This window comes from Sphingobium sp. RS1 (assembly GCF_056156825.1).
On sequence record NZ_JBLZXE010000003.1, the window covers coordinates 348530 to 579215 of the forward strand.

192 protein-coding genes (1 of these 192 only partly in view) are annotated in these 230686 nt (G+C 63.1%); 103 read left to right on the plus strand and 89 right to left on the minus strand.

Annotated elements, in window-relative coordinates; translation table 11 throughout:
- Positions 1–384, plus strand: the final stretch of a protein-coding gene (locus tag ACNHGR_RS21585) for a Vgb family protein (RefSeq protein WP_475288831.1). It extends 534 nt beyond the left edge of the window; the window shows 384 of its 918 coding nt (coding positions 535–918); the start codon falls outside the window, past its left edge; its stop codon occupies positions 382–384.
- Between the two features lie 144 nt (positions 385–528).
- Here the strand turns inward: ACNHGR_RS21585 and ACNHGR_RS21590 are convergent, their stop codons facing one another.
- The 5 genes from ACNHGR_RS21590 to ACNHGR_RS21610 all read right to left on the minus strand — a co-directional run bounded on the left by ACNHGR_RS21590 (position 529) and on the right by ACNHGR_RS21610 (position 4924).
- The gene (locus ACNHGR_RS21590) at positions 529–861 is read right to left on the minus strand and encodes a UrcA family protein (RefSeq protein ID WP_475288833.1); all 333 of its coding nucleotides are present in this window, start codon (positions 859–861) and stop codon (positions 529–531) included.
- 124 nt (positions 862–985) lie between these two features.
- Complete coding sequence (locus tag ACNHGR_RS21595; protein WP_184272830.1) at positions 986–1348, minus strand: hypothetical protein; 363 nt, start codon at positions 1346–1348, stop codon at positions 986–988.
- Positions 1349–1364: 16 nt separating this feature from the next.
- A complete protein-coding gene (locus ACNHGR_RS21600; RefSeq protein WP_475289489.1) occupies positions 1365–2942 on the minus strand; it encodes a tetratricopeptide repeat-containing sulfotransferase family protein in 1578 nt (525 codons plus the stop codon).
- Positions 2942–3898 carry a sterol desaturase family protein gene (locus ACNHGR_RS21605; protein WP_184272835.1) on the minus strand — a complete coding sequence of 319 codons (957 nt, stop codon included), beginning with the start codon at positions 3896–3898 and terminating at the stop codon, positions 2942–2944. Before ACNHGR_RS21605 ends, ACNHGR_RS21600 begins: the two co-directional genes overlap by 1 nt.
- An 87-nt stretch (positions 3899–3985) precedes the next feature.
- Positions 3986–4924 (minus strand): LysR family transcriptional regulator, encoded by a 939-nt coding sequence (locus ACNHGR_RS21610; protein WP_184272840.1) that lies wholly within the window; start codon positions 4922–4924, stop codon positions 3986–3988.
- Positions 4925–5064: 140 nt separating this feature from the next.
- Between ACNHGR_RS21610 and ACNHGR_RS21615 the strand changes: the two genes are divergently transcribed.
- Positions 5065–6072, plus strand: a complete 1008-nt coding sequence (locus tag ACNHGR_RS21615; RefSeq protein ID WP_475288835.1) for an isopenicillin N synthase family dioxygenase — start codon at positions 5065–5067, stop codon at positions 6070–6072.
- On the opposite strand, the gene ACNHGR_RS21620 is transcribed toward ACNHGR_RS21615, so the two are convergent.
- From ACNHGR_RS21620 to ACNHGR_RS21665, 10 genes are all read right to left on the minus strand, one after another.
- Positions 6067–6705 carry a hypothetical protein gene (locus ACNHGR_RS21620; protein ID WP_475288837.1) on the minus strand — a complete coding sequence of 213 codons (639 nt, stop codon included), beginning with the start codon at positions 6703–6705 and terminating at the stop codon, positions 6067–6069. The two genes, ACNHGR_RS21615 and ACNHGR_RS21620, sit on opposite strands and share 6 nt — an antisense overlap.
- The gene (locus tag ACNHGR_RS21625; RefSeq protein ID WP_184272846.1) at positions 6702–7685 is read right to left on the minus strand and encodes a sterol desaturase family protein; all 984 of its coding nucleotides are present in this window, start codon (positions 7683–7685) and stop codon (positions 6702–6704) included. Before ACNHGR_RS21625 ends, ACNHGR_RS21620 begins: the two co-directional genes overlap by 4 nt.
- Positions 7686–7891: 206 nt before the next feature.
- Positions 7892–8590: a YoaK family protein gene (locus ACNHGR_RS21630; RefSeq protein WP_475288838.1), complete on the minus strand. Its 699-nt coding sequence runs from the start codon at positions 8588–8590 to the stop codon at positions 7892–7894.
- A gap of 18 nt (positions 8591–8608) precedes the next feature.
- Positions 8609–9985 carry an alginate export family protein gene (locus ACNHGR_RS21635; RefSeq protein ID WP_475288839.1) on the minus strand — a complete coding sequence of 459 codons (1377 nt, stop codon included), beginning with the start codon at positions 9983–9985 and terminating at the stop codon, positions 8609–8611.
- Positions 9978–10406, minus strand: coding sequence for a DoxX family protein (locus ACNHGR_RS21640; protein ID WP_475288841.1), 429 nt, complete (start codon positions 10404–10406; stop codon positions 9978–9980). The genes ACNHGR_RS21635 and ACNHGR_RS21640 overlap by 8 nt, the downstream gene beginning before the upstream one ends.
- Before the next feature lies 1 nt (position 10407).
- On the minus strand, positions 10408–11307 hold the full coding sequence (locus ACNHGR_RS21645; RefSeq protein WP_475288842.1) for a glyoxalase: 900 nt from the start codon (positions 11305–11307) through the stop codon (positions 10408–10410).
- A 146-nt stretch (positions 11308–11453) separates the two neighbouring features.
- The gene (locus ACNHGR_RS21650) at positions 11454–13298 is read right to left on the minus strand and encodes an amidohydrolase (protein WP_475289490.1); all 1845 of its coding nucleotides are present in this window, start codon (positions 13296–13298) and stop codon (positions 11454–11456) included.
- A gap of 80 nt (positions 13299–13378) precedes the next feature.
- Positions 13379–13627, minus strand: coding sequence for a XapX domain-containing protein (locus tag ACNHGR_RS21655; RefSeq protein WP_475288843.1), 249 nt, complete (start codon positions 13625–13627; stop codon positions 13379–13381).
- A gap of 22 nt (positions 13628–13649) precedes the next feature.
- On the minus strand, positions 13650–14486 hold the full coding sequence (locus ACNHGR_RS21660) for an alpha/beta fold hydrolase (RefSeq protein WP_475288844.1): 837 nt from the start codon (positions 14484–14486) through the stop codon (positions 13650–13652).
- Between the two features lie 84 nt (positions 14487–14570).
- Positions 14571–15230: a hydrolase gene (locus tag ACNHGR_RS21665; protein ID WP_475288846.1), complete on the minus strand. Its 660-nt coding sequence runs from the start codon at positions 15228–15230 to the stop codon at positions 14571–14573.
- A 435-nt stretch (positions 15231–15665) separates the two neighbouring features.
- Here ACNHGR_RS21665 and ACNHGR_RS21670 point away from each other — a divergent pair, with 435 nt between their 5' ends.
- The 18 genes from ACNHGR_RS21670 to ACNHGR_RS21755 all read left to right on the plus strand — a co-directional run bounded on the left by ACNHGR_RS21670 (position 15666) and on the right by ACNHGR_RS21755 (position 42504).
- Positions 15666–15932, plus strand: a complete 267-nt coding sequence (locus tag ACNHGR_RS21670) for a hypothetical protein (RefSeq protein ID WP_184272863.1) — start codon at positions 15666–15668, stop codon at positions 15930–15932.
- A 44-nt stretch (positions 15933–15976) separates the two neighbouring features.
- Complete coding sequence (locus tag ACNHGR_RS21675) at positions 15977–16711, plus strand: EF-hand domain-containing protein (RefSeq protein WP_475288847.1); 735 nt, start codon at positions 15977–15979, stop codon at positions 16709–16711.
- A 15-nt stretch (positions 16712–16726) separates the two neighbouring features.
- Positions 16727–19474 (plus strand): TonB-dependent receptor, encoded by a 2748-nt coding sequence (locus ACNHGR_RS21680; RefSeq protein WP_475288849.1) that lies wholly within the window; start codon positions 16727–16729, stop codon positions 19472–19474.
- 75 nt (positions 19475–19549) lie between these two features.
- Positions 19550–20587, plus strand: a complete 1038-nt coding sequence (pyrC, locus tag ACNHGR_RS21685; protein ID WP_475288850.1) for a dihydroorotase — start codon at positions 19550–19552, stop codon at positions 20585–20587.
- A gap of 448 nt (positions 20588–21035) precedes the next feature.
- On the plus strand, positions 21036–21407 hold the full coding sequence (locus ACNHGR_RS21690; protein ID WP_475288852.1) for a c-type cytochrome: 372 nt from the start codon (positions 21036–21038) through the stop codon (positions 21405–21407).
- 41 nt (positions 21408–21448) lie between these two features.
- Positions 21449–22366 carry a hydroxypyruvate isomerase family protein gene (locus tag ACNHGR_RS21695; protein WP_475288854.1) on the plus strand — a complete coding sequence of 306 codons (918 nt, stop codon included), beginning with the start codon at positions 21449–21451 and terminating at the stop codon, positions 22364–22366.
- An 18-nt stretch (positions 22367–22384) separates the two neighbouring features.
- Entirely contained in the window at positions 22385–23221 is an 837-nt protein-coding gene (locus ACNHGR_RS21700; protein WP_475288856.1) for a 3-keto-disaccharide hydrolase, read from the plus strand.
- Positions 23218–23778, plus strand: coding sequence for a gluconate 2-dehydrogenase subunit 3 family protein (locus ACNHGR_RS21705; protein ID WP_475288857.1), 561 nt, complete (start codon positions 23218–23220; stop codon positions 23776–23778). Before ACNHGR_RS21700 ends, ACNHGR_RS21705 begins: the two co-directional genes overlap by 4 nt.
- The gene (locus ACNHGR_RS21710; RefSeq protein ID WP_475288859.1) at positions 23775–24620 is read left to right on the plus strand and encodes a sugar phosphate isomerase/epimerase family protein; all 846 of its coding nucleotides are present in this window, start codon (positions 23775–23777) and stop codon (positions 24618–24620) included. The genes ACNHGR_RS21705 and ACNHGR_RS21710 overlap by 4 nt, the downstream gene beginning before the upstream one ends.
- A 25-nt stretch (positions 24621–24645) precedes the next feature.
- On the plus strand, positions 24646–26328 hold the full coding sequence (locus tag ACNHGR_RS21715; protein ID WP_475288861.1) for a GMC oxidoreductase: 1683 nt from the start codon (positions 24646–24648) through the stop codon (positions 26326–26328).
- Between the two features lie 66 nt (positions 26329–26394).
- Positions 26395–27444, plus strand: coding sequence for a LacI family DNA-binding transcriptional regulator (locus tag ACNHGR_RS21720; protein ID WP_475288863.1), 1050 nt, complete (start codon positions 26395–26397; stop codon positions 27442–27444).
- A 372-nt stretch (positions 27445–27816) separates the two neighbouring features.
- The gene (locus ACNHGR_RS21725; protein WP_475288864.1) at positions 27817–30123 is read left to right on the plus strand and encodes a GH92 family glycosyl hydrolase; all 2307 of its coding nucleotides are present in this window, start codon (positions 27817–27819) and stop codon (positions 30121–30123) included.
- Between the two features lie 2 nt (positions 30124–30125).
- Entirely contained in the window at positions 30126–32054 is a 1929-nt protein-coding gene (locus ACNHGR_RS21730; RefSeq protein WP_475288866.1) for a glycoside hydrolase family 2 protein, read from the plus strand.
- Positions 32055–32234: 180 nt separating this feature from the next.
- Positions 32235–35216 (plus strand): TonB-dependent receptor, encoded by a 2982-nt coding sequence (locus ACNHGR_RS21735; RefSeq protein WP_475288868.1) that lies wholly within the window; start codon positions 32235–32237, stop codon positions 35214–35216.
- A 63-nt stretch (positions 35217–35279) separates the two neighbouring features.
- Positions 35280–36347, plus strand: a complete 1068-nt coding sequence (locus ACNHGR_RS21740) for a glycoside hydrolase family 43 protein (protein WP_475288870.1) — start codon at positions 35280–35282, stop codon at positions 36345–36347.
- 12 nt (positions 36348–36359) lie between these two features.
- A complete protein-coding gene (locus ACNHGR_RS21745) occupies positions 36360–38687 on the plus strand; it encodes a GH92 family glycosyl hydrolase (RefSeq protein ID WP_475289491.1) in 2328 nt (775 codons plus the stop codon).
- Positions 38688–38711: 24 nt separating this feature from the next.
- Positions 38712–40157: a glycoside hydrolase family 125 protein gene (locus tag ACNHGR_RS21750; RefSeq protein ID WP_475288872.1), complete on the plus strand. Its 1446-nt coding sequence runs from the start codon at positions 38712–38714 to the stop codon at positions 40155–40157.
- A gap of 19 nt (positions 40158–40176) precedes the next feature.
- Complete coding sequence (locus ACNHGR_RS21755) at positions 40177–42504, plus strand: GH92 family glycosyl hydrolase (RefSeq protein WP_475288873.1); 2328 nt, start codon at positions 40177–40179, stop codon at positions 42502–42504.
- A gap of 4 nt (positions 42505–42508) precedes the next feature.
- Here the strand turns inward: ACNHGR_RS21755 and ACNHGR_RS21760 are convergent, their stop codons facing one another.
- Together ACNHGR_RS21760 and ACNHGR_RS21765 are read right to left on the minus strand one after the other, a co-directional pair.
- The gene (locus ACNHGR_RS21760; RefSeq protein WP_184272908.1) at positions 42509–43723 is read right to left on the minus strand and encodes an ROK family transcriptional regulator; all 1215 of its coding nucleotides are present in this window, start codon (positions 43721–43723) and stop codon (positions 42509–42511) included.
- 48 nt (positions 43724–43771) lie between these two features.
- Positions 43772–45133, minus strand: coding sequence for a sugar porter family MFS transporter (locus ACNHGR_RS21765; RefSeq protein ID WP_475288875.1), 1362 nt, complete (start codon positions 45131–45133; stop codon positions 43772–43774).
- A gap of 207 nt (positions 45134–45340) precedes the next feature.
- On the opposite strand from ACNHGR_RS21765, the gene ACNHGR_RS21770 reads away from it, so the two are divergent.
- The gene (locus ACNHGR_RS21770; RefSeq protein ID WP_475288877.1) at positions 45341–46264 is read left to right on the plus strand and encodes an ROK family protein; all 924 of its coding nucleotides are present in this window, start codon (positions 45341–45343) and stop codon (positions 46262–46264) included.
- Positions 46261–47079 carry a class I mannose-6-phosphate isomerase gene (locus tag ACNHGR_RS21775; protein WP_475288879.1) on the plus strand — a complete coding sequence of 273 codons (819 nt, stop codon included), beginning with the start codon at positions 46261–46263 and terminating at the stop codon, positions 47077–47079. The genes ACNHGR_RS21770 and ACNHGR_RS21775 overlap by 4 nt, the downstream gene beginning before the upstream one ends.
- A gap of 77 nt (positions 47080–47156) precedes the next feature.
- On the opposite strand, the gene ACNHGR_RS21780 is transcribed toward ACNHGR_RS21775, so the two are convergent.
- Both ACNHGR_RS21780 and ACNHGR_RS21785 read right to left on the minus strand, forming a co-directional pair.
- Positions 47157–48608, minus strand: coding sequence for an NAD(P)(+) transhydrogenase (Re/Si-specific) subunit beta (locus tag ACNHGR_RS21780; RefSeq protein WP_184272919.1), 1452 nt, complete (start codon positions 48606–48608; stop codon positions 47157–47159).
- A gap of 13 nt (positions 48609–48621) precedes the next feature.
- On the minus strand, positions 48622–50196 hold the full coding sequence (locus ACNHGR_RS21785) for a Re/Si-specific NAD(P)(+) transhydrogenase subunit alpha (RefSeq protein ID WP_475288881.1): 1575 nt from the start codon (positions 50194–50196) through the stop codon (positions 48622–48624).
- A gap of 325 nt (positions 50197–50521) precedes the next feature.
- On the opposite strand from ACNHGR_RS21785, the gene ACNHGR_RS21790 reads away from it, so the two are divergent.
- Together ACNHGR_RS21790 and ACNHGR_RS21795 are read left to right on the plus strand one after the other, a co-directional pair.
- Positions 50522–52897, plus strand: coding sequence for a TonB-dependent receptor plug domain-containing protein (locus tag ACNHGR_RS21790; RefSeq protein WP_475288883.1), 2376 nt, complete (start codon positions 50522–50524; stop codon positions 52895–52897).
- A 38-nt stretch (positions 52898–52935) separates the two neighbouring features.
- Entirely contained in the window at positions 52936–54183 is a 1248-nt protein-coding gene (locus tag ACNHGR_RS21795; protein WP_475288885.1) for an aminotransferase class V-fold PLP-dependent enzyme, read from the plus strand.
- Positions 54184–54192: 9 nt separating this feature from the next.
- Here the strand turns inward: ACNHGR_RS21795 and yaaA are convergent, their stop codons facing one another.
- Positions 54193–54945 (minus strand): peroxide stress protein YaaA, encoded by a 753-nt coding sequence (gene yaaA, locus ACNHGR_RS21800; RefSeq protein ID WP_475288886.1) that lies wholly within the window; start codon positions 54943–54945, stop codon positions 54193–54195.
- Positions 54946–55156: 211 nt separating this feature from the next.
- On the opposite strand from yaaA, the gene ACNHGR_RS21805 reads away from it, so the two are divergent.
- Complete coding sequence (locus ACNHGR_RS21805; protein WP_475288888.1) at positions 55157–56521, plus strand: carboxylesterase/lipase family protein; 1365 nt, start codon at positions 55157–55159, stop codon at positions 56519–56521.
- A gap of 9 nt (positions 56522–56530) precedes the next feature.
- On the opposite strand, the gene ACNHGR_RS21810 is transcribed toward ACNHGR_RS21805, so the two are convergent.
- The 4 genes from ACNHGR_RS21810 to ACNHGR_RS21825 all read right to left on the minus strand — a co-directional run bounded on the left by ACNHGR_RS21810 (position 56531) and on the right by ACNHGR_RS21825 (position 65160).
- On the minus strand, positions 56531–59587 hold the full coding sequence (locus ACNHGR_RS21810) for a discoidin domain-containing protein (RefSeq protein ID WP_475288890.1): 3057 nt from the start codon (positions 59585–59587) through the stop codon (positions 56531–56533).
- Positions 59584–61059 (minus strand): glucoamylase family protein, encoded by a 1476-nt coding sequence (locus ACNHGR_RS21815; RefSeq protein ID WP_475288892.1) that lies wholly within the window; start codon positions 61057–61059, stop codon positions 59584–59586. The genes ACNHGR_RS21810 and ACNHGR_RS21815 overlap by 4 nt, the downstream gene beginning before the upstream one ends.
- A 72-nt stretch (positions 61060–61131) precedes the next feature.
- Positions 61132–64104, minus strand: a complete 2973-nt coding sequence (locus tag ACNHGR_RS21820; RefSeq protein ID WP_475288894.1) for a TonB-dependent receptor — start codon at positions 64102–64104, stop codon at positions 61132–61134.
- Positions 64105–64149: 45 nt separating this feature from the next.
- Positions 64150–65160 (minus strand): LacI family DNA-binding transcriptional regulator, encoded by a 1011-nt coding sequence (locus ACNHGR_RS21825; RefSeq protein WP_475288896.1) that lies wholly within the window; start codon positions 65158–65160, stop codon positions 64150–64152.
- Between the two features lie 146 nt (positions 65161–65306).
- On the opposite strand from ACNHGR_RS21825, the gene ACNHGR_RS21830 reads away from it, so the two are divergent.
- Positions 65307–67604, plus strand: a complete 2298-nt coding sequence (locus ACNHGR_RS21830; RefSeq protein ID WP_475288897.1) for a glycoside hydrolase family 3 N-terminal domain-containing protein — start codon at positions 65307–65309, stop codon at positions 67602–67604.
- Here ACNHGR_RS21830 and ACNHGR_RS21835 read toward each other — a convergent pair.
- Complete coding sequence (locus ACNHGR_RS21835; protein ID WP_475288899.1) at positions 67565–68893, minus strand: MFS transporter; 1329 nt, start codon at positions 68891–68893, stop codon at positions 67565–67567. The genes ACNHGR_RS21830 and ACNHGR_RS21835 overlap by 40 nt on opposite strands.
- A 126-nt stretch (positions 68894–69019) precedes the next feature.
- On the opposite strand from ACNHGR_RS21835, the gene ACNHGR_RS21840 reads away from it, so the two are divergent.
- Positions 69020–70345 (plus strand): MFS transporter, encoded by a 1326-nt coding sequence (locus ACNHGR_RS21840; RefSeq protein WP_475288901.1) that lies wholly within the window; start codon positions 69020–69022, stop codon positions 70343–70345.
- A 13-nt stretch (positions 70346–70358) separates the two neighbouring features.
- Here the strand turns inward: ACNHGR_RS21840 and ACNHGR_RS21845 are convergent, their stop codons facing one another.
- The 3 genes from ACNHGR_RS21845 to ACNHGR_RS21855 are packed head-to-tail and all read right to left on the minus strand — an operon-like array spanning position 70359 to position 72588.
- Entirely contained in the window at positions 70359–71108 is a 750-nt protein-coding gene (locus ACNHGR_RS21845; protein WP_475288903.1) for an SDR family NAD(P)-dependent oxidoreductase, read from the minus strand.
- Between the two features lie 2 nt (positions 71109–71110).
- Complete coding sequence (locus ACNHGR_RS21850) at positions 71111–71647, minus strand: cupin domain-containing protein (protein WP_475288905.1); 537 nt, start codon at positions 71645–71647, stop codon at positions 71111–71113.
- Entirely contained in the window at positions 71644–72588 is a 945-nt protein-coding gene (locus ACNHGR_RS21855) for a fumarylacetoacetate hydrolase family protein (RefSeq protein ID WP_475288907.1), read from the minus strand. Before ACNHGR_RS21855 ends, ACNHGR_RS21850 begins: the two co-directional genes overlap by 4 nt.
- A 259-nt stretch (positions 72589–72847) precedes the next feature.
- Between ACNHGR_RS21855 and ACNHGR_RS21860 the strand changes: the two genes are divergently transcribed.
- Entirely contained in the window at positions 72848–74002 is a 1155-nt protein-coding gene (locus ACNHGR_RS21860; RefSeq protein ID WP_475288909.1) for an alpha/beta hydrolase, read from the plus strand.
- Entirely contained in the window at positions 74002–74409 is a 408-nt protein-coding gene (locus tag ACNHGR_RS21865; protein ID WP_475288911.1) for a VOC family protein, read from the plus strand. The genes ACNHGR_RS21860 and ACNHGR_RS21865 overlap by 1 nt, the downstream gene beginning before the upstream one ends.
- 68 nt (positions 74410–74477) lie before the next feature.
- Here the strand turns inward: ACNHGR_RS21865 and ACNHGR_RS21870 are convergent, their stop codons facing one another.
- Positions 74478–75548, minus strand: a complete 1071-nt coding sequence (locus tag ACNHGR_RS21870) for a VOC family protein (protein WP_475288913.1) — start codon at positions 75546–75548, stop codon at positions 74478–74480.
- Positions 75549–75746: 198 nt separating this feature from the next.
- Here ACNHGR_RS21870 and ACNHGR_RS21875 point away from each other — a divergent pair, with 198 nt between their 5' ends.
- Both ACNHGR_RS21875 and ACNHGR_RS21880 read left to right on the plus strand, forming a co-directional pair.
- Positions 75747–77363 (plus strand): inorganic phosphate transporter, encoded by a 1617-nt coding sequence (locus ACNHGR_RS21875; protein WP_184272966.1) that lies wholly within the window; start codon positions 75747–75749, stop codon positions 77361–77363.
- Positions 77364–77411: 48 nt separating this feature from the next.
- The gene (locus ACNHGR_RS21880; RefSeq protein ID WP_475288914.1) at positions 77412–78395 is read left to right on the plus strand and encodes a transporter; all 984 of its coding nucleotides are present in this window, start codon (positions 77412–77414) and stop codon (positions 78393–78395) included.
- Positions 78396–78416: 21 nt separating this feature from the next.
- Here ACNHGR_RS21880 and ACNHGR_RS21885 read toward each other — a convergent pair whose 3' ends face one another.
- Positions 78417–81209, minus strand: a complete 2793-nt coding sequence (locus ACNHGR_RS21885) for a TonB-dependent receptor plug domain-containing protein (RefSeq protein ID WP_475288916.1) — start codon at positions 81207–81209, stop codon at positions 78417–78419.
- A gap of 168 nt (positions 81210–81377) precedes the next feature.
- Between ACNHGR_RS21885 and ACNHGR_RS21890 the strand changes: the two genes are divergently transcribed.
- Positions 81378–83312: an isoaspartyl peptidase/L-asparaginase gene (locus tag ACNHGR_RS21890; RefSeq protein ID WP_475288917.1), complete on the plus strand. Its 1935-nt coding sequence runs from the start codon at positions 81378–81380 to the stop codon at positions 83310–83312.
- On the plus strand, positions 83312–83758 hold the full coding sequence (locus tag ACNHGR_RS21895) for an Lrp/AsnC family transcriptional regulator (protein WP_475288918.1): 447 nt from the start codon (positions 83312–83314) through the stop codon (positions 83756–83758). The genes ACNHGR_RS21890 and ACNHGR_RS21895 overlap by 1 nt, the downstream gene beginning before the upstream one ends.
- Positions 83759–83777: 19 nt before the next feature.
- Here the strand turns inward: ACNHGR_RS21895 and ppk2 are convergent, their stop codons facing one another.
- The 3 genes from ppk2 to ACNHGR_RS21910 form a co-directional block, all read right to left on the minus strand.
- Entirely contained in the window at positions 83778–84695 is a 918-nt protein-coding gene (ppk2, locus tag ACNHGR_RS21900) for a polyphosphate kinase 2 (RefSeq protein ID WP_475288919.1), read from the minus strand.
- Positions 84696–84765: 70 nt separating this feature from the next.
- The gene (locus ACNHGR_RS21905; protein ID WP_475288920.1) at positions 84766–85506 is read right to left on the minus strand and encodes an antibiotic biosynthesis monooxygenase; all 741 of its coding nucleotides are present in this window, start codon (positions 85504–85506) and stop codon (positions 84766–84768) included.
- A gap of 14 nt (positions 85507–85520) precedes the next feature.
- On the minus strand, positions 85521–86282 hold the full coding sequence (locus tag ACNHGR_RS21910; RefSeq protein WP_475288921.1) for a glucose 1-dehydrogenase: 762 nt from the start codon (positions 86280–86282) through the stop codon (positions 85521–85523).
- Between the two features lie 97 nt (positions 86283–86379).
- On the opposite strand from ACNHGR_RS21910, the gene ACNHGR_RS21915 reads away from it, so the two are divergent.
- The 4 genes from ACNHGR_RS21915 to ACNHGR_RS21930 are packed head-to-tail and all read left to right on the plus strand — an operon-like array spanning position 86380 to position 90669.
- Positions 86380–87174 carry an enoyl-CoA hydratase/isomerase family protein gene (locus ACNHGR_RS21915; RefSeq protein WP_184272987.1) on the plus strand — a complete coding sequence of 265 codons (795 nt, stop codon included), beginning with the start codon at positions 86380–86382 and terminating at the stop codon, positions 87172–87174.
- A 4-nt stretch (positions 87175–87178) separates the two neighbouring features.
- A complete protein-coding gene (locus tag ACNHGR_RS21920; protein ID WP_475288923.1) occupies positions 87179–88696 on the plus strand; it encodes an acyl-CoA synthetase in 1518 nt (505 codons plus the stop codon).
- Positions 88683–89483 carry an enoyl-CoA hydratase/isomerase family protein gene (locus tag ACNHGR_RS21925; protein ID WP_475288924.1) on the plus strand — a complete coding sequence of 267 codons (801 nt, stop codon included), beginning with the start codon at positions 88683–88685 and terminating at the stop codon, positions 89481–89483. The genes ACNHGR_RS21920 and ACNHGR_RS21925 overlap by 14 nt, the downstream gene beginning before the upstream one ends.
- 1 nt (position 89484) lies before the next feature.
- On the plus strand, positions 89485–90669 hold the full coding sequence (locus tag ACNHGR_RS21930; protein WP_475288925.1) for a CaiB/BaiF CoA transferase family protein: 1185 nt from the start codon (positions 89485–89487) through the stop codon (positions 90667–90669).
- On the opposite strand, the gene ACNHGR_RS21935 is transcribed toward ACNHGR_RS21930, so the two are convergent.
- Genes ACNHGR_RS21935 through ACNHGR_RS21960 form a run of 6 tightly spaced genes read right to left on the minus strand, consistent with a single transcriptional unit; the run spans position 90666 to position 96433 of the window.
- A complete protein-coding gene (locus ACNHGR_RS21935; protein ID WP_475288926.1) occupies positions 90666–91838 on the minus strand; it encodes an epoxide hydrolase family protein in 1173 nt (390 codons plus the stop codon). The genes ACNHGR_RS21930 and ACNHGR_RS21935 overlap by 4 nt on opposite strands.
- Entirely contained in the window at positions 91835–93031 is a 1197-nt protein-coding gene (locus ACNHGR_RS21940) for a phosphotransferase family protein (protein ID WP_475288927.1), read from the minus strand. The genes ACNHGR_RS21935 and ACNHGR_RS21940 overlap by 4 nt, the downstream gene beginning before the upstream one ends.
- Positions 93028–93999, minus strand: a complete 972-nt coding sequence (locus ACNHGR_RS21945) for a hypothetical protein (RefSeq protein WP_475288928.1) — start codon at positions 93997–93999, stop codon at positions 93028–93030. Before ACNHGR_RS21945 ends, ACNHGR_RS21940 begins: the two co-directional genes overlap by 4 nt.
- 3 nt (positions 94000–94002) lie before the next feature.
- A complete protein-coding gene (locus tag ACNHGR_RS21950) occupies positions 94003–94836 on the minus strand; it encodes an oxidoreductase (RefSeq protein ID WP_475288930.1) in 834 nt (277 codons plus the stop codon).
- Positions 94833–95288, minus strand: coding sequence for a YybH family protein (locus tag ACNHGR_RS21955; protein ID WP_475288931.1), 456 nt, complete (start codon positions 95286–95288; stop codon positions 94833–94835). The genes ACNHGR_RS21950 and ACNHGR_RS21955 overlap by 4 nt, the downstream gene beginning before the upstream one ends.
- Positions 95285–96433, minus strand: a complete 1149-nt coding sequence (locus tag ACNHGR_RS21960) for a nitronate monooxygenase (RefSeq protein WP_475288933.1) — start codon at positions 96431–96433, stop codon at positions 95285–95287. The genes ACNHGR_RS21955 and ACNHGR_RS21960 overlap by 4 nt, the downstream gene beginning before the upstream one ends.
- A 149-nt stretch (positions 96434–96582) precedes the next feature.
- Between ACNHGR_RS21960 and ACNHGR_RS21965 the strand changes: the two genes are divergently transcribed.
- From ACNHGR_RS21965 to ACNHGR_RS21975, 3 genes are read left to right on the plus strand one after another with little or no spacing between them, the layout of a single operon-like run.
- On the plus strand, positions 96583–97707 hold the full coding sequence (locus tag ACNHGR_RS21965) for an acyl-CoA dehydrogenase family protein (protein ID WP_475288934.1): 1125 nt from the start codon (positions 96583–96585) through the stop codon (positions 97705–97707).
- A complete protein-coding gene (locus ACNHGR_RS21970; RefSeq protein WP_475288935.1) occupies positions 97704–98126 on the plus strand; it encodes a nuclear transport factor 2 family protein in 423 nt (140 codons plus the stop codon). Before ACNHGR_RS21965 ends, ACNHGR_RS21970 begins: the two co-directional genes overlap by 4 nt.
- Complete coding sequence (locus ACNHGR_RS21975) at positions 98123–98893, plus strand: enoyl-CoA hydratase/isomerase family protein (protein WP_475288937.1); 771 nt, start codon at positions 98123–98125, stop codon at positions 98891–98893. Before ACNHGR_RS21970 ends, ACNHGR_RS21975 begins: the two co-directional genes overlap by 4 nt.
- Here the strand turns inward: ACNHGR_RS21975 and ACNHGR_RS21980 are convergent.
- Together ACNHGR_RS21980 and ACNHGR_RS21985 are read right to left on the minus strand one after the other, a co-directional pair.
- On the minus strand, positions 98880–100142 hold the full coding sequence (locus ACNHGR_RS21980; protein ID WP_475288939.1) for an MFS transporter: 1263 nt from the start codon (positions 100140–100142) through the stop codon (positions 98880–98882). The genes ACNHGR_RS21975 and ACNHGR_RS21980 overlap by 14 nt on opposite strands.
- Positions 100143–100145: 3 nt before the next feature.
- Positions 100146–101204, minus strand: coding sequence for an aldo/keto reductase (locus ACNHGR_RS21985; protein WP_475288940.1), 1059 nt, complete (start codon positions 101202–101204; stop codon positions 100146–100148).
- Positions 101205–101519: 315 nt separating this feature from the next.
- On the opposite strand from ACNHGR_RS21985, the gene ACNHGR_RS21990 reads away from it, so the two are divergent.
- The 3 genes from ACNHGR_RS21990 (at position 101520) to ACNHGR_RS22000 (ending at position 105872) form a co-directional block, all read left to right on the plus strand.
- Positions 101520–103877, plus strand: coding sequence for a TonB-dependent receptor (locus tag ACNHGR_RS21990; RefSeq protein ID WP_475288942.1), 2358 nt, complete (start codon positions 101520–101522; stop codon positions 103875–103877).
- Positions 103878–103931: 54 nt separating this feature from the next.
- Complete coding sequence (locus ACNHGR_RS21995; protein ID WP_184273035.1) at positions 103932–104711, plus strand: enoyl-CoA hydratase-related protein; 780 nt, start codon at positions 103932–103934, stop codon at positions 104709–104711.
- A gap of 75 nt (positions 104712–104786) precedes the next feature.
- Positions 104787–105872, plus strand: a complete 1086-nt coding sequence (locus tag ACNHGR_RS22000; RefSeq protein ID WP_475288943.1) for an NADH:flavin oxidoreductase — start codon at positions 104787–104789, stop codon at positions 105870–105872.
- A 32-nt stretch (positions 105873–105904) separates the two neighbouring features.
- On the opposite strand, the gene ACNHGR_RS22005 is transcribed toward ACNHGR_RS22000, so the two are convergent.
- Genes ACNHGR_RS22005 through ACNHGR_RS22015 form a run of 3 tightly spaced genes read right to left on the minus strand, consistent with a single transcriptional unit; the run spans position 105905 to position 108443 of the window.
- Positions 105905–106699 (minus strand): SDR family NAD(P)-dependent oxidoreductase, encoded by a 795-nt coding sequence (locus ACNHGR_RS22005; protein WP_475288944.1) that lies wholly within the window; start codon positions 106697–106699, stop codon positions 105905–105907.
- The gene (locus ACNHGR_RS22010; protein ID WP_475288945.1) at positions 106696–107796 is read right to left on the minus strand and encodes an NAD(P)-dependent alcohol dehydrogenase; all 1101 of its coding nucleotides are present in this window, start codon (positions 107794–107796) and stop codon (positions 106696–106698) included. The genes ACNHGR_RS22005 and ACNHGR_RS22010 overlap by 4 nt, the downstream gene beginning before the upstream one ends.
- A complete protein-coding gene (locus tag ACNHGR_RS22015; RefSeq protein WP_475288947.1) occupies positions 107793–108443 on the minus strand; it encodes a cysteine hydrolase family protein in 651 nt (216 codons plus the stop codon). Before ACNHGR_RS22015 ends, ACNHGR_RS22010 begins: the two co-directional genes overlap by 4 nt.
- A gap of 257 nt (positions 108444–108700) precedes the next feature.
- On the opposite strand from ACNHGR_RS22015, the gene ACNHGR_RS22020 reads away from it, so the two are divergent.
- From ACNHGR_RS22020 to ACNHGR_RS22040, 5 genes are all read left to right on the plus strand, one after another.
- Complete coding sequence (locus tag ACNHGR_RS22020) at positions 108701–110971, plus strand: TonB-dependent receptor (RefSeq protein ID WP_475288949.1); 2271 nt, start codon at positions 108701–108703, stop codon at positions 110969–110971.
- A 17-nt stretch (positions 110972–110988) separates the two neighbouring features.
- Positions 110989–112389: an aldehyde dehydrogenase family protein gene (locus ACNHGR_RS22025; RefSeq protein ID WP_475288951.1), complete on the plus strand. Its 1401-nt coding sequence runs from the start codon at positions 110989–110991 to the stop codon at positions 112387–112389.
- A 19-nt stretch (positions 112390–112408) separates the two neighbouring features.
- The gene (locus ACNHGR_RS22030) at positions 112409–113638 is read left to right on the plus strand and encodes an NAD(P)/FAD-dependent oxidoreductase (protein WP_475288953.1); all 1230 of its coding nucleotides are present in this window, start codon (positions 112409–112411) and stop codon (positions 113636–113638) included.
- Between the two features lie 88 nt (positions 113639–113726).
- The gene (kce, locus tag ACNHGR_RS22035) at positions 113727–114656 is read left to right on the plus strand and encodes a 3,5-dioxohexanoate:acetyl-CoA acetone transferase (protein WP_475288954.1); all 930 of its coding nucleotides are present in this window, start codon (positions 113727–113729) and stop codon (positions 114654–114656) included.
- Positions 114657–114689: 33 nt separating this feature from the next.
- The gene (locus ACNHGR_RS22040) at positions 114690–115808 is read left to right on the plus strand and encodes a CaiB/BaiF CoA transferase family protein (RefSeq protein ID WP_475288956.1); all 1119 of its coding nucleotides are present in this window, start codon (positions 114690–114692) and stop codon (positions 115806–115808) included.
- Positions 115809–115811: 3 nt separating this feature from the next.
- Here ACNHGR_RS22040 and ACNHGR_RS22045 read toward each other — a convergent pair whose 3' ends face one another.
- Positions 115812–116834, minus strand: coding sequence for a LacI family DNA-binding transcriptional regulator (locus ACNHGR_RS22045; RefSeq protein ID WP_475288958.1), 1023 nt, complete (start codon positions 116832–116834; stop codon positions 115812–115814).
- A 172-nt stretch (positions 116835–117006) separates the two neighbouring features.
- Between ACNHGR_RS22045 and ACNHGR_RS22050 the strand changes: the two genes are divergently transcribed.
- Genes ACNHGR_RS22050 through maiA form a run of 4 tightly spaced genes read left to right on the plus strand, consistent with a single transcriptional unit; the run spans position 117007 to position 120132 of the window.
- A complete protein-coding gene (locus tag ACNHGR_RS22050) occupies positions 117007–117306 on the plus strand; it encodes an antibiotic biosynthesis monooxygenase family protein (protein WP_184273067.1) in 300 nt (99 codons plus the stop codon).
- A 15-nt stretch (positions 117307–117321) separates the two neighbouring features.
- Positions 117322–118653 (plus strand): histidinol dehydrogenase, encoded by a 1332-nt coding sequence (gene hisD / locus ACNHGR_RS22055; RefSeq protein ID WP_475288959.1) that lies wholly within the window; start codon positions 117322–117324, stop codon positions 118651–118653.
- A 2-nt stretch (positions 118654–118655) separates the two neighbouring features.
- Complete coding sequence (locus ACNHGR_RS22060; RefSeq protein ID WP_475288961.1) at positions 118656–119423, plus strand: SDR family NAD(P)-dependent oxidoreductase; 768 nt, start codon at positions 118656–118658, stop codon at positions 119421–119423.
- 55 nt (positions 119424–119478) lie between these two features.
- On the plus strand, positions 119479–120132 hold the full coding sequence (gene maiA / locus ACNHGR_RS22065; RefSeq protein WP_475289493.1) for a maleylacetoacetate isomerase: 654 nt from the start codon (positions 119479–119481) through the stop codon (positions 120130–120132).
- On the opposite strand, the gene ACNHGR_RS22070 is transcribed toward maiA, so the two are convergent.
- Entirely contained in the window at positions 120129–122246 is a 2118-nt protein-coding gene (locus tag ACNHGR_RS22070; RefSeq protein WP_475288962.1) for an ATP-binding protein, read from the minus strand. The two genes, maiA and ACNHGR_RS22070, sit on opposite strands and share 4 nt — an antisense overlap.
- Before the next feature lie 226 nt (positions 122247–122472).
- Here ACNHGR_RS22070 and ACNHGR_RS22075 point away from each other — a divergent pair, with 226 nt between their 5' ends.
- The 10 genes from ACNHGR_RS22075 (at position 122473) to ACNHGR_RS22120 (ending at position 136428) form a co-directional block, all read left to right on the plus strand.
- A complete protein-coding gene (locus tag ACNHGR_RS22075) occupies positions 122473–125916 on the plus strand; it encodes a response regulator (protein WP_475288964.1) in 3444 nt (1147 codons plus the stop codon).
- Positions 125901–126740: a CheR family methyltransferase gene (locus ACNHGR_RS22080; RefSeq protein WP_184273079.1), complete on the plus strand. Its 840-nt coding sequence runs from the start codon at positions 125901–125903 to the stop codon at positions 126738–126740. The genes ACNHGR_RS22075 and ACNHGR_RS22080 overlap by 16 nt, the downstream gene beginning before the upstream one ends.
- On the plus strand, positions 126737–127309 hold the full coding sequence (locus ACNHGR_RS22085) for a chemotaxis protein CheB (RefSeq protein ID WP_475288966.1): 573 nt from the start codon (positions 126737–126739) through the stop codon (positions 127307–127309). Before ACNHGR_RS22080 ends, ACNHGR_RS22085 begins: the two co-directional genes overlap by 4 nt.
- On the plus strand, positions 127309–128460 hold the full coding sequence (locus tag ACNHGR_RS22090) for a hybrid sensor histidine kinase/response regulator (protein ID WP_184273085.1): 1152 nt from the start codon (positions 127309–127311) through the stop codon (positions 128458–128460). The genes ACNHGR_RS22085 and ACNHGR_RS22090 overlap by 1 nt, the downstream gene beginning before the upstream one ends.
- Before the next feature lie 106 nt (positions 128461–128566).
- A complete protein-coding gene (locus tag ACNHGR_RS22095) occupies positions 128567–130720 on the plus strand; it encodes a TonB-dependent receptor (protein WP_475288969.1) in 2154 nt (717 codons plus the stop codon).
- Positions 130720–131781, plus strand: a complete 1062-nt coding sequence (locus ACNHGR_RS22100; protein WP_475288971.1) for a PepSY-associated TM helix domain-containing protein — start codon at positions 130720–130722, stop codon at positions 131779–131781. The genes ACNHGR_RS22095 and ACNHGR_RS22100 overlap by 1 nt, the downstream gene beginning before the upstream one ends.
- A 20-nt stretch (positions 131782–131801) precedes the next feature.
- Positions 131802–132704, plus strand: a complete 903-nt coding sequence (locus ACNHGR_RS22105; protein WP_475288972.1) for a LysR family transcriptional regulator — start codon at positions 131802–131804, stop codon at positions 132702–132704.
- Positions 132705–132857: 153 nt separating this feature from the next.
- Positions 132858–134210: an MFS transporter gene (locus ACNHGR_RS22110; protein ID WP_475288974.1), complete on the plus strand. Its 1353-nt coding sequence runs from the start codon at positions 132858–132860 to the stop codon at positions 134208–134210.
- 26 nt (positions 134211–134236) lie between these two features.
- Positions 134237–135130 carry a shikimate dehydrogenase gene (locus ACNHGR_RS22115; RefSeq protein ID WP_475288975.1) on the plus strand — a complete coding sequence of 298 codons (894 nt, stop codon included), beginning with the start codon at positions 134237–134239 and terminating at the stop codon, positions 135128–135130.
- On the plus strand, positions 135127–136428 hold the full coding sequence (locus tag ACNHGR_RS22120) for a carbohydrate porin (protein ID WP_475288977.1): 1302 nt from the start codon (positions 135127–135129) through the stop codon (positions 136426–136428). The genes ACNHGR_RS22115 and ACNHGR_RS22120 overlap by 4 nt, the downstream gene beginning before the upstream one ends.
- A gap of 196 nt (positions 136429–136624) precedes the next feature.
- Here ACNHGR_RS22120 and ACNHGR_RS22125 read toward each other — a convergent pair whose 3' ends face one another.
- Positions 136625–138523 carry a bifunctional sugar phosphate isomerase/epimerase/4-hydroxyphenylpyruvate dioxygenase family protein gene (locus ACNHGR_RS22125; protein ID WP_475288978.1) on the minus strand — a complete coding sequence of 633 codons (1899 nt, stop codon included), beginning with the start codon at positions 138521–138523 and terminating at the stop codon, positions 136625–136627.
- Between the two features lie 94 nt (positions 138524–138617).
- The gene (locus tag ACNHGR_RS22130; RefSeq protein ID WP_475288980.1) at positions 138618–140270 is read right to left on the minus strand and encodes a M28 family metallopeptidase; all 1653 of its coding nucleotides are present in this window, start codon (positions 140268–140270) and stop codon (positions 138618–138620) included.
- 155 nt (positions 140271–140425) lie between these two features.
- Between ACNHGR_RS22130 and ACNHGR_RS22135 the strand changes: the two genes are divergently transcribed.
- Both ACNHGR_RS22135 and ACNHGR_RS22140 read left to right on the plus strand, forming a co-directional pair.
- Positions 140426–141283: an alpha/beta fold hydrolase gene (locus ACNHGR_RS22135; protein WP_475288982.1), complete on the plus strand. Its 858-nt coding sequence runs from the start codon at positions 140426–140428 to the stop codon at positions 141281–141283.
- A gap of 72 nt (positions 141284–141355) precedes the next feature.
- On the plus strand, positions 141356–143608 hold the full coding sequence (locus ACNHGR_RS22140) for a TonB-dependent receptor (protein ID WP_475288984.1): 2253 nt from the start codon (positions 141356–141358) through the stop codon (positions 143606–143608).
- Positions 143609–143629: 21 nt separating this feature from the next.
- Here ACNHGR_RS22140 and ACNHGR_RS22145 read toward each other — a convergent pair whose 3' ends face one another.
- From ACNHGR_RS22145 to ACNHGR_RS22160, 4 genes are read right to left on the minus strand one after another with little or no spacing between them, the layout of a single operon-like run.
- The gene (locus ACNHGR_RS22145; RefSeq protein WP_475288986.1) at positions 143630–144301 is read right to left on the minus strand and encodes a nitroreductase; all 672 of its coding nucleotides are present in this window, start codon (positions 144299–144301) and stop codon (positions 143630–143632) included.
- Entirely contained in the window at positions 144298–144663 is a 366-nt protein-coding gene (locus ACNHGR_RS22150; RefSeq protein ID WP_475288988.1) for an EthD domain-containing protein, read from the minus strand. The genes ACNHGR_RS22145 and ACNHGR_RS22150 overlap by 4 nt, the downstream gene beginning before the upstream one ends.
- The gene (locus tag ACNHGR_RS22155) at positions 144663–145814 is read right to left on the minus strand and encodes an acyl-CoA dehydrogenase family protein (protein ID WP_475288990.1); all 1152 of its coding nucleotides are present in this window, start codon (positions 145812–145814) and stop codon (positions 144663–144665) included. The genes ACNHGR_RS22150 and ACNHGR_RS22155 overlap by 1 nt, the downstream gene beginning before the upstream one ends.
- A gap of 11 nt (positions 145815–145825) precedes the next feature.
- Positions 145826–147007 (minus strand): acyl-CoA dehydrogenase family protein, encoded by a 1182-nt coding sequence (locus ACNHGR_RS22160; protein WP_475288991.1) that lies wholly within the window; start codon positions 147005–147007, stop codon positions 145826–145828.
- Positions 147008–147099: 92 nt separating this feature from the next.
- Here ACNHGR_RS22160 and ACNHGR_RS22165 point away from each other — a divergent pair, with 92 nt between their 5' ends.
- Positions 147100–147723: a glutathione S-transferase family protein gene (locus ACNHGR_RS22165; protein ID WP_475288993.1), complete on the plus strand. Its 624-nt coding sequence runs from the start codon at positions 147100–147102 to the stop codon at positions 147721–147723.
- Between the two features lie 4 nt (positions 147724–147727).
- On the opposite strand, the gene ACNHGR_RS22170 is transcribed toward ACNHGR_RS22165, so the two are convergent.
- From ACNHGR_RS22170 to ACNHGR_RS22190, 5 genes are read right to left on the minus strand one after another with little or no spacing between them, the layout of a single operon-like run.
- On the minus strand, positions 147728–148966 hold the full coding sequence (locus ACNHGR_RS22170; protein WP_475288994.1) for a spinster family MFS transporter: 1239 nt from the start codon (positions 148964–148966) through the stop codon (positions 147728–147730).
- The gene (locus ACNHGR_RS22175; RefSeq protein ID WP_475288996.1) at positions 148966–149820 is read right to left on the minus strand and encodes a MaoC/PaaZ C-terminal domain-containing protein; all 855 of its coding nucleotides are present in this window, start codon (positions 149818–149820) and stop codon (positions 148966–148968) included. Before ACNHGR_RS22175 ends, ACNHGR_RS22170 begins: the two co-directional genes overlap by 1 nt.
- Before the next feature lie 11 nt (positions 149821–149831).
- Entirely contained in the window at positions 149832–150998 is a 1167-nt protein-coding gene (locus ACNHGR_RS22180; protein ID WP_475288998.1) for an acyl-CoA dehydrogenase family protein, read from the minus strand.
- A 13-nt stretch (positions 150999–151011) separates the two neighbouring features.
- Complete coding sequence (locus ACNHGR_RS22185) at positions 151012–152160, minus strand: acyl-CoA dehydrogenase family protein (RefSeq protein WP_475289000.1); 1149 nt, start codon at positions 152158–152160, stop codon at positions 151012–151014.
- A 34-nt stretch (positions 152161–152194) separates the two neighbouring features.
- Complete coding sequence (locus ACNHGR_RS22190) at positions 152195–153436, minus strand: Rv3169 family protein (RefSeq protein ID WP_475289002.1); 1242 nt, start codon at positions 153434–153436, stop codon at positions 152195–152197.
- A 148-nt stretch (positions 153437–153584) separates the two neighbouring features.
- Between ACNHGR_RS22190 and ACNHGR_RS22195 the strand changes: the two genes are divergently transcribed.
- From ACNHGR_RS22195 to ACNHGR_RS22245, 11 genes are all read left to right on the plus strand, one after another.
- On the plus strand, positions 153585–154487 hold the full coding sequence (locus tag ACNHGR_RS22195; protein ID WP_475289004.1) for an SDR family oxidoreductase: 903 nt from the start codon (positions 153585–153587) through the stop codon (positions 154485–154487).
- A gap of 14 nt (positions 154488–154501) precedes the next feature.
- On the plus strand, positions 154502–155422 hold the full coding sequence (locus ACNHGR_RS22200; protein WP_475289006.1) for an NADP-dependent oxidoreductase: 921 nt from the start codon (positions 154502–154504) through the stop codon (positions 155420–155422).
- A gap of 95 nt (positions 155423–155517) precedes the next feature.
- Positions 155518–156849 carry an aromatic ring-hydroxylating oxygenase subunit alpha gene (locus ACNHGR_RS22205; RefSeq protein ID WP_475289008.1) on the plus strand — a complete coding sequence of 444 codons (1332 nt, stop codon included), beginning with the start codon at positions 155518–155520 and terminating at the stop codon, positions 156847–156849.
- 34 nt (positions 156850–156883) lie between these two features.
- Positions 156884–157372, plus strand: a complete 489-nt coding sequence (locus ACNHGR_RS22210) for an aromatic-ring-hydroxylating dioxygenase subunit beta (RefSeq protein ID WP_184273151.1) — start codon at positions 156884–156886, stop codon at positions 157370–157372.
- Positions 157373–157389: 17 nt separating this feature from the next.
- On the plus strand, positions 157390–158301 hold the full coding sequence (locus ACNHGR_RS22215; protein ID WP_475289010.1) for a VOC family protein: 912 nt from the start codon (positions 157390–157392) through the stop codon (positions 158299–158301).
- Between the two features lie 2 nt (positions 158302–158303).
- Positions 158304–159092, plus strand: a complete 789-nt coding sequence (locus tag ACNHGR_RS22220; RefSeq protein ID WP_475289012.1) for an SDR family NAD(P)-dependent oxidoreductase — start codon at positions 158304–158306, stop codon at positions 159090–159092.
- The gene (locus ACNHGR_RS22225) at positions 159080–160093 is read left to right on the plus strand and encodes an amidohydrolase family protein (protein WP_475289014.1); all 1014 of its coding nucleotides are present in this window, start codon (positions 159080–159082) and stop codon (positions 160091–160093) included. Before ACNHGR_RS22220 ends, ACNHGR_RS22225 begins: the two co-directional genes overlap by 13 nt.
- The gene (locus tag ACNHGR_RS22230) at positions 160090–163575 is read left to right on the plus strand and encodes an indolepyruvate ferredoxin oxidoreductase family protein (RefSeq protein WP_475289016.1); all 3486 of its coding nucleotides are present in this window, start codon (positions 160090–160092) and stop codon (positions 163573–163575) included. The genes ACNHGR_RS22225 and ACNHGR_RS22230 overlap by 4 nt, the downstream gene beginning before the upstream one ends.
- Before the next feature lie 135 nt (positions 163576–163710).
- On the plus strand, positions 163711–164553 hold the full coding sequence (locus ACNHGR_RS22235; protein WP_475289018.1) for an SDR family NAD(P)-dependent oxidoreductase: 843 nt from the start codon (positions 163711–163713) through the stop codon (positions 164551–164553).
- Positions 164554–164627: 74 nt separating this feature from the next.
- Entirely contained in the window at positions 164628–165170 is a 543-nt protein-coding gene (locus ACNHGR_RS22240; RefSeq protein ID WP_475289020.1) for an enoyl-CoA hydratase-related protein, read from the plus strand.
- Positions 165171–165395 carry a hypothetical protein gene (locus ACNHGR_RS22245; RefSeq protein WP_475289022.1) on the plus strand — a complete coding sequence of 75 codons (225 nt, stop codon included), beginning with the start codon at positions 165171–165173 and terminating at the stop codon, positions 165393–165395.
- Between the two features lie 145 nt (positions 165396–165540).
- Here ACNHGR_RS22245 and ACNHGR_RS22250 read toward each other — a convergent pair whose 3' ends face one another.
- From ACNHGR_RS22250 to ACNHGR_RS22260, 3 genes are read right to left on the minus strand one after another with little or no spacing between them, the layout of a single operon-like run.
- Entirely contained in the window at positions 165541–166677 is a 1137-nt protein-coding gene (locus ACNHGR_RS22250; protein ID WP_475289024.1) for a thiolase family protein, read from the minus strand.
- Positions 166678–166690: 13 nt separating this feature from the next.
- Positions 166691–167128 (minus strand): Zn-ribbon domain-containing OB-fold protein, encoded by a 438-nt coding sequence (locus tag ACNHGR_RS22255; protein ID WP_475289026.1) that lies wholly within the window; start codon positions 167126–167128, stop codon positions 166691–166693.
- A 33-nt stretch (positions 167129–167161) separates the two neighbouring features.
- The gene (locus tag ACNHGR_RS22260) at positions 167162–168376 is read right to left on the minus strand and encodes an acyl-CoA dehydrogenase family protein (protein ID WP_475289027.1); all 1215 of its coding nucleotides are present in this window, start codon (positions 168374–168376) and stop codon (positions 167162–167164) included.
- A gap of 153 nt (positions 168377–168529) precedes the next feature.
- On the opposite strand from ACNHGR_RS22260, the gene ACNHGR_RS22265 reads away from it, so the two are divergent.
- The 3 genes from ACNHGR_RS22265 to ACNHGR_RS22275 are packed head-to-tail and all read left to right on the plus strand — an operon-like array spanning position 168530 to position 173160.
- Positions 168530–169708, plus strand: a complete 1179-nt coding sequence (locus ACNHGR_RS22265; RefSeq protein WP_475289029.1) for an acyl-CoA dehydrogenase family protein — start codon at positions 168530–168532, stop codon at positions 169706–169708.
- Positions 169709–169724: 16 nt separating this feature from the next.
- Complete coding sequence (locus ACNHGR_RS22270) at positions 169725–171881, plus strand: CoA transferase (RefSeq protein WP_475289031.1); 2157 nt, start codon at positions 169725–169727, stop codon at positions 171879–171881.
- Between the two features lie 37 nt (positions 171882–171918).
- A complete protein-coding gene (locus ACNHGR_RS22275; RefSeq protein WP_184273184.1) occupies positions 171919–173160 on the plus strand; it encodes a cytochrome P450 in 1242 nt (413 codons plus the stop codon).
- A 7-nt stretch (positions 173161–173167) separates the two neighbouring features.
- On the opposite strand, the gene ACNHGR_RS22280 is transcribed toward ACNHGR_RS22275, so the two are convergent.
- Positions 173168–173965: an enoyl-CoA hydratase/isomerase family protein gene (locus ACNHGR_RS22280; protein ID WP_475289033.1), complete on the minus strand. Its 798-nt coding sequence runs from the start codon at positions 173963–173965 to the stop codon at positions 173168–173170.
- A 90-nt stretch (positions 173966–174055) separates the two neighbouring features.
- Here ACNHGR_RS22280 and ACNHGR_RS22285 point away from each other — a divergent pair, with 90 nt between their 5' ends.
- Complete coding sequence (locus tag ACNHGR_RS22285; protein ID WP_184273189.1) at positions 174056–175207, plus strand: acyl-CoA dehydrogenase family protein; 1152 nt, start codon at positions 174056–174058, stop codon at positions 175205–175207.
- A 258-nt stretch (positions 175208–175465) separates the two neighbouring features.
- On the opposite strand, the gene ACNHGR_RS22290 is transcribed toward ACNHGR_RS22285, so the two are convergent.
- A complete protein-coding gene (locus ACNHGR_RS22290) occupies positions 175466–175999 on the minus strand; it encodes a MarR family transcriptional regulator (RefSeq protein WP_184273192.1) in 534 nt (177 codons plus the stop codon).
- A gap of 183 nt (positions 176000–176182) precedes the next feature.
- Complete coding sequence (locus tag ACNHGR_RS22295) at positions 176183–176662, minus strand: MarR family transcriptional regulator (RefSeq protein WP_184273196.1); 480 nt, start codon at positions 176660–176662, stop codon at positions 176183–176185.
- Positions 176663–176833: 171 nt separating this feature from the next.
- Here ACNHGR_RS22295 and ACNHGR_RS22300 point away from each other — a divergent pair, with 171 nt between their 5' ends.
- The 5 genes from ACNHGR_RS22300 to ACNHGR_RS22320 are packed head-to-tail and all read left to right on the plus strand — an operon-like array spanning position 176834 to position 181531.
- On the plus strand, positions 176834–177967 hold the full coding sequence (locus ACNHGR_RS22300; RefSeq protein WP_475289036.1) for an Rv3169 family protein: 1134 nt from the start codon (positions 176834–176836) through the stop codon (positions 177965–177967).
- A gap of 10 nt (positions 177968–177977) precedes the next feature.
- Entirely contained in the window at positions 177978–179030 is a 1053-nt protein-coding gene (locus tag ACNHGR_RS22305) for a phosphotransferase family protein (protein ID WP_475289037.1), read from the plus strand.
- A 16-nt stretch (positions 179031–179046) separates the two neighbouring features.
- Complete coding sequence (locus ACNHGR_RS22310) at positions 179047–179520, plus strand: hypothetical protein (RefSeq protein ID WP_475289038.1); 474 nt, start codon at positions 179047–179049, stop codon at positions 179518–179520.
- Positions 179517–180752: a phosphotransferase family protein gene (locus ACNHGR_RS22315; protein ID WP_475289039.1), complete on the plus strand. Its 1236-nt coding sequence runs from the start codon at positions 179517–179519 to the stop codon at positions 180750–180752. The genes ACNHGR_RS22310 and ACNHGR_RS22315 overlap by 4 nt, the downstream gene beginning before the upstream one ends.
- Positions 180749–181531: an enoyl-CoA hydratase/isomerase family protein gene (locus ACNHGR_RS22320; RefSeq protein WP_475289041.1), complete on the plus strand. Its 783-nt coding sequence runs from the start codon at positions 180749–180751 to the stop codon at positions 181529–181531. Before ACNHGR_RS22315 ends, ACNHGR_RS22320 begins: the two co-directional genes overlap by 4 nt.
- 42 nt (positions 181532–181573) lie before the next feature.
- Here the strand turns inward: ACNHGR_RS22320 and ACNHGR_RS22325 are convergent, their stop codons facing one another.
- Positions 181574–181885: a non-heme iron oxygenase ferredoxin subunit gene (locus tag ACNHGR_RS22325; protein WP_082462936.1), complete on the minus strand. Its 312-nt coding sequence runs from the start codon at positions 181883–181885 to the stop codon at positions 181574–181576.
- Between the two features lie 85 nt (positions 181886–181970).
- Between ACNHGR_RS22325 and ACNHGR_RS22330 the strand changes: the two genes are divergently transcribed.
- Genes ACNHGR_RS22330 through ACNHGR_RS22340 form a run of 3 tightly spaced genes read left to right on the plus strand, consistent with a single transcriptional unit; the run spans position 181971 to position 184862 of the window.
- A complete protein-coding gene (locus ACNHGR_RS22330) occupies positions 181971–183503 on the plus strand; it encodes an AMP-binding protein (protein ID WP_475289043.1) in 1533 nt (510 codons plus the stop codon).
- Between the two features lies 1 nt (position 183504).
- The gene (locus tag ACNHGR_RS22335; protein WP_475289045.1) at positions 183505–183960 is read left to right on the plus strand and encodes a MaoC family dehydratase; all 456 of its coding nucleotides are present in this window, start codon (positions 183505–183507) and stop codon (positions 183958–183960) included.
- Complete coding sequence (locus ACNHGR_RS22340; protein ID WP_475289047.1) at positions 183957–184862, plus strand: HpcH/HpaI aldolase/citrate lyase family protein; 906 nt, start codon at positions 183957–183959, stop codon at positions 184860–184862. The genes ACNHGR_RS22335 and ACNHGR_RS22340 overlap by 4 nt, the downstream gene beginning before the upstream one ends.
- Before the next feature lie 13 nt (positions 184863–184875).
- On the opposite strand, the gene ACNHGR_RS22345 is transcribed toward ACNHGR_RS22340, so the two are convergent.
- From ACNHGR_RS22345 to cysD, 3 genes are all read right to left on the minus strand, one after another.
- Positions 184876–185643: a 3'(2'),5'-bisphosphate nucleotidase CysQ gene (locus ACNHGR_RS22345; RefSeq protein ID WP_475289049.1), complete on the minus strand. Its 768-nt coding sequence runs from the start codon at positions 185641–185643 to the stop codon at positions 184876–184878.
- Positions 185640–187541 (minus strand): sulfate adenylyltransferase subunit CysN, encoded by a 1902-nt coding sequence (gene cysN, locus ACNHGR_RS22350; RefSeq protein WP_475289050.1) that lies wholly within the window; start codon positions 187539–187541, stop codon positions 185640–185642. The genes ACNHGR_RS22345 and cysN overlap by 4 nt, the downstream gene beginning before the upstream one ends.
- A gap of 106 nt (positions 187542–187647) precedes the next feature.
- Complete coding sequence (cysD, locus tag ACNHGR_RS22355; RefSeq protein WP_184273228.1) at positions 187648–188559, minus strand: sulfate adenylyltransferase subunit CysD; 912 nt, start codon at positions 188557–188559, stop codon at positions 187648–187650.
- Between the two features lie 130 nt (positions 188560–188689).
- On the opposite strand from cysD, the gene ACNHGR_RS22360 reads away from it, so the two are divergent.
- Together ACNHGR_RS22360 and ACNHGR_RS22365 are read left to right on the plus strand one after the other, a co-directional pair.
- On the plus strand, positions 188690–189730 hold the full coding sequence (locus tag ACNHGR_RS22360; RefSeq protein WP_475289053.1) for a helix-turn-helix transcriptional regulator: 1041 nt from the start codon (positions 188690–188692) through the stop codon (positions 189728–189730).
- Between the two features lie 366 nt (positions 189731–190096).
- Positions 190097–191215 carry an FAD-dependent monooxygenase gene (locus ACNHGR_RS22365; RefSeq protein WP_475289054.1) on the plus strand — a complete coding sequence of 373 codons (1119 nt, stop codon included), beginning with the start codon at positions 190097–190099 and terminating at the stop codon, positions 191213–191215.
- A 382-nt stretch (positions 191216–191597) separates the two neighbouring features.
- On the opposite strand, the gene ACNHGR_RS22370 is transcribed toward ACNHGR_RS22365, so the two are convergent.
- The 3 genes from ACNHGR_RS22370 to ACNHGR_RS22380 are packed head-to-tail and all read right to left on the minus strand — an operon-like array spanning position 191598 to position 195128.
- Positions 191598–193055: an NAD-dependent succinate-semialdehyde dehydrogenase gene (locus ACNHGR_RS22370; RefSeq protein WP_475289494.1), complete on the minus strand. Its 1458-nt coding sequence runs from the start codon at positions 193053–193055 to the stop codon at positions 191598–191600.
- Positions 193056–193078: 23 nt separating this feature from the next.
- Positions 193079–194089 carry a dihydrodipicolinate synthase family protein gene (locus ACNHGR_RS22375; protein ID WP_475289055.1) on the minus strand — a complete coding sequence of 337 codons (1011 nt, stop codon included), beginning with the start codon at positions 194087–194089 and terminating at the stop codon, positions 193079–193081.
- A 31-nt stretch (positions 194090–194120) separates the two neighbouring features.
- Positions 194121–195128, minus strand: a complete 1008-nt coding sequence (locus ACNHGR_RS22380; protein WP_475289056.1) for an ornithine cyclodeaminase family protein — start codon at positions 195126–195128, stop codon at positions 194121–194123.
- A 144-nt stretch (positions 195129–195272) separates the two neighbouring features.
- Between ACNHGR_RS22380 and ACNHGR_RS22385 the strand changes: the two genes are divergently transcribed.
- Positions 195273–195929 carry a FadR/GntR family transcriptional regulator gene (locus ACNHGR_RS22385; protein WP_475289058.1) on the plus strand — a complete coding sequence of 219 codons (657 nt, stop codon included), beginning with the start codon at positions 195273–195275 and terminating at the stop codon, positions 195927–195929.
- 92 nt (positions 195930–196021) lie between these two features.
- Here the strand turns inward: ACNHGR_RS22385 and ACNHGR_RS22390 are convergent, their stop codons facing one another.
- Genes ACNHGR_RS22390 through ACNHGR_RS22400 form a run of 3 tightly spaced genes read right to left on the minus strand, consistent with a single transcriptional unit; the run spans position 196022 to position 198662 of the window.
- Positions 196022–196228: a hypothetical protein gene (locus ACNHGR_RS22390; RefSeq protein ID WP_184273249.1), complete on the minus strand. Its 207-nt coding sequence runs from the start codon at positions 196226–196228 to the stop codon at positions 196022–196024.
- A 23-nt stretch (positions 196229–196251) separates the two neighbouring features.
- Entirely contained in the window at positions 196252–197838 is a 1587-nt protein-coding gene (locus ACNHGR_RS22395) for a phytoene desaturase family protein (RefSeq protein ID WP_475289060.1), read from the minus strand.
- On the minus strand, positions 197835–198662 hold the full coding sequence (locus ACNHGR_RS22400) for an SDR family NAD(P)-dependent oxidoreductase (protein ID WP_475289062.1): 828 nt from the start codon (positions 198660–198662) through the stop codon (positions 197835–197837). The genes ACNHGR_RS22395 and ACNHGR_RS22400 overlap by 4 nt, the downstream gene beginning before the upstream one ends.
- A 122-nt stretch (positions 198663–198784) precedes the next feature.
- Between ACNHGR_RS22400 and ACNHGR_RS22405 the strand changes: the two genes are divergently transcribed.
- A complete protein-coding gene (locus tag ACNHGR_RS22405) occupies positions 198785–199234 on the plus strand; it encodes a winged helix-turn-helix transcriptional regulator (RefSeq protein ID WP_475289064.1) in 450 nt (149 codons plus the stop codon).
- Positions 199235–199237: 3 nt separating this feature from the next.
- On the opposite strand, the gene ACNHGR_RS22410 is transcribed toward ACNHGR_RS22405, so the two are convergent.
- From ACNHGR_RS22410 to ACNHGR_RS22425, 4 genes are all read right to left on the minus strand, one after another.
- Positions 199238–200239, minus strand: coding sequence for a LysR family transcriptional regulator (locus tag ACNHGR_RS22410; RefSeq protein ID WP_475289066.1), 1002 nt, complete (start codon positions 200237–200239; stop codon positions 199238–199240).
- Positions 200240–200262: 23 nt separating this feature from the next.
- Positions 200263–200475, minus strand: a complete 213-nt coding sequence (locus tag ACNHGR_RS22415) for a hypothetical protein (protein WP_475289068.1) — start codon at positions 200473–200475, stop codon at positions 200263–200265.
- A gap of 92 nt (positions 200476–200567) precedes the next feature.
- Complete coding sequence (locus tag ACNHGR_RS22420; protein ID WP_184273264.1) at positions 200568–201281, minus strand: SDR family oxidoreductase; 714 nt, start codon at positions 201279–201281, stop codon at positions 200568–200570.
- A gap of 566 nt (positions 201282–201847) precedes the next feature.
- A complete protein-coding gene (locus ACNHGR_RS22425) occupies positions 201848–202861 on the minus strand; it encodes a Rieske 2Fe-2S domain-containing protein (RefSeq protein ID WP_475289070.1) in 1014 nt (337 codons plus the stop codon).
- 77 nt (positions 202862–202938) lie between these two features.
- Between ACNHGR_RS22425 and ACNHGR_RS22430 the strand changes: the two genes are divergently transcribed.
- Positions 202939–203955, plus strand: a complete 1017-nt coding sequence (locus ACNHGR_RS22430) for an AraC family transcriptional regulator (protein WP_475289072.1) — start codon at positions 202939–202941, stop codon at positions 203953–203955.
- 49 nt (positions 203956–204004) lie between these two features.
- Here ACNHGR_RS22430 and ACNHGR_RS22435 read toward each other — a convergent pair whose 3' ends face one another.
- The 8 genes from ACNHGR_RS22435 to ACNHGR_RS22470 all read right to left on the minus strand — a co-directional run bounded on the left by ACNHGR_RS22435 (position 204005) and on the right by ACNHGR_RS22470 (position 213821).
- Positions 204005–204694 (minus strand): FCD domain-containing protein, encoded by a 690-nt coding sequence (locus ACNHGR_RS22435; RefSeq protein ID WP_184273273.1) that lies wholly within the window; start codon positions 204692–204694, stop codon positions 204005–204007.
- A complete protein-coding gene (locus ACNHGR_RS22440; protein WP_184273276.1) occupies positions 204691–205458 on the minus strand; it encodes a helix-turn-helix domain-containing protein in 768 nt (255 codons plus the stop codon). The genes ACNHGR_RS22435 and ACNHGR_RS22440 overlap by 4 nt, the downstream gene beginning before the upstream one ends.
- 57 nt (positions 205459–205515) lie before the next feature.
- On the minus strand, positions 205516–206820 hold the full coding sequence (locus ACNHGR_RS22445; protein ID WP_475289074.1) for an MFS transporter: 1305 nt from the start codon (positions 206818–206820) through the stop codon (positions 205516–205518).
- Entirely contained in the window at positions 206820–207758 is a 939-nt protein-coding gene (locus tag ACNHGR_RS22450; protein WP_475289076.1) for an alpha/beta hydrolase, read from the minus strand. The genes ACNHGR_RS22445 and ACNHGR_RS22450 overlap by 1 nt, the downstream gene beginning before the upstream one ends.
- A 104-nt stretch (positions 207759–207862) precedes the next feature.
- The gene (locus ACNHGR_RS22455; protein ID WP_475289078.1) at positions 207863–209266 is read right to left on the minus strand and encodes an FAD-binding oxidoreductase; all 1404 of its coding nucleotides are present in this window, start codon (positions 209264–209266) and stop codon (positions 207863–207865) included.
- A 4-nt stretch (positions 209267–209270) separates the two neighbouring features.
- Positions 209271–211352 carry a TonB-dependent receptor gene (locus ACNHGR_RS22460; RefSeq protein WP_475289079.1) on the minus strand — a complete coding sequence of 694 codons (2082 nt, stop codon included), beginning with the start codon at positions 211350–211352 and terminating at the stop codon, positions 209271–209273.
- 207 nt (positions 211353–211559) lie between these two features.
- Entirely contained in the window at positions 211560–212321 is a 762-nt protein-coding gene (locus tag ACNHGR_RS22465) for an SDR family oxidoreductase (RefSeq protein WP_184273292.1), read from the minus strand.
- Positions 212322–212333: 12 nt separating this feature from the next.
- Positions 212334–213821 (minus strand): carboxylesterase/lipase family protein, encoded by a 1488-nt coding sequence (locus ACNHGR_RS22470; RefSeq protein ID WP_475289081.1) that lies wholly within the window; start codon positions 213819–213821, stop codon positions 212334–212336.
- Positions 213822–214052: 231 nt separating this feature from the next.
- Here ACNHGR_RS22470 and ACNHGR_RS22475 point away from each other — a divergent pair, with 231 nt between their 5' ends.
- Genes ACNHGR_RS22475 through ACNHGR_RS22490 form a run of 4 tightly spaced genes read left to right on the plus strand, consistent with a single transcriptional unit; the run spans position 214053 to position 218252 of the window.
- Entirely contained in the window at positions 214053–216125 is a 2073-nt protein-coding gene (locus tag ACNHGR_RS22475; protein WP_475289083.1) for a TonB-dependent siderophore receptor, read from the plus strand.
- Positions 216122–216430, plus strand: a complete 309-nt coding sequence (locus ACNHGR_RS22480) for a ketohydroxyglutarate aldolase (RefSeq protein WP_475289085.1) — start codon at positions 216122–216124, stop codon at positions 216428–216430. The genes ACNHGR_RS22475 and ACNHGR_RS22480 overlap by 4 nt, the downstream gene beginning before the upstream one ends.
- Positions 216427–217935 (plus strand): PepSY-associated TM helix domain-containing protein, encoded by a 1509-nt coding sequence (locus ACNHGR_RS22485; protein WP_475289087.1) that lies wholly within the window; start codon positions 216427–216429, stop codon positions 217933–217935. The genes ACNHGR_RS22480 and ACNHGR_RS22485 overlap by 4 nt, the downstream gene beginning before the upstream one ends.
- The gene (locus ACNHGR_RS22490; RefSeq protein WP_475289088.1) at positions 217932–218252 is read left to right on the plus strand and encodes a DUF3325 family protein; all 321 of its coding nucleotides are present in this window, start codon (positions 217932–217934) and stop codon (positions 218250–218252) included. Before ACNHGR_RS22485 ends, ACNHGR_RS22490 begins: the two co-directional genes overlap by 4 nt.
- Here ACNHGR_RS22490 and ACNHGR_RS22495 read toward each other — a convergent pair.
- Both ACNHGR_RS22495 and ACNHGR_RS22500 read right to left on the minus strand, forming a co-directional pair.
- Complete coding sequence (locus ACNHGR_RS22495) at positions 218249–219616, minus strand: ATP-binding protein (protein ID WP_475289089.1); 1368 nt, start codon at positions 219614–219616, stop codon at positions 218249–218251. The two genes, ACNHGR_RS22490 and ACNHGR_RS22495, sit on opposite strands and share 4 nt — an antisense overlap.
- Positions 219613–220344 carry a response regulator gene (locus tag ACNHGR_RS22500; RefSeq protein ID WP_475289091.1) on the minus strand — a complete coding sequence of 244 codons (732 nt, stop codon included), beginning with the start codon at positions 220342–220344 and terminating at the stop codon, positions 219613–219615. Before ACNHGR_RS22500 ends, ACNHGR_RS22495 begins: the two co-directional genes overlap by 4 nt.
- Positions 220345–220701: 357 nt before the next feature.
- Here ACNHGR_RS22500 and ACNHGR_RS22505 point away from each other — a divergent pair, with 357 nt between their 5' ends.
- The 3 genes from ACNHGR_RS22505 to ACNHGR_RS22515 are packed head-to-tail and all read left to right on the plus strand — an operon-like array spanning position 220702 to position 226359.
- On the plus strand, positions 220702–221832 hold the full coding sequence (locus ACNHGR_RS22505) for an efflux RND transporter periplasmic adaptor subunit (protein WP_475289093.1): 1131 nt from the start codon (positions 220702–220704) through the stop codon (positions 221830–221832).
- Positions 221833–221842: 10 nt separating this feature from the next.
- The gene (locus ACNHGR_RS22510) at positions 221843–224995 is read left to right on the plus strand and encodes an efflux RND transporter permease subunit (protein ID WP_475289095.1); all 3153 of its coding nucleotides are present in this window, start codon (positions 221843–221845) and stop codon (positions 224993–224995) included.
- Positions 224992–226359, plus strand: a complete 1368-nt coding sequence (locus ACNHGR_RS22515) for an efflux transporter outer membrane subunit (protein ID WP_475289097.1) — start codon at positions 224992–224994, stop codon at positions 226357–226359. The genes ACNHGR_RS22510 and ACNHGR_RS22515 overlap by 4 nt, the downstream gene beginning before the upstream one ends.
- Before the next feature lie 242 nt (positions 226360–226601).
- Here ACNHGR_RS22515 and ACNHGR_RS22520 read toward each other — a convergent pair whose 3' ends face one another.
- Complete coding sequence (locus tag ACNHGR_RS22520) at positions 226602–227282, minus strand: CDP-alcohol phosphatidyltransferase family protein (RefSeq protein WP_184273319.1); 681 nt, start codon at positions 227280–227282, stop codon at positions 226602–226604.
- A 128-nt stretch (positions 227283–227410) separates the two neighbouring features.
- On the opposite strand from ACNHGR_RS22520, the gene ACNHGR_RS22525 reads away from it, so the two are divergent.
- Positions 227411–227668 (plus strand): hypothetical protein, encoded by a 258-nt coding sequence (locus tag ACNHGR_RS22525; protein WP_475289099.1) that lies wholly within the window; start codon positions 227411–227413, stop codon positions 227666–227668.
- Positions 227669–228005: 337 nt separating this feature from the next.
- Here the strand turns inward: ACNHGR_RS22525 and ACNHGR_RS22530 are convergent, their stop codons facing one another.
- Positions 228006–229493: an MFS transporter gene (locus tag ACNHGR_RS22530; protein WP_475289496.1), complete on the minus strand. Its 1488-nt coding sequence runs from the start codon at positions 229491–229493 to the stop codon at positions 228006–228008.
- Positions 229494–230279: 786 nt separating this feature from the next.
- On the opposite strand from ACNHGR_RS22530, the gene ACNHGR_RS22535 reads away from it, so the two are divergent.
- Both ACNHGR_RS22535 and ACNHGR_RS22540 read left to right on the plus strand, forming a co-directional pair.
- A complete protein-coding gene (locus ACNHGR_RS22535) occupies positions 230280–230528 on the plus strand; it encodes a hypothetical protein (protein WP_184273325.1) in 249 nt (82 codons plus the stop codon).
- 22 nt (positions 230529–230550) lie between these two features.
- Positions 230551–230679 (plus strand): hypothetical protein, encoded by a 129-nt coding sequence (locus tag ACNHGR_RS22540; RefSeq protein ID WP_475289101.1) that lies wholly within the window; start codon positions 230551–230553, stop codon positions 230677–230679.
- Positions 230680–230686: the final 7 nt, after the last annotated feature.

The window sequence follows — 230686 nt, forward strand, 5'->3', positions numbered from 1 at the left end:
ACCAACAGCGTCGTCAAGACCACTTCGCTGGGCAAGGAGCCGGGTTTCCTCGCGGCCGGAGAAGGGGCGGTCTGGGTTCAGGAGCAGGGGGACGGCACCGTCGCCCGCATCGATCCGCAAAGCGGCGATGTGACCGGCCGAGTCAAGGTTGGCGAGGTGCTGAAATGGGGTGACATCGACACAGGCGGCGGGCTGGTATGGTTGCGGACCACGGAGGATCAGACTTTCGTAGTAATCGATCCCAAGTCGCTGGCGATCCGCGCGCGCGTGGGGAAAGCGGAGGGCAGTGGCGCGTTGCGCTTTACGGACGCAGGAATCTGGACCTCCGCGCATGACGTGCATACGCTCACATGGTGGCCCGAACCGGCGAAGCTGGCGCTATGACCCGTCCGCAGCCCGCATTCCGGGCTGCGGTCGAGCCGGAATTTAGAGCATGATGCAATTAAATTGAACCGCATCATGCTCTAAAAGTTATTTGTTTTCCGCATTTTGCGAGCCGTCATCTGTTCCAGATGACTTCAAAATGCTCTAGCGAGCGGACGCGAGTTCGACCGGGGAATTGTCCGTTGCACGGGCGATCCGCGCTTCGATCTGGGTACGAATGTCGGCTGCCACGGCGGCACGGCATTCCCGCGCCTTGGCTTCGAGCGCCAGATGCACAGTCGCAACATCGTTGCCGCAAACCGTCCGTGCCACTTGATCCATGCGGATGGCGAGGCGCTGCTGCCCATCTGCCGTTGAAAGGTCCAGTCCCTTGAGGTCGAGGATCGCACTGTCCTGAGCAAAGGGATTGCTGCTGGTGCCAGCCAGGGCAGGCGTCGCGAAAGCGACCGCTGCCACGACCATGAGGCCAATTTTCATCATCTTCTCCTGCACACAAAGACACGCCGCTCTTCGGCAGCTGGCGCCTACATAGAGTGCGAGGATGAAAATTACAATATTCGACGATAAGTTGTTCTATTATTACTTATATATACTCCGGTTATTACCTTGCTCTGACGACCAGCAACGCGAGATCGCTGTTATGGCCCAACAGCCCGATAGGCAGATCGACCTTTTCGAGAATGTCGTCTACTGAAACCATCATCGTGCGCGCGGACGGCGTGGACCAGGCCCGGACGGTGCTGACGGGAACGCGAACACGCCATTTGTTGCGGCCTTCAACCGATACGGCATGACCGTTGATGCGCACCGCAGAGCGGGGATCGGCGCGATGGCCGGAGATCATCAGGCAGCTTTCCGAGCGACAATCGACAAGTCGCGTGCTGGGCGCAGCGGCTGCAACGGCAGGCCCGGCCAGCGATGCGGCCCATGTCACGCTGAGGGCGAATAGACGAAGCCTTGGCATGGGACGCTCGCTCCTTTCAGTCGATGCAGATGCCGGATTGTTCGAAGAAGCGCCGCACCGGTTCCAGAACCGCGCTGTGTCGCTTCCACCGGGCGACCGAGTCGCGGTACATCGGGCGGCGGACCTGTGCAGCGCTGGGGGTAGAAACCGGCGCAGAATTGGTGTGAAACGACAGGCAGTCGTCGGACCAGGGCAGCCCGCAATGAGTCAGCAGCCTTCGCGTTTCGCCTTCCTGATCTGTAACCAGATCTTCATAGCGCAGCTCGATCAGGCGCCCCGGCAAGGCCTCGCGCCACAGGGTCATCAACCGGTCGAACCGGACATAATAAGCAGCGATGTCGAGCAGGTCGTAGCTATAGTCATAATAGCGCGAACCGACGGCGAAGAGATTGCGGAAGTTGCTGAGTACCGTGTCCATGGGGTGACGGCGCAGGCAGACGATCCGCGCCGCGGGCAGAGCCTGCGCGATGAACCCCGCATAATGGAAATTGCCCGGAAATTTGTCGATGAACCGGAGAGCGGGGTCGCGTCGGTGGTGGCTGGCGCGTTGCAGATAGTCCCGGCCTATCGCGCCCATGTCGCTGCCGGCCGCAGTGGCAATCGTTTCAGGGTCCATCACCGTGGGAGTCCGCGTGCCCGCCGCCTTCTTGACCGCGAGCGGCATGGCTTGCAGTTCGCCCGCGCTTTCGACATCGGGATGGGACGAGAGGATGCGGTCCACAAGGGTCGTGCCGGTTCGCGGCATGCCGATGATGAAGATCGGCGCATCCGCGGGCGCCTCGCTCGTCGGTGCGGCTGTCACGCTGGGCCAGTGTGCCTCGATCGCGTCGAACGTCGCTGCGTCGCGCGCGAACTGATAGGGCAGGGTCTGGCGATGTTCGGCATTCGCGGCACAAAGCTGATCCAGCGCTTCGTCCGGCTGGCCTATATCTTCCAATTCCTTCGCCAGCGCGTAGCCGAGCAGCAGCCTGTCGCGCCCGTCCCCCGTCGCCGCGCGGGTCCGGGCGAGGCGCTCGACATGATTATGATCGGGCGACTGCTTACGCAGGCTGGCGAGCAGGTGATGGGCGCGGGCGTCGCCTGGCGCCAGGACGATCAGCGCTTCCAGTGCCGCCTCGGCTTCGTCCGCCCGCCCTAGGAAGTTGAGCGTTACCGCCTGATTGTAGCGATAATTGCCATTCTGCGGGTCGAGCCGCACCGCCGCCGCAAAATGACCAAGCGCGGCGCCATGATCGCCGAGGCGGGCATAGACACATCCCATGGTGTCGCGGCTGAGTGCGTCGGTGGGCAGGGCCTGTTCCGCATCATGCAGTGTCGCGGCAGCGTCGCCGTCCCGCCGGACGAGCGTGAAGAGCTTGGCGAGCTGCGCGCGATATTCCCCCCGCGGATCGAGTGCGACCGCGCGGCCGAGATGCTGGATACCGGCGTGGACTCGGCCGACGCCCGATTCTGCGACGCCGAGCAGAAAATGCCCTTCGGCGTCGCCGGGATTTTCGGCGACCAACGTCGCGCCAAAACGGTGGGTGGCATTCCAATCGCCCCGGGCCAGCGCACCTCGCGCCGCAACGGCCGCCTGTCCGGAGCGGATCGCCATCATGCCGCGGCTGTGCCTCCTACCGCTTCACGGACCGGAATATCCGTCGGCTCGGTTTCGGAAAGCGCTCCGTCCGATCGTCTTTCCGCGCGCCGCGCCTTGATCTTTTCAATTATGGGCACGAACGGGAACATGGTCTGCTCCCGGATCGTCAGCCGCTTGCGGTCGTCCTGGCCCACCAGCACGCCCTCACCTTCGCGATAGGTTCCGAATATGCGATCCAGCAGGATCAGCGAGTTGCCATAGTTGCAGCGGGTACTCTCATAATCGGTCGAATGATGCAGGCTGTGATGCCGGATCGTCGTGAAGAAGAAGGAATACCAGATTGGCGGGTCCGCGCGGACATTGGCGTGAGCGAAGGTTGAAATGACGCCCATGCAATTCAGGGCCGCAAAGATGGCGGTCGTATCGAAGTCGAAAAGCGCAACCACGCTCAGGCTGATCAGGAACAACTCGATCGGGTTGCCGACGGCGCCCTTGGCCGCGTTCAGCTGCGTGATGTGGTGGTGCGGCGCATGGGTCAGCCAGAATGGCATCCAGTTATGCATCAGCCGATGCATCCAATATTGGCCGAATTCGATAAGGAAAAGCACCATCGCGGCCTGCACCAGCCACGGCAGGTGCGTCGCCCATTGGGTAGTCAGGCCGAGCGACGCCTTGGCCGCCATCAGCGGTTCTTCAGCCATTTTTTGCGTGACCCAGCTGATCACCGTGGCGCTGAGGACCGAATAATAGAGGTCTGTGAAGAATTCCTGTCTGTTCATTCGCCAGCCGGCATGGCGTTCATGGACCGCCTCAAGGCACAATATGACAATGACGATGAGCGGGGATGTCACGGTGAGCGCCCAGGGATGGTCGACAAGCGCCTTGGGCCCAAAGGCCCAGAAGGCCAGAACCATCGCGATCATCGCGGGCGGGATCAGGTCGAAACCCCGATCTTTGAGGCTCTTTTGCATGCCGCAACTCCGTTCGGTCCCGGCATAGTGCGGTGCGCTGCATCATTGAGGCAGGCTGATAATCCTGATGAAAGTCATAGATTTTTATTATGACCGACGTTGTGCACGGACGCGTCTTATGACTTCATCCCAGAAAAGCTGCGTCGCGGTATCACGGGACGGTTCCGATCGGGCGAGCAGGAAAATGTCATAGGCCGGTTCAAAATCCGCATAAAGCATGGGCCACAAGCGTCCGCCCGCCACCTCGCTCTCCGCTGCGGCAATCGGCAGAAAGCCGATCCCGACACCCTGGACGATAAGGCGTCGTGCCTCGTTGATATCCTCCGCCAACCCGCTGACCATGGTGCCCAGGCCGTAGCGGCGGCGCAGATGGGTGATCGCCTCGATCTCGTCATCGCCGGTCAGGACGAAGCCCTGATCCTTGAGTTCGCCCAGCCGGCTGATGCGGTGCCCGAAATAGGGGTTGCTGCGAGAACAATAAAGCTGCTGGCTTTCCACGAGCAGCGGTTCGTACATCAGGCTTCGGCGGACGCTGCTGTCATAACCCACGCCGATCTCGACTTCACCCTGTTCCAGCGCGTCCAGCAATTGCCGCCATGGCGAAACGCGGATCTCGATATGGATGGCGGGATTGCGGCGATGAAAGCTCGCGATGGCCTCGTCGAACTCGGGTGACACCAGGCCCGATATAATCTGGATGCGGACGATGCCCTCGACCCGCTTGGTGGCCTGCGCGATGACATGCGGCATCATTCGGGCCGATTCCAGCATGTCTTCGCACAGCGCCATCATCGCCTTGCCAGCGGCCGTCATCTCCACGCCCGTGGCAGTGCGATGGAGCAGGGCGGTCCCGACATGATCCTCCAGCCGCTTAAGCGCTGCGCTGATGCTCGGCTGCTGCCGGTTGAGCCGTCGCGCGGCTGCACCAATGCCGCCCGCGCGGACGATGTCCACGAAGGTTCGCATCAGGTTCCAGTCGACCCGGTTGGCAAATTTCCGGTCAATCAGCGGCGTCCGATCGCTCATGCCATTACTGCCCTCTTTTAAGAGATCGCTGCCCTGAGCACAGGAATAGCGTTGCCCGCCGCCTGCTCATAGACCAAATCGATGGTGATTATAAAATCTCCATGTCTATCGTTATGTCTTTAGCGATCTAGGCTTGCGTGATGACGCAGTCCCATGTCCTGCCCCTGATCGACATATCGATGCTGGCGAGTAGCCAGCTCAATGATCGGCTTTCCGTCGTTCGAGAACTCGACCGGGCCTGCGCCGGAACAGGTTTCCTCTATATCAAAGGCGCGCAACTGGATGGTGCGCTGTTCCGCCTGCTCGTTGCGCGCGCCAAGACCTATTTCGCGCTCGATCCTGTGGCCAAGATGAAGAGCTATATCGGCAATTCCGAGAATCATAGCGGCTATGTCCCGGTGGGCGAGGAGCAATTCGGGACGGGCGTGCCGGACCTCAAGGAAGCGTTCGATGTCAACTGCGACTATATCAGCGCCGAGGGCCGACGCCCGCTGCTGGGCCCGAACCTATGGCCCGAAATGCGGGGCTTCCGGGAGGATGTGCAATCCTATTACCAGCATGTTACAGGCATTGGGCGTCAGTTGTTCCGGGCGTTCGCGCTGGCGCTGGGCCTTGATGAAGATTATTTCGAGGCCCATCTGCGGCACCCGCCGAGCCAGTTGCGGTTGATCCACTATCCCTATGACGCGACGGCCGAGGATCGGCCGGGCATCGGCGCGCATACCGATTATGAATGTTTCACCTTGCTGTTCGCGACCGCCCCCGGGCTCCAGATCGTCAACAAACAGGGGCAGTGGGTCGACGTTCCGGTGGTCGAGGACACGATGATCCTGAACATCGGCGACATGATGGAGATTCTCTCCAACGGCCGCTACGTCGCAACCCGGCATCGCGTGAAGAAGGTCAGGGAAGAACGCTATTCCTTCGCGCTTTTCCATGCCTGCGACTATGATTATATCGTCGCGCCGGTGGTACGCGACGAAGCGCCCCGCTATGCGCCGCTCAAGGGCGGCGAACATCTGTTCAACCAGACCGCGCAAACCTTCACTTATCTGAAGCGCAGGATCGCGCGCGGAGAACTCGTCCTGAACAATGCCCTACCGCTGGGAGCCTTCGGGCCGGAAAGTCGTACGGTCGATTCGCTATGAGCCGGCCAGTTTCTTTCTGAACAGGGATTTGATCAGCCGGTCCTCAAGCACCCGTCCCACCACATAGAGGAAGGCGAATATCCCCGCGAATACGAAGCTGGCGGTGGGCTTGAGCTTCCCTTTATCCTCTTTGGATTTATCATCCTTCTTGGGTTTCTCCGGTGCAGGTGCGCCGAGCGCCTTGTCGATCCAGTGCTGCGGCAGCGCTGCATCCTTCTTCTCGGACTTGTTCGAACCTTCTTTCGCGGGCGGACTGCTGAACTTGCCGACCGCGATGGTCAAACCGGCGAAGCTCAGAAACAGCAATGGCGCCAGAAAGCAGAATAGCAAGGCCCGGCTGGCCAGACGATAGCGCAGGACCGGCCCTGCTGCGCCCCGTTCGATCCGCAGAACGCCGCCATCGAAAATGGACATCTTGTCCTGCGCTGCCTGATCCTTCTTGCGAAAGGTCAGCGTGTCGTGCGTCCGCTCATGACTGGTGCCGGCCTGGCGGAATAGCGGATCGAGTTTGCCGAAGGCCTCGTCGCTCGACTGCCCTGGGGCGAGCGCAAGGCTACCCCCAATATGCCAAATCCAGTCGATAAAGCGCGTGTTCACGGCATGTCCTTGTTGCAAGATCAGCCCTATCGTCATTCGGCCGGCACCGCCGCCGCTGATCGACCATGGCGTTCCTTGATCGTTTTCCAGCCTTCGGTGAAGGGATAGGTCATCTGTTCGCGGATCGACATGCGACGTCCGCCCTCCAGGCCCAGCAGTTCCGCTTCGCCGTCGACGCAAGTGCCGAAGATGCGATCAATGAAGATATAGGTGTTGGAATAATTGCTGCGGGTTGCCTCGAAATCCTGCGAATGATGCACGCTGTGATGTTCGGTGGTGTTGAACAGGAAGCGCCACCAGCGCGGCGTGTTGAAACGCACATTGATATGCTGATAGGTTCCGATCGCCAGGCCGATCGTCCCGGCGAGAAGCGCTGCCCGCGGCAGGAAATCGAAGAAACCGCCGATGCCGAGTCCGATCAGGAACAGCTCTACCGGATTGCCGACAGCGCCCTTGTTGATATTCAGTTGGGTGATGTAGTGATGCACGGAATGGGGTAGCCATAGCGGGTACCAGTTGTGCATCCCGCGATGCATCCAATATTGCCCGAAATCGAAGATAAACGAGATCAGAAACGCTTGGAGCAGCAGCGGCAAACCTGTGAACCATGCGAGCTTGTCCCAATCAAAGCTGTGCTGGATAGCCTCGATGGCGGCGTCGCTCCCGATATAATGTTCGATCAGGTTGAGAATGGTATAGCCCAGGCCGACATAAAAGAGGTCGGTCACCAGTTCTTTCCAGGTCAGTCGCCAGCTCTCATAGCGCGGACTGACCCATTCGAGCGCAAGCAGCAGGATTTTGAAACCGATGCCGATACCGATGGCGGTCGATGCCTTGGCTATCGAGTTGGGGGCATAATACCAGAAGGCGATCAGGGCGAAGAGCGCCGTGGGCTGAAACCAGGTGAAGATGAACTGCTTGATCGGTCCGCCTTCCACGCGGCCGATATTCTCCCACCCGACGGTGATCGGCGCCTCGGCCCCAATCACTCTTTTACCTACGCGTACTCCGTTCATACCCGATCCCCGCAATGCTGCTTCGTCTCCGGGTCTTGTCAGGCGTACCAGGGGACGAGGATGATGTCCGCAGTTCATCGACTTGCTCTCGGGACAGCATCGGCAAGCCGTCGTCACCGCGCCAGACGGCATTATGATATATGTGCCATAGATGCTGCCTATGCCTTTGGGATTGTCAGCGAAGGCGGGGCGTGTAGCGCTGATCCTTATCCATGAGGCAGGGCTGCGGCCGGATGCCGCACGCAGAGCAGGGTACCCACCAGCACGATGATCCCTGAAACAAACAGCGGCAGGGCAAGGCCCATATGCACGACCATCAGCGCGCCGGCGGCTGCCCCTGCAAAGATGGCCATGACCGCTGCGGTCCGTCGGGCGAGGTTGGGATTGGCGCCGCCCGCCATGCTGGAGTCCGCCGCGATGCCGGTGACGGTCAGGGTTAGGACGGTGGTGGTGAGGTCAGGCACCTTCAACTGGCGAATGGTGGCGTTGCGAAAGCCCATGGCAATGGCGGTCAGCGCGATGATCGCGAACAGGCCGGTAGTGGGCTGGAGCGTGGGCACATGTAAGTTCAGGGCCACGAGCGCCGCCATCCACAGCAGGACCGCCTCGATCAGTGCCGCCACGGTCAGCCAGTGTCGTAGCGGGCGCTTGCCAAAACCTTGCCCGACACGGCCGGCGATGAGGGCGCCGACGAAGAATGTGATCAGCGCCACCAGATAGGGTGCGACCTTGAAGCCCGGCGTCCCGGCTGCCGCAAAGCCCAGAAACACGACATTGCCGGTCATGTTGGCGGTAAAGACCTTCCCCAGGCCCAGCACGCTGACGGCATCGACCAGGCCAGTGGTGACCGACAGCAGCAACAGTAGGCCGGGGAGGGGAGAAGAGGGAGAAGGCGACGACGGCATGGCGATGCTCCTGAATATCTAGAATCGGAAATTGGCTTCGAAGCCGGTCATGGCGATGGTTTTGGCCGGACCGGTCTGGCGGATGAAAGCCCCCGGCGCGAAGAGAGACAGCGATGTGGACAGTTCCAGCTCCGGCGTTGCCTGCCAGGCAAGCGTGGCTTCGACTTCCTTGCCGATGAAGCGGGCGCGGCTGTCGCCGGCGGTGCGGATCAGATTGCCGGGGATGTCGTAGACGCCGTCGTTGCGGGTATAGCGCCAATAGGCCATCGCGGCGAGACTGGCGGAAAAGCCGTCGCCCAATGGGGCGCTGAGACGCGGATTGAGGCTGACGATATTGGTCGGGCCAACCGGCGAGAGTTCGCCGAAATATTTGCCCTTGGGAAAAAGCGCGTTGAACGTGCCAAGCCTGTTGTCTTCGTCGTCGCGATCGCCGCTCACGATGTTGAAGCGCAGCGTCGCATCGGGCGACAATGGCAGACCGGAAAGCGTACGGCCGACCTCGGTGCCCAGCGTCCAGGCGGATATGCGCTGGTCGCCATAATGGCCGAACTGCCAGACACCCTCGACATTCCAGTGCCAGTCGCCGCGCATGCCGTGGGCGCGCGCTCCGATGCTGTGGCGTTCCTCCCGCCCGGTCAGCCCGCCAAAATGCGCGGCGCGGTTGCGATAGCCCAGATAATAGATATCCAGTTCCGGCAGCGTCGCATAGGCGCCCCAGAGTTTGCGCGTTTCGGACGTGCGATCGTCGAAACTGGCAGGACCGGGCCGCACCGGGTTTAGCAGGAAAAGGTCAAGCTTGCGCCCCTTGCCCAGCGATACGCTACCGCGCACGCCGTCGAACGCCAGCGGAGTGTTGGGGCCATAGCGCGTACCGATCAGCCTTTCGGTGCCTAGCGAGAGCATCTGCCGTCCACCGCGCAAGGTGACGGGGCCGGCGCCAAGTTCGGCAAAAGCCTGGAGCAGGTCGACCCGACTCTGGTCGATCGGGCTGGTGGATGGCGCAACGCCGACCGCGTAGCTGATGATCGGCTGGACAAAGGCACGGGCATGCAGCCCATCGACCGGCCCGACATGCAGGTCGGCATAGGGCATGGCCCGTGCCCAGAAATAGCTGTCGTTGGGTGCGTCGGCTCCGCCCCAAAGATTGTTGGCGTAATTCTCGTTGCGCAGCCGCAACTCGACGCCAGTGGAAAGCCAGCTATCATCGCCGAGTGGGATATATTTGAACGGGCCAGTCCAATGATGGCCGCGCTTTTCGGCGTCGGCCAGATCCGACCAGTCCTCATCATAGCGCGTGATCGACAGGGTCGGGGCCTGCCAGGCCTCCGTCGTCTGCGCAGCCAGCGGTGGACAGGCGCAGAGCGAGAGGGCGAGGCAGGCGGTTTTCTTAAGCACGACGCTGCGCCTGTTGAGCGACCAGCGCCGTCAGGATGAAGCCGCCGATCAGGCCGAGATGCTCGAAAAAGGCATTGGTGGCCATGAAGCGGGCCTGCCCCGCCGGCATCGTCCAGAAGGCGTTGGCGGTGAAGGCGGCGAGCAGGGTGAAGATGCCCAGCATCCCCGCCCCTAGCCAAACCATGCGGCCGGTCAGGATCACGATCGGCCCGATCAGTTCGATCGCGATGGTGAGCGCCGCCCATAAGGCGGGCGGGTTCATGCCGAAATGCGCCTGCTCGGCAACGGCTGCTTGCCAGTCGGTCAGCTTGACGATGCCGCCCAGCAGATAGGCCCCGACCAGCAGCAGCCGGGCGATGAACCAGGTCGGCCTCCAGTCAAGGATAGCCTCGACAAAGCGGGGATCGCGGACGGGGCGCATCTTACTCTGCCCCCGCGCTGTGCACTTCGGCAATATAGCCGCCGGGAAAGCGCAGGATGGCGCTTTGGCGGCCGGCGACCGTCTTCGGCGCGATCAGCGTTTCGACGCCGGCCGCTTGTGCTTTCACCAAAGTGGCGTTCATGTCGGCCACTTCATAGCCGGTCATGTCGCGGCCATAGGGCCATGGCAGTTGTCCGTCTGAGACGAAGACGGTCATCTTGCCATAACCGCTTTCGATGGCGACGCGGCGGATGGTCTTTCCGGGCTGGCCGATTTCCTCTCCCTTGGCGGTGCGGTCGTCGGAGACGATCTTGCCATGCGCAAAGCCAATCCAGCTCTTGATGAATATGTCGGCGACGTCTGCCGTCAGGTAGATGCGGTTTTCCGGCACGGTGGTGAGAGCGGCATAGTTGGGCTTGGCGGTGTGCCAGTAAAGCTGCATGTTCACGCCGCCGGCCCATTGCACCACCACGTCACGGCCGATCGGATCGGGGAAAGTGGTGATACGGCGCACCGCGCCATGCTTCACGGCGGAGGAGACGGCAGCGTCCATGTCGCTCACCAGATAGCCGGTGCGTTCATCGCCGAAGGGATAGGGGATGGGCGTCTTGAAGCCGAAGACCGAGACGGTGCCGACCGGGGTCAGCGCTAGCTGCGACTTGGTGAGGCTGGGCGTCGGCGTCACCTGAAATTCGCCCTGCTTTGACGTCTTGCCGCCGAAGGTCGCGACGAAGCTGGTGACGAAGGCGTCGAACTGGCCTTCGGGCACATAGACATGGGTGGTGTCATATTGCGGGCCGACCGAATAATCGGCCGTGGTGGCGGTTTTGCCCGTCGCCGGCGCAGCGATCGGGGTGGTTGCGACCATCAGGGTCGCGAGGATCATCGTAAAGCGGGTCATGTCTGTGGCTCCGGTTTGTCAGGGGACAAGACGGGCTTTAGGCAGCACGCATCGCTCGATCGATCCGAATAAAATCGACCGCCATGTTCGAAATAATGGAATAGATGGCAGCCGGCCCCTCCGCATCTGGAGGGGCCGTAACCCAATCAGACGGCCCAACAGCCGCAGCCAAGCGATCCCCAGAAGGTCTGGACGTCGGCCGCCGGCACATCCGCACCCAGTGCAGCGGCATGGTCATGGCCGTGGATGCCGCAGGCGCTGTGGCAGCCGCAGGCGGATGCCAGTTGCGCGCGTGCCTCGCGGGTCTTGTGATAGCCGCCGAAGGTCGCGACCGGCGACCAGTCGGGCATGGGTTTGGGCAGGTCGGGCGCGAGCGAGGCGTAATCGCTTTCACCATGGACCACCTTGCCGCCGAGCAGGGTCAGCACCGAGCGGATATGAACGATCTGATCCTCCGGCACAGAGAAATAATCGGCCGATAGTAGGGCAAGGTCGGCCAGTTGCCCGGTCTTGATCTGGCCCTTCTTGCCGATCTCGTTGGAAAACCAGGTATTTTCATGGGTCCACATCGCCAGCGCCTTTTCCCGGCTGACGCGATTGTCGCCGCGATAGAGGGCGAAGCCGCCGACGGTGCGGCCGGTGACGAGCCAGCTCAAGGACACCCAGGGATTGTAGCTGGCGACACGAGTGGCGTCAGTGCCTGCACCAACCGGAATGCCCGCCGCGATCATGCGGGCAATCGGGGGGGTACGCTCCGCCGCCTTCGCACCATAGCGTTGGACGAAATATTCGCCCTGATAGGCCATACGGTGCTGCACCGCGATGCCACCGCCCAGCGCGGCGATCCGGTCGATATTCCGGTCGCTGATGGTTTCGGCATGGTCGAAGAACCAGTTGATGCCCTGCAAGGTAATATCTCGGTTCACCTTCTCATAGACGTCGAGTGCGCGGCCGATCGTCTCGTCATAGGTGGCGTGCAGACGCCATGGCCATTTATGCTCGGCGAGCAAGCGGATGACCGGCTCCAGATCGCCCTCCATGTTCGGCGCCATGTCTGGCCGCGGCTGGCGGAAATCCTCGAAGTCGGCGGCTGAATAGACCAGCATCTCGCCCGCGCCATTGTGGCGATAGGTATCGTCGCCCTGACCCGGCCTGACCTGCTTCACCCAGCCGGAGAAATCGGCCAGCTCTTCCTTGGGCTTCTGGGTGAAGAGATTGTAGCTGATGCGGACGGTCAGCTGGTCGTCCTGATGCAGCTTCTCGATAATCTCATAATCGTCGGGATAATTCTGGAAGCCGCCGCCCGCGTCGATCACCCCCGTCACGCCCAGCGCGTTGACGTCGCGCATGAAATGGCGGGTGGAATTGAGCTGATATTCCTGCGGCAGCTTCGGTCCCTTGGCCAGCGTCGAATAAAGGATCGTGGCATTGGGCTGCGCCAGCAGCAGGCCGGTCGGGTTTCCGGCGGCGTCGCGGACGATCTCGCCGCCTGGCGGATTGGGCGTGTCCTTGCTATAGCCCACGACGCGCAGCGCCGCCGCGTTCAGCAGCGCACGGTCATAAAGGTGCAGGATGAACACCGGCGTGTCGGGCGCAACGGCGTTCAGCTCAGCGATCGTCGGCAGGCGCTTTTCGGCAAACTGATGCTCGGTAAAGCCGCCGACCACGCGCACCCATTGCGGGGCGGGCGTGCGGGCGACCTGCGCCTTGAGCATATCCATCGCCTCGGCGAGCGTCGGTACGCCGTCCCAGCGCAGCTCCATGTTGAAATTCAGGCCGCCGCGAATGATATGCATATGGCTGTCGATAAGGCCGGGGATCAGGCGACGCCCCTTGGCATCAATGATCGTGGCGCCCGGTGCGGCGGCGCGCACCTCGGCCTCGCTGCCCACGGCCAGGAACTTGCCGTCGCGGATCGCGACCGCTTCCGCCGCGGGATTTCCCCGATCCAGCGTCGTCACCTTGGCATTGACGATGATCGTGTCGGTCATGGGACGTTCCTTGGCATGCGCATAGAGGGGAGAGAGCAGGGCGGCGGTGGCGACTCCCGCCATGGCGTCGCGGCGGGTGATCATGCGTCGTCCTTTCGATTGTCGGGCAGGCTGCCCAATATATGATCGTGGCATTCGTTGCATGCAAAGCGGGTCAGTTCATGGGTATCGGCCCCGCGCTTGGCGAGCGGAATGACCTGTTCGCCGACAAGAATGCCGAGCAGGCCGATCAGGGCGACCACCGGGGGCGCGGGCGAGCGCACCCCTAGCAGCGAATAGACGATCCCGACCAGAAGACCGGCGCCCAGAGAGAGAAGATAGACTTTCATCACCAGCCTCCTGCGCGATGCATCAGTTCTGGATGAAGGCGAGGATGTCGGCGTTCAGCACGTCGGCATTCACCGTCAGCATGCCATGCGAATAGCCTTGATAAATCTTCAGCGTCGCATTGGGCAGGATTTTCGCCTGCAACACGCCGGCATTTTTGTAAGGCACGACCTGATCATCGTCGCCATGCAGCACCAGCGTCGGCACGGTGATGGCGGTCAGGTCGTCGGTCTGGTCGGTTTCGGAAAAAGCCTTGATGCCCTCATAATGGGCCTTGGCGCTGCCCATCATGCCCTGACGCCACCAATTGTCGATGACGGCGGGCTTCACGTCCGCGCCTTCGCGGTTGAAGCCGTAGAAGGGACCGGCGGCGACATCGCGGAAGAATTGCGCCCGATTGGCGGCAAGGCCAGCGCGCAGGCCGTCGAACACATCCATCGGCAGGCCATCGGGGTAGCGTTCGGTCGCCAGCATGATCGGCGGCACGGCGCTGACCAACACGGCCTTGGCGACGCGGCCTTCGGGCAGGCCATAGCGGGCGACATAGGCCGCGACTTCACCGCCGCCGGTCGAATGGCCGATATGGATGGCGTTTTTCAGGTCGAGATGGCGGGCGACGGCAGCGGCATCAGCGGCGTAGTGGGCCATGTCATGGCCTTCGCTCACCTGGGCTGAGCGGCCATGGCCGCGACGATCATGGGCGACGACGCGATAGCCCTTCGAGAGGAAGAACAGCATCTGCGCGTCCCAGTCGTCGGACGAGAGCGGCCAGCCATGATGGAACATGATGGGCTGGGCATCCTTGCTGCCCCAGTCCTTGAAGAAAATGTCGACGCCGTCGTCGGTGGTCACGAAGCTCATGAGGATGATCCTTTTCGGGAGAGGATGAAGAGAGAGGGGCCGGCAACACCGGGGAGGGACTGGGCCGCCGGCCCGGCGCCGGAGTTAGTGGGCGCCCTCGGAAGCGCCGAACATGCTCTTGGCATATTTGATGCCCAGGCCGTATGCGCCGCCAAATTCCTTGGCGATGCCGGTGGTGGACTCGTAGGTTTCGGTGCGCGCCCAGTCGCGTTGCAGTTCGAGCATATATTGGAGCGAGGTCATCGGCTTGGCGCCCAGCTGGATCATGCGCTGGACAGCGCGTTCATGCGCTTCCTCGCTGATGTCGCCACAGGCGTCGGCGATGAAATAGACGTCGAAGCCCTGATCGATCGCGGAGGCGACCGGGCCGACGATGCAGACGCTGGTCCAAAGCCCCGCGAAAATGATCCGCTCCTTGCCGATGCGGTTCACTTCCTCGATCACGGCGGCGTCTTCCCAGGTGTTCATGCTGGTGCGGTCGAGCAGCTTCTGGCCGGGGAAGGCATCGGTGATTTCATCGAACATCGGGCCGGAAAAGCTCTTTTCCGCGACCGTCGTCAGGATGGTGGACACGCCGAAGGACTTGGCGGCGCGGCTGATGAGGGCGGCATTGTTGCGCAGCAATTCAGGCGCGATCGACTTGGTTGCGAAGGCCATCTGCGACTGGAAGTCGATCAGGATCAGCGTGTGGTCGCTCGGCGAAATGAGGGATTTGCCGGGGGTCGGGGTGGCGGTGATCGTCATGGGTCGGCTCCTTGGTTTCGAGCAGGCATCGCTGCTGTAAGGCCAGTGTTAGCCGGTGCGCATGTCTGGAAATATCCAGATAAAACTTATCAATCTATTCTATAAAATAGAAATGGTGCCATAGCTCTGTCGCCCGCGCCCATGGCTCTCCGCCTTTGTAGCAGGCAGATGTGTTCGCGATCATTCGGATGGAAAAAGGCGCGCATATTCCGGTGTCAAACGTCGATGAGAGCGGGCTTGATCGGATCGCGCCGCGTCGCATGCTCAATGCTTCGATCATGCGCTGACGATGGTCCGCCATTTAAATCGAGGTAGTTTGCCATCGGCATCGGGCAGATCTGAAATATTCGTGAAATGGCCAGGCAAAACGAAGCGGCCAGAGGGGCGTGCAGGCAGGGCCGATACGGTCTTGCCAGATCACGGAAAGGCCCTGTCATGACATCTCTTTCGGTAAACATTCTGGTTGCGGCAATGCTGATCGGGATGTCTGGCGGCCCGGCTCTTGCGCAGGCGCAGCATCCTGTCGATGGGAAGCCCTCCGTTCGTCAGACGTCCAGGACTCAACCGAACAAGGCCGATGTGGCGGCGGCGGCCTCGAAGAAGACCAGGCATGAGGCGGCCTGCCGCAGCCATTACAAAAGCTATGACGCCAAGTCGGACAGCTATCTGAACCGGGGCAAGAAAGTGCGTTGCACGCTTTGAAGCGCATAGGTGCCTACGGACATCATTTCAGGACATCATTCGATATGACGCGCAGGACTTTGCTATGGGCGGCAATGCTGTTTTGTTCCACGCCGCTTCTCGCTCAAGGCGGCATGGGCGGCGGCGCTATGGGTGGCGGTATGGGCGGCCCGCCGGGGAGTGGTGATGGCCCGCCCGGTGGTGGTCAGGGTCGGCCGGCCAGGCCACGCGAAATGAAGCCGATCAAACGCACGCAAATGGACAAGGTAGTGACCGCCATGTTCCGGGAGGCGGACAGCAATCGCGATGGTCTGGTCACGATCGACGAGTTGCGACTGGTGGTGCAGGCGCGCCGTGACCAGATCATCCGCACCCGTTTCGCGGCGATCGATGCCGATCATGATGGCGCGATCAGCCTGACCGAATTCCAGGTCTGGCAGGGCAGCATGGGATCGGTCGCCTTGTCCGAAACCGGGGCGCTCGGCGATCAGGGCGGGCCGGTGGCCGAAGCGATCCTGCCACAACTGGGCGACGATGCAGAAGATGCCGTGCTGGCCCGTCTTATCGAGCCGCTGAACGCGACGGTCATTGCGCAAGCCAACAGCAATTATGATGCCGGCCTGTCGCTGGAGGAGCTGCTCGCTTTCCAGCACGGTCGCTTCGATGCGGCAGATGCCGATCATGACGGCCTGTTGTCGGCGGATGAAATGCGCAGCCTGATGCCGCGGCGCGGACCTGGCGGTCCCGCTGGTCCCGGCGGTCCGGGTGGCCCTGGCGGCCCGCCGCCACCCCGCAACTGACGCGATAGCCTCCTCATGCGCTACAGATTTGCGATCCGCCTGCGGGCGGGCAGCATCCTGCTGCTCGCGGGATGCAGCTTGCCTGCTCTCTCCACCTCCGTCCTGGCGCAAACCGCTGCGGCAGATGAGATCGTCGTGACCGGACAGGCTGTACCGGGTGCCGTTATCGGCGATATTCCTGCCGAAAATCAGCTCAGTCGCGCGGATATCGACGCTTATGGAGTCGATACGGTCAGCGAATTGCTGGATGAGATCACCGCTCAGACCAGCAGCAATCAGGGGCGCAGCGATGATGGGCCGGTGGTGCTGGTCAACGGCAAGCGCATATCCGGCGTCAACGAGGTCAATGACCTGCCGACCGAATCGATCCTGCGGCTCGACATCCTGCCGGAGGAGGTGGCCCTCAAATATGGCTATGATGCGCAGCGCAAGGTGGTGAACATCATCCTGCGCCGCCGTTTCCGATCGCAGGTCGCCAATGCGGGAGGCGGGCTGGCGACTGAAGGGCAGGGCGAGAATATCACCGCTTCCGTTGGTTATACCCGCATCCACGACAATGATCGCATCAACGTTACGGCACGGGCCAAGACGGCGGCATCGCTGCTGGAGAGTGAGCGCGACGTGATCGTTGATCCGGACATAGCGAACGACCCGACGGGGCGTGTGCGGGATGACCGCGCCTATCGGACATTGTCGCCATCGACCCGCAGTTACACCCTCAATGCCAGCGTGGCGCACCAGCTGGGCGGGAAAGCCAATCTGTCCTGGAACGGGCGGGTGGACTATGAAAGCAGCGCCGCGCTCAATGGTCTGCCATCGGACAGCCTGACCGAGCAGGATGGGACGATGGTTGATCGCATACTCTCGCTCGACCCGCTGCGGCAGGATAGTCGGACGCTGACGCTCAGCAGTGGTGTCAGTCTGAATATCGACCTGTCGAAGCTGTGGCGCCTGTCGATGATCGGCAGCTACAGCCATAGCGATACGCGCACCGATAGCGATCGCGGCTATGATCTGGACGATGTCCAGGCGGCAATCGACGCAGGCGAAGTCGATGCCTCCGCCATACTCTCGAATTCATTGCTGGGGCGGATGCAGACGCAACAGGCCCGTGCCTTGCAGGATACGGGCAGCGCCAGCCTGCTGGTCAATGGCAAGCTGTTCAAGGTGCCGGCGGGCAATGTCGGGGTTAGCATGCGTCTGAGCGGCGATACTAGCAGCCTGCAATCCTCGTCCAGCCTTGATGGCATAACGTCGCAGCGCACGATCAGTCGGACCAATGGCGGCGCGCAGATCAGCTTCGACCTGCCGATCGCCAGCCGCCGCAACCATTTTCTATCGGCCCTTGGCACATTGACCGCCAATGTGAATGCGTCGGTGACGCAGGTTTCGGATTATGGGACGCTTGGCACGCTGGGCTATGGCCTCAACTGGACGCCGCGTACCGGCATCACCTTCATTGCCGCAATCAACAATGATCGTACCGCGCCCACGCTGGAGCAGCGCAACAGCCCGTCGATCACGACCAGCAATGTGCGCGTCTACGACTATGTGCGCGGGGAAAGCGCAACGGTGACGCAGGTGAGCGGTGGTAACTCTGCTTTGCGGGCGGACGACCGGCGCCAGTTCAAGCTTGGCGTGACGGCAAAGCCCTTTACCAAGGTCAATCTGACTCTGTCGGCCAATTATGCGGACAGCGTGACACGCGATGCGATCATCAGCCTGTCGGGCGTGTCATCCGCGCTGGAGACAGCCTTTCCCGACCGCTACACCCGCGACGAAGATGGCATATTGACGCGGATCGATACCCGATCGGTCAATGTTGCGCGGGAAGAGGTGAAGCAACTGCGCTGGGGCCTCAATTTCACCCAGATATTGCGCAAGCCCAAAAGGCCCGAGCCGCCCGCCGGCATGGTGCCGCCATGGCAGCGGATAGCGCAGAGCGGCGCGCCCGCACAAGGCAGCACCACCGATGGTGACAAGACAGCATCGGACCAGCGCAATCCCGATATTGCCGGGCAAGCGGACGGCGCCGCCGAAGCTGGGCCGGAAGCAGGCGAAGGCGGCGCCGACATATTGGTGAATGGTCGTCGGCAGGATGATGCCGTGCCGATGGGGCCGCCCGGTGGCTTTGACGGACCTGATGGTTTCGGGCCGCCACCTGGACCGCCGCCTGATGGCGCACCTCCAGGTGGAGGACCGGGGGGAGGAGGGACGCCGGGCGGTGGTCCCGGTGGGCCGCGCGGCCCTCTTCCGGGTGGCGGACCGTTTGGCGGTGGCAGCGACAATGGTGCGCGATTGCAACTGTCGCTCTATCATAGCGTCATGCTGCGTGACGCCGTATTGCTGACGGAAGGCGGGCCCTGGGTCGATCTGCTCAACGGCGGCACGCTGGGCGGCAGCCCGCAGGCCCGGCACAAGGTGCAGTTGAGCAGCGGCCTGATCGACAATGGCGTGGGCGTCCGGCTGGACGGCAACTGGAAGAGCGCGTCCCATGTCAGCGGCGATCAGACGACGTCCGGCGGTGACCTGCGCTTTGGGCAGTTGGTGACATTCGACCTGCGCCTGTTCGCCAATCTGGCCAATCGCTTCCGGGGGCAGGATTGGGCGCGTGGCATGCGCGTCAGTTTCAGCATCGGCAATCTGCTGAACCAGCGGCAGAAGGTGACGGATGCGACCGGTGCCACCCCGATCGCCTATCAGCCAGCCTATCTCGATCCGGAGGGGCGCACACTGATGCTGTCGATCAGAAAGATATTCTGATGCCATGAGCGTCGAGCTGGCTCGGTGTTGCAACTTGCCATCGACGGCTCGCGCTCATCCCGCTAGAGCGAGCGCATGACATCACAGATAACGATCCGCCGCCCCGACGACTGGCATGTTCATCTTCGCGACGGCGACATGCTCAAGGCCGTCGTCGGCTATACGGCGCGGCAGTTTGCGCGGGCTATCGTTATGCCGAACCTGACGCCGCCCGTTATCAGCGTGGCCGCTGGACAGGCCTATCGGGATCGTATCCTCAATGCCTTGCCCGCCGGCGCGGATTTCACACCGCTGATGGTCTTCTATCTGACCGATGATGCCGATCCGGAAGAGATTGCGCGTGGGTATGAACAGGGCGTCTTCGCCGCCTGCAAGCTCTACCCCGCCCATGCCACCACCAACTCGGCGCACGGCGTCACCGATATCCGCAAGCTGACATCGGTGCTGGAAACGATGCAGCGGATCGGCATGCCGCTGCTGATCCATGGCGAAGTGACCGACCGCGACGTCGATATCTTCGATCGAGAGGCGGTGTTCATCGAGCGCATTTTGGTGCCTCTGGTGCGGGATTTTCCTGCGCTCAAGATCGTGCTGGAGCATATCACGACGGCGGAAGCCGTGGCGTTCGTCGAAGGCAGCGGGCCGCAGATCGCGGCGACCATTACGCCGCAGCACATCATCATCAATCGCAATGCGATCTTTGACGGCGGCATTCGTCCCCATGCCTATTGCCTGCCCGTCGCCAAACGCGAGACGCACCGTCTGGCAGTTCGCAAGGCGGCCGTGTCGGGTTCGCCTAAATTCTTTCTGGGGACGGATAGCGCCCCACATGCCATCGATCGCAAGGAAGCGGCCTGCGGTTGCGCCGGTATCTTCAACGCGCCCTTCGCGCTGGAAAGCTATGCGCAGGTGTTCGAAGAGGAAGGCGTCCTTGACCGCCTCGAAGGGTTTGCGTCGGAACATGGCCCCCATTTCTATGGCTTGCCCCTGAACGAAGGCGCCGTCACGCTGAGCCGGGAAGAGGTTGGCGTGCCTGAGAAGGTCATGGCGGGAGAGATCAGCCTGGTGCCTTTCCATGCCGGAGAACTGGTGCGCTGGCGTTTCGTCGGTTGACCGTCTGACGCTACCGCGCCAGTACGCACCCTGCGCTTCGGCAGGTAGAGTTTCCAGCCAACGAATAGCGGACCTGGGGCAAATCCCAGGTCGCGCGAGACATATCTCTATCGCTCGGGATCTGGCGATAAAGTGACACAAGCACCGCAAATGCATGCAGAATTGTCACCGTATTTCGCTTTTGCCTTGCCTGCGGGGACCGGTTTGCAACGCATCTTGGGTCGACAAAGAAAAGAGCCGGACACAGAATAATAGAGATCGATCCTGTAGGACAATCCGGCTGCCACATACGCATTGGCGGGCAGCGATCTGCCCGTGCATTTGCCCGCGCCGCTGGAAAGGCTGATGGTGCCCGCCTCCATTCCCCAGAACGGCGACGCGGCGACCCTTGATCTCGTTTGATTTACCGGTAAATATCATGAAACAATAATAAGATGGAGAGTCGAGGATGCGCAGAGTAGCAAGCGCTGGTCTGATGACGATCATGGCCGTTCTGGCGATGGCGACGCCTGTATCGGTGCCTGCGCAAACGGCGCCGGCAGCCTTTGGTGCGTGTCGCGCCTGCCACAATGTCCAGAAGAATGGAAAAAACGGCCTTGGCCCCAACCTATATGGCGTGGCTGGCCGCCCGGCCGCTTCCATGGCCGGATTCACCTATTCCGCCGCGTTGAAGGCATCCAAGCTCCGTTGGGACGATCAGAGCCTGAACGATTTCCTCGCAGCACCCATGAAGAAGGTGCCGGGGACGCGCATGCCGATTGCAACGCCGGACCCGGCCAAGCGGGCTGCGATCATTGCCTATCTCAAAAGCCTGAAATGATTATGGCGCGCCAGGGCCAGTTGTAGAGCGAGGGGCATAGCATGACGATCACCAGACGGACGATGATGGCGGCCGGATTGGCAGCGGCGATGCCGGTGGCCTCCTTGTCGGCTGCGGGTAGGAATAATCGTTCGAACGCGGCCCATTTCTCCCTGCGCTACGCGCCGCACGAAGGCAGTTTCGCAAGCCGGGGCGGCCTTCTGGAACAGATCGCTTATGCTGCCGATCAGGGGTTTCGGGCCTGGGAGGATAATGAAGCGCGCAGTCGCTCCGTCGAACAACAGGAAGCGATGGCCCGCGCATTGGCAAAGCACGACATGACCATGGGTGTTTTCGTTGCCAGCATGCCCAGATGGTCGGATTTTCGTCCGCTGCTGGGGGCCAACGACGATGCGGACAGGGATGCGTTCCTGGCTGATGTTCGCGCTTCGATCGACGTCGCAAAGCGCCTGAACGCGAAGCATATGACTGTCGTCACCGGCTTCATGGATCGTAAGGTGCCGCAGGATATTCAGACGGGGCGGATCATCGACTGCATGCGCCGCGCAGGTGATATCGTCGCGCCGTATGGCCTTACGCTGGTGATGGAGCCGCTCAACACCCGGACCAACCATCCCGGCATCTTCATGCAGTCGATCGCGCAGGGCTATGCTGTCGCACGCGGCGTCAACGGTCCTGGCGTCAAGATATTGGCGGATGTCTATCATGAGCAGATCCAGTCGGGAAATCTGATCCCGACCCTCGATACCTGCTGGGCGGAGATCGCCTATATCCAGTTCGGCGACAATCCCGGCCGCAAGGAACCGGGCACGGGTGAGATCAACTATAGCAATATCGTCCGTTGGCTTCGCGGGCGCGGCTATGGCGGCGTGATCGGTATGGAACATGGCAATTCGCTGGCTGGCCGTGAAGGCGAAGAGCGCCTGATCGCCGCCTATCGCGCCATCGACAAGGCATAAATGAAGGAGAGCGAGAGGATGAAGCGCATTCCTATCGGCATGGCAATGGCGGTCGGCCTGATGGCAGGCACGCTGGTTCATGCGCAGGACAAGCCCGGCAAACCGGGGTTCACGGATACGCCGATGCTGCCGGGCGGCCAATGGCATGTCCATGATCCCGATCGGCCGGCACCCACGGTCGTCATCCCGGCGGTCCAGCCGGGCGGTGCGCCGTCCGACGCGATCATCCTGTTCGACGGCCAATCGCTCGATGCCTGGCGCAGCGAGCGCAAGCCGTGGACGGTGGAAAAGGGCGTGATGACCATCCCGTCGCGCGCGGAAAGCGGCGGCGAAAATGCCCTGATCTCCAAACAGGAATTTGGCGACGTCCAGTTGCATCTGGAATTTCGTTCGCCCAATCCACCGCAGAAAAGCTCGCAGGATCGCGGCAATAGCGGCATCTGGTTCATGCAGCGCTATGAGGTGCAGATCCTCGATGGCTATCAGAACCCGACCTATGCCGACGGCACGGTGGGGTCGGTCTATGCGTGGAAGCCGCCTCTGGTGAACCCGTCGCGCAAGCCCGGCGAATGGCAAAGCTATGATATCGTCTTCGAACGGCCCCGCTTCGCCGCCGATGGCAGCGTTACGCGCCCCGCCTATGTCACCGTGCTGCTGAACGGCGTGCTGGTGCAGAACCATCAGGCGATGCTGGGCACCACCGTCTGGCGCAAGGTCGCCCAATATCAGGCCCATGGCGACAAGGCACCGATCCAGCTTCAGGATCATGACTCGCCGGTATCGTTCCGCAATATCTGGGTCCGGCCACTGCCGGAGGATGCGATCGCACAGGATGAAAAGGGAGCAGGACAATGATGGATCGCAGACAGGCGCTGGCCGGCGTGCTCGCCATGTTCGGCGCGCAGATTTTCGCGCCGCTCGCGCGCGCGGCTGGTATCGCCCCGGCCGGCGTCATCAGTGAGGGCGCACCCAGCGTCCAGGTCTTCACGCCCGACCAGCGCGCGCTGATGACGGCGCTCAGCGAACGCATATTGCCGACGACCGACACGCCTGGCGCCATCACCGCGGGCGTGCCCGCCTATATCGAGAAGCTGCTGGCCGACTGGGCGTTGCCGGAGGATCAGGCGCCGATCCTGTCCGGCCTCGCGGAAATCGACGCGCGTAGCCGGCAGGATTACAAACTGCCCGCCGTCGATGCCAAGCCGGAGCAGCAGGACGCGCTGCTCACGCTGGCGATGAACGACGGCTTCCCCAACGGCATCGGGTTTTTCGAAGCGTTCCGGCAGATGGTCATCACCGGCTATTACACGTCGGAAATCGGCATGACGCAGGAACGCGAATATCTGCCCGTGCCCGGCGAATATAATGGCGCGTTCCCCTATGCTCAGGTCAACAAGGTCTATTCCGCATGATGATGAACCGTCGTTCCCTCCTGCTGGGTGCAGGTGGCCTTGCAGCGCTCGCCGGCCAGAACCTCATCGCGGGCGGCGCACAGGCCGCACAGATTCGCAAGATCGGCCTGCAACTCTATACCGTGCGTGAACTCTTCGCCGCCGATCCGGTCGCCACGCTGGAGCAGGTCGCCAGGGTCGGTTATCGCGAAGTCGAATATGGCGGTGGCGGCTATGACGCGATGGATCACAGGCTGCTGCGCAAGACGATGGATCGCCTCGGCCTGACCAGCCCGTCGCTGCATATCGGCTATGATGCGCTGCTGGACAATTTCGATGCCAGCGTCGCCATGGCGAAGACGCTGGGCGCAGACACGGTGATCCTGCCTTATATGGTGGACAAGCATCGCGAAGCGGCGGCCTGGGACGCGGCGCTGGTCAATATCAATCGTTTCGGCGCGCAGTTGAAGGCGGCCGGTCTTGGCTTCGCCTATCATAATCACGACTTCGAGTTCACCGTGAAGCCCGATGGCGTCAGCCTGTTCGATCGGCTGGTCAAGACCTGCGATCCCGAACTGGTGAAGATCGAACTGGACCTCTACTGGGCGGTCCATGCCGGGGAGGATGTCCAGGCGCTTATCAAGCGCCTTGCCGGTCGCATCTATGCCTATCATGTGAAGGATATGCGTGCCGATCGCAGCATGACGGCCGTGGGGGCGGGGACGATCGACTTTGCCAGCCTGTTCAAGCTGAACGGCATTTCCGGCGTGCGACATTTCTATGTCGAAAACGACCAGTGCCCCGCGCCCTACATCCCGGACATCACCCAAAGCTTCCAGACGCTGCGCACCCTGCGTTTCTGACAATAGCCTCAAGGAGAGGATCATCATGGCTTCGACAGACAGGTTCGATGCGATCGTCATCGGTTCGGGCATCAGCGGTGGCTGGGCCGCCAAGGAATTGACGGAAAAAGGCTTGCGCGTCCTGATGCTGGATCGCGGCCACATGGTCGAGCATGGCGAAGATTATGCCTATGACGGCCGCCCGGCTTATGAAGTTCCGGCGCGCAACATCATGCCGGATGCCCTGCGCGAGAGCGACTATTTCATCGCCAAGCACGGCTATGTTCAGCCGAGCAACCAGGCTTTCTACAATAATGACCGGCTGAATCCCTATGACTATGGCGAGGGCAGCAAATTCTACTGGATTCGTCCTGCGGCGGTCGGCGGCAAATCACTGATCTGGGGACGCTGGAGCTTCCGCTGGAGCGCCGCCGATTTCGAGGCGAACAAGCGCGAGGGGATCGGTGGCGCCTGGCCGATCGGTTATGATGACCTGGTTCCCTGGTATGACTATGTCGAAAAATATATCGGCGTGTCGGGCTCGCGGGAAAATCTGGCCTATCTGCCTGACAGCCAGTTCCAGCCGCCCATGCCGATGAATATCGCGGAAAAATGGATGAAGCAGCGGCTGGAAAGCGAATTTCCCGGTCGAAAGATGATCCATGCGCGCCTGTCCAACATGACCGAGGACAAGCCGGAGCAAGGCCGGACCAAATGCCAGTTGCGCAACCAGTGCGGCAATGGCTGTTCCTTCGGTGCCTATTTCTCGACCCAGGCCGTCACGCTGCCAGCGGCGCGGGCGACCGGACGACTGACGCTGCGGTCCGATGCCGTCGTCACCAGCCTGGACTATGATCCCGCCACCAAGAAAGTGACGGGCGTCCGCTTCATCGACGCCAAGACCGGTCAGGCTGAAACTGTCAGCGCGAAACTGGTCTTCCTCAATGCCTCCACCCTCGGATCGGTGCAGATTCTCATGAACTCGCGCCAGCCTGACGGGACACGCAGCCATTTCGACTCCAGCGGCACGCTGGGCCGCTATGTCATGGACCATATCTTCCGCGTCGGTGTGAAGGGCGACATTCCCGGCATGGATGAATTTATCGAATATGGTCGCCGCCCCGGCGCCATCTATGTCCCGCGCTTCCGCAACAATGACAAGGACGACGGGATCGGCTTCAGGCGCGGCTATGGCTATCAGGGCGGCGCCTATCGCGAGCCGGCAAGGCCGGTGGGCTTTGGTGCGTCGATGAAAGAAAGCATGCGCCGCTATGGCGGCTGGAAATTCCAGATGGGCGCGTTCGGCGAATGCCTGCCTTATGAAGATAATCATGTCGCGCTCAATCCGGACAAGACCGACCGGTTCGGCATACCGCTCATGCGGTTCAACGTTACATTCCGCGAAAATGAGCAGCGGATGATGATCGACGCCCGCGAGCAGGGGGAGAAGATGTTGCGCGCTGCCGGCCTCAAAAATGTCGAGAGCAGCGTGAAGGAACATGTGCCGGGTGACGCCATTCACGAAATGGGCGGCGCGCGCATGGGGGACGATCCGCGTGCATCGGTGCTCAATAAATGGAGCCAGGCGCATGATGCCTCGAACCTGTTCGTCACCGACGGCGCGCAGATGGCATCGATCAGTTGCGTCAACCCGTCGCTGACCTTCATGGCCTTGACGGCGCGGGCCGTGGATCATGCCGTCAAGGGACTGAAGGCCGGCACGGTCTGACCATCATCCTGTCCCTTTCGCCACTATGACGCGATCGGCAAAGCGCTATCGGGGAAAGGAAGGGACATGGATGCGACGGTGAAAAGGAGACGAAGGGGGGTAACCGTCCGCGCCGTGGCGGAACGGGCCGGCGTGTCCGCCATGACTGTATCGAACGTTATCAATGGTGCCGGCCGCGCCAGCGCCGCAACGATCGCGGCGGTGCAGGCAGCGATCGATGAACTGGGCTATGTCCCCAACCTCGCCGCCCGCCGTCTGGCCAAGGCGCGGGCGACGACGATGGGGCTGATATACGACCGACGCACGCCCTTTCTTGACGCGGTGCTGGTCGGTTCGTTGCGGGCGACCAATGCCCATGGGCTGCAACTCATCCTGCGCGATGGCGAGGATGTCGCGCGCGTTGGCGCCGAACGGATCGCGCAGGACCTGGTGCGCAGCGGGGCGGATGCGCTCCTCCTCGTGCCGCCATTTGCCGAACAGTTGAGCGGCTCGGCGGTGCTTGCGTCGCTGGGGGTCCCGCTTGCGGCGATCGCGACCGGCACCGCCATGGCGGATGTCACGACCGTCCGTATCGACAATCAGACGGCGATGTTCTCCATCACTGAACGGGTTATAGCCAACGGCCATCGGCGCATTGCCTATATTGCCGGGCCCGATCCCTACAGCGTCGTTTCCGCGCGTCTGGCGGGTTTTCGCACGGCCCTGCGCCAGCATGGCCTCGACGAGGATGAGCGGTTGATCGTCGAACATGGCGATTTCGACTATATGTCGGGGATTGCGGCTGCGCAGTCGCTCCTGTCGAACCCCGGCCGGCCCACGGCGATCATATGCAGCAGCGACGATCTGGCCGCCGGCGTCATTGCCCAGGCCAACCATCTGGGGCTTTGCCTGCCGCGCGATCTGACGGTGACGGGCTTTGACGATACCTTGCTGGCATCGCGCATTTATCCGCCTCTCACGGTCGTCCGGCAACCGGTGGAAGAGATGGCCTTCCGCGCGACCCAATGCCTCATCGCTGCGCTGGGGAAGGGGGCCGAGAAGATGGTCATCACCGATGAAATGTTCGATCATGTCATCGTGGAGCGCCAATCCGTGACGCGGGCGCCGGATATCTGATCTCACTAAGGCATGAGCATGCTGCGTTAAATGCGACGCAGATCACATGCTCTAAGTTTTTGTTGTCGCATCGTTTTAAGCGGAAAACTGGTTCCCACTTTTCCGCACGATGCTCTGGCAGCAGAGGAACGCCATGCTATCCGTAAACCAGGCGACCGTTCCGAACCAGACTTGATGTCAGGCTCGACCCATGTGCGGTGCCTGCATCTTCACCATATCAACGCGCCGCCTTAATTGACAAAGTAAATTAATTTAATAAATTGCGTGCCATCCGGTTGGGCGGCGCAAGATCGCCCTTGGAGAGGAAAGGGCCGATCAGGCATGGCTTGCACGCATAATGTTTCTCGACCTCGCTGGCCCCGGCCTATGCTCATGGCGGGCCTGCTTGCAACAGTGGCGCAGAGCGCCGGAGCCCAGTTGCCCGTGCAAAAGGGCGTCGATCTCGCCAATCCGCTGGTCGGCACCGCGCCGCTCGACCGACCGGACCTGATCGGCAACGCTCCGCCACCGGGGGAACCGGTCTATTCAGGGCAGACATCGCCGGGCGCGCGCCTGCCTCATGCATCGGTCGAAACCGCGCCGGTGAACAATAATATCGCGCTGACCTACCCCAATGGCGTGCCGACGCCCTATCATTATCCCAATCCCACGATGATCGGCTTCACCGGTGGTGGCGGGCAGACCTATGGCGGCAATGCCGAACCGATCATCATGCCGGTGGTGGGCGACTTTTCGGTGCCGCCCGCCTACACGCAGGCCTATTATGACAAGAAGCGGGAGGTCGCGTCGCCCGGCCGCTATTCGGTCTATCTCGACACATTCAGCACGCAGGTGGACCTGACCGGTACCCGCTGGGCCAGCCTGATGCAGTTCACCTTACCGCAAAGCCAACGGTCGAACATCCTGCTCAACCTGCCCGGTCATGGCGGCACGGTGGAGATTGTGGGCGACCATATGATCCGGGGCGTGTCGAAGGGACGGGAGTCGATCGACGGCCGCTATTTCGTCGCCGAATTTTCGCGGCCCTTCACTACCCATGGCGTCTTCAGCAAGGCGGCGGGCGACGCGACGGGATGGGGCATAGGCGACAAGCATGTTGCGCCGGGCGAACGCAAAATAGATGGTGCCTATGCCGGCGCCTACGTCACCTACGACACGAAGGCGGGGGAAGAGATTCTGGTCCGCATGGCGCACGGCACCAGCTATGAACAGGCGACCCAGCGATTGCGGCAGGAACTGCCCGACTGGGATTTCGCCGCCGTCCATGCCCAGGCGCGGGGCGTCTGGGACAGGCTGCTCGGCCGCGTAAGGGTCAGCGGCGGCACCGAAAAACAGCGCCGCCTATTTTACTCCACCCTGTTCCAGTCCTTCGCCAGCCCCCGCCTGATCGCGCAGAAGGGGGAGAGTTTCACCGACAGCAATGGTAAGGTGCAGGTCGCTACCCATGATCGCTATGGCCCGGTGCCCTTCTGGGATACCGGCCGCAACCAGATCGTCCTGCTGACGCTGATGGAACCCGAAGTCGTCCACGACATCATGCAGTCCGAATACGAAATGGCGCAGGAAAAGGGGTATATGAATACCTCCTTCCACGGCGACAATGCAGTGTTCCTGTATCTGGGCGCATGGAAGCGCGGCGTCGATTTCGACTATGCGGGCGTGTGGAATTATCTGCGGAAAAACGCGACCGATCCCAAGGGACCGCGAGACTATCTGGCCGAATATGACCGCAACGGCTGGATCGCCGACATTGTGCCCGACGGCAATCCCAGCCCTCCCTATGCCGGTGGTAAGGCGGGTGCGGCGACCACGATGGAATATGCGTGGGACGATCATGCGCTGGCCGATTATGCTGGACGGCTGGGACAGGCGGACGACCAGCGCCGCTTCCTGAAACGCGCCGGCAATTACGCCAATGTTTTCGACAAGGGCACCGGCTTCATCCGGGGGCGCACGGCAGACGGCCAATGGATCGCGCCCTTCGACCCGCAGGAACCCTATTATAATTTCATGATGAAGGAAGCGTCGGGATGGTCGACGCTCTGGCTCGCCCCGCATGATGTGAAGGGGTTGATGGCTCTGCTGGGCGGGCGGGACGCGTTCAATGCTAAACTCGATCAGTTCTTTGCCACGCCCTACACGCCAAAGGGTATCTGCCGCGACTGCACCGGCCTGATCGGTCAATATGTCCACGGCAATCAGCCCGACCAGCAGGTGCCCTATTATTATGACTGGTCCGGCCAGCCATGGAAGACGCAGGCGCTGGTCCGTCGAATCCTGACCGACATGTATGGCAGCGACGCCGCCGGTTACGGCTATGCCGGGATGGACGATCAGGGCGCGACCTCCTCCTGGTATGTCATGAGCGCCATGGGCTTCTACCCGGTCGATCCGTCGAGCGACGTCTACATGATCGGCAGTCCGGTGTTCGACCATGTGTCGCTGGAAATGGGTGGCGGCAAAAGGCTGGAGATCAGCGCAAAGAACAACAGCGCCACCAATATCTACATCCAGTCGATGACGCTGAACGGGCGGCCATGGGACAAGCCCTGGTTCCGCCATGCCGACATCAAGGATGGGGCAAAGATCGCCTTCGTAATGGGGCCGAAACCCAATGTGAAATGGGGTAGTGCGCCGTCAGCGACGGCACCGTCCATGTCCGACGACAAGGGGAAATGAGCATGCGCTTTTTCGGCCCGGCCCTGATGGCCCTTTCCGTTGCGGTGGCACCGATCGCCATCGCGCAAAGTGATGCCACTTATACCAGCGACCTTACGACCAGTTGGGGCAGGGCGGTGACGCCCGACAATGTATGGCAAAGCTATCCCCGCCCGCAATTGCAGCGGCGCGAATGGCGCAACCTCAATGGCCTGTGGGACTATGCCATCACCGTGCCGGCGGTCGCCCGGCCGGAAAAGATGGATGGGCAGATATTGGTGCCCTTTCCGGTCGAATCGCGCCTGTCGCGGGTGGCGCGCAAGCTGACGCCCGACCAGCGGCTCTGGTACAAGCGCAGTTTCACCGTGCCCGCCAACTGGGCGGGGCAGCGGATCATGCTGAATTTCGGCGCAGTAGACTATGCGTCGCAGGTGATGGTCAACGGCGCGCCGGTGGGCGGGCATAAAGGTGGCTTCGATGCCTTCGGCTTCGACATCACCGATTATCTGAAACCGGGCGATAACGAACTGATGGTGCAGGTAGCCGATCCCAATTCGGCGGGTACCCAGCCGCGCGGAAAGCAGTCGCTGGACCCCAGCGGCATCTGGTACACGGCCGTCAGCGGCATATGGCAGACGGTGTGGATCGAACCCGTCCCCAAACTCCATATCGCTGATGTCCGCGCCACCGCCGATATCGACCGGGGGGTGTTGGAGGTGGACGTGGCGCTCAGCAACTGGGCCGGCGACACCGACGCCGTGCGCCTGACCGCCAGCAGCGGCGGGAAAGTCATCGCCAGCACGATCCTGCGCGGCAACCGCCACGCCACCCTGCCGATCCCGAACGCCCATCTCTGGTCGCCCGACGATCCGTTCCTTTACGACCTGAAGGCCGAACTTATCACCGTGCGTGATCCTTATGCCGGGCAGCAGGACCGCGACCGGAACGCTTATGACGCCCGCTTCACGCTGGCCGAAACGCAACGCTATGCCGCCGCGCAACCTGACGGCGCGGTGCGCGACAGCGTCGACACCTATTTCGCCATGCGCAAGATTTCGGTGGGGCAGGGACCGGTGCGGGGCCAGCCGGTGCTGCTGCTCAACAACAAGCCGCTTTTCCACAACGGCACGCTGGACCAGGGCTGGTGGCCGGACGGCCTGTTGACCCCACCGTCGGAAGAAGCGATGAAGAGCGATCTCCTCTTCCTCAAGAAAGCGGGCTTCAACATGGTCCGCAAACATATCAAGGTCGAACCGGCGCGCTATTATTACGACGCCGATCGCCTCGGCATGATGATCTGGCAGGACATGCCGTCTGGCGGGGGAGAGGATCAGTTCGTCGCCGGCACCAGTCAGGGGCAGGCGGTCTTCCCATCTTCGACCATGGCCGACCATATCGAGGAACTAACCCGCATGATCGGCAATCTGCGCGCCTTTCCCTCCATCGTGCTGTGGGTCGTCAATAACGAAGGCTGGGGCCAGTTCGACAGCGACACCCTGTCCCGCACGGTCAAGGGGCTCGACCCCAGCCGCCTTGTCGATGCCAACAGCGGCTGGATGGATGTCGCCCCCGGCGTATCGGATGTGTTCGACATCCACACTTATGAGGACAAGCCCAACCTCCCCGCCCGCCATGCCGATCGCGCCATCGTGCTGGGCGAATATGGCGGCGTCGGTCTGCCGGTGAAGGGCCATTTGTGGAAGCCCGGAAAGTCGCTCTGGAGCTATCAGGTGGCGGGCGGCGACGGCGATTATCTGACCCGCTACCGCGTGAAGATGGAGGAGGTGGTGCGGCAGGCGAAGCTGCATGGCCTGTCCGCTGCCGTCTACACGCAGACCAGCGATGTGGAGGATGAAATCAACGGCCTCCTGACCTACGACCGCGCACAGGCCAAGGCCAAGCCCGAGGATCTGGCGAAGATCGCCGCGCCGCTGTGGGATGGCACACCTTGAACGGGACGTCGCTCGACCGTGTCGCTGGCGTGTCTTAATTTAATTGACAAATTGCTTTTTTTAATCTGATATCGGCGATGGGTAGGGTTGATAGTCGGGACCATTCCGGGTCGTCGCCTCTGTCCGTCATAAAAATCGAAAAGGGCGGATACCGCCGCAAACCCTTGGGAGGGTGCTGAAATGACTATTGGATGTGAGGAAAGCCGCCTTGGTTCTGGCCGCGCCCGATTGGCGCGGGCTTTGCTGATTTCGGCCAGCGTCATGGGTGTTGCCACCGCCGCACAGGCGCAGGATGCGGTGCCTCAGCAGCAGCCTGCCGCCGTGCCCCAGGATGGCAGCGATCAGGGCAATACCATCGTCGTCACCGGCTATCGCCAGTCGATCGAACAGAGCCTGCGCCAGAAGCGCGAGGCCAATGCCTTTGTCGACGTCATCACGGCAGAGGATATCGGCAAATTCCCCGACAAGAATGCGGCCGACTCGTTGCAACGCGTGCCGGGCGTCATCATCGAGCGGGACGGCGGTGAGGGTTCGCGCGTCAGCATCCGCGGCCTCAGTTCCGATCTCACCCTCACCCTGCTCAACGGCAATTTCATAGCCTCGGCCGATAGCGGCGATCCGTCGCGTTCGTTCAACTATACCCTGCTGCCTGCGAACATGATCTCCAGTGTCGAAACCTTCAAGTCGCCCGAAGCGCGGCTGGACGAGGGCGGCGTCGGCGGCACCGTCATCCTCAAGACCCGCCGCCCGCTCGATCTGGAACCCTGGACCGGCTTCGTCTCGGCCGAAGGCGTCTATGCCGACGTATCGAAGAAGTTCGAGCCGCAGGTGTCGGGACAGCTTAGCTGGCGCAATGCCGATGAGACGTTCGGCATCCTGGTCGGCGCCACCTATCAGGAACGGCGTAACCGTACATTGTCGGCCGGTACCGAAAGCTGGGCCTGGTGGACCTACGACCGCGCCAATGAGCCGGCCACGGACGTCAATGGCAATCCCTATGCGAACGATAGCGCGATCAGCTACTGGTCGGAGAATACCGGCACCACGACGCAGGATGGCACCCGCTATTCGGGTTATTGGGCACCGCAGGCGGTCAGCCAGTCGATCCAGGATCAGCAGCGCAAGCGTCTGGGCATTCAGGCTACTGCGCAATGGAAGCCCACGGACGAACTGACCCTCACCGCCAATTATTTCCGCTTCCAGATCAAGAACAACTTTACGTCCAACGTGCTGAAGATCCCCGAATGGGGCTATCGCAATTTTTTCACTGGCGGCACGTTCGACGAGAGCGGTACCATCTTGCAGGGGGCGAATTTCGCGGTGCCGGCCGCAGGCACTGGCTGTCTGGCGCAGGCCACACCCTGCACCATGGAAACGCCGCAACTGTCGGGCCAGTATAGCCGCGAAAAGATCACGTCGAACACCTTCGACATCAATGGCGAATATGAACATGACCGGTTCAAGGCCGGCTTCGTCTTCGGCAAGACGCGGGCGACCGGCGGCCCCTCGCTGCGCTTCAGCGTTGCGGCCAAGCCGCGCCTGACCACCGCAACCCAGAATGTCAGCGGCAATCTGGTCAGCGATTGGGCGTTCAAGAACGGCTCGGTCGACATGCAATTCTCCCCCGAACTGCAGCAGAATATCATGAATGGCATTGCCCAGATCGACGTCGGGTCAACTGGCGGCAGTTACACCAACAGCCTGATCGAACAGACCTATGCCCAGGTCGACCTGACCCGTTCCTTCGACGGCTTCATCGACTCCGTGCAGGTCGGCGCCAAATGGCGGGACGGAAAGGTCAATCGCAAGATCGGCCGGGCCGAATGGTATGCCGATGCCGAAAACAAGATCCGTTATCAGGATACGCCGGGCGGCGCCGTGGCGCGTCCGGAATTCTTCTACGACAAGTCGATGGGCAATATCCCGGGCGGCTTCACCGCCAGTTCTTTCCCCGGCATCAATTTCGGCAATTATCTGGACTATCTGAACAGCACCTATGGTGACTCCGTCCGGGTGGAGGAGGACCAGAATCTCTATCGCATCGGGGAAAAAATCTGGGCTGGCTATGCGCAGGTCAATTTCAAGACCGATACGTTGCGCGGCAACCTCGGCCTGCGCGTCGTCAATACCAAGCAGACCGGTCGGTCGACCGATACGCTTTATTATCAGGACGATTATTGCGTGAATGGGCCGGGCGGTCCCTTCTCGCCGCCGCCGCAGGGGGCGGACGGCAATTGCCTCGTCATCCCGCTCGATGATCGCGAACGCCGCGTCTTCAGCGCGGTCGATGAATCGAAGAGCTACACGGATTTCCTGCCCAGCTTCAACATTTCATGGGAAGTCCGCCCCGACCTCGTACTGCGCGGCGCCGTGTCGAAGGTGATTGCGCGACCGGGTTATAATGACCTCGCCGGCGCCCGTTCGCTGACCTTCAACAGCGATGCCTTCGTCTATGACCGTCAGCAGTTCGGTGCGCGGCCCGGCTGGTTCGGCAATGGCGGCAATTTCGACCTGAAGCCTTTCTCCGCCTGGCAATATGACCTTGGCATCGAATGGTATTTCCATCAGGGATCGGTGCTGGGTGCCACCCTGTTCCGCAAGGATGTGTCGGACTTCATCGTGCCGCTGGTGCTGGACCTGACCCAGACCGTCGCGGGCGAGACGGTGGTGGTCCAGCAATATTCGACCCAGGCCAACGGCTCGAAGGCCAAGTCGCAGGGCATCGAGCTTTACGCACAGCATACCCTCCCCTTCGGCCTTGGCGCGCAGGTCAACTTCACCTTCAACGATACCTCTGTCGCGGACATCGCGCTGGATGGTCAGACGGTCGGCACCTCGCCGCTGGTCGGCAGCGCCAAGACGCAGCTCAATGCGTCGGTCTTCTGGGAAACCGACAAGTTCCTGGTCCGCGCCTCCTATAATCGTCGCGGCAAGGTGGTGCGCGGCATCGCATCCGGCCTCAATATCTATGACGACCCCTATGAACAGGTCGACCTCAACGCCTCCTATAATATCAACGACAAACTGTCCCTGACGGCATCGGTCATCAACCTGACCAAATCGGAACAGCGGCAGCATCTTGGCAATGACACGAAAGATCGTTTCTATTCGAACGTCTATGCCGGGCGGCGCGCCTATGTCGGCGTGACCTATAATTTCTGACCGGGTCATGTCGAAGGAGGTGAGTGTCTGCACGCACTCACCTCCCTTTTTGAAGGGAGCACAATGACAGTTGGTCGCACATCAGTCGGTCTGTTGATCGCAGCGATGCTCTTTCCGGCTGCGGCGATCGCCGGCAATCCGGTTCTGCCGGGCTATTATGCCGATCCGGAAATTCGCGCTTTTGACGGGCAATATTGGATATATCCCACCTATTCAGACCATGATGGTGTGCCGGACCTGACCAGCAACTTCACGCCGGAACAGGAACAGGCGCGCAAGGCCAGTTCGATCCGCCCTTCCTATCTTTACCAGACGTTCTTCAATGCCTTCTCCTCACCCGATCTGGTGCATTGGACGAAGCACCGCCATGTGCTCGACGTCGCGAATATTCCCTGGGCCCATAAGGCGATCTGGGCGCCTTCCGTGATCGAGCATGGCGGGCGCTATTATATGTTTTTCAGCGCCAACGATATTCAGAATGACGATGAGACAGGCGGCATTGGCCTTGCGGTCAGCGATGATCCGGGCGGGCCGTTTCGCGACGCGATCGGCAAGCCGCTGATCGACAGATTCCATAATGGCGCGCAACCGATCGACCCCTTCGTCTATCGCGACGAAGATGGTCAGGTCTATCTCTTCTATGGCGGTTGGAAACATTGCAATGTCGTGCGGCTCAGTGCCGACCTGCGCACGGTCGTCCCGTTCGAAGATGGCACATTGTACAAGGAAATCACGCCGCCCGGCTATGTCGAGGGTAGCTTCCTCATCAAGCGCAAAGGCGTCTATTATTTCATGTGGTCCGAGGGCGGATGGACCGGGCCGGACTATAGTGTCGCCTATGCGACCGGTCCGACCGCCACTGGCCCCTTCACTCCGCGCGGCCGGATATTGGCGCAGGATTTCAGGATCGCGCGGGGGGCGGGGCATCATTCCGTGCTCAACATTCCGGGGACGGATGACTGGTTCATCGCCTATCATCGCCGGCCGCTGGGCGATGATGTCGGTGAACATCGGCAGGTCGCGATCGACAGGCTGTTGTTCGACGCGGACGGCAGCATTCGCCCGGTGGTGATGACGAACGACGGCGTGGCACCGCAAAGGCCGCCGCACGCCAGGACAGCAGGGGAGTAATTGGGCGTGACGATGATGCGTGGTACGATGAAGTTGATCCTGGGCGCCTCGCTGCTGGCACTGACGTCGATGGCGAGCGGGCAGGATGTGCCATCCTCCTCCACCGCGCTGGTCGATCTGGCCAATCCGCTGATGGGTACGGATTCCAGCTACGAACTCTCCTATGGCAACACCTATCCGGCGGTCGCCGTGCCATGGGGGATGAATTTCTGGACCCCCGTTACCGGCAAGATGGGCAATGGCTGGGGCTATACCTATGACGAACACAAGATAAACGGCATCAAGCAGACGCACCAGCCGAGCCCCTGGATGGGGGATTATGCAGCCTTTGCGCTGTTTGCGGAAACCGGCACGGTGAAGGTCAGGGAGGAAGAGCGTTCCTCCTGGTACAGCCACAAGGCGGAGGAAAGCCGCGCCTATGGCTACAAGGTCTATCTGGCCGATTATGATGTGACGGCAGAGGTCACGCCGACCAACCGTGCAGCCCAGTTCCGCTTCACTTTCCCGCAGAGCGACCAAGCGCATATCCTGCTGGATGCCTATGCCGGCGGATCGATGGTGACGATCGACGCCGCCAACCGGCGCATCACCGGCTATGTCCGCAACAACAAGGGCGGGGTGCCGGACAATTTCCGTAACTATTTCGTCGCCCAGTTCGACCATGATTTCACCGTCGGGCAGACCTGGGACGACAAGGGCGCGCTGGCTGCAATCGCGCAGCGCGAAGGCGACCATGTCGGCGCGGTCATCAGTTTCCGGACGAAGGCGGGCGAGCAGATCGGCGTCAAGGTCGCCTCCTCTTTCATCAGCCCGGAACAGGCGCTCCGCAATCTGGAAAGCGAGGTCGGCGGCGACAGCTTCGAGACGACCCGTGCCAAGGCGAAGCAGGCGTGGGAAACCGAATTTCAGCGGATCAAGGTCGAAGATCCCGACATCGACAATCGCCGTACCTTCTATTCCGCGCTTTATCGCATGCTGCAATTTCCCCGCAATTTTCACGAGATAGACGGGCAGGGGAAGCAGGTGCACTACAGCCCCTATGACGGGAAGGTGCATCCCGGCCCGCTTTATACCGACAATGGTTTCTGGGACACCTGGCGCGCGGTCTTCCCCTTTTTCGCGCTCATGTATCCGGAGCGTGATGGCGAAATCATGCAGGGGCTGGCCAATACCTACAAGGAATCCGGCTGGCTGCCCGAATGGGCCAGTCCTGGTCATCGCAATGTCATGATCGGCTCCAACAGCGCGATCCTGATCGCCGACGCCTATGCCAATGGCGTGCGCGGCTTTGACGTGAACACCCTCTATGAAGCGATGGTGAAAAACGCCACGACGTCAAAGGGGCGCCCGACCGATGCCAAGGGAAAGACGCTGACCGCCGTGGGCCGCGAAGGCGTCGAATATTATAACGACCTTGGCTATGTCCCCTATGATGTCGGCATCAATGAAAATGCCGCCCGCACGCTGGAATATGCGACCGCCGACTTTGCCCTGTCGCGCCTTGCCGCGCAGTTGGGGAAGACGGCGGACGCCAAACTCTACGCCACCCGCGCCCAGAATTTCCGCAAGCTCTACGACGCGCAGAGCGGCTGGATGCGCGGTCGCAACAAGGACGGGTCGTGGAGCGCCAACTTCAACCCCTATAAATGGGGTGACGCTTTCACGGAGGGCAATGCGCTCCATTATAGCTGGTCGGTAATGCAGGACGTTCAGGGCCTGATCGACCTGATGGGCGGCGACCGGAAATTCGTCGATCGGCTCGACGGCATCTTCACCAAACCGCCAATTTTCGACGACAGCTATTATGGGCAGGTGATCCACGAAATCCGCGAGATGCAGATCGTGGACATGGGCCAATATGCCCATGGCAACCAGCCGATCCAGCATATGATCTACCTCTATGACTGGGCCGGCGCGCCGTGGAAGGCGCAATTTCATGCCCGCGACGTGATGCACAAACTCTATGCCCCGACGCCCGATGGCTATCCGGGGGACGAGGATAACGGTCAGACATCCGCCTGGTATGTCTTCTCGGCTCTGGGCTTCTATCCGGTGACGCCCACCGTCGGCCAATATGCGATCGGCAGCCCGCTCTTCCGTCGCGTGACGCTGACCATGCCGAGCGGCAAGACACTGACGGTGGAGGCGGATAACAACAGCGCCACCAATGTCTATATCCAGTCGGTGACGCTGAACGGCCAGCCATGGACGAAGCCTTGGCTCCCGCGGGAAGCGTTGCAGAAGGGCGGTACGCTGCGCTTCGTCATGGGCGCGCAACCCAACAAGACATGGGGCGCGGCCAAGGCTGATGCACCCTTCTCCATGAGCAAGCCGAAATAAGAAAAGACAAGAGAGGATCGAAACATGAGCTTCCGGCGCCGCGACGTCATCACCGGCGCCGGAGCGCTGGCACTGGCCGCCACCATCCCTTCCCCCTCCCCCGGGGCCGCCAGTGCCAGCGCATTTCCGACCAAACGCCCGCCAAAGGGTGATCGCCGCTTTACCAGCAAGGCGGTGGAGGCCGAACTCGCGCGCGTGAAGGCGAAGATCGCGGACCCGGAACTGCGCTGGCTGTTCGAAAATTGCTATCCCAATACGCTCGACACCACCGCAGAGCTGGGGATGGTGGATGGCAAGCCCGATGCCTTCGTCATCACCGGTGACATCAATGCGCTCTGGCTGCGGGACAGTTCGGCGCAGCTACAGACCTATGTCCATCTGACGCCTAGGGATGCGGATTTGCGCCGCCTGTTCCATGGCCTCATTCAGCGGCAGGCGCGTTGTATCCTGATCGATCCCTATGCCAATGCCTTCATGAAAGATCCGGCGGCGCGCTCCAGCCTGCCGGCGATTTCGGACCAGACGGACATGAAGCCGGGCGTCGCCGAACGAAAGTGGGAGATAGACAGTCTCTGCTACCCCATGCGCCTGTCGCACGCCTATTGGAGCGTGACGAAGGACAAGGCGCCGTTCGACGCGCTCTGGGCGAAGGGGATGGCAGTCGCGGTCGCCACCCTGCGCGAACAGCAGCGCAAGGATGGCCCCGGCCCCTATCATTTCCAGCGGGTCGACAAATCGCCTACCGAAACCCTGATGTTCGACGGCTATGGCGCGCCGACGCGCAAGGTCGGCCTCATCCACTCCGGCTTCCGACCGTCGGATGACGCCTGCCTCTATCCCTTCCTGATCCCGTCCAACCTGTTCGCGGTGTCGGCGCTCAGGATGCTGGCGCAGGTCTTTAACGAAGCACGCGGCGACGCGGCTGCTGCTCAGGATTGTGCTGCACTCGCTGCGGAGGTCGATGCAGCGCTCAAGACCCATGGCCAGATGGACGATGGGCAGGGGGGCAAGGTCTGGGCCTTCGAGGTTGACGGCTATGGCAATGCCATCTTCATGGACGATGCCAATGTGCCGAGCCTGTCGGGCCTGCCGCTGCTGGGCGCGGCCGACCGTACCGACCTGCTGTGGCAGCGCACCGCTGCCCTCGCATGGAGCGACCGCAACCCCTATTTCTTTACCGGCTCGGCAGCGCAGGGCATAGGCGGCCCGCATATCGGCATGGACATGATCTGGCCGATGTCGATCATCACCCGCGCCCTCAACAGTGCGGATGACGCGACCATCCGCCAATGCCTGACCTGGCTAAGGCACACCCATGGCGGCACCGGCTTCATGCATGAAAGCTTCCACAAGGATGATCCGGCCAAGTTCACCCGCAGCTGGTTCGCCTGGGCCAATGGCCTGTTCGCCGAACTGATCCTGGATTTGGAAAAGCGCAAGCCTGCGCTGCTGGCCGAACGCTTCGCATAAGACGACAGGGAGAGGAAGAATGATGACAGCCAATCGCCGCCAGTTGCTGGCCGGCGCAGGGATCGCTGCGCTCGGCGCAGCCTTGCCGAAGAGCGTCATTGCGCAGGGCGCAGGCCCGATAGCGGTCGCGCCCGACCTGTTCATCGGTACCGGCGGTCATGGTCACACCTTCCCCGGTCCCTCCATGCCTTTCGGCATGGTGCAGCTTGGACCGGACACCAACAATGCCGGTTGGGATGCCTGTTCGGGCTATCATGTCGATGACGGGTCGATCATGGGCTTTTCCCACACCCATCTGTCGGGCACCGGCATCGGCGACATGCTGGACGTGCTGGTCGTTCCCACGCGCGGCCCGCTGCACCTGACGCCCGGTCAGGTCGGCAAACCCGACGAAGGCTATCGCCAGCGGTTCAGCGATGAGATGGCAGAACCCGGCTATTATCGCGTGAGGCTGGAATCCGGCGTACTGGCGGAACTGACGGTGACGGAGCGCACGGGCCTCCACCGCTATCATTTCCCGTCGGGGGCAGGGCATATCCTGATCGATTTCGCCCATTGCAAGCAGGAAAAGCCCGATGAGCCGATCCGCATCGAAAACGCGTCGCTGACCCTTGCCGAGGACGGCACCCTGACCGGCAGTCGGCAGGTCTTTCGCTGGGCGGAAGGGCGCCACATCCATTTCGCCCTCCAACTGTCCCGCAGGCCCGATCGCATCGAATTTTTCGGCGACGGCGACATCCCTTTGCCCAAAGGGGCGAAATCGGCGAAGGGCCAACGCCTCAAGGTCGCCTTCTTCTTCGATGAGGCCGGCGGCGATCCCATCCAGATCCGCACCGGCATCTCTGCCGTCGATGTCGCAGGCGCAAAGGCCGCACTATCGGAAGAAGCGCCCGGCTGGAATTTCGACGCCGCCCGCGCCGCCGCTGGCAAGGCATGGGCGAAGGAACTGTCCAGCGTCACGGTCAAGGGCGGCACGCCGGACCAGCGCACGATCATGGCCAGCGCCCTATATCATAGCCTGCTCGCGCCGCAGCTTTTCACCGATCGCGACGGCCGCACCATGGGCCTGGACGGCAAGGTCCGCACCCTGCCGCAGGGCGAGCGCGCCTTCACCGCTTATTCGCTATGGGATACCTATCGCGCACTCCATCCGCTGCTGACCATCATCCAGCCCGAGCGCGCGGCGCTCATGACCCGCGACCTCATCCGCCAGACGCAGGAAAGCCCATATGGCCCGCCGGTCTGGCCGCTACAGGGCAAGGAAACCGGCTGCATGATCGGCTGGCATGCCGTGTCGGTGCTGGCCGAAGCGCAGGCCAAGGGGATCAAGGCCGACTATGCCGCCGCCTGGCCCAATATCCGCCGTCGCGCCTTCGATCGCACCATGCCCGATATCGATAGTACGCTGGGGCGGGGTTTCTATTACGACCTCGGCTACATCCCCGCCGACAAGATATGGGAGTCGGTCAGCCGCACGCAGGAATATGCCTATGACGACTGGGCGATGGCGCGACTGGCGCAGGCGGCGGGGGCGAGCGAGGATGCCGTGGCTCTGAAGGCCCGCAGCCGCAACTACCGCAACGTCATCGATCCGATGATCGGCTTCGCTCGACCGCGCTTCTCCGATGGCAGCTGGTGGCAGGATTATGACCCGATCCACATCGGCCACGATCCCAAGCGCCACCGCGATTATACGGAGGCGAATGGCTGGCAGGCGACCTTCCTGACCCAGCATGACATTTACGGCCTGATCGATCATTTCGGCGGCGATGCGGCGTTCGAGAAGAAGCTGGATTCCTTCTTCAACGCGCCATCGACCCTGCCGGACAATGCGCCGCCCGATATCAGCGGCCTCGTCGGCCAATATGCCCATGGTAATGAACCCGACCAGCATGCCGCCTATCTCTACGCCTATTGCGGTGCGCCGCATAAGACGCAGGCGATGGTCCGTCGGCTGCTGACTGACATGTACAAGGCCGCGCCCGACGGCGTCATCGGCAATGACGATTGCGGCCAGATGAGCGCCTGGTTCGTGCTGAGCGCGCTCGGTTTCTATCCCGTCGATCCAGTAAGCGCCCTTTATGTTCTGGGTTCACCTTTGTTCGATGAAGCCCATGTCGACCTTGGCAATGGCCGCCGGCTGACCGTGGTTGCCAGAGGCAACGGTCCGGCAAGCCCCTATGTCCAGTCGGTGCGCTGGAACGGGCGCCCGCATGCGCGCAACTGGATCAGCCACGCCGATCTGATGCAGGGCGGTGAACTGCTGTTCGAAATGGGACCAAAGCCCTCCCGCTTCGGCACGGAGCCCCGACACCGCCCGCCATCCTTCGACCGGCAACAGGGCTGAGACGTCAGGCGTCGCTATCCGCCCCCATGCTGTGCGGCACTTTCCACAGGGCACCGGGCTTGGGCAGCAGGAAATGGCTGAACGGCAGGATGGCGGCGCCCACGGCTGGCGCATCTTCGGACAATGTCGCGCGTGCCACCGGCGCGAGCGAGGGCAGCCTGCCCGCCATCGCCTGCAAATGCCCGTTAACCCGTTCCGCAAGCAGTTCGACCAGCGCCGCCGGCAGGCGCCCGCCGACCAGAACCGCCGCCGGATTGACCAGGCAATTCACGGCCGCCAGAGGCTCGACCAGCTGGCGCGCGGCCAGATCGATCCACCGGTCGGCGCAGGCGGCTGCTGCCGGCATCGTCCCGCCAAAGGCATCCGTCAGGCTATGGCCTTCCTCGGCCAGCGCCCTGGACAGGGCGGAAAGCGAGACGATATTCTGCAATTGCGCGTCGGCACCGCCTTCGATCCGGTGCGCTTGCATGAAGCCGATCTCGCCACTGCGTCCGTTGGCGCCGCGTACATAATTGCCGTCGATCACCAGCCCGCCACCCAGCCCCGAAGACAGCAGGATGTAGAAGAAGCTGTTGATCTTCTGCCCCATGCCCAGCTGCATTTCCCCCATCGCGGCGGCGGCGGCGTCATTTTCCACAAAGACGGGAGGCCCGAACCGCTCCGAAAACAGCTCGCTCATCTGGACGCTGTTCCATTCGCCATAGGCCGCTGGCCGGCCGGGCAGGTCGACCGATCCCAGATCGTCGGGCACGGCCACGCCGATGCCCACCAGCTTGGCCGGGTCCACGCCCGCGCCCTGCAGCATGCCATCGACCGACGCATGATAGAGTGCCTGCACATGGGGCGGCAGCGCATAGTCGATATCTTCGCTGACGCGCGCCAATGTCTGCCCGGCGAAATCGACCAGGACGATGGTGATGTGGTCGCGGTCGATATTGATGCCGATCGAATAGCAGGCGTCACTGCGGATCACCAGCTTGGTCGGCGGCTGGCCCCGTCCGCCCCGCCGCTGGCCGGCTTCCTCGATCAGCCCGTCCTGCAACAGCCTTTTGGTGATATTGGCAATGGCCGGCGCGGTCAGCCCGGTGATGCGCGCCAGTTCGACCCGGGTCAGCATGCCGCACACCCGAATGGCGTGCAGCGTGATCCGCTGATTATGATCGGCGGCGCGTTCCAGATTGGTGCCGGACAGGCGCGGGCGCTGCGACGCTTCGGTCATGCACCGTCCCCTGTCATGGCTCGTTCGGGCGGCAGCGCGGTGGCCGGGTCAATGCGCGGGATCGTCATAAGCCGGCTTCCCATGCCGGACATCGCCGGTCAATGGCCTGATCCCGTCTTCTAAGCTCGAACCGCGTGTTTCCGGGAAATATCGCCAGACCACTAGCCCCTGCATCAGCATGGCGACTGCAAAGACGCAGAAGGGCATGGCCCGCGATTCCTGCGCCACGATAGGAAAGCCGAAGGCGATCAGGGCGTTCAATCCCCAATGGACCGCGCTGCCCAGCGCCTGCCCACGGGCGCGCACGGCCGTGGGGAAGATTTCGGACAGATAGACCCAGATGACCGCACCCTGCGACAGGGCAAAGAAGAAGATGAAGCCGATCAGCATCGGCAACAGCAGGGCTTGCCCCCGATCCAGCGCATAGATGGTGGCCACGCCTGCCAGCGCCATGGCGGTGCCCGCCGCACCGATCAGCAGCAATGGCCGGCGTCCCGCGCGGTCGATCATCGTCATGCCGATCAACGTCGCGACCAGATTGGCGATGCCGATCGCCACCGATTGCAGATCGGCGGACAGGCTGTCGAACCCGGCCATCGCGAATATGTCGCCCAGATAATAGAGGATGGCGTTGATCCCCGACAGTTGGTTGAAGGCGGCAATGGCGATCGCCAGCAGGATCGGCTTGCGATGCGCGCGCCACGACAGCCGATGGGCGGCGATGGTCGTGGCCGGTATGTTGGCCAGCAGGCGGTCCCCATCCACCATGGCCAGCCGGTCAAGGGCGCGGCGCGCTTCGTCGATCCGGCCCTGCTGCAACAGCCAGCGTGGACTGTCCGGAATGCGCAACAACAGGATCAGGAACAGGCCCGCCGGTATCGCCGCCACGCCCAGCTTGATCCGCCAGGCATCCGGTCCCTCCATCGCCAGGCTAATCAGCGCATTGCTCAGATAGGCGGCCAATATGCCGATCACGATGCTGAGCTGGAAGGAGGCGACAAGGCGGCCGCGTCGTTCGGGCGGGCTGATCTCCGCGATATAGACCGGTGCCAGCACGGATGATCCGCCGATCGCCAGTCCGCCCAGCAGGCGGAAGGCGAAGAAAAGCGATAATTGGCTGCTCAGCGCGCAACCGATGGCGGAAATGATATAGGCGATGCCGATCCAGAGCAGCACCGCGCGGCTGCCATAGCGGTCGCCCGGCGCTCCTGCGCCCAGCGCGCCGATCAGCGTACCGATCAGGGCGGCGGAGACGGCCGCGCCGAGGCCGGAAGGCGACAGGGCGAAACTGTCGGTCAGCGCGTGGGTGACACCGGCAATCACCGCCGTGTCGAAGCCGAACAGCAGGCCGCCCAAAGCGGCCGCGATCACCGCGCCTTTATGGGCCGATCCATCGCGATGGCGCACCATATATCCTCATCCTCCAGCCATTCATCGAATGTTTTATTGAATAATGCAATTTAATGTATTAATTGCGAAAGGCCAGCATAATCGGCTTTATACTCTCCCGTGGCAGGGCAAGAAGGAGAATGGATGTGGGAAGAGGCAAGGGCGCCACGGTCGCGCGCCAAACGGATTCAACTGTCCAACTCGTTGTTCACATCATGATCGCTGTCCATGCATAATCTGATTGGTCATCCGCCTCTGGCCCGCCCACTCGCCGGCGTCGAACTGGGCGGCACCAAATGTGTCTGCACCCTGGCAACGGGGCCGAAGGACATTCTGGACCAACGCATCGTGCCGACCACGCAGCCCGAGGAAACATTGCCTTCTATCCTTTCCATCCTGCGGGAATGGGACGAACAGGATGGTTTCTCGGCCCTCGGCCTCGCTTCCTTCGGGCCGGTTGACATCAACCCAACATCGCCGGGCTATGGCCATGTTCTTGCCACGCCCAAGCCCGGCTGGCCCGATGCCGACATATTGGGTGTGCTGGCCGGCCCCTTTAACGTGCCCGCCGCCTTCGACACCGACGTCAATGGCGCCGCCATGGCTGAGATGCTCTGGGGCAGCGGTCGTGGCCTTCGCGACTTTGCCTATGTTACGGTCGGCACCGGCGTCGGTGTCGGCCTCATCGTCCATGGCGCCCCGACGCGGGGCATCGGCCATAGCGAGGTCGGGCATATCCGCGTCCCTCGTCTGGCCGACGACGATTTCATCAGTTGCTGCCCCTACCATCCCGATTGTATTGAGGGATTGGCTTCCGGCCCGGCCCTTTCAGTCCGGCTGAATGGTCGCGCGCTTTCCGGCATCGGACCGGACGATCCGGTCTGGACGCCGATCGTGGATGCGCTGGCGGGCATGGCCCATGCGCTCGTGTGCAGCACCGGGCCGATGCGGATTGCCATGGGCGGCGGCGTGCTCGCAGGCCAGCCGCATTTGTTGCCCCGTATCAATGCGGCCCTGCTGCAAAGTCTCAATGGCTATATGGCGCTCCCCGATCCCGATCATTATATCGTCAAACCGGAATTGGGTGGGCAGGCCGGTCCCTTGGGCGCGATCGCGCTGGCTGCCACCGCCTTGAAGGGAGCGCTTGTTTGACCTGCCATCGTCTGACCCCGCATATGGTGGAAAAGCCTTGGGGGCGTGTGGGAATCCCTGCCCATTATGGTGCAGCGGCCGACCGGCGGATCGGTGAAGTCTGGTTTACCGGGCCGGAAAGCCTGCCGCAGCCCTTGCTCGTCAAATATCTCTTCACCAGCGAGCGGCTGTCGGTCCAGGTCCATCCCGACGATGCGCAGGCGCTGGCGACCGGCTTGGCCGGCGGCAAATCCGAATGCTGGTATGTCGTCGATACGCAGGGCGATGCGCGGCTGGGTATCGGCCTGCAACAGGCGGTGGATACTGACACGCTGCGGACGGCGGCGCTTGACGGTTCGATCGAGCATCTGCTGGATTGGAAGCCGGTGCGCGCGGGTGACTTCTACTATATTCCGGCCGGCACGATCCATGCGATCGGCGGCGGCATCACCCTGATCGAAGTGCAGCAGAATAACGATGTGACCTATCGTCTCTACGACTATGGACGTCCGCGCGAACTGCATCTGGACGACGGGCTGGCGGTCAGCCGGCCCGAACCCTATGGGCGGCCGGACGGCCATGTGGCGTTCGACGTCGGCGCAACCCTGATCGACGAGCCCGGCGCCCCTTTTTCGCTCGAAAGCCTGATTGGCGGGGAAGGCGAAACCCTATCCCTCGGCAATGGTCCATGCTGGTTCATACCATTGCGGGGGCAGGGCACGCTTGATGGCCAGCGATGGGAGGCGGGGGAATGCTGGTTGATCGAGGGCGATGCTCCCCTCTCCATCACCCACCCGCTCCACGGTTTCCTCGCCCGACCAGCCTCGCGCAGCTAGGCGCCGTCGCGCCTTCCCTGCCTATCACGATTATCGTCGGGCCAGCAGGCAGACCATGCCCGCTGGCCTTTTGAACCTCAGCCGATCTTGCCGAGCAGACTGTCCACCGCGACCTTGGCGTCGCCATAGAACATCCGCGTATTCTCCTTGTAGAAAAGCGGATTTTCGATGCCCGAATAGCCGGTGCCCTGACCGCGCTTCGACACGAACACCTGCTTGGCCTTCCACACTTCCAGCACCGGCATGCCGGCGATCGGCGAATTGGGATCGTCCTGCGCCGCCGGATTGACGATGTCGTTGGAGCCGATCACGATCACCACGTCGGTCGACGGGAAATCCTCGTTGATCTCGTCCATTTCCAGCACGATGTCATAGGGCACCTTGGCCTCGGCCAGCAGCACGTTCATATGACCGGGCAGGCGCCCCGCAACCGGATGGATGGCGAAGCGGACAGTCTTGCCCGCCGCGCGCAGCTTGCGGGTCAGTTCGCTCACGCTCTGCTGCGCCTGCGCCACCGCCATGCCATAGCCCGGCACGATGATGATACTGTCCGCATCATTGAGCGCAGCCGCCACGCCATCGGCGTCGATCGCCACCTGTTCGCCCTCAATCTCCGCCGCCGGGCCGCTGGTGCCGCCAAAGCCGCCCAGGATCACCGACACGAAGCTGCGGTTCATCGCCTTGCACATGATGTAGCTGAGGATCGCACCGGAAGAACCGACCAGCGCGCCGGTCACGATCAGCAGGTCATTGCCCAGCGTGAAGCCGATCGCGGCGGCCGCCCAGCCCGAATAGCTGTTCAGCATCGACACGACGACCGGCATGTCCGCACCGCCAATGCCCATCACCAGATGGAAGCCGATAAACAGCGCCAGCATTGTCATGGCGATAAGCACTGTCAGTTCGCGGCCCTCGACCCCGATATTGCCGACATACATCACCAGCAGCACCAGCGATGCGATCGCTGCACTCGCATTGAGCAGGTGGCCGCCTGGCAGCTTCTTAGCCTTGCCGTCGAGCTTCCCGGCCAGCTTGCCGAAGGCGACGATCGACCCGGTGAACGTTACCGCGCCAATGAAGATGCCCAGAAACTCCTCGACCTTGAGGATGTTGATTTCGACCGGCGTCTTGTGCGCCAATATCGCGGCAAAACCGGTCAGCCCCTCCCGCGCCACAGGATCGAGCGCTTGCACCGTTTCCAGTTCGAAATGCGCGTTGAAGCCGATGAAGACGGCCGCGAGGCCAACGAAGCTGTGCAGCGCAGCGACGAGCTGCGGCATTTCCGTCATCTGGACCCGAACCGCCACGATCCAGCCGATCACGGCGGCCACGGCGAAACTGCCCGCCACGATCGGCAGATTGGCCGCACCCGGACCGAACAGCGTCGCCACGACGGCCAGCGCCATGCCGGCTATGCCATACCATACGGCGCGCTTGGCGCTTTCCTGATTGGACAGGCCACCCAGCGACAATATGAAAAGAACCGCGGCCGAAATATAGGCGGCGGATACCACACCAGTATCAAACATGGATCGCCCCCCTTTAGGACCGCTGGAACATGGCCAGCATCCGGCGCGTGACCAGAAAGCCGCCAACGATGTTGATCGATGCGATCAGGATGGAAATCGTCGCCAGCGCCAGCACGATGCTGCTGGACGACCCCACCTGAAGCATCGCCCCCACGACGATGATGCCCGAAATCGCATTGGTCACCGCCATCAGCGGCGTATGCAATGCATGGCTGACATTCCAGATCACCTGGAACCCCACGAAACAGGCCAGCACGAACACTGTGAAATGCGCCATGAAGCTGGCCGGTGCCACTGCGCCGACCGCGATCAGCAGCACCGCCGCGGCGATCAGCGTCGTTACCTGCGACCGGGTCTGCGCCTTGAACGCCGCGACATCCTTCGCCCTCTTCTGCTCGGGCGTCAGTTCCTCTGCCTTGGGCTTGGGCTTCTGGGCCGCGATCGCCTTGATCTTGGGCGGCGGTGGTGGGAACGCAACAGCCCCTTCAAAGGCGACGGTCGCGCCCCGGATCACGTCATCCTCCATATCATGAACGATCACGCCATCCTTGCCCGGCGTCAGGTCGGCCAGCATGTGACGGATATTGCTGGCATAGAGCGAACTGGACTGGGTCGCCATACGGCTGGGGAAATCGGTATAGCCAATGATCGTCACGCCATTGGGTGACACGATCTTCTGGTCGGCGACCGTCAGTTCGCAATTGCCGCCGCGCTCGGCCGCCAGATCGACGATGACCGATCCGGGGCGCATCGCCTCGACCATGTCCGCCGTCCACAGCACGGGCGCATCCCGACCGGGGATCAGCGCGGTGGAAATGACGATATCGACATTGGGCGCCAGTTCACGGAATTTCTTGAGCTGCGCCTCCCTGAACTCCGGACTGGACGGGGCGGCATAGCCACCGGTCGTCGCCCCATCCTGCTGTTCCTCGGCAAAGTCCAGATAGACGAACTGCGCCCCCATCGATTCGATCTGCTCAGCCACTTCCGGCCGCACGTCGAAGGCGAGGGTGATGGCGCCCAGCGATGTCGCTGCGCCGATTGCCGCCAGACCGGCAACGCCCGCGCCAATCACCAGCACCCTGGCCGGCGGCACCTTGCCCGCCGCCGTCACCTGTCCAGTGAAGAAGCGGCCGAAATTGGCACCTGCCTCTATCACCGCCCGATAGCCGGCGATATTCGCCATGGATGACAGCGCGTCCATCTTCTGCGCGCGCGAAATGCGGGGCACCATGTCCATTGCCAGCACATTGGCGCCGGTGGCGCTGATCGCCGCCAGTTCTTCGCTGCGCTGGCCGGGATAGAAGAAGGAAATGAGCGTCTTGCCGGGCTGGAGGCGGGCGGCCTCGCCAGCCTCGGGCGGGCGAACCTTCACGACCACGTCCGACTCCGCCCATAATGCATCGGCGCTAGACAGGACCGTCACGCCTGCGGCGCGGTAGGTTTCGTCTGCAAATCCGGCGGCTGCGCCAGCGCCGCTCTCGACCAGACATTCATGGCCCAGCTTTTGCAATTGGGCGGCACTGTCGGGTGTCAGCGCAACACGCGCTTCATCCCTGACCGTTTCCCTGGGTGCACCGATCTTCACTCTGCCCTCCTCCCCCCTTATTTTTGGCTACGCGGCATATGGTGTTCAGCAAGCACCACCTCTTTGGCCGTTCCGGCCTTGCCGGTCTATCGGAAAAGCAATGGTGCCTGCATGCTGCATATCAGGTCCATAGCCTTTTAGGCCGACGTCCCCTCAACGCTTGGCGTCGATATCATGCGACGATGATCTGTTGCCCTGATAAATTCTATAGTCCCCGATAGCTCGGCAAGGGCGTCGCATTTTTCGTCGCCGATACACATAACCGTCATCTGCGCATCCTAGGGGCGCCGACAGATAATATTCTGTCGCACCTGTGGGGATCATCATGAAGTTTATGGCCGCCAGCGCGCTTGTCGCGCTGCAATTTTCTGCGTGCTCTTTTGCCTTGGCACAGGACAATGCTCCGGCTGGAAATGGCATCGACACAGGCGATGCAATCATCGTGACCGGAACGCGTGACGCAAAGCGCACGAAGTTTGATGCACTGGCACCGATCGATGTCCTGTCGTCCAAATCTATCGACAACAGTATTTCCAATGATCTTTCCGATACGCTGGCTCAACTTCTCCCATCGTTCAACGTGCAGCGCCTGCCGGCAGCCGATGGTCAGGCCTTTGTCCGCCCGGCAACCCTGCGTGGCCTGTCCGCCGACCAGACGCTCGTTCTGGTGAACGGGAAGCGTTACCATCGTTCGGCTCTGCTCGGTACGCGCGGCGCGCAGTCGGCAGACCTCGCCACCATCCCCAATCTCGCGATCAAGCGGATCGAAGTGCTGCGCGACGGCGCGTCCGCACAATATGGGTCGGATGCCATTGCCGGCGTGGTCAACATCATCCTGGATGACCAGCCGGGTATGGAAGCCTATGGCCAATATTCGCAATATTATAAGGGCGATGGCACCAGCTATCAGACTGGTGCGCAAGGCGGACTGGCGCTCGGCGACAGGGGCAGCATCGTCTTTACCGGTGAATTTTCCAAGTCCGACGCCACGTCGCGCACGCGCCAGCGACCCGATGCCGCGGCCTTCCAGGCCGCCAATCCGAACCTTGACGTGCCCGATCCGGTCCAGCGTTGGGGTCAGCCGGACCTCCGCTCGGTGCGGGCGGGTCTGAATGCGCATTATGATTTCTCCGACGCCGCGACCCTTTACGCTTTCGGCACGGTCGGCAATGGCGAAGGGGTGACCGATTTCAACTGGCGCAACCCGGCCAGCACCGCGAATGTCTATGGCAATAGTGCCGCCTTCCCCGGCTTCAACTTCGCGAGCATCTATCCGGCCGGATTCACGCCGCGTTTCGGTACGAAATATGATGATTATCAGACGGATGCCGGCTTGCGCGGGGCGCTTGGCGATCGCCTGACCTATGATGTCAGCGCATCGTCCGGGCGCAGCCGCATCAATTACAACATGAAGGAATCGCTCAACGCGTCGATGGGGCCGGACAGCCCGACCAGCTTCTACCTCGGTCGCCTGCGCCAGAGCGAATTCAACATCAACGCCGATTTCGTCTATCGCTTGCCGCTTGGACTGGTCGAGCCCGCCAATATCGCCTTCGGGGCCGAGCGCCGCAAGGAAACCTACGGCATCCGTCCGGGCGACCCGGCCTCCTATGCGATTGGCGCAGGCGCGGCCACGGGCCTTGCCCCCAACAGCAATGGCTTCCCCGGTTTCAGCCCGCTCAATGCAGGTGAATGGTCGCAGACCAGCTATGCCGGCTACGTCGACGTCGAAGTCCGCCCGGTGGAGGCGCTGACCTTGGGCGCCGCTGGTCGTTACGAGGATTTCTCGGCCTTTGGCGACACGTTCAACTACAAGCTGTCGGCCCGTCTGGAACCGGTAAAGGGCGTGGCCTTGCGCGGCACCTACTCAACCGGTTTCCGTGCGCCCACCCCGGCGCAGCTCAACGCGGTGAACACCAGTCAGGGCCTGGACACCACGACGATGCAGATTTTCAACACCGGCCGCCTGTCGCCCAGCGACCCGATCGCTATCGCGCTGGGGGCCAAGCCGCTGACGCCGGAAAAGTCGCGTACCATCACGGCCGGCCTGACCTTCCAGTCGGATTTCGGCCTCACCGGCAGCATCGACCTGTACCAGATCAAGCTGCGCGACCGTTTCGGCCAATCGCGAACCTTCGCTGTGCCGGCAACGCTGCCCAATCCGCAGCGCTTCACATCCGTCACCTACTTCACCAATGATTTCGACACCCGTACACGCGGCATCGATGTGGTACTGGCCTATACGAAGCCGGTGGGGCCGGGCACGGCCGACATCAGCCTGGCCTATAATTATAACCAGACCAAGGTGACGAGCGGCGCATCGGCGGCGATCGCCAACGAAACCCAGCGCATCGTTTTCGAAGAGCGTCTGCCCAAGCATAATGGCACCGCCTCGCTCGGATACACGCTGGGCAAGGTCGGTATTCAGGGACGGGCACGCTATTATGGCGCCTGGACCGATGTCAGCGGCAATGCGACCGGCGACCTGTTCCAGCGTTTCGGTTCGATGATATTGTTCGACCTGTCGGCCAGCATGCAAGTGACGCCGAACATCGCCATCCGCGCCGGGGCGGAGAATATCTTCAACAGCTATCCGGCCGAGGCGACCAACCAGGCGGTGCGTGGCCTCATCTACTCGCGCAACGCACCCTATGATACCGATGGCGGCCAATATTATGTCCGCTTGGGCCTGACCTTCTGATCGGCTAAGCGACGGACATGGATATCAGCCGCAGACAGATGATCGCAACCGCTGCGGCGGCAACGATCGCGGGGCGGATCGACGCCGCCCTGCCATCATCGATGACCGTCCGGCCCGACGACGAAGCCCATTGGGCAAAGGTCGCCGCGCATTATGATGTCACACCCGATGTCATCCAGCTGGAAAATGGCAATTGGGGCATGATGGCCCGGCCGGTGCTGGACCGCTATGAAGCGGCGGTGCGCCGGGTCAATCGCGAAACCAGCTACTATGCCCGGCGCGGTCTGGTCCCGGATCTGATCGCGGTTCGGGATCGGGTGGCGGCGAAAATGGGTGTCGCACCGCAGGAAATCGCTTTCACCCGCAACGCGACCGAGGCGCTCAAGGCGCTGATCGGCGGCTATAACCGGCTGCGGCCCGGTGATGCCATATTATATGCCGATCTCGATTATGACAGCATGCAGGCCTGCTTCGACACGTTGAAGCAAAGCCGGGGCGTGGACGTGATCCGGATCAGCCTGCCCGAACCCGCCACCTATCAGGGACTGATCGACGCTTATGAAGCCGCGATAAGAGCCAATCCGAAGATCCGGCTGATCCTGCTCACCCATCTCAGCCATCGCACGGGCCTCGTCCTGCCGGTACGCGAAATCATAGCCATGGCCCGTACCCATGGGGTCGACGCCATTGTCGATGCAGCGCACAGTTGGGGGCAGCTGGATTTTCGACCGGTGGATCTGGATGCGGATTTCATCGGCTTCAATCTCCACAAATGGTGGGGTGCGCCGCTCGGCGTCGGCGTTATCTATATCCGCAAGGACAATGTCGAACGGATCGACCCGGACAGCGCCAACAGCGCGCCCTTCGCGGCCAACAGCTATGCACGGGTGCATACGGGCACCGTCGATTTCGCGGCCCAGTTGACCGTGCCGGCTGCGCTCGATTTTCAGGATGCCATTGGCGATGGCCCGCGTGCGGCGCGGCTGAGCCATTTGCGCGACCTGTGGGCGGAACCGCTGCGTGGCTTGAAAGGACTCGAGATACTGACCCCGGCCGATCCCCGTCTGCATGGCGGCATCACTTCCTTCCGCCTCTCGGGCCGGACCAGCGTGGAGGACAATGCCGCGATCTCCAGACGCCTGCTCGATGAGCATCGCATCTTCGCCGTTCATCGCGACGGTCCTGCCAAGGGCGCCTGCGTGCGGATCACGCCTGCCTTGTTCAACAGCGCCGCGGATGTCGGCGCGCTCGAAAAGGCGATGCGGACACTTGTGGCCAAGGCCTGATCCGGCCGCTCACATGCGGGTGAAGCGCCAGCGGTCCGGATCGCTTTCTGCCGGCTCGAAGCGATAGCCATCGCTGTCGAAGCCGCGCATGGACTCGATGTCAGTGATATGATGTTCGCACAGCCAGCGGGCCATCGTGCCCCGCGCCCGCTTGGCGTTGAAGCTGACGAAACGCGGACCGTCCGGACCCGGCTCGCGAAATTCCACTTCGATCACGCGGATGCCTGCCAGCTTGCCCTTCACGGCTGCAAAATATTCCTGGCTGGCAAGATTGAGGATGATGCCGGACCCTTCCTGCTCCAGTTCCGTACGCAGATGGCGGGCGATCCGGTCGCCCCACCAGTCGGTCAGCTTCTTATGGCCGGGCGCCCAGCTCGTGCCCATTTCCAGCCGATAGGGGCGGATTTCATCCAAAGGGCGAAGCAGTCCATAGAGGCCCGACAGCATCCGTACATGATCTTGCGCAAAGCGGACGCCGGCTTCGTCCAGCGTACCTACTTCGAACCCGGTGTAGACGTCGCCGGCAAAGGCATAGAGCGCCGGCCGTTGCGGCAGGTCGGCGAAATCGCGGAAGCGTTCGGCGTTGAGCTTGGCCAGCCGGGGCGAAATGTGCATCAGCTTTCCCAGCCTCTCTTCCGACAAGGTGGCTGCCGACTGGGCAAGGCCATGCGCTTCCTCGGCGAAATGCGGTTTGGAAAACGTCAGATCGGGCAGGGCGCGTTCAAAATCGAGTGTCTTGGCGGGGGAGAGGAGGGCGATCATGGCGTCCCGGTAGCGGCGGCGAAGGGCCTGGTCAAACCGTTGACTGCTGGCGCAATGCGCGCCGCGCATGGGGGCGCCATCGCCGTACGCTGATTTGGGTGTCATTCCATCGACCGCAGAAGCGCCCCCGTCCGTCGATAGAAGTTTTGGCGATATGATCCGGGAACGGCATGAAATCAGACGGTTCACCCTCCGGATAGACGAGCGGATCATGACATATTCTTCTTTGGCATTGGTGCTGGCCTGGATCTGCCTGCTGGTACCAACGGCATCCGCGCAGATGGCTGCGCCGGTGGCCAAGACACAGGCAGGAAGAGTACGCGGCGCCGTGGAGGACGGCGTTGCCAACTGGAAGGGCGTGCCATTTGCCGCGCCGCCCGTCGGCGCGCTCCGTTGGCAGCCGCCGCAACCTGCCCGGCGCTGGTCGGGTATCCGTGACGCGCTCGTCTATCGCAACGATTGCATGCAAGAGCCTTTCCCCAGCGACGCCGCGCCTTTGGGGACCGCACCGTCGGAGGATTGCCTCTACCTCAACATCTGGAAACCGGCCAAGGCGAAGGGCAAGTTGCCGGTGATGGTCTGGATCTACGGTGGCGGTTTCGTCAATGGCGGCTCATCGCCGCCCACTTATTCGGGGGCCAACCTCGCCCGGCAGGGCGTCATGGTGGTGAGCTTCAACTACCGGCTGGGACGTTTCGGTACCTTCCGTCATCCGGCGCTCGGTCCGGGGCAGGTTGTCAACTACGGCCTGTCGGACCAGATCGCCGCTTTGCAATGGGTGCGTCATAACGTCGCGGCTTTCGGGGGCGATCCAGCGCAAATCACGCTGGTCGGCGAAAGTGCGGGGGGTCGTTCCGTCCATGCACTGTTGACCTCACCGCTGGCACGGGGCCTGTTCGATCGAGCGGTCATCATGTCGGGCAGCGATGGCAAGTCCGGCCCTCTGTCCACGCCTGCCGATGCGGAGGCTCTGGCCGTAGGGTTCGGCCGGAGCCAGGGCATTGAACCCGATGCGGCCGATGCTGCGGACCGGTTACGCACATTGACGGCGGCACAAGTGACCGGTGACCTCAATCTTGCCCATATGGGTACGCCGGACAAGCCGGCCTTCTTCAGCCCCGTCATCGACGGCAAGAGCGCGGTGGAAGCGGTCGATGCCTATCGCGCGAACCGGTTCAGGCCCATGCCGATCATGATCGGTGCCACCAGCGCGGATATAGGCGGTCCCGATGGACGCATGATTGCCGGCGCACGCAATCTGGCATCCCTGTTCGCGGCGACAAGCAAGCCGGTCTACGCCTATCGCTTTTCCTATGTCGCAACGTCGATCGGTGGAACGGAGGCCTATCATGCCACTGACATTCCCTTCTTTTTCAACACTCAGGCGATCAAATATGGCGTGCAGACCAGCCCGCGAGACGATAGGATGGGCCAGACGATCAGCGCCTATCTGGTCAATTTCGTCAAGACGGGTGATCCCAACGGCGATGGGCTGACGGCCTGGCCGCGCCATGGCGGCGCTCAGAATGAGCAACTGATGGATTTCACCACAGAAGGAACCGCGGTGGTCCGCTAAGCGCGCGGTCTATTCGCGCATTTCCACCAGCAGCGGTCGGCCTGTCGCCGGCAAGATCAGGCTTTGCCCGTTCCAATTGGTCGCCTGACCGTTCACGGTCGTGTGGGCAGGGCGCCCTTCAAAAGGCCAGCGCAGGGTGAAGCCGCCGGGCGGCCGCGCATCCCCGGCGATGCTGACGGACAGGCGTGTGCGCGTGCCGCGCATGCTGAGGTCGAGCCTGCCATAAGGCGTTCGCAACCCGCGCATCGCAATGCCATCGCCGGTCAACCAGTCCGCCGTCATGCCCGCTCCCAGCACCAGCGTTTCCTTTGCCTTATCCTCATAGGCAAACAGGTCGAGCGCTGCGCGGATATAATCCGATGCAACCCAGGCATGCGGCAGATCGCCCAGAAAGCGGATGGCCCGGGGTTCTCGACCGACCACCTCCGCCCAGGCGTTCCAGCCGACCGGGCGGCGATCCCGCATATAGATGTCCAGCAAATCATTGGCTTGCCGCGTCCAGCCCAGCCGCAGCATCGCGGAGACATTGCGCAATTCATAGGGTGTATAGTCGGCCCAGTCGGTCGACTGGCTGCGCCCGGTTACGCGCTCCCATTGCTGCCGGAATGTATTGTGCAGCAGCGGCTGGTCCAGGCGGGGCTGGAGGCCGGTAATCTCCAGCGCCATGGTGGTGGAGGTTGCATCGAAGTCGCCCAGGCTGGTGGCGCCCGGGATATAGTCAATCTTCCAATGGTCTGCCGCTGCGCCAATGGCTGTCAATATGTCGACTGCGAACTGGTCGCGCTGGCCGGCGATCGTCTCCACATCGGGGCGCTTCAGCACGCACGCGGCATAAAGCGCGCCATCATAGCCGGCCAGCCCCCAGAAATCGTCCCAAAGACTATATTGCGCCTTGGCCGAATAGGCTTCGTGACTGATCGAGGGCGGCAGCAAGCCGTAGAGCATTCGCCGCTCCGGCGTCAGATTGGCTGGCGTCCGTTCCGACAGGCGCAGCCCGTCCATATAGCGCCGCGCGGCATCCAGCTTGCTCCAGTCCCGCGATAAGGCCGCGGTGTTGCCGGTGTAGCGATGCAGTTGCGCAATCAGATGGATATACTCGCCATGCGAGTCATTTTCCGGCACCGGATCTGCGCCGCGGAAGTCCACGCAACAGGGTATCTTGCCATTGGCGAACAGATGCCCGCCATACCAGTCAGCAAAGGCGATCGCCGGGTCGCTGACGCCGAGGCGCAGCAGCGCGTCCGACATCATTGCCCCATCCCGGATCCAGCTGCGATTATAGGACCGTGTGCCGGGCTTGAGCGCGGCACCATCCCGGCTGATCAATATGTCGGCCAGCGCGGTGCGAAGCGTATCGACGATCGGCTGCTTCGCAGCGGGGACATTCAGGGTCACGCTGCCAAGGCGCTGGCGCCAATATTGCGCCGTCTTGCTCTGCGCGACTGCGATATCCTCTGGCCCGCTTTCGGCAAAGGCGATGGGCAGGTCGAATGTCTGCCCCGGCTCCAGCGTCACGGCCCATGTCATGCGGGCCTGCGCCATCTGCGCGGGGTCTTCGATTGCCGTTCTTTCCGGCAGGCGTTCGGGATCGGCCAGCGCTGCCTGATCGAACCCGCCCATGCCGACGACATCGGGCGGGCGCAAGGTCGTCAGTTGCCGGTCTACCGGCGCATCCCCGGCTACCGGGCCGGGCTGCCGGACAACCATGTGCCGGCCGTCCCAGCGGATCGCTGATATGGGGCTGACCCCGCCGCGCTGGGCCAGGAATTGTGCGGGCGGATTGACCTGAAACGGGCGAACCGCCAGCGTGAACTGGAAGGCTCGCGCATGATCGCCATGGTTGGTCAGGCGCCAGCGTCCCATCAGACGCGCGGACGGATCGGCTTCGGCGAAGCTGGTTGTGTCGAGCGTCCAGTCCTTTCCGGTCCAGCGGGTAGTCGCAATCGGAAGATAGCCGTCCTGTAAGCTCTGGCTGCTGGCCACGCCGGCCCAGTCGATCGTTCCGCCGTCGACGGTCAGAAAGGGTTCGAGCGAATAGCTGCCCTTGGCTGGCTCGATCGCGCCATCCTCACCGATCAGGCCCGATACCGCGCCACCGTCGGTACCGACCAGCGTCCAATAAGGCTGCTCGATAAAGCCACGGGGATAACGGCCGCGCGGCGCCGCTTCGGCCAGGCGCGCGATGAAGTCGTTGGCGGTCGGTGCCCAGTCGATATCCTTGATGGCGAGTTCCGCCAACGCCCCATCGCTCTCCAGGCGGATACGCAGATAACGCGGTTCGGCGCCGTTGAGCGCAATCGGATCGCGGCCAGCGTTTCCAGAGCGCACCGCCCTTAGCAGTTTCCAGGCGGACCCGTCTTCCGATCCCTCCACCAGATAGTCTGATGCGCCGTCGCCTTCGCGCCAGTCAAGCAACAGGGCGGACAACCGCCGATATCCACCCAGATCGATCGTCAGCGCATCCCCGGCCTTGCCGCGCCAAACAGTCGACAGGTCGCCGTCCATGGCGGCACGATCGCTAGCCTTCGGCGCGGCGAACGGGGCGGCGTCGGGCAGCGGCTCGATTGCCAGATCGTCAATCTCGACATGCCCCTTGCCGCCATCGCGCCCGCGGACCAGCACGATCTCCATTCGGGCCGTCTGCCGCAGCGCTTTATCCTGCGCGGGCCCCCATGCAAATTCCATGTCACTAGGGCGGATACGCACGTCCTGCCATTGCTGCGACGGGCGGAAATTGATCCGTTGGTTCCACCAGACATTGTCGCCCGATGCATCGGTGAACTTCAGTTGCAGGTCGTTGACGCCGCCGCTACCCCTGATCCGGAAGCGCAGCACATAATTTTTAGGCCATTCCAGCGGCAGGTCACGGGCTGCAAAGGCATAGCCAGACACTGATCCGAAATCATATTCGAGGCGTAGTGCCTGTCCGGTGTCGCCTGCCACAGTAGACACGCGCGACACTACGCCGTCGGACGCGGCGGCGGTCCAGCGATCGGGCTGTTCGTAGCCCTCGGCAGTCGCGGCTTGCGGGGCGGCCAGCGCCAGAGCAAGCGCGAGTGGCGTCATCCGAGCCATCCGCCGGTAAAGCCGGCCCGTTGCAGGCCCCGCTTGATATGCGGATTCTTCTTCATCGTGTTCCAGACGAGGCCGGACCGATGATTTTCGATCATCGCGACGATCGGTCCCTGGTCGATGCCCAGATAATCCTTGTCGACCCAGCCCACGCCCAGACGGAATTCACCATGGCGGAAGGGTTGCGCCGGACGGCGGACGATCGTTGGATTGAAACTGTCGAGGAACCCATATTTGTCGTAAAGCTGCTCGCCATAGCGGAAATACATGGCCTGCACGGTCGGCTCGACGATTTCCGGTGCGAAGGGCAGCGAACCGAGCAGGGCGGTTGGCGCCAATGTACCATCGTCACGCTCGCCGGGGCCACGCGCCGAATAGCTGTAAAATTCGCGTTCCTTGCCGCCGAGCATCATCTTGAAATCGCCGGGGCCGTCGCAGGCCGTCAATCCCCAGCAGTCCGCGCCATAACCGGCCCAGCCGCCCGGATTTTCCATGGCATAGTTGCGCTGGCAATAGGTCGCACGTCGGCTATTCTCGAAATAGTCGATGCCTTTTTCGGCCATGTAGCGGTCGCGTATACCCCGGAAATCGACCCAGACATGACTATATTGATGACCGAACATCGGCGCGAAATGTAGATGGGGCTCGCCCCAGCGAGAGGACCAACTGGTTTCGAACTGGGTGCTCCAGACATTCCATGTGTCATCGCGCAGCGGATAGGTGGGCGATCCCATGCCCAATATGTATAGGATCATCCCTTCATTGTAGATTTCCCAGTCCGAGCGGATGAAGCCGCTTTCGGGATGCCAGCCCATCGACACGAAGGGCGCGCGGGGCGTGATCCACGTCCATTCCACCGCGCGATAAAGCTTCTCCGCCAGGTCGCGGATCTTCACTTCGTCCGGGTGCAACGGATCGTCGAACCAGCTTTGCGCGAACAGCACACCCGCCATCAGCAGCGCTGTGTCGATCGTCGACAGTTCGGACAGGGCGAAGCGATAGCCTTTGGTCGATCCCAGGAAATGATAGAAGAAACCGCGATAGCCGCTGACCTGGCTGCGCTTGTCGCCCATGGGCGCGGCCGCCAGGAATTGCAGCGTGGTCAGCGTCCGCTGCCGCGCCTCGTCCCGCGTGATCCAGCCATGGGTCACGCCGATCGGATAAGCAGTCAGGGCAAAACCAACAGCAGCGATGGACACGAAGGATGGGGTCGGCCAGCGATCAGGGGCCATGCCGGTCTTTTCGTCGGTTACTTCCCAGAAATAGCGGAAAGCCAGTTTCTGAATGTCGTCGATCAGCGGGCTGACCTCGACATCGAGCGCCGGGCGATGCTCAAGCTTCGTCCAGCCGTCCACCGCGATCGGCGCGTCCGATACCGGGATATTCAGGCTACGCGGGGCGCAGCCGGTCAGCAGCCCGGCCAGCCCAACCCCCGCCGTGCCCATGAACTTCCTTCTGTCCAGCAATAGTCTACTCCGTTTGCAGGACCGCAGCGGACCGGATCGTGCAGGACCGGTCCGCTGCGGGGGGCGGAGCTATCAGAAGCGATAGCCCACGCGGAATTGAACGCGACGTGGCAAGGTCAACATGTTCGATGCGTTGGCGCCATTGGCTGGCAGCAACGGATCGATCGCCTGACCGGTCGCGGGGTTGATAGTGTTGTTGAAATATCCGTCGAAGCCGCTGAAATTCTTGTTGTTGAAGATGTTCAGCACATCGACCGCGAAGTTGACCTGATCTTCCTTACCGAAGAGCGGGAAGTTCTTGGCCAGCGTCACATTGACTTCGCAGAAGGCGAAGACGCCCTTGATGCAATTCTTCTTAGGGTAGCGGGCGGTGAAGTCGTTGAAGCCGGACGAGGCGCCGTTGGTGCCGTCCGTGACCTGATAGGCCTGGCCCGATCCGAGCGTGGTGAGGGTCGAGAACTGGAAACCGAGCGGCAGGTCGACAATGCCGGAAATCACAACGCGATGGCGCTCGTCACCCGGCGAATTGCGCCAGCCATAGGCATCGGGGGTCGGCGCATCCAGGCTGAACAGGTCGCCGCCATTCTTCTCCGACTTGCTGAGCGTATAGGCGATGTTGAGGCCCCAGCCCGATTGCTTAGTATAATTCTTGTCGAGCGTGAAATAGAGCGCCTTGTACCGGGTATCGAGCCCGTCATAGCCGATCAGCACGTTCGAATAGCCGGCTGCCCGGACCGCCGCGAGCAGATCGCCGTCGCAGCACGTCCCCGTCCCGCCGCCGTTCCGGGTGGCGAACAGGTTGGTGTATCCGTTGCGGCCACGCTGGTAGGAAGCGGTCACCGAGGTTTCGAAAATACCGACGCGCTGACGCACGCCGAGCGAGAACTGGTCGTTTACCGGCGGCTTGGCATTGTTCTTGACCGCGAACAGTTCCGGCAGGCCAACTTCTGGATTGGCGTTGACCAGCGCCAGCAGCCCTTCGCGGGTCAGATAGGACGGGTCCCATGCGACGGTGGGCTGGCCGTCGCGCGGCAGGCCATCGGCGGAGAAGCGGAAAAGGCCGATCGGATTGATCGTGCGCGACAGTTCATCGACCGTATTGTTGAAATTGTTGCGGTCATAATAGCGGCCGGCACCACCGAAGACGACAGTGCTGCGGTCGCCCTTCACATCCCAGGAGAAGCCGAAGCGTGGCGCGAAGGCACCCTTGAACGGGCTGCGATCATTGCCGTCGGTGATGTAGTTTTCCGGGTTGAAATAATCGGTGGTCGGCAGCGAACGCAGCGCGGCGGCCGCCGCGGCCGGCGTCGTGTAACGATTGTTGAAGCCGTTGCTCTCATAATCCCAGCGCAGGCCGATGTTCAGCTGCAACTTGTCGGTCACGTCCCAGTCGTCCTGGATGTAGAGGCCAAGCTGCGTGTTCGACGCATTGATCAGGCCCGATCCCAGGCCCAGTCGCGCTTCGGCCGGGAAGGCGAAGTTGAGATTATTGTTGGGCTCGCGCCGGAAATAATAACGCGGCTGGATATAGGCCTGATTGTCGAACAGGATGTCGGTGAACTCGATACGCGCACCGAACTTGATCGCGTGGCCGGTCAAGCCGGTATAGGTCAGGTCGTTGCGGAAATTATAATTTTGCTGGACCTCGCGCCGGGTCGAATCCTTGCCGCCGTAGAGGATCACGCCCTGATAGTCATAAGCGGGCAGATCGGGGTTCAGCGAGGTGGGATTGAACTTGTAGCTCAGATAGTTGGCGCTGAACTCATTGACGACCGTATCGTCGTCATAGGTCCATTTGAACTGATAGGTGTCGACGACATTGATCTTGTTTTCGGCATAGTCATAGGCGACGTTATCGCCGAAGCCCTGAATGTCGGTTTCCTCACGCCGACTGAACGAGACGTCGAACGTCTGGTTTTCATTCGGAGTCAGGGTCAGCTTGCCGAAATAGAAATCGCTGCGGAACGGGCTGACGAATGCCCCTTCGAAATCGCTGATCTGGCGACCGGAATATTGTTCGAATTCCGCGATGGCATCGTCGGCACCATTGGACCGGACATTGAAGGCGCGATCCTGGTCATTGCCTTCATAGGCCATGAAGAAGAACAGCTTGTCCTTGATGATCGGGCCGCCCAGCGACGCGCCATATTGCTTGCGTTCGAAAGCGGGCTTGGCATTGCCGTCGCGCTTGTCGATATAGCTTTTTTCGGTGAGCGAGCGGTCGGTATATTGGCCGAATACCTCGCCATGAAATTCGTTGGTGCCCGACTTGGTGACGGCCGTGATGACCGCCGCGCCGGCTTGCTCATATTCGGCCTTGTAATTCTGCGTGATGACCCGGAATTCCTGCACGGCCAACTGGCCGAAGGGATTGCCACGGCTGTTCTGCTGGCCTGCGACGCCGCCTTCCCGCAGCTTGTTCTTCAGGCTGACGCCGTCGATGAACACGTTGACCTGGCTGGCGGGGGAAGCGCCGGACGAGAAACTCTTGTCCGTTTCTGAGTCATTGTAGCGAACGCCCGGTGCCAGCGCCGCAAAGCTCAGGAAGTTGCGATCGGTCTGCGGCAGGACACGAATCTGTTCCTGGCTGATGTTGGTCGCGATTTCGCTGGTGCGGGTTTCACGCAGGCGGCTGCCGGTGACAATTATCTGGCTGCCAGCGCCATCGTCGGGGGTGGCGGCGGCGGTATCAGTCGATGGCGTTCCCAACTGGGCGTCGACAGTGGCTGCCTGACCTACGCCGACCGCGATATCCTGTTCGAAACTTCCCTTGTCGGAACCGGTTACAGAGATGCGATAGGTGCCGGCGCGCACGCCATTCAGAATATAGGTGCCATTGGCGCCACTGGTCGCCGTCTGGGTGCGGCCGGTACCGGCGCTATTCAACGTCACCGTGGCACCGGCAACGGGCGCGCCGGCGGAGTCCGTCACTCGGCCACGGATCGATGCGACCGTGGTCTGGGCGCTCGCGGGCACCGTCATGGCTACCACGCCGCTCATCGCGGCACTGGCGAGAAGGAGGCGAATGGCGTTCGTCTTGTTCATGGCATCTGTTCCCCTGTCTTATCCCCGTTCCCTTCGGGGTGGTCGTTACGTTGTGCTATGCGTCGTGCTGTTGCGAACAATGAGGCTGGGATGTCTAAGTTCCGTCTGCGGAACGTTTTCTCCTTCGATGACGGCGGAAAGGCGGTTAACGGCGCGGGCACCAAGATCTGCGATATCGACCGCCATGGTCGTCAGGGCAGGGCTGATGAGGCGCGCGAGCGGGATATTGTCGAATCCCGCGACGGCGATCTGGCCCGGCACATTGACGCCCATGTCGCGCAGCGCGACCAGCGCGCCGATCGCCATCATGTCGTTCGCGGCAAAGATGGCATCGACGTCAACCTGCTGCATCTGCAACCGCTGAACGGCAAGATGGCCTGACTCTTCGTCAAAATTCCCAGGCAGGATGACCGGGCTCAATCCCGCTGCCGCCATCGCCTCGCTATAGCCGCGTGCGCGTTCGGCGGCTTCGATATTCCCTTGCGACCCGGCGATGTGAATGATCGATCGACGGCCGGTGGCAATCAGATGATTGACCATGGTGCGCGCTCCGGCGGCATTGTCGATGCGCAATTCCGGACGGCCTTGCCGATTTTCCGGGCAATTGAGCAGGATGGCCGGAATGCTGGCAGGCAGATGGGCGAACAACTGGTCCGGGTCGATATGCGGCGCCATGACGATCAGGCCATCCACCCGTCCGCGCATGTTGCGCAGCGCATCAATGCCATGTCCGACGTCCAGATGCATGTTCGACAGCAGCAGATGCCGTCCGCGCATGGCGGCTTCGCGTTCCATGCCGCGTAACATTTCGGAGAAGAACTCGCCGTGCAGATCCGGCAGGACGACACCGATGACACCGGTGCGTGCCAGGCTGAGGTTGCGAGCGCCGGCGTGGGGCACATAGTTCAGCTTGCGCGCGGCAGCTTCGACTCGAGCCTTGAGTTCGGGCCGGACATTGGGCAGGCGATTGAACACGCGTGACACGGACGCGACCGACGCACCGGCTTCGCGCGCCACGTCCCGAATCGTCGCCTGTGCCATGGCCTTGTCGTTCATCCTCAGCCCTTGTCGTCCGCTTTTTTGTCGGCATAGCTTGCCGATCCATCTTGTAACCGGTTACAAGAAACCGGAAGATACTGCAATAGCATGGCGAAACGGCACATGATGATGCCGGGAGCGCCCGGAAATCTTAGGAGAATGACATGCAGCCCTCCTCCTCTATGTCGCGTCGCGCGATTCTGATCGGTGCCGGCGCGGTCGCGGCCTGGGCGTCCTCGCCAGCCCGTGCGTTGCTCGCGCAAATGAGTGGCGCAGCGGGAGCGTCTGCCGATTTCGACGCCCTGATCGCAAAGATGACGGTGGAGGAAAAGGCGGGGCAGGTCACGCTCATGGCGGCCGCCTGGGCAGGCGGCGCGGCCAATGCGCTCAATCCGACATCGCCGTCCAAATCCAGCTTCCGGCAGCAGTTGGAAGAGGTGCGACGCGGACGGGTCGGCGGTGTTTTCAACGGCAATGGCGCGGAAATGGCGCGACAGATGCAGGCCATGGCGACCCAAAAGTCGCGCCTGAAGATCCCGCTTATCTTTGCGGCCGATGTCATCCACGGCTTCCGCACGGTCTTTCCCATGCCCCTGGCAGAAGCCGGGAGTTTTGATCCGGCCCTTGCCGAACAGACGGCCCGCATCGCCGCGATCGAGGCGACGGCGGCCGGTATCGACTGGAACTTTGCGCCGATGGTGGACATCGCCCGCGACCAGCGCTGGGGACGCGGGATTGAAGGAGCAGGCGAAGATGTGTTGCTCGGTCGCATCATGGCCGACGCCCGCGTACGCGGTTTTCAGGGCCGGTCGGGCCTGATGGCCGATGATGCGATGGCCGCCTGCGCGAAGCATTTCGCCGCCTATGGCGCGGCCGAAGGTGGCCTTGACTATAATAGCGTCGACATATCCGAACGTACGCTCCGCGAAATCTATTTTCCGCCTTTCCAGGCCGCCTTGGATGCGGAGACGGCGACGGTCATGGCCTCCTTCAACGAACTGTCCGGAATACCGGCCACGGCGAATCACTGGCTGCTGACCGATGTGCTGCGGCGGCAATGGCAGTTCGATGGGCTGGTGGTATCCGACTATACCGGTGATTTTGAACTGATCGATCACGGGTTCGCTGCCGATGAGCGGGAAGCGGCCAAGCTCGCCTTCCTGGCCGGCGTCGACATGTCGATGCAGTCGGGCTTCTATGTTCGCCACCTGCCGGGTCTGGTAAAGGACGGTGAAGTGCCGATGGCCCGGCTCGACGAAGCCGTCCGGCGCGTTCTGGCGCTGAAGGCGAAACTCGGCCTGTTCGATGATCCATTCCGTCGCATCGATCCCAAGCGGGAGAAGGAGCGGGTACGAACGCCCGCGCATCTGGAGGTCGCCCGCGATGCGGCACGCCGGTCGATCGTGCTGCTCAAGAATGAGAAGGATCTGTTGCCGCTGCCGAGATCCGGCAAGCGGATCGCGCTGATCGGTCCCTTCGTGCAGGGTCAACGCGAACTGGTCGGCCCCTGGAATGTCTATGGCACGGATGCGGATGCCATCGATCTTTTGAGCGGGATGCGCGCGCTGGCGACCGACCCTCAGTCCATCGTTGCGGTTGATGGATCAGGCATTGAAAAGCCGATTGCTGGTGGGATCGAGGCTGCGGTTGCCGCGGCCCGGTCCGCCGACATCGTGATATTGGCAATCGGCGAAAGCCAGAAGATGTCGGGGGAGGCGCAGTCGCGCACCGACATCACCATTCCGGCACCGCAAATGGCGCTGGCCGAAGCGATCGCAGAGACTGGCAAGCCTGTGGTCGTGCTGCTGCGTCATGGCCGTGCCCTCGCATTGCATGGCGCCGTGAAGGAGGCGCCGGCGATAGTGGCGACCTGGTTCCTTGGCTCCATGTCGGGCATGGCCATCGCTGACATCCTGTTCGGCCTGGCCAGCCCGTCGGCGCGGCTGCCTTGCTCCTTCCCTTATGAAAGTGGGCAGGAACCGCTTTATTATGCGCACAAGAATACCGGTCGTCCCAATCCGCCGGGGCCGCGTCAGGAATATAAGGCTCACTATCGCGAGGCGCCCAATGCCGCCCTCTACCCCTTCGGCCATGGCCTGACCTATGGAGAGATCGTCTATACGAAACTCGATATGGGTACGGGCCGGCTGACGACCGGCGGCGAGTTGACCGTAACAGCCAGCATCCGCAATAGCGGCCGCTACGACGCGACAGAGGTCGCGCAACTCTATGTTCAGGATATCACCGCCAGCATCACCCGGCCGGTGCGCGAGTTGAAGGCGTTCCAGCGGATCACGCTGAAGCCCGGCGAGACGCAGGAGGTGCGCTTCACGCTGAAACGCGACGACCTGACCTTCCTGGGACAGGATATGAAGCCAACCGTGGAGCCCGGCAAATTTCGCCTCTGGATCGCGCCGTCGGCTCAGGCTGAAGGCGTGTCGGACATGTTCGTGCTGGCCTGATCCTCCCGGTTGCGGATCGGGGCCAGCGCCATGATCGCGGCCCCGGCCGCAATGGTGATCAGTGGCCCCGCCACCATCAGCCAGTAGATAGCGGCGCGGCCCGTGACATCGGGCGTCCCGCCTTTATACCCCCAATGGCTGTAGGCCAGCCCCAGCGAGAGCGCCGCCAGTCCCAGCCCGATCTTCTGGACCAGCATGAACAGGCTGAAGGCGGTTGCCTCCACTCGAAAGCCGGTGCGGCGTTCGCCATGATCAACGGTGGTCGGCAACATCGCCCAGGCGGCCAGGTGGAAGCCGCTCATCCCCACCTGTATCACCGCAAGGACGATGATCGGGAATATCACACCCGGCTCGGATGGCCGGAGCGCGAGACTGGCCAGCGCGATCAGCCCCATGCAGGCGGCCATCAGCCAGGCTCTGCGGGCGCCCAGGGCCATGGCGATGGCTGTCCATGCGGGAACGGCGACCGCACCGGTCACTCCCATGATTGCCAGCGCCTGCTTGCCGGCGGGGGGCGCCGCCAGGATATAGGTGAAATAATAAAGCACTGAATGGCCGATGATCGCGCCTGCGATGGTGACGAACAGGGTCGCCGCGCCAAGCATCATGAATGGCCGGTTGCGAGACAGGGCGTGCAAGTCTCGTCGTGTGGAACGCGGCATGGTCTGGGGGCTATCCAGCGGCACATGTTCGGGTACCCGCCAGACGACGGCGGCCAGTACGATGGTTGCGATGATCCCCAGCAGGATCGCCATTCCGCTATAGCTTTCCCCGCGTGCCGGCATGGCGAAGGCAACGGTGACAGCCCCCAGCGCGCCGAAGGTCATGCGCGATCCCGACATCAAGGTCCGGTCTTTCGCATGCGGGCTGACCCGCGTCGACCAGGCAGCATAGGGCAGGTTGACCAGTGCATAGAGGATGCGAAAGGCCAGATGCACGACCAAGACGAAGGCGAATAGCGCCCCGCCCGACAGGGCCGGCTGCTGGAACAGCAGGACGAACAGAATTGCGAGCGGCAACGTCCCCCCTGCCACGATGCGGCGATAACGCATATGCCATCGGTCCGCGGCAAATCCGATGGCCAGATCGGCCAGCCCATCGGCAAAGGCACCGGCCACCATGATGATGCCCGCAGCATCCGGCGTCAGGCCCAGCCGATCGGTGTAGAAGAACAGAAGGTAAAGGGTGACCGTCTGCCAATAGAGGTTGAAGGCATAATCGCCTGCGCCAAAGCCTATGGCGCGAATGGGATATGCCGCTTGTGGCGATGAGGAGGGGAGGGAAGGCATCGACCGAGCGATAGAATGTCGGCTGCCTTTTGTCAGGTCCACTCATGCCATGGTGCGGCAATCGCTGCCCGCCCACGAACCTGAATCATGGATAGATGGGCTGCGGCACTATCCATTCGACTTGGGATGGAAAGCCATGCTTATGCCTGTCCGATAAGCAAAAAGACCATGAGGATGCGATGCTGCTGCCACAACGAGAGCCACTCCTGCGCGGACGCGTCTGCCATGGCTTCTGAACCGGTTGCTTCTCCGCTGGATGCGCATCGCCCATCGGTGATGACGGGCTTTTCCTTGCTGTTTCCGATTACGTTGACGACGATGGCGGTCGTGCTGCTCGCGCCGATCATTCCCGATCTCATGGCGCAGTTCGCCGATGTTCCGGGTCATGAATATTGGGTGCCGATGATCTTGACGGTGCCATCCCTGTGCGTCGCGTTGCTATGTCCCTTTGCCGGTATGCTCGGGGACTATTTCGGGCGACGCCGTCTGCTGCTGGCATCCTTCCTGCTCTACGCGTTCCTCGGGATCATGCCAGTATTCCTCTCGGGTCTCACGCATATACTGATCTCGCGTCTCGGCGTCGGCGTTGCCGAAGCCCTGATCTATGTGTTGTCCACCACGATGATAGGGGATTATTATAAAGGTGCGCAGCGCGACAAATGGCTGGCGGGGCAGACGGCCTTTGCCTCGGTTTCGGCACTGCTGTTTTTCAACCTCGGCGGCATATTGGGGGAAACGGGATGGCGAACGCCCTTCTGGGCCTATGCCTCCGCCATCATCATGTTCGCAATGGTCTGGAAATTCACCTGGGAACCGGGCGGCGACGCACGCACCGATACGCCTCGTGCCCATCATCTGTCCTGGGAGGGTTTTCCATGGGCGAAGATGGCAATGATCGTGGCTATCACCATCTACAGTTCCATCTTCTTCTATACTGTCCAAATTCAGGCGCCCTCGGGCTTTGCTGCCCTCGGCATGAATAGCCCTGCCGAACGCGGGCTCCTAACATCCATTGCCTCGATCGGGGTTCCGCTCGGAACATTCATCTATGCCCGCATCGGTTCAAAATGGTCGATCGCGGCGCTTCTGCTGACGGAACTCAGCCTGTTGGCTCTTGGCTTCATGCTGATGGGCAAAAGCGGAACGGTGTCCGGCTTCCTCGCTGGCTGCTTCGTCAATCAGATCGGCGCCGGCATGCTGCTGCCCACATTGCTGGTCTGGTCGATGTCAATCCTGCGCTTCGAATTTCGCGGGCGAGGCACCGGCTTCTGGCAATCGGCCTTTGCCTTCGGCCAGTTTCTCTCGCCCGTCGTAGTGACCTTCGCAGGGCAGCATGCCGGCGGTTTGCTGGGAGCCTTCCTGTGGCTCTCCATTGCAGCCCTGGCGGGTGTGGCGATTGTCTTGCCGGTTGCGTGGCGATTGCGGAGTGGACGGCTCGCCAATGCGGTCTGACCGCAATGCGCGGTCAACTGCCGTCGGTGATGAGCGTGCCGCCGTCGATCACAAGATTATGGCCGGTCACGAAAGCGCCAGCGGCCGATGCCAGGAAAGTCACGGCGCCTGCCACTTCGGCCGGCGTTCCGGGACGTCTGAGCGGGGTCATGGCCATCCTGCGCGCCATGAATGCGGTATCGTCCAGCAGCGGCTGTGATAGCTCGGTTGCAATGAAGCCGGGGGAAACCGCATTGACGCGTACGGCCTTGGGGCCCCATTCGACCGCCAGATTGCGCGCGAGTTGAGCGACACCGGCCTTGGCGAGGGCATAGGCGTTGATGCGACTGTTGCCGCGCAACCCCGAAAGACTGGAAACCAATATGGCAGCTCCACCGCCCCGGGCCGCGATAAAAGGCAAAGCGAGGTTGCAGAGCTGGACCTGGCTGGTGAGATTGATGGCCATCACGCGGGCATAATCGGCCATGTCGATATCGGCGATGGGGCCGGGGTGCCCGGTGATCCCCGCATTGCAGACCAGAATGTCGAGGCCACCAAACTCGGCTGCGGCGCGTTCGGTCAGGGCCGCGAGCGCGGCGGAATCGGCGACATCACATGTCTGGCCGGGCATGCCAAGTTCAGCGGCAACCCGATCGGTATCCGCCGAGTCTTCGCTGGAGATGAGGACATGCGCGCCCTGCGCGATCAGCGCTTCTGCAATGGCGCGACCGATGCCACGCGTGGAACCGGTCACGATCGCATGTCTGCCGCTCAGGTCGAACACGGTCAGTCCTGCTGATAGGCCGGGTCCACCTGCTCCGGCTTAGCTTCGGCGAGCGGCACGCCGTCATGCAGATAGGCAGGCGCCTCGATCAGGATGAATGCGATCCGGCAGACCTGGTCGGTCCGGTTGCGCCACAGATGATTGGTGCCGCGCTGGATGATGATCCCGCCCTCGCTCACCGTCTTCTTATGGCCGTCTTCCAGTTCCAGTTCGATCTCCCCCTTCAGCACGATGCCATAGTCGATCGAATTGGTGCGGTGCATCGGGCTTTGCTGATGCGGCAACATATCGACAATCCGGATTACCGACCCGCCATTAAGCGTGGTACCGGCCGGGCGATCCCGTCCATCGGTATCGTCATTATTATCTGCGGGCACCGTGGCCGTGGTCCAGACCGTCAGCATGGCGGCATCGCCAGACGGGATGAAGCGGGTTGGCTCGATATCCTCGGACCGGAAACGGGCACGCCCATCCTCGTCGTGGCCAGTGACGACGCGTTGGATCGGCGGCAGGCCGGAATCGGAAAGGATCGTGCTCATGGTTTCACCACCTTCTGTTCAATGGCGCCAAATGGCGTTCGCCCATCGGGCAGGTGCGCCTCCATGCGCACCGTGTCGCCATATTTCATGAAGTCGGTGATCGGTGCCCCGGTATCGACAATTTCGATGCCGCGCCGTTCGGCGATGCAGGAAGATCCGACCTCGCGATAATTTTCGTTCGATACTGTGCCCGATCCGATCACCGTGCCGGCCACCAGATTGCGGGTGCGGGCGGCATGGGCGACCAATTCGTGAAAACCGTAGGCCATGGGGCCGCCATGGGCATCGCCGAACTGCGTGCCGTTCCAGTGTACGCGCAGATTGAGGGCCGGGCGGAAATCGCGCCACTGCGCCCCCAACTCGTCAGGCGTGACAGCAAAAGGCGCCATACCGCAGGGGGGTTTCGCCTGAATCCAGCCAAAACCGGACTTCATTTCCGGCCCGGCCAGCTTGCGCAGCGACCAGTCGTTGATCTGCACGATCAGGCGGATATGCTTGCCAGCCTCGCTGGCCGGCGTTCCCATGGGCACGGCGTCGGTAATGACGCCGAACTCGCCCTCGAAATCGATGCCCAGTGCCTCATCGATCATCGGGACATTGGCGTGGGGCGCATGGAATATATCGGACACGCCCTGATACATGAGTGGCCAGTCCGGCTTGAACGGATCGATGCCCAACGCCTTGTCCATCAACGCGCCATGGCTGGGGTAGACCGATCCGTCGAGCCATTGCCAGGCACGGGGCAACGGCGCGAGCAGCTTGGTCGTATCCAGCGCGAACGGAAAGTCCGTTACGGAGGCAAATCCCGCCGAAGCATTTTCCCAATCTTCAAGCGCTTGCTGGAGCGACAAGTGTTCCGCTTCCGCGTAGGAGCGGCCATCGGGGGCTATCAGGATTAACCGACCGTCGCGAGAACCATTATCCAGACTTGCCAGCCGCATATAATTCCATCTCCCGGTGTGCGCCGCGTCGGGCGCAAAAATATGCTTTGGCCCCAGCGGCTACCGCACCGCGCCGCACGCTGCAAAGGGATGCTATCGATAGCCAGCTATTGATAGGATGCGATGGTCTGTCGATCCGCCATCGGCTTAATGGCGCGTGATAACATGTGGAGCAGGACGACACTGCGTCCGGATGGACCTTTTCCTACCTGGCCCGTCGCCCTGCTCCGAACCTGATGGAACAGCTTAGGATCGAGCGATGTTTGAACCCTTTCCCGGAAACTATATCTGGAATCTTGCCGTCAATCTGGCGTTGGTCGCCGGCGGCAACCATGGCGAGATCGATGAGGCTAACCGGCCGATCCAACAGGCCTCACGCGATCTGGGGCCGGATCAGGCATCGGCATTGATGTTCGACAGTTGGATCCGCGTTGCCGATCAGGTGGCGAACAATGCCGCCGCTGATGAGGCGGAGGGCTATCTTCTGTCGGCAGGCAGCAAATATCTGCGGGCTTCAGGCTATTATCTGGCGGCGGAGCGGATGCAGGGGCGCGATTATGCGCCGCGCTGGGCCGCCTATGAACGCGGGATGGACTTGTTTCACAAGGGAGCCGCTTTGCGTGGCCTTCATATCGAAAAGGTCGAGATTCCGTATGAAGGCGGCAGTTACACAGGCATTTTCTACCATGATGGTTCCGGTACGCCGCGTCCAACGCTGGTGTCCGTCAACGGACTGGATTCGATGAAGGAACAGGTGTGCTTGGCCGGGCATGGCCAGGCGAACCTGGATCGCGGCATGAACACCTTGTTCGTCGACCAACCCGGTACAGGAGAGGCGATCCGCAAACGTGGCTTGCCAGCGGTGTTCGACGGCGAGCGATGGGGTACGCCGGCGCTGGACTATCTGCTGACCCGCGATGACGTGATTGCGGATCGGATTGGCATTTTCGGCCTGTCCTTCGGTGGCTATCACGCGCCGCGCATCGCTGCGAACGAACCGCGCTACGCGCTTTGCGCGGTGATGGGCGCCAATCACGTCTGGGGCCAGCGCCAGCGCGAGCGGGTCGCCAATGAAGGCGAAAATCCCGTGCCCCATTATTGGGATCATGTCATGTGGGTATTCGGCATAGATGACCGTGACGCCTTCCTCGCCTATGCCGACCAGATCACGCTGGACGGACAGGTGGAAAAGATCAGTGTGCCGTTTCTCATCACCCATGGGGAAAATGATCGGCAGATTCCGGCCTTCAACGCCCAGCTAAGCTACGATCAGGCCGTCAACAGCCCCAAGCGCCATATGCGCATGTTCACGAAGAAGGATTTCGAGGTCGAACATTGCGGCGCTGATAATGGCACCGGCATGCGCGATTATATCGCGGACTGGTGCGCGCAGACGTTTGCGGAGATGGGATGATGGCGGATTTCACCTTCCATCATGGTGGCGTATCCGTGCCCAGCCTGGATGCGGCGATAGACTGGTATGGCCGTGTGCTGGGGTTCGAAATCGAGAAGCGCTTCCAGATCGCGGCCGCCGGGGCGGAGGCGGCCATGATACGCAAGGGGCCATTGCGCTTCGAGATTTTCGAGGTTGAAGGGGGGACGCCTCTGCCAGATGATCGCCGCCATCCGCCAAGCGATCTGAAGACCCATGGGAACAAGCATGTCGCCTTCCGTGTCGAGGATCTGGACGCCTTTCTGGATGAAATGACGGAAAAGCAAGTCGATGTCGCCTTTGTCGTGCGGGAAGCTTTCGGTAAGGGCTGCTTCATCCGCGATTGCGCGGGCAACCTCATCGAATTTGTCGAAGAGCCTAATTCCTGAACATTAGATACGCATCATCATCGACAATACTGATCCAAAAAAGGGGGCCTGGGCCCCCTTTTCAGTCTTCAGATGGCGTGTTCATCATCCTCGGTCAGTTCGCTCAGCTTGCCTTCGATCGGTTGCTTGCCCGGTTTGGCCTTGCGATAGGGGTCGAAACTCGACCGGTCCGCATCGAATTGCATGTCCCAAGGAATATTGTCGCCGCGAAAAATGGGCGGCGCGTTGTTCGACCAGAGCAGCGATCCGAACCGGAAGTCCCAGGCGCGCGGTACCCAATTGTCGTCCAGATAATCGGTGTCGGCATGATATTCCGCTTCGCCGGCCTTTCCTGGCATGTCGCAATAATAATAGATGGCGCTGGAAATGCGGTGGCGGGAAATGCCGCCGGAACTGTTCATGCTCTGGTTCTTCCAGCCCTTCGCGTCCATGATATTGGCGCCCAGCATGACTTCGTCGATATCGTCGCAGCCAAAGGCGATATGCATGAACTTGAAATGGTCCGGCGCGATCGGCAGGTCGCAATTCACCCAGAAGATCGAATGATGTTCATAGGTGCCACCGGCGCGGGCGAAGATACCCGTGCCCCGACTATGGTCGATGTAGCGGAAGCCCAGATGGCGTTCGTAAAATTCGAAACTGCCGACATAATCGGGTGAGAAGAAGACGACATGGTTTATCGTCTTGGGGATTGCCTTCTGGCGCCAGATGCGATGCTGGTTGAAACGGGGGTGGCTCGCCGGCGTATTGACCGGACTGGCTTCGCTGACGAAGCTGCGCTTTTCCCAGACCCGAAGGGCGATCGGCTGGCCGTCCGGACATGTCGCCCGCACCGTGCCATCGGCGTCGCGGGCGACGTCGACCTCGGTAGCCAGACTGCTGGCGATCCGTTCCAGATTGTCAGCCGTATCGACCCCCCATATGGTCAGCTTCAGCCCGTCGCCGGGGAAGGGGTCGGGCGATGGCAGGCGCGTGTCGCCATGGCACAGAATGATGACCCGGCTACCCGATGCCAGCCGGAACACCGCCTCATTGTCAGTGATGCTTTCGACGGGCAGACCGAAATCGGCCCAGAAACGGGCATGTTCGGCCAGGTCCGACACGCCGAACAAGACGCTCTCCACTCCCAGGATGCTCATAATATCTCCTCTTTCACGCCGTTTCTTATGAACAGCGGGGAAGGGGAGGAGAAATTCAAAGTATCGGATCAAAGGTAGCGAAGGGCTGAATGCCTATGCCTCTCTTTGCCCCTGGGACGGCGGGTGCAACCAAGTTGTCACTGACCCGGCCTAGGCAAATATCCATTCCCATTATGCCCGCACCGGGAGACGATTCGGATGAACGCGACAATTCCCATGGATCGTGCCATGGACAGGACGATCGGCAGGCCCGACCTCGACAAGGGTCTGGGGCTGGTCGGCACTATCGGCTTTGGCGCCGCGATCCTGTCCGCGCTGGTCTATGTCGGATACAGCATCTATGCCGATGCCAGTTCGGCCGGGGTTCAGGCGACCACCTATCTGCCCTTCATCCTGCTGTTCATCGCCTTGCTGATCGCGCTGGGTTTCGAATTTGTGAACGGTTTCCACGACACGGCCAATGCGGTTGCGACGGTCATCTATACCAATGCGATGCCCGCCAATGTCGCAGTCGTCTGGTCGGGCTTCTTCAACTTTCTGGGCGTGCTGCTGTCGACCGGAGCCGTCGCCTTTGGCATCGTGTCGCTGCTGCCCGTCGAATTGATCCTGCAAGTCGGCTCCAATGCCGGCTTCGCCATGGTCTTCGCGTTGCTGATCGCTGCGATCCTGTGGAATCTCGCTACCTGGTGGCTGGGTATCCCATCTTCCTCTTCCCATACGCTGATCGGATCGATCATCGGCGTGGGCGTCGCCAATGCAATGATGCACGGGAAGAGCGGGACGGCCGGTGTCGACTGGAGCAAGGCGACGGAAATCGGGCAGGCACTGCTCGTCTCGCCGCTGATCGGCTTCGGTGTCGCGGCCCTGCTGTTCATCGCCATGAAGGTTCTGATCCGCAAGGAGGAACTATACCAGGAACCCAGGGACGGCGTGCCGCCGCCGCTCTGGATCCGCGTGCTGCTCATTTTCACCTGTACCGGCGTCAGTTTCGCCCATGGTTCCAATGATGGACAAAAGGGCATGGGCCTCATCATGCTGATCCTGATCGGTACGGTGCCCACGGCCTATGCGCTCAACCGTGCCGTGCCGGAACGCTATACGATCGAATTCCACCAGAACAGCGTCGCCGCGGCCAATGTGTTGAATGCGGCATCAGCGGCCGATACAGATGTCGTTGCTGCGCGTAAGGCCGTCACCAGCTATATAGCCGACAAGACGCTGTCGGCTACCACCGTGCCGGCGCTTGCCACGGTCATCCGCGACGTCGACCGGCAGGTCGGCGAATATGGCTCGCTGGCACAGATCCCGGCGGCCGCCGTCAGCAATATCCGCAACGACATGTACCTCGCCTCCGAAGCGATCAAGCGCCTCGGCAAGGACAAGGAAGCACGTCTGTCTGCCGCCAGCAGCGAAACGCTGGCCACCTATAAGAAGTCGCTCGACGCCGGTACGCGCTTCATCCCGACCTGGGTAAAGGTCGCCGTCGCTTTCGCGCTGGGTCTGGGCACGATGGTCGGCTGGAAGCGCATCGTCGTTACCGTAGGCGAAAAGATCGGCAAGTCGCACCTGACCTATGCGCAGGGCGCCTCGGCCGAACTGGTAGCCATGGGCACGATCTTTGGCGCGGATCATCTGGGCCTGCCGGTATCGACCACCCATGTCCTGTCATCCGGCGTCGCCGGCACCATGGCGGCCAACAGGTCCGGCTTGCAGATGAGTACGATCCGCAACCTGCTGATGGCCTGGGTGCTGACCTTGCCGGTGTCGATCGCGCTCGCGGGCGGCCTCTACATGATCTTCGCCCAGATTTTCTGACGGAGGCGGCATACGACGTCCGGATCACATCCACCTTTCCAGACTCCCATGCCCGTGGAGGGGATGGGGCCGGGCCTGATCTGGGGACTCGACTTTGCAGGTGATGGCGGTACGAACGCCGTCACCCGCTGCGATTCAGAAGCCGGTGGCAGGTTCCGCTGGCTGCATCTCAATCTGGCCAATCATGGCACGCGACAATGGATCGCCGGCTGCGATCAACTCTCGCCGCAGATATGCGATTTGCTGCTGGCGCCCGACACGCACCAGCGGGCGCTGGTGGACGGTGATAATGTCGGCTGTGTCCTGCATGATTTCGAGCGCGACTTCGACGTCGCCGATACCGACCGGATCGGTGCCCTGCGCATTGCACTGACGCCCGCGCTCATGCTGACGATGCGGCTGCATCCGTTGCGATCGGCGGATATCGCCCGAAGCCGGCTGGAACGCGGCGGAGGTGCGACGGTCGATGGTCCCGCGCAGGCGCTGGATCTTCTGGTCGGTGCGATCACCGCCAATATCGCGGACATCGCCCGCACGCTCAGCCATGATGTGCAGGGCGCCGAAGATGCGTTTCTCGATGGCCATCATCCCCCCGAACCGCGCGACCTGATCCGCATCCGCCGCCGGCTGGCGCAAATCCACCGCCTGCTAACCGGCATGCGGGGCGTGTTTCAGCGGCTGGAGGAGGATGAAGAACTACCAGAGACGCTGCTGCCCACCGTAGAGAAGCTGGCCCAGCGGCTACAAGCGGTCGATGCTGACATATTGGGTGTGCAGGGCCAGTTGCGCCTGTTGCGCGACGAAGTAGACATTCAGGCGGCGCAGCGCACCAACCAGAATCTCTACATCCTTTCCATCGTCACCGCGCTGATGCTGCCGGCGACGCTGGTGACAGGCTTGTTCGGCATGAACACCGGCGGCATGCCGCTGGCGGATGGTCCGCACGGTACGCTGGTGGCGACACTGATCGCGGGCAGCGCGGCCGGCATCACCTATTGGTTGCTAAGGCAAATGGGGTTCATGCGCCGATGAACCCCCAATATTTCCACTAGATCAGAGCGCTGATCCGCCCAGCTTATATGTCAACTGCATGAACATGCTGCGGCCAACGCTGTCGAACCAGCTAATGTCATAATAAGGATAGCTGGCATAAGTCACGTCCTTCACCGGCTTGCGATCCAGCAGGTTGGTGACAGACAGCGACCCGCGCAGATGGTCGGTGAAGTCATATTGCAGCGTCGAATTGAACAGGTAGCTCGCCTTGATATAGGCGTCCTCGTCATAATTGGGCAGCTTGCCCAGACGCCGTCCTTCCAGCGTCCATTTCAGCCCTTCGACCGCCCAGGTGATGCTGGCCGTGCTCTTGTCGCGCGGGATATAATAGCCGCTGGTCGCCGCCAGCTTGTTGATCGACGCATCGCCCGGATATTGGCGGAACTTGTGGTCGAACACATGGGTGTGCGCCACCGAAAGGCTGAACTCGCCAAAGCTGGTCGGCACGCTGCCATGGACCGCGATGTCGATACCACTGGTCTTTTCATGCGCGATGTTGATCGGGTTGATCGACACGGAGTCCAGATAGCCTTCATTCACCCCGCTGGCGAAGCGGTGGACGCGGGCCAGCGCATCCTGGCAGGTGGGCGAATTGATATCGACCGCGGCGCCGCCCATGGTCGCGCCGATCCGGCAGTCCGCCTCGTCGCGCAGCAGCGTATCAATATCCAGATCCTGCACCTGGTTGGACAGCGATACGCGGAAATAGTCGACCGACACGTCGAAATGGCGCGACGGCGACCAGACGATGCCGGCGTTCAGCGACTTGGCCGTTTCCGGCTTCAGCGCGCGATTGCCGTTGCGCTGGGCGACGATGCCCTCGTCGGCATAGCTGCAATCGCCCAGATCCTCGTCCGGCTCCTCGGTGCGGCAGCTATAATAGTCGGTCGCTGACGGGTGGGTGTTGCCCGGCCCGGTGAAGACATAGTGCAGGTCGGGTGCGCGGAAGCTGGTGCCATAGGCGGCGCGCAGCAGCAATGTGCTGGTCGGCCGCAATTCGGCGCCGGCATTATAGGTGAATTTGCCGATGCCATTGCCGGCAAAACGGAAATGGTCGAACCGCGCCGCACCCGACAATTGCAGGAAGCTGGTCACCGGCACGCGCAACTCGCCGCCCAGCGCCCAATGGCTGCGCTTGCCCTTGCCCGCGCTATCCTTCAGCCCGTAATAATAGTCGGTCAGTGCCAGCGGATCGGGATTGAGGTCATAACCCTGCTTGCCGATTTCCGCGACCGCCGCGAAGCCGACCGGCCCGGCGGGCAGGCTGAACAATTCTGTGCTGGTCAGCGTGGCGGATAGATTGTCGGTCCAGCTCTTGGGATTATAAACGCTGTACACGGCGATGCTGTCATATTCCGCCTGGGTCAGCGGGGTATAGAGCCTGGCCGGATCGGCGTTGAAGATGGGATAGCCGCTATCCTCGTCCACGCCCTGCTGCTCGCCCAGGAATAGGGCATTAGCCTTGGCCGCGATGATCTGCGGGAACTTGACCTTCGCCTTATATTCGCTGTGGTTGTAGGACAGTTCATAGGACCATTTGTCGGCGAAGCTGCCCTTGATCCCCGGCGTGATGCTGAACGTCTGCTGCCGGTTGCGGGTCATCACATTGCCGAAACCGCCCGATTCCTCCGGCGTGAACTCTCGGTTCCAGTCGTCCAGCCTGTTATCGAAACTATTGTAGAAGCTGGCATCGCTGCTGCCAGACGGATCTTGGTAACTCCATTTGAGGATATTGCGCATCAGGGTGACTTTACTGATGCCGAATTGCGCATCGACGAACAGGTGCGCGGAATCAGAAAGCTCGTACCCGGCTGAGGCAAAGCTGTTGAAGCCCTCGCGCCGCGAGATGATGGTGCCATAGCCGACCGATGTGTTGCTACCGCAGAAATAGCCGGGGCCATAATCCTCCAGCGCATCGTCATATGCGCCGTAGCGGGGGCGTGACGCATAATAGGTCGATCCACCATTCAGGTAGGACAGCGCCCCACAGGTCGCGGTACCCGGATCGACATATTCATCGGCATCGGGATCATAGCGCAGGAATGTGCGTCCAGCGAGCGGGGTTGTCGTCGTAGGGTTATCGGCCCGGCTGTCCTGTATCTTACGCTGATAGGCCCATAGCGGCTTTTGCAGCAGATATTCCGCGCCCGCGACGATATGGAAACGATCGTTCGACCAGCCCGTCGTCGCAGTGATCCGGTGCGACGCGCCGCCGCCATGCTCGGTACGGCCATGGCGATAGTCCAGCGTCGTGCCGTCCACCTTGTCCTTCAGCTTGAAGTTGATGACGCCGGCGATCGCGTCCGACCCGTAAATGGCGGACGCACTGCCGCTCAGCACTTCGACCTGTTCGATCAGGCCCAGCGGAATGTTGGATACGTCGGTAAAGTTGCTGCGGCCGTTGAAGGGCAGGGGGAAGTCGGCGATGCGGCGGCCATTGACCAGCACCAGCGTATGATTGGGACCAAGCCCGCGCAGGTCGACCTGCTGCGCCCCCGGCGTGAAGCTGGCGCCGCTGAAGCTTTGCTGGCTCTGCGTCTCGCCGCCATTCTGCGTCACGGCGCGCAATATGTCGGGCACGCTGGTATAGCCATTGGCGCGGATCGTGTCGGCGGTGATGGTCGTGACCGGCGCCGGCCCTTCCTGCGCAGCGCGGGGGATGCGTGATCCGGTGACGATGATGTCACTCTCGCCGCTCGGTTCCGCCGCTGTCTGCGCCATCGCCCCGCCGATCAGCGCTGGCAGGCTGCATCCCAGAGCGAGCGCCAGACGTACTGTTCCCGACAACCGCATATAACCCCCTGTTCACGGCTCCTGGTGCCGCATGTCCCCATATTTCTGCATATTACAACAGAAATGGCTTTCCGTTTCAATCAGACTGATTGCCGAAAGGAACATATTGTTTTGCGCTGTGGACAATATGTGACATGAAAATGCGCATATCGAAAGAAGGAGATTGATATGCGGCGCAGGCTGAAGGCCCTGATCGCGTTGGCCGCCGTGGCGACTAGCATGGCAGCTATGGGTTCTGGGGCGCAGGCGAAGGAGGCGGCCTATCGCCATTACAGCCTGGGCAAGCTGACCACGCCCACACCCGATCCGGTGTCGGGCGGGTTGCTGCTGATGGGCGGGGGCGATCGCAATCATGACGCGATGCAATGGTTCTTCGCAAAAGCGGGCCATGGCCATATCGTCATCCTGCGCGCCTCCTACGGCCCGGAGATCGGCGAGGAGTTCATGCGCGAGATTGGCGGCATCCAGTCCGCCGAGACCTATGTCTTTACCGATCGCGCGGCTGCGACTGACCTGAAGATGCTGGCCAGCCTGAAACGGGCCGACGGCATCTTCATCGCCGGCGGCGATCAGGCGCGCTATGTTCGCTTCTGGAAGGGCACGCCGGTCGCCGAACTGCTCGACGCCCATGTCGCGGCGGGCAAGCCGATCGCCGGAACCAGCGCCGGCCTGGCCATGCTGGGCGAGAAACTTTATGGCGCGATGGACGACGGCAGCATCACCAGCCCCGAAGCGCTGGCAGCCCCCTTCGGCCCCGCCAATACGATCGAAGGCGATTTCCTGCACCTTTCGCTGCTCAAGGGCATCGTCACCGACACGCATTTCAAGGAGCGTGACCGTCTAGGCCGCCTCTTCGCCTTCGTGGCCAAGGCGCAGGCGGGGCGCCCGGTCGACCAGCCTGCCATGCTGGGCCTTGGCGTCGATGAAAGCGCGGCGCTCGCGGTCGAACCGGATGGCCGCAGCCGCATCTACGCCACCGATCCCGACGGCAGCGCCTGGCTGGTCGACGGCAGCAGCCTGCGCGGCCTCGACCCCAAAGGTCCGCTCAACGTGGCCCGCATCAAGGTGACGGGGATCGGCGCCAACTCCGTCCTGCACCTACCGCAGGGCAAGGTCGACCGCCCCTTGTTCGAGCGTATCTATAGCGCGCAGGGCGGCAAGGTGGCACAGCCGCCCCGCTGGTCGCTTGCCATCCATGGTGGGGCGGGCGTGATCCAACGCAGCAGCTTCACGCCCGAAAAGGAGAAAGGCTATCGCGCCGGCCTCGACGCAGCCCTGCGCGCTGGCGGCGTGGTCCTCGACAAGGGCGGCACCTCGCTCGACGCGGTCGAGGCTGCGGTGCGGGTGCTGGAGGATAACCCGCTCTTCAATGCCGGGCGCGGCGCGGTCTTCACGGCAGAGGGGCGCAACGAACTGGACGCCGCGATCATGGACGGCGCGACGCTCAAGGCCGGCGCGGTCGCCGGCGTCACCCGCACCCGCCACCCGGTCGATCTGGCCCGCGCGGTGATGGACAAGAGCCGCCATGTCATGCTCGCCGGGCCGGGCGCCGATCGCTTCTCGGTCGAACAGGGACTGGAGCAGGTCGACCCCACCTATTTCCGCACCGAGGAACGCTGGCAGCAACTGCTCGCCTGGCGCAGGAAGCAGGCGGCGGCGGTCGATCGCACCCATTTGTTTGGTACCGTCGGTGCAGTGGCGCTGGACCAGCAGGGCAATCTGGCGGCGGCGACATCGACCGGTGGCATGACCGGCAAGCGCTGGGGCCGGGTTGGCGACTCCCCGATCATAGGCGCCGGCACCTATGCGAAGAATGGCCAGTGCGCCGTCTCCGCCACCGGATCGGGCGAATATTTCATCCGCGAAAGCGCCGCGCGTCAATTGTGTGATCGGGTCGCCTGGCATGGCCAGACCATCGCCGACGCCGCGCAATCGACCATAGATGCGGTCGGTGCCATCGGCGGCGACGGTGGCCTGATCGCCATGGGTGTCGATGGCGTACCGGCCTTTGCCATCAATGACCTCGGCATGTATCGTGGTCGCATGTCGGCCGATACCGAACCGCAGACCGCAATGTTCGCGGATGAAGCCATGGGGCAATGATGCCCCATGGCGGCCAGCGCCTTGACGAAGTGGACGAGCGGCTGCTGACGCTGCTGCGGCAGGACTCGCGCCAGCCGATCGCCCAACTCGCCAAGGAACTCGGCGTCTCGCGCGGCCATCTCTACTCCCGCATCGCCCGGCTGGAGGAAGACGGCATCGTCGCGGGCTACACCATCCGCCTCGGCACCGAATTTTCCGCCAGCCGCATGCGCGCCCATATGATGATCAAGACGCTGCCTCGCCATCGCCGTGCGGTCGAAAACGCACTGATATCGATCGCCCATGTTCAGGCCGTCCACGCCATCAGCGGCGAATATGACATCATCGCCGTGCTGGAGGCGGAAAGCGGCGCGGAACTTAACGACATTATCGATGATATCGGCCAGTTGGACGGTATCGAAAAGACGACGACCCTGCTGTTGCTGGCCACGAAGCTGGAGCGCTGACCTTCCGTTTCGATGCCAGTCAGAAGCGATCCGGCACGATCATATGGTCGGGAACCGGATGGCGGATATAATCGGCATTGCGCACCCGGTCGGGCAATATCACCGGCGCCTTGGGCACATCCTCATGAGGGATTTGCTCCAGGAGATGCGCGATGCAGTTGAGCCGCGCACGCTTCTTGTCAACGGCTTCGACCACCCACCATGGCGCTTCGGCTATGTGGGTGCGCTCCAACATCGATTCCTTGGCGCGGGTATAATCCTCCCAGCGCCGCCGTGATTCCACGTCCATCGGCGACAGCTTCCACTGCTTCAAAGGATCGTGGATTCGCATGGCGAAGCGGAACTGCTGCTCCTCGTCGGTGATGGAAAACCAGTATTTGACCAGGATAATGCCAGACCGCACCAGCATCCGCTCGAACTCCGGCACCGACCGGAAAAATTCCTCGACATCCTGCTCCGTACAGAAGCCCATCACCCGTTCGACGCCGGCACGATTATACCAGCTGCGATCAAACAACACGATCTCACCGGCTGCGGGCAGATGTGCGGCATAGCGCTGGAAATACCATTGGGTGCGCTCGCGCTCATTGGGAGCGGGCAGAGCAGCGACGCGGCAGACGCGCGGGTTCAGCCGCTGGGTGATCCGCTTGATGGCTCCACCCTTGCCTGCGGAATCGCGACCCTCGAACAGGACGACGACTTTGAGCCCCTTGTGCACCACCCAGTCCTGCAATCGGATCAGTTCGTGCTGGAGGCGAAATAGCTCGCGAAAATAGGTGCGCCGTTCCAGTTGCTCGCGATCTGGATGCTCCTCCATGTCGGCCAGCATCGTTTCCAGCCGGCCTTCATCGATCTCCATCTCCAGTTCCTCGTCGAAACTGTCGGCAATCTCCGCCTTGATACGGTCCATGGCGAAGGTCGGGTCGTCGAAGGTCATGGTGTCACTTTCGGTGCGATGGCAATGGCCCTTCCTCGCACCCGCTGATGACAAGCCGTTTACGCACACGCTATCCGATGCCGTGCAATCGCGTTGGAAAGCGGGTGATCCCCAGTTCCGGCCGCAGCCGCGCCTCGATCTCCGGTGGCAGTGCTCCAAACAGGATCGTGTGCGCGTCGGCAATGTCCAGCATCTGCGCCATGATCGGCCCGCAATTGCGCATATGGGCCAGCATTGCATCGGGATCGCGATAGACGTCCAGCGCCACGCAATTGCCGTCTGCATCGAAGAACCACTCATAGCCGAGCGTACCCGGATCGGCTGCACAGGCATGGTCATAGGCCTGCCGCGCCAGATCGCGAAACCGTACCGCCTGCCCTTCACGCGGGCGGAACCAGGCTAGGGCACATAATCGTTCGTCGCCCGGCGGCGGTACGCGATGCGGCGCCGGATCGGTCATCCTGCCGAAGGCAAGCGGTCCCAGATACTCGACCTGCCCCAGCTTTTGCCGCATACGGTCCTGCACGGCATCTGGCACCTGCCCGGCGAAACTGATCGACAGGTCGGCATGGGCCATGACCGCCGCCACCCGGCCATCCTGCATTTTCCCATGCAGCGCCAGCGCGGCCGGATCATCATACACCTCGATGACATAGGCCTGCCGCCCGTCCGCACTCAAATACCATTCATAATATTGGGTGCCGGTCATGTCAGGCAGGATGGCCTCGTGGCAGGCGCGCGCCGCCGCCTCAAATACCGCGGTCTTGCCGTCATGAATGGCAATCGGCACGAAACCGTAGATCTTCTCCATCACCTGCTCCCCCTTTAGATTGCCGTGCCGCCATCGACCGGCAAGGCCACGCCGTTGATGAAACTCGCCTCCTCCGACGCCAGCCACAGCACCGCACCCGCCACTTCCTGTGGCAGGCCGGGGCGCTGCATCGGGATTCTGGCAGTCAGCATCGCCAGCTTGTCTTCCGCGCCGGCAAAGCCCGCCTCGACCAGATCGGTCATCACTAGGCCGGGGCAGACGGCATTGACGCGAATGCCCCGCGCCGCATTTTCCAGCGCTACGCATTTGGTCATGCCCAGCACTGCATGCTTGCTGCCATAATAGGCGCTGCATCCCGGACTGCCGCGCAACCCCGCCACCGACCCGCAATTGACGATGGCGCCGCCGCCGGACGCCAGTAAGGCAGGCACCTGATATTTCATCGCCAGCCATGTGCCGGTGACGTTGATTGCCATCACTTGCTCGAACATGACAAGGTCGGCATCCTCCACAGACAGGTTAACTGTGCCGGTGATGCCGGCATTATTATAGGCGACATGCAGGGCGCCGAATGTCTCGACGGTCCTCGCCACCATCGCCGCGACCGACTCGGGCTGGGTAATATCCGTCTGGACGAAATCGGCCGTGCCGCCGACAGCGCAGATCGCCTCTACGCCTTCCTCACCTTCTGTCAGCCGTCGGCCGGCGATCATCACCCGCGCGCCTTCCGCGGCAAAGGCCTGCGCCGTCGCCAGCCCGATCCCCGATGTACCGCCCACGACCAACGCGACGCGTCCGTCAAACCGCTTTGCCATATATCCTCTCCACGATCCGATTTAGGGTAACGATACGGATTGCAAAATAAGTTCGCAAGATTATCATACGCAGATAATCAAATTTCGGGGAGGGCACATGGCCAGCGATTTTACGTCCATCATCTATGCGGAGCAGGACCATGTCGCGACGCTGACGCTCAATCGCCCCGACGTGCTGAATTCGATGGACGAGGCGATGACCGGCGAGATCGTGTCGGTGATCGAAAGGCTGCGCCGCCCCGGCAAGCTGCGCGCGCTCGTCATCGCCTCCACCGGTCGCTGCTTTTCGGCCGGCGGCAATTTCGACGAGATTCATCGCCTGATCGAGGATTATGACGCCCGCATGGATGCCTATGACAATGGGCGCCGCGTCATTCATGGCATGGCGGAAATCGCTGTCCCGGTAATCGTCGCGCTGCAAGGCGATGTCTATGGCCTGGGCACATCGCTCGCTTTGTCAGCGGACATCATCGTCGCCTCGCGCAATGTCAGGATCGGCGATCCGCATGTGAAGGTCGGTCTGGTCGCGGGCGATGGCGGCACTTTGGTCTGGCCCGCCGCCTTCGGCCTGCTCAAGTCCAAGCGGCACTTGCTGACCGGCGATCCGATCGGCGCGGAAGAAGCGCACAGCCTTGGTGCAATCAGCGAGTTGGTGGACGACCCCGAACAGGCACTGCCGCTGGCGCAGCAACTCGCTGCCAAGGTTGCCGCGCTGCCGCCGCTCGCGGTCCAATATACCAAGCGCGCACTCAATCATTCGATGCAGCGCGCCGCGCTCGACCATTTTGAATTCGCCATGGCGCTGGAACAATATGCCATGACCAGCGAGGATCTGAAGGAAGCCCTCTCCGCGCTCAAGGAGAAGCGCCAGGCCAGCTTCAACAATCGCTGATCCCATGCATCCGCGCGACTACAGACAGGACAGCCGCCCCGCGATCATCATGGCAGGCAGCGGGCAGACGGTCAGCTTCGCCGAACTGGACGATCGCGCCAATCGCGTCGCGCACCTGTTGCGCGCGCGCGGGTTGCAACCGGGCGACCGCGTGGCGCTCTGGATCGACAACAGCCCCCATTATCATGAGATCGCCTGGGGCGCCTATAATGCAGGCCTGCTCTTCGTCCCCATCAGCACCCGGCTCAAGGCAGATGAGGCGGCCTATATCGTCCGCGATTGCGGCGCGACATTGCTCTTCGCGTCTCCTTCGGTCGATCATCGCGGTATCGCGGCGCTGCTCGGTACCGACGTCGAATTGCTCCTCATCGGCGACAGCTACGACCGCGCCGTCGCGCCGCTGCCGACGACGCCGATTCCAGATGAAACGCGCGGCAGTGCCATGGTCTATTCCGCCGGCACCACCGGCCGGCCCAAGGGCATCACACCTCACCCGACCCCTGCGTCGATCGGGGAACCGCACCCGCTCACCACCACGCTGGTCGATCTGTTCGAGCTTGATCGCGATACCGTCTATCTGTCGCCCGCACCGCTCTATCATACCGCGCCGCTGAAATGGACGATGGCGGTGCAACAGGCCGGCGGCACGGCCATCATCATGGAGACATTCGACGCCGCCGCCGCGCTGCGCGCGCTCGAAACTTATCGCGTCACCCATAGTCAGTGGGTCGCCACCATGTTCGTCCGCATGCTGCAACTGGACCCGGAGCAGCGCCGCTTCGACAGCAGCGCCCACCGCTTCGCCATCCACAGCGCCGCACCTTGCCCGATACCGGTCAAGGACGCGATGATGGATTGGTGGGGGCCGATCCTGCACGAATATTATGGCGGCTCAGAATCCGTCGGCCAGACCGCTATCGGCCCGCAGGAATGGCTGCAAAGGAAGGGGTCGGTGGGGCGAGCCACACGCGGCATTCTGCATATCGTGGACGATGACGGGCGCGAACTTGGCGCCGGGCAGACCGGCCTCGTCATGTTCGAAGGCTGCGGTGGCTTCACCTATCATAATGATCCGGGCAAGACCGGCCGCGCCTATGATGCGCGTGGCTGGGCGACGTTCGGCGATATCGGCCATGTCGATGCGGACGGCTATCTCTTCCTCACCGACCGGCGCGATTATGTCATCAATGCGGGCGGCGTGAACATCTACCCGCAGGAAGCGGAAAACCTGCTCAGCCTCCATCCCGCCGTACAGGATGTTGCCGTCTTCGGTATTCCCAACCCCGAATATGGCGAGGAAGTGAAGGCGGTCGTCCAGCTTCGCGATCTTGCCTTGGCCGGTCCGGCGCTGGCTGATGAACTGATTGCCTGGTGCCGCGAACGGCTCGCCACCAACAAATGCCCGCGCAGCATCGACTTCGAAGCCGACATGCCGCGCGAACCCACCGGCAAGTTGCTGAAACGCCTGTTGAAGGCGCGCTACTGGCCCGCGCCATCAGGAGACGCGCATGTCCGAGCCTGAACTGCTCACGCACATAGACGAGGGCATCGCCCGCATCATTTTCAACCGCCCTGCCGTCCGCAATGCGCTGACGGCAACCATGGTGCAGGGCATGATCGCCTTCCTGCGAGAATGTGAGGGGCGCGACGATGTGCGCGTGATCTTGCTGACAGGGGCTGGCGATCATTTCATGGCCGGCGGCGATGTGAAAGCCTTCGCCCGCAGTGCGGATGCCGCGCCAGCAGACCGCAGCACCCTGTTCGAAACGCTGGCGCTCGACACGCTGCCGCTTTTCGCGCTGTTGGAACGCATGCCCAAGCCGATCGTCGTCAAGGTGCGCGGCGCCTGTGCAGGGGCCAGTATCGGCTATGTCGCGGCGGCCGATTTCGCGATCATTTCCGATACCGCGCTGTTCATGGTCGCCAATGCCGGGATCGGTACCAGCCCGGATGGTGCGACCAGTTGGCACCTGCCGCGCATCGTCGGCATGCGCAAGGCGAAGCAGATGTGCCTGCTGGGCGACCGGCTGAATGCGCAGGACGCGCTGGATTGCGGCCTTGCCACCTGGCTGCATCCCGACGCCGAACTGGACGTGGCGGCGGAAAAACTGCTCCGCCGCCTTGCCGCCGCGCCGACCGTCGCGCTGGGACAGGCGCGGCAATTGCTCAATGCGGCGTCAGGCAATGCGCTGACCGATCAACTGGCGCTGGAGGGTCGGGCCGCCGGCCTGTGCGCTGCCACCCAGGATTTCGCGGAAGGCGTGACAGCCTTCACCGAAAAGCGCGCCCCCAATTTCAAAGGACAATGACATGACAGGCATGCTGGACGGGATCAGGATATTGGACGTCACCCGCTTCGTCGCGGGGCCTGCGGCCACGGTGCTGATGGCGGATCTGGGCGCGGACGTGATCCGCATCGAATCTCCCGGCGGGGCGGAGGACCGGAGCACCTTGCCTTTCAAGGACGGATTCCATGGTGGCGTCGGCTTCACCCAGTTGGGACGCAACAAGCGGGGCCTTTCGCTCGACCTGTCGAAGGACGAGGGGCGGGCGGTGTTCGATCGGTTGCTGCCGACCGCCGACATCGTGGTCGCCAACCTGCCGCGCAAGACCGCTGCCGCGCTCGGCCTCGATTATGAGCGCATGGCGTCGATCAAGCCCGACATCATTTTCGTCCATATGACGACCTTTGGCAATGACGGCCCCTATGCCGATCGCCTTGGCTTCGATGCGATCGCGCAGGTGATGAGCGGCCTCACCCATATCAGCGGCGATCCGGGCAAGCCGATGAAGCATAACAGCGCCTGGGTCGACATGAGCACCGGCTTCCTTGCTGCTTTCGGCGCGATGGCGGCGCTGCACCACCGCAACCGCACGGGGGAGGGGCAGAAGGTCGAAACCAACCTGCTCCAGACCGCCATGACTGTCGGCAATTATTTCCTGTTCGACCAATATTACAACCAGACCGATCGGGTCGGCACCGGCAATCGGGCGCAATCGGGTGGCCCGGCGGACCTCATCCAGACGAAGGATGGCTGGGTCTACATGGTGGCGCTGGGCGATCCGATGTTCCGGCGCTTCATGCAGATGATCGGGCGGGAGGATCTGCTGGACGATCCACGCTTCGCCAATGACGAACTGCGCGCCGAACATGGCGCGGCGCTGAGCGCTATCGTGACCGACTGGGCACGCCAATATGGCAACGCCGAAATCCTGCCGATCCTGGAGGCCAACCGGATTCCTGCTGGGCCGCTTTTGACCCCGCAGGAGGCGCTGGACGACCCCCATGTGCGCGATCAGTTCCTGGTCGAAGTGCCGGTAGAGGGGCTGCCCCGGCCGCTTCCTTATGTGAAGCCGCCCGTCACCTTCAGCAAGACGCCGGGCGAAATCCGCAAGGGGCCGCCGCGCCCCGGCGAGGATGGTGATGCGGTTCTGACAGAGGCCGGCTTTGCGCCGGAGGAGATTGCCGGCCTGCGCGCCGCCGGGATCATTTAGCGAAGGCTGCGCAGCCCTGCCCGAACCTCGTCCACAAAGGTTGCGGGCTGCTCGAAGGCGGCGAAATGCCCGCCCTTGGCCGCGCGGTTCCAGTAGATGATGTCAGAAAAGACCCGTTCCGCCCAGCGACGGGGCGGGCGGCGCATTTCGGCTGGGAAGATGCTGCACGCGACCGGCAGGTCGATCGCCGCATTGCCAAAGGCGCTGCGGAAACTCTCCCAATAGAGGCGCGCGGAGGAAGCCGCGCTGTCGGTCAGCCAGTAGAGCATGATCGTGTCGAGCATCGCGTCCCGATCCAGCGCCTGTTCTGCATCGCCATCATGATCGGTCCAGGCGTGGAATTTCTCGTAGATCCAGGCTGCCTGACCGACCGGCGAGTCCGCCAGCGCATAGCCCAATGTCTGCGGCCTTGTGCTTTGCTGCGTCGAATAGCCAAGCCCGGTCTGCTTGTGCGCTTCCGCGACGTCGCGCGCTTCCTGCGCCTCCGCGTCGGTAAAATCCTCGTCGGGCGGCGGGAAGCACACGACCATATTAAGGTGGATGCCGATCAGGCCCGGCACCTGCTGCACTGCCATCGCCCGCGTGATTGCCGATCCCCAGTCGCCACCCTGCGCGACATAGCGATCATAGCCCAGCCGCTGCATCAGCGTGCCCCAGCAACGCGCGATCCGCTCCACCGTCCATCCGGTCGCCGCCGGTTTGTCGGATAATCCATAACCAGGCAGTGATGGAATGACGAGATGGAAGGCATCTTCGGCCCGGCCGCCATGGCGGGTGGGATCGGTCAACGGCCCGATCACTTCGAGAAATTCCAGGAACGTCCCCGGCCAGCCATGACTCAATATCATCGGCATGGCGTCGGCATGCGGCGATCGGACATGCAGGAAATGGATACCGAGGCCATCGATCATCGTACGATAATTGGGCCAGGCGTTGACCGCCGCCTCGCATCGCCGCCAGTCATAGCTATCCCGCCAATGGTCGACCAGCGCGCGTATCCGTTCTAGCGGTACGCCCTGCGACCAGTCGTCCACCGTCTCCCGGTCCGGCCAGCGTACCCGTGCCAGTCGCACCGCCAGATCGTCCAGCGCAGCCTGCGGCACGTCGAGGGTGAAGGGCAGAATGGCGTCGCCTTGCGCAGCATCCAGCGGCGGCGGATAGAAGCTCATGCTCCCAGCCGATCGAGCAGGTCGCCCAGCCGGAACAGCGCCTGCCGCCGATGCCAGCGGGCCATGCCGAATCGGACATCGTCAAAATGCCCTTCCTCCAGATTGCGCACCGCCTTGTGCCCCATCACCCCCAGCCGTAACTGGCCCCAGAGGAGATAGAAATCGAGCTGTTCCTGCGGTGGCAGCCAGCCGCCGGCATTTTCATATGCCTTCAGGAAATCGCTAAAGCTGCCCATGCTTTGCGCAGCGTACCAGAGATAGGCGAGGTCGGCCGCCGGCGTGCCGACATGGGCGAATTCCCAGTCCAGCACCGCCGCCACCCGGTCGCCCTCGACCAGCATATTATTATAGTTGAAGTCGTCATGGGTCAGCGCCGCCGGACCATAGGCCTGTGCGCGATGCCGGTCGATCCAGTCAAAACAGGCATCCATGATCGCATTGCCTTCGCCCAGCGCCTGCCAGTCCGCGCGATATTCGGCGAATTGCGCGTCGAAAAAGGCGTCCCCCTGCGGCTGGTCGGTGCGGGGCCAGCCGGTCACCGGGACGGCATGCACTCTGGCCATGCAGCCAGCGGTATCGGCGAGCAGCGCCTTGTTGGGACCGGGCGGCACATAGATGCTGCCCACCGGCGCGCCGGATGCACGCGCGAAGACGATGAAGGGGTCGCCGATCACCGTGCCGCTCGGTTCAAGCAGGAAGGGCTGCGGAATCCGCGCGCCATGATCCCAGAGCAGGCGCAATGGTCCCCATTCGTCGATCACCGTCGTGCCCAGATAATTATTGGCACTGCGATCGACCCGCAGGGCGAGGTTTGCCGGCAAAGTCCGCGCTCCCTCAATCGTCACTAGCACCGTCTTTTTCGACATGCCGCGCGACACGGTCTGCGCCGATCGCACGACGATATCGCCTTCACCTGCCATAGCCTGATTGAGGAAATCGGCCAGTGCTGCGCGATCCAGTACATCATCGGTCGCCATCGTCTTCCGACTGTCTCTCTCGCTGTTCGCGACCTGCTCGAATGTGCGTTGATAGGTCATCTCGTCGGCCACCGATCCGCGTGGCAATATCAGCGCCTCCTGCGTGATGATGTCACCCAGCAGCATGGCGATGGCGTCCTTGGCGGCAGTGTCAGCGTCCAGCCGTCCGACAGCATCGCGGACCAGTCGCAATTGATTGGCGGTGCCGATGCTCATTGATACGGTCCTCCCAGCGTGGAACTGCGGCCGATTTCTACCAGCCCTTCGCCCTGTTCGCCGGTTTCGATCAGGCGCAAAGGGCAGAAATTCTCGACGATATGGAAACGGGCCTTGCCGGCCGGCGCTTCGGATACCAGCGGCACATGGGCGAAGCGGCCTGCTATGTCGCTTTCGATCGTGTAGCGTGCGCCGAACACATCCTCGACCTCATGGATCAGTCTGGCGCACAGGCCATCGGCCATCTCGCCTTCCGTCCGCACCTCGATCCGCCGCAGCGCGCGCGGGCCGTCGCCGTCCACGACATAGCCTTCCTTTGCGACGAAGCCGGGCCGATGGGTGGTGGAAATGGTCTTGATGCCGAAGCTGTGACCGGGGAAGTTCAGTCCGCACCAGTTATGCGTCAGTCCTCCGGAATCGCTGCGCATCACCCAGCTATGGTCGCGATAGCCGCTGCCGCCGATCGCCCGCTCTCCGCCATCGGCAAAGCGGAGGTGCCCCTGCGCATCAAGCGCCTGCTGCTGGTGATTATAGGGCAGGTTGAGGCCGAGCGTCATCACCTCCTGAAAGGAGGGCGCCGGGTTGCCGGCAGTCCGGCAGGCGGCATAGTCGAACGTCGCCTGCCGCGCGGTGAAGGCGAGCGTCAGGTCGATCTCATCGGTCTTCAGCGCCAGTTCGAACCGCCGGTGCGGCTCGGCGAAATGGAGCGACAGCGCGCCATCGCCGATCCGTCGCTGATGCTCGAAATCGGCGGGAAAGGGCGTAACATTGGCATAGCGGATCGACCGTCCACCCACTTCCAGATTGGCGGTATAGCGGGCCCGGTCATGCCCCGGCTCATGATTGAGGTGAAAGACGCCGAATGCGTCGCTCTCCGGCGCGATCAGGATGAAAAAATAATTCTCCTTGTAGCGCAATTGCGCGAAGGCCGGGACAGGGTGGGGCAGGTCGTCATGGATGCTCGTCATGCGTCATTCGCCTTCCGGAAAATCGGCCAGTGGCGCGACCGTAGCGCTCCACTGAAGATCGGTAATCTTGGCCTCATGGGCCGCGACGATGGTGGGGTGCGCCTGCGCGCCCAGCACGAGCCGTAATGGTGGGGCCTCGTCCAGCACGGTATCGATTATGATCTTCGCGCCACGCGCGGGATCACCCCGTTGCGTGCCATCAGTCGCCGCATAAGCGCGCCGTTGTGCCAGCGTGCTGGCATAATCTGCGATTTCCGTTTCGGGCAGGTCGATCGAGCGGCCGAAGAAATCGGTGCGGAACGGGCCGGGACAGACGATCATCGCCCGGATGCCGAGGTCGCGCGCCTCGGCCGCCAGCGCTTCGGTCATCGCCTCCAGTGCTGCCTTGCTCGCGGAATAATAGCCCGACCCGGCAAAGCCCCGCGCCCCGGCGGTGGAGGATATGTTGACCACAAAGCCGGATCGCCGCGCCCGCATGCCGGGCAGCACTGCCCGCATCAGCGCGGCGGGGCCCAGCACATTGGTCGCGAACTGCCGCTCCACCGCCTGCACATCGGCTTCTTCGATGGTGGACAGGAAGCCGTAGCCGGCATTGTTGACCAATATGTCGATCGCACCGAACCGCTCGATCGCGGCCGTCACCGCGGCTTCAATCGCCGCGCCCGATGTCACGTCCAGTCGCACGGCCATGCACCGGTCTGGCGCCAGCGCGACAAGATCGGTCACATCCTCCGGCCTGCGCGCGGCGGCTACGGCCCGGTCGCCGCGTAACAGGATATCCCGCACCAATGCGCGGCCAAAGCCCGCCGATGCCCCGGTGACGAACCATGTCCTCACACAATCTCTCCCCCGGCCAGGGTGAAGTTGCGCGGGCTGGAGCCATGCTCATGGGTGATCCGCCATTGCCCGTCCTCGCCGCGCAGCCAGATCAGCGTCAGGCGGAACTGCTTGGCGAAATCGTCGCCGCCTTTCGACGTGCCGAACCAGTCGGCCGCGACCGATATCCAGGCCACATCGCCGTTGCGGAAGATGCGCGGGCTATCGCGAAAGACGAAGCGGATGCTGCTATATTTCTCCAGCACCTTGTACCAGCCGACAGCATAGGCGTCCCAGCCGATATAGCCCTCCAGCGGCGGCGCGACGTCATAGGCGGTGAAGCGCTCGTCCATCAGGTAGAGATGCTCGACCGTGGCGCGATCCAGCGCACCGCCGCTGCCGTCATATTGGCGTCGATATTCCTCCAGCCGTTCAGCCAGCACGGCGATTTCGGGATCGGTGGCGTCGTTCATGCACCTGCCTCCGTCCATGCGCGCATGCCGGTCAGCGCGTCGGCAAAATCCTCCATAAACTCCTGCACCACTGTCCGTGCAGATTTGGCGCTGTCGATCAGGCCGATGCCTTGGCCCACCCCTTCGGTCAGTATCGCGCGCGCCGCTTCATTGCCGCCATCGACCGACTTCTCCGCCAGCTGGAGTGCGCGATTGGTCAGGATATGCTGGAACGGCATGGGCAGCGGGTCGGGACTGTCTGGCCCTTCCCACGCTTCATTCCATGCCGATTTCAATTGCCGCGCGGTTTTGCCCGTCATCGCCCGAGATCGCAGCGTATCACGCGACCGGGCGGCGAGAAGCCGCTCCCGCACCGCCGGATGAACGTCGCTCTCCGCCGTTGTCAGCCATACCGATCCGGTCCAGGAGCCCGCGGCGCCCATGGTCATCGCCGCCGCCATCTGCCGCCCGGTGACGATGCCGCCGGCCGCTAGCACCGGCATATCCTTGCCCATCACCTCCAGCATGCGGGTGATTTCGGGCACCAGCACCATGGTCGACACCTCGCCGCAATGGGCGGCTGCCTCCGTCCCCTGCGCCACCAGCACATCGACGCCGGCGTCGATCTGGCGCAGCGCATGCGCCTTCGATCCTATGAGCGCGCCGACCGGCACGCCTGCCGCCTTGCACTTGTCGATCATGAAGGGCGGCGGCTTGCCCAGCGCATTTACAAACAGGCGGATGGGATGGCGCAGCCCTTCGTCCACCATGCGCTCGGCGGTGTCGAGGAAATGACTGATCTCGCGATCCTCGTCGGCATCGACCTGCATGGCCGTGTCGATGCCATGGCGGCGCAGCAGGTCATCGACGAAGCGGCGATGGCCTTCCGGTATCTGCGCTTCCAGTGCATGCGTGGTGACGGCCGCCGCATCGCGATCGGCCATGTTTTCCGGCACCGCAATATCCAGCCCGTATGGGCGACCGTCGACATGGGCGTCGATCCAGTCCAGTTCGATCCTCAATTGGTCGGGCGTCATCTTGCCGTTGGTGGCGCCAAACACGCCGAAACCGCCCGCGCGACTGACCGCCGCGACCACATCGCGGCAATGGCTGAAAGCGACCAGCGGGAAATCCACGCCCACCAGTTCGCAGAAGCGGTTGCTCATATCCTCCACTCCCTCGTCGTTCGACGTCCGCAATTGGGAAGCGGCATCGAATCATCTGTCGGTCGTGATTTTTGTCTCGACCGGATTAGATCGCAAGCATATAATGCTCTACATAACGATATTCATGATGATGGGAGGATGGCTGCACTATGGCGCGCATGGGATATAGCGAAGAGCATGAGGCGTTCCGGCACACGGTGCGCAGCTTCCTAGACCGGGAGCATGAACCCTATCTGCGCCAATATGAGGCCAAAGGCGGGCTGGACCGCGATTTCTGGAAAAAGGCGGGCGCGGCCGGCCTGCTGGGCCTCGCGCATACGGGTGAAGGCGATTTCACTTATTATGCCATCATGGCGGAAGAGCTGGGCCGCACCGCCGGCAGCGCCACGACTGGCAGTTCCCTCATGGCGGACGTCGCGACCTATATATTGATCGGCCACGGGACGCAGGCGCAGAAGGATCGCTATCTGCCCGGCGTCCTGACTGGCGAGTGGACGCAGGCCATGCCGCTGACCGAACCGGGCGTGGGCAGCGACGCGACCGCCATTGCAGCGACGGCGACGCGCGACGGCGACGACTATGTCATCAATGGCGAGAAATATTTCATCTCCAACGGGGCGGGCGCGAACCTGCTGTACGTCGTCGCCAAGACCGATCCGGCCAAGGGCGGGCGCGGCATGAGCGTCATCATCGTGGAATCCGATACGCCCGGCGTCGCCCAGTCGAAAATTCCGATGATCGGCTGGCGGCAGGGCGATACCGGCGCGCTCAATTTCGACAATGTCCGCGTGCCGGCGACCAATCTCGTCGGCGTCGAAGGCGGGGCGATGAAGATATTGATGGATACCTTCCTGGAGGATCGCATCCAGATCGCGGCCCGCTGCCTGGGCGCGGCTTCCAAGGCACTGGAATTGACGCTCGACTATGTGAAGCAGCGCAAGGTGTTCGACCAGCGGGTGATCGATTTCCAGAACAGCCAGTTCATGCTGGCCGATTGCCGCGCCGATATTCGCATTACCGAAACCATGGTCGACACCGCGATGATCCGGCTGCGGAACAAGGCATTCACCTTCGAGGATGGCGCGATCCTGAAATTATGGGCGACGCAGATGGAGGGGCGGGTGCTGGATCGCTGCGTCCAGTTGTTCGGCGGCGCGGGACTGATGGACGAAAACTCGATCGCCCGCATGTGGACCGCCGCGCGTATCCAGCGCATCTATGCGGGCACAGATGAATTGCAGAAGGTCGCGATCGCGCGCGGGATGCTGGCATGAGCGGGGAGAGCGTCGAAGCGTTCGCTCGCCGCTATGGCGATGCCTGGGCCGATCCGGACAGCGACGCCTTCGTCGCGCTGTTTGCGCCCGATGCCGTCTATCGCGACGATCAGGTCGGCCGGCTGAACGAAGGCCATGCGCAGTTGCGCGCCTTCCACGCCCATTTCGTTGCCGCCATTTCCGATATCCGCATGGATTTCCCGCGCGCGTTCCAGTCGGGGCAGGACGTCTGTCTGGAATGGCGGTTCAGCGGGCGGCAGACCGGCACCTATCATGGCCGACCGCCCACCGGCATTGCCTTTTCCGGGCCGGGCGTTGCGCTCATTCGCCTTGCGCCAGACGGGCTGATCCAGTCGGTGATCGACTATTATGACAGCGGGGCGGTGAAGACGCAGTTGAATGCGGAGGCGCACGCATGACCATCAGGGTGGAAAGGCAGGGCGCGGTGGCGCTGGTGACATTGGATCGGCCGCAGGCGAAGAATGCGATCACCGACGCCATGCGCCGCCAATTGTGGGAAGCGTTCGAGGATATCGCGCTGGACAAGGACGTCCGCGCCGTTGTGTTGACTGGTGAAGGCGGCGATTTCTGTTCCGGCGCGGATGTCGGCACGTTCGGCGGTGGCGGCCTGCCCGGATCGCTGGGGCGAATGCACGAACTGGGGCGGATCAACCGCGCCATCTATCACCTGAACAAGCCGACGATCGCTGCCGTACCGGGCATCTGCGCCGGCATGGCCTGGGGCTTTGCGCTGTGCTGCGATTTCGTGCTGGCGGCGGAGAGCGTCAAATTTGTGCAGATATTCCGCAATGTCGGCCTGGCGCCCGATGGCGGATCGGTCTGGCTGCTCAACCGGCTGGTCGGACCCATGCGGACGAAGGAACTGTGCTATAGCGGCCGGGTGGTGCGCGCAGACGAGGCGCTGCGGCTGGGGCTGGCGCTGGAAGTGCTGGCGACGGACGATCTGCTGCCCCGCGCCATGGCGTTCGCGCAGGAACTGGCGGCGGGGCCGGGCATTTCCATCGGCCTTGCCAAGCGACAGGTCGATCTCGCCGCGACCATGGATTTCGACCAGTTCCTGTCGGCCGAACATATGATGCAGCCGGTCGCCAGCCGGTCGGAGGATCATGGCGAGGGCGTTGCCGCCTTCCGCGAGAAGCGCAAGCCCGTGTTCAAGGGTGCATGAGGTCGGGCCGTTCGCGCGCGACCAGCCGCCGGGCATGGACGAACATGATGCCTGACAGGATGCAGGTGCCCATGCCCGCCATCATCGCATAGCGCAGGCTGTCCGCCGCGAAGACCGGCCGCCAGTGATCGCTGAGCGCACCCACCAGAAATGTGGTCAGCGCGCCGCCGATCACTGCATTGGCACAGTTGGATATGCCCGCCGCCGTGCCCCGCGTATGTGGCGCGCTGACCGCCTGATAGGCGGCTGAGAAGCAGGGGGAGTAAAGCACGCTGACGCAGGTGCCCATGAAGGTGGCGGCCAGCGCCCACTCCTTCGACGGGGCGATGAAGATCAGCATGTAGAGCGGGAACAGCGCAAAGACGTTCCAGATCGAAAAGCGGATCAGTGCGTCGGTCCCCTTGGCCGCCAGCCAGTTGCCGATCCACCCGCCGCCGATCAGGCCCAGCGCCATCCCGCCCGCCATCAGCGGGCCAAAGATCAGGCCGACCTCGCGCACGCTCATGCCATGGCTGCGGATGAAGAAACTGCCCAACTGGTTGACCAGCCCGACATTGACGAAGGTGACCACCGATCCCGCCGCGATCAGCCAGACCAGCGGCCGGTTGCGCCAGACGTCACCAAAGGTCGATCCGCGCATCTCCACCAGCCGTTGTACCGGTGCCCGCTTGGGCTCACGTCCCTTCCACAGCACCAGCAGCGCCAGCAGCAGGCCGGGCGGTCCCGCGACCAGAAAGGCCGGGCGCCAGCCATATTCGGATGCGATCCAGCCGCCCACGGTCCAGGCGATCAATATGCCCGCCATGCCCCCGGCATAGAAAGTGCCCATGGCGAGCGGCCGGCGGGCGGGTGGATAGCTGTCGCTGATGAGCGACATGGCGGCGGGCACGATGGCGGATTCGCCTGCGCCCACGGCGGCACGGGCCAGCGCCAGTTGCGGGAAGCTGGACGCAAGGCCGCATCCCATGGTGAAAAGGCTCCACAGACCAAGCGATCCGGCGACCAGCCGCGACCGGCTCCAGCGATCGAGCAGCCAGCCCGTCACCATGCCCAATATGCCATAGACGAGAACGAAGGCCGCGCCGGTCAGCAGGAAAAGCTGGGTATCGGACAGGCTGAACTCGACCTTGATCGGCTCGGCGACCACCGCGATCATCAGCCGGTCGACATAGGCAAGGCAATAGGCGGCGGACAGCAGCGCCAGCATCATCGGCGCGCCGGTCGTTTTTGGGGCGACATCGCTCTTCATGGCTTAGCGCGCCGACCGCAGGAAGGGCTGGCCATTGACGGTCAGGCCCGAATAGCTGTTGGCGACCGCCATCGGCAGGAATTCCGCCGGGAAGTTCAGGCTGGGGCGGGACGCGGCATCCAGCTGCGCGATCGCGGCGGGGTCGAGCGTCAGGTCGAGCGCGCCAAGGTTCGCCTCGAACTGCGCCAGAGTCCGCGCGCCCATGATCGGTGCGGCGACACCCGGTCGTGCCAGCAACCAGGCCAGCGCCACGCTGGCCGGGGTTGCGCCATGGGCGGCGGCGATGCCCTTCAGCAGGTCGATCACCTCGAACGCATGTTCGCTGATATGGCGTTCCAGACTGTTGGCGCGGCCCGGTGACGCGGCCTGCTGATGATCGCGATCATATTTGCCGCTGAGCAGCCCCGACCGCAGCGGCGACCAGGGGGCGATGCCCAGCCCCATCGCCTGCGCCATCGGCACCAGTTCCCCCTCGACCGTCCGTTCCAGCAGGGAATATTCGACCTGCAACGCGATCAGCGGTGCCCAGCCCCGGAAGCGGGCGATGGTCTGCGCCTGTGCCACCTGCCAGGCTGGGGTGTCGGAAAAGCCGATATAGCGGACCTTCCCCATGCGGACGAGATCATAGAGCGCGGCCATCGTCTCCTCCACCGGGGTGAAGGGGTCGGCCCAATGCTGCCAGTAAAGGTCGATATGGTCGGTGCGCAGCCGTTGTAGCGAGGCGTCGCAGGAGGCCATGATCGCCTTGCGACTGGCGCCACCGCCATTGACATTGCCCGGCTGCATATTGCCGCTGAACTTGGTCGCGATCACCATGCGGTCGCGCCGGGCGGGATCGGTGGCGATCCAGTCGCCGATGATCCGTTCGCTGCTGCCACCGGTATAGATATTGGCGGTGTCGATGAAATTGCCGCCACGATCGGCATAGGCGTCGAGGATGCGGGTCGCCTCATCCGCTTCGCTGCCAAAGCCCCATTCGGTGCCGAATGTCATGGCGCCCAGACAGAAACGGCTGACTTTCAGGCCCGACCGGCCAAGCGTTACATAATGGTCAAGCGGCATGGCGCCTCTCCTTGTTCAACGATCTGGGTGATGGCGAATCGACGGCCGGAGCGATCCGGCACGGCTATCGGGCGGGCTGTCTTGCAAAGGATCGCGCACTCGGATGCGCCAAATGCGACAGCGAGTTGGACAGGTGTTGCGCCTTATCGCATCCCGCCGTCAGGCCCGGATTCCCTTGCATTTTCGCATCCTCTCGCGCTTTTCACCTTTACATTTGCAATGTCGGCGAAAAACCGTAAATACATATATAGTCAGCAAGCGTATAGAACTGACGAACATAATCAATATAGATTACGACATTGGAGGGAGGATGTGATGAAGCGGTTCGGAACCCTGCATGCGCTAGCCATGACGAGCTGTCTGGCGGGCGTGACCCCGGCCTTCGCGCAGGATCAGGCGCCCCAGGCCCCGGAACAAGCCCAAAGCCAGGCTAATGTCGGCGTGGCCGACATCATCGTGACGGCCAACCGCCGTGCGCAGAACCAGCAGGATGTGCCGATCGCCGTTAGCGCGGTGACCAGCGAACTGGCTGAGAAGCTGGGCGTGACCGATATTGCCACGCTGACCAATGTGGTGCCGGGCTTCACCTTCAACCGGCAAAGCTCCGGCGCGCAGCCCTTCATTCGCGGCATCGGCAACCAGTCGGCGACGATCGGCAACGAACCATCGGTCGCGATGTTCGTGGACGACGTCTATATCCCGACCAGCAACGCGGCGATCTTCGAATTCAACAATATCGATTCCGTCGAAGTGCTCAAAGGGCCGCAGGGCACGCTGTTCGGTCGCAACGCGACCGGCGGCGTCGTGCATGTCCATACCCGCGATCCGTCCACCACCAAGTCGTCGGCCGATTTCGAGATCGGCTATGGCAATTATGAGACGGTAACGGCCAAGGCCTATGTGAATTTGCCAGTATCCGAAAGCATCGCCGTCAATCTGGCCGCCTATCGCGTCGATCAGGGCGAGGGCTGGGGCCATGACATCTATACCGGCGACGATCTTTATACCCGGCGTGCCTGGGGCCTGCGCGGCAAGATCCTCTTCAAGCTGGGCGAGGATACCGAATTGCTGTTGTCGGGCGGCTATAATTACCAGAAGGGTACGGCAGGCATGTCCTTCCGCACGGTGGAGGGCTTTGCCGGCCGCGCGGGGATGACGCCGGAGGAAGCGGGCGCCGGTTTCTATGATGGCATGACCGGCATCGGCGACTGGTACAAGGCCAAATTCGCCATGGGATCGGCCAAGCTGACCCATGATTTCGGCGCGCTGCGCTTCGTCAGCATCACCGCCTATACCGACACGAAGAACCCCAATCATTATGATATTTCCGCCCATCGCGGCAATCTGACCGCCGATTACCGGCAGGAAGAATGGGCCTTCACCCAGGAATTGCAGCTGATGTCGGCGGACGATGCCAAGCTGCAATGGATCGTCGGCGGCTTCTACCTGAAGGACGCGGCACTGTTCGACGGCGTGTTCACCGGCACGGGGCCGGCGGCAGGCACCGGTCCCGGCGGCCTCAATCTGGGGCCGGCGATTCCGGTCGGCCGCTATTCCAGTTCGCACGCGCGCCAGAAGACGGAATCGATCTCTGCCTTCGGTCAGGCAAGCATGGAGATTGTCGATGCGCTGACCGCGACGGTCGGCCTGCGCTATACGTCGGACAAGCGGTCGATCGGCTATAATGGCGGGGATTTCGGCATCATCGGCGGGCCGGTACTGGCGACGGCGGGGCCGTTCCCCGACAGCCGCCGCTTCAACAAGGTGACCGGCCGCTTCTCGCTCGATTACAAGGTCAATGACGACCTGATGGTCTATGCCGCCTTCAACCGCGGCTTCAAGAGCGGCGTCTATTCGACGTCCAGCTACAATAGCGCGACCAAGGCGGTGGTCGCGGCGGTGCAGCCCGAAACGCTCGATGCCTATAGTGGCGGCTTCAAGAGCGAATGGTTCGACCGCATGGTCCGCTTCAATGCGGAGGCTTTCTATTACAAGATTGCCAATGCCCAGTTGCAGAACAATTTGACCAACCAGGCGGGCACCGAAATCCGCAATGCGGGCAAGTCGCGTCTCTACGGGTTTGAGGCGGAACTGACGGTGCAGCCGACGCAGGCGCTGACCATCATGGGCAGCGTGTCGGTGGTGAACGGCAAATATACAAGCTTCCCCGGCGGCCCGACCTATTTCCCGCAGGCACCCAATGACCAGATCCCTATCCCGCAGGGCTGTTCCAGCAATCCGCTGATCTTCCCGGCGGGCGGCGGCGGCCCCGTCTATCCGACCAGCGCCACCACGCCGTTGCTGCCGGTGCCGGGCGGCTGCGACCTCAGCGGCAACAAGACGTTGCAGACCATTCCCTTCTCCAGCAGCCTCAGCGTCGTCTATTCGATCCCGCTGGCGTCGGGATCGATCGACCTGTCGAGCAACTGGCTGCACACCGAGCCCTATTATTTCGAGCCGGACAATAATCCCTTCGTGCGACAGGGGGCAGTCGATCTGGTCAATGCCGCCGCGACATGGAACAGCGGCAGCGGCGTGGGCGTGCGACTGTGGGTCAACAACCTGACCGACAAGAAATATTACAGCTATATCGCCAATAGCGGGTCGTCGGGCGTCAAGGGATCGCCGGCCGCGCCGCGCACCTATGGCGTGACGCTGACGGGTCGTTTCTGACCGAAAAGGGCAGGGGGCGGCGAACCCGTTCCCTGCCATTTCAAGGGAAGCAGGATGCAGTTTATCGACGTCAGCCGTGACGGACCGGTCACCACCGTCACGCTCAATCGCCCGGACGTGATGAACGCCATCAATGTCGAGATGCATGAAGAGTTGCAGGCAGCGTTCGATGGCTTCGCCGCCGACCCCGACCAGCATCTGTGCGTCGTGACCGGGGCGGGGGACCGCGCCTTCTGCGCCGGATCGGACCTGAAGGCAGCGGCGCAGAGTGGGTTGCCGCCCGTCTATCCGCGCAGCGGCTATGCCGGGTTGATCGAACGGTTCGATTGTCCCAAGCCCTTCATCGCGGCAGTGAACGGCGTCGCGCTGGGCGGCGGGTTCGAGGTCGCGCTGGCCTGCGACATCGTGATCGCATCGGACAATGCGAGTTTCGGCCTGCCCGAACCGCTGGTCGGCGCGGTGGCGCTGGGTGGCGGCTTACATCGGCTGGCGCGGCAGATCCCGCTCAAGCAGGCCATGGGCGTCATTCTCGCGTCGCGGCGCCTCTCCGCTGCCGACGGACTGCGCATGGGCTTCGTCAATGAAGTGGTGCCGGCGGCGGACTTGCAAGCAGCGACCCGGCGCTGGGTGGACGATATCATCCGCGCCTCACCCGTATCGGTGCGCACGTCCAAGGCGGTGGTGCAGCGCGGCCTGGCCGAGGACAGCATCGCCACCGCCATGGCGAACCAGAAAGACTATCCCGAATTCATCGCCTGGCGCGCCAGCGAGGATATCAAGGAAGGCCCGCGCGCCTTTGCCGAAAAGCGCAAGCCGGTCTGGACCGGGCGTTGAGAAAGCCCGAAAAAGGCTTGCATCAAACTGGTTCGCTAGATTACCAATATCGCATATTCGCAGGAGAGACATGACGTGACTGCCCAGCTTGCCGATTCCATCAGCTTTCCCCGTGGACCGGCCTGGCGGAACCGCATCGCCCTTGCCCCGCTCACCAACTGGCAGAGCCATGAGGACGGGACGCTGGGCGAGGATGAATATCAGTTCCTGACCCGCCGGGCCGATGGCGGCTTCGGCCTCGTCATGACCTGCGCTGCCGCTGTGCAGAAAAATGGCATTTCCTTCCCCGGCCAACTGGCCGTCTATGCCGACGATCATGTCGACGGGCTGGCGCGGCTGGCGGACGGGATCAGGGCACGGGGCGCGGTGTCGGCGGTGCAGTTGCAGCATGCCGGGTCGCGCAGCAATCCGGAGATTAGCGGGCAGCAGGCCGTATCGCCCTTCCCCTATGCCAAGCGCAACGTCCGCGCGCTGACTACGGCCGAAGTCGAGCAACTGATCGAGGATTTCGTGACCGCCGCCGTGCGCTGCGAAAAGGCCGGGATCGATGGCGTCGAACTGCATGGTGCGCATGGCTATATGCTCTGCCAGTTCCTGAACGCCGAGGAAAATCAGCGGGATGACGGCTTTGGCGGTTCCTATCGGAACCGGACGCGCATCTATCGCGATATCATCAGCGGCATCCGTGCCGCGACAGGACCGGATTTCCAGCTGGGCGTGCGCCTGTCGCCGGAAAAATATGCTTATGGCACGGGGGAGGCGATCGCCTTTGCCGAGGAATTGCTGGGCGGCGGGCAGATCGACTATCTCGACATGTCGCTGTGGGACAGTTTCAAGCTGCCCGATGACGACGCCTATCATCCCGCCCGGCTGGTCGACCTGTTCGGGCGGCTCGATCGCGGCAATGGCACGCGGCTGGGCGTGGCGGGTCATATTTTCTCGTCGCAGGATGCGCAGGATTGCCTGAACAGCGGCGCCGACTTCATCTTTTTCGGACGCGGCGCCATCCTGCATCATGACATGGCGCGCCGCGCGATCGAGGAGCCGGCCTTCGTGTCGCGCAGCTTCCCGGTGACGCGCGCCTATCTGGCGGAACAGGCGGTGGGGCCGGCGTTTCAGACCTATCTGGCGACGGGCTGGAAAAATTACGTCGCGGACTGAAAAGAGGCGGGCGCCGTGGCGCCCGCCAGGCTTCAGGCCAGCAAATCGGCTGGCGGGGGAAAGGCATCCTGATTGATCGCAGACAGCCCGCCATCGACCACCAGCAAATGACCGCTGACCTTGCGCGCACCTGGCCCCGCCAGGAACAGCGCCGGACCGACCATATCCTCCGCCTGCGTCCAGCCCCTGATCGGGGCGATGTCGCCATAATAGTCGAACAGCGCCTTATTGTCGGGCAGGAAGGCGGTCGTCATCTGCGTCAGCACCGGGCCGGGCAGGATCGCGTTCACCCGGATGCCACTCGGCCCCAGTTCGCAGGCCAGCGTCTTCACCATCTGGTTGAGCGCCGCCTTGGACGATCCATAGGCACCGCCATAGGGCGTGCCGCCCAGCCCCCGGATGGACGAAACGATCAGGATATTGCTGCCCGGCCGCTGCGCCATGGTGGGCGCCAGCGCCTGTGCCAGCAGCAGGGTCGCGCCTGCATTGACCATGAACACTTGTCGCCAGACGTCCATGGTCAGGTCCAGCAGCGGTGCGGGTGGCGGCGAATAGGCGGCATTGCTGACAAGGATGTCGATGCCGCCCAGCCGCTCTGCCTCTGCCGCCAGCACGCGCACTGCCGCCTCATCCGCCAGATCGGTGGGCGCAATGTCGGCCCGTTGTCCCAGCGCTGTCACCTCTTGTGCGACGGTCGCCAGTTCATCGCCCGATCGCGCCGCCAGCAGCAGGTCCGCCCCCTGCGCCGCAAAGGCGAGCGCGATCGCCCGGCCGATCCCGCGCCCGGCGCCGGTAACAAGCACGCGCTTGCCCGCGAGCGTGCTCATGATGCGGTGCCGAAGGTCAGGATCGGCTTGATCGTCTTGCCGCTATGGGAGTCGGCGACCGCTTCGTTGATCCGGTCCAGCGGGTAGAAGGCGGACAGCCGGTCGATCGGGAAGCGCCCCTCCAGATACCAGTCGACCAGTTGCGGGATCAGGATTGCGGGATCGCAATCGCCATTCACGACGCCCCGGATCATCCGCCCGCTGATAAGCGGCAGGATATTGAGCGTCACCTCCGACTGGTTCGACGCGCCGAGCAGGACGCAGGTGCCGCGTTCCTTCAGCGCGCCGACCGCCGCCGCGATCAGCGCAGGGACGCCCGAAGTGTCGATCGCCTGATCGACGCCGCCCAGCGCCGCCAGCGCTTCGCCCAGATCCTGCACCGATGTATCGATGATGTCGGTCGCGCCCAGTTCCTGCGCCAGCGCCAGGCGCGATGCGACCCGGTCGACCGCGATGATGCGTCCGGCGCCGAGCGCCTTGGCCGCCATCAGCGCCGCCATGCCGACCGCGCCTGTGCCGAACACCGCCAGCACCGTATCCGGGCCGGGCTTCAGCACGTTGATGACCGTACCGGCGCCGGTGGACAGGCCGCAGCCGAGCGGCCCCAACAGTTCGAGCGGCGCGTCCTTGCGCACCTTGATCGTGTTGCGCGGGCTGGTGATGGCATGGGTGGCAAAGGAGCTTTGGCCGAAGAAGGCGCCGCCCAGCTTGCCACCCCTGTCGTCCGTCAGCGTGGCCGATCCGTCCGGGCGGCTGCCGTAGAAGTTGAGCAGCGGATAATGTTGGCAATAAGCGGGGTGATGATCGGAACAGGACGCGCATGTGCCGCAGGTGTTGAAGGTCAGCACGACCGGATCGCCCGGCGCGAAACCGCTGACATTCGCCCCCACCGCCTCCACGATGCCCGCGCCCTCATGCCCCAATATCTGCGGCAGGGGCAGCGGCATGATCTGTTCGATGATGGCGAGGTCGGTGTGGCAAATGCCCGTCGCCACCAGCCGGACGCGCAATTCATCCGCATTGGGTTCGACCAGATCGACCGTTTCGACCGTGAACGCGCCATGGGCCTGACGCGCCACCGCTGCCTGTATCTTCATGCCGTTTCCTCTCCCGTTTGCGCCGGGTCTGATCGCCCGGCAAATTGATCGATTGCCTGCTGCGTGGTGACGACCTGCCCGACGATGGCGCTGGCGCTGAGCAGGGCGGCGGCATGTTCCTCGTCGGTCAGGGCGGCGGTAGCATCAGACAGAAATCGGACGCGATAGTCGCGCATCGCCGCGTCACGCGCGGTACTTTCGCAGCAGCAATTGCTGATCGTGCCGCAGACGAACACATCCTCTATGCCCCGCGCGCACAGCCATTCGTCCAGATCGATCGCGGCGTTGACGAAGCAACTGAAGCGATATTTGTCGAAGATCAGGTCGCCGTCCACGACATGCAGGCCGTCATAGAGCGCCTGACCCGGCGCGCCGGCGCGCAGATGCGGGGCGCTGAGCAGGGACAGGCTGCCTTCGAAACGCTGCCATGCCGGCTGCTGCCCCGGTCCATCATCCACAACCCTGTGACGCGACCAGAGGATCGCGGCACCGGCTTCCCGCGCGGCGTCGACCAATGCATTGATCCGAGGGACGATGGCCGGCGCGTGCGGATTGGGAAAGAGCGCCTGCTCACCAACAAATGCTGCCTGCATATCGACCACGATGATCGCGGCTCTGGCCGGGATCAGCGCCGGAAATCGATTCATCAGGGTGCTGCGCGCAACCGCCCAGTCCGGTATGTGCAGGGGGTGCGTCATACGCCCACCCCGGTCATTTCGAACCTATGTCCTGCATAACCGGGCGCTATGGGCCTCACCAGATAGTCGCGCATCCTGCTCTCCTGACGGCCATTTTGCTGACCGCTCAATACCGTAATGCAGCATATTATTATTCAGTTGACAATATGCTGGGTTCGGAGTGATTGCTACCGGAAATAAACGAAGACGAAAATGGGAGGGTGTTCATGCTGCGTCATGTGCTTTGGACGTCTGCGTCGATCGGCGCATTTCTGGTTTCCCAATCTGCGATGGCGCAGGAAAGCAGCGGATTGGCGGATATTATCGTCACCGCGCAGAAGCGGGCGGAAAATCTTCAGGATGTCCCGATCGCCATTTCCGCCGTCCCCGCCAGCGCGCTGGCCGAGTCGGGCATCCGCTCCACGCAGGATCTGGCCCAGTCGGTCGCCGGCCTGAACGTCACCCGTACCACGGAAGCGACCGTCTTCACCCTGCGCGGCATCGGTACGCAGGGCGGCTCCACCGGGCAGGACGGTGCGGTCGCGACCTTCATCGACGGCGTCTACATGCCGTCGATGGCCGGCGCGACCTTCGCGCTCAACAATATCGAGCGGATCGAGGTGCTGAAAGGGCCGCAGGGCACGCTCTATGGCCGCAACGCGACCGGCGGCGCGGTCAATGTCATCACTCGCACGCCGCAGCAGACATTCTCGATGGATGCCTCGCTCGGCTATGGCAATCTGGAGACGATGGAGGGCAATTTCTACGCCACCGGCGGGTTGGTGCAGGGTATTTCGGCCGACGTCGCGGTCTATTATCGCAATCAGGACAAGGGGTTCGGCTATAACCGGATCATCAATCGTGACGTCAACCGCTCGCAGGATTTCATAGTCCGCAGCAAGTTGTTGTGGGAACTCGGCCCCGATACCGACCTGACGCTGGCTGGCGACTATGGCCGTACGAAGGGATCGCTTGCCATATCCTATCGCCCGGTGCCGACATCGCAACTGGTCGACGGGACGGGCTATGCGCAATATCTGGCCAATGGAAATAGCTATTACGACTCGCAGAGCGAGTTCGAACCAGTCGTAGATACCCGCATGTTCGGTGGATCGGCCAAGTTGCAGCATAGTTTCGGTGCATTCAGCCTGACCAACATATTGGCCTATCGCGGCGCGAAGGGTTTCCAGCGCGTCGAAGTCGATGCCACGCCGCTCAAGATCATCGACGCGCCGCTCTTCAACCGCGAGAAACAATGGACCGAGGAAATCCAGCTCGCCTATGACAGCGACTCGGTGAAGGCGATGGCCGGCTTCTTCTACATGGATGCCAAGAGCCAATATGACCCGTTCCAGATCGTCGGCCTGGCGATTGCGGGTTCGACTGGGGGGCTGTCAGACCGCATCGTCATCTATTCTACCCAAAAGACCCAAAGCTATGCCGGCTTTGGCCAGGTGACATGGGAATTTGCGACCGACACCAACCTCACGCTCGGCGCGCGTTATACGGTCGACAAGAGGCATCTGGATGCGGATCAGTTTTTAGGCATCGCTATCCCCCAGCCGGACGCTTTCTGTTCGGCCTATTGCCGGCCGGACGGCACGCTGGTGCCGATCGGCAGCGTCAACCAGAGCAAAACCTTCAAGAAGCCGACCTGGCGTATCGCGCTCGATCATCAGTTCGGCCGCGACCTGATGGTCTATGGCAGCTACAGCCGGGGCTTCAAGAGCGGCGTCTACAATCTGACATCGCCCGCCGACGCGCCAGCGCAGCCCGAAACGCTGGATGCCGGCGAACTGGGCTTCAAATCGACCATCCTCAATCGCATCCGCTTCAATGCCGCCGCCTTCTATTATAAATATAAGAATATTCAGGCATTTCAGGTCAATGGCGCCAACACGACGCTGACCAATGCCGCGTCCGCTAAAATTTATGGCTTCGACTTCGATTTCCAGGCGGAGATTGGCGCAGGCTTCTCGTTAAGCGGCAGCGGAGCCTATCTGCATCACCGCTATGGCAGCTTCCCGGTCGCGACCATTTCCTTCCTGCAACAGCCCGACGGCGCCCCCGATTATGCGGGCTATACGCCGGGCCTGGGCAATTATGTCTTCCCCAATTGCAGCGCGGCGGAACATAGCGGCAAATTCTATTGCTCGGCGAGCGGCAACAAGCTGGTCAACACGCCTGACTTCACCTTCAACCTGACGCTCAATCATGAGCTGGAACTGGCCGGCGGCAAGCTGAACAGCAATATCAACTGGTCCTATAATAGCGGCTTCTACTGGGCGGTGGACAATCGCCAGAAGCAACCGGAATTCAACATCTTCAATGCCCAGATGATGTGGACTGCGCCCGAAGAGCGGTGGAATATCCGGGGCTGGGTCCGCAACCTGACGGACAAGAAATATTTTCTGACATTGAACGAGAATGGCAGCGGCGACATCGCCACGCCGGCGCCGGCGCGGACCTATGGCGTCTCGCTCGGCTTCCACTTCTGAAAAAGGACGGCAGGATCATGGATGCATTCCATCTGGTGATTGACGGGAAACTGGTGGCCGGCGCGCAGAGCATGCCGGTCATCAATCCGGCGACGGAGGCGTCGATCGCCGATTGCCCGCGGGCGGACGAAGCGCAGTTGCAGGCGGCGGTCGCGGCGGCCAAGGCGGCCTTTCCCGGCTGGGCCGCGACGTCTATTGATGAACGGCGCGCGGCGCTCATCAAGGTCGCTGACGAAATGGAGGCGCGGCTGGAGGAACTGGCGCGCCTTCTGACCGCCGAACAGGGCAAGCCGCTGCCCAGGGCGATGGAGGAAATTGGCGGGTCCGCCTTCATCCTGCGCGCGCTCGCCAGCCTCGACCTGCCGGAGAAGGTAGTTCAGGAGGATGCGGGCGGCCGCTTCGTGGAGCAGCGCTATCCGCTTGGCGTCGTCGCGGCGATCACGCCCTGGAATTTCCCCATCTCCCTGCTGATGGTGAAGGCGCCGCCTGCGCTGCTGGCCGGCAACACGCTGGTGGCCAAGCCCGCGCCGACCACGCCGCTCACCTCGCTGCGGATTGCGGAAATCTTCAACCGCCATCTGCCCGCCGGCGTGTTCAACATGATCGTGGACGGCAATGATCTGGGCGGCGTGCTGACCGCGCATCCGGACGTCGCCAAAGTCTCCTTCACCGGATCGACCGGGACCGGGCGCAAGGTGATGGCCAGCGTGTCGAGCCTGCTGAAGCGGATCACGCTGGAACTGGGCGGCAATGACGCGGCGATCGTGCTGGACGATGTCGATCCCAAGGCGACGGCCAAGAGCCTGTTCGAAGGGGCGATGGTCAATTCGGGTCAGGTCTGCCTCGCGATCAAGCGCGCCTATGTGCATGACTCCCAATATGACGCCATTTGCGACGAACTGGCGGAGCTGGCGCGGCTGGCCGTGGTCGATGACGGGATGCAGCAGGGCGCGCAATATGGTCCGCTGCAGAACAAGGCGCAATATGACAAGGTGCGCCAGATGATCGACGAGGCGGCCGAGCGCGGCACCGTGATCGGCGGCGAGGCGCTGGACCGGCCGGGCTATTTCATCCGCCCCGCGATCGTGCGCGATATCGACGATGATGCCAGCATCGTGCGCGAGGAACAATTCGGCCCGGTGCTGCCGGTACTGCGCTACAGCGATCTGGACGATGCCATCGCGCGCGCCAACGACACGGATCAGGGGCTGGGCGGCACCGTGTGGGGCAGCGACAAGGCGCGCGCGCTGGACGTCGCCGGCCGGCTCCAGACCGGCATGGTGTGGATCAATAGCCATATGAACATCAATCCCTTCGTCCCCATGGGCGGGGCCAAGCAATCGGGCATGGGGCAGGAACTGGGCCAGGGCGGGCTGGAGGAATTTACCCAGCGCCGGCTGGTCTTCGTGCCCGCCTGACACGCCCCTGTTGGAGATTATGATGCGTTATGATGTGGTGATCGTCGGTGGCGGTCAGGGCGGGGCGAGCGCAGCGGTGCTGCTGCGTCAGTCTGGATTCACCGGCACGATCGCGATCGTCGGGCGTGAAACCGAAGCGCCTTATGAACGGCCGCCGCTGTCGAAAGACTATATGCTGGGCGAAAAGCCGTTCGAGCGGCTGCTGATCCGTCCGGCTGCCTATTGGGCAGACAATGGCATCGACCTGCTGCTGGGATGCGAGGCGGTGGCAGTCGATCCGGCGGCGCAGACGGTGACGCTGCGCGACGGGCGGACGATCAGCTATGGCGACCTTATCTGGGCGGCGGGCGGTGATCCGCGCCCGATGAACTGCCCCGGCAGCGACCTGCCCGGCATCCATGCAGTGCGCGACCGCGCACATATCGACGCGATCCTTGGCGAACTGCCCGATGTGGAGCGGGTCGCGATCGTTGGCGGCGGCTATATCGGGCTGGAGGCGGCGGCGGCGCTGCGCAAGATGGGCAAGGCGGTAACCCTGCTCGAAGTGCTGCCGCGCGTGCTGGCGCGGGTGGCAGGACCGCAGCTTTCCACCTTTTTCGAGCAGGCGCATCGCGCCCATGGCGTCGACCTGCGCACCGGCACGGGCGTCGCGGCCTTTGAAGGCCATGGCTGGCTGGAAGGGGTGCGCCTGACCGACGAGACGTTCCTGCCTGCACAACTGGCGATCGTCGGCATCGGTATCGTGCCGGCGGTCGCGCCCTTGCTGGCGGCAGGTGCGAAGGGCGGCAATGGCGTGGAGGTGGACGAACATTGCCGCACCAGCCTGCCCCATATCTATGCGATCGGCGATTGCGCCGCCCATGCCAATGTCTTTGCCGACGGCACGGTGTTGCGCGTGGAATCGGTCCAGAACGCCAATGATCAGGCAAGTTGCGCGGTGAAGGCGATCCTGGGCGATCCGCACCCCTATGCGGCGACGCCCTGGTTCTGGTCGAACCAATATGATCTGCGGTTGCAGACGGCGGGCCTGTCCGCCACCCATGACCAGACGGTGCTGCGCGGCGATCCGGCCACGCGCAGCTTTTCGGTCGCCTATCTCAAGGCCGGGCGGCTGATCGCGATCGACTGCGTCAACCAGACGAAGGATTATGTGCAGGGCCGCAAGCTGGTGGAGGCCCGCGCCACCCTTGCCGCAGACCAGCTCGCCGATGCCAGCCGTCCGCTCAAGGATCTGATGCCAGTGGCATAAATAGTTTGCTTGCATATCATAATTGTCATTATGGTAAGAATTGCAGCATGGCAGTCCTGCCAGCATAAAGAGTCGCAAGGAGAGGGCGTTGGCGAAGAATAAGGTCATCATCAGTTGCGCGGTGACGGGCGCGATCCACACGCCCAGCATGTCGCCGCATCTGCCGGTGACGGCGGAGGAGATTGCAGAGGCGGCGATCGGCGCGGCGGAGGCTGGCGCCGCGATCATCCACCTTCATGCCCGCAACCCCGTCGATGGCCGCCCGGACCAGAATCCCGACCTGTTCGAGCCCTTCCTTCAGGTCATCAAGCAGCGCAGCGACGCGGTCATCAACCTCACCACCGGCGGCCATCCGTCGATGACGTTGGAGGAAAGGCTGCGCCCTGCGACCCGGTTCCAGCCGGAGGTCGCCTCGCTCAACATGGGCAGCATGGGCTTTGGCCTGTTCCCCATGCTCGATCGGTACACGGACTGGAAGCATGACTGGGAACCGCAGGTGCTGGAGGCATCGCGCGACCTGGTGTTCAAGAATACGTACAAGGATATCGAAGGGCTGCTGGCGCTGCTCAGCCCGCTCGGCACCCGGTTCGAATTTGAATGCTATGATACCAGCCACCTCTACAATCTGGCCCATTTCCTCGATCGCGGCCTGGTGAAGGCGCCTTTGTTCATCCAGACCTGTTTCGGCATATTGGGCGGCATCGGCAGCCATCCCGATGATGTCATGCACATGAAGCGCACGGCCGACCGGCTGTTCGGCGATCAATATGCGTGGTCGGTGCTGGGTGCGGGCGCGCGGCAGATGGGCATCGTCGCCATGGCGGCGTCGATGGGCGGCAATGTCCGCGTCGGGCTGGAGGACTCGCTGTGGGGTGGGCCGGGGCGACTGGCGCAGAGCAATGCGGAGCAGGTGCAGAGCGCCCGCGCAATCATCGAGGGGATGGGCCTGTCGGTTGCGACCCCGGACGAAGCGCGCGCGATCCTGCATCTGAAGGGCGGGGACCGCACCGCCATCTGACGCGGCACGGCATGACAGGGGAATGGGGTAAGCATGGACAGACGCGGGCCGCTGGTCGGGGTGAAGATATTGGAAGTGGCGGGGGTCGGTCCCGGCCCCTTCTGCGCGATGATGCTGGCGGACATGGGGGCGACGGTGCTGCGGGTCGAACGGGCCGGTGCCCCGCCGATGGTCCCGCCGATCGACCCGGAGAAGAATCTGCTCCATCGCGGGCGGGAAATTATCAGCCTCGACCTCAAGGGCGCCGACGGCGTGGCGCAACTCCTGTCGCTGGTCGACGCCGCCGATGTGCTGCTGGAAGGCTATCGTCCCGGCGTGATGGAGCGGCTGGGCCTTGGCCCGGACGTCTGCCTCGCCCGCAATCCGGTGCTGGTCTATGCGCGCATGACCGGCTGGGGGCAGGATGGGCCGATGGCGCATCTGGCCGGGCACGACATCAATTATTTCGCCATGTCGGGCAGCCTGATGCTGTGCGGACGGGAGGATGAGATCCCGCTGCCCAACCTCAACATGGTTGCCGACATGGGCGGCGGCGGCATGCTGATGGCGTTCGGCATCGCCTGCGCCCTGCTGGAGGCGCGGGCGAGCGGGCAGGGGCAGGTGGTGGACGCCGCCATGACCGAAGGCACCGCGCTACTGGCGACGATGATCCACGGCTATCGGTCGATGAACCGGTGGAGCGACAGGCGTGGCGACAATCTGCTGGATGGCGGCGCCCCCTTTTACGACGTGTACCGGACGGCGGACGGGCAATATATGGCGGTCGGGTCGATCGAGCCCAAATTCTACGCCGGCCTGCTCGCCGGCCTTGGCCTCGATCCCGCCGATCTGCCGCGCCAGCATGATCGCGCTGCCTGGCCGGACATGAAGGCGCGTTTCGCCGCCATCTTCGCCAGCCAGAGTCGCGCCCATTGGGAAGCGGTGTTTACCGATCGCGATGCCTGCGTCACGCCGGTTCTCTCTCCGGATGAGGCGGCGGTCCATCCCCATGCGCAGGCGCGCGGCATGTTCGGCGATCCCGGCGGCGTGGTGCAGCCGATGCCCGCCCCCCGCTTCAGCCGCACCCCTGGCGCGATCGCCAGCCCGCCGCCGGCCGATGAACGGACGCTTGATACGATCGATCCGGTCTGGCGCGTGCCCGCCGGCCGCTGATCCTCAGGCGCGCGGGCGGGCGGCCCGGCTGCTGCCCCGCAGCACCAGCGCGCCCTCGACCACGACATCCTCATGGGCATCGGGATCGTCGCGCAGCGTGCGGATCAGGCGCAGCGTCTCGTCCACCATGCGCTGCGCCGGCTGCGAATAGCTGGTCAGGGAGAAAGCGGGCCAGGCCGCCATCGGCACATCGTCATAGCCAACGATCGAAATCTCCCGGCCGACATCCAGCCCATATTCGTGCCGCGCCACATTGATCGCGGCGATCGCCATCGCATCATTGGCGCAGAATATCGCATCGGGGCGATCCGGCCGCGCGAGCAGGCGGCGGGTCGCAGCGGTCGCCGCCTCGACCCGATATTCGCCGGCCTCCCGGATCGGCGTCGCCGCGCCCTGCTCCGCAAGATAGGTGAAGAAGGCATCCTCGCGCTGGGCATTGGTCGATGACCCGGCTGTGCCGGCGATGAAGGCCATATGCCGATGCCCGCCGGCCAGCAGATGCGCCGCAATGGTGCGCGCGCCGACACCATTATCGCCGATCACGCTGGACGCGGCATGATCGCAGGTCGTGCGGTTGTAGAGCACCACCGGCACCTGCGCACGGCGGCACTCCTCCGCCAGGCCGGACGACAGGCCGACCGAGAGCAGCACCAGCGCGTCGAGCCGATAATGCAATATCTCGTTGATCGACGGTTCGCCGCCGCCGCTGCTCTCGGCCGGAAAGAGCAGCAGGCGCAGGCCCGCCTCGTCCAGCGTGCGCGACAAGAGTTGCAGCGTCTGCACGAAGAAGGGGTTGCCAAGGTCGCCCACACCCACGCCGATGATGTTGGAGCGGCCGCTGATGAGCGATCGGGCCAGCAGATTGGGACGGTAGCCCAGCCGCTGTGCCGCCGCCATGATCCGGGCGCGCGTGTCGGGCGCCACGCTGGCACCGGGGGTGAAGGCGCGCGACACGGCAGACTGCGACACGCCGGCCTCTCGCGCGACGTCATGGGCGGTGATGAAGGAACGATCGTTGCTGCTCACCAGGCCCTCTTCGCAAGAGCGGCGCGCAGGATCAACAGGTGATTGCAATCCATGAATAAGATTGCATTATTTGTTTCATCGATAGATCCTTATCATTTAAAAAGAATATGCAGCGAATTGCCGGACCATGATTGCATAAGTATGCAATAAAAAATCGAGTCGGAGAGAGACGATGATTACGGAAGTGGTGCGGATCGAAATCGAACCGTCGGATGCGCAGGGGTTTGAGGCGGCGGTCGCGCAGGCGGTGCCGCATTTTCAGTCCGCGCCGGGATGCCGCAGTCTGCGGCTTGATCGGTCGGTGGATCGGCCCGGCCTCTACTGGCTGGTGGTCGGTTGGGACAGTGTCGCCGCCCATGTCGATGGTTTCCGCAACAGCCCCGGCTTTCAGGCGTGGCGCGCGCTGGCCGGCCCCTTTTTCAAGACGGCGCCCGATGTCGACCATGTCGAAGCGGCGGTGAACGGTTTTTAAGCGAGGATCAGGATTATGGCTCATTATCTCAAGCGCGGCGCAACGGCCGAAGCGAAGGCGGATGCCGACCGCAAGGTGCGCGACATTGTCGAGGCGGCGCTGGCCGACATCGAGGCGCGCGGCGACGCCGCCGTGCGCGACATGTCGATCAAGTTCGACGGCTGGGATCGCGACGATTATCGCCTCAGCCAGTCGGAAATCGACGCCTGCGTCGACAGCCTGACGCCACAGGAGCGCAAGGATATCGAATTTGCGCAGACGCAGGTGCGCAACTTCGCCCAGATCCAGCGCGACAGCATGACGGATGTCGAGGTGGAGACTCTGCCTGGCGTCATTCTGGGTCACAAGAATCTGCCGGTGAACGCGGCCGGCTGCTATGTGCCGGGTGGCAAATATCCGTTGCTCGCCTCCGCCCATATGTCGGTCATCACGGCCAAGGTGGCGGGCGTTCCCCGCGTCATCACCTGCGCGCCGCCGTTCCAGGGGCAGCCTGCCCGCGCCATCGTCGCGGCGCAGGCCATGGCCGGCGCCGACGCCATCTATGCGCTGGGCGGAATCCAGGCGATCGGCGCCATGGCGCTGGGCACGCAGAGCATCGACCCGATCGACATATTGGTCGGCCCCGGCAACGCCTTCGTCGCCGAAGCCAAGCGCCAGCTGTTCGGCCGCGTCGGCATCGACCTGTTCGCCGGCCCGACCGAGACGTTGGTGATCGCCGACGAGATTGGCTGCGACGCCGAACTCGCCGCCACCGACCTTCTGGGGCAGGCGGAACATGGGCCGGACAGCCCGGCCGTGCTGCTGACCACGTCGGAAAAGCTGGCCCGCGAAACGATGAAGGAAATCGAGCGTCTGCTCACCATCCTGCCGACCGCCGACTATGCGCGCAAGGCGTGGGAGACTTATGGCGAGGTGATCGTGGCGGAGGATGATGCGGAAATGGTCCGTATTGCAGATGCGATCGCTTCGGAGCATGTTCAGGTGATGACCGCTGACCCGGATTATTTCCTGAAGAATATGACCAATTACGGCGCGCTGTTCCTGGGCGCGCGCACCAATGTCAGCTTTGGCGACAAGGTGATCGGCACCAACCACACGCTGCCGACGAAGAAGTCGGCCCGCTACACCGGCGGCCTGTGGGTGGGCAAGTTCATCAAGACCTGTACTTATCAGAAGGTGCTGACCGACGAGGCGTCGGCGCTGGTGGGCGAATATTGCAGCCGCCTGTGCGGACTGGAGGGCTTTGCCGGCCATGGCGAGCAGGCCAATATCCGCGTGCGCCGCTATGGCGGCCGCAACGTCCCGTATGCCGGCACGGCCGAACCGACCCCGGCGACGGCGGCCTGAGCATGGAGGCCCTGCCCATCACGCCAAGCTTTCGGCTGGACGGCAAGCGGGCGCTAGTGACGGGGGCGGGGCGGGGCATCGGCCTCGCCTGCGCCGCCGCGCTGGGACAGGCCGGCGCGCACGTCACCCTCGCCGCCCGCAGCCGTTCGGAGATCGAGGCCGGCGCACAGGCGATCCGCGATGCCGGCGGGCAGGCGGACGCGCTGATTCTGGACGTGAATGACGTGGCGGGCACGGCGCATGCGCTCGACGGGGTCGCACCGTTCGACATCCTGCTTAACAATGCCGGCACCAATCGGCCCAAACCCTTCACCGACGTGTCGGAGGAGGATTATGACGCGGTCCTGGGCCTCAATCTTCGAGCCGCCTTCTTCGTCGCGCAGAGCGTGGCGCGGCGAATGATCGCGGCCGGGCTGCGGGGCTCCATCCTCCATATGGGATCGCAGATGGGCCATGTCGGCGGGCCGCGCCGATCGCTCTATTGCGCGTCCAAATGGGGGCTGGAGGGGCTGAGCAAGGCGATGGCGCTGGATCTCGCGCCCCACGGAATCCGTTCCAACACGATCGCGCCCACCTTCATCGAAACGCCGATGACCCGGCCTTTCTTCGAGGACAAGGCGTTCCTGGCCAGCGTGCTCGACAAGATCAAGCTGGGGCGGCTGGGCACGGTGGAGGATCTGATGGGCGTCGTCGTCTTCCTTGCCTCCGACGCGGCGGCGCTGATGACCGGCACCAGCCTGGTGGTGGATGGCGGCTGGACCGCTGAATGACGGGCAGGTGATCGAACGTCTTGGCGGATGTCGGGTGCGCCGCTATCCTGCGGCCATGGAGACGCATGACCCCGCCCTGATCCTGCACGGCTATTGGCGTTCGGGCACGAGCTACCGCACCCGGATAGCGCTCAATGCCAAGGGGCTGCGCTACGATCAGGTCAGCCACGATCTGCGCACGGGCGAACAGCGCGCGCCCGACTATCTGGCGCTCAACCCGCAGGGGCTGGTGCCGGCGCTGGAGGTGGAAGGCCATGTCCTGACGCAATCCAGCGCGATCATCGAATGGCTGGACGAACGCTATCCCGACCCGCCCTTGCTGCCCGATACTGCGATCGACCGGGCGGTCGTGCGCGCCATGGCGATGCTGGTCGCCTGCGACATCCATCCGCTCAACAATGTCCGCGTGCTCAATCGCCTGCGCGACGCACTGGGCGCTTCGCCGGATGCGGTGAAAAGCTGGATCGCTCATTGGATCAGCCAGGGTTTCGACGCGCTCGAAACGCTGGTGGCCCGGCATGGCGGCCGCTTCTGCTTCGGCGACAGGCTGACGTTGGCCGACTGTCATATCGTGCCGCAACTTTATTCGGCGGAGCGGTTTGGCGTCGATCTTGGGGCTTACCCGCATCTGGTCGAGACGGTCGGGCGTGTCCGTCTGGAGCCGCCCGTTGCCGCCGCGCATCCCGACGGGCAGGCGGACGCGGGTTAATCCTTCGCGGGGTTCGCCGCGATGCTGATCGGCGCGAACAGGGGATTGGTGCGCAAGTTCGCCAGCGCCGCGGCCAGATCGGCCTGGCGAAACGGCTTGCCAAGGCGCGGCAGCCCCGCCGCCAGCCCGACCGCATCGGAATAGCCCGACACGATCAGCACCGGCAGCGTCGGGTTGATGAGCGCCACCTCCTGCGCCAGTTCCACCCCGGTCATGTTGGGCATGATATGGTCGGTGACGACGATGTCGACATGCCCCGCCAGTCGCAACTGGTCGATCGCCTCCGTGCCCGATCGGGCCTCCAATACCTTGAACCCTAGGTCCGCCAGCATGTCTGCCGTGCTGGCCCGCACCACATCCTCGTCATCGACCAGCAGGGCGGTGCCGCTGAAGCCCTCATGAGCCGACGCGCGGTCGGGCGAGGCGACGGCATGGCGTTCGCTCACCGGCAGCCATAGCGACACGGCGGTCCCCTGTCCGGGCTCGCTTTCTATCTTGAGGCCGCCGCCCAGTTGGAGCGCCAGCCCATGCGCCATGGAGAGGCCAAGCCCCGTGCCACGGCCGACGCCCTTGGTGGAGAAGAAAGGCTCGATCGCGCGTCGCCGCGTTTCAGCATCCATGCCAGTCCCCGTATCGGCGACCTTCACCACCACATATCGACCCGGCTTCATGCCGTCGGCCTGCTTCTTCTTCTGTTCGGCGAGGCGGGCGGACAGGATGAATTCACCCCCCACCGGCATGGCGTCGCGCGCATTCACGGCCAGGTTGAGCAACGCCATTTCTACCTGGTGCGCGTCCGCCAGCGCCGACGGCAGGTCTGCCGCCAGATCGAGCCGGACCTGAATCTGCGGCCCCAACGTCGTGCCGACCAGTTCCGCCATGCCCAGGATCAGCGCGGCCAGATCGACCGGCTCGGGCTTCAACGGCTGCCGCCGGGCAAAGGCCAGCAGGCGCTGCACCAGCGTCCTGGCCCGGTCCGCCGAATCCAGCGCCCCACTGATGAGGCGCTGTTCCCGTTCGCCACCGACCTGTCGCCGGTGCAGCAGGTCCAGGCTGCCGATGATCGGGGTCAGCAGATTGTTGAAGTCATGCGCAACGCCACCGGTCAACTGGCCCATCGCCTCCAGCTTCTGCGACTGACGCAGGGCATCCTGTGTCCGCACCAACTCCCGCGTCCGTTCCTCGACCAGATGTTCCAGCGTCGCGGCCGATGTTCGTAACGCATCTTCCATCCGCTTGCGTTCGGTCACGTCGATCGAAATGCCCGCCAGCCCGGTAATAGTCCCATCCGCCAGCCGTGCCGGCTGGGCCTGCACGGCGATCCAGCGCATATCGCCATCGGGCGTCAGCACCCGATATTCGATATCGTAATTGCCGCCCTTGTTCAGGCTGTCGCGGATCGCCCCGTTCACCCGGTCGCGATCGTCCGGATGGATGGAGGCCTGAAGATCGGCATAGCTGAACGGCTGGTCCGGATCGCGCCCGAAATTGCGGCGACACAGGTCCGACGCATCCAGTTCGCCGGTCGCGATGTCATAGGTCCATGCCCCCATGCGCCCTGCCGTCAGGATCAGGGACCGCTGGCGTCCGCTCTCTTCCATTTCATGAATCAAGCGGGCATTTTCGACCGCGATGGCGGACAGCCGTGCCAGCCCTTCCAGCCGGTCGATCGTCGCCTGGTCATGCTCGCCCACATTCGACCAATAGGCGCCCAATGCCGCGACGGGGGCGGGCCGGCCGATTGGTGCCATCACCAGACTGCGTACGAAGGTCGGGCGATAGGCATCCTGCGGCACGCGATCGTCGCACAGGATGTCGGGGATCACGACCGTTTCTCCATGGTGCATGGCCCATCCCGAAACGCAGGTGTCGGCCGGAAAACGCGACCCGGCCCACAGTGGGCCGATCGCATCCTCGGCGACATAATGGCACAGGTCGCCATCCTTGAGCACGACCGCTATGCCCTCCGCGCCGATCGCCGACCGCGCCGTCTGGCGCAGCACCTCGACAACTTCTGCCATGGATCGGGCCGAAGCGAGCCGCTCGCTTGCTTCGATCAGGAAGGATTGCGCGCTGGATACATCCCGGTCCATCGATGATGATGCATCTACCATATGCGCTCCTGTCCATCACCCTGGCCGCAATGCGTCGGCGATGGCGATCTTCGAACCATTATAACGCTGCAGCGATAACGGATCTTAAACGCCGGGCCGCTTCCCCGCGCAATAGGTAAACTATATTGATGCAGATCAGGATTGCGTCATCGGTATAGGACAGTTGTTGCACTGGCAGCGAAACAACCTCTAGTCGGGGGCCCGACACCTGTATAGGCGATGGGCCATGGCAACGATAAAAACCGCTTTCGGCTCGCTCTCCCTGACGCGCGGCTCCTTCTGGTCGGCCCTCGGGCTTCTGATTGGCCTCGCCTTCTTCGCGGTCAGCGGCACGATCGCCTATCGCAACATCCAGACGCTGCGCGAAAGCGACGTGGCGGTGCGCCATACCCATGCCGTCCTGATCGCGCTCGACGAACTGCTCTCGACCGCGCAGGATGCCGAAACCGGGCAGCGCGGCTATCTGCTGACCGGTAGCCAGACCTATCTGGAGCCCTATAACAGCGCCGTCGCGGCTCTGGCCGCGCGGATGCAGACCGTCGCCACGCTGACGCAGGACAATCCCGCGCAACAGGCCAATGTCACGGTTCTCAAGCGTCATGTCGACGCCAAGCTGGGGGAATTGCGCGAAACCGTCGAACTGCGCCGAACCCGCGGCGTCGCCGCCGCGCTGGAGATCGTGACGACCGATCGCGGCAAGATTGAGATGGACGCGATCCGGACCCAGCTGAACACGATGGCGCAGGAAGAACTGCGCCTGCGGACGATCCGGCTGGAGGATATGGCGGTCGCGTCGCAGACGGCGATCACCAGCGGCATCGTGACCAGCCTGATCGGCATGGGCCTGACCATCACCATCTTCTTCCTGATGCGCATCGCCAATCGTGCGCGCGTCCGCCAGCAATGGTTGCAGGCCGGTCAGCTTGGTCTTGCCACGGCCATGCGGGGCGAAAAGTCGATCGAGGAACTGGGGGAGGCGATCCTGCTCTTCCTGTCCCGCTATCTGGGCTTTCAGGGCGGCGCCCTGTTCAAGGGGGAAGGGGGGCGCTTCCATCGGGCCGCCACGCTCGGTGTCCCGTCGGATGCAGAGCTGCCCACCGGCTTCCTGGTCAAGGAGGGGCTGCTGGGTCAGGTCGCGGCGGAAGGGCAGTCGCTCATCCTGCGGGACGTGCCCGATGGCTATCTGACGATCGGATCGGCGCTGGGCCGCGACCGGCCCCGCCATCTAGTCATCGTGCCAGCCAAGGCGGATGAGGTGGTCAACGCCGTCATGGAACTGGGCTTCTTCCAGCCGGTCGACGCCACCACCATGGCGTTGCTGGAACAGGCGGCCCCCGCGATCGGCATCGCCCTGCGCTCCGCTCGCTTCCGTGCCCGCCTTCAGGATGCGCTGGAGGAAACCCAGCGCCAGTCGGGCGAGTTGCAGGCGCAAAGCGAGGAATTGCGCGTCTCCAACGAGGAACTGGAAGAACAGGGCCGCGCGCTCAAGGAATCGCAGTTGCGCCTCGAACAGCAGCAGGTCGAACTGGAGCAGACCAACAGCCAGCTGGAGGAACAGGCGCAGACGCTGGAAAACCAGCGCGGCGAACTGGAGCGTGGCGCCGCCAATCTGGTGGTCAAGGCGCGCGAGCTGGAACAGGCCAGCCAGTATAAGTCCGACTTCCTCGCCAACATGTCGCACGAACTGCGCACGCCGCTCAATTCGCTGCTGATCCTGTCGAAGCTGCTGGGCGACAATGGCGAAGGCAATCTGACCCCCGACCAGATCAAGTTCGCGCGGACCATCGAATCCTCGGGCAACGATCTGCTGACGCTCATCAACGATATTCTCGACCTGTCGAAGATCGAGGCCGGCCATATCCAGATCCAGCCGGAAACCGTTCCGCTGCAACGGCTGGCCGGCGACATCCGCCAGCTGTTCCAGCCCGTCGCCGAAAGTCGTGGGCTCGCGTTCGAGATCGACATCGCGTCAGATTGCCCCCGCGCGATCGAGACGGACCGGGTGCGGATCGAACAGATCCTCAAGAACCTCCTGTCCAACGCCTTCAAATTCACCGAGCAGGGCAAGGTCAGCCTGACCCTGTCCCCGGCCGAAAATGGCCGGCTTTCGCTGTCGGTCCGCGACACCGGCATCGGCATGTCGCCCGAACAGCAGGGCCATATCTTCGAGGCTTTTCATCAGGCCGACGGCACGATCAGCCGTCGCTATGGGGGCACCGGTCTTGGCCTGTCCATCTCGCGCCAGCTCGCCCGCCTGCTGGGCGGCAGCATCGCGCTGGAAAGCGAGCCGGGCAAGGGCAGCATGTTCACGCTCACCATCCCGCTGGCCTATGAAGGCGCCGCCGTCGCCCCGCGTGAAGCACCGCAGCCTGCCCGTGTCGAGTCGACGCCGGTGGCGCCCGTCGCCGCCCCGGCCCCGGCGCGGGGCAAACCTGCGCCGGAATGGATCATGGACGATGATCGCGCCACGATCGCCGAAGGCCGGCGCCTGCTGCTGGTGATCGAGGATGACGAGGTGTTCGCCTCCATCGTCCGCGACCTGTCGCGCGACCTCGGCTTCCAGTGCATCATCGCCGGCACGGCGGAAGAAGCGGTGCGCCTCGCCCGCGAATATATGCCTAGCGCCGTGGTGCTCGACCTTGGCCTGCCCGACCAGTCGGGCCTCACCGTCCTCGATCGTCTGAAGCATGACGATGCGACCCGGCACATTCCCATCCATGTCGTGTCCGCATCCGACCATAGCCAGGCGGCGCTGTCGCTGGGCGCGGTCGGCTATCTGGTGAAACCGGTGAAGCGGGAACAACTGGCGGAGGTGCTCAGGGGCTTGCAGGACAAGCTGGAAACACGGGTGCGCCGCGTCCTCATCGTGGAGGATGATCCGGTGCAGCGCGATGCCGTGGGCAAGCTACTGCTGACCGACGATGTCGAAACGGTCGGCGTCGGCAGTGCGGCGGAATGTCTGGAGCAACTGCGCCAGCAGACCTTCGACTGCATGGTGCTCGACCTGACGCTGCCCGACACCTCCGGCTTCGCCCTGCTGGAAACGCTGAGCGCCGAGGGCGATCATGGCTTCCCGCCGGTGATCGTCTATACCGGACATGACCTGTCCCCGGATGACGACCAGCGCCTGCGCCGCTATTCCAGCTCGATCATCATCAAGGGCGCCAAGTCGCCGGAACGATTGCTGGACGAAGTATCGCTCTTCCTGCACCAGGTCGTGTCCGAACTGCCGCCCGAACAGCGCAAGATGATCCAGAAGGCCCGCAACCGCGACGCCGCGCTGGAGGGGCGCCGCATCCTCATCGTCGAAGACGATGTGCGCAACGTCTACTCGCTCACCAGCGTGCTCGAACCGCGCGGCGCGGCGGTGCAGATCGCCCGCAACGGGCAGGAAGCGCTCGATGCGCTCGCGGCGGCGGGCGATGATCCGGCCAAGGCGATCGACCTCGTCCTCATGGACGTGATGATGCCAGTGATGGACGGGCTGACCGCCACGCGGACGATCCGGAACGACACGCGCTGGTCTGCGTTACCGATCCTCATGCTGACGGCCAAGGCGATGCCCGACGACCAGCAACGCTGTCTGGAGGCGGGGGCGAACGACTATATGGCCAAACCGATCGATGTCGACAAACTGCTCTCGCTGGTGCGCGTATGGATGCCGCGCTAGTGCAGGATCATGTGGAGGATATCGAAATCCAGCTGCTGCTGGAGGCGCTTTACCAGCGCTATCATTATGATTTCCGCCACTATGCCCGCGCCTCGATCAAGCGCCGCCTGCTCCAGGCGCGCAGCCAGCTGGGCTATGCCAGCTTTTCGGCCATGCAGGACCATGTGCTGCACGATCCTGCGACGCTGCCGCGCCTGCTCAACTATCTGACCGTGCAGGTCAGCGAGATGTTTCGCGATCCCGGCTATTTCCGTGCACTGCGGGAAAAGGTGATCCCGCATCTGCGGACCTACCCCTCGCTCAAGGTTTGGGTCGCGGGGTGCAGCCATGGCGAGGAACTCTACTCGCTCTCCATCCTCTTTCGGGAGGAAGGGCTGGACCAGCGGACGCTCTTCTACGCGACGGATATCAACCCGGATGCGCTCAGGGCGGCGGAAACCGGCGTCTACCCGCTCGACCAGTTGCGCAAATTCACTGAAAATCACCAGAAATCGGGCGCGCGTTCGTCCCTGTCCGACTATTATACCGCCGATTATGGCCGCGCCGTCTTCGACAAGAGCCTGCGGTCGCGGGTGGTCTTTTCCGATCACAGCCTCGTCACCGATGCGGTTTTTGGCGAGATGCACCTGATTTCCTGCCGCAACGTCCTCATCTATTTCGATCGGGATTTGCAGGACCGGGCGCTCGGCCTGTTCCGCGACTCCCTCGCGCGGAAGGGCTTTCTGGGCTTGGGGTCCAAGGAAAGCCTGCGCTTTTCCGCCCATGCCCCGGCCTTTGCCGATTTCGTGCGCGAAGAAAAAATCTACCAAAGGCAGGACGCATGAGCACGGCCCCTGTCCAGGCGATCGCGATCGGCGCGTCGGCAGGCGCAGTGCAGGCGTTGCTGCGCATCCTGCCCGCACTGCCCGCCGATTTTGCGATCCCGCTGCTGATCGTAGTGCATGTGCCGCCCGATCGCGGCAATGCGCTGGTGGCGCTGTTCGCGGCCAAGTGCCGGATCGCCGTGCGCGAAGCGGAGGACAAGGAGCCGATCCTGCCCGGCACCGCCTATTTCGCGCCATCCGACTATCATCTGCTGGTGGAGGCCGACCATAGCCTCGCTTTGTCGACGGACGAGCCGGTCAATCACAGCCGCCCGGCGATCGACGTGCTACTGGAAAGCGCGGCCGATGCCTATGGCCCGGCACTGGCGGGCATCGTCCTGACCGGCGCCAATCATGACGGTGCGGCGGGTCTGAAGGCCGTGGCCGACGCCGGCGGACTCGCCATCGTGCAGGACCCGGCCGATGCGCAGGTGCCCACCATGCCCGAAGCGGCGCTCGCGGCCTGTCCCTCCGCGCGCGTGATGACCCTGGACGACCTCATCCCCTATCTCCTGACACTGGCGGCATAATGACGAGCGATACGCACCCCCTTTATTGCCTGCTGGTCGACGACCTTGAGGAAAATCTGCTGGCGCTTGAGGCGCTGTTGCGCCGCGACGGGCTGGTCTGCCTGAAGGCGCGATCGGGCGAGGAAGCGCTGGAACTGCTGCTGGTCCACGACATCGCCCTGGCACTGCTCGACGTGCAGATGCCCGGCATGGACGGGTTCGAACTGGCCGAATATATGCGCGGCAACGAACGGGCCCGCCATGTCCCGATCATCTTCGTGACTGCCGGCACCACCGACCTGCAACGCCGCTTCCGGGGTTATGAGGCGGGCGCGGTCGATTTCATCCAGAAGCCGATCGAGGCGGATATCCTGCGGTCCAAGGCCGCCGTCTTCTTCGACCTGCATGACCAGCGGCGCCAGATCACGGCGCAACGCGACGAAATGGCAAAGCTCGCCGCGGCCCTGCAAACGGCCGACCGGCGCAAGAATGAATTTCTCGCGATCCTGGGTCATGAACTGCGCAATCCGATCGCGGCGCTGGCGGCCGGGCTGCACCTGCTGGAACGGCGCGAAGGGACCGATGCCGCGCGCGAGATTCGCGGGCGCATGGACCGTCATGTCCAGCATCTGTCCCGCCTGATCGAGGATATTCTCGACATTGCCCGCATCGATCAGGGCAAGATTTCCCTGAAGACGCAGCGCATGTCGCTTCAGGATGCGCTCGGTTTTGCGGTGGAGGCATGCCAGCCGACGATCGAAAATGCCCGGCATAGGCTGGTGCTCGATATTGTCGATGAGCCGCTATGGCTCGACGCCGATTATGCCCGCATCGTTCAGATCGTGGCCAACCTGCTCAACAATGCGGCCAAATATACGCCGCCCGGCGGCGAAGTGCGCCTGACCGCGCGGCTGGTCGATGGCTGGGCGGAAATAGAGGTGGCGGACACCGGTATCGGCATCCCGGCCGATATGCAGGCGCGCATCTTCGACCTCTTCGCCCAGGTCCGCAAGCCGGCGGGCGAAAGCCAGGACGGCCTGGGCATCGGGCTGGCGCTGGTGCGGCAACTGGTGGCGCTGCATGGCGGCGGCCTTTCGCTCAAACGGAGCGTGCCGGGCGAAGGCAGCATCTTCCTCGTCCGCCTGCCGACGGTGGAGGCGCTGGTCGCCTGATCCCTTTTGGCAACAGTCTGCCGCCTCCGCATCCCGGTGGAGTGCTAATGACTTGCAACAGCCTGACGGCTCGTCTAGCGGACCGCGCATCCGCTAGGGGGAAAATATGAAGAGTCGCGCCACCATCCTGCTCAACACGACGATCCTATCCGTCGCCAGCCTCGTCGCCGTCGTCCCGTCGGTTCATGCCGCCGAAGCGGACGAGATCGTCGTCACCGCCGCCCGTTCGGTGCTGCCGGCCAACGCGCTGCCGCTGACCATCGACGTGATCGATCAGGAGGTGCTGAACCAGCAGGTCGCGATCGGCGGTTCGATCGTCGATGCCGTGTCCACGCTCACGCCCTCCTTCTCGCCCACGCGCCAGAAGCTGTCGGGCGCCGGCGAAACGCTGCGTGGCCGATCGCCCCTCTACGCCATCAACGGCATCCCGCAGACCGCGCCGCTGCGCGACGGTGCCCGCGACGGCTTCACCATCGATCCCTTCTTCGTGGACCGGGTCGAACTCATCTATGGCTCCAACGCCTTGCAAGGCATTGGCGGCACCGGCGGCATCGTCAATCAGGTGACGGCCGCCCCACCGAAAAGCGACGGCCTGTCCGGCCGCATGCTGGTGCAGGGCAATGCCGACACCGGCTTCCATGGCGACGGCATCGGCGGCAAGGTGGCGGGCCTGCTCGCCTGGCGCGGCGGGCGCTGGGACGCGATGGTCGGCGCAGCCTATGAAAAGCGTGGCGCCTTCTATGATGGCCATGGCGACCGGGTCGGCACCGACCTGACCCAGGGTGAAACGCAGGACAGCCGCAGCTGGTCGCTGTTCGGCCGCTTCGGCTATGCGCTCAGCGACACCGCGCGCCTCGACCTCACCCTCAGCCGCTTCCAGTTGAAGGGGGAGGGCGACTACATCGCGTCCAACGGCAATTATCTGGTCGACCGGCCGACCACATCCGTGCGTGGCACCCCGCCCGGCGTGCCCGCCACCAGCCGCACCGAAAGCGCGGCGCTGACCCTGACCGATACCGATCTGGCCGGCGGCAACCTTATCGCGCAAATCTTCTTCAACCGTTCGCGCGACACTTATGGTGGCGAAATCGCTCCGATCGCGACCTTCCAGGATGCCGCGCTGGCGCCGATCGGCACCCTGTTCGACCAGTCACAGAACCGCAGCCGCAAATATGGCGGCAAGCTCAGCTATGAACGCGCCATCCCCGGTTTCGAGGCGCTGACCGCGATCGTCGGCGTCGATGCGCTCTATGACCTCACCGAACAGCGGCTGATCGCCACCGGCCGCAGCTGGGTGCCACCGACCGACTATCGCAGCATCGCCCCCTTCGCGCAGGCGAACCTCGCTTTGTTCGACAAGAAGCTGCGCATCGCTGCCGGTGTCCGGCATGAAGATGTGAAGATCGGCATCGACGATTATACTACGCTCGCCAGCTATGGTGGCTTTGCGGTATCGGGCGGCACGCCGCGTTTCAGCGACACGCTGGTCAATGGCGGCGTCATCCTGGAGCCTTGGAGCGGCATCCGCGCCTATGCCAGCTATGCCGAAGGCTATACCGTGCCGGATGTCGGCCGCATCGCCCGCGCCGTGGGTCAGGCCGGGGTCGATATCGATGACTATGTGAACATCGAACCGATCGTGTCCAACAACCGCGAAGTCGGCGTGGAAGTGAAGCGCGGCCCGCTCGACGCCAGCGCCGCCTATTTCTGGTCGACCAGCAAGAATGGATCGCTGCTGGTGCAGACCGCGATCGGCGCGCCGTTCGAAATCCAGCGCCAGCGGGTCGAGATTCAGGGCCTCGAACTCAATCTCAGCGTCAAGGCGCCGCTGCCCGGCCTGACCCTGTCGACCGGCTATGCCCATCTGATCGGTCGCACCGACGGCAATGCGACGGACGGCGTGGACAAGGTCGATCGCGATCTGGACGGCGCCAACATCTCGCCCGATCGCCTGAACGTCGCGGCCAGCTATGTGCACGGCCCGCTGTCGGCGCGCATCCAGACGCAATTCTTCCTGGCCCGCCAGTTCGAACGGGCGCCGGGCAATTACAACCCGCTCTACCGGTTCGACGGTTATGACGTGACCGACCTGTCGCTGCGCTACCAGACCGGCTTCGGCGCGCTGACGCTGGCGGCACAGAATATCTTCGACACTTTCTATATCGACTATTACAGCCAGACCGTCCGTCCCAACGACAATGCCCATTATTTCGCCGGGCGCGGGCGCAACTTCACCCTGTCCTGGGACTATCGCTTCTGATGAAATTGCTCGACAGCCTGCATCGCTGGACCGGTGGCATCGTCGGCCTGCTGCTGGCGATACTGGGCCTGACCGGCGCGCTGCTGGTGCATCGCGACAGCCTGACCTTCGTGTCCCACGCCGGCGACGCGCGGGTCACGGATGTCGCGCAACTGGCGGACACGACGCAGCATCTGATGACCGGCGCCAGGGTGCCGCAGTCGATCACCTATGCCTCCGACGATTTCGGCCTGCTCCGCATCGCCTATAAGGGCGGGAAGGGCGCCTATGCCGATCAGGCGGGAACGCTGATGACCCAGTGGGCCAGCCAGTGGCAGCGGCCCGAACTCTGGCTGTTCGACCTGCACCATCATCTCTTCGCGGGTGAAACGGGCGATACGATCATCGGTCTGGCGGCGCTGTGCGGCCTCTTCTTCGTGGTCAGCGGCATCATCCTGTGGTGGCGCACGCGCAAGACCTACGCCTTCCGCCTCTGGCCCGCGCGCATGAGCCGCCCGGCGATCGTGCGCCATCATCGCGATCTGGGCGTGGTCGTGGCGCCCCTGCTCATCCTGTCGCTGCTGACCGGCGCGGTGCTGATCTTCCGCCCGATGGCCGCGCTGCTGTTCGGCCCAGGCGCCCCGGCGCAGATCGATCGCGCGCTCGCCGCGCCGCCGCCGCGCGTGGCGAAACTGGGCAAGGATCTGGACTGGGCGGCGATGATCCGCACCGCCCATGATCGTTTCCCCGATGCCCGGCTGCGCAGCCTGTCACTGCCTCGCAAGGATAATGGCCTCATCACCATCCGCATGAAGCGGCCGCAGGAATGGCTGCCCAATGGCCGCACGACGCTCTGGTTTGCGGCCGACACCGGTACGCTGGTCGCCGCGCGCGACGCCGCCGGCCTGCCCGGCGCGGTGCAGGGCTATAATATGCTCTATCCGCTCCATGCGGCCAAGGTGGGCGGCCTGGCCTTTCGCCTGCTCATGACCCTGTCGGGCCTGGCGCTGGCGATGCTTGGCAGCTTCACTGTCTGGACTTTCTGGTTCCGCCATCCGCGCAGGGTCGCGCCACGACGCTGAAATGATGCTACAGGGGCGCCATGCTCACCCTGCGTCAGATCGAGATTTTCCGCGCCATCATGATCGCCAAGACGGTCAGCGCCGCCGCGCAGATGCTTGGCACGTCGCAGCCCGGCCTCAGCCGCATGCTCGGCCATATGGAGGACAAGCTGCGTTTTCGCCTGTTCGACCGCACCCGCGGCCGGCTGGTCCCCACCCATGAGGCACGGGTGCTGTTCGACGAGATCGAGCATGTCTACAAGGGCTTCGAAGACCTCAACCATGTCATCAGGCGGCTGGCCAAGGGGGAGGACCGGACCTTCCGCGTCGGCGCCTCGCCCTCGCTCGGCCATTCGGTCGTGCCGCAGATGCTGGCGCGCCTCACCGCCAACTATCCCGGCCTGACGATCCAGTTCGACATTCTCTCGGTCGAACAGGCGGTCGATTATCTGGCGCTCCAGCGTGGCGACTATGCGCTGACCGCCTTTCCGCTCGACCATCCCAACATCCTGTCCAGCCGCATTGGCGCCGGACGCATGGTCTGCGCCGTCCCCTCCAGCCATCCGCTCGCCGACCGGGACCGGATCAGCGTCGCGGATATCGCGGGCGAACAACTGCAATCCTTCCGTCCCGATACGCCCCATGGCCGCATCATCGCCGACATGTTCGCACGGGCCGGGCAGGGACTGGAAGTCGCGACCTATATCCGCTTTGCCGAAACCGCCGTCGCCTTCGTCGCCAACGGCATGGGCGTGGCACTGGTCGACAGTTTCACCGCGATGCAGGCCCATGCCGAAACCGTGCGCTTCCTGGAGTTCGAGGAGCCCGGCGTGCTGCCCGTCTACATGAACCGCAATCTGGAATCGCCCCGCGCCATCATCGGTGAGACGTTCGAGGAGATAGCGCGATCGGTCCTCCTCGCCCTCCCGCGCCCCAAAGCATAACATAAAGGCATGGCAAAGCGCTTTAAGCCGGATGGAAAGCAAGGATCGTTCGCAACATAGCGGTCGAACCCGCAGAATAGAACCAGATACGGCACCGGGTTGGTTGATATGACGGAACCGGCGGTTCCCGAGAGGATGAAAGGCGTTTCTTCGATGGCCAGTTATTCCGCCAGCGGCACCGTGTCCGTCCGGCCCTATGTGACCGTGGACAATGTCCCGGCACAGGCGTCCGACAGTAGCTGGACCGCGCGCCAGATCCTCGTCGTCGCGACCTGCTTCATCCTCAACATGCTGGACGGCATGGATGTGTTGATCCTGTCCTACATCGCGCCCGCGCTGTCGTCCGACTGGCAGGTCAGCCCCGAAAGCCTGGGCGTGGTGTTCAGTGCCGGCCTCGCCGGCATGGCGGCGGGCGGCCTGCTGATCGCGCCGTTGGCGGACCGCTTCGGCCGGCGCAAGCTGATCCTCGCCTCGCTCATCATGATGGCCGTCGCGATGTTCGCGTCGGGGATCGCCACCTCCATCCCCGAACTGATCGCCAGCCGCTTCGTCGTGGGCATCGGCATCGGCACGGTGCTGGCCAGCATGGCCGCGCTCACCGCCGAATATGCGCCGGAAAAGCACCGCACCTTCGCGGTCGGCTTCTTGCAGGCCGGCTATCCCGTCGGTGCCACCATCACCGGCTTCGTCGTCGCCAGCCATGTCACCACCCATGGTTGGCAGGCGATGCTGCTGGGCGCCGCCTTCCTCTGCGCCGCCGCCATCCCGCTGGTGTGGCTGCTGCTGCCGGAATCCATCGCCTTCCTGCTCAGCCGCCAGCCCAAGGGCGCGCTGCAAAAGGCGAACAGGCTGCTCGCCTCGATCGGCCAGCCGCAACTGGACGCACTGCCGCCGCAGCAGGCGAGCGAAACCCGCCATGCCGGCGTGCGCGGCCTGCTGAGCGAAGGCCGCGCGCCCAGCACCATCCTGCTCTGGCTCGCCATCACCTTCAGCTTCATGACGCTCTATTTCGTCATCAGCTGGATTCCCAAGCTGGCGGTCGAAGCCGGCCTGCCGGCCAAGGACGCCATCTATGCCGGCGCCATCTACAATATCGGCGCCTTCATCGGCACATCCTCGATCGGCCTCGTCGCCATGCGTTTCGACCTGCGCCGCCTGATCCTCGTCTATATGGCGCTGGCCGCCGCCGCGCTCACCATCTTCGGATCGGTGGCCATGCCGCTCGCCGCCACGCTTGGCACAGCCTTCCTGATCGGCGTCTTCGTGCAGGGCGGATTCAACGGCTGCTACCCGCTCGCCGCCAGCCTCTATCCACCCGAAGCGCGCGGCACCGGCATCGGCTGGGCCATGGGTGTCGGCCGGATCGGCGCGGTGATCGGCCCGATGTTGGGTGGTTTCCTGCTCGCGGCCAAGGTGTCACTGCCGGTGATCTTCGGCATCTTCGCGGTGCCGGTGGTGCTGGCGGGCCTGTGCGCCTCGCTCATCCGCCTGCCAAAGGCCGCCTGAACCCTCTTCCACCAAGGACAAATCCCATGTTCCAGACCCCCGTATCGGATACGGGCCGACCGGTCGCGTCCATCCTCTGCGGCCTGATCGGCAGCGGCATCGCCGGATCGCGCAGCCCGCAAATGCACGAGGGCGAGGCCCGCGCGCTCGGCCTGCCGATGGTCTACCGCATCCTCGACGGCGAAGTGATGGGCTATGACGCGGCGGGCCTGCCGCGCCTCATCCCCATGCTGGCGGCCATGGGCTTCGACGGCATCAACGTCACCCATCCCTTCAAGCAGGACGTCATGCCGCTGCTCGACAGCCTGTCCCCGGCGGCGCAAGCACTGGGCGCGGTCAACACCATCCTGTTCGAACAAGGCCGCACCTATGGCGACAATACCGACTGGTCGGGCTATCGCGCCCATTTCCTCGCCGGCCTTGGCCAGCACAAGCGTGCCCATGTCGCGATGATCGGCGCCGGCGGCGCGGCAGCGGCGGTGGGCTATGCCCATCTCGACCTGGGCGCCACGCACCTTACTTTGTTCGATCCGGCACAGGACCGCGCGCAGGCGCTGGCCGATCGCTTCGCCGCACTTTTCCCCGCCGCGCAAGTAACCGCTGCCCCGACGGCGCAAGCCGCCATCGCCGGCGCCGACGGCGTGGTCCAGACCTCGCCCATCGGCATGCTCAGCCATCCCGGCCGGCCCTTCGATCCCGATCTGCTGACGGCCGATCAATGGGTGTCGGACATCATCTATTTCCCGCTCCGGACCGCCTTGCTCGCCGCCGCGCAGGCGAAGGGCTCCGCAACGCTGACCGGCGGTGGCATGGCAGTGATGCAGGCCGCCCAAGCCTTCGCCCTGTTCACCGGTATCGAACCGGACGCCGCGCGGATGCTGCGCGATTTCGACCGCGCCAGCGCAGGAGCTTCCGCATGATCGCCGACACCCCGCCTGCCATCGTCATGCCCGCGCCCGTGGTGCTGGCCAAGGCTGCACAGTTGCAGGGACCGCCCGCCGGCCCGCAAACACCGCCTCCGCCGCCAGCCGACAAGCCCGGCTGGCGCACGCGGCTGAAGGACAAGGGCGTCGATCTCACTTTCTCCTATGTCTCCGAAAGCGCGGCCAGCCTCACCGGCGGGCGCGATGGCGGCGCGGCCTATACCCAGCAATTGCTCGCCTCCGCCTCGATCGACACGGGCAAGGCGTTCGGCCTGAACGGCGGCAAGATCATCGCCACGATCATCCATCGCAAGGGCGAGGATCTGACCGCCACCCGCCTTGGCAACCTGTTCGAAGTGCAGGAATTGTTCGGCGGCGGTCAGGACCTGCGCCCGGCCGAACTCAGCTACGAACAGAAATTGAATGGCGGCAAGACCGCGTTGAAATTCGGCCTCTATCATACCGGGGATGACTTCGCGACCTTGCCCAGCGGGTGCCAGTTCCAGAATTTCGCCTTCTGTCCACGCCCGACCACGCTCTTCTACAATAGCGGCTTTTCGGGCTTTCCGATCCCGCGTTGGGGTTTGCGCGTCCGGCAGGAAATTGCGCCGAACCTCAGCGTCACCGTCGCAGGCTTCGAAGTCAACGCCTTCCGCGCCCAGACCGGGGCAGGGTGGAAACTTGGCCCCCGGTTCGACAGCTTCGTCTTGCCGGTCGAATTGGGGCTGAAGACGGGGCAGAAGCCGGGCGGCCTGCCGGGCCTGTTCCGCGTGGGCGGGCTGGTCGACACCACCGACCGCGCCGATGTGCGCGATGATATCAACGGCGATTCCTATGTCCTGTCCGGTCTGTCGCCGGCCATGCGGCAGGAACGGTGGAGCGCCTGGGCCATGGCGGAACAGATGATCGTCCGCTTCGGACCGGGCGATCGCGGCCTCAGCCTGTTCGGCACGCTAACCCTGTCGGATCGCCACACCGCGCGCGTGCCGACCTTCATCAGCGGCGGCTTTGTCGCACGCGGCCTGTGGGACAGCCGGCCCAAGGACAATTTCGGCCTTGGCCTCGTCTATGCCCGCGTCAACCCGCGCATCACCGACCGCCAGCGCGATCAGGTGGCGCTGGGACAGGATGTCGCGGTCCAGACGCATGAGATGAGCGGCGAAATCTTCTATGGCTGGCAGGCGACCCGCCAGTTGCTGATCCGTCCCAACCTCCAATATATCCACCGCGTCGGCGCTACCAATCTATATCCCGATGCCGTGGTGGCAGGCGCCACGATCAAGCTCATCCTGTAAGGGCAGGGCGCTGTCCTACAGCGCCTCATAAATGCTAATTTCGTCATTGCGAGCACAGCGAAGCAATCCATGTGGCACTCCCTTGGATTGCTTCGCTGCGCTCGCAATGATGACTGACCGGCCTTCTATTATTTCCAACATTTATTATGAAATGTCGCATTCAGCGGGAAATGTGCGAAGTTAAGCGCCCATATTCCTACAATGTCGCCGCCGGGATCGCCTCTGGCCGGAACCGGTTCTGCGCCGCCAGCCGCACCCCGGCATTGGGCGCGCCATAGCCGGCATAGCCCTTGGCCCGCTGGACGAATTCGAAGAAGAACAGCTTGTCGAATGCCCGGCTGTACATCTGCCAGAAGCCCGCGCCCTCGCCATCCTCGTCATAGAGGACGCCATCCGCCGCCATCCGCGCCGCGAGTGGCCCGTCCAGATCGAACCGCGCGGCGAGGTCGGCATGATAATTGGCCGGTATCTCCAGCATCGCCGCGCCATTCTCCCGCAAGCCCTTGGCCGTCGCGAAAATATCGTCGGTGGTCAGCGCGACATGCTGATATCCCCCGCCAAAGCCATGGTCGAGGAAGCGGGAGGACAGGGTTTCCCGCGCGTCGGACGCATTGATCGTCACGCGGAACGCGCCGTCCGCCGACTGCAACGCCTGACTATGAACCAGACCCGACGGGTCGATCACATCCTGCGGCCCGCGCGCCTCCAGCCCGAACAGCGCACGCCAGTAGAGCTGCCAGGACAGGAATTCGTCATTATGGACCACGGCGGCCAGATGGTCGATGCCGCGCACATCCGCGCCGATCGCGTCCGCATCCATCTCCACCGCCTCAAACTCGCGCGCCCACAGTCCCTCCACCTCATGATCGTCGATCAGGTAGATCAGGCTGCCGCCAACCCCGCGCAGCGCCGGCATCGCCATCCGCCCCGGTCGTCCTTCGGGGCTATAGGCCTTAATCCCCAGCGCGGCGGCGCGGGCCAGCACGGCAGCCTTGTCCTGCACCCGTACGCCGATGGCGCAAATCGACGTGCCCTGCGTCGCGCGATAGGCGCTGGCAAAGCCCTTCGGCTCGGCATTGACGATCAGGTTGACGCCACCCTGCCGCCATCGCGTCACCTTCTTGTGGCGATGTTCGCCCACCAGCGTGAAACCCAGCGACGCAAAGCTGCTGCCCAGCCGCGCGGCATCGCTGCCATCGGCGGTGAACTCCACGAACTCGCAGCCCAGCACCGGCTGCGGCGCGGGCATGGCGGTGGGCTGGTCGATCAGCCGTTGCGCGGCATCGCGGACATAGTCGAGCGAGCGGTGCCCGTCCTCCGCCACCAGCCGCGCGGCGTTGGAACGAAAGCGATCGTTGAAGATCTCCAGGCTGAGCGGCCCGTCATAGCCGGTGCGCAATATCTCCGCCACGAAACCCGCAACGTCCAGCCCGCCCTGTCCCGGCAGGTTGCGGAAATGGCGGCTCCAGTAAAGCAGGTCCATGTCGAGCAGCGGCGCGTCGGCCAGTTGCACGAAGGCGATCTTGTCGCCCGGTATCGCCCGGATACTCTCGCTCGGGATCTGACGGGATAGCGAATGATAGCTGTCGAGGATGATGCCGATATGCGGATGATCGACCGCCTCCACTATCGCCCAGGCGTCACGATGGTCGTTGACATGCCGGCCCCAGGCCAGCGCCTCATAGCCGACGACGACGCCGCGTTCCTGCGCGATCCCGCCCAGTTCGCGGAAATCATCGACGATCCGCTCCCGCTCACCCAGCGCGGCGGGATGGCAGCTTGAACAGAAGAGGATGCGGTCGGTGCCCAACTCTTCCATCAGGTCGAACTTGGCCCGCGCCCGGTCGAAGGCGCGGCGGCGCAGGTCGCCCGGCAATCCCTCTAAATCGCGGAACGGCTGGTAGAGCATGCAGGCCAGACCCAGATCGTCCAGCATCGCCCGCACCGCCTTGGGCGACAGGGCTGACCCGACCAGATCATTCTCGAAAATCTCGACCCCGGCAAAACCCGCAGCGGCGGCGGCTTTCAGCTTCTCCTCCAACGTCCCGCGCAGCGATACGGTGGCGATGGCGTTCCGGGATCGGGCAATGGTCATGGCGGCTCCTTTGCAGGGCCGCCATAATCCTCTCCCCGGTCAGCATCGGCAATCAGGCCGAACTGACCGGGGCATAGCTTATGGTTATACCACCCTATTTGCGTTCCGCTGCCGTCGCATCGCGGGTCGCGCGGAATTCGCTGTCCGCCGACCAGTTGGGCCAGTCATGGCTGTCCGCCACGCGCCGCCCGACATTATAGAGCAGCGTCAGGTCGCCGACCCAGCTGCTCGTATCCCAATTGGCGTCATATTCGTCGGCCGGCTGGTGATAGCGATCCTTGGTGTAGGCGTCCTGCAACAGCTTGCCGCGCTCGGCCCCGCCATTCACCAGTTCGCGCCCCGGATTAAAGGAGATGGCCGGCACGCCGCGCTTCGCCATGGGGAAATGGTCCGAACGATAGAAGCTGCCAGCCTCCGGCCGCGCGTCCGGCGTATAATGGCGACCCAGTTTCTCGCCTTCCTGCGTCAGTGTGGTCAGCAGGTCCAGCTTGGCCGCGCCCGAAATGCTGAAATTGGTCGTCTTCTCCATGCCGAACGGCCCGTCCATGTTGACGACGCCGGCCGTGGTCGCCAGCGGCCGCAGCGGATTGTCGGCATAATATTCGGACCCTAGCAGACCCTTCTCCTCGGCCGTCACCGCCAGGAACAACACGGTCCGCTCAGGCTTCGGTCCCTTGGCATAGGCGCGCGCCAGTTCCAACAGCGCGGCGGTACCCGACGCATTGTCCTTGGCGCCATTATAGATGGTGTCGCCCTTCGCATCGGGCGCGCCAATGCCCAGATGATCCCAATGCGCCGAATAGATCACCGTCTCGTCGGGATATTTGCTACCCTGCACCAGCCCCGCGACATTATGCGAGGTGATGATCTCCGACTTCACAGCATAGTCGGCGCTCATCGTTGCCTTCAAGGGGATGGGCTTGAAATCCTTCTTGCGCGCCGCCGCCTTGGCCGCCTCGAAATCGACGCCGGACGCCGCCAGCAGCTTGGCCGCCAGATCCTTCTGCACCCACCCTTCCATCTGCGTATGCGCCGCCTTCGGGTCGGCGCGGACGATGTCGAACATGGTGTTGGTGTTGCTGTTCTTGACCGTGGCCCAGCCATAGGAGGCCGGCTCGCTTTCATGCACCACCAGCACGCCGGCCGCGCCCTGCCGCGCCGCTTCTTCGTACTTGTACGTCCAGCGGCCATAATAGGTCATCAGCTTGCCGCCGAAGTCGCCTTCGCCGCCCTCGAAATCGGGGTCGTTGACCAGCACGACCATGATCTTGCCTTTCAGGTCCACGCCCTTGAAATCGTCCCAGCCACGTTCCGGCGCCTTCACCCCATAACCGACGAAGACCAGTGGCAGGTCGGCGAACTTGACCGACGACTGGCCCGTCTCCGCCGCGCGCACCGCGATCTCGCCGCCTTGGGTCAGCGCCTCAGCGCTGCCGCCGATATTCATCGACAAGGTCGGCGTGCCGGTGATGTTCGACATGCGCAGCGGCACGTCCTGGAACCAGCTGCCCTTCGGCCCGGCCGGCTTAAGCCCCGCTGCCTTCATCTGCGCGGAAATATAGTCGATCGTCTTCACCTCGGCGCGGGTCGCCGGGCCACGCCCTTCAAATGCGTCGCTCGCCAACGTCTTAATGTCGGCGCTGACACGGGCCACGTCGAAGCTGGGCGGGGCCGCCAGCGCGATGGCCGATGTGGAGAGCAGGCCAGCAAGCGTCAGCGGGCGAATGAACGATAAAGAGGGCAACATATTCAACTCCTTGGCGCAGAACTGCGCGGCGAGTCGGGATCATGCCGATCGGACGGCCGATGTCGACATACTTTATACAGATGTGCAACGAAACAAGTTCGCTAGCATATCTTATGGAAAGCCTGTAGCGCATGGCGATGACAGGAGAGGTTGGAATGATGGATATGACCCGCCGCGAATATCGGACAGGCGATGGCCTGACCTTGGTGGCCGATGTCGGTGGTCCGGCGGATGCCGCCACGATCATATTGCTGCATGGTGGCGGGCAGACGCGACATAGCTGGTCGGGCGCCATGCGCCGCATGATAGGGGAGGGCTATCATGTCATTAATTTCGATGCGCGCGGCCATGGCGACAGCGATTGGGCGGACAGCGGCGACTATTCGCTCAAGGCGCGCGGCGCGGACCTGCAAACGGTCATCGGCGATCGCCGGCCGGTCGCGCTAGTGGGGGCGTCGATGGGCGGCATGACCAGCTTCTACGCAGTGGGCATGGGGCAGGCGCCACAGGCGACCGCGCTGATACTGGTAGACATCGTCCTGCGCCCGGCGGCGGCGGGCGTACAGAAGATTCAGGGCTTCATGCAGGCCCATGATCGCGGCTTTGCCAATATAGACGAAGCACTGGCCGCCGTGGTCGCCTATAATCCGGAGCGCAAGGGGCAGCGCGATCCCTCCGGCCTGATGAAGAACTTGCGCCTGCGCGACGATGGTCGGCTCTACTGGCATTGGGATCCGCGCATGATGGCGGCCCGCCCCAGCGCCGAACCGCCCGCCTGGACGGAGGATCTTCTCGCCGCCAGCAGCCATATCCATATTCCCACATTGCTGGTGCGCGGCGGCAAGAGCGATATCGTGGATGATGAAGGGGTGGCCGAACTGGTCCGGCTGGTCCCGCAGACCGAAGTCTATTGCGTCCCCGAAGCCGGGCATATGGTCGCAGGCGACCGCAACGATGCCTTCAATGACGGCGTGCTCGACTTCCTGCATCGCATCCGTTTTGGGCAGGCATGACGACGGCGATTATTATTGATCGTCAGCATATCATAATCTAGCATAATAAAAATAACGATATGGGAGAATGGGATGGCGGTGAAGACGTGCCTGATGGCGACCCTGCTTGCCGGTGGTTCGATGATTTCGGGTGTGGTGCCTGCCCTTGCCCAGATGGGTACCGGCGATGCAGCGCAGGAAGGCAGCATCGGCGACATCGTCGTCACTGCGCAGCGCCGGTCGGAATCGCTCCAGAAAGTGCCGATCGCGGTGGCGGCGATCACCGGCGACGGACTGGTGAAGGCCGGCATAGAGGGAACGACGCAACTCGCCAATGTCACGCCCGGCCTGTCGCTGGGCGGCGAACGCAGCACCATTGCGCCCTATCTGCGTGGTGTTGGCTCGAAAAATTCGGCGCCCGGTGATGAATCTGGCGTCGCGACCTATGTCGACGGCGTCTATATCGCGGCGCTCTCCGGCGTGAACCTGATCTTCAACAATATCGAGCGGATCGAGGTGCTGAAGGGACCGCAAGGCACATTGTTCGGTCGCAACGCCACCGGTGGCCTGATCCAGATCATCACCAAGAAACCTTCTTATCAAACCATGATCGATGGGGAGGTAGGCTACGCGAATTACGATACTTATTCGGCCAAGGCTTACGGCACCACAGGCATCAGCGATACGGTCGCGATCGATCTGGCGGCCGTCTATGTCAATCAGGACAAGGGTTATGGCCGCAATTCCGGCGGCACGCCGGGCGTCTCCGGTCAGGAGGTGAACTGGAAGGAGGAATGGGGCGTCCGCGGTTCCATCCTGTTCGAACCGAGCGACGCGCTCAATTTCCGCCTGACGGGCGACTATGCCCATCGCGATTCCGATATCGGCAATGTCCGCATCATCTATCCGGGCACGCGCACGACCGGCGGGTTCAGCTATGACGGCAATCAATATGGCACGATCAGCAACCTGACCTCCTTTGGCACTTTCAAGCAATGGGGCGTATCACTGGTCGGCGAATGGCGGATCGGCGAGGCGACGCTGAAAAGCACGACCGCCTATCGCGATTACCAGAATGATTCCCGCTACGATCAGGATGCCTCGCCGCTCGCGCTGGTCGATGCGATCCTCAAGGAATCGACAAAGTCCTTCCAGCAGGAACTGGTCCTATTGGGCACCACGGGTAGGCTCGACTACACGACGGGCCTCTTCTATTTCCATTCCAAGGCCGCATTTGAACCTCTGGCCGTTCGCAGCGCCACCGCCGCGCTCAACAGCGCCATCCATGATGACGTGACGACCAACAGCTATGCCGCCTTCGTGCAGGGCACCTATCATCTGACCGACAGCATGCGGCTGACCGCCGGTCTGCGCTACACCCGTGACGAGCGAAGCCTGAACGGCGAGACGATCGCGCTGGCCGGTCATCCGCTGGGGGAGGGGACGGTCATCGACACGACCGAGAATAATCCCACCCGCCCGGTCAGCCCGGCTTTCCCTGACGGGGCCTTTTCCAACGATGTCGCGTTCAAGAAGCTGACCTGGCGGCTGGCGATCGACCATCAATTGAGCCGCGACGTCCTGCTCTATGCGTCGTGGAGCCGGGGGTTCAAAAGCGGTATTTTCAATCTGGGCGGTCCCTATTTCCCGCCCGCCCGGCCGGAAACGATCGACGCCTATGAAGCCGGCTTCAAGTCGGACCTGCTCGGCCGGACGTTGCGGCTCAACATGTCGGCCTTCTATTACGACTATAAGGATTTGCAGCTCAACCGGCTGATCGCGGGGGCCAGCTTCATCTATAATGCGGCACAGGCGCGCATCTATGGCCTCGATGCCGAAGCGATCATTGCCCCGCCGGTATCGACGGGCGACCTGCAATTCCGCATGGGCCTGTCGCTGCTCAATAGCGAATATAGCGAGTTCAAGGATGCCCGCGTCTACACGCCGCGCGCGGCGGCCCCGTTCGGCAATGTCGAAACGATCACCGACGCTTCGGGCAACGACCTCGTCAACGCGCCGCCGGTCACGCTCAATCTGGGCGTCAATTATGACCGTCCGATCGGCAATCTGGAGGCGGGGTTCAGCGCCAATTATCTGTTCAACAGCGGCTTCTATTGGGACCCGGGCAATCGGGACGATGTGAAGCAGGATGCCTATGGCGTGCTCAACATGCGCGTCAGCCTGTCCGCGCCCGACCAGCGCTGGCGCATGGCGCTGTTCATGAACAATGTCACCGATGAGCGCTATTTCCAGAATGTCACCGTGTCGGGGATTGGCGACAATGCCTTCTACGCGCCGCCCCGCACCTATGGCGTGACGTTGGGCTTCAAGCTGGGCGGACGCTAGGGCGTCTGCTTATGGTGACCTTCATGCGTCGATGAAGGTCACCACCTGCTCCAGCGGCACGCGCGCGACCGGGAAGCTGTTTACCGGCGCATCCGGATCGCGATAGCCCACGGAAATGCCGCAGAACAGGATATGGTCGTCGGGTATGGCGACATGGGCGCGGATCTGTTTCTGATAGACGGCCCAGGCCTCCTGCGCGCAGCTGTCCAGCCCTTCCTCGCGCAACAACAGCATCAGGCTTTGCAGCCACATGCCGACATCGGCCCATTGCGGCGGCCCCATATAGCGCGGCATATGCACCAGCATCAGCAGCGGCGCGCCGAATGCGCGATAATTGCGCCCGAACTGCGCCAGGCGCCCGGCCTTGTCCTCTCGCGCGACGTTCAGCGCCGCATACATGCTCTCGCCCACCTCATGCCGGCTGGCGGCATAGCGGTCGGCCAGTGCTTCGGGATAGATGACATAATCGCCATTATGCGCGGCGCGCCCCTGCGGGAGTACGGTCGCCAGATCGTCGCACAGCCGGGCCAGCGTATCGCCGCCCACGACATGCAGGTTCCAGGGTTGCAGGTTGCCGCCCGATGGCGACCGCTGCGCCTTGTCCAGCACCCGTTCCAGCACCGCCCGATCGACCGGATCGGGCAGGAACTGGCGGATTGACCGCCGCGTCGTCACGGCCTCTGTCACATTCACGGCGTCACCCCCTCCATCGGCCGGAAGATCGTCATGTCCGCCTCGACCATGAAGACGCGCACGGATTCCGGTAGCAGAAATTCTGTCTCATCGGCGATCCGCTGTCGATGCACATCCGGGTCCGCCATTTCCCGCATCGTCGCTTCCGCTATCGCCTTGTCCTCATAGAAGACCTCGGAAATTACATCATAGTCGCCCGGATGGTCCGGGTCGGGATGGATCACGAAATTGCGCCGGTGGATCGCCGCACCATGGTCCAGCAACCGGTTCATCAGATGCACATGATGGTTGGAATAATAGTCGCGAAACGCAGCAAAGCTGATGTCCGGGCGTTTCTTCGCCAGCACGATCACCTTGAACATCACAGCGACCGGGCGACGATCACGCGCATGATCTCCGCCGTTCCGGCAAAGATGCGATGCAGCCGCGCGGCGGTGAACAGGCGTGATACCGGATATTCGTCCATATAGCCCGCACCGCCGTGCAGTTGCACGCATGTGTCCATGATCCGCCCCTCCATTTCGGGCAGCCACATCTTCGCCATCGCGCATTTCAGCGTATCGAGCCGACCCTGCGCCTGATAATCCCGGATGACATCGTCCAGGAAGGCGCGACCGACCGCCAGTTCGGTCTTCATTTCCGCCAGCTTGAACTGCGTATTCTGGAAATCGAAGATGGTCTGGCCGAACGCCTTGCGATTCTTCACGAACTCGATCGTCTCCTCCAGCGCCCGCTGCGACGCGGCATGGGCGATCAGCGGCCAGGTGATCCGGTCCATGTTCACGCCGCCTAGGCACAGCGCCATGCCGCGCCCTTCCTCACCCAGCAAATTGCTCACCGGTACACGCACTTCGTCAAAGCTGATCTCGCCGGTGTTGGAGGCGTTGACGCCCATCTTCTTGAGCGCATGGCCACGCTTGAAGCCGGGGCGATCGGCTTCGACGATGATCATCGACAACCCCTTCGATCCCGGCGCATCGCTGGTTCGGGCCACCACCATGAAGGCGTCGGCGATCGACGCCTGCGAGATATAGGTCTTGGCGCCGGTGATGACATAGTCGTCCCCTTCGCGCCGCGCAGTCGTGCGGATCGAGGATACGTCGCTGCCGCTGTCCGGCTCTGTGATGGCCAGCCCGAACAGCATTTCGCCGCGTACCATGGCCGGCAGATATTTTTGCCGCTGCTCCTCATTGGCGGAACGGTAGAGGATTTCGCAGGTGCCATCGGCGATCAGTGACGGCGCCATCCCCGCGCCCGCGACGCTATAGCCAATCTCCTCCGCGATCACGAGCCGATGCAGAAAATCGCCACCCGGCCCGCCATAGGCTTCAGGAATATCCACGCCCAGCAAACCGGCTTCGGCCGCCTTGGTCCAGAAACTGCGCGGGATCGCATGATCCTCGACCCACTGGTCGACATGCGGCTCGATTTCCGTCGCGATGAAATGGCGCACCGTTTCCCGGAAAATCTGATGTTCCGGGGTCCAGAGCGACTCCGTTGACTGATAGGCCATATATCCTCCCTTTATGATGCGCCGTAGCCAAGCTGCCGTCCGGCCAGATCCAGCAATATTTCCTCCGACCCGCCGCCGATCGCGACGACCCGGACTTCGCGGTAGATGCGTTCGGTCAGCGTGCCCCGGATGAAGCTGGCGCCGCCCAGAACCTGCGCTGCCTCACGCAGCACCCGTTCGAACATGCGTGTCGCCTGCACCTTCAGCAGGGCGATGTCCGCCGCCGCATCCAGCCCCCGGTCGAACTGCCAGGCATTAAGGTCGATCGCCGCCTGCGTGGTGTCGATCCGGCGTTTCATGTCGGCCAGCTTCGACCGGATCACCGCATGCGCGCCCAGCCTCTGACCGAACGTCTCGCGCTGGTTCGCCCAGTCCACCGCTTCCTCATGCGCAATCCGGGCGAAGGCGGTGCATTGCTGCGCCGCCTGTATCCGTTCCCAGTTGAAGTTGCGCAGGATCGGCTTGAACCCCTTATTCTCCGCGCCCAGCAGGTTGCGCACGGGTACCCGAACATCATCGAAATGCAGGATCGCGGTGTCGCCGGCATGCCAGCCCATCTTCCTGAGCGGGGTGCGCGACAGACCCTCGCTGTCGCCGGGGATCAGCAGCATGGAAATGCCGCCCATGCCCGGCCCACCGGTCCGCACCGCCGTCACGAACCAGTCGGCGCGCATGCCGTTGGAAATGAAGGTCTTCGACCCGTTAACGATGAAGCTGTCGCCGTCGCGCCGCGCACTGGTTCGTAGCGCCGCGACATCCGATCCGCCCGATGGTTCGGTGATGGCGATCGCCAATATATCCAGCCCGGCCAATATGCGCGGCGCGACCGACGCGGCCAGATCGCCGTCGCCATGCTCGATCAGCAACGGCATGGCGACGGCGTGGGTGAACAGGCCCGATTGCACGCCGCCCGATCCGCAACGCGCCGTTTCATCCACCAGCACCAGCTTGTGAAAGGCGTCTATTCCCTCGCCCGTGCCGCCCAGATGGTCAGAAAAGCCCAGCCCCAGCAGCCCCGCAGCGCCGGCCTTTTCATGAAAGGCGCGCGGGACGATCCCGGTCTCCTCCCAATCCTCGACATGGGGCGTCGCTTCCCGCGCGATAAAGGCGCGGACGCTGGCCGACAGCGCTTCATGCGTCTCATCATAAAAGGGCGATCGTCTCCGCCATGCATCATAGCCATTGCCGTTCATGCCCAGCGATCCTCCCTATTCCGCGATTCTATGTTATTCGCTAGCATATATTACACCAGCATGTTAAATGGCGGTCAAGCCGGGAGAGAGACATGCTGACAATATATGGAACCAAGCCGAGCCGCGTCGCGCGGTGCCTCTGGGCGTTGGAGGAACTGGGCCTGCCCTATCGCCAGTTGCCGGTGCCTGACAGCAAGGCGGCCGAGTTCCTTACGCTCAACCCGATGGGCAAGGTGCCGGTGCTGGTCGATGGCGATTTCATCCTGACGGAATCGGTCGCGATCACCGCCTATCTGGCGACGCTAACGCCCAACGCACTGCTGCCAACCGATGCCCACAGCCGCGCGCGCATGGACCAGTGGACCAGCTGGGCGATCACGGAGGTCGAATTTCACTTCACCGTCATGGTGCGCGAAATCCGCCGCGCAGGGCAGGCCGGAGAGGCGCCCGATGGCACGGTCGTCGGCGCCTGCCTGTCTGGCGTGACCGATACGCTGGGGGCGTTGGAACAGCATCTGGCGGCGGGCCATGCCTATGTTGCGGGGGACGCCTTCACGCTGGGCGATATCAACACCGCTTTCCCGATCGCCGGCATCGCCCCGCGCATCGACATGACGCGTTTCCCTGCCATTGCCGACTGGCTGGCGCGCTGCATGGCCCGCCCGGCCTGGCAGCGAGTGCAGGCGATTGACGACAGCGCCCTGCTGGTCGCCTGACGCCTCAACCAAAGCGTCGCCGCACATGGCGTGCGGCGACCATGAACAACAGGCACGACAACAGGGTGAAACCGGTCGCCACGGTCAAAGCCCAGCGCAGGCTTTCCGGGCCATAAACCGGCATCAGCCGATCGCTAAGCATCCCGACGAACAGCGGGATCAGACCCTGCCCGATCAAGGCGTTCAGCACGTTGGAGCAGGCGCCGGCCATCCCGCGCTGGCGGGCGGAACAGACGCTCTGCATCGTCGCCTGAAAAGCCGGGGCATAGATGACCGCCAGTCCCATGGCGAGGAAACAGGCGCCCAGCGCCACCCCGGTCGACCCGCTCCACAGCACGGTCAGCAACACCGGTACCAGAGCCATATTGGCGACGATGCAGATCCACACTGGCGCCGCCAGATGCCGCGCCGCCAGCCGGTTGCCCAGCCAGCCCCCGACCAGCATGCCCGCAATCAGGCCGAAACTCGCGGCCGGCCCGAAAAGGAACCCGACCTCCTGCTGCGCCATGCCATGCAGGCGGATAAAATATTGTGGCAACCAGATCAGCATGCCCAGACTGCTGAACACGCCGAAACTGGCCGCGGCACAAAGCCAGACATAGGCCCGGTTATGCCATAGTTGACCCAGCGTCCGGCCCAGCGGGGCGGGTTCTTCCTCATCGCCATCATATTGGCCGCGCGGCGCATCCGGCATGCAGAAGAAGACCAGCGCAGCCAGAATGATCCCCGGCACGGACGCGAGCCAGAAGGCGGCGCGCCAGCCATGGTGGGTGGCGATCCAGCTCGCCGTGACGAAGCTGGCCAGCATGCCGATATTACCGCCGACCTGAAACAGGGCGAGCGCCAGCGCCCGGCGCTGCGGCGGGAAATGATCGCTGAGCAGCGACATGCCCGCCGGATTTGCGCCCCCTTCACCAATGCCCACGCCGGCCCGCGCGACTGCCAGCAGCGCAAAGCTTTTGGCAAAGCCGCACAGCGCCGTCATCGCGCTCCAAAGGGCAATGACGAAGGCGATCAGGCCACGCCGCCCGCGACTGTCCGCCAGCCGCCCGAAGACGAGGCTGGCGATCGCATAGACCAGCACGAAGGCCGGCCCGGTCAGCAGCGCATATTGCGTATCGCTCAGCGCAAATTCCAGCCGCAACGGCTGGGACAGGACGACCACCAGCAACCGGTCATAATAGTTCATCAGGTTCATCGCCGCGAGCAGCGCCAGCGCCACCCAGGCGCCGCCGCGACGCATCACTTGATCTCCGCCGCGCAGCGATCCAGCACCATCAGGTCGTCGCGATTGGGCACGATCGCGCGGAACCTTACCGTGCCCGGCCCGCTGCCCCAAAATTCGAAGCGGATGCGGTCACCCGGCAGCACCGGCCGGCTGAACCGCACCGCCATCGACCCCAGCCGTGCCGGGTCCATGCCGCAAAATTGCTTCAGCAGCGCATAGCCGGCCATGCCCTTGGTCGACAGGCCATGCAGGATCGGCCGGGGGAAGCCCGCAACCTTCGCCACCTCCGGGTCGATATGCAGCGGGTTGAGATCGCCTGACAGGCGATAGATGAGCGGCTGGATCTCGGTCGCCTGCACCTCCACCGCGCTGTCTGGCGCACTGTCCGGCAATTTCGCCAGATCAGCCGGCACTTCGCCCCAGTCGCCACAACCGCCATCGCCGCGCAGCATCAGCGTGTTGGTGACGGTCGCGATCGCCTGTCCGCTCTGCGCATCCGTCACCTGCTTGCGCTGGTGCAGCATCGCCCCGCGTTCGCCCATGTCGCGGACGCCCATGATATGATGGCTGGCCCTGATCCGCCCTTCCGGCGGCAGCGGCGCGTGCATTTCCAGCCGCTGTTCGGCATGGAGCAGCTTCTTCCAGTCGATGCCATATTCGGGGTCGCGCGCCCACATGCCCGGATGCCCCAGGACGTTGGCATAGGTGGGCGATGCCTTCAGCCGCTCTTCGAACAGATAATCGATATGGCCGGCGTCCAATGGTTCCGATCCGAAACCGACGCCAAGGGCATAGAGGATGGTGTCCCGACTGGTGTAGCTTTGTTCGGTATCAGGAAACGCGCGATTGACGACTTTATCAAGATCCATGGACTCGTCCTTCAATAGCTTTTCGGCAGGCCAAGAACCTTCTCGCCGATGAAGCTCATGATCATCTGTTCGGTAACGGGCGCGATGCGCAGCAATATGCTTTCGCGGAACAGGCGTTCGACCTGATACTCCTTGGAATAGCCCATGCCGCCATGGAACATCACGGCGCGGGTGCAGGCGTCGAAGCCCGCGCGCGCGGCCAGGAACTTGGCGCTGTTCGCCTCCGCACCGCAACTCTTGCCCGCATCATAGAGCCATGCCGCCCGCATCACCATCCAAAAGGCGGATTCCAGCGCCATCCAGCTTTCGGCCAGCGGATGCTGGATGCCCTGATTCATGCCGATCGGCCGGCCGAACACATGCCGATCCTGTGCATATTGGGAAATCCGCTTCAGCGCGCCCTGACCATTGCCGACGGCTTCCGACGCGACCAATATCCGTTCGGGATTGAGCGAATGCAGGATATAATGAAAGCCCTTGCCTTCCTCCCCAATCAAATCCTCATCCGGCACGAAATAATCGTCGATGAAGGTCGTGTTCGAATCGACGGCATTACGGCCCATTTTCGGAATGCGCCGGACTTCGATCTTGCTGTGGTCGAGGTCAGTGTAGAAAAAACTCATGCCATCGGTCGGTCGCTTGCACTGATCCTTGGGTGTCGTGCGCGCCAGAATGACGATCTTGTTCGCAACCTGCCCTGACGATGTCCAGATTTTGCGACCGGTAATCCGGTATCCGCCGGGAACCTTAGTCGCGAACGTCTTGATGCTGGTCGTATCGAGGCCCGCGTCCGGCTCGGTCACGCCAAAACAGGCCTTGTCCGTTCCCGCGATCAGGGGTTTCAGCATCCGCTCCTTCTGCTCGGCCGTGCCGAACACGACCACGGCATGCGGCCCGAACAGGTTCAGATGGATGGTCGATGCCGCCGAATAGCCGCCCGATCCCTGACAGATGCGGTTCATCATGATCGCCGCTTCGGTGACGCCCAGCCCCGATCCACCCAGTTCCTCCGGCATGGTGATGCCCAGATAACCGCCCTGCGCCAGCGCAGCGTGGAATTCGTGCGGAAAATCGCCGCTCTGGTCGAGTTTAGACCAATATTCGTCGCCAAACTGGTCGACGATGCGGCCCACGCCATCGCGGACGGATTGCTGGGTTTCATTCAGTTCGATTTCCATGACTGGTCCCCCTTCAGGCAAAGATTTTGCGGCTGATGATTTCGCGCATCACTTCGGACGATCCGCCGGCGATCTTGCGGATACGGCTGTCGATGAAGGCATGGGCAATGGGATATTCCAGCATATAGCCGGCGCCGCCGTAAAATTGCAGGCACTCGTCGGCGATCCGCCATTGCAGTTCGCCCGCCAGCATCTTGGCCATGGCGGCCGTCTCGTTATCGAGCGCCTTGTCTACCGCCAGTTCGACGCAGCGGTCGACAAATACCTGCATCGCCTGAGTCTGCGCCACCATTTCCGCGATCTTGAAGCGGGTATTCTGGAAATCCGACACCGGCTTGCCAAAGATCATGCGATCCTTGGTGTAAGCAATGGTCGTGTCCAGCATCCCCTTGCACATACCAACCGCATGGACCGCAATCGACAGCCGTTCCTCGGCCAGATTATGCACGGCGATGCCCATGCCCTGACCTTCGGCGCCGATGCGATTGGTCACCGGCACGCGCACGTCGGAAAAGAAGAGTTCCGACGTGTCCTGCGCCAGCAACCCGAATTTCTCCAGATTGCGCCCGCGCGAAAAGCCGGGCCGGTCGGTTTCCACGACGATGAAGCTCATGCCCCGCGCGCCCGCGGCCGGATCGGTCTTGCAGGCAAGGATGACGATACTGGCCAGTTGCCCGTTGGAAATATAGGTTTTCTGCCCATTGATGACATAGTCATCGCCATCGCGGACCGCGCTGGTCTTGATGGCTTTTAGGTCGCTGCCGGCGCCCGGTTCGCTCAGGCCCAGCGCCGCGATCGTCTCACCCGACACCATGCCGGGAATCCAGCGCGCCTTCTGCTCCTCGCTCGCGAAATTCAGGATATAGTTGGCCGCCATGTCGCTATGCACGGCAAAGCCCGGCCCCGTCGCCCCGGCATAGCCAAGTTCCTCGGTGAAGACGGCGTTATATTTATAGTCCGCGCCCGCGCCGCCAAACGCCTCCGGCGCGTTGGAACAGAGGAAGCCCGCCGCGCCCGCCTTGCGCCACACCTCGCGCGACACCACGCCATCCTCCTCCCATTGGCGGTGATAGGGGGTGATCTCGCTCTCGATAAAGCGGCGTACCGCATCGCGGTACATCTCATGCTCTTCGCCATAAATGGGGCGGGGTAGGGTCTTCACGTTGCGTCTCTCCGTGTCGGAAAAAATGGAAATGTCAGGCGATGCCGCGCCCGGTCAGGCCGCCATGATTGCCCTGTGCTTCGAAGCCGTAGGGGGCGTATCGGCCGTTCAGAAAAACCTCGAACTGCGATCGGCCATGGCGCACCCGGCCATCCGGCGCAGTCAGCGTGACGCGTGCATAATGTTCGACGCCAAAGACGGTCTTCGTCTCGCCATTGCCGGGGAAGCGATGCTCGCAGGGCTGCTGCGAAAAATCATATTCGTCCCATTCCATCGCGGGACTGCGGCCATGCCAGGTGTGGATCGTGCCGCCATCATGCCAGGCACCGACATGATAGCCGATCTGCCCCAGCACATGCGGCGGATGCGGACAGTCGAACGCGACTGTCCAGCGCTCGCCCTTCGCATCGGTCAGCGTCACCACGCCATCGGTCACTGATCGCGTGCCGGGCCGCCAGTTGAGTTGATGGTCATAATCAACCAGCCCCAGCTTGCCGCCGTCCCAGCCATAGTCGATCGACCCTTCGAACGGCACGCCAAAGGCATCGTTCAGCACCTGCCTTTGCCCATCCGGCCCTTCGTGGAAATGGAAATAGCTGGAGATATCCTCCGCCTCGATAAAGGCGGAAAAGCGCAGCGCGCGCGGCACCGCCACTGGCTCGGCGGGCGGCAGCCATTGCGGCGCGGCGCCCAGTGGCGGGCGGCTTTCATAAATGCCCCAGGACCGATCACGCGATCCGCCCCATGGCGCCTCCTCCGGCATCTCGAAGCGCTGGCCCGCCACTTCCATCCATCCGGTGCAGCGCCCGACCTGATGATAGCGGCTCTGGTCGGTGGTGAAGCGCCCGCCCTTCACCGCGCGATGGTGCATGGCAAGGTGACAGGGCGACAGCCCCTGCCACAATATGTCGAACGCAATCTCCGACTCATTGGGTTCGCAGATCAGGCGGACTGCCTTCAACGGCTCGACAAATTCATAGCGCAGCGGCCCGATCGCCACCGAAAAATCGTCGCGCCATACCCGGCTGAGGCGCAGCGCCCGCTGCACCCCGCGCAGGTTGCTGTTCACATAGCCGCCGATGATATTGCTGTTGGGCGCGACCCGCATGCCGGTCCACACCGACGCGCCGCTCTCCACATCATAGGCCAGGAAATAATAGCCATCGTCCCATGCCGGATCGCTGTTGGGCACGTAGGACATGGGATAGGGCGTCGCGTGGAACGGATATTCGTCCCCCGGCGTCAGCGCCATCTTCTCGAACAGTTCCTCGGCCATCCTGCTCCCTTTCCTTGACAGCCTGTTTCGGCTGATCGGGGTGCTGCCCGTTGACAGCCCCCTTGCGCTCAAATAAGCGATGAAGCATATAGTTTGCAACATCACAATTAGGATGCGTCCTAATTTAGGAAGAAAGAAGGAGGGGCCGATGGGCATCTGTGAAGGACGGGTCGCAATCGTTACGGGCGCGGGACGCGGCGTGGGACGCGCCTATGCGCTCAAGCTGGCGGAAGAGGGCGCGAAGGTCGTCGTCAACGATCTGGGCGGCAGCGCGGCGGGCGACGGTGCCGACCTTTCGCCCGCGCAGGAAGTGGTGGAGGAAATCCGCAAGGCCGGCGGCGAGGCGATCGTGAACGGCGCCGACATCTCCGACTGGGCACAGGCGCAGGCGATGGTGCAACAGGCGATCGACACCTTCGGCGGGCTCGACATATTGGTCAATAATGCCGGCATCCTGCGCGATCGCATGATGGTCAACATGTCGGAGGATGACTGGGATCTGGTCATCAAGGTGCATCTGAAGGGCACCTTCGCCCCCTGCCATCATGCCGCAAACTATTGGCGTCTGGAAAGCAAGGCGGGCCGCCAGCGCGACGCGCGAATCATCAACACCAGTTCCGGCTCCGGCCTGTTCGGCAATATCGGCCAGGCCAATTATGGCGCAGCAAAGGCCGGCATCGCTTCCTTCACGCTCATTACCGCACGCGAATTGTCACGCATCGGCGTCACCGTGAACGCACTCGCCCCTCGTGCCCAGACCCGCATGACCGAAGGGCTGCGCGAAGTATCGGGTGAAATGCTGGAACGGCGCGACCCCGAATGGATCGCCGCGCTGGTCGCTTTCCTCGCGAGCCCCGCGGCGTCCGACATTACCGGCCGCATCTTCGCCGAAGCCTGGGGTTTTGGCTATACGGTCGGCGACGGCTGGAAACATGGCCCTCGCGCCGCCGCCTCGCGCGATGCGAAGGAAGTGGAAGGGCCACTGCGCCACGCGCTCGCCGCTGCCGGCTATAATGCCGGGATCGAGCGCGACACTTTCGTCAATCCCTGAGCGGGAGAGCGATCATGAAGATCATCCGCGCCCATGATTTCGGCGGACCCGACCGGCTGGTGATCGATGACATCGACCCGCCGGTTCCGGGACCGGGCCAGTTGCGCCTGCGTGTGCAAGGCGTTGGCGTAAATCCGGTCGACTGGAAACTGCTCAGCGGCAAGGCCCCCGTGCTGCCGCCGCTGCCGCTCGTCCCGGGGGGTGACGTGGCGGGGATCGTGGACGCGGTGGGGGATGGGGTCGAAGGCTGGAGCGTGGGTGATCCGGTCTTTGCCCATCCGGGGCTGACGGGCGGCTATGCCGAATCGATCCTGGTCGATGCGGCGGCCTGCGCCGTCAGCCCCAAGGGATTGAGTGCCCCGCAGGCGGCGGGCCTGCCGCTGGTGGCGCTGACCGCCTGGCAGGGGCTGGCGGCCGACGGTCGCGACCTCAATGGCCTGCATGTGCTGGTCCATAATGCGGCCGGCGGCGTCGGCATGGCGGCGGTGCAGATCGTCAAGGCGCGGGGCGGCCGTGTCACCGGCACGGCCTCGGCCGCCAATGCCGACTATGTCCGTTCGCTCGGCGCCGACGCCGTGGTCGATTTCCGTACCGATCCACCTGACGGACAAGCACAGGACATCGACATATTGCTCGATCTGGTCGGCAATTCGCAGGAAAGCGGCCTCTGGTCGTTGGTCAGGTCCGGCGGATCGGTCATCCGCATCGCCGGCGGCCCCAAGGCACCCGATGTCGAGGAAGTCGATGGCGTGCGCGCCTACAAGGTCCGCGTCCGCCCCAATGGCGCGCAATTGCGGGAAATCGCGGCACTGGCCGATCGCGGCGCGCTCAAGGTGGAGATCGCCCGGACCTTCCCCTTCGTAGAGGCCGCCGACGCCCTGCGCGCCAGCATGGACGGCCATGTCCGCGGTAAGATCGTGCTGGCCGTCGATTAAATCGGCAAGCCTGTCCGAAAGCTGTTGCGGAAAAGGTTCGCATGCGTATCATGCGTGGGCGAATTGGTCGGATTCGACCACATAAGGAGAGAGACATGGCCCTGTATGATCCAGTCCGCGAGGAATTGGTGAAGGCAGATCCTGAGAAGGGTAGTTTTCGCGTCCACCGCAACGCCTATCGCAGCGCGGAGGTTTTCGAGCAGGAAAAGCAGCAGATTTTCGCCAAATGCTGGCTTTATATCGGCCATGATACGGAACTGAAGAAGAAGGGCGATTTCCACGCGCGCCGCGTCGGCGGTCGCGACCTCATCTTCATCCGCGACAAAAAGGGGGAGGTGCGGGCGCATTACAACACCTGCACCCACCGCGCCGCGAAGGTCTGCCGCGAACGCACCGGCAATGCCCGCAACTTCACCTGCCCCTATCATGGCTGGGTGTTCAGTTCCGAAGGCAATCTCGTCTCGCAGAATGCCCAGACCGGCTATGCCGACGGCATCAACGAGGACAAGCATCTCGACCTGCGCTCGGTCGAACGGCTGGAGCAGTATCGCGGCTTCTGGTTCGTGAACTATAATCCCAAGGCGATCAGCCTCTATGATTATCTGGACGGCGCCCGCGACCAGATCGACGCGCTGATGGACCAGACCGAGGGACAGCAGATCATCCTGTCGGGCGAACATACCTATTCGATCCGCGCCAATTACAAGCTGCTGTGCGAGAATAGCTATGACGGCTATCATCTCTTCCCGGTCCACGCTTCCTATTTCGATTATCTTCGCGATCAGATGGTCGGCACGCCGGGCGAAGGGCTGATTGACAAGACGCTGGCGACCTACAATACCGCTGGTTGCGCCCGTTCGCTGGGCAATGGCCATGCGGTGCTGGACAGCTTCGTGCCCACCGGCCGGCCGGTGGCGCAATGGCTGCCGTCGATGGGGCTGGACACGAAGGACGAGATCGAGGCGCGCTATGCCAGTCTGGTCAGTCGCATGGGCGAGGAACGGGCGAAATATATCGCCGAATGCCAGAAAAATCTGGTGATCTTCCCCAACCTCGTCATCAACGACATCCTGTCCGTCACGGTTCGCATCATCGAGCCGGAATCGGAAAACAAGATCCGCGTCACCGCCTGGGCGATGGGGCCGGACGATGAAAGCGAGCAGCTGCGCGCGCTGCGGCTCGACAATTTCGTTTCCTTCCTCGGCCCGGCCGGTTTCGGGTCGCCCGACGATATCGAGATGCTGGAAATCTGCCAGGACGCGGCGGACCATACGCCGATCGAATGGAGCGAAATTTCCAAGGGCTTCGGCAAGGCGGAAGACCCGCTCTATGCCGAAGGCGCGCCGGACGATGAGATCCAGATGCAGGCCTATTGGACCATGTGGGACCGGGTGATGCGCGGCATCGACACGCTGGAAACCCAATAAGCCAGACCGACACAATCAGGACGGGCAGAGAAAAATGACAATGAATCGTGCCGGGGTTGAGGATTTTCTGTTTTACGAGGCGGAGTTGCTCGACGCCTGGGAAACCGAGCAATGGGCAACCCTATATACCGAAGATGCGCTGTATGAAGTGACCTCGCCGGCCTGCGAAGATCCGGCAGGCGCAGATGCGCGCAACACGCTCTTCCTCATTTCCGACCGGATCGACCGTATCCGCGGCCGGGCCACGCGCCTTACCAAGAAGACGGCGCATGCCGAATATCCCCGGTCCAAGACGCGGCACATGATTACCAATGTCCGCGTGACGGGCGGGGAGGGTGACGAGACGACAGCGCGCGCCAACTTCGCCGTGTTTCGCACGAAGGAGGATACCAGCACCATCTATATGGGCGAAGCCTTCTTCACTTTGGTCGAAACGGCCGATGGCGTGCGTATCCGCCACAAGCGCTGCACGCTCGATCTTAACAGCCTCTATAATCAGGGGCGGCTCACCATCATCCTGTGACGGGTAGGAACAGTAAAATGGGTGTCGACTTTCGTTATCGCCGTCTTGGCTATCTCGCGCTCAATGTCACCGACATTGAAAAATCCACCGCCTTTGCCACCGATGTCTTCGGCATGGACCAGTCGGGGGAGGGCGATAATGGCGCGCGCTTCTTCCGCATCGGTCCGTCCCACCATGACATCATGCTGATCCCCGCTGAAAAGCCCGGCTTCGTCCGGTCGGGTTGGGAACTGGAGAGCGAGGAGGATCTGGACAAGGCGCTGGCCCATTATCAGCGCATCGGCCTGTCGCCGCAGCTCATCCCGCAGGAAGAGGCCCATATGCTCGGCCTCGAACGCGCCTTCCGCATCGTCGAGCCCAAGCTGAATACCGTGTGGGAATATTATGCGCGGATGAACTATACCACAGTGCCGCGCACCAATACGCTCACCAACTTTCAGGGCGGCAAGCATTACGGCCTCGTCATTCCCGACTGCAAGGCCGTGACCGACTATATGGTCGAAAATATGGGCTTCCTCGTCTCCGACTATCTGGAAGGGTGGAAGGCATCCTTGCTGCGTGCATGGCCCAATCCCAACCATCACAGCTTTGCGCCCCTGCAATTCCCGGCGCCCAAGCCGACCTTTCATCACCTGGCCTTCATGGTCAACGAGATTGACGACATCGGCAAGCTGTTCAACCGGATCAAGCGGTTCGACGTGCAGATACAGTTCGGTATCGGTCGTCATCCCACATCAGGCAGTATTCATCTCTATATCTACGATCCCGACTATTTCGTCTGGGAATATACGCTGGGCATGGAACAGTTTCCGGAGGAAGGCGCGCGTGAACCGCGCCGCATGTCCGCCGATCCGGCCAATCTCGACCTGTGGGATGCGGTGCCCGAAACCATCCATGCCATGAAATTCCCCGGTCTGGTGACGGGCTGACGATGGCGGGACTATCGGGGAAAATCGCCGTCGTTACCGGGGCGGCACGGGGGATCGGCAAGGCGATCGCCATGCGTCTGGCGCAGGAGGGGGCGGCCCTCACCGTGTCGGATATCAATGGCGACGGACTGGACCCGCTCTGCGCCGAACTGGAAGCCGCCGGATCGCCAAAGGCTTGCCTCCATGCCGCCGACCTCAGCATGGAGGAGGGCGCACAGGCGCTGCTCGCCGCCGCGCTGGCGGCGCATGGCCGCGTCGATATATTGGTGAATAATGCCGGCGGCGGCGTTATCCGTCCCTTTCTGGAACATACGCCCGAAACGCTGCGCCAAACGATCGACCGCAATCTGTGGACGACCATCTGGTGCACCCGCGCCTTCCTGCCCGGCATGATCGATCGGCAGCATGGCCGCGTCATCAATATCGGCGCGGATTCCGTCCATACCGGCACCTACAGCCATGCCGGCTACAACGCGGCCAAGGGCGGGGTGCATGCGCTGGTCACCGGCCTTGCCTTCGAATTTGCCAAGGACGGCGTGACCTTCAACGTCGTGTCGCCGGGCGGCGTGCTGACGGAGGATTTGCAGGCGATGATGTCGGACGATCCCGCCACGCTCGCCAAATATAAGATGAGCGTCCATCCGCGCGACGTCGCGAAACGGGAAATTCCCGCGCAGCGCTTCACCGAAATGCGGGAGGTCGCCGCCTATGTCGCCTTCCTCGCGAGCGACGATGCCGGCGCGGTCAATGGCCAGATCCATTCGATCAACGGCGCGCAGTGGATGATGTGAAGGCGATGCTGATCGACTTCCACACTCATTTCATCCCCCCGGCTTTTCCGCAAAAGCCGGCCGGGATCGCCGAACCCGCCTGGCCATCCCTGCGCCCCTCGGCGGGCGGCGGCGCGACGATGTTCACCGGCGACAGCAAGTTCCGTGATTTCGATCCGCTCTATTGGGACGTCGACCGCCGCATCGCCGCCATGGACGTAGCGGGCGTCGACCTGCAGGTCATCTCGCCGTTGCCCGAACTCCTCTCCTATTGGCTCGGTCCGGCGGCGGGCGCGATCCTGACCGACGCGATCAACCGCGTCGGCGCGGACATGGTCGCCCAGTCGGGTGGCCGGCTCAGGGCGCTGGGCATCCTTGCCCTGCAAGACCCCGAATATGCGGTCAATCAAGTGGCGGAGGTGGCATCGCTTGGCCTGTCCGGCCTATTCCTCGGTAGCCATGTGAACGGCCAGTCCATCGCGTCCGACCGCTTCCATCCCGTGCTGGAACAGGCGGAGCGCCATAATCTTCCGCTCTTCATCCACGGCATCAAGCCCGCCGGGCTGGACCGGATCGAGGGACCGGCACTGATGGGCGCGGTGGTCGGCATCCCTTATGAAGGCACGATGGCGCTCGCCGGATTCATGGCGACCGACATCTTCGCCCGCTTCCCGGGCCTCCAGATCGTCTTCGCCCATGGCGGCGGCATGATCGGTTCCGTCATCGACCGGATGGAACTGGTCTGGTCCAAATTCCCCGCCGCCATGCAGGGCGCGCTCCGGGAAGCGCCGACCGCCTACGCCCGCCGCTTCTGGTACGACACAGTCGTCTTCTCGCCCGAAAACCTGGCCTATCTCGCCGCCCGCTTCGGCGCGGACCGGATCATCGCGGGCAGCGATGGCCCGACCGAGATCGGCCAGACCGACCTTCCCGGCTTTCTTGCGGCCACCGGACTATCCGAAGCCGATCGCAAGGCCATTCTCGGCGGCAATGCCGCCCGCTTGCTGGACATCATGCCATGACCAAGACCGCCGTTAAGATCGACGACAAATATACCCAGGATGAAGGGAGGATCTACATCTCCTCCAACCAGGCCCTCGTCCGCCTGCCGATGATGCAGCGCCAGCGCGATCTGGCTGCCGGCCTCAATACCGCCGGCTATATCACCGGCTATCGCGGATCGCCGCTCGGCATCTACGACAGCAACCTCTGGTCGGCCTCCGCGCTGCTCAAGGAAAATCATATTCGCTTCCAGTCCGGCGTGAACGAAGAACTGGCGCTGACGTCGATCCGCGGCACCCAATGGCTGCATTATTACCAACAGGCCAAATATCAGGGCATCTTCGCCATCTGGTATGCCAAGAATTTGGGCGTCGATCGCGGGTTCGAAGTCATGCGCCAGGCCAATCTGGAAGGCAGCGCAAAGCATGGCGGCGTGCTGGTGATCGGCGGCGATGACACGGGCGGCAAGTCCACCGTCACCGCCACCTCCTCCGATCCGGTGTGGAAAGCGGCGCTGATGCCGATCCTCTACCCGTCCAACACGCAGGAATATCTGGATTACGGCCTGCTCGGCTGGGGCTTGTCGCGCTTCGCCGGCGTCTATACCGCCTTCAAGGTCGTGACCGATACGATCGAGCGGACCTCCACCGTCGATGTCGACCCCGGCCGCTCTCTCCCGGTCCTGCCCGATTTCGACATGCCGCCCGGTGGCCTCAACAAGACAAAGGGAGACATCATGCCGCTACCGATCGAGCGGCGCATGGTGGAATATAAGCTGCCCGCCGCGCAGGCCTTCGCCCGGGCCAACGGCTTCGACAAGATCATCTTCGACAGCGACCGTCGCGAACTCGGCATCATCACGGCGGGCAAACCCTATCTCGACGTGCGTGAGGCGCTCAACGAACTGGGCATAGACGAAAACCGCGCCCGCGCGCTCGGCATCCGCCTCTACAAGCTCGGCATGACCTTCCCGATCGAACCGGAGGGCGCCACCGCCTTCGCCCGCCGCCATCGCGAGGTGCTGGTGGTCGAGGAAAAGAGCGCCTTCATCGAGGAACAGCTCGTCTCCCTCCTCTACGCCATGCGCGCGGACGAACGGCCCGACATCACCGGCAAGACCGACACCAGCGGCGCGCGCCTGGTCCCCGATTTCGGCGAAACCACCGTGCACCTCGCGATCGACGTGCTGATCGCCCGTATCGAGGCGCTCGGCCTCGCCGACGACGCGCTCAAGGACCGCATCGCCCGCATCCGCGAAGCCAAGTCGAAGGTCCACGCGATCAAGCCCACCGGCCTGATGCGCACCGCCTTCTTCTGTTCCGGCTGCCCGCACAACACATCGACCCGGACCGTGGACGGCAGCCTGACTTTCGCCGGCGTCGGCTGCCATGGCCTGTCCGCCATGTTCATGCCCGACCGCCCGACGGAGTGGTCCGCGCAGATGGGCGGGGAAGGAATGCTCTGGGCGGGCCTGCATCCATTCATCGACGTGCCCCACGCCTTCCAGAATATCGGCGACGGCACCTATTTCCATTCCGGCCTGCTCGCCATCCGCGCCGCCGTCGCCAGCGGCGCGACCATGACTTATAAGCTGCTCTATAATGACGCGGTCGCCATGACCGGCGGCCAGCCGGTCGATGGCACGCTGACGGTCGAATCCATGGCCAATCAGGTTTATTGGGAGGGGGTGAAGCCCGTCGTCATCGTCACCGACGAGCCGGACAAATATCCGTCCGACATCCGCTGGCCTGAAGGCACCACGATCCGCCATCGCCGCGAGCTGGAGGAGGTGCAGCGCGAAATGCAGAAGCTGCCCGGCGTCTCGGCAATCATCTACGACCAGACCTGCGCCGCGGAAAAGCGCCGCCGCCGCAAGCGCGGCAAATTCCCCAACCCGCCCAAGCGCGTCTTCATCAATCAGGAAGTGTGCGAAGGCTGCGGCGATTGCAGCAAGAAGTCCAACTGCGTCTCGGTCCAGCCGGTCGACACCGAATTCGGTCGCAAGCGCAAGATCGACCAGTCGCAATGCAACAAGGATTTCTCCTGCCAGGACGGTTTCTGCCCCTCCTTCGTCAGCGTGCTGGGCGGCGAACCACGCAAGTTCGGCGCGGCCTTCCGTGACGAGGAACTGGTCAGCGTCTTCGGCGCCATCCCGGCCCCGGCGCAGGCCCGCCATGACGATGTCTATAATATCCTGCTGACCGGTATCGGCGGCACCGGCGTCCTCACCGTCGCGGCGATCGCCGGCATGGCCGCGCATCTGGATAACAAGGGCGCGTCGGTCATGGACATGACCGGCATGGCGCAAAAGGGCGGCGGCGTGCTCAGCCATATCCGCATCGCCCCGTCGCCCGAGCAACTCCACGCCCCGCGCCTGTGGAACCAGTCGGCCGATCTCGTCATCGGGTGCGACATGGTCGTCACCACCAGCCCCGCCACGCTGGACATGGTCGCCCCTGACACGCAGATCATCGTCAATACCGAAGTCGTCCCCACCGCCCAGTTCCAGTCGAACAATGCGATCAACTTCGGCCCGGAAAAGCAGCTGGACGTACTGCGCACCGTGGTCGGCGACCATGTCGAGGGGATCGACGCCACCCAGATCGCGACCAAGCTGATGGGCGACAGCATCACCACCAACATGTTCATGCTGGGCTATGCGGTGCAGAAGGGGTTCGTGCCGCTCGGCATCGCGGCGATTGAGGAAGCGATCAAACTCAACGGATCGCAGGTCAAATCCACGCTTCAGGTGTTCAACTGGGGTCGCCTCGCCGCCCATGATCCGGCGCTGTTGCAGGATTATATCGCCCGCACCGGCATCCATTCGACGCAGGAACCGCTGTCGCAGGATATTGACAGCCTGCTCGCCCGCCGGATCAAGCATCTGACCGACTATCAAAACGCCGCCTATGCACAGGATTATGCTGATGTCGTTGCCCGCGTCCGTGCGGCGGAAACGGCGGCGGGCCTCGGCGGCGACCTGAAGGTCACGACGGCGGTGGCGCGCTACCTCTCCAAACTCATGTCCTACAAGGATGAATATGAGGTCGCCCGCCTTTACAGCGCGCCCGAGTTTCGCGAGCGGCTGGAGCAGAGTTTTGAAGGAGACTATAAGCTGAAGGTCCAGCTTGCCCCGCCATTGCTCGCCCGTCCTGCCAAGCCCGGCGGCGAACCCAGGAAGATCGAGTTCGGCCCGTGGATCTTCACCGGCTTCAGGCTGCTGGCGAAGATGAAGGGCCTGCGCGGCGGCCTGTTCGACATTTTCGGCAAGACCGCTGAACGCCGCATGGAACGCCGCCTGATCGTAGACTATCGCGCCCTGATCGAAAGCCTTCTGCCGCGCCTGTCGCCCGGCACCCAGGCCCAGATCGCCGCCATCGCCGAACTGCCGGAGATGGTGAAGGGCTATGGTCCGGTGAAGGACGCCAATGTGGCGCTCTATGAAGCGGAAATCGGCAAGCTGGTCGCCGCGCTGGACGCCCCGGTGGCACAGGCAGCCTGATTGAGAAGCATCCCCTGATGCCGTTCGGGCTGAGCCTGTCGAAGCCCTGTTCTTTCTTGGAAGAAAAGGAAGACGCCCTTCGACAGGCTCAGGGCGAACGGCGAGGGGATATTGGAGCGTGAGAGGAGCATAAGCATGAGCCGCACCATCTTGCTGACCGGCGGCGGCCGGGGCCTTGGCCGCGTCATGGCGCATGCGCTGGCTAGGGACGGCCACAGCCTCCTCCTGTCCTCCCGCAGCGAGGATACGCTGATCAAAACCGCCGCCGAATGTCGCGCGCTCGGCGCCGCAAAGGTAGACTATGTCCTCGCCGACCTTGCCATAGCGGGGGAGGCCGAGCGCCTCGCCGACGTCGCGCTCGATCGCTTCGGCACGATCGACATCCTCGTCAACAATGCCGGCATCGCCATCAACGAAGTGTCGAAGGATTATCTGACCAACCCCTATCGCTTCTGGCGGTCGGACCGGGCCATCATCGAACGCTATCTGGCGATCAATACGGTCGCGCCGATGATCCTCGCCATCCGGCTGGTCGATCAGATGAAGCAGCGCGGCTGGGGTCGGATCGTCGCCAACACCACCAGCCTCGACACGATGCTGCGCAGTTCGCTCTATGGCGCGTCCAAATCGGGGCTGGAGGCGGAAACCGCGATCATGGCCAATGATCTGGCCGGCAGCGGGGTTACCGCCAATGTCCTCGTCCCCGGTGGCGGCTGCGGATCGCGCATGACCGACGAGATGGGCCTGCCGCGCGATGCGGTGCTGCCGCCCGAAATCATGGGGCCGCCCATGGCTTTCCTCGCTTCCGACGCCTCGAACCACATCAACGGCCGCCGCATTCAGGCGCGCCTATGGGACGCCAGCCTGCCGCCGATCGACGCGATGGATCAGGCCGGCGACGTCATCGCCTGGACCGGCTGCGGCATCCAAGGCGTCCAGCCAGCGGCCACCAAACTGAGCACGCCCGGCCAATATTGATAACCCGCCCGCGCCACAAACACCGTTCGGGCTGAGCCTGTCGAAGCCCTGCGCTTTCTTTGAGGATCAGCGCCATGGACTTTTGCCTGACCGAACAGGATGGCCAGATCCTGACCGTCACCATGAACAATCCGGACAAGCTCAATGCCCTGATCCCGGACTCCCATGCGCAGATGGCCGCCATCTTTCGCGATTTCGAGGCGGACCCAACCCTGCGCGTCGCGATCCTGACCGGCGCCGGCCGCGCCTTTTGCGCCGGCTCCGACATATCGGCCTATGTCGCGGGCACCAATCGCCCGCTACCGCCGGAAGGGGGCGGGGGCCTCACCCATCATCATGGCCGTACCAAGCCGGTGATCGCCGCCGTCAACGGCCTCGCCATGGGCGGCGGGTTCGAGATCGCACTGGCCTGCGATATCATCGTCGCTGACGAACGCGCCAGTTTCGCACTGCCCGAACCCAAGGTCGGCGCGGCCGCCATGGGCGGGGGCCTTGTCCAACTGGCGCGCAAATTGCCGGCGTCTGTCGCCATGCAACTGGCGCTCACCGGCAACCGCATCGACGCTGCGCGCGCGCATGCGCTGGGACTCGTGTCCGAACTGGCACCGGCTGGGTAAGTGCTGGCGATCGCCGGAACCATGGCTGAGCAGATATTGGCGGGCGCGCCACTGGCCGTCGCCGCCTCGCGCCATATCGTTCAATGCACCCTCGACGGCGCCTCCCGCGACATGCTCGATCAGGAAGAAGCCACGCTGCGCCAGCGTGTAATGGCCAGTGCCGATTTCGCCGAAGGCATGGCCGCCTTCATGGCGAAGCGATCACCGACATGGGCCGGCCACTGACCTTTCCTGTCCTATCCACTCGGTCCATGCTATAAGGATAGCGCCACTTTCCGATAGGATCAGGGTTGCGCAATTAAATGTCAAAATCTGCGGGAAATGTGCGAAGTTAAGGGCCGGCCTGTAGGCAAGCCGGCCCTGTCCAACGTCATGCCTTTTCGAGGATATGCACCGCTGCGCTGGTGCCCAGCCCGACCACATGGGTCATGCCGATCTTTGCGCCCTTGATCTGCCGCTCGCCTGCCTGACCGCGCAGGTGCAGGGCAATCTCATACATGTTGGCGATGCCGGTCGCGGCGATCGGATGCCCCTTGGACAGCAGCCCGCCCGACGCATTGACCGGGATCGACCCGGTCAGCTCGGTCGACCCGTCGCGGATCAGCTTCACGCCCTCGCCCTCGCCGCACAGGCTCAGATTTTCATAATGCTGCAACTCGACCGAAGCGAAACAGTCATGCAGTTCGACCAGGTCGATATCCTTGGGATCGACCCCGGCCATGGCATAGGCCTTCTGCGCCGCCAGCCGGGTCGGGCCATTGACGTCGTGCATGATCGGGTCGCGTTCCTGCCAGGGCGCCGACGCCATCGCCGACCCGCGAATGCGGATCGCCCGGTCCATCAGCCCGCGGCGCTTCACCTGCGCCTCCGACATGACGACCGCCGCCGCCGCGCCATCGACATTGACCGAACACATCAGCTTGGTCAGCGGCCAGGCGATCGTTTCGGCCTCCAGCACCATGTCCAGCGGCGTTTCCTTGCGCAGGAATGCCTTGGGGTTCATCGTCGCATTATAGTGGTTCTTGACCGCCACCTGCGCGAAATCCGCCTGAGTCGCGCCGGTCCGGGCCGCATATTCGATACCCGATTCCCCGAACACCGCCGGCATCGTCGCCGATCCCAATATGCCTTCGGTCGGGATCGCCCCCGGCACCGCGCCGCCCAGCATGCCAAGGCCGGTCATCTGCTCCACCCCGACACACAGCACCGTGTCGAACTCGCCCGCCTTGATCGCCGTATAGGCCATGCGCACCGCCGACGCCCCGGTCGAGCAGGCATTGACCAGGTTGATGATCTGCACCCCGGTCTGGCCGATCTGTTGCAACACCTTCTGCCCGATCATCGTCGTGTAATTGCTGCCGGAAAAGACCGCCTGCACATCCTTGATGGTGATGTCGGCCTCGTCCAGCGCCTCCAGCGCCGCCTGCGCGCCAAGCTGGCCCGGCGTCCGGTTGGGATAGCGGCCGAAGTCGATCATATGGATGCCGACAATATAGATGTCACTCATTCTGGGCGCTCCTTCAGGCCGGGATCGGTTCGAAATAATGGGCGATATAGCCACCGCCCGCCTTGTCCTTGCGGCCCAGCGCGTCGTCGAACCGCACCCGCACCCGCTGGCCGGGCGCGGCATGTTCCGGATCGAACCCCGCGGTGTTGCGCAGCGTCCCCTTGATCGTCGGCCCGCCGTCCAGATCGACCACTGCCGAAATGAACGGCACATCGACACCGGGGAAACCGCGCCGCACGATCACCGCCGAATGCAGCGTCCCTTCGGTCGCAGGGACGAAGCTTTCCAGTACATCGGCCCGGCCGCCGCAGCGCCCGCACGCCACCCGCTCGCTATCGGCATAGGTCGCCCCGCAGGCGGTGCATTTCTGGGCGATCAGGCTGGGCTGGCCACTGGCGTTCAGGATGATGAAGGGGAAGGCCGGTTTCGGCGCATCCGTCGCAAGGCTCATGATAATGTCTCCGTTCGAAAGAGAGGAATGGGGTCAGGCCCGGCCGTGGGCGGCGCGCCACTCGGCTTGTCGGCGCAATTCCAGCTTGGCGATCGTTTCGCGATGCACTTCGTCGGCGCCCTCGCCGATTCGCACCGTGCGCATATGCGCCCACATTTCGGGTAGTGGCGTGTCGTAGCTGAGGCCCGCGCCGCCATGGAACTGCATTGCCCGGTCCAGCACCTTCAGCGCGACGTCGGGCGCCATGACCTTGAGCTGGGCGATATCGCCGCGCACCGCCTTCATCCCTTCCTCCTGCATTCGCCGCGCGGTCTGCACGATGAAGGCGCGGCAGGCGTCGATCTCTATCCGGCTGCGGGCGATCGCGTCGGTTACGACCTGCCGCTCGACCAGCGGCTTGCCGCCAATGATCCGCTTTTCGACCCAACTGCACATTTCCATCATCGCGCGCTCGGCTGCACCGATCGCGCCCATGCCCAGCTGGATGCGCCCCACGCCCAGCGTCGACTGCATCATCAGGAAGCCTTCGCCTTCCTTGCCGATCAGGTTGCTGGCGGGGATGCGCACATTGTCGAAGATCAGGTCGCAATGGCCGAACGGCGCGTCGTCATAGCCCATCACCGTCTCGATCCGCCCAAGGCTCAGCCCTTCGGCTTCACGCGGCACCAGCACCATGGAATGCCGCGCATGGCGCGGCGCGCTCACATCCGTCGCCCCTAGCACCAGAAAAAAGCGACATTCGTCCATCGCGCCGCCGGTCGCCCAGCTCTTGACGCCGTTCAGCACATACTCGTCGCCCTCGCGCCGGATATCGAATTTCAGATCGGTGGGATCGGAGGAGGGGACATTGCGCTCCGTGATCGAAATGCACGACCGGATATCGCCGGCCATCAACGGCTTCATGTAGCGCTCCTTGAGCACCTCCGACGCATGGTTGTTCATCGCCGTGCTGTTGGAAATGGTCCCGGTGTAGCAATTGAAAATTTCCGGCCCATGGTTGCACCAGTTCATGATCTCGCAGATCGGCGCATAGTCCATCAGAGACAGGCCTCGCCCGCCAAGCTCGACCGGCAGCGGGAACAGCCACAGGCCCTTCGCCTTCGCTTCCGCCCGCAACTGGCGCATGATCGGCGTATAGGTCCAGCGGTTATCCGCCGCCTGCAACTGGTGGTGATGCTCCTGCTCGGTGGGGATTACCCGTTCCAGCATGAACGCTTCCACCTGCCGGACCAGATCCTCATTCGCCATTGCGGACTCTCCCATGTGATTTTCATATTGCGCTAGCGTATCATCTGCTACATCACAATAGCGAAACAGCGTCGAGGGACTCAGCGACAGCAAGTCGCGCGCCCATCGGCGGATCAAGCCGGTCGATCAGGCCGGCTCAAATGGAGGATGAGGATGAGCGGCGTTTTCCTGAAGCTGGACCCCCGGAATTTCGACACCGAGGACAGCCCCTATGGCGATGAGATGGAGATGTTCCGCACCACGGTGCGCGCCTATTTCGAGCGAGAGGTCGAGCCACGCTATCGCGAGTTCGAAGCGCATGGCACTGACCGGGCGATCTGGAACAAGGCCGGCGAATATGGCATTTTAGGCGCCACCATTCCCGAAACCTATGGCGGCCCCGGCGCCAATCGCTTCTCCATCATGGTTGCGGCGGAGGAACTGGGCTATTCGCCGGCCGGTGCGACCGCCGGTTCCTTCATCGGAACCGATATCTGCACCAACTTCCTCGTCGATTTTGGATCGGAGGAGCAGAAGCAGACATATTTCCCCCGCATCCTGACCGGCGATTGCGTGCAGGCGATGGGCATGACCGAGGCGGAATCGGGTTCCGACGCCTTCGCCGCACGGACCACGGCAGTCCGCGATGGCGACGAATGGGTCATCAACGGCAGCAAGATCTATATCTCCAACGGTGCCAAGGCCGACGTCACCTATGTTCTGTGCAAGACGGCCCCGGAATTGAAGGCCAAGGGCATGAGCATGATCATCGTGGAAAAGGGCACGCCCGGCTTCACCCAGCAGCGGATGATCACGCAGGGTTACAAGGGCGGCGACACGGGCGAATTATTCTTCGACGATGTGCGCGTGCCGATTACCAATCTGGTCGGCCCGGAAAATGGCGCGGCGGCGATGTTCGTGCCGAACATGGCACTCGACCGGCTCCAGATCGTCGCCCGCTCGATCGGTGCGGCCCAGCGCGCGTTCGAAATGACGCTGGAACATTGCCAGACCCGCAAGCTGTTCGGGCAACGGTTGATCGACTTCCAGAACACGCAGTTCGTCCTCGCCCAGATGGAAACGGAAATCCGCGTCGGTCGGGCCTTCTATAATTCGTTGCTGCGCAAGGTGGCGACCAACACCATTACCGATGCCGAAAGCTCCATGGCCAAGATCTGGCTGACCGAACTGGAATTCCGCACGCTCGACAATTGCGTGCAGCTGTGGGGCGGGCAGGCGTGGATGGACGATCATCCTATCAGCCGGATGTTCACCGCCGCGCGCGTTCAGCGGATCTTCGCCGGCGCGACCGAACTGATGAAGGATGTGCTGGCTCGCCGCTACACGCGCTGATCGAAGGAGACGTCTGATGCGCGCAACCGGCTTGCTGGAAGGGCTGAAAATCGTCGATCTGGGGGTGGGCATGGCACCCGCCCTGGCCGCGAAGATGCTGGCGGAACTGGGGGCGGAGGTCCACCGGATCGAACCGGACGGGGGTGATCCCTTTGCCGACATCTATCCTGCCTATGCCATATGGCATGGTGCGGCCAGGCAGGCTTCAGCGGATGCGCTACCCGCCTTGCTGGCTGAGGCGGACGTCTGCATCATGGGGGGCGAGGATCATCCCGATCTGCCTCCGCGCCGCGACGCAGCGATAATGGCTGCCGATCATCCGCGCCTTGTGATCCTGGACATCAGCGACGGCCCTGCGGGTACGCGCTATGTCGGTCCGTCCACCGAATTGCTGGCGCAGGTGCGCAGTGGCCTGGTGTGGGAGCAGGAACCGGACCGGCCGATCGTCAATGCTTTCGAACCGGGCACTTACGGTGCGGCATTGCAGGGTCTGATCGGCCTGCTCGGCGCCTTGTTCGAGCGGGAAGCGTCAGGGCAGGGGCAGGTCGTCAACACTTCGCTGTTTGAAGGTGCGCTGCCCTGGATCGGCACTTATTGGGCAAAGCTGGAAAAGCCGACGCCCATGGCCGATTTCGTCATCCCGCGCGGCGTGGCGCCGCTGATCTTCCGTACACGGGACGATCGCTTTATCCATATGGCGATTGGTGGCGCGGGGTCGAAATATGGCTTCTATCAGGCGCTGGAAATTGATGACCCGACCGTCCTGCCGGGCGACAGCGGCATGCCCAAGCCTGGAGGCAGCCGGAAGGATTTCTTTGGCGACTATGACCTGCTCGCCGCCCATGTGGCAAAGACGAATTGTGACGATCTGCTGGTGCGTATCTGGGAACGGGGCTTGCCGGCCGAAGAAGTGCAGCATCCCGGCGCTTGCTGGTCCGATCCGCAGGTCGTGCATAATGACATCATCGTTCGGGACACAGATGGCAACCGCCATGTCGGGCTGCCCTTCGCGACGGCTCCGCTGGGCAGTGGCGCCGCAAAGCGCGCGCGCAAAGGGCGCAAGCCGCTGGAAGGGTTGCGCATCGTCGATTGCGGGGCCTTCGTTGCGGGACCGCTGGCTGGCGTGGCGCTGGCAGAGCTTGGTGCAGACGTCATCAAGGTCGAGGCGAAGCAGGGCGATCCCAACCGGTCGATCTTCAAATCCTTCAGCGTCGCCAATCATGCCAAGCGGGTGATTGGGATCGACATGAAACATGCCGAAGGGGTGAAGGTGGTGCACCAGCTTTGCGCCGATGCGGATGTGGTGATGAACAATTTCCGTCCCGGCGTGGCCGCCCGGCTGGGCGTCGATCCACAAAGCCTGTCGCGCATCAATCCGTCCTTGATTGCGCTGGAGGCGCCGGCCTTCGGCAATGACGGCCCTGCGGCTGCCAAGGCGGGGTTCGACATGGTGATGCAGGCCTGGACCGGACATGAGGTGAAGGCGGCGGGGCAAGGCAACGCACCGCGCTGGAACCGCACTAACCTGGTCGACATTGCCGGTGGCATGATCGGTTCGGTGGCGCTGTTGGCGGCACTGCTTCATCGTGAGCGGACTGGCAATAGCGTCGCGCTGGAATCGCCGCTCTGCAATGCGGGCATTTATACGCTGTCCGAACTGATCCAGCGGCCCGATGGCAGCTTTGCCGGCATAGCGTCACTCAGTGCGAGCCTCAGCGGCTATACCCCGCTCGAATGCCTGTATCAGGCGGCCGATGGCTGGGTTGCCATCGTCGCGCGAGGTGCGCGTGCGGCAGCGGGGCTTCAGCGCGCGCTCGACCTGCCGGCGATCGAGGAAGATCTCATCGCCGCGAAGGTTGCCAAGCTCGATCTGGCACAACTCAAAGCTGCGCTGGAACTGTACGGCATATGGGTCGAACCATGCCGCGACGGCAAGGAGCAGCAGATATTGACCGATCCGGACCTGATCGCGCGCGGCACCGTCCGTGCCACGCAACATGCAGCCTTCGGTCAGATCAACGAGATCGGCACGGCTTTCTCCCTATCCCGCTCGGCACTGGGCAATGACCTGCCCGCACCGATGCCGGGCGCCCACACCCGCGAAACACTGGCGTCGCTCGGCTATGATGAGACAGCGATTGAGACACTTTATGCGACGCAGGCGGTGGCCTGACGACAAGAACAAACAGACATAAGGGAAGGGATGGAGCATGAGCGTGCAGGACATATTGGATGTCGACCTGACCAACGCCCCGCGTGAGCGGGGCAAGGCGATGATTGACGATCTGGACCATATTCGCGACCAGACCCCGGTCTTCTGGAGCGAGCGGTCGCGATGCTGGTTCATCACCCGCCATTCCGATGTCGTGGACGCTTTCCAGCGGCGCATTCCCGTCACCAATGATGGCCGTATGTTCCCCGTCTTCCACCTGATTCCGCCGGAAGAATGGGATGCCCGCATCCCTACGCTGGTCAAATATTCCGACCTCTGGATCACCAGCACCGAAGGCGAGCGCCATGCCCGCCTGCGCTCTCTGCTGATGAAGGCGCTCAACCGCAAGGTGGTGGAGGGTTTCCGCCCCTATGCAAAAGCGCGTGCCGAAGCGCTGGTAGACAAGATGATTGCCGAGGGCGAACTGGAGTTCAACGAAGGCATATCCCGCGCCATGACCGGCGATGTACTGTTCCAGATTTTGGGCATGCCGCCCGAACTGACGCCCGAGCTGCGCAATTGGGCGACCTGGCTGATGGAAGGGGTGGGGGCCACCGTGCCGACCGCCGAACGGCTGGAAAAGGCCAGCTTTGCGTTAGAGAAAATGAACGAGGCAGTCGCGATCGAACTGGAAAAACGGCGTACTGATCCGAAGGAAGATTTCCTGACTGGGCTGCTTACCGCGTCGGAGGGCGAGGATCGCCTATCCTATGACGAGATACTGGCGCAGATGCACGTCGCTATCGTGGCGGGTCACGACACGACGATGAACACCATCACATTGTCGGTGGAGGCGTTGGCGCGCGATCCTGAAGCATGGACCTGGGCGCAGGCGAACCCGGATCGGATCATGGATGTCGTGACGGAGTTGCAGCGCCATATCGCCATGGTCGGTGGTCAGCCGCGTCTGGTCTACGAGGATTTCGAATTGCACGGCCACAAGATTCACAAGGGGGACGTGGTCGCGGTTCTCATCGCGACCGCCAATCGCGATCCGGCGGTGTTCGAACATGCTGACCGGATCGACTTCACGCGGGATAATCGTGGATCGATGGTCTTTGCCCCCGGCATCCATTTCTGCCTCGGTCATCATCTCGCCAAGATGCAACTCGGCGAGTTTCTCGGCGCCCTTTTGCGCAAGGTAAAGCGGATCGAAGTGCTGGACGATGCGCTCGACTTCCTGCCGGTCTGGGTCTTTCGCGGTGTCTACCAGATGCAGATCAGAGTAACGCCCCTCTGACGCCCGTTCAGCGCCCCCTGAAGATCGGGGGGCGCTTCTGGGTGAAGGCGGTGATCGCCTCGACGAAATCCTCCTGCATCGCCACCTGACCCAGCATGGCAATCTCGCTGTCCATCGCCTCGGCGAGCGTTTGACGTTGAGCGCCCCAGAATAGGGCCTTAGCCCCCTGGGCGGCCGCTATCGGGCTCGCGACGATGCGCTGCGCTATGGTTTTGGTGCGGGCATCCAGTTCGTCGTCGGCGACCACCCAGTTCACCAGATGATAGCGCTCCGCCGTAGCTGCATTGATCCGCTCCGCCATCAGCGACATTTGCAACGCGCGGGACAGGCCGATCTTGCGGGACAGGCTCCAGCTTTCGCCATGGTCCGGTGTATGCGCCAGATCGAGCTGGGGCAGGCTGAATTTTGCTGTGTCCGATGCGACCACCAGATCGGCGAGGATGACGATCTGTAGCGCGACGCCGATGGCATGGCCCCGAACCGAAGCGATGATCGGTTGGGGCACGCGCTGCATCGCCAGCACCAGCGGCTTCGACAGACTACGTACCGCTTCGGTGAAACGATCATGGCGGACCTGCGGATCAGGCGAGAGCCAGTCGGCGATATTGCCGATGTCGCCGCCGGCCGAGAAATGCTTGCCAGCACCGCCGATTACCACGACGCGCGTGTCGCGGTCAGTTTCCAACGCCTCGAACAGGGCGATCAAAGTCCGGGTCATGCCATCGTCAATAGCGTTCATCCGGTCGGGCCGATTGAAGCGGATGGTGCAGATACCGTTCGCCCGCTCGATGTTGATGCGGTCCATATCCCTCTCCCCATTTTCGCTTGTGACACTTGGTCACTCTATGTAGTTATCAAGCATATTATCATAAAGCGAACAAGATCGGAGAGGGCTATGCCGCTGAATATCGATCCCGACATCTTTACCGACGGGCATGAGCAGTTTCGCCGCACGGTACGCCATTTCTTCGAAACACAGGCCGACCCCTTTGTTGAACAATGGGACGAGGATCATGCCATGCCGCGCAGTTTCTGGCTGAAGGCTGGCGAGGCCGGCATATTGGGCATCGGTGTGACAGAGGAATTTGGCGGGCCTGGCGGCGACTTCCTCGACCGCGTCGTGATGACGCAGGAAATGGGCTATTCCATATCCGGCGCAAGCATCGGCCCGGCTTTCCAGCGCGACCAGATGTGCGAACAGTTGATGGATTTCGGCACCGAAGAGCAGAAGCGCCAATGGCTGCCCAAGATGGTGAAGGGGGAATGCCTGCTGGCCTTCACCGTGACCGAACCGGATTCGGGTAGCGACCTCGCTTCGATCCGCACGACGGCTGTGCGGGACGGCGACGATTATGTCATCAACGGCGCCAAGACCTTCATTTCCGGCATCGCCGATGCCGACCTGTTCATGGTCGCGTGCAAGACCGATCCGTCGGCGGGATCGCGCGGCATTTCCATCTTCCTGGTGGAGCGGGACCGGCCGGGCCTTGGCATCGGTCGCATCCTCAAGAAGATGGGGTGTCATGCCTCCAACAATGGCGAACTGGTATTCGACAATCTTCGCGTACCGGCGACCAATTTGTTCGGGCCGCTCAATGGCGGATTCAAGGTTCTGGTCAAGAGCCTGAACCGCGACCGGCTGATGTGGAGCATCATCGCCCATGCTGCCGCCACCCGGGCCTTCGACTTGACGGTGGAGTTCGTCAAGAACCGGCGCGCCTTTGGCCAGACCATCTTCGATTTCCAGAACAGCCAGTTCAAACTGGCGGACATGAAGGCCGATCTCGACGTCGGTCAGGCCTATATCGACCATTGTCTGCGCACCTATCTGCGCAAGGGAGAAGTGGACATGGGCGAAGCGACCGTCGCGAAACTATGGCTGCCGGAAATGGAGGGACGGGTGCTGGACCAGTGCGTGCAACTGCATGGTGGCGCGGGATATATGCACGAATATCCGGTGTCGCGCCTGTTCACCGCCGGGCGCCTGCATCGCATCTTTGCCGGAACGGCGGAGATCATGCGCCTTCAGATCGGACGGGCGCTCTAGGGGGGGGGGGGGGGACAAACGCCAATCGCGCGGGTTTCGGCGATAAAGTGACAAAAGCACCGCAAAATGCGTGTGAAATTGTCACCTTATGTCGCTTTTGCCTGCTCGCGGGGGTGTTTGCAGCGCGTCTTGTGTCGACAATCGAAAGAGCCGATCGCAGCATAGTGGAGATTGGCCCTGTAGGACAGGCAATTACCTTATCGTACGGCCATTGCAGGGCAGCGATTTGGCCGCGCCTTTGGTTGCGGCGCCTGACGGTCAGATAGGGGAGTGGGGCGTGCCGATGATGTCAGTGTCATGGCCGTCCATATGCACCACACGCCTGCGGCCATGGCCATCCATATCGATCAGGTTGCGCTTCATGCGATGCAGCACGGCCTCTGCAAAGAGGATCTCCTCTACCGTCACGCAATCGAGCATTTCGCGGTTGAGTGCAGTGGCCCGCGCCTGAATACCCTCCAGCGCCCGTTCCCCCTGCACGGTCATGACGACGCGCTTCGCCCGACGATCCACCGGATCGGCCTTCCGCTCGACATAGCCGATCGCTTCCAGCCGGTCGAGCAATCCGCCCAGCGCGACCTTGCCGATGTCCAGCACATTGGCCAGTTCGGTCTGCATCATTTCATGGCGACTGTTGCGTGCCAGATTGGTCAGCACCCACCATTGGGATCGGGTAATGCCCAACGGTTTCATCACCTTGTCGACTACCGTGCGACGCAGGCGGGACACGTCATGCACCAGGAAGCCGAGGCGATAGCGATTGGCATCGGGTGCGTTGGGCACATCATCCATAGATATCGTTCCTGCCGCCGCCCGCGACGGGCAGGGGCGGCTTTATTGCGTTATCATGTCTGATACATCCGCTTCCGAATAATACGCAAGCTAAATTTATAGATATGTAATAGTCGCTGGACGCGCGGCGAGATCGGCGCCGACGCACCCGATTGTGCTGCAATACTGAAAATGTGGCGGCGTTCAGCCGCCATTCTTGCGCAGATCGGCGTCCATTTCGATCAGGCGCTTCTTCATGCGATGCATGATATCCTCCGCCAGGCGCACCTCCGCCTCGGTTATGTCGCGCAGCGTCTCCCGGTTGAGATCAGTGCCCTGCTCTTGCATCTGCTCCAGCACTTCCTCGCCCTTGCGGGTCATGACCACGCGCTTGGCGCGGCGGTCGGCCGGATCAGCCTTGCGCTCGATATAGCCTGACGCTTCCAGCCGATCGAGCAATCCACCTAGAGCGACCTTGCCGATGTCCAGCACATTGGCCAGTTCCGTCTGGACCATTTCATGACTGCTGTTGCGCGCCAGATTGCTGAGCACCCACCATTGGGAGCGGGTGATACCCAGTGGCTTCAATGCCTTGTCGATCACGGTGCGGCGCAGGCGCGACACGTCATGGATCAGGAAACCCAGGCGGAACTGGTTGGCGACCGGCGTCTCAGAATAGTCCATGATGTCAAAGGTCCGAAATATCTAGGCTTTCAGGCATGATATTTGCCGCCTCTCCTGTCAAGGAAATTGAGCGGATGCGATATATACGCATGCAGATGGTATGTATGCGAACTTCTATTGACCTTGGCCGACGTCCGCCATATGCCTCATCCCATAACAAGGGAGAGAGATGTGCTGACTCCGCTGGACGAGACGCTGCACCATCAGGCGCCGCTGACCTTCGATCACGTCCATTCGACCGATCATCGTTTCTATGACCGTCAACTGATGGGCGGATTCCGCGCCGATGGCGAGGTCGCCTTTCTGGCTGGCATCACCATCTTCAAGAATATGAATGTGATCGAGGGCTTTGCGATGGTGCAGCATCGATCGCAGCGCCAATATAATGTGCGGCTGACCCGCCAGTTGCGGCCGATGCCCGATAGCGATGCGCGCATCGGGCCATTGTCGCTGTCCGTGGTCGAGGCGTTCAAGGCGCTGCGCTACACGCTGGAGGCGGGCGATTACCCCATCGCGCTCGACATGCAGTTCGACGCGATGCTGCCGCCACGGCTGGAACATCCGCATGTGTCGCGCGGCGACGGACGGTTGCATACCGATTATCTGCGCTACAACCAGCTGGGGCGGATCAGCGGCCATGTGATGGTGGAGGGTGAGCGGATTGAGGCGAACGACTGGTTCGGCTGGCGCGACCATAGCTGGGGCGTGCGGCCGGGCGTTGGCGGGTTTGAGCCGATGACCGGCACGCCCAGCGCGGGCGGTGTCGCTTCCGCCTCCCGGACCGGCGGCAAGGGACTGTTCCTCGTCCATGCGGGCTTTCGCGCGGGCCGGTTCGGCGGCGCCGTGCAACTGATCGAGGATGGCGAGGGCAAGCGCCTCTACACCGAGGGTGAAGTGCGCGAAGGGGAGGGCGACCCGATCGAAGTCAACGGCATCGCGCACGACGTCTTGTTCAAGCCCGGCACCCGCGTGTTCGAACGGATGGCGCTTGACCTCACCCTGGCGGATGGTCGGCATATCCCGATCGAGGCGCAATCGGTCGGGCGGCCATGGGTCTATCGTGGCGGCGGTTTCGACGGCGGTTTCACGGACGGGCAGGGGCAGGGCGTCTGGCGTTCGCGCGACCTGATGTTCGAGATCGACAGCTATGACATCAGCGATCCCGAAGGGGTGATCCTGCCAGACGGCAGCCGGGCCACGCCCAAGCATCGCGAGCAACTCGCCACCTGTAGCATCAATGGCGAACCCGGCAGCGCCTATATTCCGATGTTCGTCATCGGCCCCCAGCCGCGTTTCGGCCTTTGAGGGATATGATATGATCGACCAGCAATCCCTGTCCGCCTATTTCGCCGCGCATATGGGTGGCGATGTTCGCGTCACTCGCTTTAAGCGCACCTTCCCCGGCATCAGTCGCGAGACGTTTCTGGTCTGGACCGACGAGGGCGGGAGCGAGGGTGGCTATGTGTTCCGCACCGATGCGCTGGGCGGCCCGATCTGCCCGGTGCCGCTCGACTATGAATATCGCATCATCAAGAGCCTCTATCCGACCGCCGTGCCGGTGGCCGAGCCGCTCTGGTTCGATGCGGCGCCGGCGCTGACCGAAGGCAGGCCGGTGATGGTTCGCCGGATGGTGGACGGCAGCAACGACCTGCCCGGCCTGTACGATGAAGGCGCGGACGCCGCCGCACGGCGCCAGCGTGTTGCGCTCGATCATGCGGAAAAGCTGGCGACGCTGCATGCCCTGGATCTGGACGCGACCGGCTTTACCGATTTTGTCGACATGCCCGCATCCGCCGCCGATTGCGCCCTGTTCGATTTCAATCGCTGGCAGGACATCTTCCGCGAGGTTCGCACCGATCCCTTCCCGCTCGTGACCGAAGCCGCCTATTGGCTGAAGGAGCATCTGCCAACCACTGCCCCGCGCATTTCCTTGTGCAAGGGCAATAACGGCATGGGCGAGGAAATCTGGAAGGACGACAGGATCGTTGCCCTGTCCGACTGGGAACTGGCCTTCGCCGGCGACCCGGCGCAGGACTGGGCCTTGTCGCAGGGCATGCTGACATTGGGCGACGCGGATGTGACGCTGCGCCATTATGAGGATGTCGCGGGCTTCACGATCGACCGGTCCAGCCTCGATTTCTATCGCGTCTGGGAAGTGTGGAAGGCGGTACCGACGCTCAACAACGGCCTGCGCCCCTTCCTGTCGGGCGAAAATCCCCGCGTGCCCCGGCTCAACCTGGGCTTTGGCCGGGTCAAGCTGTTCGAACAGTTGCTGGCCATGATGATCGGCAAGCCGATCGACGAAGCCGCACATATCGTCGCGGAGTGGCGCAAGAGCCCCTATCGCCCCGAAAATGCAGCCAATTGAAGGGAGAGCGGACGCCATGATGCCGACAACCCAGCAAATGCTCGCCGCCGTGCAACTTGCGCTTCAGGAGCATGTTGCGCCGAAGATAGACGACCAGTGGGCGCAGAGCGCATTGCGCAGCGTCGACGTGATCCTGAACCATCTTCAGGCGCGCGTGCCGGTCGAAGGGGTGATCCTGCATGAGGACAGCCGCGAACTGGTCGCGCTGCTGACGGCTGCTCGCGATCGCCTGTCGCATGACGATCCGTCCCTTGCCGCCTTCCTTGCGGAGGCGCCGACGTTGCTAGATGGCTATGCCCGCGTCGATGCATTGCAGGCGCTCAATCACAAGGGGCGCGAAGCGGTCGATGCACTGCTCCATGTCTGCCATGCGCGCAAGGGGGATGCGGTGGCCGATGCCGTCCATGCCGATTTGCGCGCCTGGCTGCTGAAACATGCCGATCGGGAAAGCGGCTTCTTCTTTCCGACCTATGTGGGGCGGCCGGTATGAACGATCCGCTGCTGGGTGAGAAACTGCGCAGCATCCTTGCTGCCGTGCGCGCCGACCTGAAACCACAACTGCCGCAGGGCAATGCGCGGCTGCGCTGCGACCTTATCGAAATGATGCTTGCGCGTCTGGCGGTGGAGGTCGAGGAGCCGGCTGGTCCGCCGCGGGGTGTTGCGGCCGAAGCGGCGTGGCGCAGCGCGCATGAGGACAGGATTGCCGCCATCCTTGCGGCGCCGGTCGCGCCGGCTGGATCGGGTGCGGAACTGGAAATCCCCGCCGATATCTTCACCGGCTGGTTCGCCGACAAGGGTGAGTCGATCGCCATCGCCAAGGTCACGACCGTTCCTGGCGGACGATCCAAGGGGACGATCCTGCTGGATAGCGCGGACGGGCGGCAACTGGTCGTCCGTCGGGACTTTACGGCAGCCGTCACCGGCACATCCGTCGCGGACGAGTTTCCGGTTATCAAAGCTGTGCATCGCAAAGGTCTGCGTGTGCCCGAACCGCTCTGGCTGGAAGAATCGCCGCAGGCGATCGGGGGGCGGTTCATCGTCTTTGAACGGCTTGCCGGGACGTCCATGGGCACGCTCTTTTCGACCGACGCGACGCCGGCCTTTTGCCGCGACTTTGCCGCCGAACTGGCGAAGCTGCATCAATATGATATTGACGATCTGGGGCTGACGGACAGCCTGCTATACGGTCGCGCCGATCACCCGGTTCGCGCCCATGTCGAAAGCTATGAGGCGCGCTATCGCAAGGGCATGGCGGCGGTGCCGCTGATCGACGCGGCCTTTGCCTGGCTGCACGAACAATTGCCGCATATCGGCAATGAACGGCGACTGGTCCATGGCGATGCCGGGTTACACAACACGCTGGGGCAGGGGGACCGGCTGACCGGCCTGCTCGACTGGGAATTTACCCATGCCGGCGACCCGGCCGAGGATCTGGCCTATTGTCGCTTCCTCGTTTCTCGCGTGATGCCTTGGGACGAGTTCATGGCCGCCTATCATGCGGCGGGCGGGCCACCGGTTAGCGAGGCGCGCATGGCCTTCTTCACCGTCTGGCGCACCTTGCTCCTTTCGGTGCTGACCGGCTTTGCGCGGCACAGCTATGACAGCGGCGTCGATCGCGACCTGCGCATCGCCACCATCGGCTGCAATACCTTCCCCAAGCAGTTGCGCGACCTGGCCAACGACCTCGCGCCGATGATCTCGAACATGGAGGTGCCTGCATGAGCGATTCCGAACTGAGCTTCGTCATCGACGGTCCCATCGCCCGCGCGACGATCAACCGTCCGCATGCGATGAACGCGATGAAGAACGGCATGTGGGAGACGCTGGGCGATCATCTGCGCGCTATCCAGTTCAACCGCGACGTGCGCGTCGTCCTGATTACCGGGGCGGGGGACAATTTCTGCGCGGGCGGCGATGTGAAGGAATTTTCCACCACATTGGGCATGTCCGACCTGGAGCGTGCGAACCACTGGATGACCAGCGGCGACAAGGGCAACCAGCTTTTCGCGATGATCGAGCGAATCCCCCAGCCGGTGGTGGTGCGCATCCGCGGCATGGCGGCGGGCGGGGGCCTCGCCATGGTGGCGGCTGCTGATTTGGCCATCGCGTCGGACAAGAGCCGGTTCCTGGCGGCGCAGATAAGGGTCGGGGTGATCCCCGATTCCGCGCTCAGCTACAACCTTGTCCGCAATATCGGGCCGAAACGGGCGAAGCAGATAGCCTATCTGGGCGACATATTTGGGCCGGAGGAAGCGCGCGAGTTCGGCTTGGTCAACTGGGTTGTCGTAGACAGCGAATTGGACAGTAGAACCGAAGAACTGCTCGCCCGGATCGCCAAGCTGCCACAGGAGGCGCTGGGCCGGACCAAGCGGGCGATGAACATCGCCCACCGCATTTCCGTGGTCGATCATCTGGCACAGGAAACGATCGATATCGGTGCCGTGGTGGCGCATCCCGATTATGCCGAGCGTGTCACCGCCTTCATGGAAAGGCAGCGCTGAGCAGGGCTACCATCCCCGCCACTTCGGGGATGGCAGCTTGCCTCATATCTCCACGAAGACCGCATCCCCCTCGATCCTGATCGGGAAGGTCTGGAGCGGGTCCATGCAGGGCAAGCGGCATGGTTCGCCCGTCCGGATATCGAAAGCGCCGTCGTGCCAGGAACAGATGACCTTGCCATCCTCGATATAGCCGTCCTCCGACAGGCTGGCTTCGCCATGGGTACAGATGTCGGCGGTGGCGAAAATCTCGTCGCCGATCATGTAGAGGGCGAGCGGGGCATGATCGGCCAGTTCCGCCTTGAAGATTTCCCCATCCTCCAGGTCGGACATCGTGCAGGCCTTCACCAAAGTCATTTGCAACGCCTCTCCAAATTCACTATTCCGCATTATGTGCTAGCGAACTATATGCAAGCGGCCAAGATAGTGCAAGGCTAATGCAATGGAGAGTGTCCTGATTCAGCATCCGCGCCGATGGGCGGAAACGCAGCCGGATCGGCCAGCGGTGGTCTATCCCTCGCTGGGGGTGACACTGTCCTATGGCGAACTGGATGCACGGGCCAATCGGTGCGCGCATCTGCTGCGCGCCAGAGGCTTGCTACGCGGCGACCATTTCGCGCTGCTGGTGGAAAATGTGCCGGTGTTTCACGAACTGGTCTGGGCCGGCCATAATGCGGGCCTCTATTATACCGCGATCAGCTGGCGCTTTCATGTGGATGAGATCGCCTTCATCATCGCCAATTGCGGCGCACGGCTGGTTTTCCATACGGAAAAACAGGCCGCACTGGTGGACCAGTTGAAGGCCCGCATGCCTGACCTATCCTTCATCGACGTAAGCGACGGCAGCTATGCGGCGGCCTATCCGCCCACACCGATCCCCGACGAAAGCCGGGGGTCGGACATGCTCTACAGTTCCGGATCGACCGGCCGCCCCAAGGGGATCAAACAGCATCTGCCCGACACCGGCATAGATGGCCTGTCGAAAATGTTCGCCATCTATGCCGATCGCTATGGCTGGGGTGAGGACACGATCTATCTGATGCCCTGTCCGCTCTATCATAGCGGGCCGATGCGCTTTGCCATGGCGATGCAGCAGATCGGCGCGACTCTGATCGTGATGGATGCGTTCGACGCGGAAGGCGCGCTGGCGTTGGCCGACCGGTATTGCGTGACCCACGCCCATTGGGTGCCGACCATGCTGGTCCGCTTGCTGAAACTGCCGGCGTCGGTGAAGTCGCTCTACGCCCTCTCCTCCGTCCGCATCATCGTCCATGGCGCCGCGCCGATCGCGCCCGACGTCAAGCGCGCCGCGATCGACTGGTTCGGCCCGATCCTGGAGGAAAGCTATGGCGGGACGGAGGGCAATGGGCTGACCATGATCGGATCGGCCGAATGGCTGGCCCATCCAGGATCGGTCGGCCGGCCTTTTCTGGGCGTGGTCCATATCCTCGACGATGACGGCCGCGACGTTCCGACGGGGCAGGTGGGCACGGTCTGGTTTTCCGGCGGTCCCGGCTTTGCCTATCATCAGGACCAGGACCGGACTGCGGATGTCCATGATGCGAGCGGACGCAGCACGTTGGGCGACATCGGCTATGTCGACGCGGAGGGCTATCTCTACCTGACCGACCGGCGCAGCAACATGGCGATATCGGGCGGGGTAAATATCTTCCCGCAGGAAGCCGAGAACCGCCTGATCTCCCACCCGGCGGTGGCGGACGCCAGCGTCTTTGCCGTACCGGACGAAGATATGGGCGAGGTGCTGCATGCCGTGATCCAGCCGCTTGGCCCGACGACTGACACAGACGCGCTGGCGGCCGAATTGTCCGGCTGGTGCCGCGCGGCCCTCGCCACGATCAAATGCCCGCGCAGCTGGGAATTTCGTGACCAGTTGCCGCGCCACGACACCGGGAAAATCTATGCGCGCCATCTGAAGGACGAATGGCTGGCGCGCCATCGCAAGACAGGAGCATGATATGGCAGGCATGTGGTTCGACGAATTGACGGTGGGGCAGCGGTTCGACCATCCGATCCGCCGTACGGTGACGGAAACGGACAATGTCCTGTTCACCGCCATGACCCATAATCCCGCGCTGCTGCATCTGGACGAGGAATATATGAAGGGCACCGAATTTGGTGCCCGCATCGTCAATTCGGCTTTCACGCTGGGGCTGATGGTCGGCATTTCGGTGGGCGACACGACGCTGGGCACCGCAGTCGCCAATCTGGGCTGGGACGAGGTGCGCTTTCCCAAGCCGCTCTTTCATGGCGATACCATCCAGGTCGTGAGCGAAGTGATCGACCTGCGCGATTCGAAATCGCGGCCCGAAGCCGGCATCGTCACCTTTCTGCATCAGGCGTTCAACCAGCATGGCGACCTGGTCGCGTCCTGCAAGCGGTCTGGCCTGCAACGGCGGAAACCGGCGGCATGAGCGACACCCTGCCGCTGCGGTCCTGGCTGTTCATTCCGGGGGATAGCGAGAAGAAGATGGCGAAGGTTGCCGACTGCGGCGCCGATGTCGTCATCCTCGATCTGGAGGATGCAGTCAGCCCTGACAACAAGCCGCTCGCCCGTCGCCTGATCCCGGATTTTCTGCGCGCGACGCCGCGTGAAGCCCGGACATCGCAATATTGGGTGCGGGTCAATCCGTTCGACACCGGGCTGACGCTGGATGATCTGGCTGCGATTATGCCCGGCGCGCCGGACGGCATCATGCAGCCCAAGACCAACGATCCGGAGGATGTGCGGCGTCTGTCCCATTATCTCGACGCGCTGGAGGCGGCGCATGGGATCGAAGGGGGATCAGTGAAGATCCTGCCCGTCGCCACCGAAACCGCGATCGCGCCCTTTACCCTCGGCCAGTTCGCCAGCGCCAAGCTGGAACGGCTCGCTGGCCTGACATGGGGAGCGGAGGATTTGTCGGCGGCTTTGGGCGCCAGCACCAATGTGGACGCCAGCGGGCAATGGGCCTTCACTTATCAGATGGCGCGTTCACTTTGCCTGCTCGCGGCGCATGCGTCGGGGGTGCAGGCAATCGACACGCTCTATGTCGATTTTCGCGATGAGGACGGATTGCGCGCAGCCTGCCGGGCAGCGCGGGCGGAGGGCTTTACCGGCCGCATCGCCATCCACCCCGCGCAGGTGGCGGGGATCAATGACAGTTTCATGCCGTCGGCTGAAGAGGTCGCGCATGCGCGCCGGGTGATCGACGCCTTTGCCGCCAATCCCGGTGCCGGCACGGTCGGGCTGGACGGCAAGATGATCGACATTCCGCACCAGAAACAGGCGGGACGGGTACTGGCGCAGGCGGCGGCGTTCAGCACGCGCGCCTGAAAGCGGGGCGCCGTCAGGCGCTCGCGCCGTCCTGCTGGAAGCGGGCGACCTGCCGCAACACATCGTCGGCATGTTCGCGGCGACAGATCAGCAGGTCGGGCAGATAGACGTCGCGCTGATTGTAGACGAGCGGCGATCCATCGATACGCGAGCAATGCAGACCATGGGCACGGGCGACCGCGACCGGGGCCATGCTGTCCCATTCATATTGGCCGCCGCTATGCAGATAGATGTCGGCCTGCCCCAGAATGATCGCCATCGCCTTTGCCCCGGCGGAGCCCATCGGCACCAGTTCGGCATCCAGCGCCTGCGCCACCGCGACCGCTTCGGCGGCGGGACGGGTGCGGCTGACCACCATGCGCAGCCGTGCCGGCGCCGCCGGTACAGTGCGGACCTGATCGGTGCGCAGGACGACACCGCCATCCAGCCCGGGCAGGGCGACCGCCCCGATGCTGGGGATGCCGTCGATGGCCAGCCCCACATGGACGGCCCAGTCGGTCCGCTCCTCGCCATATTCGCGCGTGCCGTCTACCGGATCGACGATCCAGACGCGGCCCTTGCCCAGCCGCTCCTCATCGTCCTTTTCCTCTTCGGACAGCAGCCCGTCCTCGGGCCGCTGCTCACGCAGGGCGTGGCACAGGAACTGGTTGGCGGTCTGGTCGCCCGCCTTACCCAGCGCCTTGGCGCTGAACAGGCCCGATGCACGGACGTCCAGCAGCAAGCGACCTGCTATTTCGGCCAGATGGCTGGCCAGCGCGGCGTCGGATAGCGCCGCGCTCATGGGATCAACCGGGCGACGATGGCCTCGGCCGCCTCTTCGGCCGACATGATGGAGGTGTCGACGCGGATTTCCGGATCTTCCGGCGCTTCATAGGGGCTGTCGATGCCGGTGAAATTCTTGAGCTCGCCCGCCCGTGCCTTCTTGTACAAACCCTTGACGTCGCGGGCTTCCGCATCGGCCAGCGTCGTGTCGATATGCACTTCCACGAATTCGCCCGGCTGCATCATGCTGCGCACCATGTCGCGTTCGGCGCGGAAGGGCGAGATGAAGGCGGTGATGACGATCAGGCCAGCATCTGTCATCAGCTTCGCCACCTCACCCACGCGGCGGATATTTTCCACCCGGTCGGCATCGGTAAAGCCCAGATCCTTGTTCAGGCCATGGCGGACATTGTCGCCGTCCAGCAGGAAGGTGTGGCGGTTCATCCGCGCCAGCTTCTTTTCCACCAGATTGGCGATGGTCGATTTGCCCGCACCCGACAGGCCGGTGAACCACAGCACGGCGGGCTTCTGGTTCTTCAGATTGGCATGGAAGTCCCGGCTGACATCGGTGGCCTGCCAGTGGACATTCTGCGCGCGGCGGAGCGAGAAGTGCAGCATGCCTGCCGCCACCGTCGCGTTGGTCAGCTTGTCGATCAGGATGAAGCCGCCCAGCGTGCGATTGGCCGCATAGGGTTCGAACACGATCTGCTTGTCGGTCGACAGGTTGGCGACGCCGATGGCATTGAGTTCCAGCGTCTTGGCCGCCAGATGCTCCATCGTGTTGACGTTGACCTGATATTTGGGCTGCTGGATCGTCGCGGTCACCATCTGGGTGCCGACCTTGAGCCAGTAGGAACGGCCCGGCAGCATTTCTTCGTCCGCCATCCAGACGATCGTTGCCTCGAACTGGTCGGCCGCCTGCGGCGGGTTGTCCGACGTCGCGATCACGTCGCCGCGCGAGCAGTCTACCTCATCGGCGAAGCAGAGCGTGACCGACTGGCCAGCCACGGCTTGCGGCAGGTCGCCGTCGAGCGTCACGATACGCGTGATAGTGCTGGTCTTGCCCGAGGGAAGGACGCGGACCGCGTCGCCGGGCCGGACCGATCCGGTCGCGATCTGACCGGAAAAGCCGCGGAAGTCGAGATTGGGGCGGTTGACCCACTGCACGGCCATGCGGAACGGCTTGTCGGCATCGGCCGCGCTGTTGACCTCGACCATTTCGAGATGTTCGATCAGCGCAGGCCCCTTGTACCAGGGCGTGTTGTCCGACGGGCCGGTTATATTGTCGCCCTTGAAGCCGGAGATCGGCATGGGCGTGAACGCCGTGATGCCGATCGATCGGGCGAATTCGGCATAGTCGGCGACGATCTTGTCGAACACTGCCTGGTCGTAGCCGACCAGATCCATCTTGTTCACCGCCAGCACGATGTTGCGGATGCCGATCAGGTGGGCAAGATAGGAGTGGCGGCGGGTCTGGGTCAGGATGCCCTTGCGCGCGTCGATCAGGATGACGGCGAGGTCGGCGGTCGAGGCGCCGGTCACCATGTTGCGGGTATATTGTTCGTGGCCGGGCGTGTCGGCGACGATGAACTTGCGCTTTTCAGTGGCGAAGAAGCGATAGGCGACGTCGATCGTGATGCCCTGTTCACGCTCGGCGGCGAGGCCATCGACCAGAAGGGCGAAGTCGATTTCCTGCCCCTGCGTGCCGACCCGCTTGCTGTCCGCTTCCAGCGCGGCCAGTTGATCCTCGAAGATCATCTTGCTGTCATAAAGCAGGCGGCCGATCAGCGTCGACTTGCCGTCGTCCACCGACCCGCAGGTGATGAAGCGCAGCATCGTCTTATGCTCATGCACCTTGAGATACTGGTCGATATCCTGCGCGATGAGGGCGTCGGTCTTGTAAATGGGGTCGGTCATTTGTTCATCCCGTCATCCCAGCGAAAGCTGGGAACGCGTTGATCTTGGGCGAAGGTTCCGTCTGGAGGCCTGAAATCCCAGCTTCCGCTGGGATGACGCCGTCCCGTCAGAAATACCCTTCCTGCTTCTTCTTCTCCATGCCGGCGCCGCCCGCATCCTTGTCGATGGCGCGGCCCTGCCGTTCGGACGTGGTGGTCAGCAGCGTTTCCTGGATGACGTCCGGCAGCGTCTTGGCCGTACTCTCGACCGCGCCGGTCAGCGGGTAGCAGCCCAGGGTGCGGAAGCGGATCGAACGCATCACCGGTTCTTCGCCCGGTTGCAGCGGGAAGCGATCGTCATCGACCATCAGCAGCATGCCGTCGCGCTCCACCGTCGGGCGTTCATCCGCAAAATAGAGCGGCACGATCGGCACGTCGTTCAGGTGGATATATTGCCAGATATCCAGCTCGGTCCAGTTGCTGATCGGGAAGACGCGAATGCTCTCACCCTTGTTCTTACGCGCATTGTAGAGGTTCCAAAGCTCCGGACGCTGGTTCTTGGGGTCCCAGCCATGCGATGCGGTGCGGAAGGAGAAGATGCGCTCCTTGGCCCGGCTCTTTTCCTCGTCGCGCCGCGCGCCGCCGAAGGCCGCGTCGAAGCCATAGAGGTTGAGCGCCTGCTTCAGCCCTTCGGTCTTCCACATATCGGTGTGGAGAGGGCCGTGATCGAACGGGTTGATGCCGCGTTCGGCCGCTTCGGGATTCTGGTAAACCAGCAGTTCCATGCCGCTTTCCTGCGCCATGCGATCGCGCAGCTTGTACATTTCCTGGAATTTCCAGGTCGTGTCGACATGCAGCAGAGGGAAGGGCGGCGGCGAAGGGTAGAAGGCCTTGCGCGCCAGATGCAGCATCACGGCGCTGTCCTTGCCCACCGAATAGAGCATCACCGGCTTCTCGGCCTCGGCGACCACTTCCCGCAGGATGTGGATGCTCTCCGCTTCGAGTCGCTCCAAATGGGTCAGGGTCTTCGCGTCCACCATAGATCCTCGCAATCTTCTTGCGTGCTTCCTTGGCATCAGGCAACTTTGATTGGACCTCCCAAATGGGAGGGTGTATGATTTTGCTATGCGATTGGATGATTCCGGCCTCTTGGCCAGCCTGCACGAGGGCATGTTTCAGCAACCCCTATGGCATGACTTTCTGGAACGGCTGCGCGGCCGGTTGCGCACCAGCCATGTCAGCCTGGCCTTCCAGCCGATCGATGAAAAGGGCATCGTGGAACTGCATGCCGGCGGCGCCACAACGCCGCCCCTGTCGCGATGGCTGTACGGGCCAGACGCACAGGCAGCGACGGCCGGTCGCGCGATGCGGGAAGGGCGGGTCTATTCGCTGGCCGAACTGATGCCCGCCGCTGATGACGGCTCGGCTGGCGATCGGGCGGCCTTTCTTCGCGATCTGGGCGTGGAGGATGTCCGGTCGGTCCGCGTGACGGAGGCGAGCGGCGTGGATGGCTGGCTGAGTTGCGCCGGCGCGGGCATGTCTTCAGCGACCAGCGCCATGCTGACCGCGTTGGTGCCGCATCTGCGGATCGCGCTGCGCAGCTTCGTGGCGATGGAGCGGGAGAAATTGCGGTCGGACCTGACATCGGAGGCGTTCGGCCGGTTGAATTTCGGTTGGCTGACACTGGACGCGCAATGCCGCATCCTCGACATGACCGCGCATGTCGAGCAATTGTTCCAGCGAAGCAGCATCTTGCGGCGAGGCCGCTATGACCGGCTGACGCCGACGTCGGCGGGGCTGGACCGGGAGTTGACCGCGCTGGTCAAGCAGTTCGCGCAGGATGCCGAGGCGCGGCCGCGCGCGATCAATCTGAGTCGCGATCCATGGATGGACATGCTGGTGGCGCCGTTCCGGGGCGGATCGGTTGCGGCGGGCGGTGCGCCCGTCGCGATCGTCTATCTGAGCGGCGACCGATCATCCCAGGCGGATCGCTGCGAGCAACTGGTGGAATCCTTCGGCCTGTTGCCGAGCGAAGCGCGACTGGCATGGGAAATCGCACAGGGCATTCCGATTGCCGAAGCCGCCGCCAACCTCAACCTGACGGTGGAGACGGCCCGCAACTATTCCAAGAAAATCTACGCAAAGATGGGTGCGCGGGGGCAGGCTGAACTGGTACGGATCATCCTGAGCAGCCTGCTGGCGATCGCCTGAACATATCCTGCAACCAACCTTTGCCGACGGATTATCCTCGGCCGCTCTGACATGTCAGGGCGAACTGCCGGGATAGTGCGAAGCGCGACTGGTTTGAGCGTATGGCAGCGCGTTCTGCTACAGCGAGTTGGACAGGTGTTTGCCGCAGCGGAACAGTCTATGATTTAACATAAGATATATTATCGATCTTTTTCGCCGCCGGTGGGCGTCGTCGTCACCCAAGGCCAGGAGCAACCGCCAAATATCTTCAGTCCTGTTCCCTTCTGCCATCCACCGGATCGAACATCAGCAATCGGTAAAATGCGCGGGAGTGCCGTCGCGCCGGGGGCTAAGGGAGACAGGTTGAGAGGATGAACGAGGTAGGCAATGACGGTGAAGACTTTCCTGGTGATAGGTGGCGGAACGGGGGGCATGTCGGCTGCTATTTCCCTGCGCATGGCGGGCGCGTCGGTCGATCTGATCGACATCGATCCGCAATGGCGTGCCCTGGGCGCCGGCATGACCATCACAGGCCCCACGCTGCGCGCGTTCGACCGGCTGGGCCTGTTGGGTGAGGTTCGAAAACAGGGATATCTTTCCGATCGCACGAAATTCTTCTCGGCGGATGGACAGTTTCAGCGGGAAATCATGGCGCCCTTTCTGGAGGAAGGCCTTCCGCAGGCTGGCGGCATATTGCGGCCCCGCCTCCATGCCATTTTCGCTGCGCGCGTCCGGGAACTGGGCGTCAATGTGCGGCTGGGGATCAGTGCGACACATATGGTGCAATCGGCCGATCGGGTCGACGTGCAGTTCAGCGACGGCACAGCCGGTCATTATGACGCCGTGGTCGGCGCCGATGGTTTCCATTCCGCAACACGCCAGACGATCCTGCCCGATGCGCCGAAAGCCGAGTTTACGGGCCAAGGTTGCTGGCGCCTTTTGGCCAATCGCCCGGATCATGTGACCAGCCCGGAAATCTATTTCGGCACCGATTTCAAGGTGGGCATAAATCCCTGCTCGCCCGACAAGATGTATCTGTTTGCCAATGTCAGGATGCCGGGCAACCCGTTCATCCCCGATGACGAACTGGTGGCGCGGATGGATGATTTGCTGGCGCCGATCGGCGGCAATATCCGGCTGGTCCGTGAAGGGCTGAACGAAGGGTCCGGGGTTGTCTATCGACCGCTGGAAGCATTGCTGGTTCCCCTGCCCTGGCATGTCGGCCGGATCGGCCTGATCGGGGACGCCGTGCATGCCACGACCCCGCATCTCGCGTCCGGCGCCGGTCTTGCCGTGGAAGACGGCCTGCTGGTCGGGCAGATGCTGGGTCAGGCCGACGACATGGCGGCAAGTTGGAAAGCCTTTGGCGAACGCCGCTGGGAACGCAGCCGTCTGGTGGTGGAAAACAGCGTGCTCATCTGCAAGCTGGAGCAGGAGGGCGGCCATGACGCCCGCATCGCCGAAATCATGGGACAAAGCGTGGTGGAACTGGCCAAGCCGATGTGAGCGACGTTCGACGGGTCGATCCGGTCGCATGGATTGGTCCGTCCGCTTTTCTGTTTTTACGCATCGCTACGAGGGCGGCTCGACCTTTTGCTGCTAAAACAAGAAAGCGCGCCGGAGCCGCCCTGCTCGGACGCCGATCCACAGAGCATGATGCGATTGGATTGAAGCGCAAAATGTTCCGATGACCTCATCTGCCAACAGGATAGCACGCGGTACCAGATTGTCGGTGCAGACGGCATCGACGGCGATCGCTACCCTCTGAATCGATTGCAACCGACATCTCATGGGCAGGACGATTTCCGCAACCGCGCTATCGCCGGCATCAGCCTGTCGCATGGACCTGTAATAGCCATCGGGGATCGAATCCCTGTGCCTCACCCGATCATATTCCACCAAGGGCGACATATTTGGTTTCCAGATATTCCTCGATGCCGCAGGCGGCACCCTCGCGCCCGACACCCGACGCCTTGACCCCGCCGAACGGCGCGACCTCGGTCGAGATCAGCCCCTCGTTCACGCCGACCATGCCGAATTCCAGCCCTTCTACCGTGCGGAATATCCGGCCGACATCGCGCGCGCAGACATAGGCGGCCAGGCCGAACGGCGTGTCGTTGGCCATGGCAATCGCTTCACCCTCGGTTTCGAAACGGAACAGCGGGGCGACCGGCCCGAACGTCTCTTCATCGAAGATCGCGGCGTCGCGCGGCACGTCGACCAGCACGGTCGGTTCGAAGAAATGACCGGCGCGCGCATGGCGGTGGCCGCCGCAGGCAATGCGCGCGCCCCGCGCAACCGCGTCGGCGACATGCGCTTCCACCTTCGCCACGGCGGCGGCATCGATCAGCGGTCCGATCGCAACGTCGGGATCCATGCCGTCGGCCACCTTCAGTTTTGCCGTCTCCTCCGCCAGACGGGCGGCAAAGGCGTCATGAATGCCGGCCTGCACCAAAAAGCGATTGGCGCCGATGCAGGATTGGCCGCTATTGCGATATTTGGCGACCAGCGCAGCCTTGACCGCCGTTTCGAGATCGGCATCGTCAAAGACGATGAAAGGCGCGTTGCCGCCCAGTTCCATGCTGGTGCGCTTGATCGTCGGCGCGCATTGTTCAAGCAGCAGCGCACCGACCTCGGTCGAGCCGGTAAAGGACAGCTTGCGCACGATCGGACTGGCCGTCAGAGCGCCCCCGATCGCGCGCGCCGATCCCGTGACGATATTGCATACGCCTGCCGGCAGCCCGGCCCGTTCGGCCAGCACGCCCAGGGCCAGCGCCGTCAGGGGCGTCTGGCTGGCCGGCTTGATGACCCCGGTGCAGCCTGCCGCCCATCCCGGCCCCGCCTTCCGCGTCATCATCGCGGCGGGGAAATTCCATGGCGTGATCGCCGCGAAGACGCCGACCGGCACCTTCTGGACCAATATCCGGCGGCCATGGAGATTTTCCGGGATGATCTGGCCATTCGCCCGCTTGGCCTCTTCCGCAAACCATTCGATGAAACTGGCCGCATAGGATATCTCGCCCCGCGCCTCTGCCAGCGGCTTGCCCTGTTCCGCGGTAATCAGCAGGGCGAGATCGTCGCCATGTTCCAGCATCAGTTCGTACAGGCGGCGCAGGATGGCGGCGCGTTCCTTTGCCAGGGTCGTGCGCCAGCTCATGAGCGCCCGCTCGGCGGCGGCGATGGCGCGATGGGTTTCTGCCTCGCAGGCATCGGGCACATGGGCGATGAGCGCATTATTGGCCGGGTTGCGAACCTCTATGGTACGACCGCTGTCGGACTGGACCCATTGGCCGTCGATCAGCATGGCCTGTCGCAGCAGGCCGGCATCCTTGAGCGGAAGAGGCATGATATCGGTCATCGCAAATCCCTTCAGGCCGGATTGCGGCCGATGAAGAACAGGGCATCGGCATCCGTGGTGGGGTTGAGCCCCGCTGCTTCCTGCCCACGCCGCAATGCCATCATGTCCCGCTGATAGACGCGGGCGGTCGGATGGCGCAGCGGGCCGCCATTATAGCCCTGAAGCCACGCTTCATATTTCCACATCATCCGGTTGATGAGGCCATTACCGGCCTGCGGGACGCTGGCGAAGGCCTTGCGGGCGGGATCGATGCGGTGGAATTCGGCCGTTGCCTCGTCCAGCCGCCCTTCGCGGATCATCGTGAAGATGCGCGGCAGGACCGGCCCGAAGAAGGCGGAGAAGTTGGTGCCGCAGAAGGGCACGTCGATCAATTGCGCCAGGGGCGTGAATTCATGCTCCATCGGGAAGGAAATCACGACCTCCTCATGGAAGGCGCGATGCACCTCGATCGGTCCCATGATGTGCGGCATGCCGCCTTCTGCCTTGATCGCCACGACATTGGGGCAATCGTCCACCAGCCGGCGCAGCAGGTCGACCGGCATGTCGATCGGGCTGAACCGGCCAAAACCCCAGGTCGGAATGGGAAACAGCATGACGGCCAGGTCGGTCGTATCGCAAAATGCCCTTGTGTAGGCATAGACGTCTTCCAGCGATTCCGGGTAGAAATAGGGCGGATAACCCAGCAGTACCAGTTCCGCGCCGGCTTGCGAGGCAAGGCGCGCGGCCGCGATATTATCCTCCAGCGTGTTGAACACGGCATGATGGACCACGAATAGGCGTCCGGCCGCCTGTTCCACCATCACTTCGACCAGCCGGCGATATTCCTCCATTGAGATCGCGACTTCGGAACAGGCGAGCGTGCCGACGAAGCCATGGGCGATCGCCGTTTCCACATCATGCCGGGCCGCCGTTTCATTGAGAGCCGTGAAATCGCCTGTCATGGTGGGTATGGTCACGTTCGCGACGCCAAGCATCTTTTCGCGCGCCCAGGCGCGGGCTTCGGATCGAGTGTAACTGGGCATGGGATAGTCTCCGGGAATATAGGGAATGGGGTTATTTGCCCTTGGCAACGGGCGTGACCGGCGCCGCGATGACCGTGCCGATGCCGGCCACACGCGCGCGCTCCATGCAAAGCTGTGCGACCGCCAGATCCTGAATGGCTGCGCCCACCGATTTATAGAGCAGGATCTGCGCCGGATCGGTCCGGCCCGGTCGCGCGCCGGACACCACGTCGCACAGGCTCACCAGCTTGTCGTCGAACAGCACGCCGGCCGTCCGCGCTGCGATCATGTCGCCTGTATCACGCGCGACTTCTTCCACCATGTCGGCGACGATCAGATCAGCGCGGGCGATCGCTTCGGGGTCCAGTTCCCGCTGCTCCGGCAAGGTCGAGCCAATGGAGATGACGGTCATGCCGGGGCGCAGCCAGCGCCCCAATATGGTGGGCGTTTCGTCGCGCGAGCGGGCCGCGCATATGACCAGATCGCTGTCGGCGACGGCAGCTTCGGCACTTTGGGCCGCCGCGACGGTGACACCCTTGGCGGCCATGGCCTCGCAAAAGGCGGTTCGGCTCGTTTCGCGGGGGCTGAAGACGCTGATGTGCCCCATCGGTCCCGACTGGGCCATCGCTTCCAGATGCGTGCGCGCCTCGAACCCCGAACCGATCACCGCCACCCGCGGACTTGTCTGTGCCGAAAGCTGCCGGGCCGCGAGTGCGGAGGTGGCGGCGGTACGGAAACCGGTGATGGAATTGCCGTCGAGCAACGCGACAAGCGCCATGCTTTGCCCGTCGAACAGCGGAATGAGATAAGAGGCCGCCTTTGCAGCAGGGGATGCGGCGATCAACTTCGCCCCCATGATCGCCTGTCCCGGCATGATCCCCGACAGGGTCCGCAGCCACAGGCCTTCGCCCCGCGCCATGGTGCGGGGTGGGAATTGTGCGTCCGACGACGCGCCTGCATAAGCCGTGCGCAGTGCTGCCACGGCATCGGACCAGTCGAATGCAGCGAGGACGTCCGCATCGGAAAGCAGCAGGGTCGATAGGCAAATCTGGTCGGCCAAAGGGGCATCCTTCCTGTCGCGCCGTCAAAGGCGGCGATCATGGCACAAATCAATAATGTCCTCATTGATTAGTGTCAATTGAACTATTGATTATACTGTCGTTCACATCGTCTGCTGGTATAGGCAGGAGATCAGGAGACGAATGTGACGGATAATGATCTTGGCCGGCTGCGTACGCTGCTCGAGGAGACGTTGGACAAGGGAGAGACGCGGCTTCCGCCCGAACCGCGGCTGAGTGAGACGCTGGCCGTTTCGCGCGGCCGGTTGCGCACGCTGCTCAAGAAACTGGAGGATGAGGGGGCGATCTGGCGCCATGTCGGCAAAGGCACGTTCATTGGAACGCGCCAATTGATCGAAACGCCGCAGGTCGCGACATCTTTCAGCGTGGATGACATCCTTCAGGCCCGCACCTTGCTGGAGCCGCAATTGGCGGCCCAGGCTGCCGTCCACGCGACGCCCGAAGATCTGGAAGTCATGCAGGCCTGTCTGGAGGAGATGCGCTCGGCGGGATCAATGCTGGTGTGGAAGCGACTGGACGAGCGACTGCATCGGCTGATCGCGCAGGCGTCGCACAATATGCTGCTGCTGCTGCTGTACGACACGTTGCGGGCGCAGATGAAGGTCACGCTCGATCGACGGATCGATCAAGTGTTCGGCAGCGAACCGGGACCGAAGGAAGATACCGATTCGCAGCATGGAGTCGTCGTTCAGGCGATTGCAGATCATGACCCGGTTGCGGCGGAAAATCTGATGCGCGAGCATCTGCTGTCGCTGCGCACCAAATTATTCGGCCTGCGATAGACTCAAAAAGTGCATCAATATTGAATTGATGCACTTCGCAAATATGAGGAAGCGGCACGGCGGCTTGCGCGGCCCCTTCCCTTCTTGCTGCGCTACCCCTTGCGGAACAGCAGGCTGACCAGAAACAGGATCGTCTTCACGTCCAGCAGCTTCAGCGCGGCGCGCGCTTCTGCGGGCGTCACCTTGGCCACCATCGGCATGGCGCCGAATATCTTGCCGCGAATGACGAGGTCGTTGCCATCCCGTTCGATCTTGCGGACGGTCATCAACTCCTTGTCCTGCGCGTCCAGGATGCGCATGCCGCCTTTCTTGCCCCGCTCCTTCACTGCACCGCCCTCCCGCAGACCTTGTCATATTCGATGTCGAGATCGTCCATCATCTGAATCGCGGTCGCGCGCCCCGCGCCGAACACGCCGCCGCCCGGATGCATGAACGGCCCGACCAGGTAGAGGCCCTCTATCCCCGGCACGCGCAACGACCCGAGATCGGGCGTGGGGCGATGCGCGACCGACTGGTAGAAGAAGGGCGCGCAGCCATGAATGTCGCCCTTCAGGAAACTCGCCGGGCTGTCCCGTTCATGGTCGACCGGCGACCGGATCAGGCGGCCGGTGATATTGTCATCGCTCAGGTTCGCGTAGAATTTGCGATATTGGGCCAGCGCCCGGTCGGCGACCTCTTCCTTGCAGGCGTCCCAGGATGCGGGGCCGCCGGGATGAAGATCATAGGGCGCGAAGTTCACGCCGTAGAAGACCCCTGCCCCCTCCGGCGCGCGACTGGGGTCGAAGATGGTGTTGTCGCCGCCGGCGATCAGCCGGTGGGACACTTCACCTCGGCGCAGCTTGTCATATTCCAGCAGCATGTCGCGCATGCTGTAAAAGTCCATAAGCTCGGTCATCATGGCATTGGTGTCGTTGCCGACCTTCAGCTTCAGCCTTTCCTTCAACGTCAGATGGGTCAGGTTGATGGAGAAGGTCGACTGGGTCACCCGCTCGGCCCGTTCCAGCACGGGTTCTGGCGTTTCCGCCACGAACTTGCGCAGCACATGGGGATGGATGGCGCCGATGACGCCGTCCTTAGCGGTGAATGTCTCCCCGTCGATCAGTTCCAGCCCGACCGCGCGGCCGGACGATACCAGCACCCGGCGCACCTCCGCATTGCAGCGCACCTCTCCGCCGAAATGCTCGATCGCCCGGACCAGTGCGTGCGACAACTGCCCCGACCCGCCCTTGGGCATGGAGCAGCCATAGGCATGGATGATGCCGGGCATCAGGAACGCCCCCATGCCGGTTCCCAGTTCGTCCGGCATCTGGAGATTTTCCGTCACCATGCGGACGATGTGCAGGCGCAGCAGGTCGCTTTCGAAATATTGGTTCACCACATCGAGCGCGGAGCGCTGCATGACGTCGAGCAGGAAGCGCCCCTCGTCCGACTGGTCCATCATCGCGACGAACGCCCCCATGGGAAAGGGCGGCGCATACAGGCCGGACATGAACATCGGCAGCGCGGCCATGCTGGCCTGGGCGAACTTGCGATAGGCGTCCGCATCCTTGCGTGAAAAGGCGGCAATCTCCTCACAAGTGCGGTCGAGATCGCGCCAGGACCGCACGATCGTGCCATCGTCCCAGATGGAGGCATGGGGCAGTTCGGGATAGATATATTCCAGCCCGAATTTCGACAGCAGGCCCAGTTCATCCTCGCGCAACATGGGGTTGCCCTGGATCATGATGTGCACATTGCTGTGCTCGTCATGCCAGAAGCCGGGCTGGATCAGTTCGCGCGTGGAGACGCCACCGCCATAATGGGGCTTGCGTTCAAGGACGAGCACCTTCTTGCCTGCCTTGGCCATATAAGCGGCGGCAACCAGGCCATTATGGCCCGCCCCCATGACGACGATATCATAATGGCTCATGCATCTTCTCCCGCGAAAAAGGCCCGGAACCGGGCGAGGCCGGGAACATGGCTGGCGCAGCCGCCATCGGCGACCAGCAACTGACCGGTGATGTTGCGCGCAGCGTCGGATGCGAGGAACGCAACCGTTTCGGCTATATCCTCCGGCTCGCCCAGTTGGTCGCGGAGGGTTTCCGCCTCAACCGCCTCGCGCAGCGGCACCGGGAACGCCTGGCGGAGGGCCGGCGTCATGGTCATGCCGGGCGCCACCGCATTGGCCCGCACGCCATGGATGCCGTGGCTCGCCGCGATGCTGCGCGTCATCTGGATCACCGCGGCCTTGGACGAGGCATAGGCCGCCTGGATGATATGGCCCTGCAAGGCGAGATTGCTGACGGTATTGACGATATTACCCCGGCGCGCGCGCAGATGGGGCAAGGCCGCGCGGCAGGCGATCATCGTGCCGCGCACATTCACGGCATAGGTGCGATCCCACAGGTCGGTCGCCATGGTTTCGACATCTTCATCCTGACGCGCGATGTCCGGCCCCAGCAGGGCGGCATTATTGTGCAGGACGTCCAACTGGCCATAATGGCTTATGGTCGCTCCGATCATTGCCTCGATCGATGCTTCATCGGCCAGATCGACCTGAACGGCGATGGCATCGGGCAGCAGAGCGGCCAGCACCTCGGCCGGATCGATCGCGATGTCGGCAATGACAATCCGGGCGCCTCGTGCGGCAAGCAGGCGCGCGGTCGCGGCCCCTATGCCCCCTGCGCCGCCCGTGATGATGACGACCTTGCCGTCCATGCGTATCGCGTCGGCGACCATGACCTCTCCTTCCATGCGTTGTTTCCGCCTTCTACTCCCGCCGTTGCATCGTCTGGAAGACGGCACTTTTTTGTTCCCTGCCGCTTCCCCATTGCGCCGTGATTGACCTTGGTCCTGTGGTGCATAGTATGGCGGCCATGACGCGATTGCCGGAGGATGACCCGCTGCGCCGCCCGGCGATCCTGACCCTTGCACAGGATATGGCGCGTTATGGCAATGATCGCGATGCGCCGGCCCGCGCGGTGATGGGCATGCTGGGCGATCGCTGGACGAGTTTGATCCTGCTCATCCTCAGTCATGGCGAGACACGCCATGCCGACCTTAAGCGGGTCATGGTCGCGCTGTCTTCCGAACAGGCTATCTCGCAGCGGGTGCTGACGCTCAAGCTGCGTGCGCTGGAACGGGACGGGTTCGTGCTGCGATCGGTAAGCGGCGACATCCCGCCAAAGGTCGCCTATCGCCTGTCGGACCTTGGTATCGACCTTTCGGCGCAAGTTCACGCCATGATCGGATGGATCAACGACCGGTCGCAGGACATTCATCGGGCCAGGGTGGCCTATGACAGGCAGGCGCTGGGCGACGGGTGAACGCTATCGCTTGTGATTTTCGCGAAATTCGAACTCCAGCCGCTGTCGATCGCTCAGGTCGCGGCTGACATCGTCCAGCGCAACCACGTTGTTCGCCGCTACCGTCTGGCGGGCCGCGCTGGCAAGCCGGTCCACGACCCAGGCGAGCGCAGGGTCTTTCCCGTTACCGATATGCCATTGCACGACTTCGCGAATGGGCGGAATGGCGAAAGGGGTTTCGCGCATGACCAGCGGGAAATTGCGCACGAACATCTCGCCCATGCGACGGTGGACCGTGGCGATGCGGTGTGTGTTCACGACCAGGCCGGCCAGCGACAGGAAGGTCGGCGCGACCACCTCCACCCGGCGCTGCTGCTTCTGCCGCCGGACGAACCAGTCGTCGAATGCGGCCACCCGCGACTTGCCGAAACGGGCCGCGACATGACCAAGTTCAAAATAGAGTTCGCGGGTCATGGGTTTTGCCATGGCCGGATTGTCGATCCAGCCCAGCACGACATAATCATCCTCGAACAGGAACTGGCTGGGATGATCGGTCGACACGGCATAATCAATCGTGATGAGCAGGTCGATATAACCGCGCTCCAGCGCGTCGGTCGGATGGTCGGCCATGGGTTGAATCTCGAAGCGCAATCCCGGCGCATCCTGGCCGATCTGCGCGATCACCTCCGCCAGCAGAACCTGGGTCATGTAATCGGACGCCATGATGCCGATGGTTCGCTCCGCCGTGGCCGGATCGAAGGCGGGTGCGACGGTGACGGTGGAGCGTATCTGCTCCAGTACCGCGCGCACAGGCTCGGTCAGTGCTTCGGCGCGGGCGGTAAGAACCATTTGGCGCCCCATCACCAGCAGAAGTTCATCGCCGAAATAGTCGCGCAGGCGCCCAAGTGCGCTCGATGTCGCAGATTGCGACAGGCACAATTTCTCGGCGGCGAGTGACACGCTTTTTTCCGTCAGGAGCGCATCGAGTGCTACCAGTAGATTGAGGTCCAGCCGTCCAAAACGCATAGCATCCTCCCCTGCCCTTCTGATTAAGACAAAGTCTCAAGAGCATTTTTGATCAGTCTAGCAAGTTCGCCGTCATCCGCGAAGCCTGCTCGTTCCGCAGCGATCGTGGACAAGGGCGGCTGCGTGGCAAAGCCGGCTTCCAGGACAGGGGCGGGATTGTAACGAACCAGATCGGTCGACACGCCGCATTGCCGGGCAATTTCCCCGGCCAGATCCCCCATGCTGATGCGCAGCATCTGCACGATTCGGCGGCCGACAAACCCGCCGGCCCGGGTTATCACGATCCGCAAACTCTGCCGCCCTGCCCTGTCTTTGCTTTCACAGTCGCTCACCAGGCCGTAGCGCCCGCATCAACGGCAATGTCGGCGCCGGTGACATAGCGCGCTTCCCCGCTCGCCAGCCAGACCGCGCACCAGGCGATATCTTCCGGCTCACCCAGCAGCTTGACCATGTTCTTGGCCAGAACCTGCCGCTCGAAATCCGGGTCGGCAGCCAAATGCCGGGCGGTGGCGGCAGTACGGATGAAGCCCGGCGCGATGCTGTTGGCGCGAATGCCATGGGGGGCGCCCTCCATCGCCAGTTGACGCGTCATCGCAAGGACGCCGCCCTTGCCTGCGCAATGGGCCAGGGCAGGCGATCCGTCGAGCGCGTGCCGGGCATTGGCAGATGCGAAGTTGACGATGCTCGCCACGCCGCTTGCCTTGAGCCAGGGCCAGGCCGACCGCGTCGCCAGATACACGATGTCCAGTTCACCCGTCAGCGTACGTTTCCAATCCGCATAGGACATGTCCTCGATCCAGGCGAAGACGGCGAAGGCAGCCGCATTGATCAATATGTCGATGCGGCCATGTTCGGCCCCGATGGCAGCGAACAATGCCTGCGTCGCCGCTTCGTCGGTCAGGTCGCAGTCCCGGTCTGCGCCGGACAGATCGACGCCGATGACCGTTGCCCCCTCCGACCGGAAACAGGCCGCGATGCCGGCTCCAATGCCATTGGCCGCCCCGGTGACGACCGCGATCCGACCGGCCAACCGATTACCCATATTCTTTCTCTCCCTCGTCATTCTGTTTTTTCCAAAGCAGGCATGGCAGCCACGCAGCGATGGTCCAGACTATCGTGACGATGCTGTGCATGGACTGTCGATGGCCGTGATGCGATCAAGCCATATCGCATTATCCCGCATCCATCCCCGGCGGCACCCAAGACGCATGCCGGCATCAAGTCCAATCGATTTCACGAACGGCGTCCCAACGATTTCATGGAAGTATCGAAGGGGCGACAGACGTCGCCGTCGGTCAGGAACCGGCCTGCGTCATCAGGGCAGCCATCGTTTTCCTGGCCAGACCCATACCTGCCTGCATGAACCGGCGCCGGCTTGTCGCCGCAAAGCCGCCGGCGTCGGGCCGAACGTCAGGATCGACACATGTCATGATCCGATTTCCTCTCCGTGCGAATCAACGGCCTGCCAGCCGCTTTCCAACTATATCTATATTATGATTGATGCATGTCAATTGAGATATAGATTGATATGCGCCCCCCCCCAATTGCTCCGCCGTAGGCGGGCATGCGCCTGTCCCGGCATGCTGTCCCGATATCGCGCGAAACCGATTAACCGGCCGCCTCGGTCAGCAATCGCTGGAGTATCCGCCGGGCACGGATGGATGCTTCGTCCATGGGCAGGGCTACGGATCGATGGGACAGGAGATCGCTGGAATGCATGCGGCTGCGAACCGCACGGATCATCGGCTCGTCCTCCTGTTCGAAGGCCGTCTGTATCCCGTGATAGATCGCCTCGGACAGTTGCTGGTCGTCTTTCGCGACATAGCGGCCCATCTTCCAGAAATAATGGGTCGAATCCTGCGTTTCCGGGGTCAGTACATGGATGAAGGGAATGTCGATGCCGGCTTCCCGGCCTTTGTCGGCCGGGAACATGACATTATTCTGGTTCAGAACGGCCGGTGCTTCCCATGTCATTTCGACGCACATATTGCCAGTATCGGCAGGATCGGTCCAAAAGAGCCGGAAAAGTCCGCTGACGGGTTCTTCGACCACGTCGTAGGTGGATGTCACACGATCCGCTTCCTGGCGTGCACTGACTTTCGTTCGCGACGCGTTGCCGGGGTTGGAGAGGAAAGGATGCAGGAATTCGACATGGGTGAGGTCGAGCAGATTGTCGACGACGAGTTGATAATGGGCATCGACATGCAACCGCCCCTTGACCCAGGTGCATTCGCCCGCCAGCGCGGGAAGGGTCGGAATAAGGCTCATGTCAGGCGCCGCATCGCCCATCCAGACCCATATCAGGCCATGGGATATGGCGATCGGATAGGAACGGACCGCCATGCCCGACGTGATGACGCCCTTGCCATGCGGATTGCGCGCGCATCGCCCGCCTTCGACAAAGCCGAGGCCATGATAGCCGCAGACCAGCATGTCCCCCTCCACGCGCCCCAGGCTGAGCGGCGCAAAACGATGCGGGCAGCTATCCTGCAATGCGATGATCTGGCCCGCACTGTCGCGGTAGAGGACGATCGGCTGGTCCAGGATCGTGCGGGCAAGCGGCGCAGCGGCCAGTTCGTCCTCCCACGCGGCCGCATACCAATGGTTCATAAGATAAGGCATGTCATGATCCTCTCTGCCGCGCGCCTCGATCGCGCGCTGGCTGAAGGCATGATAGCGACCGATCGGGCAGGAGCGTGATGACCGCGCGTGCGCAAAATCGGCTGTTTCGGTCAAACGATGTAACCGCTGACAGCGTCAGCGTCATGCTGGCCGAGATGCAGATTACGGCGGCATCCGTTGCCGCCTTTCATTTCGGCCCGCCATGGGGTCTGGAAATGAACGGTTTTCCCTATATCTTCATCGCCAGAGAAGGCCTGTGCCGGCTCCGATTGACGGACGGACGATGGACCGACCTGAAGCCGGGGGATTGCCTAATTGCCGTGCGCGGTGATCCCGCTCGCCTCGGATCAGGCGGGGGGGATGGTGATTGTCATGACATTGCCGAAATATGGCGGCGGAGCGGTGGCCCGGCAGTCAGCGCTAGCGGCTATCACCGCCCCGTTTCAATCGCCTGGGGCGGGCCGGACAAGAATGTTCGCCTGCTCGGCGCGACGATGACCTTCAGTCGCGGCGCAAGGGACGCGGCGATCATGAAAGCGGCCCCGAATCATATCCTCCTGCGGGCGGATGAGGCCAGGATCGATCACTGGGCGGACGCCCTGGACAGGTTGCTGGAAGAGGACGAGGCTCAACCGCGCGACGGATTTCTGGCCATATGCGCCGCCGCGGTCCAGCTCGTCGCAACGCAACTTCTGCGCGCTTATCTGAACGGCGCAGGCGAGATGGCGGGGGTTGCCCATGGCGGCAATGGCCTTGCGCGTCTCATTCGCGCCCTGCGCCTGGAGCCGGGCAAGGCCTGGTCCATTGCCGCCATGGCGAAGGAGGCCGGAATGTCGCGGACGCGCTTCATCCAGCGGTTCGGCGAGCTGACGGGGCGCACCCCGGCCGGTTATCTGCTGACATGCCGGATGGATTATGCCGCGCATGCGCTGGCCAATGGGCGACAGAGCGTGGCGGCGCTTGCGCAGGCCTGCGGCTATGCGTCGGAACGCGCTTTCCGGTCGGCCTTTTACAGCATGTACGCCATGTCGCCGCGAGACTATCGGCAGCGCCACGGCCCCGCCCGCGGGTTAGATACATCGGGCGCGCCCTGACATCCTGACAAGGCGCATCATCTTCTTCCCACAGCCGCAGGGCGCGGCATCAGGAACCCAGCATCTGCCCGATCGAGGTGTCGAAATGCCGGTCGATCGCGGCCGCCGCGCCGACCGGATCACGCCGGACGATCGCCTGGGCCAGTTCCATGTGACAGGCCAGGATATCATCCCGCTGCGCGTCGGTCTGGCGCGTTTCCCAGGCGCGCGGCACCGCCGTTTCCATTAGGGGTGCGAAGGAACGCATGATCTGCGCGAACAGCAGGTTGGATGCCGCCTCGGCAATGGCGGTGTGCAGCGCAATGTCGTGCTGTGTGATCTGCGCCATATCGTCTCTGCCATCGGCCATGGCCTGTGCGATCGCAAGAATATTGGAGGCCTGCTCTTCGGTGCGTCGTTCCGCAGCGAGCGCGGCGATGCGCAGTTCCAGCGTGCGGCGCACGTCCCACACATCGGCGACGCTGACCTGCTCGGTCGACACGGCATGGTCCAGCGACGCCCCCATGACCGATCCGTCGATCGCGCCCACCCGTGCGCGGCGACCATTGCCGACGTCGATCAGGCGCAGCGCCGCGAGCGCGCCAAAAGCCTCGCGCATCACCGCCCGGCTGACGCCGAGGTCGGCGGCAAAACGGCCTTCGCCCGGCAATGTGTCGCCGACCTTCAGGCCATGGTCGCGAATATGGTCGCGCACCGCCTGAATGGCGCGATTGACAAGGGAGCCGCCGTCTTCCGTCATGCCGCCAGCCTGTGCGCACGATATTGCGTCGGTGCAACGCCGAAATGCCGGGCAAAGGCGCGGGTGAAGCTGGCATTGTTGAGATAGCCGCAGCGATAGCCGACCGACGAAACCGGCAATTCGGTGCCCAGCAGCATCGCCCCCGCGCGGTCGAGTCGCTGCGCGGTGATCGCATCGGCCACGGTGCAGCCGAACATGTCGCGAAAGCCGCGCGTCAGCTTGGCCCGGTTGAGGCCGCAGGCCCGCGCGATAGCATCCAGCGTCAGCTTCTCTGCCCAGCGATCCTCGATCAGCCGCCGGGCCGCCAACAGCCGCTCGCTGTCCGCGCGGGACAGCAGTGCGTCCTGGCCGATCGGCACATAGGCTGCCTCCCGCCCGCTGTGCAGCAAGTCGCAAAACAGCTCGATACTCTTGGCAAGCCGATAGGGCGTGGCGGCGGCTTCATGCAGACGGCAATCGCGAATGGCGATTGCGATCGCGCGCAACGGCGCCGGCAGATAATAAGCGACCCCAGGGGCCAGCGGCATGGCGCCATTCGCCACCCGCGCGCAGGCATCGGGCGATACCAGCAGGACGAGGCGACTGCTCTGATCCTCGTTCAGATCATCCTGGGTGGGCCGGTCGATCAGCCGAACAGAGGCCGCCTGCCCCACCGAGCCAAAGCCCAGAATGAAGGCCGCTGTCAGCCCTGCGTCATTGGCGGCTACGGCCTGCCCCGACCCCACCAGCGCGATCATTTCCGGCGATACGATGATTCGGTCCATGGGCGTTCTCTCCTTGCCCACATGTATGACCTATCTGATAGCTTTTGGCAATAGCTATCAGATAGGTTTGGCAGGAGAGCGTTTCATGGCCATCCAGAAGGCGCCGAGCGATACGAGGCTGACAGTAACCCCCACCAAAGCCAGCCCTTCGCCCAGATGCTTTTCCCCGCCCAGCAAAGCACTGATCGCGGTGACGAGCGTGGGCGCGACGCCAAAGCCGATCAGCCCGGCCAGCGCGATGAAGGCGCCGATGCACAGGCCCCGCAATTCATTGGGCAACATCACCGTCAGCGCGACCGAGGTGATAAGGCCTGTGATCGTCCCGCACAGCATCAGCGCACCCAGCGCCACGGCAAAAGCCGGAATGGCCGGCATGACCGGGAAGAGCGCGGCCGGGATGCCAAGGCCGGCGGCAACGACCGCGCCGATCAGCAGCCCGCCCTTGCGACCGCTCTTCTGGCCGATATCGGCCGCCACGCCACCCAGCACCGATCCGGCCACCCCGGTCAGGAAGATGAGACTGCCCATCCAGCCGGCGAAATCGGGCGGCGCCAGCCCATAGCTGCGCGATAGCACGGGCGATGCCCAGATGGCGGCGGCGGCATCGGCCATGACCACGCTGACCTGCCCGATGAACAGCGGCGCGAGGAAGGCCCGGCGCGACCAGAGTTCGGCCATCACGACACGCCAGGGGGCATGGATGCCAGCCGCCACCTCTCGCCGCGCAGGCTCCCGCAGCAGGAGCATCGGCAGGACGAGCGCGGCGCTGATCGCCGCCAGCGCATAATGGGTGGCGCGCCACGGCGCGACAGCGCCGAACATTTCTCCCGCGCCGCGATGCAGGAACAGGCTGAGCAGCCAGCCCGCCAGCGCGAACGCACCCGCCTGCCCCAAGGCCTTGCCCAACGTCACGATCAGCAGCGCCCTGCCCCGCTGATGCGGCGGACAGAGGTCGGCACAGAGCGACAGCGCCGCCGTCAGCGCGCCGGTGGTGCCGATGCCCGCCAGCATGCGGGCAATGAAAAGCATGGTCACGCTCTGCGCCGTGGCGGTCAGGAAAGTGCCGATGGTCCAGACCACGGCCAGCCCGATGAACAGCCGCAGCCGGTTGGTACGATCCACCAATAACCCAATGGGTATGGAAAAGAGCAAAAGCGGCACGGCGGCCGCCACGCCCTGCACCAGCGACAGTTGGAAATCGCTCAGCGCCATTTCCGCCTTGGCCCCCTCCTGCACCATGCTGAACGAACCCATCATGGTGAAGCCCGCCGCCATCGCGAGCGCCAGGATCAGAAGCGACGGCAGGATGCGCAGGAAGGATGGCGGGTTGGCCGGCACGGCGGCGGGGATGATCGTCGCCATCAGGCCAGCGCCCGTTCCAGCGCCGCCCGACTGTCGCGCCGCGCCTGCAGCGACACCGGCGCATCGGCGAAGATGTCGAACGCATGGAAGGCGCCGGGATAGACGTGCAATTCGGTCGGCACCCCTGCGCGCAGCAGGCGGCGGGCATAGTCCATATCTTCCTCCAGAAACAGGTCGAGCGCGCCGGTCGCGATGAAGGTCGGCGGCAGCCCGACCAGGCTGTCTGCCCGCGCCGGCGCGGCATAGGGCGACACACCGGCCGCGCCCGGTGCATGGCCCAGCAGCGCCGACCAGCCGAAATGATTATTATGCGCAGTCCAGATAAATTCCCCGGCATGAGGATGCGGATCGACCGCCGTGCAGGTGCGATCGTCCAGCATCGGATAGATCAGATGCTGGAAAGCGAGGCGATATGCCCCCCGGTCCCGCACCATCAGCGCCAGCGCGGCGGCAAGGCCCCCGCCCGCACTCTCCCCCGTTACCCCGATCCGGTCGCGATCCACGCCCAGCGCGTTTGCCTGTTCGAACAGCCAGCCAAGGCCGGCATAGCAATCCTCGATCGCGGCGGGGAAAGGCGCTTCGGGTGAGAGGCGATAGTCGACCGACACCAACAGGCAGTGGAGGTCGGCGACCAAAGGATGATGCAGCCATTGCAGATCGGCCGCGCTACCCGTCACATGGCCGCCGCCATGGATATGGTAGATGCAGGGCAGCGGCCCGGCAGCATCCGGTGGACGATAGATGTGGAGCAGGATATCGGGCGCGCCCTTCGGCCCCGGCACGCTCCGCCGTTCCAGCGTGACGCCGCGATCCGCAAAGGGCGGTGCGGGAAAGCCCTGCTCGCGCAGCGCGGGCAACATGTCGGCCGAAAGGCGCTGGGTCGGCAGCGCCTCCAGCATCGGGCGGAGCGCCGGATCGACGAGCGGCAGACTGGTCATGGCCATCCTCTTGTTATGATGCCCGGCCGCCCCCAGGGGAATTGGGCGCGGCCGGACAGTTTAGCCCCCCGGCTAAACGCCCCTGTCTCAGACGATTAAATGTCTCAAAAGGCGAAGATCTTGCCCGGATTGAACAGATTCTGCGGGTCCAGCGCGCGCTTTATGACGCGCATCAGGTCAACCGCCTCGCCCAGTTCCTCGACCAGACAATGTTGCTTGCCAAGGCCGATGCCATGTTCGCCGGTGCAGGTGCCGTCCATCGCCAGCGCCCGGTCGACAAGCCGCTGGTTGAGCGCTTCCACCTCCACCATCTCCTCCGGCGCGTTCGGGTCGATGGAGAAGATGACATGGAAATTGCCGTCGCCGACATGGCCCAATATCGTCGCGGGCAGGCTGGCCTTGTCCAGATCCGCACGCGTCTGGGTGATGCATTCGGCCAGCCGGCTGATTGGCACGCATACGTCCGTCGCCCATCCGATCGCGCCGGGCCGCATGTTGACGGCGGCATAATAGGCCTCATGCCGGGCCTTCCACAATTTGGAGCGTTGTTCGGGCAGGTTCGACCAGCGAAATTCACCCCCGCCATTCATGGCAGCGATCTCTTCCACTGTCCGAACCTGCTCGTCCACATAGGATTGCGACCCGTGGAACTCGAAGAACAGGGTGGTCAGTTCGGGATAGTCCAGCTTCGACCAGCGATTGACCGCGCGCATCTGCGCATCGTCCAATATCTCCACCCGCGCCAGCGGTATGCCGATCTGGATCGACTGCACCACTGTATCGACCGCGCCCCGCAAGCTGTCGAAACTGCATACGGCCGAGGATATCGCTTCAGGTATGGCGTGCAGGCGCAGCGTGACTTCGGTGATGATGCCCAGCGTCCCCTCGCTACCGATCATCAGCCGGGTGAGGTCGTACCCCGCCGCCGACTTGCGCGCGCGCCGCGCGGTGCGGATGATGTCGCCATCGGGTGTCACCACCTTCAGGCTCAGAATCGCTTCCCGCATCGTCCCGTATCGCACGGCATTCGTTCCCGAAGCCCGTGTCGCGGCCATGCCCCCGATCGTGGCGTTGGCGCCCGGATCGATCGGGAAGAACAGCCCTTGATCGCGCAGATGTTCGTTCAGTTGCTCGCGCCGCACCCCCGCCTGCACCGTGCAGTCGAAATCCTCCTGATTGACCTCCAATATCGCATCCATCCGGCTGAGATCGATGGTGATCCCGCCCATGACCGGCAGCGTATTGCCCTCGATCGAGGTGCCCGCGCCGAAGGGGATGACCGGCACCCCCGCCGCCACGCATAGCTGGACCAGATCAGCCACCTCCTCGGTCGTTTCTGCGAACACCACCGCGTCGGGCAGTACCGGCTCGAAATGGGCTTCGCTCTGCCCATGGTGCAGGCGGATCGCCTCCCCCAGGGCCAGCCGGTCGCCGACCAGCGTCGCGACCTTGTCGAGAAAGCCGTCCGGCAGAGGCTGGCGCGGCAGCAGGGGCGTGTGGGCGCTCATCGGATCAGAACCTGAAGCTGGCGCGGACGCCATAGCGGCGCAGGTCGCCGATAATGCCCAGGTCCGACGCCGGGAGGCCGGCCAGTTGCAAGGTGGTCTTCTCGATATAGGAGTCGAAATATTTCTTGTTGAACAGGTTGTTGCCGAAGACGCCGAACTCGATGCCGCCGGCCGTGGCAAAGGTGATGGAGCCGTTGACCACGGCATAGCCCTTCAGGAAGGTCGGCGTCGTCTGATTGAGCGTTGCCGCCAGCCGCTTGCTCTTGCCATTCAGACTGGCGTTGAAGGTCAGCTTGTTGTCGCCCAGCGGCACGACATAGTCGCTGCTGATATTGTAGAGCCAGTCGGGCTGGAAGGTCAGCCGGTCGCTCGACAGGGTCCGGTTGGTGACGTCGGTATATTCCGACGAGTCGATCAGCCGGGCATGCATATAGGTCAGGCCGGTGGAGATGGTCCAGTTGTCGGTCGGACGCACCCGCGCCTCCACTTCCGCGCCATAGCTGTGGACATGGCCGGCATTGAGATCGACCGTTACCAGACCGCCGGTGCTGCTCGGCGCGACGCTGTTCAGGCCGATATAATGTTTATAGTCGCTGAAGAAGATATCGCCCGACAGGCTGAAGGCGGACGTCGCATATTTTGTGCCGACTTCATAAGTCCAGGCGCTATCCCCTTGATAAGTCCTGACCGGCGCGGTCGGTGCATTGAAGCCGCCACCGCGATAACCGCGCGCGACCGAGGCGTAGGTCATCAGGCTGGGGTTCCAGTGCCGGGTGATCGACAGGCGCGGTTCCACTTCGTTGGACTTCAGGCGCGGCGCGCCCAATGCCCGGCGGTTCTCATGGTCGTAGCGCATGCCCAGCGCCACTTCCCAGTCACTCGTCGGCTTCCAGAAGACCGTGCCGAAGGCGGCATAGGTGTCGCCGACACGATGGTCGGAGGATGGCAGCACCAGGCCGAAGGGCACGATGGTGTTGGCGCCCGCCGCATCGAACGTCTCCCGGCTGTAGAACAGGCCGAACAGGGTCGACAACTGCGCGTTCAGCGTTGTGTCGAACCGCAACTCCACCGTCTTGGTGCGCAACTGGTCCCGGCCGGTCGAGCGGACGATATTGGCCGGGCCGAAATCGCCGTCGCTGTCGGGCGAATTGGTATCGCGCGCATCATAAGCGGCGAGCAGGGTAACGCGCGTGTCGATCGCCTCGATCGGCGCCTCGATCCGGGCATTGACGCCGCGATATCGGTAGGTGGTGATGCCGGTCGTGTTGAAAACATTATTGCGCGAATAGTCGGTCGGGCCGCTGACCCAGGCGTAGGGGACATTGTGGCCCTTGATCCAGTCATAATAGCCGTTGACCGCGACCACCACATCATTGCCAGGCGTGAAGCGGAGCGTAGCACTGACCGAGTCCGTGTTCAGGCTGTTGCTATGCCCGCCAACCGTCGTGTTGCGGATGAAACCATCCTGCTGGCGATGGGCGCCACCGATGCGGATCGCTAGCCTGTCCTGCACGATCGGGGCGGAGACGGAACCGGATACCAGCCAGCTATTGTCCGGCCCGGCATAGCTGGCCGCCCCGCGCGCCTCGAAATCATTGCCGGGCTGGCGGGTGATGACGTTGATCGCGCCGCCCAGCGTATTCTTGCCATAAAGCGTACCCTGCGGGCCGCGCAGCACTTCGATCCGCTCGACATCGAGCAGCGGGTTGTTGAGATAGGCGGTATTGGGGCGATAAATGCCGTCGATGAACAGGCCGACACCCGGCTGGACCGTCTGCACCAAAGTCACGCCGACGCCCCGGATCGACACGAAGGCGCGACCGGCGCCATCGCTGGAGATATTGAGGCCAGGCGACAGGGCAGCGGCTTCACGGACGGAGTTGATATTCTGCTTCGCCAGCGCATCGCCGCTGATCGCCGTCACCGCAACCGGCACGTCCAGCAGCGTTTCCTGCCGCTTGCGCGCCGTGACGATGATATCGGAATTGGCGGCGGCTTCAGCGGCGGGCGCCTGCTGCGCCTGCGCTGCGACGGGAAGGGATGCGGCGATCGCGACACCGGCACATAGCAAAGCCTTCAGTTTCATCATTCTCTCCTCCCGCTGTCCGAGGGAATCATGTCCGTCGGATCATATCTGGGCCTATCTGATAGGTATAGCTTTCAGATAGGTTTGGGGAGATAGTCGATTATGCCGTTCGGGTCGATCACTTCGCCGATCGGATTCGCATTTACCTGTCCAACTCGCTGTCGCATTGATCGCGTTATCCCTCGGCGTCATGTCACAAGGTCGAACTCACCAGCAGCTATAGCCGCCATCCGCCAGCACGATGCTGCCGGTCATCAGGCTGGCCGCGTCGGACGCCAGGAACGCGACGACCGACGCCACTTCCTCCACCTCGCCCAGCCGCGCCATCGGCGTCGAATCGATCCAGCGCCGAACCATCGGCCCTTCCTTGTCCGCAAACTCGTTGAGCGGCGTGCGGATATAGGTGGGCGCGACCGCATTGACCCGCACGCCCCGGTCGGCCCATTCGGCTGCCAGACTCTTCGTCAACTGATGCACCGCCGCCTTGGAGGCATTATAATAGCTTTGCGGCTGCGGCCGGTTGACGATGAAGCCGCTCATCGACCCGACATTGACGATGCTGCCCCTGCCCGCCGTCAGCATGTGCCGGCCAAAGGCGCGGGCGCACCAGAAGGTGCCGTTCAGATTGACGTCGAGCACATGGCGCCAATGTTCGTCCGCCACCGTCTCGGCCGGCGTGTCGCTGCGCGCGATACCGGCATTGTTCACCAATATGTCGATCGCGCCGATCCGGTCGGCAATGGCCGTCACCGCATCGCTGTCGGTCACGTCCATCACCACGCCCTCGGCGTCCAGCCCCTTGTCCCGCAGGCTTGCGACCGCCGCGTCAGTCAGGTCGGGCTTCAGGTCGGCGATCGTCACGGCTGCGCCCATTTCGCCCAGCGCCTCGACGCAAGCCAGACCGATGCCGCTCGCCCCACCGGTCACGAGCGCGCGGCGACCATCCAGTTTCAGGCGTTCCAGATACATAGGCTTTGTCCTTCAGGGCATATAAGGGGCGGCGGGCATGGGCGGCTCCTGCACCGCCTGCCCTGCCGCGAGGTGATAGACCAGCCGCTCGTCACGGGTGAACGGTGCCCAGGGCAGCCGGCCGTCAGTGGCGAAGTCGACCCAGAGGCGATGCACCCGATCGGCCAGCGCCTGCGGCGGCGCTTCCCCGCATATCCCCTCCGGCCCGGTGACGCTGGCGAGCGTGTCGAACACGAAGGGCAGTTCCATCGCATGCGCCGCGCCCAAACCGGCAGAATGGGGGCCGCCAAAGAGCGGCGATCGCCATTCGAACTCATAGACATGGGTGCGCCCACGATGCTCCTCGGCAAAGCGGCGGGCGGGCCAGCGGAAGACGAGATCGTGCATCGCGTCGGTAAAGGCGTGGCCGGGCTTCACGCCTTTTGCTCCCATGCCATAGGCCCTGAGCAGCTTGCGCGCGCTGGGTTGGTGTTTGTGCACGAACCAGGTCGCCAGCAGCCGGCCGATCTTCTCCCGCACGCCGGTGGGGATGAAGTAGAGGTTCATCTCCTCCGCATTGGTGCCGATCAGCAGGTCGACCTCCGCCCCCACGCCGACCTTCAGGGCGGCGAGCGGCCTGTGCGGCAGCACATCGTCGCCATGGACGGGCACGAAGCGGCTGATGCCGAACACCGGCTCGCGCCCTTCATCGTCGCGCAGGTCGATGCGGGCGGTCGGCTGGCCGACCTTCTCGATTGCATCCAGCATGGCGCCGGGTTCAACCGATCGGAAGCCGTCGGCATCCGCCGTGATCCTCAGCCGCTTCGCCAGCGCCTGCACCAGACGCTGCGCCACGCCGATATCGCGCGTCATCGCGCCATGGCCGCTTTGCACGATGGCGCGGCGGAACAGGCCCTTCGCCAATGGCGATGTAATAAGGCTGGCGACCGACATAGCCCCGGCGGATTCACCAAAGAGGGTGACGTTTGCCGGATCGCCACCAAAGGCCGCGATATTGTCCCGCACCCAGCACAGCGCAAAAATCTGGTCGCGCAAGCCAAGATTGGTCGCAATAGCGGGAATGGGCAGGAAACCTTCGACCCCGAGCCGATAATTGACCGCCACCAGCACCACGCCGTCCCGCGCAAAGGCGCTGCCATCCTGCACCGGCGCATCCTTGCTGCCCACCACGAAGCCGCCGCCATGGATAAAGACCATCACCGGCAGGCCCGCCGTATCGCCGGCGGGCTTCCAGATATTGAGCGTCAGATAATCGTCGCCCTCGCGCCAGCCGCTGCCGACCAGTGCCTCGACATCGACGCCCGGCACGGCGCGCACCCGCTGCGGCGCATTGGCGCCCGGTTCCAGCGCGTCGCGCACCCCGCTCCAGCCCGACACCGGTTGCGGCAGGGCGAAGCGGCGATCGCCGACCGGGGGCGCCGCATAGGGAATGCCCAGAAAGCGGACGATTCCCTGATCGACGCTGCCCCGCACCTGGCCAGCCGCTGTGGGCACGATCATGTCCATCCCAATGCTCCCATGACTTCCGCGCCCATTCTAACGCGAGAAAGGAAGCAAGGGCGTAAAATGGCTTTGCCGCTCGGCACGGCCATGGTGCTGACCGGCGCATTCAGCCGGGTGTTGCAAGAGTCCTGCAATACGCAGAAATAAACAGGCAAATATTGCTAATGCAATTGACTCGCATTCTTTTCCTCGTCTAACCGCGCGGCGACCGTGATGAAGGACGATTCCATGCCCGCTTTGACCCGCTCAGCGCTGCTCGCCAGCACGATGTTGCTGATCCCGCTGCAGGCCCATGCCGCCGACGCGGACAGTGCAGATCGGGACGATACGATCATCGTCACCGGCGAAGCAAACCAGCCGTCCAGTTCCGCCACCGGTCTCAGCCTCACGCCGCGCCAGACACCGCAATCGATCACCATCATCAACCGCGACCGGATCGACGATTATGCGCTGACTAACGTCAACGACCTGTTGTCGCAGGCGGTCGGCATCAATGTGGAGCGGGTCGAGACGGACCGCACCCAATATAATAGCCGCGGCTTCGATGTGACCAATTTCCAGATTGATGGCATCGGTCTGCCGCTGATTTCCGGCATCCAGTTCGGCGACATGGACACCGCCCTGTTCGAAAATGTAGAAACGATCCGGGGCGCCAACGCCATCATGACCGGGATCGGCAACCCGTCCGCGACGATCAACTATGTTCGAAAGCGGCCGCTGGACGAGTTTCAGACAAAAGTCTTCGCTCAGGCGGGATCGTGGAATCAGTGGCGGCTGGAAGGCGATGTGTCGGTACCGCTGACCGATACCGTCTCCGCCCGGCTGATCTATGCCCATGAAGAGAAAGACAGCTATCTCGACTATAATCATGTCAATCGCGATGTGATGGGCGGCATCGTCAGCTGGCAGGTGACGCCGCAATTGAAAGCCACGATCGGCTATTCGCGGCAGGAAAATAATGCCGACGGCGTACTGTGGGGCGCCCTGCCGCTGGTCTATAGCGACGGCACGCAGATCAGCTATCCGCGGTCCACCTCCACCAGCGCGGACTGGACCTACTGGAACACGACCGACCAGAATGCCTTTGCCGAACTGGCCTATGGCTTCGACAATGGCTGGGCGGTGAAAGGCGTCTTCACCTACAAGCAGTTCGACGAACAGGCAAAGCTGCTCTATGCCTATGGCACGCCGGACAAGGAAACCGGCCTGGGCGTATCGGGCATGACCGGCATCTATCCGTCGGCTTTCAAGCAATATCTCGGCGATTTCTATGCGTCCGGCCCGGTCACTCTGCTGGGGCGCGAACATAGCCTCGCTTTCGGCGTTTCGACCGCCTACGCCCATAGCAGGGAATGGGAGGGCTTTTCAGACACGTTGCTGGATTATCCCGCCATCAGCCAATGGGACGAAGGGCTGCTCGCGGAACCGACCTATCCCGATCCCTATCTGGCGTCCGATTACAAGGATCGCCTGACCCGCGTCTATGGCGCGGCCCATCTCAACCTGACCGACAAGCTCAAGGCCGTTGTCGGCGGCAGCCTGATGTGGCTCAAGACGACCGGCACGGCCTATACGGTCGACCAATATCGCAAGGACAGCAGGTTCAGCCCCTATGCCGGCCTGATCTTCGACCTTGACAAGCATGTCTCGCTCTATGCGAGCTATACCGACATCTACAATCCGCAGCCCGAGGTCGATGCCAACAACCGCCGCCTCGCCCCGGCCAAGGGCACCAGCATCGAAGCGGGCGTCAAGAGCCAGTGGTTCGACAATCGCCTCTATGCCACTGCCGCGATCTTCCGCGCCAAGCAGAGCGGCCTGGCCGAATATGCCGGCACGTTCGAGGATAGCGTGCGCAGCTATTATACCGGGGTCGACACGACCTCGACCGGCTTCGAACTGGAGGTTGCCGGCAACATCACCGACCAGTGGAGCCTGAGCGGCGGCTATACCCATCTCGATATCGAGGATGCGGATGGCAATGATACCCGCACCTGGCTGCCGACGCGGACGCTGAAACTGTCCACCACCTACAGCATTCCGCAACTCAGCGACCTTAAACTGGGTGGACAGCTACGCTGGCAAAATGCCATCAGCACGCAGGCGGACGGCGCAACCGTCCGGCAGAAAGGATATGCCGTGCTGGATCTGATGACGAGCGTGAAGCTGGCAGACCATGTCAGCGCCAGCGTCAATATACGCAACGTCACCAACACGCGCTATCTCAACAGCCTGATGTGGGGTCAGGCCTATTATGGCGCGCCGCGCAGCGCGCTGGCGACATTGAGTCTCGATTTTTGAGCAAGGCGGCCGCCCGTCCCCTGCGCAGCGGATGGCGCTATCGCGCCAATGTCGGCCTGCGCGCGCTGGCCGGGACGGTCGGCGCCTATATCGTCGCCGCGCTGGCGGCGGCGACCCTGTCCCGCACTTTGCCGATGGCGCGGGTGGAGGCGGTAACGATCGCGACGATGATCGCCTTTCTGGTGGCGCCCGCCGTCACCATCTGGGCCTTTCTGGCGCGTGGGCCCTGGCGGTCGCTGGCGGGCGTGGTGATCGCCGCAGCGCTGCTCGGCGGCATCGGCTGGCTGGCGGGGCAACCGGCATGAGTCAGGCAAGCGCCATGATCCGCGACGGCGCGCGGCAGGCGATGGCCTGGCTGCATGGCTGGACCGGACTGCTGCTCGGCCATATCCTCTTCATCATGTGCCTCGCCGGCACATTGAGCGTATTCAAGCCCGAGATCAGCCGCTGGATGCGCCCCGAAGTGAGCGGACAGGCCGATCCTGTCCGCGCCATCACCGCCGCGACAGACTGGCTGTCGGCCAACACGACCGGATCGACCGGCTGGTATTTGTCGGCACCCGATGGCCGTGCCAATGTGGTCGAGGCGACCTATGACAGCGGCGGCGAATATCTCAGCCGCGCGCTCGATCCGCTGAGCGGCGCACCGGTGCCGCGCGACACGCTGGGCGGGGAATTTTTCTATCGCCTGCATTTCGAACTGGAACTGCCCTATCCCTGGGGCCGGCTGCTCGCTTCGCTGGCGGCGATGCTAATGCTGGTGGCTATCATTACCGGTATCATCGCGCATAAGCGCTTCTTCAAGGATATCTTTACCTTCCGCCCGGCCAAGGGGCAGCGCTCCTGGTTGGACGGGCATAATGCGCTCGGCGTACTGTCCCTCCCGTTCCATATCATGATTACCTTCACCGGCCTGCTGACGTTGGCGTCGCTGAGCATGCCCTGGGGCATGACGGCGGCCTATGGCGAGGATCTGATGACGCTCTACAGCGACCTGACCCCCGGCGCGGTGACGAAGGCAGCCACCGGGGTAAAGGCACCACTCGCGCCGATCGCGCCGATGCTGGCCCAGGCGGAGCGTCACTTCGCGAACGCACCGGTCGGGCGGGTCTATATCTTCAATCCCGGTGACAGCGGCGCGGTGGTGACCATCTACCCGGTCGAAACCGCGTCGATCGGCTATCTGCCGGCGGAAATCAGCTTCGACGGCGCAACCGGCAAGATACTCAAGGCCTGGACGGAGCAACGCCCTTCCATCCGCAGCTATCAGACCATCTATGGCCTGCACATGGCGCATTTCGCACCACTGCTCACGCGCTGGCTCTATTTTCTGGGCGGCGCGATGCTGACGCTTGCCATCGCGAGCGGCATGGTGCTCTGGATCGTCAAGCGGCGCGAGCGCGCCCCGCTGTCGATCGGCAACCGGCTGCTGGAGCGGTTGAACGTCGGCGGACTTGTCGGCGTGCCGATCGGCATGGCGGCTTTCCTCCTCGCCAATCGACTGTTGCCGCTGGGCTTGACCGCACGCGCGGAAACGGAAGTGTCCGTCGCACTGTGGAGCGCGGGCGCCGCGCTGCTGCTGGGGCTGGCCCTGCCGCCGGCATGGGGATGGTTGTTGTTGATGGGATTGCTGGCGCTGCTCTGCGCGCTGGCCGCCTTGCTCGGCCCGATCTGGGCCAACGACATCATGCTGGTGACGGGCAATGCCATGCTGCTGGCGACAGCCATCGCGCTCGGCCTGCTTGTCTGGAAAAAGATCCGCCGCCGCAGCGCGCCTGCCCCGGTCCGCCGACGAGCGGTGCCGGCATGATGGCGACCATCGGTCTGCTCTATCTGTCGCTGTTCGCGCTGGCAGCGCGGATGCAGCGCCATCGTCCCATCCTGCTGACGACATGGCAGAAACGTCCCTTCGTCGCCCAACTGGAACTGGCCGGCTGGACCTTGTTCGGCCTGTCCCTGCTCAGCCTGTGGCTGTGGCAGGATGTCGGCATGGCGCTGGTCGCCTGGGTCGGCCTGCTCCCGCTGCTGGGCGGCATCGTGCTGCTGGGCATGACCTATCGCCCGGCCATTCCCCGTGCGGGCGTCCTGGTCGCCGCCTTTCTGCTGGTCGCGGGGTTGCTCGCCTAACCCTTCATGTCGATGGTGGCGATCAGGCCGCCATCCTCGGCATTGCGCAACCGAACCGACGCCTCGAAACTCATCGCCAGCGACCGGCTGATGGTAAGACCGATGCCCGTGCCATGGCGCCCGCCCGGCTGGCTGCTGGCACCACGCGTGAACGGCTCGAACATCTGGTCGAGCTGGTCGGCCGGAATGCCGGGGCCATGATCGCGCACATGGATCAGCAGCCGCCCGCCGGTTCGCGCGCAGCTAATCTCCGCGCTGCCGCCATATTTAACCGCATTGTCGACCAGATTGGCGATGCAGCGGGTCAGTGCATTGGGCTTGACCCGCACCGTCCCGCCGCAGCCATTGGTGAAATGCACCGGCGCGCCCAGTTCCTCGGCATCCTCGGCCATGCTGGTCAGCAGGGAATCGATGTCGAGCGAGGACCATTCCTCCCGCGCCTCGATACTGCTGGCCAGGTCCAGCCCCTCGCGCACCAATGTCTGCATCGCCTGATGGTCGGCCAGCAGCCGCGTGCGCAATTCCTCATTCTCCACCAGTTCCAGCCGCAACCGCAGCCGGGTGAGCGGCGTTTGAAGGTCATGGCTGATCGCCGCCAGCAACTGCGTCCGCTCGGCAAAACCGGCGCGGGCGCGGCGCTGCATCAGGTTGAAGGTGGAAAGCGCGGCCCGCACCTCCTCCGGCCCCTTCTCCGGGATTTCCTCCGGGTCGAGCGACACGGAAAAGGCCTCTGCCGCCTGCTCCAGACGCCGCAGCGGCTTCGACACGAATCTTGCGACCAATATGGCCAGCCCGGCCGATGAAGCGATGATGACGATCAGGTAGAGCGGGTTGAAGATCGTGCTGGGTGGCTTGGCCATGCGCGGAAAGCTGAGCGCCAGCGCCCGGCGCTGGCCGATCCCGTCAGTATAGCGGATCACCCAGCAGTCGGGACGCGGGGCGTCGACCAGCCCGGCCAGCAACTCCTTCGACTTATATTTGTCCGGGAAGCAGAGGCCGATCGGTACCTGTCCCGCTTCGGGTTCGGATTGCGGCCCCAGCCGGGCTTGCAGCAGCGCCTCCAGATCGGAGTCCTGTTCGTTCAGGCTGATGCCTTCCGGCGCGGGCGACACGCCGATGATGTTGTGAGTCGCCATCATCGTCTCGATCCGCTTGGGATCGCGGCGAAAGCGATCCGCGACATCGAGCGCGCTGGCCATGACACGCTGCCGGCGTATCCGCTCGAAATCATGATGGCGCGTCTGTTCCGCCACCAGCAGCGCAACGATCGCGGCAACCGACATGCCGAGCGTCAGGATCAGGAAAATCTGCCCCGCCATCGACCGGAAGAAACCGCGGGCACGCCCGATCGCCGGCCGGATCATGAATGGTCCACCGTGCAGGCAAGCACATAGCCTTCACCCCGCACCGTCAAAATCAGGTCTTCGCCCCCCGGCAGCGTCGCCAGCTTGTGTCGCAACCGGCTGATCTGGAGGTCGATCGACCGGTCGAAGGCGGCAGTGGCGCGTCTTTCGGGCAGCAATGTCTCCCGATCAAGGACGATATTGGGTTCCTCGATGAAGCGACTGAGCAGGCGGAATTCGGCGGAAGACAGCATCACCAGCCGGTCGTCGGGCGCCACCAGCCGTCGCTGTACAAGGTCCACCCGCCATGGGCCGATATGGGCATAGCGCATGGCTGTGGCCGGGCGCGCGGCCGGCCCGGTGCGCGCCCGGCGGAGCAGGTTGCGGATGCGCACCAGCAGTTCGCGCGGCTCGAACGGCTTGGTCAGATAATCGTCGGCGCCCAGTTCCAGCCCCAGCACCCGGTCGATCGCGCTGCCCCGCGCCGTGACCATGATGATCTGCACGTCGGACCCTTCCGCCCGCAATTCGCGGCACAGCGACAGGCCGTCGCCATCGGGCAGGTTCAGGTCCAGCACGATCAGGTCGACATCCTCGTCGCGCAACGTCTGGCGCAGCTCTGCCAGATTGGCGGCGGCCAGCAGCCGGTAATTTTCCTGCCGCAACTGGCCTACGATCAGGTCGCGAATATCGGCATCGTCATCGACCACCAGCACGGTGGCGGGATTGAAGGAGGATGCATCGGCCATGGCCCGTCCTAACGCGTGATGCGTTAAAAGTCTGCGCCTCTTCGTCCTCGATACAGGCTGATACAAAGCGATACGCAGATGCGCGGATCAGCAACCTATCGTGGCAATCGGAAAATAAGTCGCTCTACCATGTGACGGGCAAAGCCGCGATGAGGACGCTGTCGGCTCCCCCCGCCGACACAAGAGAGTCCTTGCGATGCCTGTCCCTGCCGTCATGGCGGGAAACCGGTACAGCGGGCCGCCCGATCGCGCACATCCCCTCCCTCCCCCTTGTGCGTCCGGGTTGGTTTTGCCGCTGTCCCGGTGGGCATCGCAGGGGCCGATTTGGCCCGTCGGTTTTAGGATAAGCGTCACATCATGCCCATTGCCACCCTGCATAGCCTTCGGGTCGCACCGATCGCCCTGGCTCTCAGCCTTGCCGCATGCGGGCAGCAGAAACCGCCGGAAAAGGGGCCGGTCGAAGTGGGCGTGGTGACGCTGACGGCGGAAAATACCACCGTGTCGAGCGAACTGCCCGGCCGCACCGTGTCGACCATGATGTCGGAAGTGCGCCCGCAGGTGGCGGGCCTGATCCAGAAGCGCCTCTTCACCGAAGGCGCGATGGTCAGCGCCGGCCAGCCGCTCTACCAGATCGACGCCCGCCTCTATCGCGCATCGCGGGACGAAGCGCAGGCCAGCCTGGTGAGTGCGCAGGCGACGGCGGCCGCCGCACAGGCCAAGGCGCAGCGCTATCGCAGCCTGGGCGATACGGAAGCCGTCAGCGCGCAGGATCGCGACGATGTGATCGCCACCGCGCGGCAGGCGCAAGCGGCGGTGCAGCAGGCCCGCGCCAGCCTGCAGACCAGCAGCGTCAACCTCGACTTCACCTTGGTCCGCGCGCCGATCAGCGGCCGTATCGGCCGTACCCTCTTCACCCCCGGCGCTCTGGTGACCACCAGCCAGACCGATCCGCTGACCACGATCCAGCAGCTCGACCCCATCTATGTCGACGTCACCCAGTCCAGCGCGCAGATATTGGCGCTGCGCCGCTCACTGGCGGCGGGCAAGACGCTGCCGGCCAGCGCCACGATCCGGCTGAAGCTGGACGATGGCAGCGATTATCCGCAGGAAGGCCGGATCGAATTCGCCGAACCGATCGTGGATGTGAACAGCGGCACCGTGACGCTGCGGGCGCGTTTCCCGAACCCTGACGGCCTGCTGATGCCCGGCATGTTCGTGCGCGTCGTTGCGCCGCAATCGGTGGTGCCCGGCGCCATCCTTGCCCCGCAACAGGGCATCAGCCGCGATCCCAAGGGCAATGCGACGGCGCTGGTCGTGAACAAGGCAAACAAGGTCGAACGCCGCACCGTCACCGCCGCACAAGCGATCGGCGACAAATGGCTGATTACGGCCGGCCTCAAGGCTGGCGACCGGCTGATCGTGGAGGGCACGGACAAGGTCCAGCCCGATGCCGTCGTAAAGCCCGTGGCCGTCAAGTCGACGAAGTAGGAGCCGTCCGTTGCTGAGCCGCTATTTCATCGAACGCCCGATCTTCGCCTGGGTCATTGCCATCGGCATAATGCTGGCGGGCCTGGGGGCGATGCTGTCCCTGCCCATCGCGCAATATCCCGACATCGCGCCGCCCGGCGTCGGCATCAGCGCCACCTATCCCGGCGCCTCGGCCGAAACCGTGGAAACCAGCGTCACGCAGGTGCTGGAACAGCAACTGACCGGCATTGACGGCCTCATGTATTTCTCTTCCTCGTCCACCGCGACGGGGCAGGCGCGGATCACGGTCACCTTCCAGAAGGGGACCGATCCCGACACCGCGCAGGTACAGGTGCAGAACCGGGTGCAGCAGGCCTTGAGCCGCCTGCCCAACGCCGTGCAGCAGCAGGGTCTGTCGGTCACCAAGCAGCAGACCGACTTCCTGATGCTGGTCGGCCTTTATGACGAGACGGACAACGCGACGCAGGCCGACATCGCCGACTATCTGGTCAATAATTTCCAGGACCCGATCGCTCGTATCGATGGCATCGGCGCCACCCAGATCTTCGGATCGCAATATGCGATGCGCGTCTGGCTGGACCCTTACAAGCTGGCGGCCGTCAAGCTGATGCCGTCCGACGTGCAGAGTGCGATTTCGGCGCAGAATGTCGAAGTGTCCGCCGGCCAGATCGGCGCCGATCCCGCCCCCGCCAACCAGCAGATCAACGCTACGGTGACGGCGCGCGCACGCCTCCAGACGCCCGAACAGTTCCGCAACATCATCGTCAAGACCCAGACCGACGGCTCGATCGTCCACCTGTCCGACGTCGCACGGGTAGAACTGGGCAATGAAAGCTACACGACAGCGGCGCGGCTGAACGGCCATCCGGCCTCTGGCATCGCATTGCAGCTGGCGCCCGGCGCCGACGCGCTCAAGACCGCCGAACTGGTCAAGGCCAAGGTCGCCGAACTGTCCGGCAGCCTGCCGCACGGCTACAAGGTCGTTTTCCCTCGCGACACCACGCCCTTCATCAAACTGTCGGTCGAGGAGGTCATCAAGACCCTGCTCGAAGCCGTCGCGCTGGTGGTCGTGGTGATGTTCGTCTTCCTGCAAAGCTGGCGAGCAACCCTGGTGCCCGCCATCGCCGTTCCGGTAGTACTGCTCGGCACGTTCGGCATCCTCGCCCTGTTCGGCTATTCGATCAACACGCTGACCCTGTTCGGCATGGTATTGTCCATCGGCCTGCTGGTCGACGACGCGATCGTCGTGGTCGAAAATGTCGAGCGCATCATGGAGGAGGAAGGGCTTTCTCCGCGCGAAGCGACGATCAAGTCGATGGAGGAGATCGGCAGCGCACTGGTCGGCATCGCCCTCGTCCTATCCGCCGTGCTGCTGCCCATGGCCTTCTTCGGCGGATCGACCGGCGTCATCTACCGTCAATTCTCGATCACCATCGTGTCCTCGATGCTGTTGTCGGTGGTCGTGGCGCTGATCCTGTCGCCCGCGCTCTGCGCCACCATCCTCAAGTCCGCGAGCGAAGAGCATCGGGACAAGGGCTGGGCCGGCAAGTTCAACCGCTGGTTCGAGCGGATGACGGGCGGCTATATCCGCCGCACCGAGCAGGTGATGGGCCGGCGCAAGCTGTTCTGGGGCGTCTATGTCCTGATCCTTGGCCTGCTGGTGCTGATCTTCGTGCGCCTGCCCTCCAGCTTCCTGCCGGTCGAGGATCAGGGGCAGGTGATGGTGCAGGTCACCCTGCCCGCCGGCGCCAAGTCCAGCCGCACCGCGGCCGTCATCGATCAGGTGCAGAATTATTTCCTGAATGATGAAAAGGACAATGTCGCCTTCGCCTTCATCATGACCGGCTTCAGTTTCCAGGGGCAGGGTGAGAATGTCGGCCAGGGCTTCATCAACCTGTCGCCATGGGATGATCGCAAGGGCGCGGCGAATACCGCGACGGCGATTTCGGGCCGCGCGACCAAGCAACTCGCGGCGATCCGCGACGCCAGGGTGCTGGGCATGACCCCGCCCGCCATTCGCGGCCTTGGCCAGTCGAACGGCTTCACCTTCGAACTGCTCAACAATGGCAGCCTCAGCCGGGCGCGCTTTCTGGAACTGCGCAACCAGTTGATCGAGGCCGCGTCCAAAGATCCGATTCTCGCCGGCGTCCGGGCCGCCTCGCTGGAGGACACGCCGCAGCTCAAGGTCGATATAGACAATGAGAAGCTGGCCGTACTCGGCCTCACCCAAAGCGACGTGGACGATGTGCTGAGTTCCGCCTGGGGCAGCACCTATGTCAACGACTTCGTCGATCGCGGCCGCGTAAAGCGCGTCTATATGCAGGCCGACGCGCCCTATCGCGCCCTGCCCACCGACATCGACAACTGGATGGTGCGGTCGAGCAGCACCGGCGAGATGGTGCCCTTCTCCGCCTTTGCAACGACTCACTGGACCATGGGGCCAAGCACCGTGTCGCGCTTCAACGGCCTGTCCTCCTTCGAAATCCAAGGTCAGGCCGGGAGCGGCGCCAGTTCCGGCGATGCGATGGATCGGATGGTCGAATTGCAGAAGCAACTGCCCGCCGGCACCAGCTATGCCTGGAGCGGCCTTTCCTATCAGGAACAACTGTCCGGCGGTCAGGCACCGCTTCTCTATGGCCTCTCGGTACTGGTCGTGTTCCTGTGCCTTGCCGCCCTCTATGAAAGCTGGTCGATCCCGCTGGCGGTTCTCCTCGTCATCCCGCTGGGTCTGGTCGGCGCCGTGCTGGCGGTGTGGGCACGCGGTCTAGAAAACAACATCTTCTTCCAGGTCGGCCTGCTCACCACCATGGGCCTGGCGGCGAAGAATGCGATCCTGATCGTCGAATTTGCCGAACTGGCGCATAAGCAAGGCAAGGATGCGTGGACTTCCGCGCTGGAGGCGGCGCGCCTGCGCTTCCGTCCCATCCTGATGACCTCGCTCGCCTTCATCGCCGGCGTCATCCCGCTGGCGATCGCCACCGGTGCGGGCGCACAGAGCCGCGTCGCGATCGGTACCGCCGTGGTCGGCGGCATGACGACCGCCACGGTGCTGGCGATCTTCTACGTGCCCCTCTTCTTCCTCACCATCGCTCGCCTGTTCGGCAGCGACAAGACCAAGTCCACGCCGCCCGCCCCGGCGCCCGGCGCAGGAGTCCCGGCATGATCCGCCCTTTTCTTTCCGCCGCGTCGCTGCTGGCACTGGCCGGCTGCAACATGGCGCCGACCTATGTCCGTCCGGAGATGCCGGTGCCGGCATCCCTGCCCAGCGGGGAAGCCTATGCCCCCGCGCAGGCAGGTGACAAGGCCGGCCTCCCCTGGACCCAACTGGTCAGCGACACGCGCCTGCACACAGTCATCGAACGGGCACTCGCGAACAACCGTGACCTGCGCGTGGCCATCGCCAACATCCAGTCGGCGCGCGCGCAATATAAGGTGCAGCGCGCGGCCCAATTGCCCACGCTTACCGCCGACGCGGCGGCCAGCTTCACCCGGCAGAATGACGCGCGCCAGAACAGCTACAGCGCCGACCTTGGCTTCAGCGCGTTCGAGATCGACCTGTTCGGCCGGGTCCGCAACCTGACGCAATCGGCGCTGGAAACCTATCTGGCGACGGAGGAAGGCGCGCGGTCGACCCGCATCACCCTGATCGCCGAAACCGCGACGGCCTATACGACGCTGGCCGCCGATCAGGAATTGCTGGCCCTGTCGCGCGAGACGCAAGCCAGCGCGCAGCGCACGCTGGACCTGACCCGTTCGCTCAATGCTGCGGGCTTGGCCGGTAAACTGGACGTGCATCAGGCCGAAACCACGGTGGAGCAGGCCGCGTCGGATGTTGCCGCCAACGTCACTCAGGTCGCGCAGGATCGCAATGCGCTCGACCTGCTGGTGGGCGCACCTGTCGAAGAAGCCCTGTTGCCCCAATCGCTCGACAGCCTGATCGCCGGCGTCGCGAAGGTGCCGGCCGGCCTCACCTCCGACATACTGCTCCAGCGGCCCGACGTGTTGCAGGCCGAACATCAATTGAAGGCCGCCAATGCCGATATCGGCGCGGCGCGCGCCGCCATGTTCCCGACCATCAGCCTGACATCCGCCATCGGAGTCGCCAGTTCCGCCTTGTCCTCGCTCTTCACTGGCGGCGGCTTTGCATGGTCGGCCAGCCCGTCGGCCAGCCTGCCGATCTTCGGCGGCGCCAATCGCGGCAATCTCGACTATAGCAAGGCGCAGCGCGACCTCTATGTCGCCCAATATGAAAAGGCGGTGCAGACCGCCTTTCAGGAGGTTGCCGACGGACTGGCCCGGGCGGGCACGATCGACGCCCAGCAGGCGGCGCAGCACCGACTGGTGACGGCCAGCCAGCGCGCCTATGATCTGGCGGACCAGCGCTATCGCTCTGGTATCGACACCTTCCTCACCGCGCTGACCAGCCAGCGATCGCTCTACAGCGCGCGCCAATCGGCCATTGCCACGGACCTGGCGCTGGTCAGCAATCGCATCCTGCTCTATCGGGTCATCGGTGCGGATCAGTAAGCAGGTATATTAATTTCTCTTCCCTCTTCTCCGGCGCCGCGAATCTGCTATGCTGCACGGATAATGAGGGAGAGGAACCATGCTGTTATTGGCACGGTGTCTGGATTGGCTTTGCCAATTATTTGCGTCGGGCGCGCAGGATGAAGTGCGCCTCAACCAGCTGATCTCGCGCTGCGGCGCGCGGGAGCATCGCCACCCCTGATACAGGCGGGCCGATCCCATGCGGACCAGCCACACCTCGATCAGCGGCGTTCGGCCAGAGCCAGCCTTTTGGCGGTCGTCAGCGTCTGCTTGATGAACAGCAGGACCAGAATCGTGCCGGCAATGCCGACGAACACATCAAATCCCGATACCGCACCAAACCAGCCCGGCGCATAGCCCAGCAGCATCATCGCGATCGTCAACCCGATCAGCAACAGCCGCAATTCCGTGGGACCGGCGGCCAGATAGGACAGCTTGAACTCCCCCAGCACCCGCGCCGACAAATAGGCGTGGATCGACAGCAGCAGATAGCCGGCCAGCGCCACCAGCGCGACATCCATGCGGATATAGGGGCTGGCCCCCATGCCGGCGAGGATCAGCAGGGTCGCCAGCCCGTCGCAACTATGGTCGATGAAATAGCCGTAGGATGGGCGCTCGATCTTGCGATAGCGGGCCAGACTGCCGTCCATGGAATCGCCGAACCACTGCACCGCATAGCCGGCAATGGCGAGCCACAGCCAGTCGACGCCCCAGTTGCTCGCGGCATAGCCGGCGAAGATGGCGAAGGCGCCGGCCATGCCGATCCCGGTCAGCATATCGGGCGTCACCCAGCGCGGCATGCGCGCGCACAGCCAGTTGAGAAGGCGACGTTCCCCGACGGCCAGTATATTTTGCTGGATGCGGGCGATGGGTGGGGCCGTTGGGCCGGATGGCAATGACATGGGGCTTTATGACGGAAGCATGACGGTAAGACAATATTCGTTGCGCTGCACTCGGGAAATCCATTGCCTCTTTGCCCGCTTCGGGGCCAAAGGCGGCGCACGGGACGGCACGTCTCGCGGAGGATATGATGAGCAAGGACCGGCCCCAGGATCTACGCGACATAGTGGCGCGCATGGAACAGCGGCCGTCCAATCCGGTACGGCGCGCACGGTTGATGGTGGAGCAGGAAGTCCCGCCGGCGCGGCGCGGACCGGGATGGGACCGGCATTGGCGGGAACTGGAGGCTTATCTGGAAGAGGGCGTCGCATGGCGCATGCCGCAGGGGCTGGACGACGCCGCAACTGACGCAGACAAAAAAAGGGCCGATCCGAAGACCAGCCCGTAAAGTTTTTAGGAGAGGATGCCTGAAAGGCAGCTTCTTTCTGACCGATCCGTCTTTTTTCCGCAAGTGCGAACGACATGTTCGCAGTTGCAAAAATTGCATGCATAGCATTATGCAACGGTTTCCGTAGCGTCAGGAACGGAGCCTATCGATCTGACGATGGCGGCATTAACAGGGAATCGAGCCTACGACTCGGCGACTCGGTCTGTCCTACATGGCTGTTCCCAGCTATATGGGCCGATGGGCCATCGCCCCGCATTCGCAACATGATTTCCTATTCGGGACAGCAAATGTCAGGATCAGCGGGAAATGTGCGAAGTTAAGGCGGCGCAATCCTCTATCAGGCCCTGATCCGCAGGGTCGCAAGCGCCGCCACCAATAGCGTGACGGCGGCAAAGGCCATGGTCCAGATCGGGTCGCCGGGGAAGAAGGTCTTCATGACCGATCCCATGGCGGTGGCGACGAGCAGTTGCGGCACGACCACGAAGATGTTGAACACGCCCATGTAAACGCCCAGCTTGGCCTGCGGCAGGCTGGACGCCAGCATCGCGTAGGGCATGGCGAGGATGGAGGCCCAGGCAATGCCGATCCCCACTTCGCTCAGTAGCAGCAGATCGGGATCGCGCAGCACAAGGAAGCTGCCGAACCCTGCAGCGCCGGCAACCAGACACAGGGCATGGGTCCGCGCCTTGCCGATCCGCGCCGCGATCCAAGGCAGCAGGGTCAGTGCGGCAATCGCAGCCACGCCATTATAAACGGAAAACAATACCCCGACCCAATTGCCGCCGGTCTGATAGGCGGCGCTGGCGGGGTCGGCCGACCCGAACATATATTGGGCGACGACCGGTGTCGTATGAATCCACATGATGAACAGCGCCGACCAGCTGAAGAACTGGATCAGGGCCAGCTTGCGCATGATCGGCGGCATGCCGCCAATGTCGCCGACGATATGCCCCAGCATAGTGGCGCCCCGCCCGGCCCGTGCCAGCAGGATCGCGATCAGGCTGGCCAGGCCATAACCCGCCAGCAATGCGCCTAGCAGATAAACCTCCTTTTCCATCCCCATTTGCTCGACAAGCAGCGTGACGATCAGGCCCGCACCGATCCAGACGAAGCAGGGCGCGACGGCACGGGTGGACAGATCGGGCGCTACCGGCGCACTGTCCTCCGCATCGGCAAAGGCGCGCATCTGGTCCGGCGCATATTCGCGGGTCGTCAGCACTGTCCACAATACCGATGCGAACAGCGCCGCACCCCCGGCCCAGAAGCTGAAGCGCACCGTATCGGGCACCTGCCCTGCCGGCGCGACATTGGCGACGCCCAGATGGTCAAGCAGCCAGGGGAAGAGCGATCCCACCACCGCGCCCGCACCGATGAAAGCGGTCTGCACCGCGTACCCAACGGTGTGCTGGTCCTTGCGCAACATGTCGCCGACAAAGGCGCGGAAGGGTTCCATCGAGATATTGAGGCTGGCGTCGAGCAGCCAGAGCAGCAGCGCCGCCATCAGCAACCCGTCGCTTTGCGGCATGCCGAGCAGCGCGAGCGCGGACAGAATGGCCCCCAGCAGGAAATAGGGGCGCCGACGGCCAAGCCGGCCGAGCCAGGTGCGGTCGGACAGATGACCGATGATCGGCTGGACCAGCAACCCGGTCAGCGGCGCGGCGATCCAGAGGACGGACAGATTGTCGATGCTGGAACCAAGCGACTGAAAGACGCGGCTCATATTGGCATTCTGCAATGCGAAGCCGATCTGGATTCCGAAAAATCCGAAGCTGATATTCCACAGCCCGGCCAAGCCCTGTTTCGGCTTTTGCGTTGCCTGCATCATCCCTCTCCCGCACATATCGTGCCGGGCTTGCACGATGCGGGTCATGGGGCAAGTCATGTATACGAATTCATGCCGGATTGGCATTTGCAAATAAATCTAAGCTTCTGAAATAAATTACAATATTCTCAGGCAGGGTGTGCTTACGGTAGGTTAGATGCGATTGCGATCACGATAGCGCCCGAAATCGCACGGAAGGGGCTCGCGGAGGCTGGCCTTGGGCAGAATGCCTTGCATCAGCAGATTCTTGTGCACAGAATCGCTGTCATCCCCTTGTCGGCGAGCAGAGCTTTGGGTCTGGTGACGGGGATCGCCTCAGGGCATCAACAGTGCCATAATCGGAGGCTGCTCCGTCCGTCAGCACGAAGCCAGGAGGACATCCCTGATCGTCGCAACCGGCGTGAGCCTTGCCCGTAAAGCCGCCCCGTGATCGAGCAAAAGCCTGCGCACAAGGCCCCCTTTTCCACCCACGGCCCAAACATGGCCGCGAACAATGATGCTGTCGATCATCCGTCAGCCCAAGTTCGACCAATGTCGCGAGGATGCCATCCCACACGCCCTGTTCGGCCCAACGTCGAAACCGAACGTAGACCGAATTCCGCAAGCCATAGCGTTCATACATGTCACGCATGGACAACCGACCCGCAAAACATGCAGCATCCCGTTGAGAAAGCGGCAGTTGTCATTGGCAGGGCGGGATTTGCGCCACTCTTCGTCAGTTAGATCGCCGCGCGCTATCATCGCTCCCAGTTATCGCCCATGAAGGCGCCAGAAAGAGCAGGGCTCGGCATGAGCGAAGTGGCGCCGCAAACTGCTGCGTATCAAGGGATATGGGCTACCCCCGACGTTTTTTTTCTCCAGATCGATCAAGCGCAATCGGCATGGATTTTTCCAAATGCGCAAGGGCATAAGAACGAGGACAGATGCGGCAGAACGCCCGATTTGAGCGGCCTTCGCGATAAAAACATGCCAATCATACGCAAATACTATGTGTTCGATATTTTCCTGCTCTCGAATTCAAATGCGGCAATGGCCTAGTTGAAACGCTGCACACGACTCGGTGCCGCACCTCCTGCGGCGGGCGGCGCTGTGCGGGAGATTTACCATGCAGGACATCCTCTGGATCGGCCTCACCCTTGGCCTGCTGGCCGCAACACTGGGCTACGCAGCCCTGTGCGACAATGCATAAGGGGGCA

What these genes read in the sequence shown, in the direction of transcription:
- ACNHGR_RS21590 (WP_475288833.1), bottom strand. Translation starts at nt 861, where the DNA reads ATGAAAATTGGCCTCATGGTCGTGGCAGCGGTCGCTTTCGCGACGCCT.
- ACNHGR_RS21595 (WP_184272830.1), bottom strand. Translation starts at nt 1,348, where the DNA reads ATGCCAAGGCTTCGTCTATTCGCCCTCAGCGTGACATGGGCCGCATCG.
- ACNHGR_RS21600 (WP_475289489.1), bottom strand. Translation starts at nt 2,942, where the DNA reads ATGGCGATCCGCTCCGGACAGGCGGCCGTTGCGGCGCGAGGTGCGCTG.
- ACNHGR_RS21605 (WP_184272835.1), bottom strand. Translation starts at nt 3,898, where the DNA reads ATGCAAAAGAGCCTCAAAGATCGGGGTTTCGACCTGATCCCGCCCGCG.
- ACNHGR_RS21610 (WP_184272840.1), bottom strand. Translation starts at nt 4,924, where the DNA reads ATGAGCGATCGGACGCCGCTGATTGACCGGAAATTTGCCAACCGGGTC.
- ACNHGR_RS21615 (WP_475288835.1), top strand. Translation starts at nt 5,065, where the DNA reads ATGACGCAGTCCCATGTCCTGCCCCTGATCGACATATCGATGCTGGCG.
- ACNHGR_RS21620 (WP_475288837.1), bottom strand. Translation starts at nt 6,705, where the DNA reads ATGACGATAGGGCTGATCTTGCAACAAGGACATGCCGTGAACACGCGC.
- ACNHGR_RS21625 (WP_184272846.1), bottom strand. Translation starts at nt 7,685, where the DNA reads ATGAACGGAGTACGCGTAGGTAAAAGAGTGATTGGGGCCGAGGCGCCG.
- ACNHGR_RS21630 (WP_475288838.1), bottom strand. Translation starts at nt 8,590, where the DNA reads ATGCCGTCGTCGCCTTCTCCCTCTTCTCCCCTCCCCGGCCTACTGTTG.
- ACNHGR_RS21640 (WP_475288841.1), bottom strand. Translation starts at nt 10,406, where the DNA reads ATGCGCCCCGTCCGCGATCCCCGCTTTGTCGAGGCTATCCTTGACTGG.
- ACNHGR_RS21645 (WP_475288842.1), bottom strand. Translation starts at nt 11,307, where the DNA reads ATGACCCGCTTTACGATGATCCTCGCGACCCTGATGGTCGCAACCACC.
- ACNHGR_RS21650 (WP_475289490.1), bottom strand. Translation starts at nt 13,298, where the DNA reads ATGACCGACACGATCATCGTCAATGCCAAGGTGACGACGCTGGATCGG.
- ACNHGR_RS21655 (WP_475288843.1), bottom strand. Translation starts at nt 13,627, where the DNA reads ATGAAAGTCTATCTTCTCTCTCTGGGCGCCGGTCTTCTGGTCGGGATC.
- ACNHGR_RS21660 (WP_475288844.1), bottom strand. Translation starts at nt 14,486, where the DNA reads ATGAGCTTCGTGACCACCGACGACGGCGTCGACATTTTCTTCAAGGAC.
- ACNHGR_RS21665 (WP_475288846.1), bottom strand. Translation starts at nt 15,230, where the DNA reads ATGACGATCACCGCCACCCCGACCCCCGGCAAATCCCTCATTTCGCCG.
- ACNHGR_RS21670 (WP_184272863.1), top strand. Translation starts at nt 15,666, where the DNA reads ATGACATCTCTTTCGGTAAACATTCTGGTTGCGGCAATGCTGATCGGG.
- ACNHGR_RS21675 (WP_475288847.1), top strand. Translation starts at nt 15,977, where the DNA reads ATGACGCGCAGGACTTTGCTATGGGCGGCAATGCTGTTTTGTTCCACG.
- ACNHGR_RS21680 (WP_475288849.1), top strand. Translation starts at nt 16,727, where the DNA reads ATGCGCTACAGATTTGCGATCCGCCTGCGGGCGGGCAGCATCCTGCTG.
- pyrC (WP_475288850.1), top strand. Translation starts at nt 19,550, where the DNA reads ATGACATCACAGATAACGATCCGCCGCCCCGACGACTGGCATGTTCAT.
- ACNHGR_RS21690 (WP_475288852.1), top strand. Translation starts at nt 21,036, where the DNA reads ATGCGCAGAGTAGCAAGCGCTGGTCTGATGACGATCATGGCCGTTCTG.
- ACNHGR_RS21695 (WP_475288854.1), top strand. Translation starts at nt 21,449, where the DNA reads ATGACGATCACCAGACGGACGATGATGGCGGCCGGATTGGCAGCGGCG.
- ACNHGR_RS21700 (WP_475288856.1), top strand. Translation starts at nt 22,385, where the DNA reads ATGAAGCGCATTCCTATCGGCATGGCAATGGCGGTCGGCCTGATGGCA.
- ACNHGR_RS21705 (WP_475288857.1), top strand. Translation starts at nt 23,218, where the DNA reads ATGATGGATCGCAGACAGGCGCTGGCCGGCGTGCTCGCCATGTTCGGC.
- ACNHGR_RS21710 (WP_475288859.1), top strand. Translation starts at nt 23,775, where the DNA reads ATGATGATGAACCGTCGTTCCCTCCTGCTGGGTGCAGGTGGCCTTGCA.
- ACNHGR_RS21715 (WP_475288861.1), top strand. Translation starts at nt 24,646, where the DNA reads ATGGCTTCGACAGACAGGTTCGATGCGATCGTCATCGGTTCGGGCATC.
- ACNHGR_RS21720 (WP_475288863.1), top strand. Translation starts at nt 26,395, where the DNA reads ATGGATGCGACGGTGAAAAGGAGACGAAGGGGGGTAACCGTCCGCGCC.
- ACNHGR_RS21725 (WP_475288864.1), top strand. Translation starts at nt 27,817, where the DNA reads ATGGCGGGCCTGCTTGCAACAGTGGCGCAGAGCGCCGGAGCCCAGTTG.
- ACNHGR_RS21730 (WP_475288866.1), top strand. Translation starts at nt 30,126, where the DNA reads ATGCGCTTTTTCGGCCCGGCCCTGATGGCCCTTTCCGTTGCGGTGGCA.
- ACNHGR_RS21735 (WP_475288868.1), top strand. Translation starts at nt 32,235, where the DNA reads ATGACTATTGGATGTGAGGAAAGCCGCCTTGGTTCTGGCCGCGCCCGA.
- ACNHGR_RS21740 (WP_475288870.1), top strand. Translation starts at nt 35,280, where the DNA reads ATGACAGTTGGTCGCACATCAGTCGGTCTGTTGATCGCAGCGATGCTC.
- ACNHGR_RS21745 (WP_475289491.1), top strand. Translation starts at nt 36,360, where the DNA reads ATGATGCGTGGTACGATGAAGTTGATCCTGGGCGCCTCGCTGCTGGCA.
- ACNHGR_RS21750 (WP_475288872.1), top strand. Translation starts at nt 38,712, where the DNA reads ATGAGCTTCCGGCGCCGCGACGTCATCACCGGCGCCGGAGCGCTGGCA.
- ACNHGR_RS21755 (WP_475288873.1), top strand. Translation starts at nt 40,177, where the DNA reads ATGATGACAGCCAATCGCCGCCAGTTGCTGGCCGGCGCAGGGATCGCT.
- ACNHGR_RS21760 (WP_184272908.1), bottom strand. Translation starts at nt 43,723, where the DNA reads ATGACCGAAGCGTCGCAGCGCCCGCGCCTGTCCGGCACCAATCTGGAA.
- ACNHGR_RS21765 (WP_475288875.1), bottom strand. Translation starts at nt 45,133, where the DNA reads ATGGTGCGCCATCGCGATGGATCGGCCCATAAAGGCGCGGTGATCGCG.
- ACNHGR_RS21770 (WP_475288877.1), top strand. Translation starts at nt 45,341, where the DNA reads ATGCATAATCTGATTGGTCATCCGCCTCTGGCCCGCCCACTCGCCGGC.
- ACNHGR_RS21780 (WP_184272919.1), bottom strand. Translation starts at nt 48,608, where the DNA reads ATGTTTGATACTGGTGTGGTATCCGCCGCCTATATTTCGGCCGCGGTT.
- ACNHGR_RS21790 (WP_475288883.1), top strand. Translation starts at nt 50,522, where the DNA reads ATGAAGTTTATGGCCGCCAGCGCGCTTGTCGCGCTGCAATTTTCTGCG.
- ACNHGR_RS21795 (WP_475288885.1), top strand. Translation starts at nt 52,936, where the DNA reads ATGATCGCAACCGCTGCGGCGGCAACGATCGCGGGGCGGATCGACGCC.
- yaaA (WP_475288886.1), bottom strand. Translation starts at nt 54,945, where the DNA reads ATGATCGCCCTCCTCTCCCCCGCCAAGACACTCGATTTTGAACGCGCC.
- ACNHGR_RS21805 (WP_475288888.1), top strand. Translation starts at nt 55,157, where the DNA reads ATGACATATTCTTCTTTGGCATTGGTGCTGGCCTGGATCTGCCTGCTG.
- ACNHGR_RS21810 (WP_475288890.1), bottom strand. Translation starts at nt 59,587, where the DNA reads ATGACGCCACTCGCGCTTGCTCTGGCGCTGGCCGCCCCGCAAGCCGCG.
- ACNHGR_RS21820 (WP_475288894.1), bottom strand. Translation starts at nt 64,104, where the DNA reads ATGAACAAGACGAACGCCATTCGCCTCCTTCTCGCCAGTGCCGCGATG.
- ACNHGR_RS21825 (WP_475288896.1), bottom strand. Translation starts at nt 65,160, where the DNA reads ATGAACGACAAGGCCATGGCACAGGCGACGATTCGGGACGTGGCGCGC.
- ACNHGR_RS21830 (WP_475288897.1), top strand. Translation starts at nt 65,307, where the DNA reads ATGCAGCCCTCCTCCTCTATGTCGCGTCGCGCGATTCTGATCGGTGCC.
- ACNHGR_RS21835 (WP_475288899.1), bottom strand. Translation starts at nt 68,893, where the DNA reads ATGCCTTCCCTCCCCTCCTCATCGCCACAAGCGGCATATCCCATTCGC.
- ACNHGR_RS21840 (WP_475288901.1), top strand. Translation starts at nt 69,020, where the DNA reads ATGGAAAGCCATGCTTATGCCTGTCCGATAAGCAAAAAGACCATGAGG.
- ACNHGR_RS21850 (WP_475288905.1), bottom strand. Translation starts at nt 71,647, where the DNA reads ATGAGCACGATCCTTTCCGATTCCGGCCTGCCGCCGATCCAACGCGTC.
- ACNHGR_RS21855 (WP_475288907.1), bottom strand. Translation starts at nt 72,588, where the DNA reads ATGCGGCTGGCAAGTCTGGATAATGGTTCTCGCGACGGTCGGTTAATC.
- ACNHGR_RS21860 (WP_475288909.1), top strand. Translation starts at nt 72,848, where the DNA reads ATGTTTGAACCCTTTCCCGGAAACTATATCTGGAATCTTGCCGTCAAT.
- ACNHGR_RS21865 (WP_475288911.1), top strand. Translation starts at nt 74,002, where the DNA reads ATGGCGGATTTCACCTTCCATCATGGTGGCGTATCCGTGCCCAGCCTG.
- ACNHGR_RS21870 (WP_475288913.1), bottom strand. Translation starts at nt 75,548, where the DNA reads ATGAGCATCCTGGGAGTGGAGAGCGTCTTGTTCGGCGTGTCGGACCTG.
- ACNHGR_RS21875 (WP_184272966.1), top strand. Translation starts at nt 75,747, where the DNA reads ATGAACGCGACAATTCCCATGGATCGTGCCATGGACAGGACGATCGGC.
- ACNHGR_RS21880 (WP_475288914.1), top strand. Translation starts at nt 77,412, where the DNA reads ATGCCCGTGGAGGGGATGGGGCCGGGCCTGATCTGGGGACTCGACTTT.
- ACNHGR_RS21885 (WP_475288916.1), bottom strand. Translation starts at nt 81,209, where the DNA reads ATGCGGTTGTCGGGAACAGTACGTCTGGCGCTCGCTCTGGGATGCAGC.
- ACNHGR_RS21890 (WP_475288917.1), top strand. Translation starts at nt 81,378, where the DNA reads ATGCGGCGCAGGCTGAAGGCCCTGATCGCGTTGGCCGCCGTGGCGACT.
- ACNHGR_RS21895 (WP_475288918.1), top strand. Translation starts at nt 83,312, where the DNA reads ATGCCCCATGGCGGCCAGCGCCTTGACGAAGTGGACGAGCGGCTGCTG.
- ppk2 (WP_475288919.1), bottom strand. Translation starts at nt 84,695, where the DNA reads ATGACCTTCGACGACCCGACCTTCGCCATGGACCGTATCAAGGCGGAG.
- ACNHGR_RS21905 (WP_475288920.1), bottom strand. Translation starts at nt 85,506, where the DNA reads ATGGAGAAGATCTACGGTTTCGTGCCGATTGCCATTCATGACGGCAAG.
- ACNHGR_RS21910 (WP_475288921.1), bottom strand. Translation starts at nt 86,282, where the DNA reads ATGGCAAAGCGGTTTGACGGACGCGTCGCGTTGGTCGTGGGCGGTACA.
- ACNHGR_RS21915 (WP_184272987.1), top strand. Translation starts at nt 86,380, where the DNA reads ATGGCCAGCGATTTTACGTCCATCATCTATGCGGAGCAGGACCATGTC.
- ACNHGR_RS21920 (WP_475288923.1), top strand. Translation starts at nt 87,179, where the DNA reads ATGCATCCGCGCGACTACAGACAGGACAGCCGCCCCGCGATCATCATG.
- ACNHGR_RS21925 (WP_475288924.1), top strand. Translation starts at nt 88,683, where the DNA reads ATGTCCGAGCCTGAACTGCTCACGCACATAGACGAGGGCATCGCCCGC.
- ACNHGR_RS21930 (WP_475288925.1), top strand. Translation starts at nt 89,485, where the DNA reads ATGACAGGCATGCTGGACGGGATCAGGATATTGGACGTCACCCGCTTC.
- ACNHGR_RS21935 (WP_475288926.1), bottom strand. Translation starts at nt 91,838, where the DNA reads ATGAGCTTCTATCCGCCGCCGCTGGATGCTGCGCAAGGCGACGCCATT.
- ACNHGR_RS21940 (WP_475288927.1), bottom strand. Translation starts at nt 93,031, where the DNA reads ATGAGCATCGGCACCGCCAATCAATTGCGACTGGTCCGCGATGCTGTC.
- ACNHGR_RS21945 (WP_475288928.1), bottom strand. Translation starts at nt 93,999, where the DNA reads ATGACGAGCATCCATGACGACCTGCCCCACCCTGTCCCGGCCTTCGCG.
- ACNHGR_RS21955 (WP_475288931.1), bottom strand. Translation starts at nt 95,288, where the DNA reads ATGAACGACGCCACCGATCCCGAAATCGCCGTGCTGGCTGAACGGCTG.
- ACNHGR_RS21960 (WP_475288933.1), bottom strand. Translation starts at nt 96,433, where the DNA reads ATGAGCAACCGCTTCTGCGAACTGGTGGGCGTGGATTTCCCGCTGGTC.
- ACNHGR_RS21965 (WP_475288934.1), top strand. Translation starts at nt 96,583, where the DNA reads ATGGCGCGCATGGGATATAGCGAAGAGCATGAGGCGTTCCGGCACACG.
- ACNHGR_RS21970 (WP_475288935.1), top strand. Translation starts at nt 97,704, where the DNA reads ATGAGCGGGGAGAGCGTCGAAGCGTTCGCTCGCCGCTATGGCGATGCC.
- ACNHGR_RS21975 (WP_475288937.1), top strand. Translation starts at nt 98,123, where the DNA reads ATGACCATCAGGGTGGAAAGGCAGGGCGCGGTGGCGCTGGTGACATTG.
- ACNHGR_RS21980 (WP_475288939.1), bottom strand. Translation starts at nt 100,142, where the DNA reads ATGAAGAGCGATGTCGCCCCAAAAACGACCGGCGCGCCGATGATGCTG.
- ACNHGR_RS21985 (WP_475288940.1), bottom strand. Translation starts at nt 101,204, where the DNA reads ATGCCGCTTGACCATTATGTAACGCTTGGCCGGTCGGGCCTGAAAGTC.
- ACNHGR_RS21990 (WP_475288942.1), top strand. Translation starts at nt 101,520, where the DNA reads ATGAAGCGGTTCGGAACCCTGCATGCGCTAGCCATGACGAGCTGTCTG.
- ACNHGR_RS21995 (WP_184273035.1), top strand. Translation starts at nt 103,932, where the DNA reads ATGCAGTTTATCGACGTCAGCCGTGACGGACCGGTCACCACCGTCACG.
- ACNHGR_RS22005 (WP_475288944.1), bottom strand. Translation starts at nt 106,699, where the DNA reads ATGAGCACGCTCGCGGGCAAGCGCGTGCTTGTTACCGGCGCCGGGCGC.
- ACNHGR_RS22010 (WP_475288945.1), bottom strand. Translation starts at nt 107,796, where the DNA reads ATGAAGATACAGGCAGCGGTGGCGCGTCAGGCCCATGGCGCGTTCACG.
- ACNHGR_RS22015 (WP_475288947.1), bottom strand. Translation starts at nt 108,443, where the DNA reads ATGAATCGATTTCCGGCGCTGATCCCGGCCAGAGCCGCGATCATCGTG.
- ACNHGR_RS22020 (WP_475288949.1), top strand. Translation starts at nt 108,701, where the DNA reads ATGCTGCGTCATGTGCTTTGGACGTCTGCGTCGATCGGCGCATTTCTG.
- ACNHGR_RS22025 (WP_475288951.1), top strand. Translation starts at nt 110,989, where the DNA reads ATGGATGCATTCCATCTGGTGATTGACGGGAAACTGGTGGCCGGCGCG.
- ACNHGR_RS22030 (WP_475288953.1), top strand. Translation starts at nt 112,409, where the DNA reads ATGATGCGTTATGATGTGGTGATCGTCGGTGGCGGTCAGGGCGGGGCG.
- ACNHGR_RS22040 (WP_475288956.1), top strand. Translation starts at nt 114,690, where the DNA reads ATGGACAGACGCGGGCCGCTGGTCGGGGTGAAGATATTGGAAGTGGCG.
- ACNHGR_RS22050 (WP_184273067.1), top strand. Translation starts at nt 117,007, where the DNA reads ATGATTACGGAAGTGGTGCGGATCGAAATCGAACCGTCGGATGCGCAG.
- hisD (WP_475288959.1), top strand. Translation starts at nt 117,322, where the DNA reads ATGGCTCATTATCTCAAGCGCGGCGCAACGGCCGAAGCGAAGGCGGAT.
- ACNHGR_RS22060 (WP_475288961.1), top strand. Translation starts at nt 118,656, where the DNA reads ATGGAGGCCCTGCCCATCACGCCAAGCTTTCGGCTGGACGGCAAGCGG.
- maiA (WP_475289493.1), top strand. Translation starts at nt 119,479, where the DNA reads ATGGAGACGCATGACCCCGCCCTGATCCTGCACGGCTATTGGCGTTCG.
- ACNHGR_RS22070 (WP_475288962.1), bottom strand. Translation starts at nt 122,246, where the DNA reads ATGGTAGATGCATCATCATCGATGGACCGGGATGTATCCAGCGCGCAA.
- ACNHGR_RS22075 (WP_475288964.1), top strand. Translation starts at nt 122,473, where the DNA reads ATGGCAACGATAAAAACCGCTTTCGGCTCGCTCTCCCTGACGCGCGGC.
- ACNHGR_RS22080 (WP_184273079.1), top strand. Translation starts at nt 125,901, where the DNA reads ATGGATGCCGCGCTAGTGCAGGATCATGTGGAGGATATCGAAATCCAG.
- ACNHGR_RS22085 (WP_475288966.1), top strand. Translation starts at nt 126,737, where the DNA reads ATGAGCACGGCCCCTGTCCAGGCGATCGCGATCGGCGCGTCGGCAGGC.
- ACNHGR_RS22090 (WP_184273085.1), top strand. Translation starts at nt 127,309, where the DNA reads ATGACGAGCGATACGCACCCCCTTTATTGCCTGCTGGTCGACGACCTT.
- ACNHGR_RS22095 (WP_475288969.1), top strand. Translation starts at nt 128,567, where the DNA reads ATGAAGAGTCGCGCCACCATCCTGCTCAACACGACGATCCTATCCGTC.
- ACNHGR_RS22100 (WP_475288971.1), top strand. Translation starts at nt 130,720, where the DNA reads ATGAAATTGCTCGACAGCCTGCATCGCTGGACCGGTGGCATCGTCGGC.
- ACNHGR_RS22105 (WP_475288972.1), top strand. Translation starts at nt 131,802, where the DNA reads ATGCTCACCCTGCGTCAGATCGAGATTTTCCGCGCCATCATGATCGCC.
- ACNHGR_RS22110 (WP_475288974.1), top strand. Translation starts at nt 132,858, where the DNA reads ATGGCCAGTTATTCCGCCAGCGGCACCGTGTCCGTCCGGCCCTATGTG.
- ACNHGR_RS22115 (WP_475288975.1), top strand. Translation starts at nt 134,237, where the DNA reads ATGTTCCAGACCCCCGTATCGGATACGGGCCGACCGGTCGCGTCCATC.
- ACNHGR_RS22120 (WP_475288977.1), top strand. Translation starts at nt 135,127, where the DNA reads ATGATCGCCGACACCCCGCCTGCCATCGTCATGCCCGCGCCCGTGGTG.
- ACNHGR_RS22125 (WP_475288978.1), bottom strand. Translation starts at nt 138,523, where the DNA reads ATGACCATTGCCCGATCCCGGAACGCCATCGCCACCGTATCGCTGCGC.
- ACNHGR_RS22130 (WP_475288980.1), bottom strand. Translation starts at nt 140,270, where the DNA reads ATGTTGCCCTCTTTATCGTTCATTCGCCCGCTGACGCTTGCTGGCCTG.
- ACNHGR_RS22135 (WP_475288982.1), top strand. Translation starts at nt 140,426, where the DNA reads ATGATGGATATGACCCGCCGCGAATATCGGACAGGCGATGGCCTGACC.
- ACNHGR_RS22140 (WP_475288984.1), top strand. Translation starts at nt 141,356, where the DNA reads ATGGCGGTGAAGACGTGCCTGATGGCGACCCTGCTTGCCGGTGGTTCG.
- ACNHGR_RS22150 (WP_475288988.1), bottom strand. Translation starts at nt 144,663, where the DNA reads ATGTTCAAGGTGATCGTGCTGGCGAAGAAACGCCCGGACATCAGCTTT.
- ACNHGR_RS22155 (WP_475288990.1), bottom strand. Translation starts at nt 145,814, where the DNA reads ATGGCCTATCAGTCAACGGAGTCGCTCTGGACCCCGGAACATCAGATT.
- ACNHGR_RS22160 (WP_475288991.1), bottom strand. Translation starts at nt 147,007, where the DNA reads ATGAACGGCAATGGCTATGATGCATGGCGGAGACGATCGCCCTTTTAT.
- ACNHGR_RS22165 (WP_475288993.1), top strand. Translation starts at nt 147,100, where the DNA reads ATGCTGACAATATATGGAACCAAGCCGAGCCGCGTCGCGCGGTGCCTC.
- ACNHGR_RS22170 (WP_475288994.1), bottom strand. Translation starts at nt 148,966, where the DNA reads ATGCGTCGCGGCGGCGCCTGGGTGGCGCTGGCGCTGCTCGCGGCGATG.
- ACNHGR_RS22175 (WP_475288996.1), bottom strand. Translation starts at nt 149,820, where the DNA reads ATGGATCTTGATAAAGTCGTCAATCGCGCGTTTCCTGATACCGAACAA.
- ACNHGR_RS22180 (WP_475288998.1), bottom strand. Translation starts at nt 150,998, where the DNA reads ATGGAAATCGAACTGAATGAAACCCAGCAATCCGTCCGCGATGGCGTG.
- ACNHGR_RS22190 (WP_475289002.1), bottom strand. Translation starts at nt 153,436, where the DNA reads ATGGCCGAGGAACTGTTCGAGAAGATGGCGCTGACGCCGGGGGACGAA.
- ACNHGR_RS22195 (WP_475289004.1), top strand. Translation starts at nt 153,585, where the DNA reads ATGGGCATCTGTGAAGGACGGGTCGCAATCGTTACGGGCGCGGGACGC.
- ACNHGR_RS22200 (WP_475289006.1), top strand. Translation starts at nt 154,502, where the DNA reads ATGAAGATCATCCGCGCCCATGATTTCGGCGGACCCGACCGGCTGGTG.
- ACNHGR_RS22205 (WP_475289008.1), top strand. Translation starts at nt 155,518, where the DNA reads ATGGCCCTGTATGATCCAGTCCGCGAGGAATTGGTGAAGGCAGATCCT.
- ACNHGR_RS22210 (WP_184273151.1), top strand. Translation starts at nt 156,884, where the DNA reads ATGACAATGAATCGTGCCGGGGTTGAGGATTTTCTGTTTTACGAGGCG.
- ACNHGR_RS22215 (WP_475289010.1), top strand. Translation starts at nt 157,390, where the DNA reads ATGGGTGTCGACTTTCGTTATCGCCGTCTTGGCTATCTCGCGCTCAAT.
- ACNHGR_RS22220 (WP_475289012.1), top strand. Translation starts at nt 158,304, where the DNA reads ATGGCGGGACTATCGGGGAAAATCGCCGTCGTTACCGGGGCGGCACGG.
- ACNHGR_RS22230 (WP_475289016.1), top strand. Translation starts at nt 160,090, where the DNA reads ATGACCAAGACCGCCGTTAAGATCGACGACAAATATACCCAGGATGAA.
- ACNHGR_RS22235 (WP_475289018.1), top strand. Translation starts at nt 163,711, where the DNA reads ATGAGCCGCACCATCTTGCTGACCGGCGGCGGCCGGGGCCTTGGCCGC.
- ACNHGR_RS22240 (WP_475289020.1), top strand. Translation starts at nt 164,628, where the DNA reads ATGGACTTTTGCCTGACCGAACAGGATGGCCAGATCCTGACCGTCACC.
- ACNHGR_RS22250 (WP_475289024.1), bottom strand. Translation starts at nt 166,677, where the DNA reads ATGAGTGACATCTATATTGTCGGCATCCATATGATCGACTTCGGCCGC.
- ACNHGR_RS22255 (WP_475289026.1), bottom strand. Translation starts at nt 167,128, where the DNA reads ATGAGCCTTGCGACGGATGCGCCGAAACCGGCCTTCCCCTTCATCATC.
- ACNHGR_RS22260 (WP_475289027.1), bottom strand. Translation starts at nt 168,376, where the DNA reads ATGGCGAATGAGGATCTGGTCCGGCAGGTGGAAGCGTTCATGCTGGAA.
- ACNHGR_RS22265 (WP_475289029.1), top strand. Translation starts at nt 168,530, where the DNA reads ATGAGCGGCGTTTTCCTGAAGCTGGACCCCCGGAATTTCGACACCGAG.
- ACNHGR_RS22270 (WP_475289031.1), top strand. Translation starts at nt 169,725, where the DNA reads ATGCGCGCAACCGGCTTGCTGGAAGGGCTGAAAATCGTCGATCTGGGG.
- ACNHGR_RS22275 (WP_184273184.1), top strand. Translation starts at nt 171,919, where the DNA reads ATGAGCGTGCAGGACATATTGGATGTCGACCTGACCAACGCCCCGCGT.
- ACNHGR_RS22280 (WP_475289033.1), bottom strand. Translation starts at nt 173,965, where the DNA reads ATGGACCGCATCAACATCGAGCGGGCGAACGGTATCTGCACCATCCGC.
- ACNHGR_RS22285 (WP_184273189.1), top strand. Translation starts at nt 174,056, where the DNA reads ATGCCGCTGAATATCGATCCCGACATCTTTACCGACGGGCATGAGCAG.
- ACNHGR_RS22290 (WP_184273192.1), bottom strand. Translation starts at nt 175,999, where the DNA reads ATGGATGATGTGCCCAACGCACCCGATGCCAATCGCTATCGCCTCGGC.
- ACNHGR_RS22295 (WP_184273196.1), bottom strand. Translation starts at nt 176,662, where the DNA reads ATGGACTATTCTGAGACGCCGGTCGCCAACCAGTTCCGCCTGGGTTTC.
- ACNHGR_RS22305 (WP_475289037.1), top strand. Translation starts at nt 177,978, where the DNA reads ATGATCGACCAGCAATCCCTGTCCGCCTATTTCGCCGCGCATATGGGT.
- ACNHGR_RS22310 (WP_475289038.1), top strand. Translation starts at nt 179,047, where the DNA reads ATGATGCCGACAACCCAGCAAATGCTCGCCGCCGTGCAACTTGCGCTT.
- ACNHGR_RS22315 (WP_475289039.1), top strand. Translation starts at nt 179,517, where the DNA reads ATGAACGATCCGCTGCTGGGTGAGAAACTGCGCAGCATCCTTGCTGCC.
- ACNHGR_RS22320 (WP_475289041.1), top strand. Translation starts at nt 180,749, where the DNA reads ATGAGCGATTCCGAACTGAGCTTCGTCATCGACGGTCCCATCGCCCGC.
- ACNHGR_RS22325 (WP_082462936.1), bottom strand. Translation starts at nt 181,885, where the DNA reads ATGACTTTGGTGAAGGCCTGCACGATGTCCGACCTGGAGGATGGGGAA.
- ACNHGR_RS22330 (WP_475289043.1), top strand. Translation starts at nt 181,971, where the DNA reads ATGGAGAGTGTCCTGATTCAGCATCCGCGCCGATGGGCGGAAACGCAG.
- ACNHGR_RS22335 (WP_475289045.1), top strand. Translation starts at nt 183,505, where the DNA reads ATGGCAGGCATGTGGTTCGACGAATTGACGGTGGGGCAGCGGTTCGAC.
- ACNHGR_RS22340 (WP_475289047.1), top strand. Translation starts at nt 183,957, where the DNA reads ATGAGCGACACCCTGCCGCTGCGGTCCTGGCTGTTCATTCCGGGGGAT.
- ACNHGR_RS22345 (WP_475289049.1), bottom strand. Translation starts at nt 185,643, where the DNA reads ATGAGCGCGGCGCTATCCGACGCCGCGCTGGCCAGCCATCTGGCCGAA.
- cysN (WP_475289050.1), bottom strand. Translation starts at nt 187,541, where the DNA reads ATGACCGACCCCATTTACAAGACCGACGCCCTCATCGCGCAGGATATC.
- cysD (WP_184273228.1), bottom strand. Translation starts at nt 188,559, where the DNA reads ATGGTGGACGCGAAGACCCTGACCCATTTGGAGCGACTCGAAGCGGAG.
- ACNHGR_RS22360 (WP_475289053.1), top strand. Translation starts at nt 188,690, where the DNA reads ATGTTTCAGCAACCCCTATGGCATGACTTTCTGGAACGGCTGCGCGGC.
- ACNHGR_RS22365 (WP_475289054.1), top strand. Translation starts at nt 190,097, where the DNA reads ATGACGGTGAAGACTTTCCTGGTGATAGGTGGCGGAACGGGGGGCATG.
- ACNHGR_RS22370 (WP_475289494.1), bottom strand. Translation starts at nt 193,055, where the DNA reads ATGCCTCTTCCGCTCAAGGATGCCGGCCTGCTGCGACAGGCCATGCTG.
- ACNHGR_RS22375 (WP_475289055.1), bottom strand. Translation starts at nt 194,089, where the DNA reads ATGCCCAGTTACACTCGATCCGAAGCCCGCGCCTGGGCGCGCGAAAAG.
- ACNHGR_RS22390 (WP_184273249.1), bottom strand. Translation starts at nt 196,228, where the DNA reads ATGCGCATCCTGGACGCGCAGGACAAGGAGTTGATGACCGTCCGCAAG.
- ACNHGR_RS22395 (WP_475289060.1), bottom strand. Translation starts at nt 197,838, where the DNA reads ATGAGCCATTATGATATCGTCGTCATGGGGGCGGGCCATAATGGCCTG.
- ACNHGR_RS22400 (WP_475289062.1), bottom strand. Translation starts at nt 198,662, where the DNA reads ATGGAAGGAGAGGTCATGGTCGCCGACGCGATACGCATGGACGGCAAG.
- ACNHGR_RS22405 (WP_475289064.1), top strand. Translation starts at nt 198,785, where the DNA reads ATGACGCGATTGCCGGAGGATGACCCGCTGCGCCGCCCGGCGATCCTG.
- ACNHGR_RS22410 (WP_475289066.1), bottom strand. Translation starts at nt 200,239, where the DNA reads ATGCGTTTTGGACGGCTGGACCTCAATCTACTGGTAGCACTCGATGCG.
- ACNHGR_RS22415 (WP_475289068.1), bottom strand. Translation starts at nt 200,475, where the DNA reads ATGCTGCGCATCAGCATGGGGGATCTGGCCGGGGAAATTGCCCGGCAA.
- ACNHGR_RS22420 (WP_184273264.1), bottom strand. Translation starts at nt 201,281, where the DNA reads ATGGGTAATCGGTTGGCCGGTCGGATCGCGGTCGTCACCGGGGCGGCC.
- ACNHGR_RS22425 (WP_475289070.1), bottom strand. Translation starts at nt 202,861, where the DNA reads ATGCCTTATCTTATGAACCATTGGTATGCGGCCGCGTGGGAGGACGAA.
- ACNHGR_RS22430 (WP_475289072.1), top strand. Translation starts at nt 202,939, where the DNA reads ATGACCGCGCGTGCGCAAAATCGGCTGTTTCGGTCAAACGATGTAACC.
- ACNHGR_RS22435 (WP_184273273.1), bottom strand. Translation starts at nt 204,694, where the DNA reads ATGACGGAAGACGGCGGCTCCCTTGTCAATCGCGCCATTCAGGCGGTG.
- ACNHGR_RS22440 (WP_184273276.1), bottom strand. Translation starts at nt 205,458, where the DNA reads ATGGACCGAATCATCGTATCGCCGGAAATGATCGCGCTGGTGGGGTCG.
- ACNHGR_RS22445 (WP_475289074.1), bottom strand. Translation starts at nt 206,820, where the DNA reads ATGGCGACGATCATCCCCGCCGCCGTGCCGGCCAACCCGCCATCCTTC.
- ACNHGR_RS22450 (WP_475289076.1), bottom strand. Translation starts at nt 207,758, where the DNA reads ATGACCAGTCTGCCGCTCGTCGATCCGGCGCTCCGCCCGATGCTGGAG.
- ACNHGR_RS22455 (WP_475289078.1), bottom strand. Translation starts at nt 209,266, where the DNA reads ATGAGCGCCCACACGCCCCTGCTGCCGCGCCAGCCTCTGCCGGACGGC.
- ACNHGR_RS22460 (WP_475289079.1), bottom strand. Translation starts at nt 211,352, where the DNA reads ATGAAACTGAAGGCTTTGCTATGTGCCGGTGTCGCGATCGCCGCATCC.
- ACNHGR_RS22465 (WP_184273292.1), bottom strand. Translation starts at nt 212,321, where the DNA reads ATGTATCTGGAACGCCTGAAACTGGATGGTCGCCGCGCGCTCGTGACC.
- ACNHGR_RS22470 (WP_475289081.1), bottom strand. Translation starts at nt 213,821, where the DNA reads ATGATCGTGCCCACAGCGGCTGGCCAGGTGCGGGGCAGCGTCGATCAG.
- ACNHGR_RS22475 (WP_475289083.1), top strand. Translation starts at nt 214,053, where the DNA reads ATGCCCGCTTTGACCCGCTCAGCGCTGCTCGCCAGCACGATGTTGCTG.
- ACNHGR_RS22485 (WP_475289087.1), top strand. Translation starts at nt 216,427, where the DNA reads ATGAGTCAGGCAAGCGCCATGATCCGCGACGGCGCGCGGCAGGCGATG.
- ACNHGR_RS22490 (WP_475289088.1), top strand. Translation starts at nt 217,932, where the DNA reads ATGATGGCGACCATCGGTCTGCTCTATCTGTCGCTGTTCGCGCTGGCA.
- ACNHGR_RS22495 (WP_475289089.1), bottom strand. Translation starts at nt 219,616, where the DNA reads ATGATCCGGCCGGCGATCGGGCGTGCCCGCGGTTTCTTCCGGTCGATG.
- ACNHGR_RS22500 (WP_475289091.1), bottom strand. Translation starts at nt 220,344, where the DNA reads ATGGCCGATGCATCCTCCTTCAATCCCGCCACCGTGCTGGTGGTCGAT.
- ACNHGR_RS22505 (WP_475289093.1), top strand. Translation starts at nt 220,702, where the DNA reads ATGCCCATTGCCACCCTGCATAGCCTTCGGGTCGCACCGATCGCCCTG.
- ACNHGR_RS22515 (WP_475289097.1), top strand. Translation starts at nt 224,992, where the DNA reads ATGATCCGCCCTTTTCTTTCCGCCGCGTCGCTGCTGGCACTGGCCGGC.
- ACNHGR_RS22520 (WP_184273319.1), bottom strand. Translation starts at nt 227,282, where the DNA reads ATGTCATTGCCATCCGGCCCAACGGCCCCACCCATCGCCCGCATCCAG.
- ACNHGR_RS22525 (WP_475289099.1), top strand. Translation starts at nt 227,411, where the DNA reads ATGAGCAAGGACCGGCCCCAGGATCTACGCGACATAGTGGCGCGCATG.
- ACNHGR_RS22530 (WP_475289496.1), bottom strand. Translation starts at nt 229,493, where the DNA reads ATGATGCAGGCAACGCAAAAGCCGAAACAGGGCTTGGCCGGGCTGTGG.
- ACNHGR_RS22535 (WP_184273325.1), top strand. Translation starts at nt 230,280, where the DNA reads ATGAGCGAAGTGGCGCCGCAAACTGCTGCGTATCAAGGGATATGGGCT.